197 protein-coding genes, 2 pseudogenes and 2 riboswitches (2 of these 201 only partly in view) are annotated in these 230,686 nt (G+C 64.3%); of the genes and pseudogenes, 121 read left to right on the plus strand and 78 right to left on the minus strand.

The features are described 5' to 3' along the window. The 4 genes from H292_RS0104515 to H292_RS0104530 all read left to right on the plus strand — a co-directional run. Positions 1 to 309, plus strand: partial view of a helix-turn-helix transcriptional regulator gene (locus tag H292_RS0104515; RefSeq protein WP_019665723.1) — the 3' end only. Its footprint begins 531 nt before the window's first position; 309 of the gene's 840 nt are visible here — the last part of the coding sequence; the start codon falls outside the window, past its left edge; its stop codon occupies positions 307 to 309. 89 nt (positions 310 to 398) lie between these two features. After that, a complete protein-coding gene (locus tag H292_RS0104520) occupies positions 399 to 1,316 on the plus strand; it encodes an SDR family oxidoreductase (protein ID WP_019665724.1) in 918 nt (305 codons plus the stop codon). A 53-nt stretch (positions 1,317 to 1,369) separates the two neighbouring features. Beyond that, positions 1,370 to 1,702 carry a hypothetical protein gene (locus tag H292_RS0104525; RefSeq protein WP_019665725.1) on the plus strand — a complete coding sequence of 111 codons (333 nt, stop codon included), beginning with the start codon at positions 1,370 to 1,372 and terminating at the stop codon, positions 1,700 to 1,702. 90 nt (positions 1,703 to 1,792) lie between these two features. Next, the gene (locus H292_RS0104530) at positions 1,793 to 2,857 is read left to right on the plus strand and encodes an ABC transporter substrate-binding protein (RefSeq protein ID WP_019665726.1); all 1,065 of its coding nucleotides are present in this window, start codon (positions 1,793 to 1,795) and stop codon (positions 2,855 to 2,857) included. On the opposite strand, the gene H292_RS0104535 is transcribed toward H292_RS0104530, so the two are convergent. Continuing rightward, on the minus strand, positions 2,854 to 4,224 hold the full coding sequence (locus H292_RS0104535) for an APC family permease (RefSeq protein WP_231383754.1): 1,371 nt from the start codon (positions 4,222 to 4,224) through the stop codon (positions 2,854 to 2,856). The genes H292_RS0104530 and H292_RS0104535 overlap by 4 nt on opposite strands. Positions 4,225 to 4,309: 85 nt before the next feature. Beyond that, entirely contained in the window at positions 4,310 to 5,254 is a 945-nt protein-coding gene (locus tag H292_RS0104540) for a manganese catalase family protein (RefSeq protein ID WP_019665728.1), read from the minus strand. A gap of 546 nt (positions 5,255 to 5,800) precedes the next feature. Between H292_RS0104540 and H292_RS0104550 the strand changes: the two genes are divergently transcribed. Both H292_RS0104550 and H292_RS0104555 read left to right on the plus strand, forming a co-directional pair. Next, the gene (locus H292_RS0104550; RefSeq protein ID WP_230593983.1) at positions 5,801 to 6,277 is read left to right on the plus strand and encodes a hypothetical protein; all 477 of its coding nucleotides are present in this window, start codon (positions 5,801 to 5,803) and stop codon (positions 6,275 to 6,277) included. A 10-nt stretch (positions 6,278 to 6,287) separates the two neighbouring features. Then, positions 6,288 to 7,526, plus strand: coding sequence for a hypothetical protein (locus tag H292_RS0104555; protein ID WP_019665731.1), 1,239 nt, complete (start codon positions 6,288 to 6,290; stop codon positions 7,524 to 7,526). A gap of 1 nt (position 7,527) precedes the next feature. On the opposite strand, the gene H292_RS28710 is transcribed toward H292_RS0104555, so the two are convergent. Continuing rightward, a complete protein-coding gene (locus tag H292_RS28710; protein WP_331271162.1) occupies positions 7,528 to 8,316 on the minus strand; it encodes a DUF4352 domain-containing protein in 789 nt (262 codons plus the stop codon). Positions 8,317 to 8,654: 338 nt separating this feature from the next. Here H292_RS28710 and H292_RS0104570 point away from each other — a divergent pair, with 338 nt between their 5' ends. The 3 genes from H292_RS0104570 to H292_RS0104580 all read left to right on the plus strand — a co-directional run bounded on the left by H292_RS0104570 (position 8,655) and on the right by H292_RS0104580 (position 10,344). Beyond that, on the plus strand, positions 8,655 to 8,870 hold the full coding sequence (locus tag H292_RS0104570) for a hypothetical protein (protein WP_019665734.1): 216 nt from the start codon (positions 8,655 to 8,657) through the stop codon (positions 8,868 to 8,870). Positions 8,871 to 8,901: 31 nt separating this feature from the next. Then, positions 8,902 to 9,222: a hypothetical protein gene (locus tag H292_RS0104575; protein WP_019665735.1), complete on the plus strand. Its 321-nt coding sequence runs from the start codon at positions 8,902 to 8,904 to the stop codon at positions 9,220 to 9,222. Between the two features lie 102 nt (positions 9,223 to 9,324). Next, entirely contained in the window at positions 9,325 to 10,344 is a 1,020-nt protein-coding gene (locus H292_RS0104580; protein WP_020110593.1) for a hypothetical protein, read from the plus strand. 655 nt (positions 10,345 to 10,999) lie between these two features. On the opposite strand, the gene H292_RS0104585 is transcribed toward H292_RS0104580, so the two are convergent. Both H292_RS0104585 and H292_RS0104590 read right to left on the minus strand, forming a co-directional pair. Continuing rightward, positions 11,000 to 11,473 carry a DIP1984 family protein gene (locus tag H292_RS0104585; protein ID WP_019665737.1) on the minus strand — a complete coding sequence of 158 codons (474 nt, stop codon included), beginning with the start codon at positions 11,471 to 11,473 and terminating at the stop codon, positions 11,000 to 11,002. A 216-nt stretch (positions 11,474 to 11,689) separates the two neighbouring features. Beyond that, on the minus strand, positions 11,690 to 13,579 hold the full coding sequence (locus tag H292_RS0104590) for a flavin-containing monooxygenase (RefSeq protein ID WP_019665738.1): 1,890 nt from the start codon (positions 13,577 to 13,579) through the stop codon (positions 11,690 to 11,692). 169 nt (positions 13,580 to 13,748) lie between these two features. Between H292_RS0104590 and H292_RS0104595 the strand changes: the two genes are divergently transcribed. The 7 genes from H292_RS0104595 to H292_RS26765 all read left to right on the plus strand — a co-directional run bounded on the left by H292_RS0104595 (position 13,749) and on the right by H292_RS26765 (position 23,579). Next, on the plus strand, positions 13,749 to 14,402 hold the full coding sequence (locus H292_RS0104595) for a nitroreductase family protein (protein ID WP_020110594.1): 654 nt from the start codon (positions 13,749 to 13,751) through the stop codon (positions 14,400 to 14,402). A gap of 36 nt (positions 14,403 to 14,438) precedes the next feature. Next, positions 14,439 to 16,001, plus strand: coding sequence for a class I adenylate-forming enzyme family protein (locus tag H292_RS0104600; protein WP_020110595.1), 1,563 nt, complete (start codon positions 14,439 to 14,441; stop codon positions 15,999 to 16,001). Next, positions 15,998 to 16,621: a TetR/AcrR family transcriptional regulator gene (locus tag H292_RS0104605; protein ID WP_020110596.1), complete on the plus strand. Its 624-nt coding sequence runs from the start codon at positions 15,998 to 16,000 to the stop codon at positions 16,619 to 16,621. The genes H292_RS0104600 and H292_RS0104605 overlap by 4 nt, the downstream gene beginning before the upstream one ends. Next, positions 16,618 to 17,763: a serine hydrolase domain-containing protein gene (locus H292_RS0104610; RefSeq protein WP_020110597.1), complete on the plus strand. Its 1,146-nt coding sequence runs from the start codon at positions 16,618 to 16,620 to the stop codon at positions 17,761 to 17,763. The genes H292_RS0104605 and H292_RS0104610 overlap by 4 nt, the downstream gene beginning before the upstream one ends. 27 nt (positions 17,764 to 17,790) lie before the next feature. After that, entirely contained in the window at positions 17,791 to 21,045 is a 3,255-nt protein-coding gene (locus H292_RS0104615; protein WP_155949755.1) for a DUF4132 domain-containing protein, read from the plus strand. 135 nt (positions 21,046 to 21,180) lie between these two features. After that, complete coding sequence (locus H292_RS0104620; protein ID WP_155949756.1) at positions 21,181 to 22,485, plus strand: hypothetical protein; 1,305 nt, start codon at positions 21,181 to 21,183, stop codon at positions 22,483 to 22,485. After that, the gene (locus H292_RS26765; protein ID WP_155949757.1) at positions 22,482 to 23,579 is read left to right on the plus strand and encodes a hypothetical protein; all 1,098 of its coding nucleotides are present in this window, start codon (positions 22,482 to 22,484) and stop codon (positions 23,577 to 23,579) included. Before H292_RS0104620 ends, H292_RS26765 begins: the two co-directional genes overlap by 4 nt. A gap of 134 nt (positions 23,580 to 23,713) precedes the next feature. Here H292_RS26765 and H292_RS0104640 read toward each other — a convergent pair whose 3' ends face one another. Next, complete coding sequence (locus tag H292_RS0104640; RefSeq protein WP_020110601.1) at positions 23,714 to 23,893, minus strand: hypothetical protein; 180 nt, start codon at positions 23,891 to 23,893, stop codon at positions 23,714 to 23,716. A 117-nt stretch (positions 23,894 to 24,010) separates the two neighbouring features. On the opposite strand from H292_RS0104640, the gene H292_RS0104645 reads away from it, so the two are divergent. Continuing rightward, a complete protein-coding gene (locus tag H292_RS0104645) occupies positions 24,011 to 25,099 on the plus strand; it encodes a hypothetical protein (protein WP_020110602.1) in 1,089 nt (362 codons plus the stop codon). 1 nt (position 25,100) lies between these two features. On the opposite strand, the gene H292_RS0104650 is transcribed toward H292_RS0104645, so the two are convergent. The 5 genes from H292_RS0104650 to H292_RS0104670 all read right to left on the minus strand — a co-directional run bounded on the left by H292_RS0104650 (position 25,101) and on the right by H292_RS0104670 (position 29,599). Continuing rightward, on the minus strand, positions 25,101 to 25,550 hold the full coding sequence (locus tag H292_RS0104650) for a MarR family winged helix-turn-helix transcriptional regulator (protein WP_231383755.1): 450 nt from the start codon (positions 25,548 to 25,550) through the stop codon (positions 25,101 to 25,103). 27 nt (positions 25,551 to 25,577) lie between these two features. Then, entirely contained in the window at positions 25,578 to 26,795 is a 1,218-nt protein-coding gene (locus H292_RS0104655) for an FAD-dependent monooxygenase (RefSeq protein ID WP_027498607.1), read from the minus strand. A 144-nt stretch (positions 26,796 to 26,939) separates the two neighbouring features. After that, on the minus strand, positions 26,940 to 27,776 hold the full coding sequence (locus tag H292_RS0104660; RefSeq protein WP_231383756.1) for an alpha/beta fold hydrolase: 837 nt from the start codon (positions 27,774 to 27,776) through the stop codon (positions 26,940 to 26,942). Between the two features lie 49 nt (positions 27,777 to 27,825). Continuing rightward, positions 27,826 to 28,776, minus strand: a complete 951-nt coding sequence (locus tag H292_RS0104665) for an alpha/beta hydrolase (RefSeq protein WP_020110606.1) — start codon at positions 28,774 to 28,776, stop codon at positions 27,826 to 27,828. Between the two features lie 25 nt (positions 28,777 to 28,801). Further along, positions 28,802 to 29,599, minus strand: a complete 798-nt coding sequence (locus H292_RS0104670) for an SDR family NAD(P)-dependent oxidoreductase (RefSeq protein ID WP_020110607.1) — start codon at positions 29,597 to 29,599, stop codon at positions 28,802 to 28,804. Positions 29,600 to 29,676: 77 nt separating this feature from the next. Here H292_RS0104670 and H292_RS0104675 point away from each other — a divergent pair, with 77 nt between their 5' ends. Together H292_RS0104675 and H292_RS28060 are read left to right on the plus strand one after the other, a co-directional pair. Then, positions 29,677 to 30,237, plus strand: coding sequence for a TetR/AcrR family transcriptional regulator (locus H292_RS0104675; RefSeq protein WP_037188008.1), 561 nt, complete (start codon positions 29,677 to 29,679; stop codon positions 30,235 to 30,237). Between the two features lie 97 nt (positions 30,238 to 30,334). Further along, positions 30,335 to 30,529: a hypothetical protein gene (locus H292_RS28060; protein WP_155949758.1), complete on the plus strand. Its 195-nt coding sequence runs from the start codon at positions 30,335 to 30,337 to the stop codon at positions 30,527 to 30,529. Here the strand turns inward: H292_RS28060 and H292_RS0104685 are convergent. The 3 genes from H292_RS0104685 to H292_RS27820 all read right to left on the minus strand — a co-directional run bounded on the left by H292_RS0104685 (position 30,516) and on the right by H292_RS27820 (position 31,866). Continuing rightward, positions 30,516 to 31,070 carry a hypothetical protein gene (locus H292_RS0104685; protein WP_020110610.1) on the minus strand — a complete coding sequence of 185 codons (555 nt, stop codon included), beginning with the start codon at positions 31,068 to 31,070 and terminating at the stop codon, positions 30,516 to 30,518. The two genes, H292_RS28060 and H292_RS0104685, sit on opposite strands and share 14 nt — an antisense overlap. A 117-nt stretch (positions 31,071 to 31,187) precedes the next feature. Continuing rightward, a complete protein-coding gene (locus H292_RS0104690) occupies positions 31,188 to 31,619 on the minus strand; it encodes a hypothetical protein (RefSeq protein ID WP_020110611.1) in 432 nt (143 codons plus the stop codon). Between the two features lie 73 nt (positions 31,620 to 31,692). Next, positions 31,693 to 31,866, minus strand: coding sequence for a hypothetical protein (locus tag H292_RS27820; protein WP_020110612.1), 174 nt, complete (start codon positions 31,864 to 31,866; stop codon positions 31,693 to 31,695). 372 nt (positions 31,867 to 32,238) lie between these two features. Between H292_RS27820 and H292_RS0104700 the strand changes: the two genes are divergently transcribed. Next, positions 32,239 to 32,952, plus strand: a complete 714-nt coding sequence (locus tag H292_RS0104700) for a hypothetical protein (RefSeq protein ID WP_020110613.1) — start codon at positions 32,239 to 32,241, stop codon at positions 32,950 to 32,952. A 19-nt stretch (positions 32,953 to 32,971) separates the two neighbouring features. Here H292_RS0104700 and H292_RS0104705 read toward each other — a convergent pair whose 3' ends face one another. After that, complete coding sequence (locus H292_RS0104705; RefSeq protein WP_020110614.1) at positions 32,972 to 33,892, minus strand: LysR family transcriptional regulator; 921 nt, start codon at positions 33,890 to 33,892, stop codon at positions 32,972 to 32,974. A gap of 200 nt (positions 33,893 to 34,092) precedes the next feature. On the opposite strand from H292_RS0104705, the pseudogene H292_RS26770 reads away from it, so the two are divergent. From H292_RS26770 to H292_RS0104725, 4 genes and pseudogenes are all read left to right on the plus strand, one after another. Continuing rightward, positions 34,093 to 35,417: pseudogene (locus H292_RS26770) on the plus strand (MFS transporter). A 3-nt stretch (positions 35,418 to 35,420) separates the two neighbouring features. Beyond that, positions 35,421 to 37,130: an acyl-CoA dehydrogenase family protein gene (locus tag H292_RS0104715; RefSeq protein ID WP_020110615.1), complete on the plus strand. Its 1,710-nt coding sequence runs from the start codon at positions 35,421 to 35,423 to the stop codon at positions 37,128 to 37,130. Then, entirely contained in the window at positions 37,127 to 38,305 is a 1,179-nt protein-coding gene (locus H292_RS0104720) for a CaiB/BaiF CoA transferase family protein (RefSeq protein ID WP_020110616.1), read from the plus strand. The genes H292_RS0104715 and H292_RS0104720 overlap by 4 nt, the downstream gene beginning before the upstream one ends. A gap of 117 nt (positions 38,306 to 38,422) precedes the next feature. Continuing rightward, positions 38,423 to 39,577 (plus strand): acyl-CoA dehydrogenase family protein, encoded by a 1,155-nt coding sequence (locus H292_RS0104725; protein ID WP_442978514.1) that lies wholly within the window; start codon positions 38,423 to 38,425, stop codon positions 39,575 to 39,577. Between the two features lie 30 nt (positions 39,578 to 39,607). Here the strand turns inward: H292_RS0104725 and H292_RS0104730 are convergent, their stop codons facing one another. The 6 genes from H292_RS0104730 to H292_RS0104755 form a co-directional block, all read right to left on the minus strand. Next, positions 39,608 to 40,243, minus strand: coding sequence for a hypothetical protein (locus H292_RS0104730; protein ID WP_020110618.1), 636 nt, complete (start codon positions 40,241 to 40,243; stop codon positions 39,608 to 39,610). Positions 40,244 to 40,261: 18 nt separating this feature from the next. Then, positions 40,262 to 41,119 (minus strand): helix-turn-helix transcriptional regulator, encoded by an 858-nt coding sequence (locus tag H292_RS0104735; protein WP_020110619.1) that lies wholly within the window; start codon positions 41,117 to 41,119, stop codon positions 40,262 to 40,264. Positions 41,120 to 41,135: 16 nt separating this feature from the next. Further along, entirely contained in the window at positions 41,136 to 41,888 is a 753-nt protein-coding gene (locus H292_RS0104740) for an SDR family oxidoreductase (protein WP_020110620.1), read from the minus strand. Positions 41,889 to 42,416: 528 nt separating this feature from the next. Next, entirely contained in the window at positions 42,417 to 42,962 is a 546-nt protein-coding gene (locus H292_RS0104745) for a GNAT family N-acetyltransferase (RefSeq protein WP_020110621.1), read from the minus strand. A 34-nt stretch (positions 42,963 to 42,996) separates the two neighbouring features. Continuing rightward, positions 42,997 to 43,209 (minus strand): hypothetical protein, encoded by a 213-nt coding sequence (locus H292_RS0104750; protein WP_020110622.1) that lies wholly within the window; start codon positions 43,207 to 43,209, stop codon positions 42,997 to 42,999. A gap of 327 nt (positions 43,210 to 43,536) precedes the next feature. Beyond that, a complete protein-coding gene (locus H292_RS0104755) occupies positions 43,537 to 44,538 on the minus strand; it encodes an ABC transporter substrate-binding protein (RefSeq protein ID WP_231383757.1) in 1,002 nt (333 codons plus the stop codon). Between the two features lie 70 nt (positions 44,539 to 44,608). Further along, positions 44,609 to 44,794, minus strand: a riboswitch (cobalamin riboswitch). A gap of 275 nt (positions 44,795 to 45,069) precedes the next feature. Here H292_RS0104755 and H292_RS0104760 point away from each other — a divergent pair. Then, a complete protein-coding gene (locus H292_RS0104760; RefSeq protein ID WP_196806153.1) occupies positions 45,070 to 45,951 on the plus strand; it encodes a hypothetical protein in 882 nt (293 codons plus the stop codon). 102 nt (positions 45,952 to 46,053) lie between these two features. After that, the gene (locus tag H292_RS0104765; protein WP_155949759.1) at positions 46,054 to 47,913 is read left to right on the plus strand and encodes a hypothetical protein; all 1,860 of its coding nucleotides are present in this window, start codon (positions 46,054 to 46,056) and stop codon (positions 47,911 to 47,913) included. Between the two features lie 736 nt (positions 47,914 to 48,649). On the opposite strand, the gene H292_RS0104775 is transcribed toward H292_RS0104765, so the two are convergent. Continuing rightward, entirely contained in the window at positions 48,650 to 51,031 is a 2,382-nt protein-coding gene (locus H292_RS0104775) for a DUF262 domain-containing protein (protein WP_020110627.1), read from the minus strand. A 1,669-nt stretch (positions 51,032 to 52,700) separates the two neighbouring features. Here H292_RS0104775 and H292_RS0104790 point away from each other — a divergent pair. The 7 genes from H292_RS0104790 to H292_RS0104820 all read left to right on the plus strand — a co-directional run bounded on the left by H292_RS0104790 (position 52,701) and on the right by H292_RS0104820 (position 62,310). Continuing rightward, entirely contained in the window at positions 52,701 to 54,020 is a 1,320-nt protein-coding gene (locus H292_RS0104790) for a UDP-glucose dehydrogenase family protein (protein WP_020110630.1), read from the plus strand. A 637-nt stretch (positions 54,021 to 54,657) separates the two neighbouring features. Further along, a complete protein-coding gene (locus tag H292_RS0104795) occupies positions 54,658 to 56,148 on the plus strand; it encodes a sugar transferase (RefSeq protein WP_020110631.1) in 1,491 nt (496 codons plus the stop codon). A 490-nt stretch (positions 56,149 to 56,638) separates the two neighbouring features. Continuing rightward, entirely contained in the window at positions 56,639 to 57,703 is a 1,065-nt protein-coding gene (locus tag H292_RS0104800) for a glycosyltransferase (protein ID WP_231383758.1), read from the plus strand. Between the two features lie 50 nt (positions 57,704 to 57,753). After that, on the plus strand, positions 57,754 to 58,743 hold the full coding sequence (locus H292_RS0104805) for a glycosyltransferase family 4 protein (RefSeq protein ID WP_231383759.1): 990 nt from the start codon (positions 57,754 to 57,756) through the stop codon (positions 58,741 to 58,743). Continuing rightward, positions 58,740 to 59,816 carry a polysaccharide pyruvyl transferase family protein gene (locus H292_RS0104810; RefSeq protein ID WP_020110635.1) on the plus strand — a complete coding sequence of 359 codons (1,077 nt, stop codon included), beginning with the start codon at positions 58,740 to 58,742 and terminating at the stop codon, positions 59,814 to 59,816. Before H292_RS0104805 ends, H292_RS0104810 begins: the two co-directional genes overlap by 4 nt. Next, positions 59,813 to 60,853, plus strand: coding sequence for a polysaccharide pyruvyl transferase family protein (locus tag H292_RS0104815; protein WP_020110636.1), 1,041 nt, complete (start codon positions 59,813 to 59,815; stop codon positions 60,851 to 60,853). Before H292_RS0104810 ends, H292_RS0104815 begins: the two co-directional genes overlap by 4 nt. Continuing rightward, the gene (locus H292_RS0104820) at positions 60,850 to 62,310 is read left to right on the plus strand and encodes a lipopolysaccharide biosynthesis protein (protein WP_020110637.1); all 1,461 of its coding nucleotides are present in this window, start codon (positions 60,850 to 60,852) and stop codon (positions 62,308 to 62,310) included. The genes H292_RS0104815 and H292_RS0104820 overlap by 4 nt, the downstream gene beginning before the upstream one ends. Positions 62,311 to 62,358: 48 nt before the next feature. On the opposite strand, the gene H292_RS0104825 is transcribed toward H292_RS0104820, so the two are convergent. Both H292_RS0104825 and H292_RS0104830 read right to left on the minus strand, forming a co-directional pair. Continuing rightward, positions 62,359 to 63,225, minus strand: coding sequence for a glycosyltransferase family 2 protein (locus H292_RS0104825; RefSeq protein WP_020110638.1), 867 nt, complete (start codon positions 63,223 to 63,225; stop codon positions 62,359 to 62,361). Then, a complete protein-coding gene (locus H292_RS0104830) occupies positions 63,222 to 64,451 on the minus strand; it encodes an O-antigen ligase family protein (protein WP_141215405.1) in 1,230 nt (409 codons plus the stop codon). Before H292_RS0104830 ends, H292_RS0104825 begins: the two co-directional genes overlap by 4 nt. A 529-nt stretch (positions 64,452 to 64,980) precedes the next feature. Between H292_RS0104830 and gmd the strand changes: the two genes are divergently transcribed. From gmd to H292_RS0104875, 9 genes are all read left to right on the plus strand, one after another. After that, positions 64,981 to 66,003, plus strand: coding sequence for a GDP-mannose 4,6-dehydratase (gmd, locus tag H292_RS0104835; protein WP_027498612.1), 1,023 nt, complete (start codon positions 64,981 to 64,983; stop codon positions 66,001 to 66,003). After that, positions 66,000 to 66,977, plus strand: a complete 978-nt coding sequence (locus H292_RS0104840) for a GDP-L-fucose synthase family protein (protein WP_020110641.1) — start codon at positions 66,000 to 66,002, stop codon at positions 66,975 to 66,977. Before gmd ends, H292_RS0104840 begins: the two co-directional genes overlap by 4 nt. Next, positions 66,977 to 67,555 carry an acyltransferase gene (locus tag H292_RS0104845; RefSeq protein ID WP_231383774.1) on the plus strand — a complete coding sequence of 193 codons (579 nt, stop codon included), beginning with the start codon at positions 66,977 to 66,979 and terminating at the stop codon, positions 67,553 to 67,555. The genes H292_RS0104840 and H292_RS0104845 overlap by 1 nt, the downstream gene beginning before the upstream one ends. A gap of 394 nt (positions 67,556 to 67,949) precedes the next feature. Further along, a complete protein-coding gene (locus H292_RS0104850; protein WP_020110643.1) occupies positions 67,950 to 69,200 on the plus strand; it encodes a hypothetical protein in 1,251 nt (416 codons plus the stop codon). Positions 69,201 to 69,229: 29 nt separating this feature from the next. After that, positions 69,230 to 70,141, plus strand: coding sequence for a glycosyltransferase family 2 protein (locus H292_RS0104855; protein ID WP_020110644.1), 912 nt, complete (start codon positions 69,230 to 69,232; stop codon positions 70,139 to 70,141). Continuing rightward, a complete protein-coding gene (locus tag H292_RS0104860; RefSeq protein WP_020110645.1) occupies positions 70,131 to 70,922 on the plus strand; it encodes a glycosyltransferase in 792 nt (263 codons plus the stop codon). The genes H292_RS0104855 and H292_RS0104860 overlap by 11 nt, the downstream gene beginning before the upstream one ends. Continuing rightward, positions 70,919 to 72,313, plus strand: coding sequence for a lipopolysaccharide biosynthesis protein (locus tag H292_RS0104865; RefSeq protein ID WP_020110646.1), 1,395 nt, complete (start codon positions 70,919 to 70,921; stop codon positions 72,311 to 72,313). Before H292_RS0104860 ends, H292_RS0104865 begins: the two co-directional genes overlap by 4 nt. Continuing rightward, positions 72,310 to 72,828, plus strand: coding sequence for an acyltransferase (locus H292_RS0104870; protein ID WP_020110647.1), 519 nt, complete (start codon positions 72,310 to 72,312; stop codon positions 72,826 to 72,828). Before H292_RS0104865 ends, H292_RS0104870 begins: the two co-directional genes overlap by 4 nt. Next, the gene (locus H292_RS0104875) at positions 72,828 to 74,093 is read left to right on the plus strand and encodes a glycosyltransferase (protein ID WP_020110648.1); all 1,266 of its coding nucleotides are present in this window, start codon (positions 72,828 to 72,830) and stop codon (positions 74,091 to 74,093) included. The genes H292_RS0104870 and H292_RS0104875 overlap by 1 nt, the downstream gene beginning before the upstream one ends. On the opposite strand, the gene H292_RS0104880 is transcribed toward H292_RS0104875, so the two are convergent. Further along, positions 74,045 to 75,115 (minus strand): cellulase family glycosylhydrolase, encoded by a 1,071-nt coding sequence (locus H292_RS0104880; protein ID WP_231383760.1) that lies wholly within the window; start codon positions 75,113 to 75,115, stop codon positions 74,045 to 74,047. The two genes, H292_RS0104875 and H292_RS0104880, sit on opposite strands and share 49 nt — an antisense overlap. Before the next feature lie 54 nt (positions 75,116 to 75,169). On the opposite strand from H292_RS0104880, the gene H292_RS0104885 reads away from it, so the two are divergent. The 4 genes from H292_RS0104885 to H292_RS0104900 are packed head-to-tail and all read left to right on the plus strand — an operon-like array spanning position 75,170 to position 78,112. After that, the gene (locus H292_RS0104885) at positions 75,170 to 75,760 is read left to right on the plus strand and encodes a serine acetyltransferase (protein ID WP_027498614.1); all 591 of its coding nucleotides are present in this window, start codon (positions 75,170 to 75,172) and stop codon (positions 75,758 to 75,760) included. 3 nt (positions 75,761 to 75,763) lie between these two features. Beyond that, complete coding sequence (locus H292_RS0104890; protein ID WP_020110651.1) at positions 75,764 to 76,306, plus strand: DapH/DapD/GlmU-related protein; 543 nt, start codon at positions 75,764 to 75,766, stop codon at positions 76,304 to 76,306. Continuing rightward, positions 76,306 to 77,397 (plus strand): glycosyltransferase, encoded by a 1,092-nt coding sequence (locus H292_RS0104895; protein WP_020110652.1) that lies wholly within the window; start codon positions 76,306 to 76,308, stop codon positions 77,395 to 77,397. The genes H292_RS0104890 and H292_RS0104895 overlap by 1 nt, the downstream gene beginning before the upstream one ends. Next, positions 77,390 to 78,112 (plus strand): SGNH/GDSL hydrolase family protein, encoded by a 723-nt coding sequence (locus H292_RS0104900; protein ID WP_020110653.1) that lies wholly within the window; start codon positions 77,390 to 77,392, stop codon positions 78,110 to 78,112. Before H292_RS0104895 ends, H292_RS0104900 begins: the two co-directional genes overlap by 8 nt. A gap of 126 nt (positions 78,113 to 78,238) precedes the next feature. On the opposite strand, the gene H292_RS27650 is transcribed toward H292_RS0104900, so the two are convergent. Next, entirely contained in the window at positions 78,239 to 79,003 is a 765-nt protein-coding gene (locus H292_RS27650; protein ID WP_196806154.1) for a helix-turn-helix domain-containing protein, read from the minus strand. Beyond that, complete coding sequence (locus H292_RS26780) at positions 79,000 to 79,410, minus strand: type II toxin-antitoxin system RelE/ParE family toxin (protein WP_020110655.1); 411 nt, start codon at positions 79,408 to 79,410, stop codon at positions 79,000 to 79,002. Before H292_RS26780 ends, H292_RS27650 begins: the two co-directional genes overlap by 4 nt. A gap of 284 nt (positions 79,411 to 79,694) precedes the next feature. Here H292_RS26780 and H292_RS0104915 point away from each other — a divergent pair, with 284 nt between their 5' ends. Beyond that, positions 79,695 to 82,781 carry a CHAT domain-containing protein gene (locus tag H292_RS0104915; RefSeq protein ID WP_155949761.1) on the plus strand — a complete coding sequence of 1,029 codons (3,087 nt, stop codon included), beginning with the start codon at positions 79,695 to 79,697 and terminating at the stop codon, positions 82,779 to 82,781. A 112-nt stretch (positions 82,782 to 82,893) separates the two neighbouring features. Here H292_RS0104915 and H292_RS0104920 read toward each other — a convergent pair whose 3' ends face one another. Continuing rightward, entirely contained in the window at positions 82,894 to 83,433 is a 540-nt protein-coding gene (locus H292_RS0104920; protein ID WP_020110657.1) for a hypothetical protein, read from the minus strand. A gap of 289 nt (positions 83,434 to 83,722) precedes the next feature. Here H292_RS0104920 and H292_RS0104925 point away from each other — a divergent pair, with 289 nt between their 5' ends. Together H292_RS0104925 and H292_RS0104930 are read left to right on the plus strand one after the other, a co-directional pair. Continuing rightward, complete coding sequence (locus H292_RS0104925; protein WP_020110658.1) at positions 83,723 to 85,108, plus strand: hypothetical protein; 1,386 nt, start codon at positions 83,723 to 83,725, stop codon at positions 85,106 to 85,108. Between the two features lie 63 nt (positions 85,109 to 85,171). After that, on the plus strand, positions 85,172 to 86,962 hold the full coding sequence (locus H292_RS0104930) for a hypothetical protein (RefSeq protein WP_020110659.1): 1,791 nt from the start codon (positions 85,172 to 85,174) through the stop codon (positions 86,960 to 86,962). Between the two features lie 12 nt (positions 86,963 to 86,974). On the opposite strand, the gene H292_RS0104935 is transcribed toward H292_RS0104930, so the two are convergent. The 3 genes from H292_RS0104935 to H292_RS0104945 form a co-directional block, all read right to left on the minus strand. Continuing rightward, on the minus strand, positions 86,975 to 87,349 hold the full coding sequence (locus tag H292_RS0104935) for a hypothetical protein (protein WP_020110660.1): 375 nt from the start codon (positions 87,347 to 87,349) through the stop codon (positions 86,975 to 86,977). 52 nt (positions 87,350 to 87,401) lie between these two features. Next, the gene (locus H292_RS0104940) at positions 87,402 to 88,007 is read right to left on the minus strand and encodes a hypothetical protein (RefSeq protein WP_020110661.1); all 606 of its coding nucleotides are present in this window, start codon (positions 88,005 to 88,007) and stop codon (positions 87,402 to 87,404) included. A 97-nt stretch (positions 88,008 to 88,104) separates the two neighbouring features. Beyond that, positions 88,105 to 89,880, minus strand: coding sequence for a DUF4012 domain-containing protein (locus tag H292_RS0104945; protein ID WP_020110662.1), 1,776 nt, complete (start codon positions 89,878 to 89,880; stop codon positions 88,105 to 88,107). A gap of 322 nt (positions 89,881 to 90,202) precedes the next feature. Here H292_RS0104945 and H292_RS0104950 point away from each other — a divergent pair, with 322 nt between their 5' ends. The 9 genes from H292_RS0104950 to H292_RS0104990 all read left to right on the plus strand — a co-directional run bounded on the left by H292_RS0104950 (position 90,203) and on the right by H292_RS0104990 (position 106,832). Then, positions 90,203 to 90,691 carry a sugar transferase gene (locus H292_RS0104950; RefSeq protein WP_179278567.1) on the plus strand — a complete coding sequence of 163 codons (489 nt, stop codon included), beginning with the start codon at positions 90,203 to 90,205 and terminating at the stop codon, positions 90,689 to 90,691. 250 nt (positions 90,692 to 90,941) lie between these two features. Continuing rightward, positions 90,942 to 100,934 (plus strand): non-ribosomal peptide synthetase, encoded by a 9,993-nt coding sequence (locus H292_RS0104955; protein ID WP_231383761.1) that lies wholly within the window; start codon positions 90,942 to 90,944, stop codon positions 100,932 to 100,934. Next, positions 100,934 to 101,809 carry a cyclopropane mycolic acid synthase family methyltransferase gene (locus tag H292_RS0104960; protein ID WP_020110665.1) on the plus strand — a complete coding sequence of 292 codons (876 nt, stop codon included), beginning with the start codon at positions 100,934 to 100,936 and terminating at the stop codon, positions 101,807 to 101,809. Before H292_RS0104955 ends, H292_RS0104960 begins: the two co-directional genes overlap by 1 nt. Before the next feature lie 77 nt (positions 101,810 to 101,886). Next, complete coding sequence (locus tag H292_RS26785) at positions 101,887 to 103,647, plus strand: polysaccharide biosynthesis tyrosine autokinase (RefSeq protein WP_231383762.1); 1,761 nt, start codon at positions 101,887 to 101,889, stop codon at positions 103,645 to 103,647. Continuing rightward, positions 103,644 to 104,312 (plus strand): hypothetical protein, encoded by a 669-nt coding sequence (locus H292_RS0104970; RefSeq protein WP_020110667.1) that lies wholly within the window; start codon positions 103,644 to 103,646, stop codon positions 104,310 to 104,312. Before H292_RS26785 ends, H292_RS0104970 begins: the two co-directional genes overlap by 4 nt. A gap of 122 nt (positions 104,313 to 104,434) precedes the next feature. Next, positions 104,435 to 104,563, plus strand: a complete 129-nt coding sequence (locus H292_RS28715; protein ID WP_255182855.1) for a hypothetical protein — start codon at positions 104,435 to 104,437, stop codon at positions 104,561 to 104,563. A 114-nt stretch (positions 104,564 to 104,677) separates the two neighbouring features. After that, the gene (locus H292_RS0104980; protein WP_020110669.1) at positions 104,678 to 104,977 is read left to right on the plus strand and encodes a type VII secretion target; all 300 of its coding nucleotides are present in this window, start codon (positions 104,678 to 104,680) and stop codon (positions 104,975 to 104,977) included. Further along, positions 104,974 to 106,407: an alpha/beta hydrolase gene (locus H292_RS0104985; RefSeq protein ID WP_020110670.1), complete on the plus strand. Its 1,434-nt coding sequence runs from the start codon at positions 104,974 to 104,976 to the stop codon at positions 106,405 to 106,407. Before H292_RS0104980 ends, H292_RS0104985 begins: the two co-directional genes overlap by 4 nt. Beyond that, complete coding sequence (locus H292_RS0104990) at positions 106,404 to 106,832, plus strand: hypothetical protein (protein WP_020110671.1); 429 nt, start codon at positions 106,404 to 106,406, stop codon at positions 106,830 to 106,832. The genes H292_RS0104985 and H292_RS0104990 overlap by 4 nt, the downstream gene beginning before the upstream one ends. A 140-nt stretch (positions 106,833 to 106,972) precedes the next feature. On the opposite strand, the gene H292_RS0104995 is transcribed toward H292_RS0104990, so the two are convergent. After that, positions 106,973 to 107,377: a DUF6157 family protein gene (locus tag H292_RS0104995; RefSeq protein ID WP_231383763.1), complete on the minus strand. Its 405-nt coding sequence runs from the start codon at positions 107,375 to 107,377 to the stop codon at positions 106,973 to 106,975. Positions 107,378 to 107,426: 49 nt separating this feature from the next. On the opposite strand from H292_RS0104995, the gene H292_RS0105000 reads away from it, so the two are divergent. From H292_RS0105000 to H292_RS0105010, 3 genes are read left to right on the plus strand one after another with little or no spacing between them, the layout of a single operon-like run. Further along, positions 107,427 to 108,278, plus strand: coding sequence for a helix-turn-helix domain-containing protein (locus H292_RS0105000; protein WP_027498619.1), 852 nt, complete (start codon positions 107,427 to 107,429; stop codon positions 108,276 to 108,278). 50 nt (positions 108,279 to 108,328) lie between these two features. Then, positions 108,329 to 108,817, plus strand: a complete 489-nt coding sequence (locus H292_RS0105005) for a hypothetical protein (RefSeq protein WP_020110674.1) — start codon at positions 108,329 to 108,331, stop codon at positions 108,815 to 108,817. Positions 108,818 to 108,859: 42 nt separating this feature from the next. Then, positions 108,860 to 109,315, plus strand: coding sequence for a hypothetical protein (locus H292_RS0105010; RefSeq protein ID WP_020110675.1), 456 nt, complete (start codon positions 108,860 to 108,862; stop codon positions 109,313 to 109,315). 188 nt (positions 109,316 to 109,503) lie between these two features. On the opposite strand, the gene H292_RS26790 is transcribed toward H292_RS0105010, so the two are convergent. Beyond that, on the minus strand, positions 109,504 to 111,042 hold the full coding sequence (locus H292_RS26790; RefSeq protein ID WP_020110676.1) for an HNH endonuclease signature motif containing protein: 1,539 nt from the start codon (positions 111,040 to 111,042) through the stop codon (positions 109,504 to 109,506). A 225-nt stretch (positions 111,043 to 111,267) separates the two neighbouring features. Here H292_RS26790 and H292_RS0105020 point away from each other — a divergent pair, with 225 nt between their 5' ends. Continuing rightward, positions 111,268 to 112,185: an SMI1/KNR4 family protein gene (locus H292_RS0105020; RefSeq protein WP_020110677.1), complete on the plus strand. Its 918-nt coding sequence runs from the start codon at positions 111,268 to 111,270 to the stop codon at positions 112,183 to 112,185. Positions 112,186 to 112,211: 26 nt separating this feature from the next. After that, the gene (locus H292_RS0105025; RefSeq protein ID WP_020110678.1) at positions 112,212 to 112,916 is read left to right on the plus strand and encodes a hypothetical protein; all 705 of its coding nucleotides are present in this window, start codon (positions 112,212 to 112,214) and stop codon (positions 112,914 to 112,916) included. Positions 112,917 to 112,968: 52 nt separating this feature from the next. On the opposite strand, the gene H292_RS0105030 is transcribed toward H292_RS0105025, so the two are convergent. Then, positions 112,969 to 113,313, minus strand: a complete 345-nt coding sequence (locus tag H292_RS0105030; RefSeq protein ID WP_020110679.1) for a hypothetical protein — start codon at positions 113,311 to 113,313, stop codon at positions 112,969 to 112,971. Between the two features lie 52 nt (positions 113,314 to 113,365). Between H292_RS0105030 and H292_RS0105035 the strand changes: the two genes are divergently transcribed. The 6 genes and pseudogenes from H292_RS0105035 to rho all read left to right on the plus strand — a co-directional run. Beyond that, positions 113,366 to 114,745 carry a hypothetical protein gene (locus H292_RS0105035; protein WP_020110680.1) on the plus strand — a complete coding sequence of 460 codons (1,380 nt, stop codon included), beginning with the start codon at positions 113,366 to 113,368 and terminating at the stop codon, positions 114,743 to 114,745. Next, positions 114,742 to 116,061: an outer membrane protein assembly factor BamB family protein gene (locus H292_RS0105040; protein ID WP_231383764.1), complete on the plus strand. Its 1,320-nt coding sequence runs from the start codon at positions 114,742 to 114,744 to the stop codon at positions 116,059 to 116,061. Before H292_RS0105035 ends, H292_RS0105040 begins: the two co-directional genes overlap by 4 nt. 162 nt (positions 116,062 to 116,223) lie before the next feature. Then, positions 116,224 to 117,216: an alpha/beta hydrolase gene (locus tag H292_RS0105045; protein ID WP_020110682.1), complete on the plus strand. Its 993-nt coding sequence runs from the start codon at positions 116,224 to 116,226 to the stop codon at positions 117,214 to 117,216. Between the two features lie 78 nt (positions 117,217 to 117,294). Further along, complete coding sequence (locus tag H292_RS0105050) at positions 117,295 to 117,699, plus strand: hypothetical protein (RefSeq protein ID WP_231383765.1); 405 nt, start codon at positions 117,295 to 117,297, stop codon at positions 117,697 to 117,699. A gap of 76 nt (positions 117,700 to 117,775) precedes the next feature. Continuing rightward, complete coding sequence (locus H292_RS0105055; RefSeq protein WP_020110683.1) at positions 117,776 to 119,230, plus strand: amidohydrolase family protein; 1,455 nt, start codon at positions 117,776 to 117,778, stop codon at positions 119,228 to 119,230. A gap of 193 nt (positions 119,231 to 119,423) precedes the next feature. Continuing rightward, positions 119,424 to 120,524: pseudogene (gene rho / locus H292_RS0105060) on the plus strand (transcription termination factor Rho); the annotation flags it as partial. A 119-nt stretch (positions 120,525 to 120,643) separates the two neighbouring features. On the opposite strand, the gene H292_RS0105070 reads toward rho, so the two are convergent. Then, positions 120,644 to 121,027, minus strand: a complete 384-nt coding sequence (locus H292_RS0105070; protein WP_019663918.1) for an STAS domain-containing protein — start codon at positions 121,025 to 121,027, stop codon at positions 120,644 to 120,646. A 114-nt stretch (positions 121,028 to 121,141) separates the two neighbouring features. Beyond that, positions 121,142 to 122,287, minus strand: a complete 1,146-nt coding sequence (locus H292_RS0105075; protein ID WP_020110686.1) for a PLP-dependent cysteine synthase family protein — start codon at positions 122,285 to 122,287, stop codon at positions 121,142 to 121,144. 265 nt (positions 122,288 to 122,552) lie between these two features. Here H292_RS0105075 and H292_RS0105080 point away from each other — a divergent pair, with 265 nt between their 5' ends. From H292_RS0105080 to H292_RS0105115, 8 genes are read left to right on the plus strand one after another with little or no spacing between them, the layout of a single operon-like run. Continuing rightward, positions 122,553 to 124,205, plus strand: a complete 1,653-nt coding sequence (locus tag H292_RS0105080) for an ABC transporter substrate-binding protein (RefSeq protein WP_020110687.1) — start codon at positions 122,553 to 122,555, stop codon at positions 124,203 to 124,205. Between the two features lie 13 nt (positions 124,206 to 124,218). Continuing rightward, positions 124,219 to 125,166: an ABC transporter permease gene (locus H292_RS0105085; protein WP_020110688.1), complete on the plus strand. Its 948-nt coding sequence runs from the start codon at positions 124,219 to 124,221 to the stop codon at positions 125,164 to 125,166. After that, on the plus strand, positions 125,163 to 126,026 hold the full coding sequence (locus H292_RS0105090; RefSeq protein WP_020110689.1) for an ABC transporter permease: 864 nt from the start codon (positions 125,163 to 125,165) through the stop codon (positions 126,024 to 126,026). The genes H292_RS0105085 and H292_RS0105090 overlap by 4 nt, the downstream gene beginning before the upstream one ends. 1 nt (position 126,027) lies before the next feature. Then, complete coding sequence (locus tag H292_RS0105095; RefSeq protein ID WP_020110690.1) at positions 126,028 to 127,701, plus strand: ABC transporter ATP-binding protein; 1,674 nt, start codon at positions 126,028 to 126,030, stop codon at positions 127,699 to 127,701. Beyond that, a complete protein-coding gene (locus tag H292_RS0105100) occupies positions 127,698 to 128,627 on the plus strand; it encodes a TauD/TfdA dioxygenase family protein (protein ID WP_020110691.1) in 930 nt (309 codons plus the stop codon). Before H292_RS0105095 ends, H292_RS0105100 begins: the two co-directional genes overlap by 4 nt. Then, positions 128,624 to 129,868 (plus strand): NtaA/DmoA family FMN-dependent monooxygenase, encoded by a 1,245-nt coding sequence (locus tag H292_RS0105105; RefSeq protein WP_020110692.1) that lies wholly within the window; start codon positions 128,624 to 128,626, stop codon positions 129,866 to 129,868. The genes H292_RS0105100 and H292_RS0105105 overlap by 4 nt, the downstream gene beginning before the upstream one ends. Positions 129,869 to 129,907: 39 nt before the next feature. Then, positions 129,908 to 130,906 (plus strand): aldo/keto reductase, encoded by a 999-nt coding sequence (locus H292_RS0105110; RefSeq protein WP_020110693.1) that lies wholly within the window; start codon positions 129,908 to 129,910, stop codon positions 130,904 to 130,906. A 34-nt stretch (positions 130,907 to 130,940) separates the two neighbouring features. Beyond that, positions 130,941 to 131,996 (plus strand): LLM class flavin-dependent oxidoreductase, encoded by a 1,056-nt coding sequence (locus H292_RS0105115; RefSeq protein ID WP_020110694.1) that lies wholly within the window; start codon positions 130,941 to 130,943, stop codon positions 131,994 to 131,996. On the opposite strand, the gene H292_RS0105120 is transcribed toward H292_RS0105115, so the two are convergent. Then, positions 131,993 to 133,081 carry an acyl-CoA dehydrogenase family protein gene (locus tag H292_RS0105120; RefSeq protein WP_020110695.1) on the minus strand — a complete coding sequence of 363 codons (1,089 nt, stop codon included), beginning with the start codon at positions 133,079 to 133,081 and terminating at the stop codon, positions 131,993 to 131,995. The genes H292_RS0105115 and H292_RS0105120 overlap by 4 nt on opposite strands. A 248-nt stretch (positions 133,082 to 133,329) precedes the next feature. Between H292_RS0105120 and H292_RS0105125 the strand changes: the two genes are divergently transcribed. The 15 genes from H292_RS0105125 to H292_RS27655 all read left to right on the plus strand — a co-directional run bounded on the left by H292_RS0105125 (position 133,330) and on the right by H292_RS27655 (position 148,694). Further along, positions 133,330 to 134,427: an ABC transporter substrate-binding protein gene (locus H292_RS0105125; RefSeq protein WP_020110696.1), complete on the plus strand. Its 1,098-nt coding sequence runs from the start codon at positions 133,330 to 133,332 to the stop codon at positions 134,425 to 134,427. Positions 134,428 to 134,456: 29 nt separating this feature from the next. Then, complete coding sequence (locus H292_RS0105130; protein ID WP_019663906.1) at positions 134,457 to 135,302, plus strand: ABC transporter ATP-binding protein; 846 nt, start codon at positions 134,457 to 134,459, stop codon at positions 135,300 to 135,302. Then, the gene (locus tag H292_RS0105135; protein WP_019663905.1) at positions 135,283 to 136,113 is read left to right on the plus strand and encodes an ABC transporter permease; all 831 of its coding nucleotides are present in this window, start codon (positions 135,283 to 135,285) and stop codon (positions 136,111 to 136,113) included. Before H292_RS0105130 ends, H292_RS0105135 begins: the two co-directional genes overlap by 20 nt. Beyond that, positions 136,110 to 136,352: a hypothetical protein gene (locus H292_RS28520; RefSeq protein WP_020110697.1), complete on the plus strand. Its 243-nt coding sequence runs from the start codon at positions 136,110 to 136,112 to the stop codon at positions 136,350 to 136,352. Before H292_RS0105135 ends, H292_RS28520 begins: the two co-directional genes overlap by 4 nt. Before the next feature lie 12 nt (positions 136,353 to 136,364). Then, positions 136,365 to 137,006, plus strand: coding sequence for a MetQ/NlpA family ABC transporter substrate-binding protein (locus H292_RS26795; protein ID WP_269210581.1), 642 nt, complete (start codon positions 136,365 to 136,367; stop codon positions 137,004 to 137,006). Positions 137,007 to 137,020: 14 nt separating this feature from the next. Further along, positions 137,021 to 137,716 carry a YcnI family copper-binding membrane protein gene (locus H292_RS0105145; protein ID WP_020110699.1) on the plus strand — a complete coding sequence of 232 codons (696 nt, stop codon included), beginning with the start codon at positions 137,021 to 137,023 and terminating at the stop codon, positions 137,714 to 137,716. Next, entirely contained in the window at positions 137,700 to 139,235 is a 1,536-nt protein-coding gene (locus tag H292_RS0105150) for a copper resistance CopC/CopD family protein (protein WP_020110700.1), read from the plus strand. The genes H292_RS0105145 and H292_RS0105150 overlap by 17 nt, the downstream gene beginning before the upstream one ends. Before the next feature lie 189 nt (positions 139,236 to 139,424). Further along, a riboswitch (SAM riboswitch) is annotated at positions 139,425 to 139,537 on the plus strand. Positions 139,538 to 139,545: 8 nt separating this feature from the next. Then, a complete protein-coding gene (locus tag H292_RS0105155; protein WP_051127725.1) occupies positions 139,546 to 141,159 on the plus strand; it encodes an ABC transporter ATP-binding protein in 1,614 nt (537 codons plus the stop codon). 59 nt (positions 141,160 to 141,218) lie between these two features. Continuing rightward, entirely contained in the window at positions 141,219 to 142,811 is a 1,593-nt protein-coding gene (locus H292_RS0105160; RefSeq protein ID WP_020110702.1) for a peptide ABC transporter substrate-binding protein, read from the plus strand. After that, a complete protein-coding gene (locus H292_RS0105165; RefSeq protein WP_230620960.1) occupies positions 142,804 to 143,811 on the plus strand; it encodes an ABC transporter permease in 1,008 nt (335 codons plus the stop codon). Before H292_RS0105160 ends, H292_RS0105165 begins: the two co-directional genes overlap by 8 nt. Next, a complete protein-coding gene (locus tag H292_RS0105170) occupies positions 143,812 to 144,699 on the plus strand; it encodes an ABC transporter permease (protein WP_020110704.1) in 888 nt (295 codons plus the stop codon). Continuing rightward, the gene (locus tag H292_RS0105175; protein WP_020110705.1) at positions 144,696 to 145,658 is read left to right on the plus strand and encodes a PhnD/SsuA/transferrin family substrate-binding protein; all 963 of its coding nucleotides are present in this window, start codon (positions 144,696 to 144,698) and stop codon (positions 145,656 to 145,658) included. The genes H292_RS0105170 and H292_RS0105175 overlap by 4 nt, the downstream gene beginning before the upstream one ends. Continuing rightward, complete coding sequence (locus H292_RS26800) at positions 145,655 to 146,998, plus strand: M20/M25/M40 family metallo-hydrolase (protein WP_020110706.1); 1,344 nt, start codon at positions 145,655 to 145,657, stop codon at positions 146,996 to 146,998. The genes H292_RS0105175 and H292_RS26800 overlap by 4 nt, the downstream gene beginning before the upstream one ends. After that, positions 146,995 to 147,615: an RraA family protein gene (locus H292_RS0105185; RefSeq protein WP_020110707.1), complete on the plus strand. Its 621-nt coding sequence runs from the start codon at positions 146,995 to 146,997 to the stop codon at positions 147,613 to 147,615. Before H292_RS26800 ends, H292_RS0105185 begins: the two co-directional genes overlap by 4 nt. Beyond that, positions 147,612 to 148,694 (plus strand): peptidase C39 family protein, encoded by a 1,083-nt coding sequence (locus tag H292_RS27655; protein WP_020110708.1) that lies wholly within the window; start codon positions 147,612 to 147,614, stop codon positions 148,692 to 148,694. Before H292_RS0105185 ends, H292_RS27655 begins: the two co-directional genes overlap by 4 nt. A 54-nt stretch (positions 148,695 to 148,748) precedes the next feature. On the opposite strand, the gene H292_RS0105195 is transcribed toward H292_RS27655, so the two are convergent. The 4 genes from H292_RS0105195 to H292_RS28065 form a co-directional block, all read right to left on the minus strand. After that, entirely contained in the window at positions 148,749 to 149,963 is a 1,215-nt protein-coding gene (locus tag H292_RS0105195) for a hypothetical protein (protein ID WP_020110709.1), read from the minus strand. 71 nt (positions 149,964 to 150,034) lie between these two features. Continuing rightward, a complete protein-coding gene (locus H292_RS0105200) occupies positions 150,035 to 150,475 on the minus strand; it encodes a hypothetical protein (protein WP_020110710.1) in 441 nt (146 codons plus the stop codon). A 37-nt stretch (positions 150,476 to 150,512) separates the two neighbouring features. Beyond that, a complete protein-coding gene (locus H292_RS0105205; RefSeq protein WP_020110711.1) occupies positions 150,513 to 151,205 on the minus strand; it encodes an SGNH/GDSL hydrolase family protein in 693 nt (230 codons plus the stop codon). Between the two features lie 22 nt (positions 151,206 to 151,227). Beyond that, a complete protein-coding gene (locus tag H292_RS28065) occupies positions 151,228 to 151,839 on the minus strand; it encodes a hypothetical protein (protein ID WP_155949762.1) in 612 nt (203 codons plus the stop codon). Between the two features lie 457 nt (positions 151,840 to 152,296). On the opposite strand from H292_RS28065, the gene H292_RS0105225 reads away from it, so the two are divergent. Genes H292_RS0105225 through H292_RS0105240 form a run of 4 tightly spaced genes read left to right on the plus strand, consistent with a single transcriptional unit; the run spans position 152,297 to position 155,842 of the window. Then, a complete protein-coding gene (locus tag H292_RS0105225; RefSeq protein ID WP_019663896.1) occupies positions 152,297 to 152,941 on the plus strand; it encodes an ABC transporter permease in 645 nt (214 codons plus the stop codon). Continuing rightward, a complete protein-coding gene (locus H292_RS0105230; RefSeq protein ID WP_019663895.1) occupies positions 152,938 to 154,137 on the plus strand; it encodes an ATP-binding cassette domain-containing protein in 1,200 nt (399 codons plus the stop codon). Before H292_RS0105225 ends, H292_RS0105230 begins: the two co-directional genes overlap by 4 nt. Next, positions 154,134 to 154,871, plus strand: a complete 738-nt coding sequence (locus H292_RS0105235; RefSeq protein ID WP_026347574.1) for an ABC transporter permease — start codon at positions 154,134 to 154,136, stop codon at positions 154,869 to 154,871. The genes H292_RS0105230 and H292_RS0105235 overlap by 4 nt, the downstream gene beginning before the upstream one ends. Beyond that, positions 154,868 to 155,842 carry a glycine betaine ABC transporter substrate-binding protein gene (locus H292_RS0105240; RefSeq protein ID WP_020110715.1) on the plus strand — a complete coding sequence of 325 codons (975 nt, stop codon included), beginning with the start codon at positions 154,868 to 154,870 and terminating at the stop codon, positions 155,840 to 155,842. The genes H292_RS0105235 and H292_RS0105240 overlap by 4 nt, the downstream gene beginning before the upstream one ends. Here H292_RS0105240 and H292_RS0105245 read toward each other — a convergent pair. After that, a complete protein-coding gene (locus H292_RS0105245; RefSeq protein ID WP_020110716.1) occupies positions 155,835 to 156,947 on the minus strand; it encodes a glycosyltransferase in 1,113 nt (370 codons plus the stop codon). The two genes, H292_RS0105240 and H292_RS0105245, sit on opposite strands and share 8 nt — an antisense overlap. A 145-nt stretch (positions 156,948 to 157,092) precedes the next feature. On the opposite strand from H292_RS0105245, the gene H292_RS0105250 reads away from it, so the two are divergent. Further along, on the plus strand, positions 157,093 to 158,427 hold the full coding sequence (locus H292_RS0105250; RefSeq protein WP_020110717.1) for a hypothetical protein: 1,335 nt from the start codon (positions 157,093 to 157,095) through the stop codon (positions 158,425 to 158,427). A gap of 56 nt (positions 158,428 to 158,483) precedes the next feature. Here the strand turns inward: H292_RS0105250 and H292_RS0105255 are convergent, their stop codons facing one another. The 4 genes from H292_RS0105255 to H292_RS0105270 form a co-directional block, all read right to left on the minus strand. Beyond that, positions 158,484 to 159,773: a hypothetical protein gene (locus H292_RS0105255; RefSeq protein WP_143545482.1), complete on the minus strand. Its 1,290-nt coding sequence runs from the start codon at positions 159,771 to 159,773 to the stop codon at positions 158,484 to 158,486. Positions 159,774 to 159,861: 88 nt separating this feature from the next. Further along, on the minus strand, positions 159,862 to 160,401 hold the full coding sequence (locus H292_RS0105260) for a hypothetical protein (RefSeq protein ID WP_020110719.1): 540 nt from the start codon (positions 160,399 to 160,401) through the stop codon (positions 159,862 to 159,864). Positions 160,402 to 160,507: 106 nt separating this feature from the next. Next, positions 160,508 to 161,305, minus strand: a complete 798-nt coding sequence (locus H292_RS0105265; RefSeq protein ID WP_155949763.1) for an endo alpha-1,4 polygalactosaminidase — start codon at positions 161,303 to 161,305, stop codon at positions 160,508 to 160,510. After that, positions 161,236 to 161,886, minus strand: coding sequence for a DUF5701 family protein (locus tag H292_RS0105270; protein ID WP_020110721.1), 651 nt, complete (start codon positions 161,884 to 161,886; stop codon positions 161,236 to 161,238). Before H292_RS0105270 ends, H292_RS0105265 begins: the two co-directional genes overlap by 70 nt. Before the next feature lie 77 nt (positions 161,887 to 161,963). Here H292_RS0105270 and H292_RS0105275 point away from each other — a divergent pair, with 77 nt between their 5' ends. Then, the gene (locus H292_RS0105275; RefSeq protein ID WP_019663884.1) at positions 161,964 to 162,287 is read left to right on the plus strand and encodes a hypothetical protein; all 324 of its coding nucleotides are present in this window, start codon (positions 161,964 to 161,966) and stop codon (positions 162,285 to 162,287) included. On the opposite strand, the gene H292_RS0105280 is transcribed toward H292_RS0105275, so the two are convergent. Next, complete coding sequence (locus tag H292_RS0105280; RefSeq protein ID WP_231383766.1) at positions 162,271 to 162,849, minus strand: AMIN-like domain-containing (lipo)protein; 579 nt, start codon at positions 162,847 to 162,849, stop codon at positions 162,271 to 162,273. The two genes, H292_RS0105275 and H292_RS0105280, sit on opposite strands and share 17 nt — an antisense overlap. 41 nt (positions 162,850 to 162,890) lie before the next feature. Between H292_RS0105280 and H292_RS0105285 the strand changes: the two genes are divergently transcribed. The 5 genes from H292_RS0105285 to H292_RS0105305 all read left to right on the plus strand — a co-directional run bounded on the left by H292_RS0105285 (position 162,891) and on the right by H292_RS0105305 (position 168,039). Beyond that, positions 162,891 to 164,252: an MFS transporter gene (locus H292_RS0105285; RefSeq protein ID WP_019663882.1), complete on the plus strand. Its 1,362-nt coding sequence runs from the start codon at positions 162,891 to 162,893 to the stop codon at positions 164,250 to 164,252. 76 nt (positions 164,253 to 164,328) lie between these two features. After that, complete coding sequence (locus H292_RS0105290; protein ID WP_020110723.1) at positions 164,329 to 165,558, plus strand: acyl-CoA dehydrogenase family protein; 1,230 nt, start codon at positions 164,329 to 164,331, stop codon at positions 165,556 to 165,558. Positions 165,559 to 165,571: 13 nt separating this feature from the next. Then, positions 165,572 to 166,930: an LLM class flavin-dependent oxidoreductase gene (locus H292_RS0105295; protein ID WP_020110724.1), complete on the plus strand. Its 1,359-nt coding sequence runs from the start codon at positions 165,572 to 165,574 to the stop codon at positions 166,928 to 166,930. 199 nt (positions 166,931 to 167,129) lie between these two features. After that, positions 167,130 to 167,330, plus strand: a complete 201-nt coding sequence (locus H292_RS0105300; RefSeq protein ID WP_019663878.1) for a hypothetical protein — start codon at positions 167,130 to 167,132, stop codon at positions 167,328 to 167,330. A 139-nt stretch (positions 167,331 to 167,469) separates the two neighbouring features. Then, complete coding sequence (locus H292_RS0105305) at positions 167,470 to 168,039, plus strand: YdcF family protein (RefSeq protein ID WP_020110725.1); 570 nt, start codon at positions 167,470 to 167,472, stop codon at positions 168,037 to 168,039. On the opposite strand, the gene H292_RS0105310 is transcribed toward H292_RS0105305, so the two are convergent. Together H292_RS0105310 and H292_RS0105315 are read right to left on the minus strand one after the other, a co-directional pair. Then, positions 168,024 to 168,386, minus strand: coding sequence for a CrcB family protein (locus H292_RS0105310; RefSeq protein WP_020110726.1), 363 nt, complete (start codon positions 168,384 to 168,386; stop codon positions 168,024 to 168,026). The two genes, H292_RS0105305 and H292_RS0105310, sit on opposite strands and share 16 nt — an antisense overlap. Continuing rightward, on the minus strand, positions 168,383 to 168,754 hold the full coding sequence (locus tag H292_RS0105315) for a fluoride efflux transporter FluC (protein ID WP_230593844.1): 372 nt from the start codon (positions 168,752 to 168,754) through the stop codon (positions 168,383 to 168,385). The genes H292_RS0105310 and H292_RS0105315 overlap by 4 nt, the downstream gene beginning before the upstream one ends. A gap of 84 nt (positions 168,755 to 168,838) precedes the next feature. Between H292_RS0105315 and H292_RS0105320 the strand changes: the two genes are divergently transcribed. The 3 genes from H292_RS0105320 (at position 168,839) to H292_RS27660 (ending at position 170,790) form a co-directional block, all read left to right on the plus strand. After that, entirely contained in the window at positions 168,839 to 169,219 is a 381-nt protein-coding gene (locus H292_RS0105320; protein WP_230593845.1) for an STAS domain-containing protein, read from the plus strand. A 102-nt stretch (positions 169,220 to 169,321) separates the two neighbouring features. Then, on the plus strand, positions 169,322 to 169,705 hold the full coding sequence (locus H292_RS0105325; protein ID WP_020110728.1) for an ATP-binding protein: 384 nt from the start codon (positions 169,322 to 169,324) through the stop codon (positions 169,703 to 169,705). Positions 169,706 to 169,845: 140 nt separating this feature from the next. Beyond that, a complete protein-coding gene (locus H292_RS27660) occupies positions 169,846 to 170,790 on the plus strand; it encodes a hypothetical protein (RefSeq protein WP_020110729.1) in 945 nt (314 codons plus the stop codon). A gap of 13 nt (positions 170,791 to 170,803) precedes the next feature. On the opposite strand, the gene H292_RS0105335 is transcribed toward H292_RS27660, so the two are convergent. The 3 genes from H292_RS0105335 to H292_RS26820 form a co-directional block, all read right to left on the minus strand. Further along, positions 170,804 to 171,337 carry a hypothetical protein gene (locus tag H292_RS0105335; RefSeq protein ID WP_019663871.1) on the minus strand — a complete coding sequence of 178 codons (534 nt, stop codon included), beginning with the start codon at positions 171,335 to 171,337 and terminating at the stop codon, positions 170,804 to 170,806. A gap of 99 nt (positions 171,338 to 171,436) precedes the next feature. Next, entirely contained in the window at positions 171,437 to 171,802 is a 366-nt protein-coding gene (locus tag H292_RS27825) for a hypothetical protein (RefSeq protein ID WP_020110730.1), read from the minus strand. A gap of 108 nt (positions 171,803 to 171,910) precedes the next feature. Further along, positions 171,911 to 172,414: an arsenate reductase/protein-tyrosine-phosphatase family protein gene (locus H292_RS26820; protein ID WP_027498622.1), complete on the minus strand. Its 504-nt coding sequence runs from the start codon at positions 172,412 to 172,414 to the stop codon at positions 171,911 to 171,913. Between the two features lie 151 nt (positions 172,415 to 172,565). On the opposite strand from H292_RS26820, the gene H292_RS0105350 reads away from it, so the two are divergent. Beyond that, positions 172,566 to 174,005: an Hsp70 family protein gene (locus tag H292_RS0105350; protein WP_196250050.1), complete on the plus strand. Its 1,440-nt coding sequence runs from the start codon at positions 172,566 to 172,568 to the stop codon at positions 174,003 to 174,005. On the opposite strand, the gene H292_RS0105355 is transcribed toward H292_RS0105350, so the two are convergent. Next, complete coding sequence (locus tag H292_RS0105355; RefSeq protein WP_230593848.1) at positions 173,963 to 174,883, minus strand: endonuclease/exonuclease/phosphatase family protein; 921 nt, start codon at positions 174,881 to 174,883, stop codon at positions 173,963 to 173,965. The two genes, H292_RS0105350 and H292_RS0105355, sit on opposite strands and share 43 nt — an antisense overlap. Positions 174,884 to 175,329: 446 nt before the next feature. Here H292_RS0105355 and H292_RS0105360 point away from each other — a divergent pair, with 446 nt between their 5' ends. Next, the gene (locus H292_RS0105360; RefSeq protein ID WP_081631851.1) at positions 175,330 to 176,370 is read left to right on the plus strand and encodes a DUF1839 family protein; all 1,041 of its coding nucleotides are present in this window, start codon (positions 175,330 to 175,332) and stop codon (positions 176,368 to 176,370) included. 29 nt (positions 176,371 to 176,399) lie between these two features. Beyond that, positions 176,400 to 178,820 (plus strand): glycosyl hydrolase 2 galactose-binding domain-containing protein, encoded by a 2,421-nt coding sequence (locus H292_RS0105365; RefSeq protein WP_155949764.1) that lies wholly within the window; start codon positions 176,400 to 176,402, stop codon positions 178,818 to 178,820. Here the strand turns inward: H292_RS0105365 and H292_RS0105370 are convergent. The 12 genes from H292_RS0105370 to H292_RS28525 all read right to left on the minus strand — a co-directional run bounded on the left by H292_RS0105370 (position 178,813) and on the right by H292_RS28525 (position 193,321). Then, entirely contained in the window at positions 178,813 to 179,835 is a 1,023-nt protein-coding gene (locus tag H292_RS0105370; protein WP_020110736.1) for a glycosyltransferase family 2 protein, read from the minus strand. The genes H292_RS0105365 and H292_RS0105370 overlap by 8 nt on opposite strands. Further along, on the minus strand, positions 179,832 to 180,683 hold the full coding sequence (locus H292_RS0105375) for a glycosyltransferase family 2 protein (RefSeq protein WP_020110737.1): 852 nt from the start codon (positions 180,681 to 180,683) through the stop codon (positions 179,832 to 179,834). The genes H292_RS0105370 and H292_RS0105375 overlap by 4 nt, the downstream gene beginning before the upstream one ends. 225 nt (positions 180,684 to 180,908) lie before the next feature. Beyond that, complete coding sequence (locus H292_RS0105380; RefSeq protein WP_020110738.1) at positions 180,909 to 183,104, minus strand: hypothetical protein; 2,196 nt, start codon at positions 183,102 to 183,104, stop codon at positions 180,909 to 180,911. Next, positions 183,085 to 184,383 (minus strand): glycosyltransferase family 2 protein, encoded by a 1,299-nt coding sequence (locus H292_RS0105385; protein WP_020110739.1) that lies wholly within the window; start codon positions 184,381 to 184,383, stop codon positions 183,085 to 183,087. The genes H292_RS0105380 and H292_RS0105385 overlap by 20 nt, the downstream gene beginning before the upstream one ends. 55 nt (positions 184,384 to 184,438) lie before the next feature. After that, positions 184,439 to 185,374: a glycoside hydrolase family 16 protein gene (locus tag H292_RS0105390; RefSeq protein WP_143545093.1), complete on the minus strand. Its 936-nt coding sequence runs from the start codon at positions 185,372 to 185,374 to the stop codon at positions 184,439 to 184,441. Continuing rightward, on the minus strand, positions 185,371 to 186,171 hold the full coding sequence (locus tag H292_RS26825; RefSeq protein WP_020110741.1) for a DUF998 domain-containing protein: 801 nt from the start codon (positions 186,169 to 186,171) through the stop codon (positions 185,371 to 185,373). Before H292_RS26825 ends, H292_RS0105390 begins: the two co-directional genes overlap by 4 nt. After that, the gene (locus H292_RS0105400; protein ID WP_020110742.1) at positions 186,168 to 187,439 is read right to left on the minus strand and encodes a hypothetical protein; all 1,272 of its coding nucleotides are present in this window, start codon (positions 187,437 to 187,439) and stop codon (positions 186,168 to 186,170) included. Before H292_RS0105400 ends, H292_RS26825 begins: the two co-directional genes overlap by 4 nt. Continuing rightward, positions 187,436 to 189,109, minus strand: coding sequence for a lipopolysaccharide biosynthesis protein (locus tag H292_RS0105405; protein WP_020110743.1), 1,674 nt, complete (start codon positions 189,107 to 189,109; stop codon positions 187,436 to 187,438). The genes H292_RS0105400 and H292_RS0105405 overlap by 4 nt, the downstream gene beginning before the upstream one ends. After that, positions 189,106 to 190,902, minus strand: a complete 1,797-nt coding sequence (locus H292_RS0105410; RefSeq protein ID WP_020110744.1) for a hypothetical protein — start codon at positions 190,900 to 190,902, stop codon at positions 189,106 to 189,108. Before H292_RS0105410 ends, H292_RS0105405 begins: the two co-directional genes overlap by 4 nt. A gap of 73 nt (positions 190,903 to 190,975) precedes the next feature. Next, positions 190,976 to 191,905 (minus strand): amino acid--[acyl-carrier-protein] ligase, encoded by a 930-nt coding sequence (locus H292_RS0105415; protein ID WP_020110745.1) that lies wholly within the window; start codon positions 191,903 to 191,905, stop codon positions 190,976 to 190,978. After that, positions 191,906 to 193,057, minus strand: a complete 1,152-nt coding sequence (locus H292_RS0105420) for an acyl-CoA dehydrogenase family protein (protein ID WP_020110746.1) — start codon at positions 193,055 to 193,057, stop codon at positions 191,906 to 191,908. A gap of 6 nt (positions 193,058 to 193,063) precedes the next feature. Next, positions 193,064 to 193,321, minus strand: coding sequence for an acyl carrier protein (locus H292_RS28525; RefSeq protein ID WP_020110747.1), 258 nt, complete (start codon positions 193,319 to 193,321; stop codon positions 193,064 to 193,066). Between the two features lie 324 nt (positions 193,322 to 193,645). Between H292_RS28525 and H292_RS0105430 the strand changes: the two genes are divergently transcribed. After that, positions 193,646 to 195,103: a hypothetical protein gene (locus tag H292_RS0105430; RefSeq protein WP_020110748.1), complete on the plus strand. Its 1,458-nt coding sequence runs from the start codon at positions 193,646 to 193,648 to the stop codon at positions 195,101 to 195,103. A gap of 109 nt (positions 195,104 to 195,212) precedes the next feature. Then, positions 195,213 to 197,000, plus strand: coding sequence for an Hsp70 family protein (locus H292_RS28720; protein WP_020110749.1), 1,788 nt, complete (start codon positions 195,213 to 195,215; stop codon positions 196,998 to 197,000). A 1-nt stretch (position 197,001) separates the two neighbouring features. Here the strand turns inward: H292_RS28720 and H292_RS0105440 are convergent, their stop codons facing one another. Then, a complete protein-coding gene (locus H292_RS0105440; RefSeq protein ID WP_027498627.1) occupies positions 197,002 to 197,523 on the minus strand; it encodes an Lrp/AsnC family transcriptional regulator in 522 nt (173 codons plus the stop codon). A 100-nt stretch (positions 197,524 to 197,623) separates the two neighbouring features. Here H292_RS0105440 and ald point away from each other — a divergent pair, with 100 nt between their 5' ends. Continuing rightward, positions 197,624 to 198,706, plus strand: coding sequence for an alanine dehydrogenase (gene ald / locus H292_RS0105445; protein WP_020110751.1), 1,083 nt, complete (start codon positions 197,624 to 197,626; stop codon positions 198,704 to 198,706). 3 nt (positions 198,707 to 198,709) lie between these two features. Here the strand turns inward: ald and H292_RS0105450 are convergent, their stop codons facing one another. After that, entirely contained in the window at positions 198,710 to 199,993 is a 1,284-nt protein-coding gene (locus H292_RS0105450; RefSeq protein ID WP_020110752.1) for a YibE/F family protein, read from the minus strand. Positions 199,994 to 200,287: 294 nt separating this feature from the next. Beyond that, a complete protein-coding gene (locus H292_RS0105455; RefSeq protein ID WP_020110753.1) occupies positions 200,288 to 201,538 on the minus strand; it encodes a pyridoxal phosphate-dependent aminotransferase in 1,251 nt (416 codons plus the stop codon). Between the two features lie 75 nt (positions 201,539 to 201,613). On the opposite strand from H292_RS0105455, the gene H292_RS0105460 reads away from it, so the two are divergent. Next, positions 201,614 to 202,321: an SOS response-associated peptidase gene (locus H292_RS0105460; protein ID WP_019663840.1), complete on the plus strand. Its 708-nt coding sequence runs from the start codon at positions 201,614 to 201,616 to the stop codon at positions 202,319 to 202,321. Here the strand turns inward: H292_RS0105460 and H292_RS0105465 are convergent. Beyond that, a complete protein-coding gene (locus tag H292_RS0105465) occupies positions 202,318 to 202,545 on the minus strand; it encodes a DUF3263 domain-containing protein (protein ID WP_019663839.1) in 228 nt (75 codons plus the stop codon). The two genes, H292_RS0105460 and H292_RS0105465, sit on opposite strands and share 4 nt — an antisense overlap. Before the next feature lie 113 nt (positions 202,546 to 202,658). On the opposite strand from H292_RS0105465, the gene H292_RS0105470 reads away from it, so the two are divergent. Beyond that, complete coding sequence (locus H292_RS0105470; RefSeq protein ID WP_020110754.1) at positions 202,659 to 204,569, plus strand: prolyl oligopeptidase family serine peptidase; 1,911 nt, start codon at positions 202,659 to 202,661, stop codon at positions 204,567 to 204,569. 99 nt (positions 204,570 to 204,668) lie between these two features. On the opposite strand, the gene H292_RS0105475 is transcribed toward H292_RS0105470, so the two are convergent. Together H292_RS0105475 and H292_RS0105480 are read right to left on the minus strand one after the other, a co-directional pair. After that, positions 204,669 to 205,607: a hypothetical protein gene (locus tag H292_RS0105475; protein ID WP_020110755.1), complete on the minus strand. Its 939-nt coding sequence runs from the start codon at positions 205,605 to 205,607 to the stop codon at positions 204,669 to 204,671. A gap of 212 nt (positions 205,608 to 205,819) precedes the next feature. Further along, on the minus strand, positions 205,820 to 209,347 hold the full coding sequence (locus tag H292_RS0105480) for a (Fe-S)-binding protein (protein ID WP_020110756.1): 3,528 nt from the start codon (positions 209,345 to 209,347) through the stop codon (positions 205,820 to 205,822). A gap of 538 nt (positions 209,348 to 209,885) precedes the next feature. On the opposite strand from H292_RS0105480, the gene H292_RS0105485 reads away from it, so the two are divergent. Further along, positions 209,886 to 210,563: a hypothetical protein gene (locus H292_RS0105485; protein ID WP_020110757.1), complete on the plus strand. Its 678-nt coding sequence runs from the start codon at positions 209,886 to 209,888 to the stop codon at positions 210,561 to 210,563. Between the two features lie 388 nt (positions 210,564 to 210,951). Further along, positions 210,952 to 212,004, plus strand: a complete 1,053-nt coding sequence (locus H292_RS0105495) for a GNAT family N-acetyltransferase (RefSeq protein WP_155949765.1) — start codon at positions 210,952 to 210,954, stop codon at positions 212,002 to 212,004. 240 nt (positions 212,005 to 212,244) lie between these two features. Here H292_RS0105495 and H292_RS0105505 read toward each other — a convergent pair whose 3' ends face one another. The 4 genes from H292_RS0105505 to H292_RS0105520 form a co-directional block, all read right to left on the minus strand. Further along, positions 212,245 to 213,570, minus strand: a complete 1,326-nt coding sequence (locus H292_RS0105505) for a S1 family peptidase (protein ID WP_027498628.1) — start codon at positions 213,568 to 213,570, stop codon at positions 212,245 to 212,247. 103 nt (positions 213,571 to 213,673) lie between these two features. Next, positions 213,674 to 214,768 carry a hypothetical protein gene (locus tag H292_RS0105510; RefSeq protein WP_196806155.1) on the minus strand — a complete coding sequence of 365 codons (1,095 nt, stop codon included), beginning with the start codon at positions 214,766 to 214,768 and terminating at the stop codon, positions 213,674 to 213,676. A gap of 99 nt (positions 214,769 to 214,867) precedes the next feature. Further along, entirely contained in the window at positions 214,868 to 216,982 is a 2,115-nt protein-coding gene (locus tag H292_RS0105515; RefSeq protein ID WP_020110762.1) for a LuxR C-terminal-related transcriptional regulator, read from the minus strand. Positions 216,983 to 216,986: 4 nt separating this feature from the next. Then, positions 216,987 to 218,783, minus strand: coding sequence for an Hsp70 family protein (locus H292_RS0105520; protein ID WP_231383767.1), 1,797 nt, complete (start codon positions 218,781 to 218,783; stop codon positions 216,987 to 216,989). Positions 218,784 to 219,058: 275 nt separating this feature from the next. Between H292_RS0105520 and H292_RS0105525 the strand changes: the two genes are divergently transcribed. The 3 genes from H292_RS0105525 (at position 219,059) to H292_RS0105535 (ending at position 225,208) form a co-directional block, all read left to right on the plus strand. Next, complete coding sequence (locus tag H292_RS0105525; protein ID WP_020110764.1) at positions 219,059 to 221,842, plus strand: IniB N-terminal domain-containing protein; 2,784 nt, start codon at positions 219,059 to 219,061, stop codon at positions 221,840 to 221,842. Between the two features lie 103 nt (positions 221,843 to 221,945). Beyond that, a complete protein-coding gene (locus tag H292_RS0105530; protein ID WP_027498629.1) occupies positions 221,946 to 223,757 on the plus strand; it encodes a dynamin family protein in 1,812 nt (603 codons plus the stop codon). Then, positions 223,754 to 225,208, plus strand: a complete 1,455-nt coding sequence (locus H292_RS0105535) for a dynamin family protein (RefSeq protein WP_019663826.1) — start codon at positions 223,754 to 223,756, stop codon at positions 225,206 to 225,208. Before H292_RS0105530 ends, H292_RS0105535 begins: the two co-directional genes overlap by 4 nt. On the opposite strand, the gene H292_RS0105540 is transcribed toward H292_RS0105535, so the two are convergent. The 3 genes from H292_RS0105540 to treS are packed head-to-tail and all read right to left on the minus strand — an operon-like array spanning position 225,198 to position 228,996. Beyond that, positions 225,198 to 226,148 (minus strand): ABC transporter substrate-binding protein, encoded by a 951-nt coding sequence (locus tag H292_RS0105540; protein ID WP_020110766.1) that lies wholly within the window; start codon positions 226,146 to 226,148, stop codon positions 225,198 to 225,200. The genes H292_RS0105535 and H292_RS0105540 overlap by 11 nt on opposite strands. 51 nt (positions 226,149 to 226,199) lie before the next feature. Further along, positions 226,200 to 226,775: a hypothetical protein gene (locus H292_RS0105545; RefSeq protein WP_020110767.1), complete on the minus strand. Its 576-nt coding sequence runs from the start codon at positions 226,773 to 226,775 to the stop codon at positions 226,200 to 226,202. Between the two features lie 40 nt (positions 226,776 to 226,815). Next, entirely contained in the window at positions 226,816 to 228,996 is a 2,181-nt protein-coding gene (gene treS, locus H292_RS0105550) for a maltose alpha-D-glucosyltransferase (RefSeq protein WP_020110768.1), read from the minus strand. Positions 228,997 to 229,225: 229 nt separating this feature from the next. Here treS and H292_RS0105555 point away from each other — a divergent pair, with 229 nt between their 5' ends. Further along, a complete protein-coding gene (locus H292_RS0105555) occupies positions 229,226 to 229,726 on the plus strand; it encodes a Pro-kumamolisin, activation domain family protein (RefSeq protein WP_230595493.1) in 501 nt (166 codons plus the stop codon). A 279-nt stretch (positions 229,727 to 230,005) separates the two neighbouring features. Further along, positions 230,006 to 230,686, plus strand: partial view of a molecular chaperone DnaK gene (gene dnaK, locus H292_RS0105560; RefSeq protein ID WP_019663821.1) — the 5' portion only. Its footprint extends 1,164 nt past the window's final position; 681 of the gene's 1,845 nt are visible here — the first part of the coding sequence; its start codon is at positions 230,006 to 230,008; its stop codon lies beyond the right edge, outside the window.

Genomic DNA, 230,686 nt, shown 5'->3' on the forward strand with positions numbered 1-230,686 from the left:
TACGTTTCGGGGTTGCGTGAGGTGGTGGCGGTGCGCGGCCCTGGGTCGGCTGCCGCGACGATGGTGGAGATGTTGGAGTTGGAGAGCGAGGAGTTCGCGCGGCTGTGGGCGGCCCACGAGGTGGGGCTGCGTCCGCCGGACGTCAAGCGTTTCGATCACCCCTCCGTCGGCAGGCTGGAGCTGCAGTGTCAGACGCTGCTGGACCCGGATCAGTCGCATCGCCTGCTCGTCTACACCGCTGTCCCCGGCAGTGAAAGTTACGAGAAGCTGCAGCTCCTCGCGGTCGTCGGCGCCGAGCCCGGTCTGTGAACGGATAGAGGTGGATCGATAGGTCCTGGTTCGACGGGTTCCATGCGCCGAAACTGGTGTTCACACATCCACTTCGACGGGAGCCCATCATGGCACGCAAGATCAGCACCGAACTTCTCGACTCGACAGGCAAGCTGGCTGTCGTCACCGGCGCCAGCGACGGTATCGGCAGTGTCATCGCGACGCGTCTCGCTGCCGCGGGAGCCGAAGTGCTCTTACCCGTGCGTAATTCGGCGAAGGGCGAGCGAGTTGCCGAGCAGATTCGGGCAACCGTGCCGGGGGCGAACGTCTCGATCCGGACGCTGGATCTGTCGTCTCTGAAATCCGTTGCAGCGCTTGTCGATGAGTTGACGGTCGAGGCGAGGCCGATTCACATCCTCGTCAACAACGCCGGTGTGATGCAGCCACCGAGCAGGCAGGTCACGCAGGACGGTCTGGAACTGCAGATGGGCACCAATCATCTCGGTCACTTCGCGCTTACCCGCGGGCTTCTCCCGCTCTTGCGCGACGGCGGTGCCCGGGTCACCAACCAGACGTCCATTGCTGCTCGCAGCGGCGGAATCAACTGGGACGACGCGAACTGGGAACGCAGTTACGACGTCGGCAAGGCATACAGCCAGTCGAAGATCGCGGTCGCGCTGTTCGCTCGCGAACTCGATGCTCGCAGCAAGCAGGGCGGGTGGGGTATCACCAGCAACATCGCGCACCCGGGTGTGTCTCCGACGAATTTGCTTGCCGCTCAGCCAGGAATGGGTCGGGACAGGGACACGCTCGCGCGGAAGGTGGTCGACGCGTTGGCGCGCGTGGGTATTGCCGGCAGTGTGGACAGTGCAGCGATGCCTGCGGTGGTCGCCGCGGCGGGTGTCGCCGCACAGGGTGACGAGTTCTACGGCCCTTCCCGTGTCGTCGGCGGCCCTGCTGCCCTTCTGCCGATGTGGAAGACGATGACGAACATGGACGACGCCCGACGCCTGTGGGACCTCTCGGAGGAGTTGCTCGATCGATAGCCGATGCGGAGATCGGGCGGTGCTCGCCGGTCTGCGCCGGTACCGTGGGTGATATGGCCAGCGGAACCTTCGACGACGGTTCGCGCTACGGCGCGGGCGGGTGGCGATGGAGCGTGGGCGACGTCAGGCTGGTGGTCACTGCGCTGCTGGTGGCGGTCATGGCCTTGGGTCTCGTACTGCGATTCTGGGTGTTGTTCGGTGCGGTTGCAATTCTGGCTGTTGCGCTGTGGTTGATTCAGGACAGTGCGGTTCAGCGCCAGGCTCGACGTGAGCTCGAGGAGCGGCACCGCGCAGATCTTCGGTCACGCGCCGACGCCGAGCATCAGGCGTTCCTTCGTGGTGAGCGCCGTGGGCTGTACGGCCAGTACGAGCCACCCGAGGTCTGACTCCGACAATCTGGACACGAAGGGAAGGTTAGTCTAACCTCCCTCTCGGGTGCCGCTGTGGCGCTCGTCGAGTCCAGAGGATCCCCCACGATGAACATTTCCACCAGGACGTCTGCTGCCCTTCGTGGCGTTGCGGTCGCGTCGATTACCGTGATCGCTCTTGCGGGGTGCTCCGGGAACAGCGGCTCGACGACGGAATCCGCCGCGGCTGCGGACTCCTTGCTGCCGGCCGCCGAGGGCAAGACCGAATATCCGCTCACGCTGGACACGGCAACCGGTCCAGCGGTGATCGAAGAGCGTCCCGAGCGTGTGGTGATGGCGAGTTCCTGGGACGCGGACCTCTTTGCTGCACTGGGTGTTACGCCGGTGGGCACCGACGAGCAGATCGACTTCTATCCGTGGGCGGTGGAGAAGATCCCGGGCGAGATCGAGACGGTCTGGCCCATCGGCGACACCGCGTATCCGGCGGAACAGGTAGCCAACACCACGCCTGACCTCGTCGTCGACACCCTGGCGGCGGACCCTGTGGACACCGAGCAGTTGGCCGACATCGCGCCTGTCGTCGGCGCACCGGCCGGCATCGAGGCGCCGCTGTGGGAAGACCGGCTTCGTCTTCTGGGTGAAGCGCTGGACCTGTCCGACCGCGCTGAGCAGTTCATCGACGAGTACAGCACCACCTTCGAGAACATCCGCGCCGAGCACCCCGAGTTCGAGGGCAAGACCGTCGACTACCTCGTGTACTGGGGAGGCGGAAGTGGCACCGGTTTCATGAACACCGTCGACAGTGAGCCCGAGGCGCTGCTGTCCTCCTTCGGATTCGCGGAGAACACCAACGCCGCAGTGCTGCCGCAGGACGGAGAACTGGGCGACGAGCTGCTGGACTCGTTGACCGGCGATGTTCTGGTCATCTCCAACCAGGCTGCCGACCAGGCGGAGTTCGACGCCTGGTACGCGAGCCCGCTGCTTCAGCGGCTCCCCAGCGTGCAGGAGGACCGGACCGTCGTCCTGAACCTGGCGGCCGACAACACGGTCACCTACAACGGTGAGCGTCAGGACTTCACGGGTCACTTCGGTCGAGCGTGGTCCGTCGGCCCTCTCGCGCACGAAGAGCTCGCCGACCTGCTGGTGCCCAAGCTGTCGGCGGTTCTGACCTAGCCGCGCTCGGCGGGAACGTTCTTCGTCGTCGAATCGGTGGTGAACCGGCGAACGACGTACAGCAGGACGCCCACGCCCAGGAGTAGTGCTGCACGAAGCCAGGTTTCGGCGGATTGCTGGGTAGCCAGCACCACGCAGGTCACGAGCGCGAGGATCGGCAGGATCGTCGGCGCACGGAAGTGGTCCTCGCCGGTGTCGTCGCGACGCAGGACGAGGACGGCGACGTTGGTGCTGACGAACACGAACAGCAACAGCAGCACGACGGTTTCCGCCAGGGCTGCCACCGATCCCGTGAGGCAGAGTCCCATTGCGACGACGGTGGTGGCGATGATTGCCGTCCATGGCGTGCGGCGTTCGGGAAGGACCTTGGCGAGGACGGAGGGGAGCAGGCCGTCGCGAGCCATTCCGAAGGTCAGCCGTGAGGCCATGATCATGGTCAACAACGCTCCGTTCGCCACGGCGACGAGTGCGATGAGGCTGAAGAACCACGCGGGAATGCCGGCGTCGGCGGCGTCGACCACTTCGAGGAGCGGCCCGCTCGACTCGGCGAGGGTCTCCGGCGGTACGACGGTGGTGACGGCGAGGCCGACCAGTGCGTAGACCGCTCCGGCTGCGGCGAGTGCCCCGAAGAGTGCCCGCGGATAGACCCGACGGACGTCCTTCACTTCCTCGGCGATGTTGGCGGAGGTCTCGAATCCGACGAACGAGTAGAACGCCAGCAGCGCTGCGCCGAGCACCGCCAGGGCAGGCGTCGTGGTGCCGTCGAACTCGAGAACGCGCGATGGGTCGCCGTCGCCGCGCCCGAGTACCAGCCCGGCGAGCGCGATGATCAGGACCAAACCGGACACCTCGACGACCGTCATGACGAGGTTGGCGCGGAGAGACTCGGTGATGCCGCGTGCATTGAGGAGGGCGACGATGACCAGGAACGCCAGTGCTGCGGGCACGGTGGGAACGCCCACGAAGACCTGCAGGTAGTCACCGGAGAAGGCGAGTGCCAGCCCGGCCGCGCTGGTCACGCCGGCTGCCAGCATGCAGAAACCGACCATGAACGACACGATCGGGAGTTTGTAGGCACGCTGAGCAAATACAGCGGCGCCGCCGGCGCGGGGATATTTGGTGACCAGTTCTGCATAGGACGCGGCGGTGAGCATCGCCATCACCAGTGCGACGACGAGGGGCACCCAGACGGCCCCGCCCACTTCTCCCGCAATTTCGCCGACGAGGGCGTAGATGCCAGCTCCCAGCACATCGCCGAGGATGAAGACGAACAACATCTTTCCGCTGATCGCACGGGCGAGAGGTGTGGTCTCCTGCCGATCGTGCGTCGCGTCGATCGCTCCGTCGTGGGTCCGTCTCGGTCGCATGCGAACCTCCGTGATGTGGTGGGGAAACACGTGGAGGGCGACGCGGTGTCACCGCGTCGCCTCCACCTGCCTTGATTCGGTTGTGTTACTTGATCTTCGGGTCGTTCGCTGCGGCGATCTCCACCTCGGCGGTGGCCTGGATCAGCGCCAGCAGGTCCTTGTCGAGGCCCGGTGAGAACTCCTCACGCCGCTCGGGCGAGATCTTGATGGGGACGCCTTCCGGCATGATGGCCGTGGACAATTCGGTTCCGTCGTTCGACGGTGAGGCGCCGCGGTAGAGCTTGGCCGCCTGGCTCTTGTCGTCGGCGCTGAAGGTGTACTGGATGCTCTGCAAGCCCTTGTCCAGCAGTTTCTTGACCTCGGGGAACCGCTCCGCGTTGGTCTTGGGGATCGGCAGCACCGAGCCCCAGTTCACGCCCAGGCTTTCCAATGCTTTGGCGAACGCGTTCTCGTGCGCCTGGTCGCGGACGATCAGGTAGGAGATCGTCGAGCGGGCCGTCTTGTTGTCGGTCATTTCGTAGATGCGGCATTTCTGAAGGCGGCCGGTCGATTCCAACATCAGGTTGTACAGCAGATCCAGCACGAGGTTGCCGCTGTTGTAGACGTAGGAGCCCGACCACGGGTTTCCTGCAGCATCGACCGGGAGGGCGCCCTGTGCGCCGACGAGATAGTGGTGAATGTTGCTGGTGTCCAGAGCAATCTTCAGGGGTGTAGCGCCTTTGGCGCCGGGCTTGTCGACGGGGTCCGTCTTCTTGCCGTTGTATTCGGGGGATCCGTCGAGCAAACGGGAGATGGTGGTGCCGATGAGTTCGACGTGGCTGATCTCTTCCGTACCGACGCCCTGCAAGAGGTCCTTGTACGGTTTCGATGCCGGATCTCCACGAAAGTTCATGGACTGGAACAGGTATTGCATCATGGTGCGCATTTCGCCGAACTGTCCGCCGAGGCCCTCCTGAAGGGCGTTGGCAGCGGCCGGATCCGGCTCGTCGACGGCGATGTCGTTGATCAATTGTTCGGTGTGTAGATACACGATTCTCCCTAGGACAGCAGTGCATCGAGCGTGAACGATCGGGTTGTCTGCGACGCCGGGACTTGACTGTCGCTATTCCGCCTTCGAAGGCGTGCTGGGAATGCATCAGCACTCCGGCTATACCCCTGGATGGCAGGGAGAAACATCACATCCGACCGGAGGTCCGGTTTGGTATCGCCGCCTTCGGGGCACTCCTGCACTTGCGCGACACGGCTATCGAAGACGGCGGAGGGCAAGTAAACGTATGCATGACGAGCACGACGTAGTGGTATGGAAAGAAAACGTTCAGCGGCAGGCGTGGTGGGAATCCATTCTCGGGCTGGCTCCCGAAGCTAGGCCCCTCACGGTTGTACCGCCTCTCGATGCGGACGACGTCGCAGCCGCGTAGTTGTGACGGTCTGAATCGACTTTTTTTTAAACCTCGGCCGCCGGTTTCCCGGCGGCCGTTCTGTTGCGTCCGGCCGGTCCCGAGCTGCCCGTCTGTCGAGCGTGCGTAGGCAAAGTTCGGGGTGTGCCGGATTTGCCCAGGCTGTAGTGTCCGCTTTCATGATCAGAACAGCTGTGGCGAGGGCGGTGGCGATTGTCGGCGCAGTCGTGGTGTCGGCTGTCGGTGTACCGGCCGTGGCGCACGCGCATCACCAGGAGTTCACGCCACTACCGGTGGCGTACTCGCTGGGCGAGAATTTCTCGGTCCCGTGCAGCGGGCAGCTGACCGGTTCTGTGCACACCCCGCACGACAGGCCTGGCCAAGTCACCGTAAGGGTCACGTGGCTTCCGTTCTTCACCGGTCCGTGCCACAACGCAATCTCCGTGAACTACTTGTCCGCTGCTGGTTCGGATGGTCCCGGAAGTGGAAATCCGTCTATCCTGCTTCCCTTCGACTCCCGGGCGTTCGTTCCGTTGACCGGTGAAGTCACGTTCCCGATGCCATCCGGTGGAGCCTCGGTCGTCGTCACGCCCAACGCGGTGAGCACAACATATCTGAACCCACTGGCGAACACTGTCAGATTCACGGTCGCCTGAGATCCTTGCGATGACAGCCCGCGTACTCGCTCACCTGACCGTTTTCGTCGGTGCGTTCACGGCAGTGTGGGCGGTGGTGGTCACGCCGGCGCGTAACTTCGCGTACGTCGCGGGAGGGGACCGCCTCGACGTCTTCGTCGGAAGTGCGGCTGCGGCGGCCACACTGGCAGCGGTCGTGGCCGTTGTGGTGGCCGTGTTCGCGACCGGCCGTCGAACTGTGTACGCGACAACGGGTATCGGCGTCGTGCTGCTCGCGGCTGTGTCTTTCGGTTCGTTCGACGTGCAGATGAACCTGCGGGCGATCGCGGGTGGGTTGATTCTCGGTGGTTGTGCGGTGCTCGCCGGTGCAGGTAATCGCCGAACCATGCAGTGCGCGTTGGTAGTCGGTGTGCTCTCCGGCATGGTGTTGGTGCCGCACATCGAATCGAGCCCGGTCCGCTATGCCGAGTACCTTTCCAACGATTCATCCGGGCACTACATTCTCGTAGCCCTTGCGGTGTTGGCTGTTCTGTTGATTTCCTCGAATGTCGAGGGGGTTGTCGAGCGGGTGCAGCACCGGACGCGAGTGCTGACCGTGGGCGTGCTGGTCCCCGTCGTCGGCCTGGTTCTGTACTGGCTCTTCGTGCGCTCGGTGGACCGGCTCGGTGCGGACGGAGCGATGCAGGATCGCTGGCTTCTGGGCATCGCTGTGGTGCCGTTGCTCGTCGGCGCGGCGTTCGCCTTGCCCCGGACGACCGGCACTGTTGTGCTCGCCGCGTTGGCGTACGTGGCGGCTCCGACGACGGGGTCGATGGGATTCGCTTCTGCCGTAGTGTTCGTTGCGTTGTTGGTCGTGGGCGTCGTGGTGGGGTGGCGGCGTCCGCTCCCCATGGTCGGTTTCCTGCTGGTCGCGCTGGTTGCAGCGGTTGGACTTCTCGCCGATTCTCAGCTCGACCCCATCGAATCGGCAGCCACCGTAGTGATCCTGCCCGTCGCCCTTGGACTCCTTTTCGCGTCACTGCTTCCGACGAGCCCACCGGCGTCGGTGATCGCCGTGACCACCCCGATAGCAGTGGCGGTCCCGATCGTCGCCGAGTTCGGGTGGACGGCGTACACCCCGCTGACGAGCATGCAGCCTGTCTTCTCTCCGAGCGGATGGGAGTGGACGTCGACGGCAATCAGCGTCGGTTCCGTCCTGGTCGCGGCGGGGGCGTACCTGGTTCTTCAAGCACGCCGAGGGACGCCCGAACGGCCGATGGCGGCTGGTTGATTCAACCCAAGGGGACGTCGGCGCCGCCCGAGAAGATCGAATCGTGCAGTTCGAGGCGGTCTGGCACGGCACCACTGAGGATGTAGGTGAGGTTCCCGGACACTGACTGGCCTGGGTTGAGATCCGCGAATGCGAGGTCCGATGTCCAGTCGAATTCGGGTTCGAACTTGCGACCCTGCTTGTCGTACAAATATTGAACGGACATCGCCAACGATTGCGGTCGGTCTCCAATGTTTGTGACCCGCACATGAGCCGTGGCGGTCGCGGGATCCCACGTGGATACCAAGAACTCGAACTTTCCGTCTCGCACTGGCTTTCCTAACCCCGACACCTGAGCAGCCGGTGCCACAATCCGAGCGGGTGCGGGTGCGGGTGCGGGTGCGGGTGCGGGTGCAACCGATTCTGCGGGCTTCACCGCCGATGACGTGGGCTGAGGCCTCGGCACTGTCCGTTCGGACGTGGTCCGCGTCGACGCCGTGTTCGAGTTCTTATTGTCGTCGTCCCCAGTTCCAGATACAACGTTGACGACGACAAAGAAGGCAACGAGTGCACCGCACACCTTCCAAATTGTCCCTGTCGTCTTCTTGTCCGTTCCTGCGGCAGGGGCCACCTGGGGGTTCGGGGCGGCGAACCTGGGCGCGCCATTCGACGACTTGGGAAGCGTCGACGCTGTCCACTGATTCCCGTCCCAGTATCGGTCGATGGTTGGATCAACGGGGTCTGGGTACCAACCTTTTGGTGTCATGGAAAAAGACTTATCAGACTGGGCCGACAGTATAGTGACGGGCATAAGTAGCTGCCGCCGAACATCATTCACGCAAATGAATCTTGGGTCTCACGCGTTACTAATGCCCGCGCCTCATAGCTTGAGGTTCTCGCCGAGGTACTACTGACGCTGGGGAGTCGTTGGGGTCGTGCACGACGGAGCCATCCATGGAGTGAAGTTCGGAGGGCCCCGAGGTTGTCATCCAGTTCGGCTGCAGTGATCGTCCACAAGCACATGCGTGGACCGAATCCGGCGCTCTGCAACCGTGCCCTTCCAGATCACACCGCGCTGGGGGTTCGCCTAGCGCGCGTTCGCGTTCGGCGACGCTCGTAACACGGATTCGGACTGGGCGATACGTGGGTATGAGTACGGTGCGCGCCACGTTTGTTGCATGTGTCATCGGAGTGATCCTGGTCGTCACGTCCGGACCCGCCAATGCGAGTCCCGGCAGTCCATCGGCTCCGCAGTACGAGTGGCTCCCCGACTTCCTCTATCCCGTGTGGTCGTGGCTGTGGTGGTTCGGATATCTCGCCGACAAGGGTGTCAACCCGTTCCCGATCATGTTCGGATCGAGCTGAAGTCGTGTCGTTTTCGTCACTTGGAGGTCGTATGAGGATCAAGGTTGTACTCGGCGCAGGTGCACTGACTGTCGGTCTGGGTGTGTTCTTCGCGCCGACGGCGTCCGCGCAGGACGCGGGTTTCAATGACTACCCTTGCAGCGACCAGTTCGCGGTCCCCTGGTCGCTGGATGCGTGGACTGGAGAGCGCAGTGCGGTGTTCAGTCCGTACGGAACCGCTGACATCCGCTGCTCGTCGTTCCATGGGCAGACGTCGGCGTATCAGCTCGATCCGCAGGGGCGTAAGCATCTGTTGAATCCCTTCAGCATCCTCGGACCCACGCTGTACATCTGGGACGTCAACGGTCGTTGAGCACCCGTATTCGCCTTATCTCTTCCTTTAATGGTGTCTTCCTGCAGATGCCTTGGCCCTCGTACGCCTGGCAAGACGAAAGTCTGCGTCTACCCTTCGAGCATGAGCAGCGTGAGGTCTCTCCTGTGTCTTGCAGCTGTTCTGGCGGTGGTGTCTTCATCGTGCTCATCGGGTCTGAATCCGTTCATCGACAGCGTCTCGTACCGACCACCGACCGCAACGGTGGACTCGTCCCCGGACTGTCTGGCGGAGAACATCTACACAGACCTGACCGGTCTGGGACCGTGGGATCCGGCGTTGACGTCCGATGCGTCGCCTCCGGGATATCCGCCGGCTGCGTTTGTGCCTGTTGCGGTGGTTCGCTGTGAGCGTGGCACCGACGACGCTGGGTTCATGACGGTGGATTCGGTGCGGCTCGAAGGTGACATCGACGCCGTGGATGCTGCGTTCTCTGCGAAATCGGAGCGCTTTCCCGACGGCGTGATGGCGTCGTGTGCGTATGCAATGAGTCCTCCGGTTGGTCTGTGGTTCGTCGACGACGTCGGCAAGGCGTTTCGACCGGCATGGCCGGCGAGCCCGTGCGGACTTCAGAACGCACCGATCGAAGCTCTTGCCGACCTCACCGAAGTCTCTCGCGCCTCCCACCCGACCGGTTACACCGACCGGTACGACACCACGTGCGCTGCCAGTGCGTACGGATGGGAATTCGAGAACACAACACCTGAGGACGTAGCTGCCGCCGAGGAACGCGAACAGTCACCCGACAGCACTGTGGTGCCGTCCCTGGTGATGCCGATCGACGATGTGGACAAACTCCAGTTGTGCACCGTCCCCACATCGACCGAACAGCCCCTCGATCCCTCTATGTCGGTGGTCGGACAGGCGATGACGCTCAGCCGAGAGGAAAGTGCGTCGACTGTGAGATCCGTGGCGAACGCGCCCCTTGCGCCAGCCTGCGACAGACGAAGTAACCGCATTGCGTCGACCGAATTGCGCCGTCCAGACGGCTCTGGCAGCTCGTTCGTGTCGTTAGAGCTCGATGGTTGTCAACGTGCAACCGGTTTCGGGTATTACCGCGCAATCCCCGCCGATGTGCTGTCGATCCTGACGCGAGCGAAATGAAGTTACTCCAAAACTTTTGATGCGCCGTCATGCCCATGGCAAGCGGCGGTCCCACCATTGCAAGCCGGCAGGTGCGTCGACTTCTACCGTTGCGGCGCGGTATCTTTCGTCGAGGTGAGTGACTGCTGCCCTGAGGCGGTGGGCTTTGCGGCTGTTGCCCCGCATTATCCGTTCGAGGCGGTCTCGGGTTCCGTTGCCCGTGAACGGTCCGTCACATGCGGGACAGCCGGTCAGCCCCGCGACGATGGCGGGATAAGTATCGAAGTTCGATGTGGGACGGGATGACTCGAAAGCTACGCGCCGCTCGACGCGTTCCACGCAGCCACGCCACTGGTCGAGCAAGTCGAGCGTCCCGTTGTTCGAGCGTGGTCGTCTGGTTCTGTGCTGTATGCGGGTCATAGTCGATGCGTCATGACGGAGACGCAGGCCCGGTGATTGGATCGCGTTGTTGTTGTCAGGTGGCCCCATGCCCACCCTCGCTTTCGTTCGACCAGCACTCGGTGATGATATGTGCGCGTTACACCGTGATGCGTGAAATATGCTGAGCTGCAGTGTCTATCAAGGCGTTGCTCGTCACGCAAGAGGGTGGTCGGATGTCCGCCGACCGCGGGACGTGCTCGCTTCGAACGAAAGCTACCTACTACCTGACAATTCCTCAGTCCGTCAGCAGATCGTGTTCCCAGTTGGCGCTCTGTATCGTGAGGTCGATCAGTCGAATCCGGGTAGCAAGATCGTCTGCTGTGCTGCGTAATTCGGCCACTGGTAGTGCCGCAACATACGTCAACTCCGATCTCAGTTGCCGAGGGCCGTAGCGCTCTCGTTCCTGACCGGACGCAGCGTCGGCGGCGGCGGTGAGGACTCTGCGTCTGATCCGCAACACATCTCGATGGGCCAACGCATCAGTGATGGTTCCGTCTCCGATGGGTGCGGCACTGTTCGTGCGATTGATCGCCCGGATCAGCACTTCCAGCCGATCGAGCGCTGCACTGAGCTCGGACAGCAGTCTGCCTGCATCTTCTGCAGGTGTTTCGCCTTCTTGATGCCGGGAGTTGGCCAGAATCCGAACCTTCAATTGTTCGGTGTGGCGTACCAGTTCGCCTCGTTCTGCGAGGGCTTCCGCGAGTTTCATGATCTACACCCCGGTTCGCTGGGACCGAAGGTGGTGAACGTACGGGCGCTCATGCGCCTTTCGACGTGTCGAATGAAGTCATAGGAAATTGGTACCACAGACGGGGACTGTCGGTCTACCCCAGCGAACGGCCCGGGACTGCCGTAACAATTGCGTACCCGTCAGGCGGGATCCCGGCTCACGCGTGCGCAACTGTTACACCAGGACCGGTGCGCGCTACCTCCTCGCGCTCTCGACGTCGAAATCGTCGAGATCTGCGTGTCGGGTCATGTTCCAGTAGTCGACGATGCGCCAGGGGAGTGTGGAGACGACTCTGCCGGCGTCGTTGCGGTACCAGTTGTCCATGCCCTGGTGGGTCCAGATCATGCGCGAGTGGGCGTCGTCGTGGCGTCGGACGTAGTCCTGTTCCACTTCTGGTTTGCATTCGACGGAGCCGATGTTGTTGTCCGCCATGGTGCGTAGCAGGTCGACGATGTAGCGCACTTGGCATTCGGCGATGGTGATGTAGCTTCCGCCGTGGCCGAGGACGGTTCCCGGTCCGCAGGTGAGGAACAGGTTGGGGAAGTCGGGGACGGTGATGCCGAGGTGCGCGTGGGCGTCTTCGGGTCCCCAGAAATCCTTGATCGAGACGCCGGATCGTCCTCGGATGTCGATGGGGCTCAACAGCTTGTGAGTTTCGAATCCGGTCGCGAGGATCACGACGTCGACCTCGGCGACGTGCCCGCCGGACCCGACGACGGAGTCCGGTCCGATGGATGCGACTCCTTCGGTCACCAACGTGACGTTGTCGCGTTTGAGCGCGGAGTACCACCCGTTGTCGAGCAGCATTCTCTTGCCGAAGGGCGGGTAGTCGGGCAGAGACTTCTCGATGAGGTCCGGCCTGCCGTCGAGTTCCTTCTCGACGTACCGGGTGAAGACGCGGCGGTGCGCGTCGTTGATGGCGTTGATGGAGCGGCTCGGGTTCTCCCAGTCGGGATCGACCTGCAGGGACGGATGAACACGGTCGTTGAAGTTCCAGGCAAGCCGCACTCGGTACCACAATCGGTACAGCGGAACGGCTTCCATGAGGTAGCTGACGTCGTCGTCGATGGGTTCGAAGTACACGTCGCTCGACGCCACCCATTGCGGTGATCGCTGGAACACCGTCGCATGCCCGACGGTCTCGGCGATGGCGGGTAGTACCTGCATCGCGCTGGCGCCGGTGCCGACGATGGCCACCCGCTTGCCTTGCAGATCGAGGTCGTCGGGCCATTCGGCGGTGTGGAAGATGGGACCGTCGAACGTGTCCAGTCCCGGAATGTTCGGCACCTTCGGCCGATTGAGCTGGCCGGTTGCGGTGATGACGATGTCGGCCGTCAGGGTGTCGCCGTCCATCGTGGTGACGGTCCATGATTGTGTGTCCGGCTGATACACGGCGGAGTCGACCTCGGTGTCGAACCTGATTCGATCCTGCAGATCATGTTCGGCCGCAACGTCACTGAGGTACTGCAACACCTCGTCGCGCTTGCCGAAGTGCGTGGACCAGGACCGGGGGGCGAACGAGTACGAGTACAGGTGGCTCGGGGTGTCCACGCCCGCGCCGGGGTAGGTGTTCTCGAACCATCCGCCGCCGACGTCGGAGTTCTTTTCGAGGACGATGTGCTCGATACCGGCTTCCTGCAGCTTGATTGCGGCGAGCATGCCGGACACGCCGGCGCCGATCACGACGACCGAGAAGTCACACGGCGTCTGCGTCGGCGCAGGTGCGTGCGTGAACCCCATGTCCTCGGCGACCATCTCCGCGAACTCGGGTGGGACGGATTCGCCGACGGCGGCGGAGATCATCTCGACCAGATCGTCTCCTGTGGGCGACGGTAGTGCTGGGGGGCGTCCGCTGGTGATCGCGTCCAGTGCGGCGGCTCGGATGATGTCGGCTACCTCGGGTGCGAATCCGCCGCCGTCGTTGTCGTCCATGCCGCGGCTGCGCGTCGGGCGGTACGGGTCTTGGAGCCATGTGCGGTCGCCGGTGAGTTGGTAAAGCACGGCGACGAGACTGGGCATGTTGGCCGCGTCGAGTGCTCGGACCAGCCGATCTCTTGTCAGTGCAGTCGGGGCTGTGACGGTCACCGGAACCTCCTTCGGGGCACGAGTCGCACGGGCCTCTCGCAAACTAACCACAGTTAGGCAAACTGACGCAATAGCCGCACGACGTCGGATTTCGACCCTTGACAATGTGGCTTGCGCCACACAATGCTGTCACCACTACCTAACAGCGGACAGGCGAAGGGAACTCCTCATGGAACTCACCGAGGCAATGCGCACCACCGGCACATGTCGGCGCTACTCGACCGAGCCGGTACCCGACGAGGTGTTCAAGAGCGCGTTCGACGTCGCCCGCTTCGGTCCGCAGGGCGGCAACCGTCAGCCGGTGCGGTGGATCGTTGTCCGTGACGCCGCACGTAAGCAGGCCCTCGCGGATCTGTATCTACCCATGTGGGACGCCTACTTCGCCGGCATCACCGGTGGCACCGTCGCGGTGGGTGCGTTGCCGAAGACCGTGCAGGACGCGGACTACTTCGCCCGCCACCTCGCCGAGGTCCCCGCGATCGTCGTGGTCTGCGCCGCGATGGACGGGCTTCACCCCACCGACCATGAGCTCGGTCGACTCTCCGTCGTCGGCGGTGCCTCGATCTACCCCACCGTGCAGAACCTGTGCTTGGCGCTCCGCGATCAGGGCGTCGCGACGGCCGTCACCACCCTGCTGTGCCACGAGGAGCCGGCTGTCCGCGCAATGCTGGAGATTCCCGACGAGTACATCACTGCCGCGCACATCACCGTCGGCTACCCGGAGAAGAATTTCCCGAAGAAGCTGACCCGCAGCCCGGTCGAGGAAATCGTTGCGCTGGAGACCTTCTCGCAGCCGATGTTCGATCTGTCCCCCGCACTGTAGAGATTCCCCGCACTAAAAAGATCTCAGGAGCCCACCGTGCCCGGACCCGCCCCTCAACACCGATCCGCCATCGGCCGCGCGACCATCGGCGATCAACTTCGTCGCCACGCGCGCACCCAGCCCGACAAGACGGCGTTCATCAGTTACGACGCAGCAGGTGCCCGTGTGGTCACCACCTACGCGGACCTCGATACACGCGCCAATCGATTCGCCAACCTGCTTCTCGATCTCGGTGTCGGGCACGGTGATCGCGTCGCGTCGATGGCGCGCAACAGCGTCGACGTCGTTGTCGCGTACTACGGCACGCTCAAGGTGGGTGCCGCGTTCACGGGCATCAACGTGCTCTACCGGGCGCCGGAGGTGAAGCACCAACTCGAGCATGCCGAGCCGACGGTGATCGTCGCCGATCCCGAGTTCCTCGATGTCATCGCATCGGTGAAGCCGGATTCCGCGACGCTCGTCGGATTCGGGGCTCACTACGACGAACTCACCGCGGACACGGCCACCACGGAACCCGACGTCGACATGGACGAGAACGACGTCGCGATGGTCGTCTACACCTCGGGCACCGAGGCCGCACCCAAGGGCGTGATGATTCCGCACCGGAACTTCCTGATCTCGACGGCACCGGCGTGGAGTTGGGGACTGCGGACGGGGCCGGAGGACACGTGGCTGTTCGTCATGCCGTTCCACACCATCGCCGGCTTGGGTTCGATGACGACGTTGACGTTGATGGGGGCGACGCTGGTCCTGCCTGCGACGGCCGATCCCACGAGGTCGCTGCAGATCATCGCCGACGAGAACATCTCCGTCATCGCGCAGACTCCGACGTTCTATCTGGCGCTGGCGCGGGAGGCGAGCTTCGGGTCTGCCGCCGTCGGGCAGGTGCGACGCTGTCTCACCTACGGCGGTCAGGTCTCTCCGCACACCATCACCGCGTGGGCTCAGGCTGCGCCGGAGGCGATCTGGGGAACGTATTGGGGCCAGTCGGAGCTGTCTCAGCTGGGTTCGGTCGGCTGGTTCACCACTCTCGACGACATTCCGGGTGGCGATGCGTCGTGGATCGGTAAGCCGGTCACGCACCTCGAAATCAAAGTGGTCGACGCGGAGGGCAACGAGGCGGAGATCGGTGAACTGCTCTGTCGGACACCGTCGGTGATGCTCGGGTACTTCAAGGACGAGGCCAAGACGGCCGACGTCTTCGCAGATGGCTGGGTGCACACCGGTGACATGGTGCGTATCGACGCCGACGGAAATCTGTTCTTCTACGATCGTATGAAGGACATGATCAAATCCGGAGGTATGAACGTGTCGTCCCAGGAAGTCGAACGCGCTCTGCACGCGCACCCGGACGTGCTGCGTGCTGCCGTCGTCGGGATGCCGGATCCGTACTGGTCCGAGGCCGTCACGGCGTTCGTCATCGCGGCAGAGGGGTCGACGCCGGATCCGGCCGCGCTGATCGAGCACTGCCGGACGTCGCTGGCTTCGTACAAGGCGCCGAAGGCCGTGCACGTCATCGAGGAGCTCCCGGTCGACGCGCAAGGCAAGATTCTCAAGCGTGAGCTGCGGAAAATGACTGTTGCGACGGAGGTCGTGTGACGGCGCCCGACGACGCGGAGGTGGTGGTCCCTCGCCAGATCCGCACCAGGCGTCGCAAGGAGGACATCGCGGCGAAAGCCGCCGAGATCTTCGCGCGTGACGGGTACGCGAACGTCGGAATGCGCGATATCGCCGACGCCGTGGGCATCAAGGGTGCCAGCCTGTATCACCACTTCCCGTCCAAGGAAGACATCCTGTTCGCGATCTGTCTGACGGTCACGCAGGTCCCGGTGGAGGAGACACTTCCGCTGCTCGACGCGCCGGGCACACCGACCGAACGAATGTCTTCGCTGGTTCGTGCACACCTGGTGCATCTGAATTCTCGACGCGTCGAGTACATCGTCGGTTTACACGAATTGGCATCGCTGACAACAGAACATCGGTCTGTTGTCGAGGACTATCGCCGTCAGTATCAACGTCGTGTGCGCGACGTGGTGGCCGCGGGGATGCGCACGGGTGAATTCACGGTGCCCGACGCACGGCTCGCCTCGTTCGCGTTGACGGACATGCTGAACGGAATCAGCAACTGGTTTCACGACGACGGTGAACTGAGCATCGAGGACGTCGCGGACAACTACGTCGAACTTGCTGTTCACCGCCTTCTGGGTGCCCGCGCATGACGGTTCACGGTGAGTGTCTTCCCGAGTTCAGCGGTATGCGGGATGCGTTGGCCGCCAACATCGATTCGGGTGACGAACTCGGTGCGTCGATCGTCGTCGACATCGACGGCAGGCGCGTCGTCGATATCTGGGGCGGGTACCGCGACGTGGATCGAACGACGGAGTGGACCGAGGACACGATCACCAACGTCTGGTCGACGACGAAGACCGTCACCAGCCTGGCGGCGTTGATGCTGATCGACCGTGGATTGCTGGACCCGTATTCGACTGTTGCGCAGTACTGGCCGGAGTTCGCGGCCGCAGGGAAAGATCAGATCGAGGTACGACACCTGATGTCGCATACCTCCGGCGTCTCGGGGTGGGATCGGCCGTTCTCCACCGAGGACATGTACGACTGGGACTTGGCGACATCGAAGCTCGCGGCTCAGGCGCCGTGGTGGGATTCGAGGACCACATCCGGCTATCACGCTGCCGATCAGGGACATCTGATCGGCGAGCTGGTACGACGTGTCACCGGAAAGTCGTTGCGCTCGTTCGTCGCCGACGAGATAGCAGGACCTCTGGCCGCGGACTTCCAGATCGGGGCGGATGAGAAGGACTGGCACCGCATCGCCGACGTCGTACCGCCGCCGCCACCGGCCGCGGACACGTACTCCGATCCGCTGAGGATAAGGCGTCGAACATTCCTGGGCCCACTCGTCCAGGCTGCGTCTGCGAACACCCCGGCTTGGAGACGTGCGGACATGGGCGCGGTCAACGGCCATGGCAATGCTCGTTCGGTCGCCCGGATCCTGTCGGTGATCTCGCGGGGCGGTGAAGTCGACGGTGTACGCCTGCTGGGGCCGGACGTGATCGATCTGATCTTTCTGGAGCAGAGCAACGGACTCGACCTCGCTCTGGGCGTGCCCCTGCGATTCGGTATCGGCTTCGGACTCCCGCAACTGGACACAGTGCCCTACATCCCGGACGGGCGCATCTGTTTCTGGGGAGGATGGGGCGGATCGCTCATCGTCATGCACCCGGATACCCGAATGACGTTCTCGTACATGATGAACAAAATGGGCCCGGGTATCATCGGCTCGGATCGTGCCGAGCAGTACCTCCGGGCGACGTATGCTGCAGGCGGTCAAGAGGTCATATAAAGATAGTTGGCACACTAGGGTGTGTTCGTGACGATCGGTGAACGGCCCTGGGCAGTCCCTCCAGCGTGGTGGCGTCGCGGCGAGGCCGTGCATGGCCGGACTCCGGTGACGAGAAGCAAGGTGCGGGTGCGGGAGTCATCGGTCATGCAGGGGCTGGTCGGAGATGCGACGCGTATCGGCGACGCCATCCGCCACCCCGATACCGACGCAGTCTCGGCTGCAGCGGGTCTGGAGTTTCTCGACGCGTATTCGCATGGCACGGCGCCAACAGCGCGCGCCATTGCTTTTGCGTTCAGGGCCACGATCGATCACACCAACTACAAGCAGAGTGTTCCTTTCGTCGACGAGGTCATCGTCACCAGGGGAGCAGCGTTCGCTGCCGAAGTGATCGTCGCCGCGGCCGGTATGCGGGTCGACATGAGGTCGGAGCGGAGTTCTCGCGGTAACGTCCTGACGGTCTGGGTAACCGAACGCCGCGATATGGACATGCTGAACTTCGGCATAGGAGACACGCACTCTCGTGTGCGGACCGCGGTCGCCGCACTGCCGGACGAGGAGTACCGGCGCGTCGTCGATGTCCTGGCAACGCTGAGAGGCGCCAGCTATTCACGTGACCTGTCGATCTCGTTCCTCCTGCCGACCGAGTCCAGCTGGGTCGAGGAGGACTTGGCTGCTGCTTCGGGTCTCCCTCGCTATCACGAGCAAGACCACATGCCGCTGCTGGCGTGTGTCACTTCCGCCCGTGATGTCGAACGAATACTCGACGCGCACAGGACACGCGACGACGCGATGTGGAGTCTCGGGATGCGGATGAATCTCGTGCACGCGATCTGCGCGAATCTTGGCCCTGGCGTCGAACCACTTGTCGGAGAGCTTTTCGACGGAAACTTGTCCTCGCAGAACAAGAAGCGATGTGCTGCGATTCTCGCCGAGTTCGACACCGATGACGGGTTCCTCGAACTGGTCGAGCGTCTCGGGCGCAAGTACGTCGAGCCCGCTGTCCTGGCAGCGATGGAAGCCGCGCCGTTCCGCGCTCACCGTTTGCTCGGTGCCACAGCGGGCCCCAAGGCGGCACGACTGAAGTTGGATCTCGAACGGCTCCACCCCGACCTTTCCGGGGACCGCGATGAGAACGAGCCGTCGGTACCGCAGGCGGGCCCCGTGCCGACCCTGCTTGCCGAACCGCCGTGGACGGGTGATCGTAGACAAGCCCGCATGCCCGTCCTCGACCTGGAGGCTCCGCGCGATGCGTTGACCGTCACGTGGCTTCAGGACGAACGAGACCACTTCGCAGAACCTGAGCCGGACTACCCGATGTATCTCGGTCGTCGTACCTGGTCGGACATTCTCCGTCCCGTCGCGGAAGGTTCCGACGCCTACCAGTTGTACGAGATCTCGCGCGGTCCAGAAGAACTACTACGACCGCTGCTTGCCGACGCCGCGATCCCGCGCTGGATATTTCGCCCCGAGGCCGATCTCCGGCGGCTGTTGGTCCGATTCGGCGACGACGCAGTGGATTACGTCTTCCGGGTGGTGGTAGCCAGGCCGACGTTCAGCGCATCGGTGCTGCTGCCGGTGACGGGGTCTTCGGTGGCTTCGACTATGGCGACCTGGCTCGGCTCGAAAGCCATGCGGCCGGTCGCCTTGCAGTGGTTCGATCGGCATATCGACAGTGCAGCGCCAGTCGTAGTGGTGGCCGCATCGGGGAAATCGAGTGCTGCGAGGAAAGCTGCCCTCGCAGCACTTCGCACGCTCGCGAAGCGTGGGCACCGCGACGCACTGGTTGCGGCAGCGACCGAGTTCGGATCCTCGGCTGCCACTGCCGTCACCGCGTTCGTGGACTCGGACCCGCTGTTCGATCTACCGACGCGAACACCTACCTTGCCCGCATGGCTGGATCCCGCTTTGCTGCCCACTGTCACTTCGGTCGACAGGAAAGAGCCGTTGCCTCCGGAGGCGGTCGGGAACATCTGCACGATGTTCGCGTTGTCGAAGTTGGACGAGGTATATGCCGGCGTTGCGGTGGTTCGCACGCTCGTCGCTCCCGGCAGTCTCGAGTCACTTGCATGGGATCTGTTCGAACGTTGGTCCAGCGCTGGATGTCCCGATGCGCAACGGTGGTGCTTGGACGCGCTCGGAATAGTCGGAGACGACGAAACTGCACGGCGTCTGGCGCCGTTCGTGCGGAAATGGCCGCTGCAGTCCGCACACCGGCGAGCAGCGGCGGGGTTGGACGTGCTCGCCGCAATCGGAACCGATGCGGCGCTCGGACACATCTGGGCGATATCGCAGGGGTTGCGGTTCCCGGCTCTACGCGCGAAAGCCGACGCTCGGATTCGGCAGATCGCAGACGAACTGGCCCTCACCCCGGCCGATCTCGCGGACCGACTCATTCCCGATCTGGGCCTCGACGCCGACGGCACAACGATGTTCGACTATGGGTCGAGGTCGTTCACGTTGTCGCTGGACCATGCGTTGAAGATCGCCATCACCGACAGCAACGGGAAAGCGCGCGCTCGAATGCCGCGGCCAGGTCCCGACGATGCGGATGAAGCGGCTGAGGAGTTCAAGCGGTACACCACGTTGCGACGGGACCTCGACGCAGCGCGCGGCGAGCTGATCCAGCGCTTCGAACGCGCTATGGTCACCGGCCGCAGGTGGACATACGGGCAGGTTCGACGGCATCTCGTCGGACACCCGGTGGCATGGCAGATCGTGGGTCGGCTCGTGTGGGCCACCGACAGCGGCGACCAGTTCGCTTTCTCGGCCTCACGGAACGCAGTGCGTCGGGATGGGTCCGACCCGAGCATCGATGACGCCGACGACGTATTCGTCATCCACCCCGTCACAATGGGTGTCGAGATCGAGTTGTGGCGACTTGCCTTCGCTGATGCTCACCTGGTGCAGCCTTTCGAGCAGGTGGACAGGGACGTCTTCCGCGACGATGTGTCCTCGGGATTGGCGGTGTTGGACAACACCAAGGTTGCAACTTCTCAATTGCTTGCGTTGGAGCGGCTCGGGTGGGAACGCGAAGAACCGCAGGACAAGGGCGCGCAGATCTCTATCAGCAAGCGAGTCGACGAGGACACGGTCGCTGTCATCCTGGCTTTCCCTGGATTCAACGTGGCGAGCCCGGCTATGTGGGCCGAGCAGAAGATTGTCCAGGCATTCGTCACCAACCCGAACATCGGGATGGTCGATGCGTCCGAGTTGCTCCGCGATGTGTCGACTCTCGCGTACGAGCCGATCACCGGCGATGAACCGGACTTGCAGGGTCCGTGACGGAAACGCGTGGACACACCGTGCTGCGAAGGTCTCCGGCGCCGTGCGTCGGGCAACGCTGGAGGCCATCGTGGGGGAGCGATGTGGTGGGACCACGCTCGGTGTCGCTGTAGCACTGGTCGGTACTGTAATACGGTGACCGACAGCGGGCTTCTTGATCGAATCAGGACCATTTCGGTGGTCGTCACCATCGTTGCGGTGGGAGTCGTGGTCGCGAGCTTCATCCCGTCGGGGGAGACCGTCCCGTCCACGAAATTGGATTTCGTCAGCGCGCCGGTCGACGTGTCCGCGGACATCCCGGGGTGCGACACCGTCGAACCGCCGGACGACGAGGGCGGGTTGTACTCCCGGGCCACCTTCGGAGGGGACAGCACCTACGACAACCCTGCTTTCCCGTGGTTCACCGCTGCCAAGGCCGCGGCGATGTCCGAGGCTGTGCGTGCAGCAGTGCCGGCCGACGTGGAGATCGAGTTGGCAGCACCCTCCAATTCGCTGAACTTCGGTCCTGTCACCGATTTCGGCGACAGCGAGTTCGACCCTATGACCACCGCGTACGCGGAGTTGACGCGTGACGGTGTCACGGCGTTCGTCTCGGTCAACGTCGGGCCGTCGAGTGATGGCGTACCTCCATGTGTGGCAGGCGCTCTCGAACGGCGCGATATCGACGCCGACGGAACCGTCGTCGACAGTGGTGACTCATGGTACGAAATCGACGGCGTGCGGACCTACTCACGCTCGGCCACCGCCTATCGCGAGGACGGCACGCGCGTCAGCGTGTATCAGAGTGCCGGTTCGTCGCCGGCGATGCCGCTGGAGCAACAAGAAGCTGCGGCCATTGCTTCGATACCGGAGCTGGCGATGTCGGCTCCATCTCCGGCGGAAAGCCCGGTGCTCCAGGTCGATTGCTCGGTGTATCCGCCGGGCGACGGAACGGTGAAAGATCTGAGCCGTGAGGCCGTGGATGCAGCGAACGCAGCATTCACTGCGAGTTGGGCGGCAATTCCGGACGCACCGGCGTTGGACCGCCCCATCGGATCATTGGTCCCGGACGGTTTCGGGTCGGGAATCTGCACGGACGTGGGCGTCGGGGACGGCACCATTCGCCTGGCGGTGTCGGTTGCCGGCGGACAACCCCTCCCGACTGCCCCGGACCCGTACGATCCATCCTTTTACGGCCAACTACCGGTTCTCCGAACGCTGCCCGACGGATCGGTCGTCGAGTTTCTGGACACGGACATCACTCAGATGATGACGTCCGAGGACGGTACCGGGCTGTTGTCGCGGTCGGTGACGGTCACTCGCCCGTCTGGTGTGCAGGTGTCGGCGCGGTCGACGGTCGAGATCGCCGCAGGGGGACGAGCGCCCCTGACGCTTCCCGAGCCTCTGTCGGCGGAAGTGCTCGACGCCGTCGCCAACACCCCGATCGGACAGTGGCCGTGAGCAGAGCACGCAAGGACACGCTGCGGACCGCAGTAGCAGTGGTGGTCGCCGTGGCTGCCGTCGCGGCAGCGGGCGTCGCCCTCACTCGGACCACCCCCGATGCGCCCACCGACGATGCGTCGGTGGGCGACTGGGCCGAGTACAGCGAAGTGGAGTCCGCGACCACCACCGAGGCCTCGCCCGGTCCCGCACACACACCGGAATGGTCGACCGACGCGTCGGCCGCGTACGGGCGTGACTTCGCCGCCTTGCGTGCGCCTTCGGCAGGGCTGTTGTTCGATTCCAGCCTCTACGGCGTCGTCGACGGTGGCGACGTGCTGATCACCGCCGTCGGCTTGCCAGACCCACGAACGTACTCGTTCGATTCGCCGAAGCTGCTGGGAATCGACGCCGGTGACGGCACCGTGCGCTGGTCGGCGTCGCCCGGAGGTGTCGACACCTGCGCGAGTCGACTCACTCGCGGAGAACTGGTGTGCCTGGATTCGTACGCGGACGTGCCCGCCATCGTCGCCATCGATGCGCAGGATGGGGCCATGCGCCGAGTTCCCTTGCCGCGAGAATGGTTCACCTACGGAATCGAGTCCGACGGCGAATCGGTGTTCATCCTGGAGGGCAACCCGGAGGACGGTGAATCGGTCCTGCACGGTGGCAGCATCGACGCGCTGGCCGGCGCCTGGTCTCTACCCGTCACCGGGTTCGCCACCTGGGACGGTATCGAGTCGACATTGATACACGTGCACGACGATCGGGGCGTCATCACTCTCGGTAGCGACGCCGAGTTCTTCGATACGGTGACGGGATCGGCCGTCGACAACCTCGAATTACGCTCGCAAACAACAGTCTTCGACACGAACTCCGGCACCGAGGTATGGAAGCTGGAGGATCCGTACGCGGTCGAGAAGACGATCGGACAGACTGTCTACTCCCAGGACGGCAGTTCGATCATCGCTGCTGACCGTGAAACCGGGGATGTGTTCTGGGCGTGGTCACTGCCAGTGGATGTCGACGGGTTCACTGCGTCGGGGACGGTTGTGGAGGCGGAATCCGGGGTGTACTTCGTGAGCTCCAGCTCGATCGTCAAGCTCGTCGAATGAGACGGTGATCGTTTTTGGACCATGCTGTCCCGGCATGCCGATCGGGAGCTTTCTACAGATCCAGTCCCGGTGACTGGAACACAAGCGAGGTCGACGGAGCCGCGAACTGCAGTTCGACTCCAGTGGGCAGTGATTCAGCCGATGGCGAAGGAGACACCGTCTTGGGCGGGCTGGACCGCATCGCAGCCAGGTATCGCCGCGGCGTCGGGCTGTGGGTCGTTGGTCGCACCGGCAATCGCCGTCCCGCCGGTCACTATAGCCGCCACCACCAGGACGTCGATCCACACGCCACCGCGTCGCCGGGTATCTCGCACCAGCAAAGCTTAGCCCGTAGAACAGCGCGTATCGGTCATCGTGCGAGGGAGGGACCGTCGGGTACATCGGGAAATGGGCAGCGTCGGGGCTTCTGCTCGGCGCGCTAGGGTCACTGCATGAAACCTGCTCTCGCGGTTCTGGCGTCGGTGAGTGGTGCGTTCGTCGTCGCGCTGCGAATGACGATGGAGGGCAGTGTCGGGTCGGGTGTGGTGTGCGCGGTTGTGGCTTTCGCGGCGGCTATGGTCCTCGGTGGCAGAACTGCTTGTGCAGCTGCGGTGTTGGGTGTTCTGATTCTCGCTGTTCCGTTCTCGGAACCGGTGACGGGTGTTGCTGCGGGTTTGGTTGTCGGTGGTCTTGCCGCCGGACTTGGTGGGACCCGAGCAGCGCTGGGCGCGTTGGTGGTCGGCACCGTCGCGGGCTTTGCGTTGTCGCCGATGTTCGAGTCGATCCCGCGGCGGTACGCCGACTACCTCTCGGAGCCGGTCATACCGACAACCCATTACGTCGCGATGGGCGTTTTCGCGGTGTTGTTGCTTGCGGCGCTCTGGGCTGGCCTCTTCCAGTCGGCGGAAACAGATGACCCGATCACGGCTGCGGATCGACGACGGTTCATCGTCGCCGGACTCGGGCTGCCGGCGTGCCTTTTGGCTGCTTCGTCGTTCGAGTTCTTCGAGCGGTGGCCACTTGCGCTGCTGATGATCGTCGTGTTCGTCGGTGCGGCGTTCGTGTTGCCTGGGTCGACGGGCATGGTGGTGCTCGCGGCGCTGGTGACTCTGGCGTCGGTGGCGTCTCCGGTGTACGGGTCCGAGTCCGGTGTCATCTTGCTGGCCGCTCTGCTCGCAGGTCTTGGGGTGGGGTGGAGGTGGTCGCGACCTGTGGTTGCGCTGGCGCTGTTGGCTGTCGGGGTCGTCGCTGAGGCGTTGGGCGTTTTCCTCATGGGGATGGTGTTCGTGCCGTTGGCGTTGGGGATGTTGTACGCGTCGGTGCGTCCGTCGAGTGGTCCGGCGACGGTAATTGCCGTCACCGCGATTCCGCTTGCAGCGGCGATACCGATCACCGTGCAGTTCGGGTGGACCGCGTACACCCCTCTGACCAGCGCATTGACTGCCCCCTATTCGTGGCTGTGGGCAACGTCGTTGGTCGCTGTCGCTGCATCGGCCGTCGGCGTGGTGGTGCTGCAGCGGCGACGGAACGGCAGTGCGTAGTTCAGGTCCGTCGCTCCCGGGGAAGGACGGCGGCGAAGCGGAGAAGAAAGTCGCGGATGACGACGAGTGTGGTGTCGTCGTAATCGGCGAGAGCGGTTTCGAGATCGGTGGATGCCCGGCGTACGAACGGGTCGATTCGTTCGCGCGCGAGGGGCGTGGAGCGCAACGCCACGCTTCGCCGGTCGGTGCTCTCCCGGCTGCGGCGCACGAGATCCTGTCCTTCGAGGCGATCGATCAGTGCGGTCGTCGCCCCGGAGGTCAATCCGATCCGGGCCGACAGCACAGCGGGAGACAGTGGTGTGCCTTCGTTTTCGGCCCAGATGATCTCGCCGAGCGCGTTGCCGTCGCTGGTCGGCAAGTTCATCCAGCGAGCCAGCTGGTACGCCGACTCCTGGTAGCTCACCGCATAGTGACGAAGCGCTTCGAGCGTTTCGGTTCTCACTGTCGACATCGATCCATCCTTTCGGCTAGGCGGTGGTCAGGCGCGCAGAAGTGGATAGTCCGCAAGCGTCGGAACCTGCTTCTCGTGCGTCAGCAGGTTGGCTTGAAAGAACCGGCGTACCGGTGCCGAAGCCGCGACTTTGTACGCCGAATGCAGGACTTTCACACCGACTTTCGACGACGGGTGGAGTAGCCGAGCGCTCCCGCGTCGCATCCCTTGTGCGCTGTCTGCGTACGCGCGCATCTGCTTCTCGTAGCGGCTGAACGCTTCTCGATGGTTGTCGGGGTGCGCTGCGAGTTCGCCGGTGAGAATATGTGCCCCGACGAGGGACAGTGTGGTGCCCATTCCGGTCGGGCCGGATCCCCATGCAGAGTCGCCGACGAGCACGACGCGGCCCTTGCTCCACGTGGAGACGAGCACCTGCTCCATTCGCTGGGTGTAGAAATCATCCGGCCGCTGGTGAAAGCCGTCGAGTATGCGTTCGGTTTGCCAGCCCGCCCCGCGGAATCGTTCTGTCAGGATGTGCAATTGGGCGTCCACCGGTAGGGATTCGAATCCGAAGGGCTCGGATTCGAAGGACAGCGACGCTCGTATCGTGCCCTCGTTGTCGGGCCGCAGCGTCGCGACGCGGCCTCCGCCGGCAGTGCACCAATCCCAGGTATCGACGTCGGTGGGTAGTCGATCGATGGTGCCGTAGGTGATGCTGACCCCGAAATCCTGCAGCGTGGTCTCGTCGTCGAACACGATGCGTCGGGTTCGAGAGCTTCGACCTTCGGCGACGAGTACAAGATCGAAGCGTTCGGTGCTGCCACCGTCGAAGGTGACGTCGACACCGGACGAGTCTTGCTCCACACCGACGACGTAGTCGCCGAACCGCTGATCCACGTCGCGGGGAACGATGTCGACGAGAATCTGGGCGAGCCGTCCGCGGAGGATTTCAATCTCTGCGGTCGGTCCGTCCTGGCCCTCCTCGCGAGGAAACACCGCGTGGGGCGTCCCGTGCCGGTCGACGAACCGCGTGCCCTGCTCACCGGTCAGATTTTCCAGAATGGTGTTCTCGACGCCCATCCGACGTATCACCTCGCGCCCGAGTCCGCGTATGTCGATGTTCTGCCCGGTCTCGCGCGGAGCTGGAGATCGCTCGAGAAGGGTGACGTCGAATCCGGCTCTGGCCAGACCCCATGCCAAGGTGGGTCCGGCGATGCTCGCGCCGGTGACGAGGACCCGCGTGGGCCGGTGATCCGATCTCGACATGGTGTTCCTCCCGCGAACCACGTGGGTATCGCTGTGACGAAGTTACTTCACTGTGGAGGTACATGCCCGGCTGCAGGTTGCCGCAAACCCGAACACGTGAACGTGCCGGCGGGTCATCTCGAATGGTTCACTCATCGCAGGCGATCACCCTGCAAGCAGTGCCTCGTCGATCATCGCGCCTACAGCGGCGGCACCGACCGACGTCATGATCGTTCCGGCGTGATCGAGTCCGGTCAACGGGCGGACGGAGGTCAGGTCGACGGCCTCGATGCTCTGCGGTGAGTACATCGGCGGAGAATCGGCTCCGACGCTCCACTGCGCGTGCAGGAATCGAATGGGCACCGTCAGTTCCTCGAATTTCGAGCGGCCGAAGAACACGTCTGTGGCGTCTGCGACGACTGCATCCGCCGACAGCCGGACGGCGCCGTCGACCAGGTCGTGCTCGGCGTACCGACGTAACAGTGGGTCGGCTGGGTCGAGTAGGGGCAATGACGTCGAGACCAAGAATTGGATGTAGTCGTCGACGCTGTTCCAGTGTTGCTGCGTTCGAGCGATCCTGTCCCCGAATACTGCTGCAACGTTTTCTTGCGTCAGTCCTGCGGGCGGTCCTACCGGCACGCCGCCGTCGACGAGGACGAGGCTCTTCACTCGGGAGGGATAGCGGGCCGCGAACTCGACCGACACGAACGCACCCATCGACATTCCGCACACGTGCACCGCCTCCTGGCCCAGTGCATCGACAACCGCGTCCAGGTCCTCGGCGTGCTGAGCCAGTGACGACGGGCCGGTGACGTCCACACTGTCACCCCTCCCGCGCAGATCCGGTGCGACGAGCGTCAGGTGCGGAGCCTCCGCGTGCAGCCAACCCCACAGTGTGCGCTGGCTGGAGACCCCGTGCACCACGAGAATGGGTTCGGTGGTGCCGGAGAGAGTCTCGACGGCGATGCTTCCGCCCGATACAGGTACCCGATCGATGGACATGACCGACACGTTATCGGCTGGAAACGAAGGACAACGGTGAACCGGTCAGCTACGCAGTGGGGGCGGAGCACCCAGCGAGCGGCACGTTCTCGGCGAGGAACGCCAATTGGTCCCGAATCACTGCCGAAAAGAGTAAATCGACATAGGGATCGAAGTGACCGCCGGTATAGGTGCGGACCGTGGCTGTGCGGATCTTCTGCGCAGCACGGAGGGCGACCGAGGCGGGAGTCACCGTGTCCTCGGACATGATCTGCACCAACGTGGGGCACGCGATCGCCGACGCCGTTCGGCCGGGCGAGTACAGCCCGATCTTCAACAGAATCCGAGCTGCGACGGTCTCGGGGTAGTCACCGTGGGAAAGGCCGGATTCCTGCATCATGCGATCGCGGCCGGAGTTCGCATCCGGCGAGACCATCACAGCGCGCGTTCCAGGCAGGCCGACGCTGTCGATGTAGTGCGGTGGCTTCTTGCGAAGTGCGCGCACGACGTCTTTGACGGCCGAGGGCAGGACACGCAGTGTGTGCCGGAATCCGACTGCGCGGACGGCGGCGATCCCGTCGATGTGGGGTACCTGCGCGATGACGGCGGCAAATTCGACGCCGGTGCCCGCGAGGGTGAGTACGTGGCCTCCGGCGAAGGATGTACCCCATCCGACGATCCTGCTCGGATCGACTCCGTCGAGCGTCCGCGCGTAGTCGACAGCAGCACGCCAGTCGGCGAGTTGTCTCGGTATATCGAGCAGTTGTCGTGGTTCGCCGTCGCTGTCACCGAAGTGTCGGTAGTCGAATACACACACGATGTAGCCCGCCGCGGCGAAACGTTCCGCGAACGCGTACAACCTCATTGCCCGGGGCGTACCGAAGCCGTGGGCCATGACGATCACCGGAAGCGTTGTTGCGCTTGCTTCCTGGGGTCGAAATATCGTTGCTGCGCAGCGGATACCGTCGGAGGTGAACGATGCTTCGGTGCGGGTGAATTTGGAACGTTCGTTGGTGGTCATCGAGTATCTCCTCGCGATGAGCGATTCAGTGCTTGAACGGGTTCAAGGTCTTGCCCAGGAAGTACCCGATGCGGGTGGGAATCGGCTTCGCGGCGGCAGCGGTCACCTTGTTCACGACGCCCGGTATGCACACCGGTTTGCCCGTCTCGACTGCTCGCCAGCCCTCCTGCACAACGGCTTCGGGGTCTTGCCACAGAATCGACGGTAGTTTCGAGGTGGCTGCATCGCGGGTCCCCATGACGTCGTGGAACTCGCTGTGGGTGAAGCCGGGGCAGAGCGCGGTGACGTGGACGCCGTACGGACGAAGCTCCATGTCGAGAGCTTGCGAGACATCGAGGACGTAGGACTTGATGCCCGTGTAGAGCAAGCTTGCTGCCGGCGGCATGAAGGCAGCCAACGACGACAGATTCACGATCCGTCCGTATCCGCGCTCCTTCATGCCGGGGACCGTCAGGTGTGCGAGTTCGGTGACGGCGGTGATCATCACCTGGATCTCGGCGGCGAGCGCGTCGAACGGCGCGTCCGCGAACGACGAGTTGCCCGACATGCCTGCGTTGTTGATCAAGATGTCGATATCGATGCCGAGGGAGTTCGTGCGTTCGACGATCGTGCGCGGGGCGCTGCTGTCGGTCAGGTCGGCGACGACGACGTCGCAGCGCACGTTGTGCCGCTTCGCCAGTTCGTCCGCAAGTGCGACGAGCCGTTCCTCGCGACGTGCAACGAGAACGAGGTTGTGTCCTTCCGCGGCCAAGTGGCGCGCGAATTGCGCGCCGATACCAGCCGATGCTCCTGTGATCAGCGCTGTTCGTCCGGTCGTGGTCATTGCAGGCCCCCGTCTCTTGAATGGTCATCAAGAACGGTAGCAGTGTCTTGATGGGCATTCAAGATAGGATGTCCGGCATGCCGAAAAACCGCGGACTACATGACAGGGAGGCGAAGCGGGCCGAGATCATCGGCGTCGCTCGCGAGCTGTTCGTGTCCGACGGTTTCGAGCGCACATCCGTCAGTCGGTTGGCCAAAGCTGTCGGCATCACGGCGAACACTCTGTACTGGTATTTCGAGGACAAGGACGACATCCTGGTCGCCGTTCTGACGGCGATCGTGGCCGAGGACGCAGCGGACTACGCCGACATCGCCGATCGTCCTCTCGCCGAACGTCTCGAATGGCTTGTCGAGCGGTTACAGCGAGTGGGGCCGTTGGTGTCCACCGTGCATGAACGTGCGACCAAGTCCGACGTCATCAACATCTGGCACAACGGCTTTCACGCGTATGCCGAATCGATCTTCGCTGTCGACGTAGCCGCGTCGGGCTTCTCCGGACCGGAGGCAGACGCAATGATCCGCATCGGGACGTTCGTCGTCGAAGGTCTTCTGACACACGCGCCGTCGCCCGCCGCGACGCGGGCTGTGATCGACCAGCTCGTCGCTGCGATGTCTCATGGCCGTGTTCCAGGCGGCTGACCGCGGGTCGACTCGATTACCGACGGAGTTCGGGTGGGGAAGCAGCGTGTGTGGACTGATGCGGGTCCATCGTGCAGACAGCGGGGTCGGTGTTCGCATGAGTACACGCGCAGCCATTCTCGCGACGGTCGTTGCCGTGGTGACGTTCTCGGCAGCGGCATGCACGGTGGTCACAACCGGGCCCGACGACGATTTCGGATACGAAGGAGCCACGCTCGGTGTCGCGGATTTCGGCGGAGGAGGGGACTTCGGGGGTGACGACGGTTTCGGTTGCTCGTCTAGACCTGGATGAGGGCGACCGCTGGGGTGAGGATGCCGAAGTATTCGGGCGCCAAGGGGATCAATCCGGACCATCCTGGTATGCGGCCGTAGACCATGACGACGACCGGGCCGCTGGCGGTGGGCAATACGGCGGTCCTGTCGATGGTCGGGTAGAGGCCGTCGATCGTTCCTGGTGCGGTGCCGAGGAATTCGGTGATTCCCGATTGCCCCGTCCTCAGGTTGACCCATCCTGCGTGGAGTTCCGACGGCTCGTACTCCAGCCAGCGCTGCACGACGGTGATGGAGCGGGCCGAGTGATCGATGACGGCGTCGATCCGCGATCCGGGGAATCCGCCCGTCGGGTGGGCGAGGTTGACGGTATCGACGGTGCCTGCGACAGGTGTGGGCGCGGTGGCCAGCGCAGCGATCTCGGCCGGTACGCCAGCGGAGCGCAGGGCGGATACCGGATCGACGGCCGGGTGTGCGTGCGCAACGGCGCCGGCGCCGAACCCGACGAAGATGGCCATGACTGCGGCCGCGACCATCGCCGCGACCTTACCGAGTCGAATCATCTGTCTCCGATCCTCGCTGCACTCGCACCCGAACCAGGGTGAGCACTCCTCAGTGTGACGTGTGGGCTCGGCCTGGTGGTTCATTGTGACGGGATCGTTGTGCAGCATCTGCCCACCTCAGGGCGCGACCAGGCATATGGGACCCACGGGAACTGCAGGGTTGACGTCGATGGTCGCGATCGGTCCGCCCGCCGAGGTCTGGTAGGCCATCAGCGAGTGTTCGCCGGGTGCAGTGGGTGTCACCAGAGTGAACTTGTGCCCGAGAATCGTTGGTGAGTACCAGTATCCGTCGAACTGCCACATGAATTCCTCGATGGGCATCACCATGCTGTAATCCATCGGCCCGATGTCTGTTCGAGGCTCCGAGAAGCTCTCGGTTCGAGCGACCGCGACATAGGTGCATCCGACGCCGTACTGGGTTGTCGGTCCGAAGCTCAGCCCGGGGAGGATGTCGAGTGAGACGACCTCTGCGGACGCGTTCGGGGCAGCGAACACCGCCGCGCCTGCGCAGGCAGCGAGGACGGAGGCATAGCGGGCAAGCCGGATCATTTTCATTCCACTTGGTCGGTTGGAGTCCGGTGCGTGTTACACAGGTCATTGCGGAATGTCTTCGTCGGTGGACTCACACCCACCCGAACGCCAGCGCGACGTTGTGCCCGCCGAAACCGATGGACGTGCTGAGGGCGTAGTCGATTCGCTGCTGACGGCGATGAGTCACCACATCCAGATCGATTGCCGGATATTGCTTTTCGAGGTTCAGGGTGGGCGGCAATTCGGAGTGCTCGATGGTCAGCATGGTCAGGATTGCTTCGAGCGCACCGACAGCACTCGCTGAGTCTCTCCGAAGGTGTGGATTCGACGACGCCTTGGAGCGTGCGGCGGTGCTGGGTGCGGCATTCCGTGGTCTTCTTGTCGACCGGTTCGCCACTGGCGATGTAAGCCGAACCGACGCCGCAGCTGCAGCGCTTTCCGAATGCGTTGCCGCTCGGTAGCGGGCTGCTGCGTATGTCTGTCCAGTCGACCCGCGAGATGTCCCGGCTTCGCCCACACAGTTGGCGAGGTGCTCCCACGTTGGAGTCGTAAGGAGAACGAACGTGGAGGTTCCTTGATTACCTGCGGTACCGGAGCGTCGTCACCGGAACGCTTACCGGTGCGAGATGATGTCCGAATGTGGAAGCTGTCCCTCTGGTTTGCTGTGCTCGGATCGCTGATAGCCGTCCTCGGGAGCGGTGTCGGGGATATCGCGCCCGGACGGGATTCGAAGGATGTTTTCGACGGCGGAAGCAGCCTGACCGTGCGGTTCTACGGGCCGGACTGGGAGCAGCTGTGGCAAATTGCGGTGGTGGGCGCGGTGCTGGGCGCGCTGATCGGCGTTGTCCTGCACCTCGCTGGTGTTCGAGTAGCCGCCGGCACAGGGAACCGCTTCGGGCGCGTCGTGAGTGCGGGTCTGGTGGGTATCGCTGTAGGCCTTGCGCCAATTCTGGCGATGGTGCTCGACGCCGTGAACGCGTGGCAGCCGGGCTACAGCGTGGCCGTGGAGCCGGTGTCGTTGTTGACGACGTACGCGGTGTGCGCTGGTCTCGCGTACTGTGCAGCATTGCTGTTGGTGTGGTCCATTCTTCGTGTAACCGGCGACGATTTCGGGCCTGGCACGACGAAGCGTGCGGCCGTGTTGTTGCCGGTCGGTGGCATCGCGGCGACGGCCTGTGGTGTGGGAACGGCATGGTTGTACGACTTCACGACACGGCCGTACGTAGTAGTGTCGTCAACTCTTGTTGTGATGCTTGTTCTTTCGGCCACGTTGGTGGCGGCGAGGGTATGGGCAGTCGGTGGAAACACTCCTCGATCCGCTACCGGCGACGCACCGACTGGCTCGGTGTGAAGGGGTTCGTTCCCTATGGTTAGGGCAGAGGCGGTGACAGTGAGGCCGAGATCCCTTTGTTGCTGAGCGATTTTCTGAGGATGTCGATTGCGACAGCGAGCGCGGGCGAGGGATTGGCAGGGTCCCATGCCATGGCGATGCGGAGAGTCCGTGCGGGTCCTGTCAGCGGAAGATACTGCACGCCGTCCATGGTGAGGAGTTGGGTGGATGCGACGACCACAGCAACGCCGACTCCCGCACCCACCATGGCGAGCAGGCTGTACGGGTCGGGTGCCTCGTGCGCAACGGAGGGCGCGAAGTCCGCGTCGGCGCACATCGTGATCGTCGCGTCGCGCACCACCGACCCGTGTTCGGCCGGGTAGAACACGAAGCGCTCGTGCGCGAGGTCGCGCGGATCGACTTCGGATGCACCGGCCAGGCGATGGCCCGCAGGAACGGCGAGGATCAGCACTTCGTCGCTGACGGTCACGGTCTTCAGATGCGGCGGCGCGGGTAGGCCGACGATCCCCATGTCGAGCGTTCCGTCGTCGAGGGCATCGACTACTTCCCCTGAGTACAACTGGGGCCGCAGTGCCAGCTCGATGCCCGGATGAGCGTCGGCGATCGACCGCGCCAGACGCGACAATGCCTGATAACCGCTCGCTCCACCGAAGCCGATCCGGACGGATCCGATTTCCCCGGTCTTCGCGGAACGGGCCACAGTGTGGATGACCCCGAGCTGGGCTTTGATCACTCGCACCGGTTCCAGTAAAGCTGTGCCTGCTTCGGTGAGCTGCACCGAGCGCGTGGTGCGGGTGAACAAGTCGGTTCCCAATTCGCGTTCGAGCGCGCGCACGGTCTGGCTCAGCGGTGATTGGGCGACGTGCAGCTTCTCGGCCGCGCGGCCGAAGTGAAGCTCCTCAGCGACGGCCAGGAATGCCTCCAGATGTCGCAACTCCATGTTCGCCCTCTCGTGGCAGAGCAGTCCGCGACCAATTGAGCTTTACTATTACCTAATAAGTCGCAATTACATCTTGGACTCTACAAGAAAAAGCGGGAATAGTGATCTGCATCGCACTCATTGGCCCATGCTCGACACGGATCACAGAGTCAGGACATCAGGTGACACATTCTCAACACGGTGACGGCGCAGAGGCGCCCATTCACGACTCGAAGAAGGCGCGCAAGGCAGGTATCACGGCATTCGCGGGCACGACGATCGAATGGTTCGACTTCTACATCTACGGGACCGCTTCGGCGCTCGTGCTGGGCAAGTTGTTCTTCCCGGATGCGTCGCCCGCGGTCGGGACTCTCGCTGCCTTCGCGACATTCGCTGTCGGATTCCTGGCGCGTCCGCTCGGCGGCATCATCTTCGGGCACTTCGGTGACAAGTTCGGCCGTAAGAACGCCGTGGTCATCACACTGGCGATGATGGGCGTGGGCACGGTCGGAGTGGGGTTGCTGCCCACTTACGAGACGATCGGCATCTGGGCGCCCATCGCGCTGGTCACGCTCCGTGTGGTGCAAGGAATCGCTATGGGTGGTGAGTGGGGCGGTGCCGTCCTCATCGCCACCGAGTTCGCTCCTCCCAAGAAGAAGGTCCTTTACGGCGCGTTCGCTCAGCAGGGTTCGCCCGTCGGGAACCTGATGGCGACCGTCGCCTTCCTCGCCTTGACCGCGATGTCGGACAGCGTCTTCGAATCATGGGGTTGGCGTATACCTTTCGTCGCATCGGCGCTGCTGGTCGTCATCGCCCTCTACATCCGTCTGCACATCTCGGAGACCCCCGAGATGCAGAAGGCGGTCGCGAAGCAGGAGCGGACTCGTTTGCCGCTCGTCCAGGTGCTGCGTTCGCACCCGATCGAGCTGGTTCTGGGCGTCGGTGCAGTGGTCGCGGGCGTCGCCATCACGTACGTCAAAACCACCTTCGCGTTGTCGTGGGCGACGACGGATCTCGGGTTCGATCGGAGCGATTTCCTCCTCGTCATCACCCTTGCGTTGGTTGCGCAGGTGCTCATCCAGCCTTTCGGCGCCATCCTTGCAACCAAGATCGACCCGTCCAGGGCCATCAAATGGATGCTGCTTCCCGAGCTGATCTTGCTTCCGTTGATGTTCGTCCTGATCCAGACAGGGTCGGTGGGCTGGGCGATGGTCGGAATGATTCTTGCTACCGCCCCGCACGCCATGTACTACGCAGCACTCGCGGGAATCCTGGCCCAGGTCTTCCCGACCAATGTTCGCTACACCGGGATTTCTCTCTCGTATCAGTTCTCGACGGCGATCTTCGCCGGTACAGCCCCCTGCTCTCTCAGTTTTTACTCACCACAACAGGTTCGATCTGGGTGGTCGTCGGTCTGGGGCTGTTCTACGTGCTGTTGTCGGTTGTCTGCATGTCGGCGCTTCTGCGCCGGGGCAAGCGGCTCGCACTGATCGCGGCAGACGACTCGTCGACACCACCGGCACTCAGCACCACCGGAAAGGCCTGAATCATGAATTACGCACGCCGTGACCCCGCGCTCCACGCCGTTGTCCGTCGCTGGACCGAAGGTGACGATCGAGTGAAGCTCGACGCCCTGCTCGACACCTTGGGAGAGGATGCGGCGGGGAGACTCGATGCTCTCGCCGCCGTCGCGGACAAGAACCCGCCGGTGCTCCGCCAGTTCGACCGCGACGGCATCCGTGTCGACGACATCGACTATCACCCTGCGTATCTCGAACTGTGCGACGCTGCCTACAGTCGATACGGCCTCTCGGCTCTCTCGCACCGAGGATTGCACGGCTGGGATGCGGCCCCTCCGCACTTGGTTAAGTATTTGGCGTCCTACGTGTTCGTTCAAGCAGAGTTCGGCCTTGCCTGCCCCGTGTCGATGACCGACGCAGCAGCGCGTGTTCTGAAGTTGTTCGGAGATCCTGATGTCTTCGATCGGTGGATCGACGGTCTCACTTCCACCGATCCGGCCACCTCGATGACCGGCGCGATGTTCATGACCGAACCGCAAGCGGGGACCGACATTGCGATGACCGAGACCGTGGCCGAGTCGCGCAACGGTGAATGGCGCCTCACGGGCAAGAAGTGGTTCGCGTCCAACCCCGACGCCGACGTGATCGTGACGCTCGCCAGGTTCCCCGGCGGCGAGGACGGTTCCACCCGGGGGGTGGGCATGTTCATGGTGCCGAAGACACTCGCCGACGGCACACGCAACAGCTATACGATCGACCGCCTCAAGGACAAGATGGGCACCAGGTCGATGCCGAGTGGCGAGGTCACTCTTGCCGGAGCGTTCGCGCTCCAGGTGGGGCAGCTGGACCGAGGGTTTCTGCAGATGGCAGAGATGGTCAACACGTCGAGACTGTCGAATGCGATGCGCGCCAGTGCTCTGATGCGCAGGTCGGTTCGTGACGCCGTCGACCACACACGTCAACGAATCGTGTTCGGTAAACCCCTGTTCGAGCATTCGCTGATGCGTGCCACCCTGCTCGAGCTCTGCCTGGAATCGGAGGCATCCCTGGCGATGGTCGCCTACAGCGCGCAGTGCTTGCAGTCAGCTGACGCCGGCGATCCCGCTGCGAAGCAGCTGATTCGCGTACTGACGCCGCTGGCAAAGCATTTCATCTGCAAGAAGGCGCGCGTGGTCACCGGGGAGGCGATGGAGGTGCGGGGCGGAAACGGATACATCGAGGAGTGGGCGCATGCGCGTTTGGTGCGCGATTCGCACCTCGGTTCCATCTGGGAGGGTTCGAGCAACGTCATCGCATTGGATGTGTTGCGGTGTTTGCGGAAGTTCGACGCGCACCGGCACATTGCCGCCGACATGACGTCGATGCTGACCGACCTCGGATCCGACTGCGCAGACGGCCGGGCGGTTCTGGTCGACGCGTGGGACCAACTTGTCGAGAGAGGCGACCGTCTGTTGGCTGGTTCGAACGACGCAGCGGAGGCCGGGTGTGCGCGGTACGCGAACGCGCTCGCGCAGACGATCATGCAGACCTTGTTGTTCGACCTGGCAGACCATTCCATCACCACCACGGGTGACTACCGCGGACTGTTGGTGGCCAACGCATACCTCGACCGTTCGGACGACGTCTCGGCCGAGGCGCTGCGCCATCTCGAGGCTGTCGTGGACGGAACTTCCGTCGATCGTGAATCCGCGCTTCACGTCAGCTCTTTGGCGGCTTCGACGGTGGGTGCGCTGCGATGAACAACGCCACCCGTCAGGGGCCGGCACCGCTGGCCGGTATCAAGGTGCTCGATCTGTCGAAGATCCTCGCCGGACCGTACGCCACCATGTCCCTGGGTGATCTGGGTGCAGAAGTGACCAAGATCGAGCATCCCGACGGCGGCGACCCGACTCGCGCGTGGGGACCACCGTTCGTCGGCGACGACGCCGCCTATTACCTCGCGATCAACCGTGGAAAGAAGTCGGTGACGGTCGACCTGAAGTCGGACGAGGGGCAGGCGGTGATACACCGCATGCTTGCTGAATCCGACATCGTGGTCGAGAACTTCAAGCCCGGCAGTGGTTTACAGAAGATCTTCGATTACCGAGCACTGTCCGAGCAGCACCCCCACCTCATCGTGTTGCACATCTCGGCCTTCGGCGACGAAGGACCGCTGCGTGACGAACCGGGCTACGACATTCTCGCCCAGGCAGCGGGCGGGCTGATGTCTCTCACCGGCGAGCCGGGTGGCGCGCCGGTCAAAGCCGGCTTTGCGATGGGTGATCTGGGCGCCGGCCTGTTCGGCACGATCGGTATTCTCGCTGCTCTGCACGAACGTTCGCGGACGGGTAGAGGCCAGTACGTCACGACGTCGCTCTACGAGTGCCAATTGGCGCTGCACGTGAACTGGGCGACAAGCTACTTCGCCACCCGGGAGCGGCCGGTCGCCATGGGGTCGGCACATCTCAACCTTGTTCCCTATCAGGCATTTCCTGCGTCGGACGGGCATTTCGTCGTCGCAGTCGGCAACGACACTCAATGGGGACAGCTGTGCCGTGCCATCGGACGCGACGATCTGGGGGAGGATCCGCGGTTTCTGCGCAACCGCGACCGTGTCGACAATCGCGACGCTCTCGAGAAGGAGTTGTCGTCGGTGTTCGTCACGGCGTCGGTCGAGTACTGGTGTTCGCAGCTCAACGCCCATGCGGTTCCCGTGTCGCCGATCCTGCATCTCGACGAGATCTACGAACACCCGCATACCGCAGCGTTGGGGATGGTGTCGACTGTGCAGCACCCGTCGATCGGCCCGCTCGAGCAGGTAGCGTCGCCGATCAGTTTCGGGGGAGTTCGGCCCACGATGGCAAGCGCCCCTCCCGAACTCGGCGCCGACACCGACGAGGTCATGGCCCGATTCTCGGAGGACCGTCACCTCTGACGACCGTTACCTCTGACGACAGTCACCTATTACGGACTACGCCGACGCGAAGACTCGCGAACTCTCTTGCCGAACGAACGCACAACATACGGAGGAATCTTGTCCGCTCTTGTCTCGATGGAAAAATTGTTCGGTCTCGATTCGCTTCTCGAACCCGAAGAGATCGAAATTCGTTCTACGGTGCGGAAGTTCGCGTCGGATCGAATCCGGCCACACGTCGCCCAGTGGTTCGAGGAGGGCACCCTGCCTGCGCGGGACCTTGCCAAGGAGCTGGGGTCCCTGGGCGTCCTGGGAATGCACCTCGAGGGATACGACTGTGCCGGGATGAGTGCTACGGCTTACGGTCTGGCATGCCTGGAGCTGGAAGCCGTCGACTCCGGTATTCGTAGCCTGGTGTCGGTGCAGGGTTCGCTGGCGATGTTCGCACTTCACCGGTGGGGCAGCGAGGAGCAGAAGCAGACGTGGCTGCCGCCCATGGCGCGCGGGGAGGCCATCGGTTGTTTCGGGCTCACCGAGCCGGACTTCGGATCCAACCCCGCCGGTATGAGAACCAATGCGAAGAGAGACGGCGACGACTGGATTCTCAACGGTACGAAGATGTGGATCACCAACGGCTCGATCGCTGACGTCGCGGTGGTCTGGGCCCAAACAGACGAGGGTATTCGGGGGTTCGTCGTGCCGACCGACACCCTGGGCTTCTCCGCGCCGGAGATCAAGAAGAAGGTCTCGCTCCGTGCGTCGGTTACCTCCGAACTCGTTCTGGACGGTGTGCGGTTGCCGGCGTCGGCGATGCTCCCGACCGCTCAGGGCTTGCGCGGCCCGCTGAGTTGTCTCAACGAAGCCCGCTTCGGGATCGTGTTCGGCTCGATCGGCGCAGCGCGTGACTGCCTGGAAACGGCCGTCGAGTACTCGATGTCCCGTGAAGTGTTCGACAAGCCCCTCGCCGGTTATCAGCTGACGCAGGCCAAGATCGCAGATATGATGCTTGAGGTCGGCAAAGGTCATCTCTTGGCGTACCAGTTGGGTCGGCTCAAGGACAGTGGCGGTCTCACTCCGGAGCAGGTCAGTACGGGCAAGCTCAACAACGTCCGCGAAGCGATCGACGTGGCACGGACGTGTCGGACCATCCTCGGAGCGAACGGCATAACACTGGAATATCCAGTGATGAGGCACGCCAACAACCTCGAATCCGTGCTGACCTATGAGGGCACTACGGAGATGCACCAACTCACCATCGGCAGGGCAATGACGGGAGAAGCGGCGTTCCGGTAACCGCGACGGCGCACGAGGGCGCGACGACGATCAGAGCCTGTACACCGATTCGTACTCGTACCACGGGCCGTCGAGGTGAGTGAAGGAGCTGTCCTCGCTGGCGGATCCGGTCGGTAAATGGTCCGGTGAGTACACCCAGCCGCTCGTGAAGCTGAAGAAGATGGTCGAGTTGTCGACGAAGTAGACCTCGCCCGGCGTGTAGCTGTTCGCGCGATCGATGTCGAAGGGCCCGATCTCGAACTCGTCGCGGTACGTGCCGGGGTTCTCCCGAAGGTCGACGGCGATGGCTTCGAACTCGGCGCGCTTGTCGAGGAATGTGGTGGAAGGTCCCCACACCACGAACGCGAAAGCGCTGAGGACGACGATAGGCGCGGGCACTACCCACCAGGACCACCGGCGGTCGCGGCCCAGCACATAGAGGGTTCGGATGGCCCAGATCAGCCCGGTGACGGCCAGGACTGCGAGGACGACCAGGTGGGCGAGTAGCGGGTCGAGCCAGGTGTGCGCGCCGAACGGCGACGGCCAGAAGTTTCGTTTGACACAGACCCACACCGCGGCGGCAACCGTGACGAAGGTCAGCAGTATCGGACCAGGCGGCTTGGCCAGGGTCGGCTCGTCCGTCAGCCGCCGATAGACCCAACTGTCGAGCGATGTCCTTCGCGCCATCGAGTCAGCGTATCGGCTCTAGTGTTCGGAGCCGATCTCCTGCATACCGATTGCCCCGAGCAGTTCGAGCTTTTCGTGAGTATCGGTGCCGGGCGCTCCGCGGAAGAGGACGAGACGTTGCCCGGAGGGCGGGCTGATGACGACGTCGCATTCGCAGTCGAGCAGCCCGACGCGCGGGTGCTGCAACCGCTTTCGGGTTTTCGCCACTGTGTCGACGTCGCCGAGTTCCCAGATCCGTGTGAATTCGTCGCTCTCGCGGTGTAACTCGTCGATCAGGCTGGTTGCGCGGACGTCGTCGGGCCGCCGTGTCACTGCGACGCGGAGGTCGGCGACGTAGTTGCGGCTCAGGTGGTCTCGGTCGTTGGGCGCGTACAGCGCGCGGTAGTCCGGGTCCAGAAACCAATGCCAGATGAAGTTGGCGTGAAAACCGCTTTCGCCGACGAGTTTGCCGAGCAGTGCGATGTTGAGTGGGTTCTGTCCGACGATGTTGTGCATGTCGTCGGTGATCAATGCCGGCACGCGGGGAGCGAGGGCGTCGAGGACGGTCATCAGCCCCGGGTCGGCGAACCCCAGGGCGACGGCAGGTTCGGGTGCGTGGTGTCCGGCGAGGACGTAGAGGTGGTCACGTTCGGCGAGGGTCAGGCGCAGTGCACGTGCGATGGCGCCGAGCATGGCCGGGGATGGTTGCGGTCCGCGGCCTTGCTCGATGCGTTCGTAGTAGTCGGTGGACATGGTCGCCAGCATCGCCACCTCGTCGCGGCGCAATCCCGGTGTTCGACGACGCGGACCGGCGGTCAGTCCCACTTCGGCGGGCCGCAGGCGGTCACGCCGGTTGCGGAGGAACTCTCCGAGTTGCTGCTGCTGAAATTGGGGCATGGCCTGGCAATCTGTGTCAGTGGCTGCGGCCGCTAAGGGCGTGGAGTACCTCGTCGTATCGGCCTTCGGCGGTGGCGTTGCGTAGCCACTTTACGCGCTCGACCAGTATCTCCTTGGCGTCGGGCTGCGCGGCGAGCAGGGACATGACCTCGTCGAGATACTCGTCGAACGGCATGGCCGACGGGCTGTCTTCCTGGCCCATGAGCGTTGTCTGGACGGCCGGAGGTGCCAACTCGACCACACGGACAGCGGTGTCGGTCAGCTGCACGCGCAGCGACTCGGTGAACGAGTGAACGGCTGCTTTGGTCGCGCTGTAGGTGGGCGTCACGGGGAGAGGAACGAACGCGAGCCCGGAACTGACCGTCATGATCGTGGCACTCGGCTGGGCCTGCAGGTGCGGCAGGAACGCGTGGACGAGACGGATGGTGCCGAGGAGGTTGACGGTGACAGTACGTTCGGCGACGTCGATCGATGCAGGGTCGAGGAGGTTCTCGGGCTCCATGATTCCTGCCATCGTGACCAGGGTGTTCAATGCCGGGTGCCGCTCGGTGAGGGTGGCTGCAGCGGCGGAGATGGACTCCGTGCTCGACGTGTCGATTTCGACGGTGTCGATTCCCGGATGGGCGGCTGCGATCTCGCGCAACAGCGCTGTTCGACGTCCACCGACGATGACGGTGTTGCCCGCGGCCTGGAGTCGAAGGGCAAGACCCAGGCCGATGCCCGAGGTAGCGCCGGGGATGAAGATCGTGTTGTTTCCGTCTGAGTTCATGCTTCGACTGTGCGCCCGTTCGGGCTAACGAACCACACCCTGCTTATCCCCGGACCGGCGATCCGGGTCTCGAGGCGTTCGGTGGCTCGGGAGAAACGAGAACACCGGCGGTCACCGTTGCCGATGACCGCCGGTGCCAGGTGTTCGGTCGCTCAGATTTCGCCAGTAGGCGCGGTGTCGGAGCTTCCCGAGAACAGCTGAGCGAGCAGAAGCAGAAGGGAAGGGGTGATTTCACTGGACGAAAACACTGTTGAGCTCCTCGAGAGTTGGGGTCGGTGTAGGTAGCGAGATCGGTGATCTGCCGGTACCGGCTCCATTGGTATCAGAGCCAGCACGCACCCGCGACCGGTGCGAGCATAAAAGTCTGAAAGCTTTTGTTTCGCACATGAACCGGCGGATTGTTACCGGCTGCGTATCGGGCTCCAGCGCGGTCTCCGAGCGAGCAAACATGCGCCAGTCTGCTCATAGCCGAAGGGTGCAGTCACCTGACGTCTTTCGGCCGAGGAACGGTGTACAACCAGGTGTGCGTCACTTCGACGGGCGGCGGGTCATCGCCGACGAGCCGGGGATCATGTCGTCGGTGACGCGGGCTTCGAACCCGAAGCGTTCGTACAGCCTTCGGCTCGCGGGAGTCGTGGATTCGAGGAAGGCCCCCGCGGAGCCGATGTGGTCCAATCGGTGCTGAATCAATTTGGTGCCGACTCCGGTGCCTCGGGCTCGTGCTGAGGTAGCGATGTCGTGGATGTACCAGTGCGGTTCGTCAGGCCGCTGATCGTCGATCGCTCGATCATGTGCCTGTCCGGCTTCGGTGGGACTGAAGCTGCCGGATCCTTCGCGGGAGCCGGGAGGTTCCCAGATCAGTGCGCCGAGCAGCTGTCCATCCTCGTCGACTGCGACATCGACGTGCTCGGGTTCGCTCTCGACTTCGCTTGCGTAGAACTCGGCGAGTGCGCGGCGGCGGGACGATGAATCGGGAAGATGCGTCGCCCACACCGGATCGTCCTCGAATGCTTCGCTGAAGATCTCCCCTATTTCGCCTGCGTCGGCTGCGGTTCCGGGCCTGATCGTCGCCACGGGTGGATCCTCTCGTCTTGTGTGTGAGTCGGTGCTAGTGGTCCTTCTTCAACTCGTCGGCGAGCGCGAACAGCCGACCGAAGTACTCGTCGTTCAGCACCGAGGTTGCGGCGATCTTCGCTTCGGCGTCGAGCCCGAACTGCAGGTCCACCAACTCGGCACCGATCGTGATACGCCGCTCGTCCAACTGCCGTAGCTCAGCGGACAGGGCCTCGACTTTGGTGGCGGCGTCACTGTGATCGGACATGTCTCGCATCGTAGTGGACTCGTAGCCGGCAGAAGCCGAGCGCAAGTTCCGTGAGGCGGCCGCGCGCATTCACCAGGTGGTAGAGCGAATCAATGCCAGGCCCGGTCAGCGTGAGGCGACGCAACTGCACGTCGAGCCCGGTCGGGTTATTACATGCAAAGATTTGGCCGAAATTTTTACATGTACCCGAGATGTGGCAAGTTTCTTGCTACGTCGTCTTGACCTGAACAACCGCTTCCTCCCGATCTTCTGGTCCTGGTGCAGTCCTGCTTCGACGAGTGCAGCCAGCTTGCTGCGCGTCCCAGCTCGCCAGGATCTCCTGTGAGTTCATCCGGCCAACCCGAACCGGCGGAGCCCGTCCGCAAGTTGCTCGGTGCCACCGACGTTGCGGATGGACGGATCCATGGTGGTGCCGTCGAGAATGATGTAGCGCTTGTTCTTCACGGCGGTGAGCTGGCTTGCCACGGGGTCGGATTCGAGGAACGCGATCTTGGCGGCCGCGCTGTCTCCGTCGCCACCGCGGTCGAGGTCGGCAAGGACGAGGGCGTCGGGATCGCGGTCGTAGACGGCCTCCCAGTTGATCTCGGGCCAGTACTGGTTGCTGTCGGCGAAGGCGTTGGTGGCGCCCACCGCCGATGTCATGAGTCCGGGCGCACCGCAGCAGCCCGCGAGGTATGGAGTGCGGGTGGCGGCGTACCACCAGGCGAGGCTGACGTCCTCGGCACCGAGATCCGTGGTCGCCTCGGCAGCCCGATCACGCAAGCTCGTGACCAGTTCTTCGCCGCGTTCCTCGACCCCGAACAGAGCCGAGACCTCACGGATCTCCGCGTAGAGGTCGTCGAGCGTCAGCGGTCGTGTCTGTTCTGCTTCCTGCCCGCTGCACTCGCTGGGAGATTGGTAGGTTGCAACACCCATCTCGTCGAACCGGTCGCGGCTCGCGATGCCCTCGGAGGTGAAGGTGTAGTCGAAGGTGGCGTAGACGAAGTCCGGGTCTCGATCGAGGACGGTTTCGAACGACGGGAACTCGGCATCGAGGGGTTCGACTTGCGAAAGCGCGTCTTGGAGCTCGGGAAGCACACCGTCGTCGCTGATTGCGTACCCGACCATCCGGTCCTGGAGGCCGAGCGCGAGCAGTAGCTCGGCGGCGGGCTGATTGACGGCAACCGCTCGCTCGATGGGTTCGTCGATGGTGACCGTTCGATCGCAGTTGGTCACAGGCGCGGCGGCGCTGTTCTCCGCGGGTTCGTCGCCGCTGTCCGGGGAACAGGCAACTGCCGATCCGGCGATCAGGACGGCGAGAACGGTGGTGGTGAATCTGGGTGTGGCCATGCGCATGCAGGAACGCTCGCTTCGTCGGGGACTCGGGTCGCGGAGTCCGTCTCGGTGTGAACACTCCGCCTTCGACGAAGCGTTGCCGGCCGGTCTTCGGACTCGAATTCATCCCAACGAGGCGCCTTCCCGAGCGTTCGTGCTCAGTGGCGTGTTGCCCGCCGGTCCTTCTCACCGCTGCGCGTCAGTTCCGGATTCCCACCGGATTCCCTGACCACCTGTCCCCAGGCAGTCTGCTGGCGGAGGAAATCTACCACTACCCCCGAGAAAGCATTCTGGCACGGTGGATTCGAAACCACTCCGTCGAATGTTGTGAATCTTTCGATCGGAGACAGCCGTGACTCTGTATAGGAGTCCGATCGTTCCTGGTCCTCGCAGAGAGCACCTTAGTGGCTCGTCCGTCTTCGTCGAGCCCGATACATGACGGCTGCAACAGCTCCCGAACTCGCTTGGATACGACACCCATGAAGATCCTGGTCTTGATACCTACGCAACCGTCACCCCAGCAACGATATTCGTAGGTTGCAGGCCGTGTCATTCGATCGCTGTAATTGCCCGGCCGACCGGGTAAATCGTACCGATGCAGTGTTAGCTTCTCCGAAACCGGACACGAAGGAATGGCTGATGCGAAGCAATGGGTTCATACGCAAATTCGGAGCAGTGGTGGTTGGAGCAGGAGTTATTGTCGGAGGCGGAGCATTATCCGCACCGAGTGCATCTGCTGACACGGTTGCCCCAGCCTTCGGGGTGCCGCAGGGCGTCGACATGGGGCAAGTAACTATTTCGACTGCGCCGGGCGGTTTCATCGACGTGCGCGTTTCCGGCAGGGGGGATGCCGTTAACACCTATGGACCGGCGGGCAACGGATGTTTCGTGTCGATGGGAAGCAATGTCTACACAACGTTCATTGAGCTCGACCCGTTCGGCAATGGTGTGGCCAGGTTCGGTCCGTACGTCAACGGCGATTACGCAATATCCGGAATCTGCGGGAGCCGTGACATTTCAGCGCGTAAGCCGTTGATTTCTACCGACGACCGCAAGAACGCTGTAGGGGTGACGATCGACGGCAACCCAACTAGTGTGACGGGCGGCGCACCCTCGGTAATCGGGGCGATCCCCGCGTGGTGGGAGGGAAACATCTTCACGGACTACCGAGAATGTGGTGCCCTTGCACAGGGCCTGGTGGATTCGTCGAAGACTGTGCCGGACCTCCCCGGGGTGCGGCAGGTGTCTGACCTGATTATCGGCGGGCTCAGTGCCGCGGTGTCGACGTCATGCGCAGGGCTTGCCGGACTCACCGAAGACGCACAAGCAGCGGCCCAAAACTACTGCAATGCATTTTCGACGGCGTGGGGGCAAACGGCGGGGCTCTCGCAATTCCCCGCACCTAAACTTTTTGCGCAGTGCAGCTGACGGGTTCACCCCCCCAGATTTCCTGTCAGTCGAAAACAGGACTGTGCGTTCGTGTTCGGCCATGCAAAACTGCGATGTCGGCGATTTACAGAGGAGTTCCAAATGCGACATTCCGGCTGGGCCGCTTTCATTGCCTGTTGTGTTCTTTCCGCTGCACTGATCACGCCGATCCATGCCTCGGCAAGTCCCGACGAGACAGGTACGGTCGAGCCGACTTCCGCTGCTGAGCCCAGCGGCCTAGCGAATGGCGAGGGTTCCGAGGTCGCGGAGGCGGAGCCGACGGTGACGGAAACGCCCTCGACTTCGTCGGTGCCCACGGTGGTACCTCCCGCACCATCCTCGGAGGCAGGAACCGATGTGCCTTCGACGACTGTGGCAGAACCGGCCGTCGAGGAAACAGTGCCTGGGCCGGCGTCGCCTGCGAGCTCCAAGGAACACGACGAGGTGTCGTCGGAACCGCCGGGCCTGCCAGCACGACCGGACGGCATCGACGTGCGCACCGCAGAAGAAGTCGCGGTGCGGCCTGCCGAACGGGCGGTGGCTCGGGTCGTGCCCACTGCTGCAGATGCCGGGTTCGTCCCTACATCCGGAGGCTATTCGTACACCAACAACACGTCGGGCGACATGATGGTGACGTACATCCAGAATGGTCAGGAAGTGGTCACGCATATCCTGAAGCCCGGTGAGCGTGCGGTCCTTCCTGTATGTAACCGGGTGGTGGACAGATGTGAGTATTCCTCTGTGCGAATGGATGGCTCGGGCCTCGAGACGGGTGTAACTCTCGGGAACTACGGAGAATACGGCGCAGGTATTCCTGATGCTGTCGAGTCCTATTCGTGGAGCAGCGGCTTTGGCGGCGGATTCACCGAGGCAAGCGATGGCGTCCTTTATGTCAACACCGGAACCCGCCCGGCGTACGTAGTTCACCAGCAGGAAAGCCGATTTACGCCGCACACCGTCGCGCCGGGGCAGACGTTGTTGTTGCCCCCTTGTCCGGACGGTCTCGTGGTGTGCAGCTACACCACCGGAACGGGCACTGTCGGCCAACAGATGTTGGACTGGGGGGATTACGTGCCCACGGCAGGCACTTTCGTGAACCGTGGTGCGGAATCGCTGTGGCATTTGAACACTGGTTATGGAGAACACTTTCATCCCACGCCGAATGGGGTGCTTTATACCAATACAAGCAACATTCCGGTCTCAGTGATGTTCCAAGACAATTTCGGCAGCCAAATCGTCACTCCTGCTGCACCCGGGCAGACCGTGGCGCTGCCCTCGTGCGTCGGTCTCGGTAACAAGTGCTCGTACGCCGCAGCCATCCCGGGATCCGATCTCGGATTGCTGTCGTCGGCGGAGGTCAACAATTCGGAGAACGCCGCGGGTGGTGTTGTGGGACCGGAAACGCCCCCGGTTCCCTCGATTCCGTCCATTCCACCACGCCCCAGGCCAGTTTCGTCTGGCAAGCCCAAGAGCGAGAACTTCCTGGAGGACGTAATCAGCAGGTTGGGAACAGGAATCGGACTCGGCGGAGTCGCACACGACTTCCTCGCTTACCTAACCAAAACCCCAAGCTCCGGGGTAGGGAAAGCCGCCGGTGTCGCCGGTACGGGCCTGGGCTTGTACGAGGTGGTTCGCGGGGTGCAGGAGAACGACGACGGCCGGTCGATGGGCGGAGCGATAGACGTTTGGGCCGGTGTAGTCGGAGTCACTGTCAGCGCTCCTCTCGGCATAGCTGCGAGTATTGCGAACATGTACGGCCAGTGGTGGGCGCCGCTCGGTGCTAAACAGCAGACCGAATTCTTGAACAAAATGGCGCAGTGCAAGTTCAAGAAGAACACGAAGGATTTGACGCCATCGCAAGCTCAATACTTCGTCAAGCGGTACAGCGGACCTCTCGGTTTCGGAGCGATGCTCAGCGACTACTCCAGTTCGCATTGGCCGAAGCGGTTCTGGTCATGCTGAGGCTCAGAGGAACTTGGATTGTGGTGTCGGCTGCGACTCTCGGTGCGATGGCGTTGGTCGGCTGTGCTGGCTCCGAGGAATCGGTGGCCTCTGGTCCGCCCTCAGCCGCTCGGACCACTATAGTTGGACCCGAGGCCGATGCGGGTGGATGCGTGTCCTATACCGGCGCGGAACCCACGGTAGGGGAGTTCCGAGATGCGTACCTGTCATTCATGGACGAGGTTCACATCGCTGATGCAGCGGAGGGCACCTTCGACAGTTCTGACGACAGGAGCGCCCAGGCGCTGCAGATGTTCGCGGATAGCCCCGACGGTGTACGACCAAGCGTCCAAGAGGTATTCGAACGCGTACCGAAAGGCGGGGCAGCCCGTTACACACAATGGACGTGCGCACAGCTGGATAGCCAAACTGATCGGGCCCCTACTGAACCGCCGGGGAACGAAATGACCAACCCTGCAATGCGATTGTTCGGTGGGCTCCTGACCTGCGTTGACGCCCATGCGTCCGAGGACATGGCGGAGCTTCCGCCCGTGAATGTGAACACTCTTAAAATGCTTTGCCCTGACGCGCAGGGTTGAGACCGCGCGAGCGCAGCGGTTGAACGTCAACTGATCTCGACACGATCGCGACCCTTACGTTCCTTCAGCGCCGCCATTTTCCGGTCGCGAAGATGTCGCTGCGCGGTGCCGCGGGTCTGACATTCCGGATGCGGCCAAGATAGGGCGCCTCGTCGGTTCTACACCAGAACTGCGAGCCAACGACCGATGACCCCTTCTTGTAGTAGCTCGTGGAAATGCCCGGGCGCCAATTGCTCGATCTGCCGGACCAAGCTCAGTGCGCCCAAAATATCGTCCGGACCCGCGGCATCGATGAATGCGCTGGTTCTCACATCGGGCAAGCCTTTCCCTGGAAGAACGGCATTGTGGTCGACAGCGAAGTCTGCGAGCGCCGCGCGGAATTCCTCGTACAAGGGGGCCGTGTCCTCGGGAGTGGCCGATGTCGTGGAGAGCTCGGCAGCCGCAGGAATGAACTTGGTGAGTTCGGCGTAGGGCTTGGTCGCAGCGTCATCGTCCTCGATTGTGGGGCCAGCTTCACTGTTACGCAGCACAATGACGAGTTCGTCGGTGTCGATGTCCAGATGCTTGAACAGTTTTCGGAGGAACAACAACTTCTGGTAGGTCGACGTGCTAAGGAACACTTTCAGGCCCGGCACCACCTGCACCTCGCCTTTACCGAGATCGTGCGAGGAGCCATTGGTGGTCTCGATTCCGTAGGCGTCCGTGGCGGCGTAGGCGAAGACTTCGTCGCGGTGACTATTTACCAAACGGCGAACCACTTCGACCACCGTGTCTTTCCAGCTTGCAACAGTCTTTCGCTCGCCCTGAAACTCGAAGGCGGAAATGACACGGTTGGTGAAGGATTCGTCGTCACCCATCGGGAGGGCCGGTAGAGGCGCCACTACAGGCGCGAACGTCGATGTCGGGTACGGCCAGTATTTCAGCGCAATCTCTTGTAATTCTACTGTGCGCGAGTGCATTTCGTCTTCGGTCCACTTCTCCGATGACTTGACGAGTTTGTTGAGCCGGTACGGTGAATCCGCGAAACCGTTTTCTCGGACCTTCTTGCTCTCGAACGGATCGTTGGAGTAGGTGGAGTTGTATCCAGTGACTGTCAGATTGCCTATCCGGTTTACCCACGTCGCGTGAATGTTCTCGTACTCCGACCCTAGGTGCTGCTTCCATGCTGCGGTAAGAGTCCGGGGCATGATGTGTTCGATGCTGATGTCGAGATCGTCGAGCGCTTTGGCAATGTCGCGCGAGTCGTTCGAGGTGTTGTTCTCCAGGCATTCGAACGTGTAAGTCCGGTTCTCGGCCTGAGTCTTGTAGAAGTCCCGCGTGGCGAACGCTTCGGCGAACTCATCGTCTTCGGGGAAGCGCCCTGAGCCGCCGCGACGGGTCAAAAGATAGGCAAGAACTTCGGCGAATGTCGCAGTTGTACCTGTGCGGAGTCGACGGGTCTCGGTGTAGCTGGAGGCAAATACCTTGTTCAACCCGTTGGTCGGAACACTACTCACGAACCGGCGGAAGATGTAGGTGTCGATGACACCGATTGTTTCGGTGAAGTCATCGTCGCTGACAGTTCCTGCTTCGAGTTCTCCGACGAGCGGCATCAGAAGCGGCAGAGCCACGTCGTGCTTCACCAAGTTGAACCGACGCAAGCGTTTGTCTGCCCGTGTGATTCCGGTGCTGGCGGTGTTGAGCTTGTGACAGTGGTCGGCGTAAGCACGCATCTCGGTCAGCATCGCACGAATGTTTGACGGTGAGGACGCTTGGAATGCCCGGAACGCTTCGTATACGCCGTCGACACGAGGGGTCCTGCCGGTCTTGGACACCAGATACAACCGGATGAACCAGTCGGTGCGGTACTCCACCGACTTTTCGATTCGGTTCCAGTAGTTTTCGTACAGATCTGTCTGCTCGTGGGTCTTGAGGCCCATCAACACGATGTTGCGGATCTTGTCTGCTTCACTGAGTTCGAGCCCCGTGGAGTTGATGCTCTCGAAAATTCGCTGCGGGTCATCCTGCGGCAGCTTGACCTCGAGAAGCATGACTTCCAGACGCTCGATCGCTCCCCAGACCTGCTCTGCAGTGAGATGCGTTCGTGCGAGCCGTTCCAGAAAATAGTTGTAGTTGGCCGTCACGGCGGAGGATTCGATGGGATCGTCGCCGTTCAACAACCGGATGTATGCCGCGTTGTCGTTCTTGACGGGTTTGAGCTTGAACTTGATCTCGTCGTTCTCGTCGCGCATCAGCAGGTATTCTGACTGAATGCGGTCTGCCAACTTGGGCTTCTCGGTTGCGATCGCGCCGGACTTCATGGATCGGACCAGGGCAAGTATCAACAAACTGGTTGTCGTCAGCCGCTGCTGGCCATCGATCACTACGTAAGTAAAGGAATCCTCGTTGTGGCCGACCACGGCTCCGAAGAAGTGGCCTTCTCGGCTCGTGCGAACGATGTCCTCGATGTCGTCGAACAACTTGGCGCAATGCTTGATTCGCCAGTCGTAGTTTCGCTGGTAAACAGGGATGACGAGACTCCGGGTTCCACCCGCGAGCACTCTGGGGACACTGGTAACCCTGCCATCCACGTGTATCGACCCCTTCGTTCGGCAAAGATTTGAGTACTTGCACGCTATCCCAAGTTCATGTGGCGCTAGTTCCTCGAGGTGCGCGGGTGGTCGACACACATAGGTCAGTCCGAGGATGGGTTACGGTTCCTTCACTCGGAGGCGACGGTATGGACGGCTGGTCGTCGAAGTCTCTGCGTTACTTCCGAGAGCGAGCGAAAGTTGTCGATTACTTGAATTTCGCGACAACCGATGCGATGTAGAGTATCGAGGCGAAATACAACACGTCTGTGGTTCTGTTAGTGCGCTGGGTCGTCGCCGGATGTGCGACTGATTCGACGTTATGGTCGGGTGCCCCTCCTTGGCTCACTCGACGTTTCCGGAGCGACGTCCACCCGGGTGCCGTCTCCCCGACACTGCTATGACTGTGGGGTCTCGCTGTCGAGATCGATGGTTGCCTGCGGGTGGTCGTGCGCTCGCAGTTCCTGGTAGCTGGTTCCGGTCCACTTGATCTTTTGATTGCGCACCGCGTCGTATTTCGACAATTGCTCGGGGCTGGTGGGACGTGCAACTTCGCCCCTTACGAATGAAACGGCAACCCACGAGTCCGACGCTTCGTCGTGACGCGCCATGAAGTGCTGAGCGTTTCGGTGTCTTGGTAACGAGGACGAGGCCGTGATCAGCCCTTGTTGGGATACCGACGTCGCGTCTGGAATGGAGCCGGGCTCCGAGTAATGCTGGCACGATCGCCATAGGCCGTAGAGAATGCTGTCCTCCGAAGGTTCGAGTGCAACGCCGACAGGGCGTCGGTCTACGGGAGTGTTGCAGACGGCACCGACAAGGACTTGTAAACTTTCGCACTGCAGGAGAGTGAAGGCGTCATCTGGTAGTTGACCTCGCGCACGAGCGGTCGTCGACGAAACAACCGATCGGAACGCCGTCCTTCGACTTGAACACCTGCGAACTGATCAGAAACGACTGATGCCGTGCTTGCCTGCGGCCGCTGGAACTATCGAGGCTGGGCGAGGTCGGCACTATGCCTCATCACGCTGCCAGTTCGCTGGCGGCGGCAGAGCCCCGGAGGGCATCCCGCCAACGCCGACGATTACCGACGGCGTTGCCTTCGTCCGGTGTACGGGCGAGGGTCGCGAGCGCATCGCCGACAGGGATCAACCCGGCTCGCTCGCGGTAGGAGAAGGCAGTCAGTTCCGCGCGGGCATGTTCGGGGGAGTAGCCACACAGCCGAACGAGGATTGGACGTCGTTCTCGATGTGCGTGTGCGTGTGCGGGGCATCGGACATGGTGTCACCTCTTTCGGCTGGGGAGTGTTTATCGTCTGTGACGGAGGGGCGGAAGTACACAGTTGTGATCGTGATGATTCATATCGGTCCAACGTGTCATTCGCATGAATGAGTGCTGAAAAAGTGGCCAATGCTTGGTTCACTCGATGTTTGTGTCTCGTTGGCCTGCGGGCGATCTCGAACCCCGACCGTTGCGCTGCGACGTTGGATGGCGGATGCACACGCCGCGCATTCTGTCGGGCTGTCCGACTACTATGTGCCAGGCAAGGTCAAGCCGTCGACGTCGACGAGCCTTCATATATTTCTGGCCTATTCATCCGGCTCTCGGGTTCGGCACTCTTACGGGGGAAGACAGAACGATGCGTATCACCGTTTTCGGCACGGGTTATCTCGGTGCCACGCATGCTGCGTGCATGGCCGAATTGGGGCACGAGGTGCTGGGTGTCGATGTCGACCCCGCGAAGTTGGCCAAGCTCGAGGCTGGCGAGGTTCCCTTCTACGAGCCCGGGTTGGAAGAGGTCCTTCAGCGCAACATCGCAGCTGGCCGTCTCCGCTTCACGTCTTCCTACGAGGAGGCTGCCGAGTTCGCCGAGGTGCATTTCCTCGGGGTGGGCACTCCCCAGAAGAAGGGTGAGTTCGCTGCGGACATGATCTACGTCGACGCCGTCGTGACGACGCTTGCGCCGCTGTTGACCAAGCCTGCCGTCATCTTCGGCAAGTCCACCGTCCCGGTGGGCACTGCATCTCGCCTGGGCGCGCTTGCACGTGAGCTGTCGCCGGCGGGCGATGACGTCGAGGTCGCCTGGAACCCGGAGTTCCTTCGCGAGGGCTATGCAGTGAAAGACACGCTGCATCCCGATCGCTTGGTCCTCGGTGTGGACCGAGACCGGTCAGGTCGTGCAGAAGGTCTGGCACGTGAGGTCTACGCACAACTGCTCGAAGAGAAGATTCCGTTCCTGGTCACCGACTTGGCGACGGCCGAGCTTGTCAAAGCCTCGGCCAACGCCTTCCTGGCCACCAAGATCTCGTTCATCAACGCCATCGCGGAGGTGTGCGAGGCCTCCGGCGCCGACGTGAAGGTTCTCGCCGACGCGATCGGCCATGACGACCGGATCGGTCGCAAGTTTCTGAATGCGGGCATCGGTTTCGGTGGTGGCTGCCTTCCCAAGGACATCAGAGCTTTCATGGCTCGCGCCGGCGAGCTCGGTGCCGACCAGGCACTGACTTTCCTGCGCGAGGTGGACAACATCAACATGCGCCGACGCACCCGCATGGTGGAACTGGCCAGGGAAGCGTGCGGTTCTCTCCTCGGGGCTCGCGTCGGCGTCCTCGGTGCTGCGTTCAAGCCCGACTCCGACGACGTGCGCGACTCTCCTGCGCTGAACGTCGCCGGCCAGATTCAGCTTCAGGGTGCGGCTGTCAACGTGTTCGATCCCAAGGCCATGGACAACTCGCGTGCGTTGTTCCCGACGCTGGGGTACAGCTCGTCTGCCCTCGAGGCGTGCGAGGGTGCTGACGTAGTGCTTGTTCTGACCGAGTGGAAAGAGTTCAAGGCACTGAAGCCGGCTGACCTCGACGGAGTTGTTCGGTCGAAAACCTTGATCGACGGACGGAACTGCCTCGACCCGGACGAGTGGCGAGCCGCGGGATGGACTTACCGCGGGCTAGGGCGTCCGTAACCGTTCTTCGTGCTTGTTTCAGCCCGTTCGAGACGCTGAACTCGGGTTTTGAAGATTGCCTGAAACCAGCGTCATTCATGTGAATTAAGAATTTCTATTCGGCGTTTGTGCGGGACATGCAAAACCGGCACAATGGCCGCTTGCGCTTAACGGCGCGCCGCATGGAAGGTTTTGTCGAAGCAATTGGACGTCTTGTGTAAAAATCAGGCGCACTTGCATGTTTCGACGATGTAAATCAAGCTGGCTCAACGAGGCAAAGCTATGAAACTTACGCAGACTTCCGTTGTGCCGCAATGATATTCGCCAAACTTGGCTCACGACCGAGTTTGACTGTAACGCGGGTTGAATTTTTATCGATGCACCTCGCGTCGGGAAATCTCACAAACTTGCCCACGGGCAAGATTGCGGGTGTGGTAAACCAGTTGGGTCGACGTAATCATTCTGTGATGTGAGCCACTTGGAGAGTCGCGTTTCCGATTGCGTGCGAAAATTTGAATGCTCGAGCAGCGGGCAGATAGCGATCGGTTTCCTCACGTCAGTGCAGATGTGTCGAGCCACGGTTCATTGACGACAGTCCGCCGGCCTTCGAGCTGCGGGAGCAGAGTGAGGAGGGGAGTCGGTGGCAACTATCGGATCAGTGCAGCGGACTCCGGGCGGGGGCACACTACACAAGGCACCGAAGCGCGAGAGACGACTTACCTCACGCCGTGTCTGGGAGCATCAGTACGTCGACAGGCTTCGTGTCACGGACGTCGTCGTTGTCGTCGCTGCGGTCGCAGCAGCTCAGTTGATCAGGTTCGGCGAGCTGCAGTCCGAGGGAGCACGCGCCTTCGCGAGCTACACGGGAGTGTCGGTTCTGCTGGCAGCTATCTGGATCTCGTTTCTCGCGATCTTCCGTACCCGTTCACCCAGGGTAATTGGCAACGGAGCGGAAGAATACCGCCGCATCGTGTCCGCGACGTTCCGACTGTTCGGCGTCATTGCGATTCTGTCGCTTCTCTTCAAGATTGACATCGCGCGGCTGTATCTGGCGATCGCGCTGCCGGTTGGACTTCTCGGTCTCCTGCTCAGCAGATGGGCGTGGCGGAAGACTGTCGCCGCGAAGCGAAGTAAAGGTCAATACCAGACGGCCGTGCTGATTGTCGGAAGCCGCAAGGCGGCAGTGTCGATGGCAAAACAATTCGAGCGGAATCCCGCCGCCGGCTACAGCGTCGTGGGTATGTGCCTCCCCGGGTACGAGCCCGAGCGCGATGCCATCACGGTCGACGGATTCGAGATTCCGATCTTGGGCGACGAGTACAGCGTGGTCGACGCAATCGAAAAGTCCGGCGCCGACACCGTGGCCGTGACCGCTACTGAGCACCTTGGCACCAAGGGTATCCGCAAGATGGTCTGGGACCTCGAGAAGAAGAACGTGGACCTGGTGGTCGCCCCCGGCGTCGTCGACGTCGCAGGCCCACGATTGGTGATGCGCCCCGTTGCGGGCTTCCCGCTCATCCACGTGGAAAAGCCCCAGTACAACGGTGCGACGCGCTTCAGCAAGACAGCGTTCGACTTTGCATTCGCCAGTGCGGTTCTCCTCATGATCACCCCCGTTCTCCTTGTCGCAGCGTTGGCCGTGAAGCTCACAAGCCGCGGTCCGGTCTTCTACAAGTCGGAGCGCATGGGCATCGACGGCAAGCCGTTCGACATGATCAAGTTCCGCAGCATGGTCCAGAACGCAGACAAGCAGGTCGACGCTCTACTCGCGCAGAACGAGAGCGAGGGCGGCGTGCTGTTCAAGATGCGCGACGACCCAAGAGTCACCAAGGTCGGGAAGTTCATGCGGCGATTCAGCATCGACGAGTTGCCTCAGTTTCTGAACGTACTCAGGCGTGAGATGAGTGTTGTCGGTCCCCGCCCGCCCCTGCGCCGTGAGGTCGAGACATACGACGGTGAGGTGAAGCGTCGCCTACTCGTTAAGCCAGGCATCACAGGTCTTTGGCAGGTCAGCGGTCGGTCAGATCTGTCATGGGAAGAGACCGTGCGACTTGATCTCTCCTACGTCGAGAACTGGTCGATGGTTGGCGATCTGCTGATTATTGCCAAAACAGTAAAGGCTGTCGCGGGGAGCGACGGCGCGTACTGACGGGACTCGCTCTTGTGTCGATTAGTACGGTTCCCGCAACTGCTTGCCTGACGGGTTAGACAGGGTGTGGTTGGGAGGAAAGTGCTCCAACGGTTCGTTCGACACTCGCTTCTAGGTGCTTACCCATATATGAAAGGCTCTATTTGCTGGGGAGTCTGGTCCGAGACCGGGAAAGGTGCGTTGCTTACCTTCTTGTGGACAAGACTCAGCATCCGTTCGCGCGTCGGCCATCAATTGTCGAAACCAAGTTGTTGGTATGCATGGAGGCTAGTTTCCATGCTTCAGGAGTTTTTCCTGCCTCGATTTGAGATGATGAGAATTTGAGTGTGTAGGTCAGCGACCTAATGCGATGGATGGCGATCGGCAAGTCGGCCATCTTTTAATTCGTCCAGTAGAGTCTGTGAGAACGTGCTTGTTGAGACGCCGTCGGGGCGACTCTTGGTCCAGTCCTGGGCATGCATTGTGTAGGGCGCAATTAGTCGGGAGTAAAATGGCAGAGCATGATCAGGACGGGTTGGGTAGTCGGGTGGACGTACTTCACATCTCCGAAGCTTACGGAGGGGGTGTGCAATCGGCCATTTCCCGGTATGTCGAGAATTCTGTAGAGTTCGATCATCGAATTCTTGTAAGAATGAGATCCGAGCACAATATCGAAGAAAGCAATTCCATCGAGATATCCGGATTCTCTGGTTCCCTGCCTGCTTTTCTCTGGCATGCACGCGCAGTGATTCTGGAAACCAGGCCGCGAATCGTGCATTTGCACTCCAGCTTCGCTGGTTTATTGCGTACCTTCCGGTTTGCGGGCACCAAGATCATCTACACCCCACACGCTTACGCATTTCTGCGTCGAGATCAGAGCGCAGTTGCTCGCGCCGCGTACCTTGGCATCGAGACCATGCTGAGCAAGCGGCCACAGACAATCGCTGCAATCAGCCCGTTCGAGGCTGCCTCAGCAGCACGTCTCGCGGGTGGATATACCGACATCGCCTACCTCCCTAATGTCGCAGCTGATTCCGTTAAAATTCGGCACCACCGGTCGGTCGCGTCGAACACACCCGAAGTCGTGATGGTCGGCCGCGTATCCCCACAGAAGGACCCGTCGTTCTTCGCAGCCATGGCCAGGGCCGTCCGTACCGATATTCGCTGGCTATGGATCGGCGATGGTGACGAGGTTATGAAAGAAGAACTGCGGGACGCAGGCGTCGAGGTGACGGGGTGGGTGCAGAACAGCGACGTGCATGATCGCATTGCGTCGGCAGACCTCTACTTCCACTCCGCGAAGTGGGAAGGCGCTCCGGTCACGCTGCTGGAATCAGCCGCACTGGGCACCCCTATTCTCGCTCGCGGAGTCGAAAGTCTCGAAGGTCTCGGGTTCCCTCTCACGGCGGACTGTCCCAACGCAGCTGCCCGCGCCATCGAACGTTTCTTCGACGACGAAACCTACCGCCGCGATGCGGTGGCCGCGACACGCGAATCCGTCGATATCCACTCTGCCGGCGTCCAGTCCAACGCGCTCGGTTCTCTCTACCGTTGCGCCGGTCAGGACCCTCTGTGACTGCTTCAGCTCTGACGGTGTCGATGCCCGGCCGCATACTCGATCGCCACGTGGGCGGAAACACCACCTACGCGAGAAACCTAGCGGCGGGACTCTGCACGCGAGGAGTCGCCGTCGAATCCCTTCCATATACAGACAATCCTGTTACTACCATGGTGAAGGAAAGTGTCGAGGCTCGTCGGTATCCCGAGTCATACCGGGATGTGTTGCACTACGTAGCGGACACCGGTCCTCTCCTCCGTACCAGACGGCCGTCCGTCGTCACCGTTCACGGAATCGCCAGCAGGTGGATCGACGGTGTCCGCAATGCCCGACAGGAAGGCGTGTGGCGCACCCGGGTGAAGCGGGCTATAGCGTCGACAGACGCGTTGATCACGGTCTCGGAATCGAGCGCAGATGACATCAGCGACATCTTCGGTGTCGACCGAGCCCTCATCGACGTTATTCCGCACGGCATCGACTTCGAACTGTTCCGACAGCCAGCTGGGCTCTCGCCGGACGTCGCCGCGAAGGTGCCTGAGCGCTTCCTGCTCTACGTTGGGAATATCGAGCCCCGCAAGAACCTCGAAGCCCTCGTCGACGCAGTTGCCCTTGTGCGGAAGCTCGGCATGCCGCTGGTGGTGGCTGGAAAACCGGCATGGAACTCCGACTCCGCTCAACGAGCAATCGAGTCCAGTCCCGACGTGGTGTACTTGGGGTTCGTGTCCGATGAGGATCGATCAGCACTGATGCAGCGATGCGCGCTGTTCGTGTTCCCCAGTCGATACGAAGGCTTCGGGTTCCCCGTGCTAGAAGCGATGGCAGCGGGAGCGCCCGTCCTGACCTCGCACGCCGGCGCCCTCAGAGAAGTTGCAGGTCCAGCCAAGATCCTCGAGGCACTGGACGCGCCTGCGATTGCCGACGGCATATCCAGAGCGCTGGGCGACTCCGCCTGGCAGGAGTCCGTCAAACCGAAGGGATGCGCCTGGGCGTCGGGATTCACCTGGGACGCCAGCGTCGATGCGCACCTCGGCGTCTATAAGAAAGTTACGGAGAGATGACGGAAGTTCTGGTTCTGCACGCGTACAGCGCGAACAACGCTGGGGATGGGTTACTCGTCCACGAAACCCTGGCCCTCATCGCCGACGCAGTGGGCGCGGAGGCGCAGATCACCATCGCCGCGTCGCATCCCGAGACTTTCCGCGGGCTCGATTCTCGCATCGTCGACTCGAAACCAGGCAAAACCGGGTACTCCCGTGAATATCGACAGCTGCTGAGGTCGCTGGATCGGTTCGACCTAGTCGTCGGGGTTGGTGGCGGATACCTGCGGGCAGGTCACGCGTCGGAGATGCTGAAAGCGGCCGTGATTCACGGTCCGCAGCTGACCGCCGCCAGCCGAACTTCCACGCCTACGGTCTACATGCCGCAGAGTGTCGGACCGGCCAGTGGTCTGGTGAAGCGCCTGCTGAAGCGAAAATTAAGCGGCATCGACACCTTCTATGTCCGAGATGATCGCAGCGTTGTGGACTACTCGGCTGCCGGGGTGACGCGGGCGAGTGATCTGGCGATCCTCACGGCACCTCCGATCGAACGGCATTCACTCACGGTTGACCCCATACCGGTGGTGACCGTACGCGCAATCAGGGGACGCATCGCTCCGCTCGTCGCCGAATTCGCCCGCCAGTGCGGCCCGTTCGACGGTTACGTCCAGAGCGACACGGCCGGAAACAATGACGTCGACGCCATGAAGTCGCTCGATCCCCGGCGAATCGTCGGACGCAAGGAGTTGATGACGCCAGACTCGGGCGAGTCGGTCCGCGTCGTCATCGCCGTCCGCTTGCACGCAGCGCTGATGGCGCTACGGGCTGGACACTTCGTCGTTCACCTGGCGTACGAACGCAAAGGCTTCGGCGCGTTCGGGGATCTCGGCCTGGGCGCGTATGTGCACAACATCAACAAGTTCGAACCGGCTCGTGTGGCCGCTCAGATGCAGCACTTACTGACCGACGAAGAAACGCGTCGGCAGTACGCACAGACCGTCGACACCGCATTTGCGGCTGCCGCTTCGGGACGTTCGAGGCTGGTCGACGAGCTGCGCCGGGCAGCTAACTTTTCCCCGGAGGGGTCGCGATGAGTCGCGTCTTCGTGTGGGCAACAGGTCAGGACGACAATCTCGGTGACTCGGCTCTGCGCAGGGGGTATCTCGACGCGCTTCGTCGGCGAGGAAAGTTGACCGTGTGGCACGGGCCCGCGTCGGCGGGGTTCGTCACCGGCCTCGGCTTTCAGCCGGGTGACCGTCGGACAGGCAGTTATCGGTTCTGGTTTCTCCGGGCGCTTTCCACCGTCCTTCGTGTCCGCACCTTTATCGCCGTCAACGCCGGTGAGGTGCCCGTCTCCCGGATGGGAGCAGCGCGGATGACGACGCTGGTGCCGCTGATCCTTCTCGCCAGAATCCGAGGTGGCGGCGGTCTGTGGCTCGGAGCCGGTGTGCCCGATCCGCTCGGCGACCGGAGTCTGGCGGCGCCCTACCGCCTAGTGGCCGCAGTTTGCAGTGAGACTGGCTTCCGTGACGAGAGCTCACGGACCGTCGTTGGGAAGCGGCCTGTGATGCCGGACTGGGCATTTGCGCTGGGTACCGCCACCGCGCAATGGCCCGAGTTGAAAGAGCGCACGCTGATCACGCTGATTTTGCGTGGTGACAGGCCTGCCCCGTCCGAGGAATGGCTCGCCTGGTTCGCCAAAATGAGCGCGCGGCTGGGGCTCACGCCGGCGGTCGTGGTGCAGGTGCGCCGGGACTATCGGCGGGCGCAAGAACTGAGCACCGCGTACGCGCCGGACTACTTCGCGTGGTTCGTCGACGATCACGCCGAGCACGAAGCCAGTGTCCGCGAGGTCTACAGGCGCAGCGCAGTGGTCGTCAGCGACCGATTGCACGCGCTGATCTTCGCAGCAACGGAAGGTGCAGTGCCGATCGGCTGGGTCGAATCCTCGACGGGCAAGGTGCGTAGGCACTTCGACACGTGGGGAATGAGGTGGGTCGGAGCGAACGAGGGATCGCCCCCATTTCGTTTGCCGATGCTCGACGCCGGTCAACTCGTCGAGCTGCATGACAGGCTGATCGCCGCGGTCGAGGACTGCCGGAGGCAACTCGACGGCATTGCAGCTCCATGAGTTCGGTGACCAGCGATAACCTGGGCCGCAAAGCTGCCCGGGGCGCGTCGGCGACGATTGTCGGACAAGGTGTCCGCATAGTCATCTTGTTGGTGTCCACGATCGTTCTCGCCAGGATCCTCTCGCCCAGTGATTTCGGTTTGATGGCGATCATCGCGAGTGTGGTTGCACTCGGGGAGTTGGTTCGAGACTTCGGTTTGTCCACCGCGGCCTCCCGTGAGGCTGACCTGACGAAGGGGCAGCAGTCGAACCTGTTCTGGATTAACACGATTCTGGGTGGCGTGCTGACACTGGGTTCATATTTTCTGGCGGGCCCACTCGCAGCACTCTTCGGTCAGCCTGCCCTTGAGCCAATCATGCGTGCCGTCGCAATCGTGTTCTTGCTGGCAGGCGTGTCCACCCAGTTCCGAGCCGAGCTGGCGCGGCGGCTGCGATTCGGGGCACTCACGGTCGTCGACACCGCGCCCGTGGTCGTGGGCCTGATGGCCGCGCTGACCTACGCGGTGGCTGACACAAGCTACTGGGTACTCGTCGTACAGCAGATCGCAACGGCGGTTGCGGGTGTGATCTCGGCTGTTGCTATGGCGCGGTGGCGACCTGGTCTGCCAGACCGGTCGGCGTCGGTCCGTAGCCTGTTGTCCTTCGGCATCGGGTTGTTCGGCACACAATCTGTGGCCTATGTGGCTAAGAACGCCGACAATGTGGCCATCGGAATGGTCTGGGGCCCAGCTCCTCTCGGTATCTACAGTCGCGCATACCAGCTGCTGATGATGCCTATCAACCAGATTGCAGCGCCCCTCACCAGGGTCGCGGTGCCAGTCCTTACCCGAGTGGCCGACGACGCCGCGCGCTTCGGCCGATACGTCACCTCCGGTCAGCTGCTCGGCGGCGTCGTTCTCGGAATCGTCTACGGACTTTGCGCAGGTCTGGCAGACCCGCTGGTGCACATCGTCTTCGGTGAGCAATGGATCGCGATGATTTCCGTCTTTCAGCTCCTGGCCATCGGCGGAATTTTTCGTGCCCTCACACAGATCACCTTCTGGATCTTCCTCGCCAAAGGCGCATCCGTTGCCCAGTTCAAGTTCTACGTCGTCACCCAGCCCCTCGTGGTCGCGGCGATGCTCGGCGGGCTGCCCTGGGGACCTACCGGAGTCGCCCTCGGCCACACTGTCGGATACGCAGCCCACTGGATGGCGTCGTACTGGTGGTGTGGCCGAGTAACCGACACTCCGATGAGGGCGCTGTTCCGCGCGGGAGTCCTCAACATCGTTGTCTTCGCGATCCCGTCCATGGCGTTTTCCGGGGCCGCCGGGTACTTCCTGTCCAACGCTCTGATGGCGGTAGGAGTCGGCGTCGGCGCAGTATGCGTCTACCTACTTGTGATCCTCCGACTCACGGGGTACGGGCGGGGAGTGGCACGGATTCTGCTGGCCAGCGGCAAAATGGTGCGTGGGTGATGCAGGCCCAACCCAGTGGCAACACTCGGATAGGCTTCGAGTCCCGCGTCAGTTGCGTTTCCAGGGTTTAGTGCTGAGTTTGGCAAGTGCGTAACGCGGGTCGGCCGCGAACCACTGGGCCATCTGCGCTGCCGCAGCGATCCTTTCGCCGGAGGACCAATGCGCACGAGCGCGCCTAGCAGCCGCAGCCATAGCAAGGCGCCGCCTTGTCATCATTTCGATTTCGAGGCCCAGATGCTCGGCGTAATAGCGTCGAATAGCCTCCTTCGCCTCGATCGCCGCCTGAGCTGACTTGACCGATTTCCCTCCCGCCAGGCTGTAGCGGCATGTCGGCTCGTTACGAACGTCGATCGAGCCGATGAGCGAAAGCCGAATCAGCAGTTCGTAATCCTCGGCGTAGCGCGGCGCGAGCGCGGCAGGCTCCACCGTTTGCGCGCTCGTCCAGGCGGACCGCCGGACAACTGCCGCACATGGTGGCCACGGGCCGTGGCCGAAGGTCAGCAGCGTCTTGGAGTTCACCGGATTGAACCGGACAGGGAACGGTCGCTCGGAGCCGTCCGAGCCGACTCCGATGACAGTGCCCGCGGCCACTACAAGATCATGGTCGCCACGGAGCTTCTCCACCGAGGCTCGTACACCGTCGGGAATCAGGGAATCGTCGGCGTCGAGAAAGATCACGAAATCGGTGCCGATCGCGTGGCCGCCGCGCACACGTGCCAGCGAAGCACCGGAATTCGGCTGACGAATACACCGAGCGCCGGCTCTCTCTGCCCGCTCGGCTGTGTCGTCGTCAGAGCCGTCGTCGACCACGACTACCTCCGAGGCACCGGCGTCGAAGGCGGAGCGAACCGCACGTCCGATCGTCGCACTCGCTCGATAGGCCGGGATGACGACGCCCAGATCGCCTATCGTCACACCGTCGACTTCCCCGTTACGGGCGTCGGTGTTCGCAGTGTCGGCAGTGTGCGTGTGGGGGTCGATGATCGTGCTCGTTTCGGTTGTCGGCGTTGCTGGGTGGAACGGGTCGCAGGAGCGATGACCGCAGCCGCGGCCAGGATCGGCAGCCAGTACTGCTGCTGATCGTAGAACGCGGACGTAGCGGCGAACGTCAACATCGCAGCGATGGTCGCGGCGGGGATCCCGTCCTGCGCGCGGCGCAGGCAGCGAAAGATTAACGCGATCATTGCCACCGTGAAGGCGAGCAATACCGCGAACAACAACAGACCGCCCTGATACCAGCCGCGGAGAAGATAGTTGTGCACGACGGTGCTGCCATCGAAGGTTGCCTCGTTCACCCCGTCCATCCCCACCCCGGTCAGGGGGTCGTCGGAGATGGACTGCCAAGCGAAGTCGTAGGTTCGCTCGCGAACGTCGAGCGAGGCGACACCGTCGGACACGCCGGTAACAACGTCGATGCGCTGCTCGACGCTACCGGTGAGAACGGTGGTGTCGTAGCCGAACGTCGACAGAACGACAAATGCCGCCGTCGCTCCGCCGATGACGAGGAGCGCTGCACGCAGCGTTATCCGCATGCACACCAGAAGAACGGCAACGCCGATCACGGCGGCCATGAGCGAACTCAGACTGCCGGTGGCGAGCAGGGCAGCGACGTTGATTGTGCCGACCGCCAGCAGCACGAGACGACGCGAACCGTGGGCGCGGGGAAGAGCAGCGATGCAGACAATGATGGCAAGGGCGCACATGATCCCCAGCACGTTGGGATGCACGGCCAAACCGTTTGCTCGGCCACTGTTCGCGGCCCTCCCAAGAATACGTACGCCCGTCACCTGCACGAGGCCGGCCAGCGCGGAGAATGTCTGAACCGCAAGGAAACCCGTAAGTGAACGACGAACGAAATGCCTGTCCTGTAGAGCAAAGTATCGAATCACAAACGGCGACAGCCCGATCAACAGTGCAACTTTGATCCCGACGATCGCACTGGCGACGACCGATGTGGTGGTGCCCGCAACGACAGCAGCCATCGGCACGACGAGGAGAGCGAGCAGCCACAGTCGAGAAAAAACTGGTAACGCGACTCGGCCCAGGATGATGCAGAGCACGATCAGCGCCAGCACGGCGTAGGGAAACAGTGCACTGACGTTGGTCATGATCAACCGGTAGACCGGAAGAGTCGTTGCCACACCAATCCACAGTATGGAGCCCAGCGTTGTTCGCGGGGGTTCCAGGGCGCCCGCGGCAGGCTCGATCTCCGCGTCTTTTCGATGCATCCCGACAGCCATCCTTGCAACAGGTATTCATATCGACGGACAACCAGTCTATTCGTTTACGCGTGTCCGCGCTGGGGGCGAGTGCCTGATTGACGGACGTAAACAGAAGTAACGGCTTGTTTGCCATTCGTGACTGGTCTGGGTGCGTGTTGAGAGTTTGCTTTGCCTACCGAGGGTTCGTGCCTGAGAGCGAACGCGCAGAGCGCCTCAGTATGAAACATTCCGAGAGCCTGGTAAAGCTAAGGAAGTTCCGTCGGACTAGGTGCTTGTCGAGAGTAGCAGTCGGCTGACTCGATTCACGGACAGAAGCTGGGGAATCTGATTGTTCTCAACACTGAAAAGACTGCGCTGCAGCTATTGTCGGGTTTTGACGACCGCGCGCTATGTCGAAGTTCTTTGTATTCTAAGCGGACTGTCCACCAACGCTTTGAATGGAGCAGTGGTGAAAAAGGCTTTGATTACGGGGATCACCGGTCAAGACGGTTCGTATCTGGCGGAGCTTTTACTTGCGAAGGGTTACGAAGTACATGGACTCATAAGGCGGGCGTCGACATTCAACACGGCGCGTGTCGAGCACCTGTATGTCGATCCACACGAGACCGGTGCCAAGCTGTTTCTTCACTACGGCGATCTCAGTGACGGTGCCCGTCTGGTGACGCTCATGGCCGACATCAGGCCTGACGAGGTGTACAACCTCGCTGCGCAGTCGCACGTCCGAGTGAGTTTCGACGAGCCCGAGCACACCGGGGACACCACCGGAATCGGTTCGATTCGCCTGCTCGAGGCAGTGCGGTTGACGGGCGTGCAGTGTCGGTTCTACCAGGCGTCGAGCTCGGAGATGTTCGGTGCCAGCCCACCTCCGCAGAACGAGGAGACTCCCTTCTATCCGCGTTCGCCGTACGGCGCGGCAAAGGTGTATTCGTACTGGGTCACCCGCAACTACCGCGAGGCGTACGGCATGTTTGCCGTCAACGGTGTGCTGTTCAACCATGAATCACCCAGACGTGGGGAAACTTTCGTGACCCGCAAGGTCACACGCGCAGTGGCTCGGATCAAAGCCGGCGTCGAAGACTGCCTGTACATGGGCAATCTCGACGCGATCCGTGACTGGGGCTACGCGCCCGAATACGTAGAGGGCATGTGGCGCATGCTGCAAGCCGAGACACCTCAGGACTACGTGCTCGCCACCGGTGGAAACTACACCGTCCGCGATTTCCTCACCGTCGCCTTCGAACATGCCGGGCTCGACTGGCAAGAGCACGTCCGGTTCGACGACCGCTACCTCCGGCCTACCGAGGTGGACGCCCTCGTCGGCGACGCCAGCAAAGCCGAGAACGACCTCGGTTGGAAGGCATCGGTACACACTCCCGAGCTCGCGCGGATCATGGTCGACGCAGACATCGAGGCCCTGAACTGCGAGGGAAGGCAGTGGATCGACACTCCCGTGCTGAAGGACTGGGCATGACGACCGTCGATATCGGCACCTGGAACACGCCGCTCGACCGGGATGCTCCCTTCTACGTCGCCGGCCACCACGGACTGGTGGGCTCGGCTATCTGGAGGCATCTGCAGGAGCGAGGTTTCACCGATCTCATCGGTCGAACCTCATCGGAGTTGGACCTTCGCCACAGGGAAGCGGTGTTCGAGTTCTTCGAACGTAACACTCCGTCGACGGTGGTGCTCGCGGCCGCCAAGGTCGGCGGAATTCTCGCCAACAGCACCTACCCCGTCGATTTCATCTCGTCGAACCTGCAGGTGCAGGTCAACGTACTCGACGCAGCGCTGGAGCACCGCGTCGAGCGAGTGTTGTTTCTCGGTTCGTCGTGTATCTATCCCAAGCTTGCACCGCAGCCGATTCGGGAGGAGTACCTCCTGACCGGACTGCTGGAGCCGACGAACGACGCATACGCGATCGCCAAGATCGCGGGCATACTTCAGATTCAGTCGGTTCGAAAGCAATACGGATTACCGTGGATCTCGGCGATGCCGACGAATCTGTACGGACCGGGCGACAACTTTTCGCCCAAAGGCGCGCATGTTCTCCCGGCCCTTATCCGCCGATACGAGCAAGCGAGAACAAACGGCGACGAGGTCGTCACGAACTGGGGGACCGGATCGCCGATGCGGGAGTTCCTGCACGTCGACGACATGGCTTCGGCCTGCCTGCACCTACTCGACCACTACGACGGTCCACAGCAGGTGAACGTCGGAACCGGAGAGGATCAGACCATCAGGGAGATCGCGGAGATGGTTGCCGAGGAGATCGGTTACGAAGGCCGAATCGAATGGGATGCAAGCAAACCCGACGGCACACCTCGGAAGCTTCTCGACGTGTCCACACTGAAGGCGTCGGGATGGAAGCCGTCGATTCCGCTGCGAGAGGGCATCGCATCGACCATCGAGTGGTACCGCGCCAACATAGACCGTGTGCGTGAGTGATGGGGATTCGAGCTGTTCTGGCGGAGGATCTCGCCCAGGTGGTCCGAGATATCGTGCTCAACAAGTTCATCTCGAGCAGTGCGGTTCCGCGGCGCCTGCGTACGGTGCTGCTGCGTCAGACCGGACACGACATCCATCCGACGGCCCGGTTCAACCCGCACACGTTTCTGGGGTCCTGGTCCGGTCTGACCATGGGTGAGAACACGTTCCTGAACTACAAATGCTTCCTCGATCTCGGTGCGCCCATTACTCTCGGCGACAATTCCGGTCTGGGGTACGAGTCGATGCTCATTACGTGCAGCCACGACGTGGGACCGGAGTGGCGGAGGTTCGGAAAGCCGGTCAACATGCCGATCGTCATCGGTGAGGGCGTGTGGATCGGATCACGCGTCATGGTGCTTCCCGGCGTCACGATCGGTGACGGATGCGTGGTGGTGTCAGGCAGTGTGGTGACCTCCGACTGCGAGCCGAACAGTGTGTACGCCGGTGTTCCGGCGAAATTCAAGCGTCGATTGACCACCTCGGACGATATGCACGACGTATTGATTCAAGTCGGCGAACCTGATTCGACGGCCTGACCGGACGCGGTGTCGGGTTATCGGGTCCCATCTCGACAATAAAGGGGAAAGTGAATATCCAATACGTTGCGGCGCCTGAGGAATCGGACATTGCATAATCGGTGGCTTCGGCTATGTGCTGCGCGGCAACGGATCCGAGGATAGGCTCGCACGGAAAGCAAGTGGCGGGCGTGCGTTTCGCGGTGTCGATTGGGGTGGGCATTTGAGCGTTACGTATCGCGTGAATGTCGACGACTTTTCCGGGCCGGATTCGGGGAAATCCAGCTCCAAGAAAATCGACGTGACACTACGTCGGGGGGATGGGCAAAACAGATGGCAGCAATCGGGGCGCCAGGCACGGGTAACGCCGTCGCGCGTAAGGCCGACTCCGTCGCCGGACCGTGCTCGGCTGAGAATGCCCGAGCGTGCGTGCCTGTTCGCGCTCGGTGCGACGTCAGCGTTGCCGTTGATGAACTTCACCGTCACCGGTTTCTCCTTCGTGTGTGTGGCAATCGCCCTCGCGTACTTCCTTCCGTCGGATCGTCGGCGCACCCTGCTGCCTATCGCGCTCGCCGTCGTCGGTACTGCTGCCTACCTGGCGTCTGCCTGGATGAACGACACGGACCCGTTGTCGCCCAACGTTTTTGCGTACGCATCGTTCGCGTTGTACTTCTGCGGAATTTCGGTGTTGGCCAGGGACATCCAACGAATAGCGACCGTCATGCTCGGCATCGCGTGCGGTTCGACGGTGTTCTTCGTTCTGATAGGTACATTTCTCACGGCGACGGGCTCGATCACGGACCTGTGGAAGTACGGCGTCGCACCGGCGGCGACGGTGTTCGTGCTGTATCTCGGAGCAGCACGCGGCGCACGATGGCCCACGGTAGCGGTGCTACTCATCGGCCTTGCCGGCATGAGTCTGATTCTGAACTACCGATCGCACGCCCTGGTGTGCGGCGGAGTCGCCCTGCTGCTGGCCCTCTCGAAGTACAAGGGTGGCACCCTACCGCTGGTCGCGCGACTCGCGACCGTGGTGGCGTTCGGTGCGCTGTTCTCGTGGCTGCTCGAGTTGGCCGCGCGCGACGGACTCCTGGGGCAGTCGCTGCGCGAGAAGGTGCTGATGCAGTCCGACGGCTCCCTCCCCATGCTGCTGGCCGGTCGAACCGAGCCACCGCTGTCTCTGACCGCCATCCTTCAGCGACCGCTGCTCGGGTGGGGCAACGCCGACAACATTTCTCGCGAGGCCTACGTGCACGCTCAGCACACGGCCATGCAGATCGGATTCGATCGATCGTTCCCGTTCGAGTACGCCTGGAAACTGCCCAACGGGTCGTTGTCCTTGCACTCGATTCTGCTGGGCTCGTGGGCAGAGGCGGGAGTGCTCGCGGCCGTGGTGCCGTTGTGGCTGCTGTGGGCCTGCTACCGCCTCATCTTCGTATCGGGGGCGGCTGGGGTCTGGACACCGCTGCTGATGTACCTCGGCATGCAGGCCACGTGGGACATCCTGTTCTCCCCGTGGTCGTACAACCTTCCCGCCGTGTTCGCTGTCATCGCGTGCAGTTACGTGGCGTTGCAGACACCGGGGCGTCACCGAACCGGTGCGGCCATCGACTACCGCCTGTTCCGCTCCCTTCGCAACCGGACCCCGACTCGGAGGGCGTCATGAAACCGCACCGAACAGGACCGACGGTAAGCGTGGTCATTCCCACGATCGGTCGTGCAAGCCTCTACGAGGCGGTCGAGTCCGCCCTGAATCAATCCGCTCCCGTCCACGAGGTCGTGATCGCTGCCGACACCGTGGCGACGCTGAATCTGCCCGAGGACAGCCGAATTCGCGTGATACGCACCGGCCCGGCGTCGGGCAGCGCGAACGCACGCCAACGCGGAGTGGCGGAATCGACCGGCGAAGTGATCGCCCTGCTCGACGACGACGACCTGTGGCACCCGTTCAAGCTGGAACGTCAGCTCGACGAGATCGCCGACCTGGGTGACGCCCTGTGGGTGGTCACGTGCCGGTGCGCCGTCCGCGCCCGCGGCCGCAGAGAACGAATCTGGCCGCGCAACACCATCGGCGAACACCAATCGGTAGCCGAGTATCTCTTCCGGCTGGACGGGTTCACGATGGGCGGCGGAATGATGCAGAGCAGCACCCTCTGCTTTCCGCGATCCCTGGCGGCGACGGTACCGCTCAACTTCGCTCCCGACTCGATACACGACGAGCCGGGGTGGCTGATGTCCCTACAGGACCACGTTCCGGACTTGACGTTTCGGCACGTCCCGGAATGCTTCTCGATCTACAATATCAGCGACGACTCGGTCTCCAACCGCAACGACGACGTGTCCGAGGACTACATCGCGTGGGGTCGCCGGAATCTGACACGGTCGAGTGCGCGAGTGCGAGGCGACTACTACCTGTTCAGCGCCGTCACTGCGGCGGCGTCTGCCCGATCGCTGCGAAGCATTCGAAGAGCGGTCCGGATAGGTTTCACCGAAGGCCGGCCTGGCGCCGGTGCAATTGTCTACGCCGCTGCGCAGTTCAGCAGAACCGCAGTGCAGCACGCGATGACGAGTCTCTCTTCCGGGGCGGAGGTCTCTCGTGCGAGCTGACCCGAGCTTGAGCGTCGTCACGATCAGCTTTCGCGACCTGGACGGATTGCGTCGCACCACCGAAAGCGTGGCGAGGCAACGTTATCCCGCGATCGAGCACATCGTCATCGACGGTGGTTCCGGGCCCGAGGTGACCGACTACCTGACCCGCAGCTCGCCGTCGTACTGGGAATCGAAGCCCGACGCAGGCCGCTACGACGCGATGAACAAAGGGATCTCGCACGCAACCGGAGACGTGGTGTGGCTGATGCATTCCGGTGACTGCTTCGCCGGACCCGACGCCGCCGCGGCAGGTATCGCGGCCCTCGGCGCTCGGCCGCGCAATTGCTGGGGATACGGAAAGGCGCGGATCGTCGGCGACCCGGCCCGAGAGGGCCTGATCTGGGGGTACAGCCCGTTCGACCTCCGTGGGTTCGCGTTGGGAATCCGACCGATTCCGCATCAGGCGACGCTGTTCGGTGCAGACCTCCTGGACCGACTGGGACCGTACGACACCGAATTCGGGCTCGCCGCCGATCACCTGTACATGCTCGGGGCCGCCACCGTCGAGCACCCCGTCGTCATCGACGAAGTACTGTGCGACTTCGACGCCGGGGGTGCGGGCAGCACCCGATCGCAGCGCGACCACTACGACGACATCCGACGCGCCTGGGACCGAGCGAACTACTACCCCTTCGGCAGAAAAGACGCTGCGACGGCCTACTCGCGATTGGTCCAGCTGACTGCCCGAGCCAAGCAAGTTGTCCGAAGCAGGCGTATCAGGGCGGGGGAACCGGCATGAGCGGACGTCACCGCAAACCCGAGGACGAGCCAGAACAGCGCACCGGGCTCGACGCGACCGAACGCAGAGCCGTGTTACTCAGCACGGTCTTCCGAATCCTCGGCACCCCTGTCGTCGCTGTAGCCGGACTTGTCAGCGCCGGGCTCGTGATCCGGGCGACCGGACCGTCGACGTACGGGCTGGTCGCTCTAGTCGCCACTGTTGGGCTGTTGCTGCCGTTCGCGGACCTCGGGATCGGTGCCGTCGTGACCAGTGCGGCATCGAGATCCCGCAATCCGGCCGAGAACCCGTACGCCCTTGCCGTCATCCGGCGTTCGTACCGCGTGCTCGCCAGAGTGTCGGTGGCGGTAGCCGTCGCGGCCGCCACGATCATGGCTGTCGACGGGTGGGGGACGTTGCTCGGCATCACCACGGGACCCGACGACCGTCTCGTCGTGACGCTCGCAGTCGTCCTGTTCGGACTGACCATCCCGGCGGGTCTCGGACTACGGATTCTGATCGGTGTCGACAGGGCTCAACTGGTCGTGGTCGTCATGGTCAGCAACTCGCTGTTCGCGCTTGCGGTCACCGCAGGAATGTACGCGGGTGGTGTCCGCGGAATCTGGTACGTCCTGCCTCCACTGGCAGGCGCGTTGCTGGGCAATCTGGTGGGCACCGTCGTCGCGCTGCGAGTCTCCGGGCTGGGCACCACGGTGTTCGAGCGTAGTTCTCGAGCGGTCTCGACGAAGGGACTGCTGGAGGGCTCGCTGTGGCTGTTCATCGTCAGTGTCGGCATCCCGTTCGGGCTGCAGGTACAGCGAATCGTGCTCTCGCACCTGTCCACTCCACTCGAACTGAGCCGGTACGCACTCATGGCGCAGCTGTACGGGCTGTGCTGGTCGGTGTTCTCGATGGCGGCGCTTGCCTTCTGGCCGATCTTCGTCAAACGGCGAGGAGCAGCCGACGAGACCGTGCGGCTCTGGCTCGGCGCCACCATGGGCTTCGGACTGCTCGCGGCGCTGGCATCGATTCCCCTCGTCGCGATCAGCCCGTGGCTGGCCGACGTGCTCTCCGACGGAAGCATCGACGTCAGTGCGACCTTGGCCGCGGCATTCGCGGTTCTGCTCATCGTGCAGTGCTTCCACCTTCCTTCGGGGATGCTGCTGACCACGCCGTCGGAGGCCAAGTGGCAGGCCGGATGCCTTGCGGCGATGGCGGCCGTGACGACACTGCTCGCCGTCGCCATCGCTCCGACCTACGGCGCCCCCGGCGTCGTACTGGTCACCGCAGCGGCAGTCATCGTGTGCCAGTTCATCCCGGACATCGCGTGGATTCCCCGCCTGGTGAATCGGCGTCGACCCGAACCCGACAATCAGCAGGTGCCGGTCGCTGTCGGGGCGGGTGTCGCATGATCGATCCGTCGAAATTCCTGCCGCTGTTCCGAATACTCAACCGGGTCAACCAGGACGCGTACATGAACGTCGCGCTGACCCTGCTGAGACGGTCCGGAGTAGAGGTACTGGGACGACCACTGTGGATCTCGTCGTCGGTGTTCCTCGACAACTCCGGTCCCGGTTCCATCAGCTTCGGCGACCGATGCGTGGTGTCCGACGCCGTCAAGATCCTCACCCACGACTTCTCGCTCGACCGCATCGCCGAGGCACGAGGCGATCTGCCGCCGGACGAGGAACTGTACCGACGAGCACCGGTGAAGATCGGGGCACGGGCGTTCGTCGGACTCGGAACGGTGCTGATGCCCGGCGTCACCGTGGGTGCCGACGCCATCATCGGCGCCGGGTCCGTCGTGACGATGTCGGTCGACGCCGGGGACGTGGTCGCGGGGAACCCTGCTCGCAGGATCTGTAGCACCGACGAGCTGTGGGACAAAAGGAGATCGGAATTCGACGTTCGGAAACGGAGAAGCTGATGCGCGTCACCCTGATCGGTCTCAACTACAAGCCCGAAGTCACCGGCATCGCGCCCTACACCGCAGATGCGGCAGAAGGACTCACCGAACGCGGCTACGACGTGCACGTCGTCACCGGGTTCCCGCACTACCCACAATGGATCGCCGACCCCCGCTACGCAGGATCCACCATCACCGAAGTGGTCGACGGAGTACCCGTCGTGCGGCACCGGCACTACGTGCCGGACAGCATGACCGTCACCCAGCGCACGCACCTGGAGATGTCGTTCGGTAGCAAAGTGGTCCGGAGCCATCTACCGTCGGCCGACGTGGTGGTGTGCGTATCGCCTGCACTGGTGTCGACGGGCTTGATCTTCGCGCGGCTCAAAGCGCAGTTGATTCGTCCCGCGCTCGGCGTGTGGGTTCAGGACCTCTACAGCCGCGGCGTCATCGAGACCGGGACGCTGCACGGCCCGAGCGCGACGGCGACCTCCAACCTGGAGTCCGGGATCCTTCGGGCCGCCGACGGGGTTGCCGTGATCCACCGGCGCTTCGCGGGCCACGCGATCGACCACCTCGGTGTCGCCGAGCACAAGGTCAGCATCATCCCCAACTGGACGCACATGCCGGCAGCGCCGCCGATGGATCGCGATCACGCCCGCGATCTGCTGGGATGGTCTCGCACCGACGTGATCGCGTTGCACGCCGGCAACATGGGCTTGAAGCAAGGACTGGAGAACGTCGTCGACGCGGCCCGCGAATCGGACCGACTGGGCGGGCCGGTGAAGTTCGTGTTGATGGGCGACGGCAATCAGCGCGAACATCTCGAGGATCGCGGCAAGGACGTCCGGTCGCTGACGTTCGTTCGGTCGTTGCCGGAGAAAGAGTTTCGCGCAGCCCTCGCTGCTGCGGACGTGCTGCTGGTCAACGAACTACCCGAAGTCGCTGAGATGTCGGTGCCGAGCAAGCTCACGTCGTACTTCGGCAGCGGATCCCCGGTGGTTGCCGCCACCGCGGCGGGCAGCGTCACCGACCAGGAGATTCGGGCGGCAGGTGCGGGAATACGCGTCGATCCGGCGCAACCTGCAGCGTTGGTGCGGGCCGTGGCCGAGCTGGCTGCACATCCCGAATACGCTGACACTTTGGCGCAATCGGGGCTCGAATACGTCCGACGCTCGATGTCCAGAGAGGTCGCCATCGACAGGCTGGAGACATGGTTGCAGCAACTGTCACGCGCTCACCGCAACAGGTTTCGAACCGCGTCGAACGCAGGCTTGGGGGTGTAGTCGCTACGGAGGAGCCCGTAGTTGTACTCGGGGCTGGGGTCTGCGGTTGCAGAATCACGGAGATCGAAGACGAAAACAGGCCCAGCGTAGTCGAGTTGGTGCAACGTCTCGATTCCGTCGACCAGGATCTCCGCCTGACGCATCTCGTCGACGCCGGGATAGGTGGGAACGGTGGGTGCGCCGAATTCCGTGAACCAGATCTGTTTCGCAGTGTCGCCATAGCGGATCATGACGTCGCGAACGCGGGCGATCTCGTTGGCCGAGTCCCACTCCGCTGTAGGCTCGCTGAGCAGAGCGGGCGTGCTGTACGGATGCATCGACACAGCGTCGAACGTGCTACCGCCCGCACATCTGTACAGAGCCTCGACGAACGTGGCTGGGGCAAGGCTGTTCACGGAATCGACGGCAGGGGAGGTCGATCCGGTGACGATCACTGCGTCGGGAGCCGCCGCGCGAATCGCACGTGAAGTGGCAGAAAGAAGCGAGCAGTACCGCTCCGGGTGGGCGCTCGGGCCGAAGGTTGCGGCCACGTTGGGCTCGTTCCACACCTCCCACGCGGTGATCCGGTCGCGATACCTGTCCGCAGCCGCGCCGGCGAATGCAGCGAACAGTTCAGGGTCCGCCGGTGCCGGATGCGCCGTGAGCGCATACTCCGGCGGCACCGCCCAGGTGGGAGACCACGTCACAACACCGAGAACAGGTAGACCGGCCGAGAGTGCCGCATCGACCTCCGAATCCATGGCGCCCCAGTCGAGCTCGCCTCGTTTCGTCTCGATTTCGGACCATTCGACCACCAGGCGCACGCCGTCGAATCCTGCCTGTGCGGCAGACTGCAGGTCACGTTCTGCAGTGGTGCCCGGCATGTCCACACTCGCGACGTTGGTGGCCACACCCACCGAATTCCAGATCGAAACAGGATCAGGCGCCGTTACCGGACTCGGTTCGGGCACTTCGCTTGTCGAGCACGCCGCAAGCAACACCACTGCCGTCGACGAGGCCGCTACCGCATGTCCGAATCTCACGGAAACAAGTATGCCGGGTGGACACAAGCCTTGTGTGACCATAGATTTGGAGTCATGGCTTACAGTGCGCGGAAGTCTCCTTTGATTCTTCTTGCTCGACTGTGGGCCAGGCCGCTCTGGTGGGCCGTTTCGGTGAGCGGGCAGTCCGACGTAGTGCGCGCCGACGTAGATCGGTGGATCGACTGCATCGGCAACGACGCACTCGTACCGCTCGACGAGTATTCGCGCTTTGCGTATCTTGCCGGAGCGCTGAAGGAATTCCGCAACGTGATGCACTATCGCCTGCGCGAAAGCCCGTTACCTCTCCGGCTGGTAGTGCGCGTCGCCTATCGGCCGGATCCGACGATCGTCCTCGACTCCGAGTCGATCGGGCCAGGATTCTTTCTGCACCATGGAACAGGAACGATCCTGTGCGCCACCTCCGTGGGACGCAACTTCTGGCTGAATCAGCACGTGTCCATCGGATGGTCCACGAAGGGGCAGCCCACCATCGGCGACGACGTCACGGTTGCAGCCGGCGCAGTGATAGCCGGGCCGATCACCATCGGAGATGGTTCGACGATCGGCGCGAATGCGGTGGTGGTCAGGGATGTAGCCCCGGGCAGTGTGATGGTTGCCCCGATGGCCCAGCCGCTGGAGAAGTAGGCCATGCCTCGATCGCTGGCCGGGTTCACCGGTGCAGGCTACGACAAGGGCAGGCCGCTGTTGGTTCAGGCTCTGTGGTTGACGGTGTCCACTGTAATTCTGGGACGGTGGTGGTGCCCCAACTCGGTGCGGGTCGCCACGCTTCGGGCGTTCGGGGCACAGATCGGCCCCGGTGTTCTCCTCCGCCACGGAGTACGGATCCATTGGCCGTGGAAGCTCAGCATCGGCGCCGACTCGTGGGTGGGCGAGGACGTCTGGATTCTCAACCTCGAACCAGTGAACATCGGTGCGAACACCTGCATCTCTCAGGGAGTCTTGCTGTGCACCGGTAGTCACGATCGCCGCTCGCCCACATTCGAATTCGACAACGCACCCATCACCGTCGGAAGCAGCGTGTGGATCGCCGCTCGAGCAACGGTGCTGCGCGGGGTCACCATCGGAGACGATGCGACGGTCGGGGCCACCGCGCTCGTCACTCGTGATGTCCTACCAGGCGCAGTTGTTCTCGCACCGCCGTCCGCGGACATGACCTCGCCGACGAACTGATGCGCATTCTTCACGTCGTCACCCTCATCTCGAAAGACGGCGCCTACGGCGGCCCCGCGAGGGTGGCGTCGAATCAGGCGGACGCGCTGGCCGTCGACGGGCACGATGTGACGATCGTGGCGGCGGGGCCCGCGCAGCACTCGAGAGCGTCCGATTTGACCGTGCACCTGTTCGAACCACGAAAACTGTTGCCGCGAATCGGCTTTGCCGGGTTGTCTTCACCAGGTCTGCTGCGGTGGATCATTCGCGAGGGCAGAGGGTTCGACGTGGTGCACGTGCACCTCGCCCGCGATCTGGTGACGCTTCCGGCGGCAATCCTGTTCCGTGCCCTGGGGGTCCGCGTTGTGGTGCAGACCCACGGCATGATCGATGCGAGCGACAACGCCCTCGCCAAGCCACTCGATGCACTCCTCACCAAGCGGGTGCTGCGATCGGCATCTGCGCTGTTCTACCTCACCCCGCGCGAGCGATCCGACCTCATCGACGTCGCCGGCCCTGGTCTTGCTCTCGTGGCGCTGACCAATGGGGTCCCGGAGCTACCGGAACGGGTCGGCTCCGACAGCGTCGAAGTGCTCTTTCTCGCCCGACTGCATTCACGTAAGCGGCCCGAACTCTTTGCGCAGATGGCCGAGGTGCTGGTACCCGAGTTCCCGACGGCGGCATTCACCCTTGTCGGGCCGGACGAAGGCGAAGGTGCGCAGATCGTGCGAGCTCAGCACGTTCGCTGGGAGGGAGCGATCGCGCCGTCGCAGACCGCAGCACGTATGCGTCGAGCATCGGTGTACGTGTTGCCGTCCGTCGACGAGCCGTATCCCATGGCGGTGCTCGAGGCCATGGCCGTCGGGTTACCCGTCGTCGTCACCGACAGTTGCGGACTTGCACCGGAAGTCGCGAGCATCGGGTGTGGAATGGTCGTGCCCGGTGACGATGTGGATGCGCTCGTCGGTGCGGTTCGGAAACTGCTGAGCAGCAATGCACTTCGCGACGAGATGGGGACGAGAGGACGCGCCGAGGTGCGTCGACGATTTGGAACCGCAGCGGTCGCGCGCACTCTCGAACAGCATTACGAGGGGGAACGCAGTCATGTCTGATCGGATCTCGAGCAAGGGCGTCCTGGTTGCGGCCGCGGTAGTGGTCGTAGTGGTCGCTGCGATCATCGCAGGTCTGTACTACGACTCGACCCGACAGGACGAGGCCGCTGACGAGGCGCAGCCCGCCTACACGCCGCCTGCCGGTGCGGGTGGGCCCTCGGCCGTGTTCATCGGCGACTCGTACACCTCCGGTGCCGGAGCGAGCGAACTCACCGAACGATGGACATCGCTGCTGGCATCCACGAACTTCTGGAACGAAACCAACTTGGGCATCGGGTCCACCGGATACGTCACCGCCGGAACAGATTGCGGCGCAACGCGCTGCGAGAACTTCGGTACCGTCGCCACCGAAGCCGTCCAGCTCGACCCCCGCATCGTCGTGGTGTCGGGAGGGAACAACGACTTCGAGGCCTTCGTCAACGATCCAACTCCCGTCGTCGACGCGATCTACAGAACTTTCGGCACGCTGCGCGCAGGCCTACCCGACGCTCGAATCGTCGCCGTCGGCCCCTCCAGCGCAGGTGAAGTTCCGCCGTTCGTGACCGCATTCGACAATGTCGTCCGCGACGCCGCCACCGCGGTGGGCGGCCAGTTCATCTCCCTCGTCGATCCCACCGACGTCATCACCGAGGACATGCTCTCCCCGGACGGCCTCCACGTCGACGACGAAGGACACGCGGCAATCGCCCGGCATGTATCGGAAGCGCTGAAGTAGTGCGCTCACATGTAGCTGTCCGATAATTGCCCGCCGTAACTGCGGATTCGGCCGGATGGGCCACCGCGTCGCTGACCCGGTCGCAAACACTGTCGCCGAGTACGTGTCACCCCGGTCGCGGGCTGACTAGCGGAGTTTCAATGTGAGCCTGGGGTGCGTGTCGATCTTGCTGAAGTCGACATCCGTCTCCGTCGAACCCGTCATGTCGTAGGAACGCGACTTGTCGGAATCGACACTCGGGGCCAAGTCGACCGACACCTCGGCATCGGTACCGTCGAACTGCAAAACGATCATCGCTGTGCTGGTGCCGCTCCCGGTGCGCAGTGGGATGCGTCCCTCGACGCGAGTGTGCCCATTACTGGTCTCCGCGGTGACCGCGAGGTCGAGGTGAGAACGCCGCTTGCTGCCGGACAGGGCCTCGACAAGCGCGGGGTCGGTTATCTCGAAACTCCACGAGCGACTGGTGACGGCTTCGCCGCGGCTTTCCCCGACAGGTTGAAGAGTCCATTCGGCGTTAGTGTTCCCGTCGAAGCTTCTCAACTCCTCAACTGTGTCAGGAATCTGCTCGGGAAGAAGCGGATGACTGACCGAGATGTTCAACTGGGCATCCAGGGCGCTCGAGTATCGCTGCAGAGTGGACAATTTGGGGTCGCTTGTCTCGTTCTCGAAACCGGACACAGTCGGCTGCTTCACGCCCATCAGCTTCGCCATGTCTATTTGCGTCAAACCCTGCTGCTTGCGCAACCCTACGAGCGCGTCGATGATCCCATGAACCTGCCGAGCGGCATTGTACGCATCTCGGTACTCCGGATTGTTCCGAAACATACTGTCTCGGTGCGAAACAAGGTCGTCCGGGGGAGTGCGTTTGCTCGCAGAATGGGGTTCCGTCATGGAAATTCCTTGTCTAGGGTTCGGCCCATCGTGGGGCTTCGAGACGGCAGCTCGGCTGCCGGGGTGGCGCCATGTCCGAGGCGCCACGCCTTCATTCGTTTTCGTGCTCGCCCGGTGTAGCGGGTCGGCAGTTTCTGCTGGTTCTTCATGAATGCCACCAGCCCGACGTAGTGGGGACCCCATCTGATGAAAATTATTCGATACTGGTTGTTCAGATGCCGGCAACGCAGCTCGTACAGGTCCTCGTCGATCCGTTTGACACTGTTGCCACGAGACTGATTGTCCAGCAGTCGTTCGGCCGCCACGGTGAGTACTGCTTGTGCTGCGATAGGCAGGTCGCAGAATTCCTCGAAAGCGATGCACCGCGTGTTTGGCGATGTATCGAACCAGAACCACCGCGCCGTCATGTGTGATCACCGGCCGTCGAACAAGGCAACACCGAGCGCAAGGTCACGAACCCTCCCCTGAGAGCCAACAACTGGAGTGAGCAGAATAGCCCTCGGCGGCGGGGTGCGCAGGGAAAACTGAGAACGTCCGCAGTCGGTGGTGGAGGCGCGTGTGCGCGTGCGATCATGCTCCTCGGCTTTCGGTAGTTCCAATGACAATGCATCATTATAGATCCTGAGCTATATTTGTCGCAACCGTTATCGTGGTGTGGATCGGTGGCTGGGTTCTCGAGAGGGTGTGCGAGGTGAGCTGGAAGAACTTGCTCGAGGATGCAGCGTCGTCGAGGGATCGCCGGGAGACCGAGCGACTCGCGGCGGCCGTGTGCATCGCCGTATGGGCAGTATGTCCCGAATCCCTGGAAGCCGATCGTCCAGGCGGATTTCCCCGTGGACGCCCGAGCAAGCAGGTAGTTCGCGATGCCGCAAAGCTGTTGCTACGCACGGATGGGGATGACACCGACCGCAACGAGACGACCCATGTCATCGGTTTGATCGGAGCTTTGACCTACCCTCAGGAATCGTTGCCCGACGACGGCGCCACAGACGAGCTCGCGGAGTCGCTCGACAATTGCACACGCGCCGCGGAGAGTGCACTTCGCGCGGGTGACGCAGCGCTGTCCGTGATAGCGATTCTCAGCCATGTCGATGCTTTGCGGAGAGTTGGACTGAGCGACGAGGCGGTCGAACGGGCCCACGACGCATTGGACATCCTCGACGCGGCCGGGTTCACTCGCCAGCTCGGTGAATCCCTGTTCGGCATAGCACCTTTCCTGCCGCAGAACCTCGGAGCGCAGCTGCGGTTCAGAACGCACCTTGTGATTCACAGGGCGTACATGGACGGCGATCGACTGGAGAACGCGCTCCGCGAGGCCGACAAAGCGCGGACGGCGGCGGAGGCATACATTGAAATCGACCCTGCCAATGTGGCGTGGACCGTCACTCTGGCCGCGGACGTTCATCGGCGACGCGGTGACATCGCACAATTCTTGGCCAGCGAAACGGAACTGGGCGAACTGATCGAGCTGTACCCGTCTTCGGCGACAATTCGACGGTATCGGTCGGCATGCGTCAGCGCCAACGCAGGTCGTTTACGTGATTATGCACGCGCACAAACCGCACGATACGAGAGACTCCACACACGGATCGAATCGGATCTCGGTGCAGGTGCGGCGTCTCCGACGCCGACTGTTGCCGAGTTGATGAGTGCAGTAGAGCAGTACAGGAGCCTGGGCTCCAAAGCGTCGCTGACGTGGTTGGGTAACACTGTCTACGACATCTCGGCGGGGTACGCGGAGGCTGGGAAGATCGATCGCGACCGTGCGACTGCCGACTATGCAGCGTCGCTACTCGATGTTGTCGAGGCCGCATGGGACGGATTCGCACTCAACGGCCGTTACTCGGTCATACTTTCCAAGGCCCGGTTGCACCTGTTGCGGGGTCGGCCATGTTCGGCCCGGCACGTGGACGACTTGTTGTTGGTGAACACCAAGGCAAAAAGGGCCGGCACGCGTTTCAATGCACTCCGAGTCGCAGTCTTGTACACATTTCCAGGTGATCCCGGAGTGCGTGCGAGGCTGGATGAACGGACCGCCGATTACGATGCCGAGACTCAGGCTGTGGGTTTCGCACGTCACGCGGGGCTATCCGCAATCTGGTGGACGCGTAAAGCTCGAACGTCGAATGTGAAGCTGGATTGGCGAACAGCGGAATCCGAGTCGCTGCGTGCGGTGCAACTGCTTCGGCCGGATGCCGTGAGTATCGACCTGGAACTCGAAGCCAGATTGTGGATAGCTGCGGCGGACGCCAGTGCACGGTTGGGGGCGCCTGATCACACGACACTGGATCGGAAGGTCCGAGCCGTTCGATGCGTTGCCGAATTGATGATCACGATTTCCACCACGGAGAACCGGCAATCGATGGCCGAACGATTCGGTCTACTTTTCTCCGAGTCCCTCGAACTGGCAGCTTCACTGGCGGATTTCGCTGCGGCCGACCACATCATGGAATCTGCGCGTCGCGACCGAGTAGGCTTGCTCCTCGCGGAGCTGGCCAAAGACGAGCGGGTAAGTGTCGAGATCCGTAAGTTGGCGATGTCGTTGAAGGACGCAAGCGAAGCCACACCTCTGGGAAAGAACGAGAACACTTCGGCGCGTGAGCAGAGATCGACTCGGCGTGACGTCGCCGAGCGCTCGTCGGCGATCGTCGCAGACCGGACCGGCGCGCTGCGCGTTGCCGAGTCGGTGCTCGGCCCGCTCGGCGCGCTGTGTAACCCGTTGCGCCTCCGAGAGGCCACACCTTCCTCGATTCTCGACGGGCGTCCTACAGCAACCACGGCGGCGGTCCTTCAACTCATGCCTGTCCGCTCGGCTGGGAGTGTCGACGACATCGATCCGGATGAGACCCAGAAAGTGTTTCGTAGGTTGACGATTCGTGAACCGAACGGCGATCTCAGTGAATTCTTGGACTCGGTCGAAGTGCCTTCCGCCGACATCGGCCGATTCCCCGACGTCCATCGGGTCGATGCGGAATGGGATTACTACGACACACTGCTCCTACCCGAAGAACTTCGGGCCGTTCTCGACGGCGCGACCGAGCCGATCCGCTTGATCGTCGTGCCCACCGGATTTTTCCACGTCGCGTTCGAATCGTTGTATGTCAACTCAGGAGTCAACGTACTCGATCGTGCAGTAGTGAGCATTCATAGTTCGCTCACGGGCGCATTGTCGTTGATGGAACTGAAGAAGTCTGGTAGCACGAGTCCGTCGGTCGCGGTGTACGACATCGGTGACGGTGGCCTCCGGCATGCCCGGGTAGAGCTTGCGGCCCTGCAGGACCACCTGGACGAGGTTGTTCCGGTCAAGACCCTGAACGAGCTTCGATCCGAACTCGGCCGCACGAGCGACGACGCACATTCGATTCTGGCAATGGCGGTGCACGGCATCGCGGACGAGGAAGGCTGGGGTCAGACCAAGGTCCTCCCGGACGGCTCTACAGTCAGCGCTGCTGAGTTGCTCGGTTGGTCCGTGCCTCGATTGTGCGTCATCGGTTCGTGCGACACCCCGATCATCGCCACCGGCAGCGGTGAACTCGGTGGTTTTCCGCTCGCCTTCATGCTGAGCGGCGCTACGACCGTCATCGGCGGTCTGTACAAGATCAACGACAAGTCGACCAGTGAGATCATGGCGAACTTTTGGGATCTTCTGGCCACAGAGTTGCCAGCGGTCGTCGCTTTGAGGCAGGCGAAACTGCGGTGGATCGATGCCGATCCTGCACGGCGCTCTCGGCCGAAGTTGTGGGCGGGCCTGATCACCTATGGATCCCCGATCGAGTGAAGCTGAGACGCGTGTCTACGAGAATCTCGATGACACAAGCGGGCTGGACGCAGGGCTGCGCCCCGAACACGACTTCCGAGTCCGGGGCGCAGCTCGAATACCGCGTGCCCGCCTAGAAGTTGGGCACGTATCCGTCGACGTCGGCGTCGTAGGTGTACGAGTAGCCGTTCGTGTCGGAGTAGGTGGACGGGATCATGTTGTAGCAGTAGCCCGGATGGGCCGTCGTGGAAAACTCGTTGGGGCCGCTCTTGTCGCCCTTGACCCACTGCATCTGGGCGCAACGCACTTTGAGGTGACCTTGTTCAGCGGCTTCGGCGAACGCAGCCGCGTCATCACGCGTCTCTTGCATCACGCCGGCGTAGAAACTGGCGCCGAGGATGGAAATCGGCCACGGGAGGGCACCGATGGTTGCGTCGACAGCAGCTTCGGCGCTTGCTACCGAGCCGGTCCTCATGTAAACGTCAAGGCCCACAGTGGCTTCGATGCTCCAGTACTCGGTGCACAAGCGGGGACCGCAATCCACCCAGGACGCCTGGGTGCGATCGAACTTCTTCGCCTCGTCCGCGCTGGCCTCCGGAACGGAAACGAGCGCAGACGCGGCCGTCGCTGCGGCAATGGTGAGGAACGCGAGCGAATTCACAATGCGGTTCATCAGAACTCCTCTGTCTGTATGCCGGGATGCTTCCGTTGAGCGTCTCGACACACCGAACCATATAGGCAAAAGACGATATAGTCTAGAACCAATATTTCGAGATCGACGACCTGGGCTCGGCGTACGCTCCTGTCAATGCTGCGTCCGGGAAGCCGCGGGCCGACGAGGCGGCCCACTTCAAGCTTGCGCGGCAGCTCGCGGTGATGCAGGTCATATAAACTCGTTCACTGGAGGGGGTGCGTGGGTGCAGCCCGGGGATGTTTGGGGCGGAGAATTGAACACTGTGTGGGTGGACGAGTTGAGGCGCGAACTCGACGGAGTGGTCGGACGGTACGACTTGACTCGTGCGTGTCTTCAGTTCGCTGTGCGAGTATCTCCCGCGCAGGACGTCTACGGGGCGTTCGATGACGGGACGAGACGGGCTATCAAACGACTGGCGGGAGGCGTGAAGCAGGAAATCGTCCCACGCGTCGTGGTCGATGAGCTCATCGAAATTGTCGTCGAATGTGACAAACCCGGCTTGGCTGCATGGTTGATCGCGCGGTCGGTATCGGTCGCGTGCGGAGCGGATTTCTCAGGCTCGGCAAGTGCCCTGCCGGATGAGTACGTTCTTGCCCATTTGAGCCCTGTCATCGAGCCGAGTGGACCACTGCTGTCTTTGTACGGCAGCCTCAGTGGCTTGTCGTCGAGCGTGGGTGAAGAACGTGATCGCGCAAACCCGTCACGGGTTCCGGGTCTGGCGTTGTGGGTCGAAGGACCAGAGACGGAAGCGATCGAAGTGACCGTCGATCGAGTCGGAGGGCGCCGATTCGACGCGTGCGTGTCGGAGGATGGTCTTACCGTGGCGTTGGTTCAACCCAACGTCGACATCGGCGAACTGACCATCGATTCGTTCCCGGACTCGGAGTCCGAAACACCTGAGTTCTTCGGTGTACATCCCCAAAGTTTTCCCGCGCAGACGGAGAGGATCGATGAAGCACTGAAACTCGCGGACGAAAACGGCGCGACAATCTTGGTGGTGCCGGAGTTGTCCACGTTCGAGAACGCCGCAAGCGAACTGGCCGACAGAAAGTTCGACAACCTCCGGGTAGTCGTCTCTGGCAGTTACCACCATGTCGATGAACGCGGACAACAACGCAACTCGATTCAGACGCACTTCGTCGGTGAGCCGAAACTGACGCGCAAACACAGCAAGACCGGAATCTTCGCCTTGAAGGTCACCGAGGGTCTGCGTAAGGCGTTGGGAATCAACGAATTACGTCACGAGTGGATGGACGGACGCAAGATTCTCGAGCAGGTAGTACCGTCGTTCAAGGTCAGGGTCTTCATGGGGGAACGCGTCTCCTGCGTAGTGTTGATCTGTTCGGACTTTCTGGACAGGTCGGTCCAGGCCGCCATCGGCAAACTTCGTCCCTCTGTGGTTCTGATCAGCAGCATGACCCCCAAGGTGGATGTGTTCGTGAATCAGGCCGTCGGCTTGGTGGGGTCGTGTCAGAGTACGACGATTCTGGTCAACAATCCTCGGGCTTTCTGCGAGCTGGGAGCGGTGAGCGTCCTCCCTGTAGCTGACCGCAAGACGACGGTGTTGGAGGTTTCGATGAAGGGCGCCGGGTCCGTCGCACTGTTGAACACCCGTGCCAGAGAAATGCGGGTCGTCGGCGAAACCGCACGTTGAACGGACGGAAAGAAAATTGGCCTGGACTAGCACCATAGGTACTTGACCGGTACTGTACCACCTATGTCCAATACAACAGGTGTCGGTCAACCGTCGGCGTACGACCTGCTCGTCGAGTCCGCGCCGCAATTCGTCCAGGGTCGGGCGGACGACAGAACCGTGTCCCTCCTGGGGCAGGCGGTCGCGGACGTGCTCACCTCTGCGCCGACGGACAGGCAACTTCAAGAATTGGTAGAGACGTTCGAGCAGGTAAGGTCCACGATCTCATCGGATTCGGGAGGTGAGTGGAACGCGTCGATAGTGGGGTTCCTGGGCCTTCTCCGTCAGCATTTGCGCAACAGGCACGACCGTTCCGAAACCGCGAATCCTACGAGCGCCACGCTGCGCGCCAAGGTTCTCACCGCGTTGGAGGCCGGGTTCAGCAACCCCACGGCCATATCCGGTTTTGTGGATTCACCGGTAACGGTAGTTTCCCGCACGCTTCGGAAGCTGGTGGACGAAGGACGTGTCGAACGACGCGCGAATGAAGGTGCGAACGACGGGCGAGTCCGCAACTACGACGTGGTCTCACAGCCCGCACACACGCTGACAGGCCCTATGGGTGATCCCGACGAGGCCGAACTGAGTAGTATCGAGCCGTCGATCTTGATTCCGTTCGCGGAGCGCCAAATTCGGACCAACCCAATGACTGCCACCGAGCTCGTCCCAGATCTCGTCGCCGTCGGCCGTCGACAAGCTAATTCACCGAGCGACCGTGTAGCAGCACTGAGTGCAGCATCTGTGATCACGCGTGCAACTGCGCAACCGGACGCGGCGGGCCTAGCGAGCGATTTGGCTCAGGTCATGGAGGCTGTTGCGCGGGATTCAGCTGACAGCGTGCTGTTGGCCTGCGCGGCATATGAATCCGTTAGGTCTGGAATCGTCGCACGGGGGAAAACCAACCTCGACGAGTGGTTCGCAGAACTCGACGCGGCCGAACTCCATATCGCGCACCGCGAGGATGCAGCCGCATGCTTCCGGCGTGGCTGGATCGAGTACACCCGTGGTTTGCTCCACGGTCCGAGTAGCCCCGAGGACGCCGAATACCGATGTGGTCAAGCCGTCAAATTTTTCGAGAAAGCAGAATCCGACTACGGGCGATGCGCGAGCTTGATCTTGATAGCACGGTCTCTGCACCACCGTTCGGAAGGCATCGCTGCGGTCGAAAGTGCGGAAGCCGCTGTGAGTATTGCTCAGAAGCACAATTACGTACGGCTCCTCGCCGAAAGCTCCCTCTGGCTCGGTGAAGCGCTCGTAGACCAAGAGCGTGCCCGCGCACAGCGGTTGTTTCGGCTGTCGTCGGACAGTTTCAAGTTATGTGGAGCTCGTTCGTGGTACGCCGTTGCCGAATGCTCACGGGAGATGGCGTCAGCGTTGCAGGGAGATGGTTTCAGCGATGCCTCTCGGACTATCGCACTGTTGCAGAAGCTCGTTTCGCTGCGCGCATCCTTCGCGTCGCCGGAAGACGCAACTGACGGTGTGCTGCGGTCGTGGGCTTACGCGTGCATCAGCAGACGTATCGGCGTCGTAGCCCGTCATGTCGCGGGCGAACGTGACGCCGCGATCGAGTACCTGAGCCTTGCCGCGGAAATCTACTCAGCTCGGAGGGACGGGCGAGGACTGGCTCTTGCGCTCGCTGGGCTCAGCGCTGCCTTCGATGGACGGTCCCACCTCAGCACCACGAAAGACTCTTTCGACGAATTCCGTGACTGGCAGGGACTGGATGTCGATCCGGTGCTCGCCGACTACAAGGCGCTCGACAGAGACTTGTACGAGGCCGAACATCGTCCTACCGCCGAGCTGAAGGCTGTCTGACTCCACAACGTCTCAGTGCGCGTGTTGACGGGCGTCCACCAAGTCCGCCGCCTCCTTCAGGCCGAGGCCAGGGTGACGTTCTCGCAGCAGCTTGACGGCCTTCACACGTGACGGAGCTTCGGAGATCGCGTCGGCCACGTCATCGACCGGGATGGTGGCCGGGTCGACCCGCTGAATGCTGGGATGATGGGTTCGTCGACGAATCAGCTCCGTCACCTGGACGACGACGAGCAGTGCCCACGCCAGGACGAGGAAGATCTGCCAGGGCGACCGCTCGTCGAGCGCGCTGTCGATCACGCCGGGACCGATCACGGCCAGCAGTGCCAACATCAGAACTGGGCCCCACGTGTCGGCGAATGTGTTGTCGAACCATCTTCGCGTTCCCATGGGACCCAGCTTCACACGAGTGGCGCCGTCGATGCACGCGCCGAACCGCCGATCAGGCGAAGGGGCAGTTCACGGTGTACTCCCAGATGGTGTCCGCAGGGCCCGTCACCTTCACCAGAACGGACGTGTCGCCACCGGGCGGAAGAGCGACGACGGCGGAACCGGTGCCCTCGTTGATGTTGTCACCCACGGGGCCGATGCTCTGAACCAGGCCGCCCTGATAGAACACCTCGATGACGTCGGGAACGCTCTCGGTCTCGTAGTTGATGACGAACGACGCAGGCCCGGGCCGTCCCAAATCGTGATTGGTCTGGGTCACGCCAGGACCACCGGAGACCGTGCCCTGGTTGCACGGCTGGCGCGGAGCGAACGACCCGGTCCCCGGAAGGCTGTTGAGGATCGAGCTGCCGCCGTTGACGATGCCGGTGACACCGTCGACGATGTTGCCGTTCAGAACGCTGCTACCACTGTCCAGAATTGCGCTGCCGCCGCTGATGGCTCCGTCGGCGCTCCCGACCGATGGCTGCGCGGACACACCTCCAGGCGCGAGGAGAAGAGCGGCGCCGAGTGTCGCAGACGCAGCGATGGAACGTCGGATCAGTCTATTGCTCAACATGTTTGCTCCGCACACGTAGTTTCGAACGACAATGAGTGTCATCGGTCGAAACAATGCTTACAGGGGGCGAGCGGAACGGGTATCCGGCAATCGGATTACATACGAACGAACGACACGGAAACCATGGGGCATTCCGGGGTCAGCAGGTGGGGACGTCGACGGTGATGGTGGGGTCGTCGACGAGAGGCTGCGTGGGAACCAACGCTTCGCCCGGAACGGTGGGCTCCTCGACTTCCCATGTCACTGTGGAGGATTCACCCGGCGGGACGGTCACGTAGGCAGCCTGCACGGGATGGCCGAGTTCGACGCCGCCCTGAACGGCGAAGGCACTGAGCCCGTCGACCTTCGTGGAGAGGATCTTGGCGCCCTGGGTTGCGTACAGGTAGACGATGGACTCGTTGGTGCCGTACGGAACGCCCGGCTGGAAGGTGCTGGCGACGTACTGCGTCAGACCGTTCGGATCGACGGTGTTGGTCAATGTGGCTGTGACAGTCGACTTCCGGGTGGGACCGTTGCAGCTTTCCGCGGTGTAGGTGATGTCGCGGGCCAGGTAGTAATCCAGCTTGTTGCCGCCGGCGTTGTTGACGATCACATTGGCGTAGGGGACAGGCTCGGTCGGCAGTGCATGGCCGATCTTGGTCGCAGCCAGAATTTCCTGCTCCGCCGGGTCCGCGCTCCACACCGAGATGCGGCCTTCGCTTCCGGCGCGGCCGACGGCGTCGAGCAGCTGTCGTGTCGGCGCCACGCCCGTCGTCATCTTGGCGACGACGGCCGCTGCGATCTCCTGCAGGTACGCCTTGCGTGCGATCTGATCGTCCCCGAAGCGCGCGTACGCGGTGGACAGTGTCACCTCGACGACGTTGTCTCCGGAAATCACCTCGCCGTCGGCCAGAGTGATGGGTCCGGTGGCGTCGAGGATGTAACTCAGAGCAATCGGATCGGTCGCGATGGCACCGTTCAACTGCTCACCGGTCTGCTCCGTCCACATCGACGACCAGATCTGTCCCGCGTACGGGAAGTTCGGGCTCGCATTGGAATTGCGGAAGTCGACGGTGGTGTTGCGCGGCGCCCAGAGCGCGTTGTACTCCGGCCCGAGATCGATCGGCTGCTCGGCGAACTCCAACTCGTTGTTGGCGCCCAGGGTATCCACGCGAGCGGTGCCGTTGTCTGCCCTGATGATGCCGAAACCGCCCAGAAGACCGCCGGTTCCGCGTGCCTCGGCATTGGTCTGGAACGCCATGAAGTACGAGCGTGGTCCGTCAGCACCCATCATCGACGGAACCAAGCGGCTCGCGGTGTAGGTATTGGTGAGCAGCCCGGCAAGATCGTGCGTCTGGTTCTCGAGCTGGACCCTGGCGTCCTGCACCACTCCGAGAAACGCCGGATCCTCGATCGCCTGAGCCTGGGCGTACAGATCCTCCGCAGCGGCGGACGTCTCGGCGAGAACCGGCTCGGCATCTGTCAACGCCTGCAGGTTCACTCGCCCGCCGCCCTCGATGACGCTGTTGGGTGAAATACTCGCGCTCGCAGCGGACGCCGGTTCCAGCACGTCCACGGCGAGACCGTGCACGACATCGGCGATATCGGACACCGTCGCGAGCGGGCTGCCCAGGTAGGGAATTGCTCCCGCGACGGAGAACGGAATCGACGACGCGGCGTCCTGTGCCTTCTTCGCCGAGTCCGACGCCTCCGCCGCTGCGGCCTGCGCACCGGCGACATCACCGTCGAGCAGAGAATCCTTGGCCTTGTTGGCGGCGTCGCGCGTCGTCTCGAGGTTGGACTTCGCTGTCACGGCCTCGTACGCCAGCCAGGCCACGAACGCGACGACGAGCACGAGGACGATCACGACGGCCCACAGAATCGGGCGCTTCTTGCGCCCACGTGACGATGAGCGGGTCTCGGTACCGGTCGTCATGTCGCCAGAACTCCTGTGGGCTAGGTCGGTGAGCGTCACACCCTGAAAAATGTGACGATGCTCTGGAAGAGTAGCGATTAATTCACGTGAATGACATTTCAAGCAATCGAAACAATGCGCGAATCCGAGGAAAGGCCAACGCGTTAGCGTGATCGTAACGTGATGGTGCTTACATACGACATTCGAGTCGAGTTTCGGCAGACGTACGAGTTGGGGTGAAGAATCGGTGCAGGGCGACCGACTGGGTCGAAGTGGCGGTGACCCGTCACATTCGAATGCGGGAGTTGTAGCGCTCGGTTCGTGGGATGCAACAACCAAGGAAGTGTTCGACAAGATCGTCGCCGCAGGCACTCTCGCGGTGCTCGCTCCGGTGTTCGTGTGCTGCTGGGTCTACGCCAAGGTCACCGGTCCCTCGAAGGCTCCGGTGACCACGCTGCCCCGGCTCGGTCTCGGCGGTGAGGCGTTCGACCTGCTCAACTTCTCTGCCCCGGCTGACCAGCGGAAGACCCGGCCGCTGGTCAAGTACGGTCTGATCCACCTGCCTGAGCTGCTCAACGTACTGCGCGGAGACATGAGCCTTGTCGGTCCACGGCCCCGGCCGGTACGGACATCACAGTCGCAGCTGCCGATCGAGGTTCGGCTGCGCCCGGGCATGACCGGACTCTGGATGCTCACTCCCCGGACCGAACTGACACCGCAGGACATTCACTCGCTCGACAGGACGTATGTGGAGTCCTGGTCGCTTTTCCGTGATATCCGCATCTTGATCCTGACGGCCGGCGCGGTTCGTTACGGCTGGAAAACGACCTGACCTCGTGTGATTTCCCGTCGAAAAACAAGCAAGTCGACCTTTTTCGGGATCATTTCTGAGGGTTCGCCGAATCCCGAACATTGAAATGCCCCGACATTTCCCGGCAAGTAGAGCAATTGCCGCCCGTCCACTAGTTTGTAGAGGGGCCACGAGAGGTCGAGGTCGTTTTTGCGACCCTACAGAACGACCGTATGGGTAGCTGAGTTGTCTGCGAAGCCGTCCGCAGTGAGCCTGAGGAGGGGTAGCAGAAGTGTCGTCTGGAAGTGCGCCGCTGGAGGATGGCCTGTTTCCGCTTTCTGCTGCCCAGATGAACATCTACTTCGCGCAGAAGCTGGCACCGGACGTGCCGTTCACGATCGCGCAGTACGTCGAGATCCGCGGGCACATCGACCCACCGACGCTCATCCGCGCCACCGATATCGCCTGTCGTGACCTGGAGTCGCCGGGCGTGAGGCTGACCGAGATCGACGGCCGTCCCTACCAATGGTTCGACACCAACGTGCCCTACGCGATGATCCACCGGGACTTCCGCGGCCAACTCGATCCCGTCGCCTACGCCCACGAATACATGAACGCGCAATACCGCGCACCCGTCGACCTGGTGCGGGATCAACTGATCGCGTCGGACATCATCCAGATCGGCGACGAGCACTACTACTGGTTCAGCCGCGCCCACCACATCGTCATGGACGGCCTCGGGGCCATCTCCGTGCAGGAACGCACCGCCGCCATCTACACCGCTCTGCTCACCGGCACCGATGCGCCGAAGACCCGAGCCGTCGGCGTCCGCGAGATCTACGACTACGAGGCCGCCTACCCCGCGTCGTCCCGCTACGAGACCGACCGTCAGTACTGGCTCGGCCGGCTCGACGGACACAGTGACGCCCCCCGACTCGCGCGTTCGTCCTCGGTGCCGAGCGGCGTCTCGATCAGCGTCGGGGCGGAGCTCGAGCCCGAGATCGCCGACGCCATGGCCGAACTCGCGCGCCGCTACAACTCCTCCGACGTGCCCGTCGTACTCGCGGCGTTCTCGCTGTACCTCGCGCGGATGACCGACACCGAAGACGTCATGCTCAGCCTCCCCGTCTCCGGACGTGCGACGACCAAGCTGCGCGACTCCTCCGGCATGATGTCCAACGTCGTACCCCTGCGCATCGGCGTCGAGCCCGGGGTCACCGTCGAAGAGCTTCTCCGACGCATTCAGGTCGAGCTCACCGGCGCACTCCGGCACCAGCGGTTCCGGGTGGAGGACATGCAGCGTGCCGCGGGCACCGACGTCGGCGCTGCCGCCGGTCGCGGCATTTTCGGTCCGTCGGTCAATATCATGATGTACAACAGCACAATTCGACTCGGCGATGTCGTCGGCGAGTATCGAGTGCTGTCGAGCGGTCCCATCGACGACATGATGGTCAACGTCTACCCGGGCGTCGCCGGGGCGACCACCCGCGTCGACTTCCTCGGCAACCCGGCCGTGTACACCGCCGACGAGCTCGGCTACCACCACGCACGGTTTCTCGACCTGCTGCGGGAACTCGTCGGCGCTCCCGACGGCTTGTCGGTCTCGGAGCTCACCGTCCCCGGCGCGGAGGACAGCGCAGCGTGGGGTACCACCGAGCCGCAGCTGTTGACCTCGTTGCTGCAGAAATCTGCCGTCGTTCGGTACGGCGGAATCGACCACATTGCTGCCGATTTCGCCCTGAGCGCGGCGGGAGTGGCCTCTGGGTTGCCGGCCGGGACCGAGACGCGAATTGCCGTGGCGATCGGACGGTCGTATCACTCGCTTCTGGCGGCGTGGGCGGTTTCGGTGGCCGGTGGGTCGTTCGTGCCCGTCGATCCGTTCGAGCCGGCCGATCGGCTGACGCAGATCCTCACCGACGCCTCCGTCGAGGTCGGCATCACCACCCGCGAGCTCGCGACGTCGCTGCCCGGATCGGTTCGGTGGCTCGCCATCGAGGATCTGCTCGACGCGCAGTCGTTCGACACAAGCGCTCCGACAACACGAGTCGACAACGAGGCCTACCTCGTACATACCTCGGGGAGTACCGGGCGTCCCAAAGCCGTCAGCGTCACTCATCGCGGACTCGCGCAATTGGCAGCCGCTGTGGTGGAACGCTATTCGGTGACGCCGGAGTCTCGGGTGCTGCACCTCGCATCGCCGATCTTCGACGCGTCGATCCAGGAAATACTCTCCGCGTTCGCAGCCGGTGCCACGTTGGTGATCGCACCCGCCGAGGTGTACGCGGGCAGGATGCTGGCCGATTTCATTGCCGCAGAACGCATCACCCATCTCGTGACCTCCCCGGCAGTCCTCGCGACACTCGAACCCGAGGACCTCGCGGGCATCGACGTGTTCGACGTCGGCGGTGAAGAATGCCCACCGGAACTGCGCGACCGGTTCGCGGCAGCCTCCCACCACATGCCCGCCGGCGCGTTGTCCGATCGGCAGTTGCTCAACGCCTACGGACCGACGGAAGCGACCGTCCTGGCCACGCTCTCCGAGCCCATGACGGTGGGCGGACGCGTCACGATCGGTACCGCTCTTCCCGGCGTCCGCGCCGTTGTTCTCGACGCCCACCTGCGTTTTGCACCGCGCGGAGGCGTCGGCGAGCTGTATCTCGGGGGCGACGGCATTGCCCGCGGATACGACGGCCAACCCGGTCTCACCGCCTCGCGTTTCGTCGCGGACGTCGGTGGCGCCCGGCTGTACCGAACCGGAGACGTCGTGCGGTGGGCTGTCGACGGCAGCGCGCTCGAGTATCTGGGCCGCAGCGATCGCCAGGTCCAACTGCAGGGGCGCCGCGTGGAACTCGGCGAGATCGAGTCGGTCGCCGCCCGATCGCCCGGCGTCACGGCGGCCGTCGCGGCCGTGCACGATCAACGAATCACGCTGTACGTCACTGGTTTAACCGACAATCTGGACTCGCATCTCTCCGCGCACCTGCCTCGGTGGATGGTGCCGGCCCACGTCACGGTTCTCGACGCTTTCCCGATGACCGCGAGCGGCAAGATCGACAGACGTGCTCTGCCGGCGCCGGTCGTGGGCGAGGACACCGCGTACGTGGCGCCGCGGACCGAGACCGAAACGCTGGTCGCGACCGTCTTCGCCGACGTCCTCGGCGCCGGCGGTCTGACAGGACGGGCTGTCGGGCGCGAACACTCGTTCTTCGACCTCGGCGGGGACTCCCTCAGCGCCACGCGCGTGCTGTCCAGGCTCGGCGGCACGGTGACTCTGCCGACGCTGTTCGATGTCCCCACCGTTGCCGGAGTCGCTGCCGCCCTCGACGCATCCGCCGACCAGGGTTCGTCGCTCGACTTGCTCGACACCCAGGCTCTGTTCGATATGCCGGTGCCGAAACGGATTCCACTGTCCTACTCGCAGCAGCGCATGTGGTTCCTCAACCAGTTCGACGCCAGCTCCCCGGCCTACAACATGCCGGTCGCGCTGCGGATCACCGATGCGACCGCGGGCGACGGATCGATCGTGGTGGCCGCACTGCGAGACGTGCTCGAACGGCACGAGTCGTTGCGCACATACTTTCCGGCGGACGAGGACGGCCCACGCCAGGTGGTGAAGCCCACCGGCCAGGTACTGGACCACATCCCCACGTACGCGGTGCACCCGGACGACCTGGGCGGGCGCATCGCCGCACTGGCGTCGGCCGGCTTCGACGTTGCCGACGACGTGCCGATCCGCGCCGCCGTTCTGCAGTCCGAGCAGGACGTGACCGTCGTGATCGTGCTGCACCACATCGCGATCGACGGATGGTCCATCGACCCGCTGGTCCGTGACTTCGCCGTCGCACACGCCGCTCGACTGGCCGGGCACGCACCCACGTGGTCGAGACTCCCCGCGCAGTACAGCCAGTACGCGGTCTGGAACCGAGCGGTCGTCGACGCCGTCGCGGAAAGCCAACTCGCCTACTGGACAACCGTGTTGGATACCGATCTTCCGCTTGCCGCGCTGCCCGCCGATCATCCACGCCCGCCGGTGCAGTCCCTGGTCACCGCCGACGTCCCGATCACCGTCGACGCGTCGGTGCACTCCGCGATTCGCGATCTCGCGAAGGCATCCAACGCAACGACGTTCATGGTGGTGCACGCAGCACTCGCCGCCACTCTCACCCGGTTCGGGGACGCCACCCGCACCGTCGTCGGCACACCGTCGGCCGGCCGCGGCCACGAGGCACTCGACGACATGGTGGGGATGTTCGTCGGAACCGTGCCCCTGACGGTCGACGTCGATCCCTCGTCGACCTTCACGGAACTGCTTGCCGCCGTGCGGCACAACGACCTGGACGCGTTCGCGCACACCGAGCTGCCGTTCGAGCGCATCGTCGACGCCCTCGCGACGGACCGATCACTGGACCGGCACCCGATCTTCCAGGTCATGCTCGCGTTCGACAATGCACAGCACCAGTCGGTGGACGACCTCCCGATCACCGTTGTTCCGGTTCCGACGCACACCTCGGAATTCGACCTCGGATTGGTACTCACCGAGACCGCCGACGGCATCACCGGCCAGATCGAGTACGCCGCCGACCTGTACGAGCACCGGACGGCCCAGCACTTCGCGGACACCCTGCTCACCGTGCTCAGCACCGTCGCCGACACACCCGATGCGGTGGTGGGCGACATCGAACTGGGCGACATCGAACTGGGGCAGGTTGAGCAGCCCGCCGTGCATGCACCCGTGGGCACTCTGCTGGACGTGTGGACCGACGGAAATATCGCTCTCGACGGAGCCGAGACGCTGACGTACGACGAGCTGGATCGTCGCTCCAACCGCATCGCGCGCCTGCTCATCGCCGAGGGCGTCGGCCCGGAATCGCTCGTCGCACTGTCGCTGGAACGCTCGGCGGATTACGTGCTCGCCCTGTGGGCCGTGGCGAAGGCCGGGGCCGCGTTCGTCCCCGTCGACCCGACCTACCCCGCAGCCCGACGCACAGCAATCCTCGACGGCATCCGAATCGGATTCGGCGGCAACGAGACCGGAATCGACTGGGTCGACGAAGCCGCTGCCCTACTGCTCAGCGACGCACCCGTCACCGACGCCGAGCGCACCTCGACGCTGCTGCCGGCGCACCCCGCCTACGTCATCCACACCTCTGGATCCACGGGCACACCCAAACCGGTCGCCGTGACGCACGGAACCGTCCACGCCTTGGCTCAGCAGGTTGTTCCGCGCTACCGCGTCGACGCAGAATCCCGGGTACTGCACGGTTATTCGGTCAACTTCGACGCCGCGATGCTGGAGCTGATCCTGGCGTTCGGTGCGGGCGCAACCCTCGTGATCGCCCCGACCGACCTGGTCGACGGTGACGCGATGGCCCAGTTCCTCACCGAACACGCCGTCACCCACTTCCTGTCCACACCCGCAGTCCTCGCCACGGTCCCGCCCGTGGACAGCGTGACGACGGTAGCCGTCGGCGGCGACGTCCTCGGAGCGGACGTCGTGACGCAGTGGAGCCCGAACCGGCTGATGCTCAACGCCTACGGCCCCTCCGAAGCCACCGTGGTGGCGACGCTGACCGATGGCCTGACGACCGACAGTCCCGTCACCATCGGGCGCCCCCTCGCGCACATCTCGGCGCACGTGCTGGACACACGGCTGCGGCCGGTGCCGCGCGGCGGCGTCGGCGAGCTGTATCTGGCGGGCGGACTGGCCCGGGGTTACGGCTCGCGGGCAGCGTTGACCGCCGAGCGCTTCGTCGCAGGTCCGGGCGGTACCCGTCTCTATCGCACCGGCGACCGGGTACGCATCGGGGAGGGCGGCGAGCTCGATTTCCGCGGACGCATCGACACCCAGGTCCAGATTCGCGGAGTGCGAGTGGAACTGGGCGATATCGAGGCAGCACTGCGCACGCATGCCGACGTCACCGCGGCTGTCGCCGACGCACGGGACGGCCGAATCGTGGCCTGGGTCGTGGGAGTGGGCGAGCAGGACGCCAAGCTGTGGCTGTTGGACAGACTGCCGCTGGCGCTGATGCCCACCGCGATCGTGCCGATCGATCGACTACCGCTGACCGCCAACGGGAAAGTCGACACTCGTGCCTTGGTGTCGCCCGACGCACTCGCGGGTGACGCGGTAACCCGCACCCTCGCCGAGGACGTGATCCTCGGGATCTTCGCCGACACCCTCGGCGGCGCTGCCGAGAACATGAGCGTCGACACCAACTTCTTCGTCATGGGCGGCGACTCGCTCCGCGCGGCCCGAGCCGCCACCCGGATCGGCGCAGCCCTGGGGACCCACGTGCCCGTGCGCACGATCTTCGAATCGCCGACGGCAAAGCTCCTCGGCGCATCGGTGCAGAAGCTGTCCACCGAACACGCGCCTCCGCCTGCGCTGATTCACCGTTCGGACGCGCGATCGTTCACGCAGCCGGCCCCCGCCGAGCGCCGGATCTGGCTGCAGAACCGGTACGCACCCGACTCCGCGGCCTACAACATCGCGTTCGAGCTCGCACTACCCGACGACCTCGACGTCGAGGTACTACGAGCTGCCATCACCGACGTCGTCGAGCGCCACCTGCCGCTGCGCACGGTGTACCCGTCGACGCCGGACGGCCCGACGACCACGCTGTTGGACGCGGTCACCGTCGTCTCCTCACTCGACGAACGCCACGCGGACGCATCGACAGCACCCGTCGAGGGCTTCGATCTGACGATGGAACCACCGGTACGGCTCTCGCTGCAGGAGCGGAGCCTGCAGGAGCGACCCCGGCAGGAGCGGAGCCTGCAGGAGCGACCCAGGCAGGAGCGGAGCCTGCAGGAGCGACCCGAAGACACAGTCAAGGTTCTGACGGTGGTTGCGCATCATGTTGCTGTGGACGGGCTGTCTCTCGGTCCGCTGGCGCGGGATGTCGACACTGCACTGACGGCACGCGGTGCAGGTTCGGCGCCCGAGTTCGAATCGCTTGCAGTCGATTACGCCGACTACCGGCTGTGGCAGCAGGACGTCCTCGCCAGTGTCGCTGCACCACAGCTCGACTACTGGCGCACTGCACTGGCGGGGTTGCCGGGCTACCTCGATCTGCCGACCGGGGTCTTGGACGCCGACGCTGCGTACGTTCCCGGTGAATTCCGTATCGACGCAGACACTCTCGGTGACCTACGTGGCCTGGCGCATCGCCTGGGCGCGACGGTGTTCGTCGTCGTTCACGCAGCCCTCGCGGCGGTGTTGGCCGAGGCCAGCGGCTCGTCGGACATCGCCATCGGTACACCGGTCTCCGGCAGGTCGCACCCTGCACTGGACGAGTTGGTGGGCATGTTCGTCGGCACCGTCGTACTGCGAACGGACGTGCAGCCGTCGACGACGTTCGAAGAATTCGTGATCGACGTGCGCAATCGCGACCTCGACGCCTTCGCCAACTCCGACGTTCCGTTCGAGTGGGTGGTCGACGCCGTGGCGCCCACCCGCACACTCGACACGCACCCGCTGTTCCAGGTGTTGCTCGCGATGGGTGAACTCGGCGCGCCGACATTGGAATTCGGTTCCACCTCCGTGACTCCCCGGCGCATCGACATCGAGAGCACGCAATTCGACCTGGAAGTGGTCGTCGAGGAAACGGTCGACGGGCTGACCGGGCGGCTGGCGTACTCGCCCACTCGCTTCGGACCGTCGGTGCCCGCTGCGTTGGCGGACAGGCTTGCGGCCGTGCTCACCCTCGTCGCGCACGATCCGAGCGTCCGGTTGGGAAGCGCCGAATTCGCCGCAGCCCACTCGTCCGCGATCGTCAGCACCGACGGCTCTGCCGAGCAGTACACGCTGGCCACAGTGTTCGCCGAGGCGGCGCGTCGATGGCCGGACAACACGGCCATCCTCGACGGTGACGAGGAGCTGACCTACCGCGAGCTCGACGAGCGTTCGAATGCCCTGGCCCAGAACCTCGTTCGTCGTGGCGTGGAGCCAGGATCGCTCGTTGCCGTTTCCCTGCCGCGGTCGGCCGAATCCGTGATCGCTCTCTGGGCCGTTGCGAAGTCCGGTGCCGGATACCTCCCGATCGACACGACGCTGCCGACCCACCGGATCCGCGAAATCCTGTCCGACGCCGCACCGGTCACCGGCATCGCAGCGATCGATTCCGGCCTCGCACAGCCGACATGGCTGACGGTGGGCACCGAGTCGGACGAGAGCTTCACTGCTCGGGCCGTTCCCGTGGACAGCACCGCGTACGTCATCTACACCTCCGGTTCCACCGGAACGCCCAAGGGTGTGCGCGTCACGCACCGAGGCATCGCGGACCTCGTCGAAAGCCAGCGTGAACTGTTCGACGTGACGCCCGGCTCACGCGTACTGCAGTTCGCATCGCTCGCCTTCGACGCATCCGTCTTCGAACTGCTGCTCGCGTTCGGCTCCGGCGGAACCGTCGTGGTGGGCGCGCCCGACGTGTACGCCGGACGCGCACTGGAAACCCTGATCGCGCAGCACCAGGTGACCCACGTGTGCCTGACCCCGACGGTCCTGCAGATCACCGACCCGCACGCCACTCCGTCGGTCGAGGTCGTCATCATGGCCGGTGAAGCCACCAATACCGCTTTGCTGCAACGATGGTCGACAGGTCGCCGCGTGTACAACGCCTACGGACCCACCGAAGGTACCGTCATGAGCACGTGCACGGACGCTGCGCCCCCGGCCGGTCCGGTGACCATCGGCCGACCTACCCGCGGATTCACCACCGCCGTCCTCGACTCCCGGCTGCGACCGGTGGGGGAGGGCATCGTCGGCGAGCTCTACCTGGCAGGCGACGGCCTCGCCGAGGGATACCTGCGTAAGCCGGGGTGGACGTCGAGCAGCTTCGTGGCCAACCCGTTCGGAACCGGACGTCTCTATCGCACAGGCGACCTGGTCCGATGGGTCGGAGGCTCACTCGAATACCTGGGCCGCGCCGATTCGCAGGTCAAGATCCGTGGTCACCGAGTGGAACTCAGCGAAATCGAGTCCGCGCTCCTGCAACACCCGGGAGTGGAACAGGCGTCGGCAATCGGGCGCAGCGGAGCGGACGGCAGGGGATCGGACGGCAGTGGATCGGACGGCAGCGGAGCGGACGGCAGTGAATTGAACGGCAGCGGATCGCTTGCCGCCTACATCGTCGGACCGGCGCGGCCGCGCTCGGTGCGCGAGTTCCTCGCCCGCACCCTGCCCGCCTACATGGTTCCCAGCACGGTCACCCGCGTCGACACCCTCCCGACCACGCTGTCCGGCAAAGTCGACGCGGCACGCCTGCCGGACCCGGCACCGGCGTCGGATCCGAAGCTCGCGCCGACGACACCGCTCGAACATGCAGTCCACCAAGTGTTTTCCGACGTGCTGGATCTACCGGCCGACCGATTCGGCGTCGGCGACAACTTCTTCGATCTCGGTGGGCATTCGCTGTCGGTGGTGCAAGTGGTCGACGCTCTCGGAGATCGGCTGGGGCTGACCGTCCCGGTGACGGCCATGCTGACTCACCCCACCGTCGCCGGTGTGGCCGCGCAGCTCCGGACCGGCGCCCGTGACCACGGCGGCGCGTTCGACGTGCTGCTCCCGATCCGCACCGACGGCCCCGGTGAGCCGCTGTTCTGCATCCACCCCGCCATCGGGATCGCGTGGAGTTACCTCTCGTTGCTGAGCGAGACCGACAGGCCGCTCTTCGGACTGCAGGTTCCCGGCATCGCAGGCGGGGAGGATGCGCCGTCGACCATCGAGGATTTCGCGGCGCGCTACGTCGCGGAGATCCGCGCCGTGCAACCGGACGGCCCGTACCACCTGCTCGGATGGTCGCTCGGCGGCGTGATCGCCCACGCTGCCGCCGTTCAGCTGCAGTCCATGGGCGAGGAAGTGGCGCAGCTGACGCTGGTCGACGCGACCCTGACCGCACCCACCGACAGCGCACCGTTCAGCATCGCCGACCTCGCCGATCAGCTCGGCGTGGACGGCGAATCGTTCGACGAGATCCGAGACGGATTGGTCCACGGCCGCGGCGAACTCGCCTTCCTGACCGTCGAGAACCTGCGTCGCATGTACGCACCCGTCGCCGACGCGCCGCAGTGGGTCACCGCGTACCGGCCGCAGGTGTTCAAGGGGGACGTTCTCTACTTCGCAGCACGCGGATCGCGCGGCGCGGAGCAGTGGGACGAGTTCGTCGACGGCCCGGTCTCGGTAGTGCGGGTCGACGCCGAACACGAGAACATGCTGGGTGAAGCAGGCGCCCACGCACTCGGCCGAGAACTCGGCCTGCTTCTGCCGAAGGAAGGTGTGGCGTGATGACCACCAATCTGCAGCCCTATGTGGACAACGTCCAAGCGCACTACGATCTGTCGGACGAATTCTTCGCCCTGTTCCTCGATACGAGCATGACCTACAGCTGCGCGTACTTCGAACGCGAGGACATGACGCTCGAAGAGGCCCAGACCGCCAAGATCGACCTGGCGCTCGGCAAGTTGGATCTGCAGCCTGGAATGACGTTGCTGGACATCGGCTGCGGATGGGGTGCACTCGCCAAGCGTGCCGCCGAGAAGTACGGCGTCGACGTCATCGGACTGACACTCAGCCGCAACCAATTCGACCGTGCCAGTGCCGTCGTCGCGCACCTCGACGGCGTCGAGATCCGTCTGCAAGGGTGGGAGGAGTTCAGTCCACCCGCCGGTCGAACCGTCGACCGCATCGTCAGCGTCGGAGCGTTCGAGCACTTCCGGCGCCAGCGCTACTCCGCGTTCTTCGACAAATGCCGGGCCGTGCTGCCACCCGACGGCCGAATGTTGTTGCACACCATCGTCATGCGGCCGATCGCCGAAGTGCTGGCGAGCGGCGTCGTGTTCACCCGCGAGGACGCAGACTTCGTACGCTTCATCATGCGGGAGATCTTCCCCGGCGGACAGCTCGCACAATCCGACATGGTGGTCACCAAAGCGTCCGAAGCGGGCTTACGGCTCGAACGTGAGCACGCACTCGGGCCGCACTACGCGAGAACGCTCGACGAATGGACCGATCGCTTGGTCGACCACCGAGAAGCCGCAATTGCGTTGTCTTCGAGCGAAGTTTACGAGCGATACATCCATTACCTGACCGGATGTTCGTCCAGATTCAAGGACGGACGTATAGATGTCGTGCAGTTCACCCTGACGCCGGGCGAGTGCTGATGAACTAGCGCGCGAGAAGACCGACAAGCATGAAAACATGAACACGAGCGTTGCTGGAAAAGATGAGGGAGCCCCAAGTGGAAATCCAGGACTACCTACAGATACTGCGAACTAGATGGATGGTCATCGTGGTCACCGTGGCCGTCGCAGTGCTGGGTGCACTTGCGGTGTCGCTACTGACCACTCCGACCTACCAGTCGTCGAGCCGAGTGTTCGTCTCGACGTCGGGAGGATCGACCGTCAGCGAGACCTACCAGGGCAACCTGTTCTCGCAGCAGCGCGTCGCGTCGTACTCCGAGCTCGTCACCGGTGAGACGCTCGCTGCGCGGACGATCGACGAACTGGGCCTGAACATGACGCCGGCCCAGCTCGCCTCGAAGGTCACGGCCACGTCCACCCCCGACACCGTGCTGCTCGACATCGTCGTCGTCGATACCTCGCCCGGCCTGGCACGCGACATCGCCAACTCCCTCGCAACGCAGCTCACCACCTTGGTCCGTGAACTCGAGACGCCGGAAGACGGCGGAACCCCCGCCGCCGGAGTGCGACTGGTGGAGCAGGCACAGGAATCGTCGGCCCCTGTCAGCCCCAAGACCACCCGCAACCTCGCCCTCGGTGCCGCCGTCGGCCTACTGCTCGGCATCGCACTCGCAGTACTGCGCGACCGACTCGACAACACCATCAAGACCCGCACCAAGCTCGAAGCAGCGTCCAAGACCCCCCTCGTCGGAAGCCTGCCGTTCGACAAGAACCTCAAGGAGAACGCCGTCGTCGAATTCGGCGCGGCACACTCGCCGAGCGCCGAGTCCTACCGCGAGCTGCGCACCAACCTCCAGTTCCTCGAAGTCGACCACCCGCCGCGCGTCATCGTCGTCACCAGTGCCGTTCCGGCCGAAGGAAAGACGACCGTCGCCGTCAACCTCGCCCTGGCCCTCGCCGAGGCCGGCCACCACGTCGCACTCGTCGAAGGTGACCTGCGGCGTCCGCGGGTCTCCAAGTACCTCGGACTGATCGGATCCGTCGGTCTGTCCACCGTCCTGGCCAACCAGGCCGACCTGTCCGACGTCATGCAGCCCACCAAATACGAAGGCCTCGAAGTACTCGCCTCCGGACCGCTGCCGCCGAACCCCTCGGAGCTCCTCGGCTCCGAAGCATCCAGGCGCGTCATCGACGAACTCCGCGGCCGATTCGACTACATCATCGTCGACGGTGCCCCGCTGCTTCCGGTCACCGACTCCGCACTGCTGACCACCCACAGCGACGGCGCCTTGGTCGTCGCACGCTACGGCCACACCACCGAGAACGAGGTGGCCCGAGCCGTCGGCAACCTCGAAACCATCGGCGCGCACATCCTCGGCGCCGTGTTCACGATGATGCCCGCCGGACGCAAGGGCGGCGACAACTACTCGTACTACTACGAGACGGACTCGTCGATCCCTCGTCAGACCCCTAACCCGGTGACACCGGGATCGAGCGTCACAGCATGGGACGGCAGCCAGGCCGCCGCACCGCAGGCTTCCGCATCGCAGGCTGCGCCGCCTCAGGCGTCACCACCGGTCGCGCCGCCTCAGGTATCACCACCGGTCGCGCATCCGGCCGCACAGCCCCCGGTGACCCCGCCGCCGGTCACGCCGCCCGCATCGCCGTACGGAACGGGACAACCGCCTGCTGCGCCGGCGTCGTACGAGGCCGGGCCGTCTCGCACGTCGACACCGCGTCCCCCGACGGCCACGCCGCCCGGAACGCCTCCGGGAACCCCGCGGCCTCCGGCGACCTCCGTGCGCAAGCCGGGGGCGCTCGACAACGGCGTTGCACCGTCGAGGCGATACAAGGAATGAAAGGGACGCGGCTCGGCGCAGCCGCCGTGTTCTCGTTCGTCGCGAGCATTGCGGTGGCATCGCCGGCCCCCGCTGCCCCCGCTGCTCTCGTGGGGCCGGGCACCGGATACATCACGACCGGAGGCATCGAAGACCTCACGGCGTGCTCGTTCGCGGCCGTCGGATACGACGCGGCCGGACGACTCGTCGGACTGACCGCCGGACACTGCGTGCTGTCGCCTGGCCTGCCGGTCACGCTCGTCGACAACCCCGGTGCCGGACCGGTCGGCGTCACCGTCTCGGGCCACTGGGGTCCGGATTACGGTGTCGTCGAGCTCGACCCAGCCAAGGTGATACCCGTGTCCTCGCGCGGCGGGATCACCGTCACCGACATCGGACCCACATTGCCCGGCCGGCCTGTCTGCAAGATCGGCGCGGCCACCGCAACCACATGCGGCACCGTCCTGGACGTCCGACCGGACACCGACATCGTCACAGGAACGCCCACGTTCTGGGCCGACTCGGGCGGAGCTCTGGTCAGCGGAACTACACTCGTCGGCATCGCCAGCCATGCCGACACCGTCCCCGTCCTGAGCCCGACGGTCTACGCATCCGCAGCCGAATCTCTGGCGCGGTTGAACGCACGCGGCGGCACAGGAGCAGGATTTCGGCCGATCGGAAGCTAGACAGGTTGCCTGTGACATTGCGTGGAACGTGACGCTCAGTATGACCAAGCTCATGCATTCAACCGAAGTATTTTTTTGTTCTCGAAACCAATCCAAGGGCATGTTCCTGCACAATCGTCCTCATGCCATCACGTACGGCGCCCCCTCGCCCACCCGGTAAGAATCGTCCCCTCCACGTTGCCGTGGTCGTCGGCCTGTGGACTGCAGTGCTGATAGCTCTCGCTGCCGCGGCCATGACAGGCAAGTTGTAGCTTCATCTCGGAAATCGAGGGAACCGTTTCGCTCCCTGCTGCGTCGAACAGGAATAGAAGGCGTTTGATGCGGATGGTGGCCTGAGGCACGGCCGCCGAACCGAGGGGGTACGGATGCTTCAAGTCGATCCCGACTCGTTGCGTGCGCTGTCGTCGTCACTGACGAGGACAGCCGACGCTGTGGCATCACTCGACCCGTCGCCGCCGCTCCGGGTGGCGGTCGAGGCCATGCCGCACTCGGCGTTCGGGGCTGTAGCGGGCAACTCCGCCGAGACAGTTCTCGCCGCCTACCGCACGGCCGCCGAACGCATCCGTCAGATCGCCGAGGCCGCCGGATCGAGTGCCAACAGCTACGACCGCACCGAAGCTGCGTTCCGCGAGCAACTGCACAAGTTCCTCGGCGAGCAGGCATGACCGTCTCCGTCTCGCAACTGCGAGCCTGGAATCCCGCCACCCTGACGTGCGTCGGGGACGACCTGGCACAGATCAACCTCGTGTTCGACGAGTCCCTCCGCAGCGTCACCCGCGCTGCACGTGACACCCTCGAACGGTGGGAAGGCGACGCCGCCGACACCGCCCGGGTCCTCGTCGACCAGGTCGCCGACACCCGCATCGTCGACGCCATCGACGCCTACACCGCAGTGTTCGACGCCGCCGCTCGGGAGATCGCCGCCGTCCGCCAGTCCGTTCTCGCGGTCGTCGACACCGCGCTCGCCGGTGGATTCGACGTCCTCGACGACGGCAGCGTGCGCGTCGCCGACCCCGATCTGCAGCAGCGTGCGCAGGGCATCGAAACCCAACTGCAATCCATGCTCAGCAGCGCAGTGGACACCGATTACACCTACGCCACCAAACTGCAGCGCGCAGTCGACGTGATCCTCGGCCTCCAGCCCGTCGCCGAGCCGCAGCCCTACATCCCGGAGATCCGGTCGATCCTTCCCGACGAACCCCACGACCTGGCCGAGCTGTGGAGCAGGCTCACCCCGTACGAGCGCGACGGCCTGGCGGTGTGGGACCCGACCATCGGAAACCGCGACGGACTGCCCGCCGACGACAAATCCCGATACAACACCGTCCTCCTGCACACCCTCGTGTCCGACGCGCGAGACCGTGTCGCCGAAGTCGAAGCGCGCCATGGCGATTGGCTGCAGGATCGCAACCTCCCCAGCGAGAACCACGACGACGCAGCAGCCCTGCGCGACTACGCCCGATGGCTCGACGACCGCGACGCCGCCGAGACAGCCCTCGCCGGATACGACACCGTCCAAGCCGAACTCAGCCGAGCCGGAGCGCCCACCTACCTGTTGAACATCGACGAACACGGCCGAGGCGCACTGGCATTGAACAACCCCGACACCGCCCAGAACGTCGCCACCTACGTGCCGGGAGCATCCACGGTGCTCGCCTCCATCGGACGAGACCTCTCACGCGCGGAGAACCTGCTCGACTCCGCCAACATGGTCAGCGGCGCACGCAACTCGGTCATCGCGTGGCTCGGATACAACGCCCCTCCCACCCTGCTCGACGCCACCTCGGACAGCTTCGCCGACGCCGGTGCCCCGCGGCTGGAACGGTTTCAGGAAGGTCTGCGTGCGGCCCACGAAGGCGACGCCGCGCACCACACCGTCCTCGGTCACGGGTACGGCAGTGTCGTCGTCGAGCGGGCTTCGTTGGGTGACGGAGACGTCGTCGTGGCCGCAGCCGACACGTCGCTTCCTGGATCGCTCGACGCCACCAGCCCGGTCGAGGGCACCGCGCGTTTCGACGGAAGCAACTACTTCGACCGCGGAAACCCTGCCCTCGACACCATCGGCCGAATCATCGCAGGCAAGGGTGCTGCATGACAACGCTATTCGGCACCGACGCACGAGACAGCGCACTGGACGCACTCGAGAAGTCTCGACGCGCACTACCGTCGGACGTGCAGTTGAACCGTAGGCACCCCGGTTTCCCGGAATCACAGCTCGCCCTCGGCAAGTTCGAGCCCGCCTACGACGACAACACCACCATCGATGGGCCACATCGCTTCTCGGCCGCGTACTGGGTACTCGGATGCACCGGGCGGGACGCGCTGTCCGTCCTCTCGCACGCCTGGGCGGACTGGGGATGGAGCGTCGACGACCGATCTGCCGACGACCTCGGATCCGTCCGTGCAACATCATCCGACGGCTACCGACTGATCGGCAGGCTCACCGACGACGAGCGTCTCAGCCTCGCAGTGTCCTCGCCACCCTTCCCGTACGAAGGACTGGCGCAGGCAGGAACCTGACACCCCTTTTACCGACCCCGCACGCCTGGTCGCGTCAGAGCAGGCGTGCGGAGTCGTCAGTAGGGGTGCTAAGTCCCGGACAGCACGCTCCACCCTCGAGGCTCCGCGAACGTGCTTCTCCACAGCCCCCCAGGCGCTGTTTACCGTCGTGATTTCATGGCGGCCTTGTGCCCCAGGTTCGGGTCGCGGGCCAGGCGTTCGTACTCGGCTGTGCCCAGTCCATAGAGTGCGACGCGACCCTCACCGTCGTGGTGCGTGCCCCACCCGTAGCGCTTGCCGAGCGGGGAGGCACGCAGGCACGCCTGATCCTTGGCGAAGAACGCTGCCCTCGCTTCGTCCATCTCGCTCGGCGGAACGCCGGTTCTCGCGGCGTGAACGGCGAACAGCACGTCGTCCGAGCTCATCTCGTACGGCGCCTGCGAGAGCAGTTCGTACTGCAGCCTCGCGACCGTGGGATTCCCGCGCCCGGCGGGCGGCTCCTCGCCTTCGGTGGCAGGGCAGTCCGGGGCTGCCTCGATGAAGACATTGCGGTAATCGGTGCTCATGGCGACATCGTCACCCACCGGCAGCGACAGCGTATTGCACAATTGCGACATGGTTCGACACCCGGTGGATCGACCGATCGACGTGACCGAACGGTCCGGCGTGCTCGGTCCGGCCAACCTGCCCTTGTTCGACGCGCAGTGGTTCACGCCCGCGCAGTCCGTGCGCGACGTCGTCGACACGTACTGGAGCGTCGAGTGGAACCTGCCGGACGGAACGAACATCGATCAGCAGGTGCTCGAATTCCCCGCCGTGACGCTGAGCATCGAATTCGGCTCGGTCCCCGCACCTTTCATGCTGACCAACGTCCAACGCCGGGCATGGTCGAGGACGATCCGCGGCACAGGCAGGGTCTTCGGGATCCGTTTGCGCCCGGCAGGACTGGCCGTGCTGTCCGACCTCGACCCGTCGAATGTGGAGCAGGAGCAACCCGTCACCGCTGATCTGGACGCCGCCCTCACCCGGCATCTGACTACCATCGCGGCCGAAACATCCCCGTCGGACCGCGCCGAACGAGCAGACCGATTGATCGAGGATCTGCTGCAGAAGCACCCGATCACCGAGTCCCGGCTACTCGCGAACGCGGTGGTAGTCGAACTGGCAGAGAGTGTCCGATCGAGAACCGGACCCGCCCTCGCACACCGACTCGGCGTCAGCGAACGCGCAATACAACGTGCACTGAAGGAGACACTGGGCATGGGGCCCAAAGCAATAGCCCGACGCATCCGCCTCCAAGAAGTCGTTCGCAGACTCTCACTCCCCGACGCCGACGTCAGCGCCATCGCCGCAGCACTCGACTACACCGACCAGGCACATCTCATCCGCGACTTCAAAGGCGTCGCAGGCACCACACCGGGGCAGTACATACGGGCAATGCCTTCTCGTGGCGGGGCCGAGGGCTAGTCGATATCTCAGGGCTGCCCCTATGACGGCATCCTCGAGGTACTGCTCTGATGCCCGTCGGTAACGTCGGGGAGGTGCACGAAGTAATCGATGTGGACATCGACCTGATGGCCGGGGCTCTCATCCTGGACTCGATCGGAAACAGGGATGGAGTCCCTACCGAACGCTTTCCGACACCGCCTGATCTGGTGAAGGGAGGCCGAGGTCTGGTGGTTATCCACGCAGGTGGGCGCGGCAAAGTCCACGTAACGGTGAGAATTGGACCAGCAGCATCCGCACTGACCGACGCCGAGCGTGCGCTATGGGAGGAAACCCAAGAGGTCGCTTACGCCTGCGAGGACCCGCAGGTCTTCCTCGACGGATCCACCGGAGAAGTCGTCGCACCGTTCACACTGCCTGAAGGCGATTACCGCATCCGAGTGTTCGTTCGTGGTCGCGCGAAGTACTTCGACAGCTACACAGCCCCGGACGAGGAAGCTCGAGTGCATGTCGAGATGCACATCTGGCCAGCGCACGTCGAAGTGAGCGCACCGAGCTGAGAAGAGCTGGGTGTCATCGTCGGTCTCGATTAGTCTCGCACTATGAGGAGTCGAGTACCGTTCCGCGGGACGTGGTTCGCGGTCGCCGCGCTGGCGATGGCGTACGCCATCGTCTCCGGACTGTCTCCGGTTGCGACAATCTCGATGTCGTGCGGGAAGATTGGTGAACTGAGCCCGTTCTACGGGAGATCCGGATTTACTTGTACGGATTCCATTCTCGACGCAGTGGGGTTGGTGCCCGTTGCGCTCCTCGGCATCTTGCTGGCGGCTCCACCTGTAATTGCGGGTGTCGCCCTGAACCGGAACGTATCACTCTGTGCAGCAGTTGCATTGGGATTCATGGCCATCTTCGGCTTGCTCAATTGGACCGGGTTCTGGGTGCTGATGCTGATGGGAGCGTTACCTGCCGCAGTCTTCGCCGCCATCGTTGCCGCACTACAGCCACATTTCCGTAGACCAGTTGCTTCTGTGTCGGACCGAGTTAATTTCGCCGATTGAGAGCTCGGCCGAAGTGGTCGTCGCAACTCGGAATCGAATCATGACGCATCGGTCAGCGGTGTACGGCACAGGCAGCGGGCTCAGGGCATGACTGTAGGCGGCACATGTCAAGCTCTGTGCCGCTGTGGGTCTGCTTACCTGCCCACGGTGGGCTCGTGTCACCCGCCACCGTGGGCTCGGGCGTCGACCTATTCTCGGGCGGCCCCTGGGTTGCCTGGTTCTGGGTCGTTGGTTTCGGGGTCGCTCGTTTCAGTATCGGTGGAGTCGACGGGACCGAACAGGGGGAGTTCCGGGATGGGTCGGATGTACTCGTCGGGGTGGTGATAGTGATTGAGTAGCCCACGTCGAAGTGGGTCGAGCGTTGTCGGGGAATGCCATAGCGTGCGGCCTGGATAGGGGTGGTCGGGGCCGGCCTTGGTCGTGGCCCAGTCGGTGTCCTTCGGGCCGACCAGGGGATGATGTCGATCGCATCCGAAAGTGAGGTCCTCGATATCGGTGTTTCCACCGGCCGCCCACTCTTCGATGTGGTGGACCTGGCTCCACGTTGCAGGGCGGGTGCAGCCGGGGAAGCTGCATCCACGATCGGCTGCTATCAACACGATTCGTTGGTCCGCCGACGCCAATCGCTTGGCGCGCCGAAGTTGAAGCGGACGTTCGTCGTTGTCGAAGATGACCAAGCACTGATAGGCGTGTGACGCCATCCGAATGGCATCCCGCATTCCCACCAGGGACCCGGTTGCGGTCACCGCATGGCCCGAAGCGGCTTCGAGATCCTTCACACTCATCGTCAACACGGCTGTCACGGGAAGTCCCCTGTGCATCCCCAACTTTCCGGACGCGAGCATCTGCCGGAACACCATCTTCATCGCGTCGTGCTGCCGTCGCCCCCTGCCTCGAAGATCTCGACGCGCCCGCGCTGCCGCCTCTTCATCGACCGGTTCGCCCTCGGCGGGCTGGCCGTCGCCCGTGGCGTCTTTCGGAACGCTCGACTGATCAGGTCGATCGTCACAACCGTCCGCGTCATCAGGTGAGTCGACGACCGGTGGGGGATCTGCTGGATTGGCCTGTCCGGGTTTCGCCCATTTGTCGAAGACGGCCTCGATGTACGCACGCAGTTCAGAGTCGACGACCATCTTCCCGCGGGACAAGCCGTCAGACCCTTGTTCGTCGAACTGGACGTAGCATCGGTCCGCGACCCGCGCGGGGTCTTCGTCATCACCGTCGGGGTCGATCAGGTCGTACAAGCGCGAGGCAGCTGCCTTCAGGTGGTCCGGGCTGAGCTGGCGTGCCAATTCCGCCAGCTGAGCCTCCGCTTTCTCTCGCGTCTCGATGTCGACCTTCGATCCCAGACGCCAGAAGAACTTTCTGATGATCTGTTGATGCTCCTCGTTGATCACCCCGTCCTCCGCGCCGCGAAGGGTGTTCGGTGACAACGGTTCCAAACGCTCACCCGTGACGGATGTGCGCTCGCCGAACTCCATGGCCAAGCGGATACGTTGCCCCGCTCGCGTTCCGGAGGATCGCAACAACACGGACAGTGCTTCAGGGACCGACCCGTAGATGTCGTCCAAGCCTCGTTGGTCGACGAGATCTGCGATCCAGGTGTGGCTGTACGCGAACAACTTTTGACGGATCACTTCCATGCGCACCAGTAGAGCGCGTCGATCCGCGTTGTGAAGCCCGGCTGTCTGCATGCGACCGATCTCCTCCGCTCCCCTCTCGATCATCTCGACGACCTCGCGGAGAGACGAGGGACCGATGACAGGAACACCGTCACCGGATGCTCGCCAATGTGGCTGTGTGTCAGTGACAATCGTTGACTGAGCCATTGCTTCTGAATCTCCCCCTGAAAGCATGTGAGAAGACTACCCGGTGCCACCGACAAGCTTTCGAACATCAGTGCGAGGAGTCGAGATGCGATAGGCTCGTCGCAATCGAATTGAGGAGAAGTCGTGGAATGGCATGTCTCGGTGTTGAACCCGACGACCAAGCGGGCGCAACTGTCGAGTGGACACGCACCCGATCGCGAGACTGCAATCCGGATGATCGTCGCGGAAGGACGCGCGATGGCACGTGCCTCGGACGGGACGATCGTCGGAACGTACGGAAACGTCGTCATAGACGACCAGCCCGGCAATACCGTGCCGTTCGGTGACACCTCGCTGAGCGACGACGAGCTCGGCCGCAGGGTGCAGGCCGCAATCGACTACGTACAGGAGCGGTCCGCGAAATATGCTGCCACGATTGCTCCCGTGGCTTCTGTTGCCCCGCGGGAGCCTACGGAATTCTCGACACCGGCAGGTGACGTCGCGCAGCAGTGGGGTCGAATCTCTCGCTGGTTGACTACGCACCACACGAAGGTGCCGTCCGCAGGTGCGCCTCAGCACCTCATCGACGACGCCGAAGCCCGGACCCAGACGACCTGGCCGGAGGAGCTGAAGCAGCTCTTCGGTCACGTCGACGGACTGGCGTCGGACGCATGGTTTCCTCTGCTGCCGTCGCATGATCTGTTCGGTCTCGAGCAGGTGATCGACGAACGTCAGGTCGAGCTGGAGGTATGGGGGGAGTTCGAAGAGGATGTGCCCGAGGAATCCGACGCCGGGGATCGAGTGGGGACATGGCTCCCAGAATTCCTGCCGTTCGCCGGAGTGGACGGAAACTTTCTGTTCATCGACTCCAGGCCAGGGCCGCTTCATGGTTGTGTCACCGGATTCGACAAGGTCGGCGCGGACGATCAGGGTCCCCGATGGATCTCGTTGAGCGCCATGCTCACCGACCTCGCCGACGCACTCGAGACCGGCCGAAAGTTCGCAGGTGCTTGGGTCCCCAGCGTCGTCGACGGTCAGTTGGACTGGACGTACGAAAAATAGGTGGCGGGGCCTGCGAGGATGAACTGGTGATCGAGAACCCGTCCATTCTGCAGTTCCGCCGCCTCGCGCAGTCGTCGCCGTGGCGGTGGACGAGCGTCGAATTCACCCGTTCGCCAGACCGATTCGACACCGGTGTCCACGCGTGGATCCGTCGGCCAGGGGCAATGCGGGTGGAAGAGAACGGCGGTCGCGTCGTCGTGCACAAGGCGAGTAGGCCGTTCGACGGTGCCATGACGCGGAGCAACAATGGCCCATTGCTGCCGGTGCAGGGACGTTGGCCGTCCACAGTGGTTCCGGTGTACGACACCGACGGTCTCGTCGAGAGCGTGCCGCCCGAGATGCACGGCCCGTCGGTGGAGTGGGACGACCCGATGTTCGACGACTACCTGTGGGTGGCGATGCTCAACCCCGTCGAACTGGCCAGATCCGCCCACGACACGACCTCCGGCCCGACGGTCGATCTGTCGCAGTTGAGGGTGGTGACCCATCACGGCCGCACGGCGTGGGAAGCGATCGCCACCCCGACCGCCGCGTACGACCCACGATGTGACTGTTGCCCGATGCTCTCGGGAGGGTTCGTCGAAGACGAATGGATACCCGGACCACCGTCGACCGTACGACTGGACGTCCAGACCGGGATCTGCGTTTACCTCGAAACCGAGGGATCTGCCCGGGATCTCGACATTCTGAGCGTCGACACCGCACTGCCGGATGCACTGTTCGAGAAGTAAGTCAGCGGAGGGTCCAGCCGCGCCTGATCAAGAGGCTGGACCCTCGACGCGATCATGCGCGCGGATCGAGTGTCACCTTCACCGAGACGGAAGACCCGTCCTTGCGGGTGACGGCGTGGCCGGTCCGGGTGATGCCGTCGAGGTCGATGGAGATGGGGCCGCCGTCGGGGTAGAAGTTCCGCCACCAGTTCTTCTTGTCCGGCATTGCGACGCCGATGATCACCTCGTCGCCGCGGCGACGGTAGCCCACCAGGACGCTGAACTGCTTGCCGGATCTGCGGCCCGTGTAGGTGACCTCGGTGATCGTGCCCGAGACGAATCTGCCGACGACCGGCGCGTTCAACAGCGGACGTACAAGCGCATTGAACCGAGCAGCGACGCGCTGAAATGTGTTCATACCCGTGATCCTGCCTGGGAACCGACAGCCGTGCACCCGGTACTTTCGACCGGTGAGAAGACTGGACTCGCGCCGCGCAGGCATCTGGGCCGACGCATTGACGATCGTGTCCCTCGTGGCACTCGGGGTGTGCGTTGCGGCCGTCGTCGACCGGGTGTCTCCGCCGAACACGGTGCAGTCCGAGGCCGCCCCGTCGTCGTTTACCCGAGAGCCCACCCGAGAGCCCATCCCCGTGCCCGAACCAACGGACACGACCTACCTCGAACCCGAGGTCGACGCGGACGCGCCCATACCAGGTTGCGACACCGTGGAACCTCCTGCCGAGCCCGCGATCCGGGGCCAGATCTCGACCAGCGTCGACACCTACGACAACCCGCAGTACCCCTGGTACGACGGCCGGCGAGCGGTGATGATGACCGACGCCGTTGCTGCCGCCTTGCCGGACAGGGTCGAGGTCCAGTTCGGCAGCCGCCGCACTTCTCTGATCTTCCAACCGATTCCCCAGTCTCCCGCTGATCCGAGTGGACCGCGGCCTCCAGGATTCGCCTCGGCGACAGCCGACATGGCACGAGGCGACACGTCGGGACTGCTCGCGGTCTCGGTCCGGAAAGGCGACGGTTCGGTGCCGTCGTGTGTGGCAGGTCAGGTCGATGAGAGAAGTGTTTCCGCGGACGGATCGGTGGTGGACGTGAACGAATCCTGGTACCAGTACGGGCCGGACAGAACGAACTTTCGCACCGTCGAGGCCTACTATCCGGACGGAACGCAGGTGACCGCGACAGCGTCGGACGCGCCCAATTTTCCGTCGACCAGGACCGGTGATCGCGACATCGTACTGACCGTCGCCGAGCTCGAAAAGATCGCGGAGCAACCGGAACTGCGTGTGAGTGCACCGGTCCCCGCGGACACGCCCGAGCCGACCCGTGGGTGCTCCGATTCCTTCGGTTTCGAATACGACGGACCGCCCATCGACGGCGATACAGCCGGTGAGCTGAACGACGCGCTGGGAGACCTCGACATCGGTGAGTCCTTCAGCCCCGCACTGGACAGCCTGATGCTCGTCGATTTCAGTACGTCGGCAGTGTGCACGCACGTCGATGTACAGAACACGGGTGCGGACCTGACCGTCACGATCACCGGCGGGGCCGAACTCCCCGTGGTCCCCGACGTCTACGACCCGTCCTACGCCGACCGGCCGATGAGAACCGAAACTCTGGACAGCGGAGCGGTACTCGAGGTCGACGAGAACGGCTACTCCTATTCGCCTGCGCCGGAATCGGGCCCGGCTGGGGGGTCGACGCGCGTCGTGACCGTCACCTACCCGTCGGGTACGCAGGTGAACGTCCGGTCGCATGCCGAGAAACCCGACGAGCCGCTCACCGCAGACGCACTCATCGCCATCGCGACTGCCGACGGGTTGGATGTCCTGTGAACGCGCACCGAAGGTTGGCCGCAACAGCTGTGGTCGCGGTGGTGGCGGTCGGTGCGGCCGTGTACCTGGTCTCGACGTCCACGAACGAGTCCGATGTGCCCTCGGTGGCCACGGCAACCGCCCCTGGCGCTGTCTGGACCGTCGACGCCTCCGATGTACTCGAAAACGAGTTCGCGACGTTCGAGGACCCCGTAGGCGGTAGGTACGGTGAAGTGTTCGGCGGTGTCGTCGACGCCGGGGACGTGCTCGTTGCCGAAGCCGGCCTCACCAATCAGGACTCGAAGAAATTCGAGCGGGCAGAGTTCGTCGGAATCGACGCGGCGTCCGGCGCTGTTCGGTGGACGACGCCTGCCGACGGGACCGGACGATGCTCGACGGGACTGCTCGACGGAAAGATACTGTGCCGCAGCGACTCGGACGTCGTCACCATCGACCCGGGCGACGGTGAGCTCACGCGTTACGGGACCCGATGGAACATACACGGCGTCGGGACCGACGGCACCGACGTCTACGTCGTCGAAGGGGACCCGGACGGCTACACCGTCCGCGTCCACAGTGGATCGTTGTCGGATCTCGACGAGAACTGGACGACCACCTACGACAACACCTGGGTCGACTCCACGACGTTCGGCGACATCGTGCAGTTTGCTGGCGGTGTCGGTGTCGGTGTCGCCAGGTTCACCTCGGGAACCGCGGTGTTCGACGCCGGCACCGGCGCAGCCGTGGACACCTTCGACTCTCCCGACTGCGCGCGGAGCCGTGAGCTGCGCGACGGCGACGCGTTCTTCGTAGTCGGCAGACGCTGTTCGGACCTGTTCGAATTCCGTACCGATCTGGTCGACTCTGCATCGAACGTGATCGCCACTGCGAACGAGGAGGTGTGGCAGCGTCTGTCCGTCGACAACTCCCGTGCGGGAGACCCCGTCCTGTTCGACGGCAAAGCCTACGATCCCCGTACCGGTGCTCGGCTGTGGGAATTCGACGAGGAGAGCCCTGTCTCCGACCTCGCGATCGTCGACGGCGTAGTCATGTGGATGTACGGCCCGGCCCGTGACCTGCGCACCGGCGCGATCTTGTGGGAACCGGACGTCGAACAACAGTCCGTACTGCCGACCGCCGCGTACGACGGATCCGCCTACACCGTCGGATGGCAGGACATTCTCGTCATCGATCCCGCCACAGGACACCGTCGGGCCTCGGTGTCGCTCGACGGCCTGCTCGGCAACACCGGAGGGCGATCCGAACAAGTCGCACTCCAGGAAACCGGCGCCGGAGTGCTGGTCGTCAACGAGTCGAGGTTGAATCTGATCCGCTGAGGACTTCAGACACGATCAGGTCAAGAATTTCGTCTGATTCGACCCAGTAACGAACAGCGGGCTCCGGAAGACATAAAGTGTCGAGGGACACGAAGGCCGCATGCGTGCGGGGGACGAACTAACACGGCTCAGGACCGGCCGGGAACTGGAATCGACTTCGAGATGAAGCTTTCTTCACTACGCGCCGCTGCACTCATCGCGGCAGGCACTCTGGCAATGACCGCTCTCGGCGGCGTCGCGACGGCCGAGCCCGCGAAGGCGCCTGCAGTCTCGTCGATCGACAAGGACGGGCGGAACTGGAACCTTCAGGTCTACTCCGCCGCGATGAACAAAGACATCACCGTCGAGGTTCAGCGCCCTCTGGACGAGTCCAAGCCCGCCCCCAACGCCTACCTGCTCAGCGGCCTCGACGCAGGCGAAGGATCGGCGAGCTGGCAGCAGCAGACCGACGCGCTCGAGTTCTTCTCCGACAAGCACGTCAACCTCGTGCTCCCCATCGGCGGCAAGGGCAGCTACTACGCCGACTGGAAGCAGGAAGACCCGGTCCTCGGCGTCAACAAGTGGCAGACCTTCCTCACCGAGGAACTGCCTCCCCTGCTCGACGAGACCCTGGGCTCCACCGGCAAGAACTCGATCGCCGGTGTCTCCACGTCCGGTACCTCGGTTCTGCAGCTCGCCGAAGCCAAGCCCGGCCTGTTCGGTGCCGTCGCGGCGTACAGCGGATGCGCACAGATCGCCGATCCCATCGGCCGTCAGTTCGTGAAGTTCTCGGTCGAGACATGGAAGGGTGGCAACACCATCAACATGTACGGCCCGGACAACGACCCGGCGTGGGTCGAGAACGACCCGGTCGTCAACGCCGAGAAGCTCCGCGGCACCGAGCTGTACATCTCCAGCGGTAACGGCAACCCCCAGCCCGAGGACATCCGCTACTACACCGAGGGCAACGGACCTCAGGGTGTCATCAACCTCGGTCTCGGCATTGTCATCGAAGGCGCCACCAACTTCTGCTCGCACAACCTGAAGAACAAGCTGGACTCCATCGGGATCCCGGCGACGTACCAGTTCCCGCCGGTCGGCACGCACTACTGGCCGTACTGGGAGCAGGCTCTGAAGGACTCGTGGCCGGTGCTCGCCAAGGGCATGGGAATCTGATTTCCCTCGACTCGGGATTGCCCCCGACCCGTCATGGGTCGGGGGCAATTTTGTGCCCGAATGCGGCAAGGTGAAGGTGTGAAGAAGTTCGTCACCGCAGCGGTGCTGCTGACGCTCGGCGCAGCAGGGCTGTTCAACGGCATCGCCCTGGTCTCCGATCCCGACGGCGGCACCCTGGGCCTGAGCGTCGACATGCTCCCCGAATGGCACACCTGGGACTACCGCTACGCAGGCGCCTTCGTGCTCGTAGCCCTCGGCATCGCACCCCTGGTGTGTGCGGCGGCGGTGATCGTCGACATCCCCGGTGCACGTGTCTTCGCCGGCGTCGTCGGCATCGTCGCCGTCGGGTGGACGCTCTGGCAGTACCTCGTTCTCGACATCTGGGCGCCCCGTGCGTACACAGGATTGACGCTGCTCGGAATACTGCTCGCCGTCGGCGGAGTCGACGCGATGGTGCGGGGGAGGCGTCGGGCCGAGCGGTGAGACGTGTTTACGGCTACTTTCTGGTGGATATGTCCATATTGATTTGTAAGGACATTCATACCTAGAGAGGGCGATCATGTCGGGAGTTTCGCGGAGAACAGCACTACTGGGTGGGCTGGCGGCCGCGGTCGGCGGATCGACAGCCCTGGCCTCCTGCGCGCGGGCACAGACGAACGAGACGCAGACCGATCAAGCGAAGTCCGGTGCGGTGTTGATCCGCAACGCACGCGCGGTCCTGACGATGGACCCCAGCGTCGGAGATTCGAGCGTCGGAGATTCGAACGTCGGTAAGTTGAACGTCGGTGAGTTGAACAATGTAGACATCCTGATCGAATCCGGGCGCATCGCGCAGATCGGCGCGGGGCTGCAGCAGGACGGCGCCGACGAGATCGACGCATCCGGATCGATCGTCATGCCCGGTCTGGTCGACACGCACTGGCACATGTGGAACTCCATCGCCCGAGGCTTCGGGCAGACGTCGAAGGGCGGATTCGCACCGTCCATGGCATCGATCTCGCCGTTGTTCACTCCGTCGGACAGTGCCCTCGGAGTTCGGCTGGCACTGGCCGAAGCCGTGTCGGCGGGAATCACCACCGTCCACAACTGGGCCCACAACGTCCGAAGCCCCGAGCACGCCGAAGCCGAGGCTCAGGCCATGACCGAAGCCGGAGTGCGCGGGCGATTCGCCTACGGATACCCGCAGGATCTCGGCGCCGATCAGCCGATGGATCTGAACCATCTACGCTCCTGGTCATCCGATTTCCCGGACGGGCTCATCTCCCTCGGCATCTGCGCGCGCGGCCCCGATCGGTCCGAAGATGCTGTGTGGCAGCAAGAATGGGACGTCGCACGTTCCCTCGGACTTCCCATCACGACGCACATGGCGTCCGACGCTGCCGCCGCGGCGCTCGGCGGGATCGCCAAGCTGGACGCCAGGGGAGGGCTGGGACCCGACGTGCAGCTGGTTCACCTGACCGCCGCGACACCGGCCGACCTCGAGACCATCGCACGGACACGAACGGCGGTGTCGATCAGCCCGTGGACGGAGCTGCAGGTGGGCTACGGGCTCCCTCCCATTGCGGCCCTTCGAGATTCGGGAGTGACGCTGGGACTGTCGGTGGACAACACGGTACTGTCCGGCACCGCCGACATGTTCGAGGTGATGAAACTGACGGCCGACCTCCCCGGCGGAATGCAGACGAAACAGGGCACCGTCACCGACGCGAGCGTCCTCGACTGGGCCACGGCCACAGGCGCACGGTCCATCGGATTCGGCGACACAGCCGGTGTACTGGCCGTGGGTCGACCGGCGGACATCATCCTGGTGGACGCCGACGCACTCAACACCGCCCCGATGTACGACGCGACCAGCCTCGCAGTCCGAGCAGCCCGGCCGTCGAACGTGTCGTTCGTCATGATCGACGGGGTCGTCCACAAGCGTGACCACGAATTGGTCAGGGTCGACACCGAGGCACTTCTGTCCGAGTCCGACCAGGCGATTCGCACCCTGCGTGACCGGGCAGGTTTCTGAGGGGGTTGTGGAACCCGGAGTGCTGATGTAGCTTGGCGGTAGTTCTCCGCCGACCGATACGGTCCGCGTCGAGGACCTATCGGGGGAAATTCTCGTTTCCCGCTCACATCGCGTTTCGCGCGAATCTCGGAAGTAGAGACTCATGACCACAGCACACGCCACACCTGTATCGAATACGGTGTCGGAATCGGAATTACGCCCGGTCTCCGGCATCGTCGACATCCACGGCAACACAGCCTTTCTACGGACCACCGGCTACCTGCCAGGACCCATCGACGTTCAGATACCGTCGAACATCCTGCGCCAGAAAGGGTTACGTACAGGCGATCTCGTCACCGGCGCCGCACGTGCACCGGAGAAAACACGCCAGAAGTTCGACGCACTCGTTCGCGTCGACGACATCAACGGCCGAGACGCCGGGGACAAGCGCCCGAAGTTCGAGGCTTTGACCCCGCTGTACCCCAACCAGCGCCTGCGGCTCGAAACCACTCCCGACCGCCTGTCCACCCGCATCGTCGACCTCGTGATGCCCATCGGCAAAGGTCAACGCGCGCTTGTCCAGTCACCGCCGAAAGCGGGTAAGACCACAATGGTCAAGGACATCGCCGCCGCCATCGCGCTCAACCATCCCGAGTGCCATCTCATGGTGGTCCTCGTCGACGAACGCCCGGAAGAAGTGACCGACATGATGCGGTCGGTGAAGGGCGAAGTGATCGCGTCGACGTTCGACAGGCCGCCGACGGACCACACGGCCATCGCCGAACTGGCAATCGAGCGAGCCAAGCGTCTCGTCGAAAGCGGCGAAGACGTTGTGGTGCTGCTGGATTCCATCACCCGGCTCGGGCGCGCCTACAACAACTCCTCGCCCGCGTCGGGCCGGATTCTCTCCGGAGGAATCGACTCCACAGCGCTCTACCCGCCGAAACGCTTCCTCGGTGCCGCCCGCAACATCGAGAACGGTGGATCGCTCACCATCATCGCAACAGCCCTCGTCGAAACCGGCTCCCAAGGTGACACAGTCATTTTCGAGGAATTCAAGGGCACCGGTAACGCCGACCTCAAACTCGATCGCAAGATCGCCGAACGAAGAATCTTCCCAGCCATCGACGTCAACCCGTCGGGAACCAGGAAAGACGAACTACTGATGTCGGCCGAGGAATACTCGGCCGTACAGAAAGTCCGACACCTGCTCAGCGGCCTCGACTCGCAGCAGGCAATCGAACTACTGGTCACGCAACTCGCGAAAACTCGGTCCAACCACGAATTCCTCACGCGCGCAGTCACTGCTCGCTAGATGCGGTCAGTTCTGCCCCGGAGAGTTCTCCGCTTCCAGGAACATCTGCAAAAACGATGTACCCGGCGTTGTACTCGGCTGCTCGTCGCGTTCCTCGGGTCCGGTGTCGTCGTTGCCTGTCATCGCTGCGACTCCTGCGGGTCGAGGCTGTCGACGATGAGGTGGCCGGCACCGAGGACATCGAGGATCATGCGCACGGGCCTGGTCGGCGCGAAGATTCGAACCTCGGCGGTGGATGCCGTGACCGCGTCGACGATGACGCTGGCGGCTCCGGAGTAGATGAACGTGACAGCCGACAGGTCGACGCGGACGTCCGAATGCTCGGAGGTGAGCTCCTCGATGCTGTCCATCAGGGGCAAGCGTGCGGTCATGTCCAGCTCGCCGGTGGCCCGGAGCACCGCGAAGTCGGAGGAGTAGGACTCGGTGTCGATCGTGAACCGAGGAGCGTGCTCCTGTGGGTCGGAAGCAAGGTCGACGGACAGTGGATGTGCTGCAGTGATCATGTTCTCTGCCTTCGCGTCGTGAGTTCGTCGAGGTCAACTCTCGCAGCAGAAGGTCTCGTAGCCGTAAATCGTTCCATCACGGTGCCATCACCGAGTGATAACGAAACGATAACGTCAGTAGGTGGGCGCCAAATGGGCCAGGTCGGCGGCCAGTTCCCGACCCTCGTCTCGCACGTCGACGACGTCGGAGTACCCCTCGTCGGCCGGAGTCGGCAGTCCCCGCTCGGTCAGCCACGCGTCGTCGAACAGCTTGCCCAGGTATCCCCGACCCGAGTCGATGAGCAACGAGACGACCGCGTCCGTCGCCCGCAGATCGCGCGCCAACTCGACCGTCGCAGCCGCCACCGTTCCCGAGGATATCCCGACGAGCAGCCCATGGTTGCGAGCCAGCGCCCGAGCGCTGCGGAAGCTGGAGGCGTCGTCGATCCGGATGATGCGGTCGACGATGTCGGTGTCGTACGTGGTCGGCCAGTCGCCGTCGGGCATCGCGCGGCCCGCACCCTCCACGTAGTACGGAGTGACCTCGCCCGAATAGGCCGATCCGACGGGATCGGCTCCGATGATCTGGACCCGGCCATCGGATACTTCCTTCAGATAACGCCCTGTGCCACTGATGGTTCCACCGGTTCCGATGTTGGCCACGAAGTGGGTGATCCGGCCTTCCGTCTGCTCCCACAGTTCCGGCCCCGTCCCGCGGAAGTGCGCGGCGGGATTGGCAGGGTTGTCGTACTGCGCCGAGGTCCACGCATTCGGCACCTGCTCCACCAGACGCGTCACGATGGTACGGGCGTTTCGAGGATGGCCGAGCGGATACTGGGCGCTGGTCAGGACGATCTCCGCCCCGAACGCACGAAGAACCGAAATCTTCTCCGGCGACACCTTGTCCGCCACCACCAGGATGGTTCGGTACCCCTTGGCGGCCGCGATCATCGCAAGACCGGCGCCGGTGTTGCCCGACGTCGCGTCGATGATCACAGAATCGGGGGTCAACGCACCCTCGCGCTCGGCATGTTCGATCATCGACGCCGCGATTCTGTCCTTGGCCGATCCTCCGGGATTGACGAACTCGACCTTGCCCAGAAGTGTTGCCTCGGTGCTGGATCCCAGTCCTCCCAGGTCCACCAGAGGTGTGTTTCCGATGAGGCCCAGGACGGATTCCGACGGTGCTGTCGTGATCACCTGGTCCGCTACGAGATCCGTGATGTCGTCCACCTCCATGACGTTCGAGGCCGAGCTGGTCGACGCTGCGACAACGGCCATCGCACAACGTAACCCCTTCGATCACGGAATTCACGAGTTCCACTCAGCATGATTCCAGAGCGTGTAACGCTCACCATGATTTCATCCCTTGCCTTCGGACGGTCGCGGCGAACGTGCAGGTAGGAGGCCCGAATTCGCATCGTTAAGTTGTAATTGACCATTTCGGTAGATGAACTTCGTTGGTATTCGCGGCGACGGACCCCACACTGAGTGCGTTCCCCCGGCGATGCCACGAATCATCCTGAAAGGGCCAGAAATTCCTCACATGACTCACGAATTCGATCGACGCCGCTTCCTCGGTTTCGGGGCTGCGCTGGTCGGTACCGGGTTTCTGGCTGCATGCGGCGGCGCCACCACTCCGACCGGGAGTGCTGCGGCATCGGGTTCCCCGACACCCGGCGGTACCGTCACGTACCTCAACGAGAAGTTGATCGACGGATACCAGCAGCAGAGCACCGGATCCTGGCATGTGGCGCAGGTGTGGAACCAAGTGGTGGAGAGGCTGTTCTACTACGACGCCGACGGCGTGTTCCGTCCGCACCTGGCAACAGGATTCACCGAGAACGACGACCGCACCGAGTTCGGCCTGACCATCAGGCAGGGCGTCACCTTCTCCAACGGCGAGAAGCTCGACGCCGCCGCGGTGGCGTCGAACCTGAACCTGTTGGGCACGGGAGACAAGGGGCGAGGAGTCCCGAGAGCCGCGTACTTCCCGCCCAGTTACGACGTAGCGGAGGCGACGGGTGAGTACGACGTGACGATCCGCCTGACCGAACCGTTCGGTGACTTCATCCAGAAACTCGGGGCGTGGACGACCGTCGGAATTCTTGCCCCCGCGACGATCGACGCCGGCCTCGCCGATCAGTCCGATCTGAGCAAGATCTTCGGGACCGGGCCGTTCGTCGTCGAATCATGGCTCCCGAGCAAGGAGGTGGTGCTACGCCGCCGAGAGGACTACTCCTGGCCGCGCAGTGATACCGCGCACGACGGCCCGGCCTACCTCGAGAAGATTACCGTGCAGCAGGTGATCGAACCCTCGCTGCGCGGAGGATCACTCCAGGCAGGCCAGGTGGACATCATCCACTACGTCCAACCGACCGAGGAGCCCTTCGTCACCGACGGATTCACCCTCATCGCACCGACGTTCTTCGGCAGCGTCTGGGGTCTTCAACTCCGCCTGACCGCAGCACATCTCGACGACATCCGAGTGCGTAGAGCGCTCACCCACGGCGTCGACCGCGCCGACATCATCGCCACCAACTACCCGAGCGGCGCATGGACCGAAGCGAAGTCGACGTTCAACGAGATCGTGCCAGGGACATTGGATCTGCGCGACAGATTCGCGTACGACCCCGACCTGTCGAACCGTCTGCTCGACGAGGCGGGGTGGACGGACCGCAACAGCGACGGATACCGCGTCAAGGACGGCGAGCAGCTCAGCCTGCTGATCTACCCCTCGGTGTTCATCACCACCTCCGAGGCCGACCTGCAGTTGGTCGCCCAGCACTGGCGTCGGATCGGGGTTCGGCTCGAGATCAAGGGCACCGACTTCTCCAACTACAACACCGTGACGGCCCAGCCGGACGTGCCGCTGTACGAGAACCACTGGCTTGCAGGCAGTCAGAGCGAGATGTGGCGGTGGTGGCACAGCTCGCAAGCCAATCAGTTCAAGACCCCGGGCGAGGAACTCGACGGCCTGCTCACCACGCTGGTGCAGGCGACATCGGAGCCCGCTCGCATCGACGCGTCCAAGGCGGTGCAGGAGTACGTGATCGACAACGCCCTGTACATACCGATCCACGAGTTCCGTCAGACCTGGGGCGCCGCGAACCACCTGAAGGACCTGAGTGTCGACGGTCTCGGGCTGATCAACTTCTACGACGCCTGGATCGACGAGTCGAACCGGCGAACGACGTAAGGACTTCATTCTCTTGTCTCACACGACGCGGTACGCGCTCTCGAGAATCGGGCAGGCTCTGCTGACGGTGTTTCTCGTCTACATCGTGGTGTTCGTCATCGTCACGTTGCTGCCGGGCGATCCCGTGTCCGGCAGGCTGAGCAACCCCGAATACGGATACACCGCCGACGAAATCTCCGAGATGCTCGTCTACTTCAAACTCGACCGCCCGGCCTGGGAGCAGCTGTGGGTGGCGCTGGAACGACTGCTGCACGGTGATCTAGGCCTGTCGTATGCATCCAACCTTCCGGTGTCGACGCTGTTGTGGTCGGGAGTTCCGTCCACCCTGCAGCTCGCGGGCACTGCATTCGTCATCGCGATCGTGTTCGCAGCCGCCGTCGCCGTCGGCGCGTTCTTCCTGCCGACGAGATTCGGCGGCGGGATCCTTCGAGCATTCCCGTCGCTCTTCCTGTCGCTGCCCAACTTCCTGATCGGGCTCGTCGTCATCAACGTGTTCTCCTTCCAGCTCGGACTGTTCGTACTCAGCGACTTCCGCAGCGTGGACTCGCTGATCTACCCGGCCGTCACCCTCGCCATCCCGGCGTCGGCGCCGATCGCACAGGTGTTCATCAGCGCGCTGGACACCGCGCGGTCCGAGCAGTACGCCACCGTCGCCGTCTCCAAAGGAATCGGCAAATTCGAACTGCTGACCAGGCACCTGCTGCCCAACGCGGCGCTGCCGACCTTGACGATCACCGCGATCATCGTCGGCGATCTGTTGGGCGGATCGATCATCACCGAAGCGATCTTCGGCCGAAACGGCGTCGGCAGCGTCGTCGAGAAAGCCGTCGGCGAGCAGGACGTGCCGGTGTTGCAGGCGGCCGTGGTACTCGCGGCGGTGCTGTTCCTCGCGATCAACCTCGTCGTCGACCTCGTGTATCCCGTCCTGGACCCGCGCCTGCGTCGGACGGTGACGGCATGAGCATCCTCGACCGCCCACGCACCGCCACCGTCACGGGAGCGGTTGCCGTGCTCGGATCCGCCACCAAGGCACGCAACGGCTACACCGTCGCCGCGCTGCTGTTCGTCCTGCTGATCGCGGCATGGGCGATCGCACCCGGCCTGTTCACCAGCCAGGACCCATACCTCGGGACCACCGCGGACAAGTTCCTGCCGCCGTCCTGGAGCCACCTGTTCGGCACCGACCAACTGGGCCGCGACATTCTCACCCGCGTCATCCACGGCACTCGGTCGGCCGTACTCACCGCGTTGCTCGCGGTGGCCATCGGATCGGTCGCGGGCAGCATCGTCGGGCTCGTCGCCGGATTCTTCGGGCGCGGCGTCGACGCCGTCCTCGGCCGCGTGATCGACACCTTGCTCGCGATCCCCGGCTTCCTGCTGGCCGTCATCGTCGTCGTCTCGCTCGGGTTCGCGAGCGTCAATGCCGCCATCGCCGTAGGTATCTCGTCGATCGCCGTGTTCGCCCGGCTCATCCGTTCCGAAACGCTCCGAGTGAAGAACTCGGCCTTCGTCGAATCCTCGAAGCTGATCGGCGGAGGCACGCTGACGGTCCTGTTCCAACACGTACTCCCGAACGTGTATCGATCGGTGCTGGCGCTGGCAGTCCTGCAGTTCGGGCTCGCCATCATCAACGTGTCCGCCCTCGCGTTTCTCGGCTACGGCAACCCGCCACCCAGCCCGGACTGGGGACTGTTGGTGGCCGAGGGGAAGGACTTCTTCTACCGGTACCCCTGGTTCGTCTACGCCCCGGGCGTCGTGATGGTGGCGTCGGTGCTCGCTCTCCAGCAACTCAGCAAGTCCATCGGAAACAAGGACAGGTGACATGACGGCAACGGCGGAACTGCGCGAGAACGCTCACTCGATCTCGGACCCGGCACCACTGCTGGCCGTCCGTGATCTCGCGGTAGCGTACGACGGCAACCTGAATCACCCGACGGTCTCGGGTGTCTCGTTCGACGTTCGAGCCGGAAGCACGGTGGCGATCGTCGGCGAATCGGGATCCGGCAAGTCGACGGTCGTCGGCGCCGTTCTGAAACTTCTCGGCGACCGCGTTGCCGTCGGTGGGACGGTCGAGTTCGGAGAGAGGGACATCCTGCGGCTGCGGGAGCGCGACTTTCGACGAATCCGCGGACGGCGCATCGGGTTCGTGCCGCAGGATCCCACGGCGTCGCTCAATCCGGTCCGGCGGATCGATCGCCAGATATTCGAGGCGTTCCGATCCTCCGGCCTCCCGGAATACGCACAGCCGAAGAACTTTCACGATCAGGCTGTCGCACTGCTGGATTCGGTGGGGATCCCGACGCCGGAGCGGGCGCTGCACTCGTACCCGCACCAACTGTCCGGCGGTCAACTGCAGCGCGTGCTCATCGGTATCGCGATCTCGCAGCGACCTGCGTTGATCGTCGCGGACGAACCGACGTCGGCGCTCGACGTCACCATCCAGAAGACGATCCTGGACCTGATCGATCGGTTGAAAACCGAGCGGGACCTGTCGGTTCTGCTCATCACCCACGATCTGTCACTCGCCGCCGAGCGCGCGGACACCGTCGTGGTGCTGAACCGAGGCAGAGTCGAAGAGTCCGGAACGTCGGCGGAGGTCCTGGCCGATCCGAAGTCCACGTACGCACGGAACCTGATCGGCGACATTCCCAGCATCGACCCCGATCGATTCGCAGCGGCGAAGGCCGAACGCGCCCTGCCTGATACCGAACCCGCCCTGTCGGTCGTCGACATCCACAAGGCCTTCGACGTCGGTCGGCACCGCATTCAAGCTCTCGACGGTGTGTCCTTCGAGATCCCGGCAGGCCGGACGCACGCACTCGTAGGCGAATCGGGTTCCGGCAAGTCGACCCAGGCCAGGCTCGTCCTGCGACTGGAGGAACCGGACGCCGGACAGATAGTCGTGGCCGGACAGGACATCTCCCACCTCGGTACACGCGGACTGCGTGATGCCCGCAGGCACCTGCAGCTGGTGTACCAGAACCCTTTCCACTCGCTCGACCCGACGTATTCCGTGGAGCAACTCGTGGCGGAACCGCTCGTGCGGTACAAGATCGGTTCACGAACCGAGCGGAGGGAACGCGCGGTCGAAGTACTCGATCTCGTCGGACTGGACCAGACGTTCCTGCGCCGAAGAATACGCGCGCTGTCCGGAGGCCAACGACAACGAGTCGCCATCGCCCGGGCACTGAGCCTGAGCCCGAAAGTACTGGTGCTCGACGAACCGACGTCCGCGCTCGACGTCACCGTGCAGGCACAGATCCTGCAGGTGTTGATCGAGCTACAGGTCAGGCTCGGCGTCAGCTACCTGTTCATCTCGCACGACCTGTCCGTCGTACGCCAGCTTTCTGACACGGTCACCGTCCTGCGCCGCGGAGTCGTCCAGGAAGCAGGCCGCACCGAGGACGTGTTCTCGGCGCCCACCAGCGAGTACACCCGAAAGCTCGTCCGATCGATCCCCACCTGGGAGCCCAACGAAAAAGGAGACACAGCATGACCGCTTCACCGGACACAGCCGTAGGCCTGGACGTCGTTCCCGTCGCCGGTTACATCGGCGCGCAGATCACCGGCGTCGACCTCCGTGACGACCTCGACGACGCCACCGTCACCGAGATCCAGGGCGCCTTGAACCAGTACAAGGTCGTGTTCTTCCGCGACCAGCAGATCGGGCACGCCGAGCAGGTCGCGTTCGCCCGCAAGTTCGGCAAGGTCACCCCGGCTCATCCGCACGAGGAGAACCCGCCGGAAGGATTCCCGGAGATCCTGCCGATCGACAGCAGGCGCTACGACAAGAACCTCGGCCGCAAACGCACGTCCTACGACCACAGCTGGCACACCGACGTCACCGCCCTGATCAACCCGCCGGCAGCGTCGATCCTGCGGGCGGACATCCTCCCGCCCTACGGCGGTGACACCGCCTGGGCCAACCTCGTCGCCGCGTACGAGAACCTACCGAAGGAACTGCGGAACTTCGTCGACACACTCGACATCAAGCACCAGTTCCAGGCACGAGCAGCCGCCGGCAGCCAGCGCGACCGAAAGATAAAGGAAGCCAACCTCGTCGCCTACCACCCGGCTGTTCGAGTCCACCCACTGACCGGCGAGCGTGCGCTGTTCGTCAGCCCCGGATTCACTCGCGGCGCACGCGAAATCCGCGGATTCACCCCGGACCAGAGCGAGCGGCTGCTCGAGTTGCTGTGGGCCGAGGCGTCGAAGACCGAGTACACGGTCCGATTCCAGTGGAAGCCCGGCAGTGTCGCGTTCTGGGACAACCGCGCAACCGCTCACCTCGCGATCGCCGACGCCGGGCACCTCGGTCACGACCGAGTGCTCTACCGCGTCACGCTCGAAGGGGACGTACCGGTGGGTGTCGACGGACGACAGTCCGAGGCAGTCTCGGGAGAGCCGTTCCACGGCGCATGAGCCGGTACCTGCGCTTCACCACCAATCTCATCCCGGGCGCTCTGCAAGGGCCGGGCGCGACGCATCCGTTCGTCGACATCGACGACTTCGTCCGCTCGGCTCGACTCGCCGAGCAGGCGAGGCTCGACGCGGTGTTCTTCGCCGACTCGCAGGGCATTCCTCCCGGCGGGCGCGGCTTCGCGTACCTGGATCCGCTGACAGTGCTGCCGGCGCTCGCCCGGGAGACCGAGCACGTCGGTCTCGTCGCGACGGCGTCGACGACCTACTCGACGCCGTACGCGCTGGCTCGGTCGATTCTGTCGCTCGACCACATCTCCCACGGCCGAGCCGGCTGGAACATCATCACCACGATGGACCCGACCGTCGCGCGGAACTTCGGCGGCGGCGAACCACCGCCGCGGGAGGAACGGTACCGTCGGGCCGACGAATTCACCGAGGTGGTTCTGGCGCTGTGGGATTCGTGGCGCGACGACGTCACCGAGAACTGGGACCTGGAGAATCTCCGACGAGAGCCCATCGACCACGTCGGCGAATTCTTCTCCGTCGCAGGCCCGTTGCAACTACCGCGTTCCCGGCAGGGCAGACCGGTGCTGTTCCAGGCGGGTGGGTCCGATCGAGGAATCGAGACCGCAGCCAGATTCGCCGACGCGGTGTTCTCGGTGGGCCTCACGGAAGACGCGTCCCGGGACTACCGCGAGCGACTGAACAAGGAGACCCGTAACACCCGCGGTGGATCCGAGGGCGTCCTCGTTCTGCCCGGCATCTTCTTCTCCGTCGGAAGTACCACGAACGAGGTGGATCGCCTGCTGCACGACGCCGAGAACGCACTCGACGGAACGGATGCGCTGCACCGCTTCGCATCCAGATTCGACCTCGACCCGGACGAGATCGACCTCGACGGACCGGTACCACCCCAGGTGGCGGTCACCGACAACACACGATCGATCGGCTTCGCCCAGGGCGGAGCCGATTTCGCCCGCAGCAACCGCGACCTCACGCTCCGCCGATTCATCGTCCTCGGCGGAGGCGGTCATCGCCGGGTCTTCGGCACCCCGGAGTCCATCACCGACGACCTGATCGGGTGGACGGAGCGCGGAGCGGCCGACGGGTTCACGGTATTCGTGGAGTCGTTGCCGCAGTTCGCCGACCACATCGTTCCGTTGCTGTGGGAACGCGGAGTACACCGCCGCGAATACTCCGGAACCACGCTGCGCGACAACTTCGCACAACACACAGGCTGACATCGCGACCGACCGATCGACAACAAACAAGGAGAAGACATGACGGACACATCGACACGACAGCTCGGCACCGACGGACCAGTGGTCTCGCGGACAGGCGTCGGCTTCATGAGCTTCCGCACCGGCTCCGGCCCCGAGGACCTACGTGCCGCCACCGACGTCGTGGATGCGGCACTGGACTCCGGCATCACGTTCTTCGACACCGCCGACGTGTACGGACCCGAACACAGCGAGATCCTGCTCGGCAAAGCGCTGCAGGGTCGACGCGACAAGGTGGTCCTCGCAACCAAGTTCGGCAACCCACTCGACCGGGAGACCAATCCGAACGCGAAAATCGACGGCAGCCCCGAGTACGTCCGGACCGCCATCGACGCGTCACTGCGACGTCTGGAAGTCGACCACGTCGACCTCTACTACCTCCACCGCGTGGATCCGACGGTCCCCATCGAGGACACCGTCGGCGCGCTGAAGGAACTCGTCGACGCCGGCAAGATCCGCCACATCGGACTGTCCGAGGCAGGACCGAACACCATCCGCCGCGCTCACGCCGTACACCCGATCGCAGCGATTCAGAGCGAGTGGTCACTGTTCAGCCGGGACATCGAGACATCCACCGTGCCCGTCGCGCGAGAACTGGGCATCGCGCTGGTGCCCTTCTCCCCGCTGGGACGCGCGTGGTTGACCGGCGCAGTGCACACCAAAGAGGACATCAAGGGCAGGTTGGTGGACCACCCCCGCTTCGCCGACGAGAACTTCCAGACCAACAAAGCCCTCGCCGACGAGGTGGTCGCGGTCGCAGCCGATCTCGGTGTGAAACCGTCGCAGGTGGCGTTGGCGTGGATTCTCGGACGCGGCGACGACGTCGTGCCCATTCCTGGAACGCGGCACGCCGAGTACGTCCGCGAGAACGCGGGTGCGCTGGCGGTCACGTTGACGGCGGATCAGGAAGCCAGGCTCGCGAAGCTGGCCGATCAGGTGGCGGGGCATCGCTCGATTCAGCCGGAGAACCTGGGCACCGAAGCGCCCCTCCCTTCCTGACACCCACGCGCACGACGAAACGGAGAACCTTCACGTGAGCCGCGAATTCCTCTGGTACATCCCCAACACGACCTCACCAGGCCACCGAGGCGACGACACCGTCGACGGCTGGGGGACGCTCGAATTCTCCGTCGAGCAGGCTCTCCTCGCCGAAAAGCACGGCTGGGGAGGAGCATTGATCGGAACGGGATGGGGGAGGCCGGACACCTTCACCGTCGCCACCGCTCTCGCGGCGCGGACCGAGAACTTCACCCCGCTCATCGCGATCCGGCCCGGGTACTGGCAGCCCGCTCACTTCGCGAGCGCAGCAGCGACGCTCTACTCGCTGACCCGAGGTCGGGTGTTCGTCAACATCGTCAGTGGCACCGACGATCTGGGAGCCTACGGCGACGGAGAATTCGACAAGTCACGACGGTACGACCGCACGCGGGAATTCCTGAAGATCGTGCGCACGTTGTGGGCCGAGGAGAACGTCAGCATCGACGGCGAATTCTGGCAGGTGGAGAACTCGACCGTCGTTCCCCGGCTGCCCGACGGTGGCCGACCCCGGCTGTACTTCGGTGGCGCGTCTGCGGCCGCGGAGGAAGTCTCGGCCGCCGAGGCCGACGTTCAACTCTTCTGGGGTGAGCCGCTCGACGGCGTCGCCGAACGCATCGACCGCCTGAAGGTGCTGAGCGACAAAGTGGGACGAGAACACGAACCACTGCAGTTCGGTCTTCGCGTCACCACTCTGATCCGTGACACCGCCGAGGAAGCGTGGCGGGACGCCGAAGCCAAGGTGGCGCAGATGGCGGGCCGGAAAGATCCGCTGCGCCCGGCCAATCCTCGGGACGCCACCGGACAGCAGCGGCTTCTGGACCTCGCGGAACGAGGCGATGTTCTCGACACCAACCTCTACACCGCGCCCGGGAGGCACGGCGGAGGCGGAGCCGGAACCACCTGGCTCGTCGGAACGGCAGCAGAAGTCGCGGCGGCCCTGGAGCGCTACGCGGACCTTGGCGTCAGCCACTTCGTGCTGTCCGACACCCCCTACGCCCGAGAGGTCGCGCGCATCGGCGACCAGCTGCTGCCACTACTCACAAGGGGCTAGCGGGTGTAACGCTGGAAATGAGCCGCCCGGACGGCCGGGGCGAGCCCGCGTACCTGGAGGAACTGAGCTGCGCGGGCTCGTACTTGCGCGATGTCGTCCTCGAGCAGCCCGACGCCACCGCGTGCCACAACACCCGCGGTCGTGGCACGAACTGCGATCTCGTCGAGGACCACGCGCCAGTGCGGATCCGGTAGCGGAGTTGCGTACGCGAGCTCCAGTTCGTCGGAGATGGCGGCCAACGATCGGTCGTCGGGGAACAGTGCCGCCGCGTCGTCGAGTGCAGCCCTGGCGAGACCGTAGGGACCCACCGGCGGATACGTCGTCACGGTGGCGGGGTCGACCGTCGGATCGAGCTGAAGTGCCCGTCGCGCGTCCAGGCCGAGCACTCCGTCGCGCGCTTTCCACTCCGCGACCGGAACTACCTCGGACACGAACTCGTCCGGCAGAAATACATCCTCGAACGTCAGTGTGGCAGTCCGTGAGCCGAACACGGCCGTCAGTCTCGACACTCGGCCGGAGACGCCGGGCTGGTCGAGCGGCGCGATACCGAACACGTAGTCCTCGCGGGCCTCGTCGACAGCGTCGAGCCAGACCACATCGGTGAGGCCCCAGCCGGAGTGCCAGCCGATCACCCCATCGATGCGATATCCGCCGGGCACCTTGCGGGCTATCGTTCCTCGGCGCTGCGGCCAGGATCGGACGTGACCCATCCCGGCTCCGCCGATCAACTCTCCGGTCGCCAATAGCGGTAGCAAAGCGAGTGTTTCGGGCGTCCCGGCCTTGATGGCCGGTACGACGGGTGCACCGTGTTGGGTGACGATGGTGGCCGTCGACGGGTCCGCGCCGAAGAGAAGTTCCTCCGCTGCGTTCTGCACCTCCCGTGGAACATCGAGACCTCCGTATTCGGCCGGAACGAACCACCGGTGGTACCCGACCTCCCGCAACGCGTCGATGTGCGATCTCGGCACCTCGGTGCGGTCGACCTCCACCGCACGAGGCGCGATGACCTCCTCGACGAGGCGGGCGAACTCACGATATACCGGATGGGTTCTCGGATCTGTTGTTACTTCGGTGGCGGCGGTCATCGACAACCTTTCGAATCGAATGCGTACTACAGCCAAAGTAATTCAGTCGAAGGTTCCGAATGACAATTCGAATCTTCGGGATTTCAAAAAACCGTACAGAATTACTTCATCCGAATTTCGACCTGCAATCACGATGAATCTATTCATGGTGGTCGGGATGCAGAGTTGTCTATGGTTCCTCCAATCCGACATACGTGCACGAGAGGAAATGTCTTGAGCAGCTCCACAACACATCAGCGGACATCGGCATGAGAATCCGTTCCATCCAGAAATTGGTGCCGCTGATCGCCGTACTCGTCGCCGCGCCACTATTGGCCGGATGCACCAGCTCCGCCGACGACGGAGCCGTCACCTTCCGGTTCGCCAACTCACCCACTGCGCTGTCCCTCGTTCGCATCGCCGACGAACTCGGCTACTGGGACGACGCCGGAGTCAAGCCCGAATACGTCGGCCCCGCAACGGCCGTCCCTGCCGTGCAGCTACTCGACCAGGGCGCCATCGACATCGCCACCGGCATGTTCAACAACGACATCGACGGCAAGGTCAAAGGATTCGAGTTCACGGCTATCGCGTCGAGCATGCTCGATCTGCCCGAAGAACCGCACATGTCGTACTTCACCCAGGCGGGCTCCGACATCACGCGAGACAACCTGAAAGCGATCGAGGGCAAAACCGTCGGGCTCTCGGGTTTCAACAGCTGCACCGACCTCGTCCTCAAGCGGTACCTGCTGAAGAACGGTGTGGACCTGGACAAGGTCAACTTCCTCGAACTCAAGAACGAGTTGATCGCACCGGCCATCGAGCGCGGAGAAGTGGACCTCGGTGTCTTCCACCCACCGCTCATCGGAGTTCTGCTCAGCCAGCCGGACAAGTTCACCCAGGCGTTCACCTCCTACGAGGACTGGGGTCCGCTCGGTGGCCAAGCCCCGTACGTGGCCAGCAACAAATGGTTGAAGGAAAACCCCGACGCTGCACGCGCATTCGTCGGTGTCATCGCCCGCACGGCGAACTGGGCCAACGCACACCCCAAGGAGTCCGCCGAGATCGCAGGCAAGACCACCGGCTACCCCGTCGAGCAGACCACCAACTGGCATTACGCACCGAATGCATTGCTCGACAAAGCAAGCCTGCAACTGTGGTGGGACCTGGTCGAAGAAGTCGGAACACCGCTGCCGGGCTCGGAGCACCTGAAGCCCGAGGACATCGCCACCAACGCGTTCAACCCGTACGCCACGTCGGCCGACCTGATCGAGTCCCAGGACTTCAACACCGAAATCGTCACCGAGGAACAGAACGACGGAATCTTCAAGACCCACTTGGTCGACATCGAGGGACTCGAAGAATGACCACCACGGATCGGAACAGGTGAACTGCCATGAGTCAACAACTGCTCGACGGCGCACGCAGCGCGACGAACAACACAACACACGCCAAGATCGAAGCCAAGCGGGTGGTCAAGCTGTACCCCACGCCGGGGACACGGCGTGGGACCACGACCGTGCTCGACGGTTTCGACCTACGGATCGAGAGCGGCGAATTCGTGTCCCTGCTCGGACCGAGTGGATGCGGAAAGTCGACGTACCTCAACATCCTTGCCGGCCTGGAGTCCTACAACGGTGGCGCCGTCCTGATCGACGGCAAGCGCGTCGACGGCGTCGACAAGAACGTGGGCGTCGTCTTCCAGGGATACGCACTGTTCCCGTGGCTGACCGCGCAGAAGAACGTCGAGGTCGGCCTGAAGATCCGCGGTGTGCCCAAGGCCGAGAGAAGGGCGCGTGCGGCGGAAGTACTGAAGACCGTCGGGCTCGAATCCGCCGCCGACCGGCTGCCCCACCAGCTGTCCGGAGGTATGCGTCAGCGCGTCGCGATCGCCCGCGTGCTCGCGTACGAACCGGAGATACTCGTGTTCGACGAACCGTTCGCGGCCCTCGACGCGCAAACCCGTGAATTCCTGCAGGGCGAGCTACTGCGCATCTGGGAGTCGGGCGAGAAGAAGAAGACGGTCCTGTTCGTGACCCACTCGATCGACGAGGCGGTCTTCCTGTCCGACCGCATCGCCGTCATGACCAAATCTCCCGGCCGGGTGAAGGACATCATCGACGTCGATCTGCCACGCCACCGCGACAATGCGATCCGCAGCTCCGAGGAGTTCGTGCACGTTCGCTCCCGCGTCGCCCGAGTCCTGGAAGACGAGGTGAACAATGTCCTCGGCGCTCGATGAGCAGGAGGAGGTGACGACGCCTCCCAAAGGAAGAAATCCCTTCCTCGACAAGTACGACCGGTTCGTCTACGGCGCGATCGGACTGGTCGGATTTCTCGTCGTCTGGTGGGCTGTCGTCGATTTCGGTTACGTCTCCGACCTCTACCTGTCCAAGCCGCTCGACGTGTTCTCGGCGTTCGTCGACGGCCTGGTCGACGGCACCCTGACGTCGGAGATCTGGCCGAGCGTGCAGCGCGCACTCGTCGGGTTCGCGTTCGCGTTGGTAGGGGGTATCGCGCTCGGCATCCTCGTCGGCTCGGTGAAGATCTTCCAGAAGCTCACCGAGCCGGTGCTGCTGTTCTTCCGCAACCTGTCGCTGCTGGCGTTGCTGCCGGTGTTCGTCGTCTTCCTCGGCATCGGTGAGGAATCGAAGATCGCCATCGTCTTCTGGGCGTGCTTCTGGCCGATCTTCATCACCGCCGTCGGCGCAGTGTCGAGCGTCGAACGGATCCTGCTGAATGCAGCACGCACGCTCGGTGCAGGACGGGTGTACATCTTCACCCAGGTCGTGCTGCCCGCCGCCATTCCCGGCATCTTCCCCGGCATCAGGTTGGCCGCTGCCAACGCGTTCACGGCGCTCGTCGCGGCCGAACTCGTCGGCGGTGCACAAGGCATCGGCATCTACATCAACAACGCGGCACTCCGCTACCAAACTCCGCAGATGTACGCAGGCATCCTCACTCTCGGCCTGATCGGCATTCTGGTCAACGCCGTCATGACCGGCGTCGAGTGGAAGGTGACCGGATGGCAACGAGGACTCACGAGTAGATGAGATACCGAACAACACTGGTAGCACTCGTCATTCCGCTGCTGGTCGCGTGCGGTTCGAACATTCGGATCGACGACGGTTCGGCCGGCACCGACACACTGACGGTGTACGTCGGCGCCGGTGACGACCGCGAGATCCTGCAGTACGCGGCCGACACTCTGCTACCCGACCTTCGGCTCGAACTGATCGATGCCGACGAGCACTCCAATTCCAAGGTGGCGGCCGGGGAGGGAGATCTGTAGTACTACCAGCACATTCCGGCGTTCGAGGCGGACCAGCAGGAGAACGGCCTGGACGCGCTGAGCATCGTATCCAAGGTCAATGTCGTTCCCTACGGGCTGTACTCGTCGACATGGAAGGACCTCGCCGACACTGCCGACTGGCTGAACGTCGACCTCGTCGAGGACCAGGTCACCGGTAGTAGCCTGCCGCACGGCTCCAAGGTGGTCCTGCCGAACACCGCGACCGGCTTCGCCCGCGGACTCTACTTGCTGCAAAGCGCCGGCCTGACGCAGCTGGACCGACCCTTCGGCGGCACCACCGTGCAGGACCTGACCGTCACGGAAGCGAACGTGGTGGACTCGCTGCGGCACCTGTCCCTGCTACCGCTCGAGTACGGCGAATTCGTCGACGGGTTGTACGACAACTACGACGCCGTCGTCCTGACCCCGAAGCAGGCAGAGTCCATCGGACTCGACCCGGCGACCGACGCACTCGCCGTCGAACCAGGACCCGAGAACCCGTACGCGCACGTCGTCGTCGCCCCGTCCCGTCTCGCAGGCGACGAACGGGTGCTCGAACTGACGCACGCGCTCGAAAGCCCCGAAACCGCACAGTTCCTCGAATCGAAATACCACGGCGCGAACATCCCTGTGACTGCCGCACACACCAACTGACGAGAGAGAAGACGATGACCCATTCCTTGCGCCGGGCAGGTGCCGTCACGACGACGGCAGCGGTGGCACTCCTCGCGTTCGCGGCACCCGCGGCAGCACACGTACGGACGGACGGCGATCCGGTCCCCCAGGGCGGCTACGGCATCGTCCGACTGATCGTGCCGGGAGAATCGGCCACGGCGTCGACCGTCCGGCTGACAGTGACGCTGCCGGACGGCGTCGACCTGACATCGGCGCGCACCCTTCCCGTCCCCGGGTGGACGGCGACCGTGGAGCGTGAAGGTGGCGACACCGGCCGCGTCGCCAGGATCAGCTGGACGGTCACCGACCCCGCAGGCGGATACGGCGTCGACGAATTCCGTGACTTCTCGTTCTCCGGCGGACCGTGGCCGGACGACGTCGACTCCATCGCACTGCCGTCGGACCAGGCCTACTCGGACGGCTCGGTCGTGTCCTGGAACGAGGTCGCCGTCGACGACGCCAGCGAACCCGAGCACCCCGCACCCGAGGTCGCGTTGGTGGCGGCGTCGGACGCGCACAGCCACGGCGACGGACACGGGGACACCGCGTCGGCCCGGCACGAGGACACCGAAACCGATGGCACCACCTGGGTGTGGCCGACCGTCTCGGTGGTGAGCCTGGTGCTCGCCGTAGCCGCGATCGCCGGGTTGGGACTGGTGGTGCGGCGGGGTCGTGGCGCGGGTTCGTGACCTCGGCATCGTGCTCGTGGTGCTCGCCGCCGGGCTACTGCTCGGCAGCGGGACCGCGTCCGCACACGCAAGTCTGATCTCGACGACTCCGACCACCGGAACGCACGTCGACGACGCCCCGAGCGAGCTGACTCTGCAGCTGAACGAACCCGTCACCCTCATCGAGGGGTCGGCGCAGCTGATTGACGGGGACGGAAAGACATTCGACTTCTCCGACGTACGCGTGGACGACGGTCAACGCCGGATCGTCCTCGTCCCCGCCGTCACCGTCCAGGACGGTGCGTACCTGGCCACGGCTCGCGTCGTCTCGGCCGACACACACGTGGTGTCGTTGTCGATCCAGTTCACCGTCGGATCGGTGACTCAGCAGGGAAAATTCGACGCAGGGGAGTCCGGCGGTGGCGTCGAACAATACCTGAACTACCCGGCCAAAACCCTTGCCTATCTGGGCTTGGTGGCCACTGCGGGTGTTCTGCTGTCCTCGTTGCTCGTGTGGAGATCAGCGGTGGGTACGACCCGTTTTCGGGTGGTGTACCGAATCGGTGCGCTCGCACTGGCTCTCGGACTGGCAGGCAGACTGTTCGTACTCGTCGCGCAACAATCCGGGGGAGCACGAGAGATCTCGACCGCCGGACTCGGTACTGTGCTCGTCACGCCGCACGGTTCGGCCTTGCTTGTGGCAGTGGGATTGTCGATGGTTGCGGCCGGAATCGGGCGCACCCCGATCGTGTTCGGTCTCGTGTACGCCGGCGCGGCGATTCTCGCCGTGACTCTCAGCGGCCACGGCGGCTCTGCCGGAGGATGGCCGTGGGCGTTCCTGGCGACGCTCCTGCACGTCTACGGCATGACGGTGTGGCTGGGCGGCCTCGCGGTGATGCTGCTCGTACTGCGTGCGGCACCCCGACTGCAGCGATGGCACCGCACCGCGACGGTGCACGTCGGACTCGTGGTCGTTGCGGGCCTCGGTCTGTCGCTGCTGCAGGTCCAGCCGCTGCCGGCGCTGTGGAGGACGTCGTACGGAGCAGTGTTGCTGGCCAAAGTTCTCGCAGCCGCGTTCGTCGTCGGCCTCGGACATCTGGCGTACCGACGATTCCGACGCCGGACCCTTCTCGTGGAAACCGCAGTGGCCGTGACGGTTCTGGCCCTGACCTCGATCCTGTCCTCGCACACGCCGGCCAAGGACGTGTACACGACGAACATCGCCACCACCCTCGACTTCGGTTCCTCGGATGTCCTCGACATCGGAATCGACTCGATCAGGCGAGGACCCCAGCAGCTCACCGTCACGTACGAAGGTGCGGGGGCTTCCGACGTCGGCGTCAGCGCCGACCTGTCCTCGGTGGACGCCAACGTCGCCCGATTGCCCGTCGAACTCACCGAACCTGTGCACGACGGTGACCGAACCATCTGGCGCAGCGAGCACCTGGTCGTCCCAGCGCCGGGGGAGTGGAAGGTTTCCATCCGATTCTCAGGCCTGGACGGCCCCAAAGTCGCATCGTTCTTCTACGACGCGATGTAACCCGAGTTTGTCAATATATTCGTTCAGTCTGATTCCGACGTGAGCCGATGTCCGAAATGAGATGGTTCGGCCGGTGGGTCGTTTGCGCAGGTCACGACGGGTCCACCTCGTCCGTGGTTACTGGATAGTGGCAATAGTCATAGGTATGTAAATTAAACAACTCATCAGTAAGTCGCTATCTTCGAACTCGGTTCAGAGATCCACCGTATGGCTCGGCTGGTGGACAGCAACCCTCGTTCAGCGGCGGGGTGCTTCCGAGCAAAACCTGGCTCGCTTCAAACCGAAGCGAGCAAGCGTTGAGAAGCGAAGGATGCAGCCAGTGTCGGAAAGTGCAGTACCCGAATCGAATTCCATCGTCGACATCGCCGGGTTGGTCGTCGAGTTCGGATCGGGCAAGAACAAGCACGTCGCCGTCGACGGCGTGGACCTGCAGATCGGACCGAGCGAAGTGGTCGCTGTGGTCGGAGAATCGGGGTCCGGCAAGTCCACTCTCGTATCGGCCATCCTCGGGCTGCTCCCCAGTTCCGCGTCCGTCACCTCCGGCACCATTCGTGTGGACGGTTCGGACACCACGAGCTGGAAAGAGAACGACTGGCGAACGATCAGAGGACGCCGCATCGGCCTCGTGCCCCAGGACCCGATGTCCAACCTGGATCCGGTGCTACGAATTGGACACCAGGTCGACGAGGCCGTGCGGGCGCACAGGCGCCTGCCGCGCGCAGAGGTGCACGACGAGACTGCGTCGGCCTTCACTCGTGCAGGCCTTCCCGGTGCCGAGCGCCGGAAGTATCCGCACCAATTCTCGGGCGGTATGCGTCAGCGCGCGTTGATCGCCATGGCGTCGGTGAATTCGCCCGCACTGTTGATTGCCGACGAGCCCACTTCAGCGCTCGACGTCACCGTGCAACGGCGCATCCTCGACAACCTGGCCGAGGTCGTCGCCGGTTCCGGTGCCGCGATTCTTCTCGTCACGCACGACCTTGCGCTCGCCGCCGAACGCGCCGATCGAATCGTCGTGATGCGTCACGGCCGTGTCGTCGAATCCGGCACTGCAGCTGCGGTATTCGGCCAACCCGAACACGACTACACCCGGGCGCTAATGGCATCCGTCCCCTCGGCGCGGCCGGTTCGAGAAGCCGCGACCCCGGCTGAGGCGTCGATCGTGCTCGAAGTGAGAAACCTGTCCAAGAGCTTCGGCGGAGTACCCGCGGTGGACGACGTGTCCTTCGTTCTCGAGCGAGGCAAGACGCTGGCACTCGTCGGGGAATCCGGCTCGGGAAAGAGCACGACAGCGTGGTCGTGCCTCGGTCTGAACACCCCGAGTGCGGGCCGCGTATTCTTCGAAGGCACCGATGTCGCGTCGTTGAAGGGGCGCGAACTTCGTGCGTTTCGCAGGCGCGTCCAGCCGATCTTTCAGGACCCGTACGCCTCGCTCGACCCCACGTACACCGTCGACCGAATCTTGAGAGAGCCCCTGTCTGCGTTCGGTATCGGTGATCGATCCTCCCGCAAGGCCCGTGCAGCCGAGCTGCTCGACCTTGTGGGACTTGCGGCGGCCACGTTGCGCAGGCGACCGAGTGAACTCTCCGGTGGGCAACGCCAACGCGTCGCCATCGCCCGTGCGCTCGCCGCCGAACCCGAGCTGATCGTCTGCGACGAACCGGTTTCCGCGCTCGACGTCCTGGTCCAGGCGCAGGTGCTCGACCTGCTGCAGACACTGCAGACAGATCTGGGGTTGACGTACCTGTTCATCTCGCACGACCTCGGCGTCGTGCGCCGGATCGCCGACGACGTGGCCGTGATGACCAAAGGGAAGATCGTCGAATACGGCTCGACAACAACGGTGTTCGACAACCCGCAACACGATTACACCCGAGAACTGCTCGGTGCCGTTCCGAGTCTTCGCGTGCCGATCGAAGTCTGAAACACAACGGTGCACAACCGAACCTGACCAGGTTCGGGCAAGTCGAATGGAAAGAACTAATGAAACGCACACCCCTGATCGGCAGTGCTCTGCTCGCTGTCGCAGCAGTAGTACTGACCGCCTGCGGCGGAGGTTCGTCCAGTGAGGCGTCCGGCGAGCCGTCGGACAACATCCTCCGCGTCGCGACGCAGAAACCGACATCCATCGTGCCCGGGAATTCAGGCGGGTACTTCGCACTGTCGGTCTCCGAGACCTTGTTCTCCGGACTCGTGAAGTACGACAGCGACACCGGGGAACCGGTCAACCTCGTTGCCGACTCGATCGAGACCGAGGATCAGAAGGTCTGGGACATCACGCTGAAGGACGGATGGACCTTCCAGAACGGCGAGGTCGTCGACGCCGAGTCCTTCTCGCGAGGATGGAACACCACAGCAGACCCAGCCAACGCCTGGGTCGGCAGCTCGCAGCTCGCAGGCATCGAAGGCTACGACGCGCTCAACCCCGACGAAGGCGCACCGACCGCCGACTCCCTGTCCGGCGTCGAGGTCACCGGGCCGCTGAGCCTCACCGTCACGTTGACCAAACCACAGAGCCAGTTCCTGTACCAGATCGGCCAACCGGCGTTCTATCCTCTGCCGGCAGCAGCGCTGGATGATCTCGAAGCCTTCGCGACGAAGCCGATCGGCAACGGCCCCTACGAGATCAGCGAGCCGTGGACAGGTGGACCGGAGATCAAAACCGTCCGCTACGACGAGTATGGCGGTGAGAAAGCCGAGAACGGCGGCGTCACCTTCAAGATCTACACCGGATACGACGTCGCCTACCGCGATTTCCAGGCCGGTGCAGTCGACGTGACCGCACTGCTGCAGCAGGACGTGGAAAGCGCGAAGGCAACCCTCGGCGACAAGTTCGTCCAGTCAGCCAGCTCCAACTTCACCTACCTCGGGGTGCCGACCTGGAGCCCGGCCTACGCGGATCCGCGAATCCGCCGAGCACTGTCGCTGGCGATCGACCGTCAGGGCATCATCGACGCGCTCCTCGACTCGTCGACCCAGCCATTGACCGATTTCAGTGCGCCGTCCGGGAACGGCTACCGTGCCGACACCGACTCGACCAACCTCGACTACGACCCTGAACGCGCGAAGCAGCTGTGGGACGAAGCAGGCGGTATCGACGGCCAGGTGAAGATCACGGTCGTGACCGGCACCGGACGCGACGAGTGGAGTGAGGCCGTCCTCAACCAGTGGGCGACGGTGCTGGGTCTGACCGATGTGACCCTGGAATTCATTCCGTCGGAGAACACCCATGCTGCACTTCGGGGCAGGCAAGTCCCCAACCCGGTGTCGCTCAACACCCCTGTTGCCTACCCGTCGCCGTTCGCGTTGCTGGGCAATGCATACCGGACCGGAGGCGGCACCAACTACAACGGCTATTCGAACCCCGAATTCGACGCATTGCTGGATCAGGCGGCGGCGGCGACCAACGAGGAATCGACCCAGTTCTACGACCAGGCCAAGGACATCCTGCTCGACGAGCTTCCGAACATTCCGCTGTGGAGTGCCGGGCGGGCGGTCGCAGTCGCGGACAACGTAGAGGGCTACACCGAGGATCCGTTCAACAAGAGCCCGTTCACCACGGTGACCGTTGCCTGAGCAGGCACTCGCGGTGGCGGACCGAGAACAGCCTCGGTCCGCCTCCACCGCGGGCGCCACGAAGACACGAACTGCACGACGGATTGCGGCGCGGCTAGGCCAGGCCCTGCTGATTCTGATCGGCACGTCACTCATAGTGTTCGTCGCGGTGTTCGCCCTCCCTGGTGATCCGGTGCAAGCACTGATCGGCGACGCAGTACTGACCGACGCCGTCGAGTCGGCCATCCGCGCCAAATACCATCTCGACGATCCACTGCTGGTGCAGTACTGGAGCTATGTCTCGGGTATCGCTCGCGGAGACTTCGGTACCACCGTCGGCGGTGAGGACGTCGGAACCATTCTCGCGCGTGCCTGGCCGGTAACGATCAAACTTGCTCTGACAGCGTGGGTCCTGGAACTGATCGTCGGTGTCACCGCGGGCACGCTCGCCGCGCTGCGACCTGGCGGTCTGCTGGACAAAGCGGTACTGGCGGCGACGGTACTGACGCTCGCGGTTCCCACGTTCGTGTTGGCCTTCTTCGTGCAGTCGATCGTCGGGGTGTCCTGGGGCATCCTCCCGGTGGCCGGAATTTCCGAGGGCTGGCCGACGTCGTACCTGCTGCCTGCAATCTGCCTGGCCACACTGGGATTCGGGCCGGTTGCGCGTCTGACTCGGTCGAGTGTGTTGTCGACGCGGTCGGCGGATTTCGTCAGAACTGCTCGTGCCAAGGGCATCTCGACCAGACGACTGACGGTGCGTCACATCCTGCGCAATGCCCTCGTGCCCGTAGTGACCTACCTGGGTCTCGATCTCGGTGGCCTACTGGGCGGATCGGTGGTGGTCGAGGGCATCTTCAATCTTCCCGGTGTCGGCGGCGAACTGTTCACCGGAATCAGCTCACAACAGGGAACCGTGGTGGTCGGGATCGTGTCGGCATTGGTGCTGGTCGCAGTCGCGGTCAACATCGTCGTCGAGATCGCGCATCACCTGCTCGACCCACGTATTCGACAGGACAAGTAAATGATCCAACTTCCACCCGGGGAAGACATCGAGACCGGACGAGTCTGGACGAGCCTGAAACGCAGCCCCGGCTTCTGGATCGGCGCTCCGATCGTTGCCTTCTTCCTCCTCATCGCAGTACTCCCCGGCCCGATCGCCGGACTCTTCGGTCACGGGGACCCGCGTGTGTGCGAACTGTCACTGAGCAGGGGCGCTCCCGACTGGTCCACCGGACATCCGTTCGGGTTCACCGTGCAGGGGTGCGACCTGTTCGCCAGTGTCGTGCACGGCGCTCGTGCATCGATCGTCGTCGGAGTGACGGTGACCCTGCTGACGTCCGTCGTTGCTGTGGTCCTGGGGATTGCGGCCGGTTACTTCGGCGGGCTCGTCGACGCCTTCGTCTCGCGACTGTCCGAGATCGTCTTCGCGCTACCACTGTTGCTCGGCGCGATCGTGGTACTCAATTCCATTCAAGGGCGCAGTGTCTGGTTGTTGAGCGTCGTTCTCGCGGTGTTCGCCTGGCCCACCGCCATGCGCGTGACCCGCGGGGAAGCGTTGTCGATCAGAAACCGCCACTTCATCGTCGCTGCACGATCGTCCGGTCTCGGGACGTTACGCATACTGGTCAGCCACGTGGTGCCCAACACCGTCGGCCCGGTCATAGTCCTGGCGACACTGCAGATCGGCGCAGTCATCTCCGCCGAGGCGACGCTGACCTACCTCGGAATCGGCCTGCAACCTCCGGCGCAGTCGTGGGGTCTGCAATTGTCGGCAGCACAGAACTACTTCCAGGCCGCACCGCACCTGCTGGTGTACCCCGCTGGAGTGCTGACTCTCGCGGTGGCCGGATTCGTCGTGCTGGGTGAGTCCATCAGACAGGCGACAACCTCGGATCGAGGGGCGGCATGACGCTGACATTCGTCGCGCGGCACTGGGACCACCTGCTGCCACTCGCGCTGGGAGACGTCACGGCCGAAGGAGTCGACCTGCACTTCGAACGTCGGGACAGCACCCCGAACATCTACGCCGAACCACGGATCGACGTTGCCGAGACCTCGTTCAGCCAGTACGTCCAACACCGAGCCCGCGGGGACCACTCGGTGACCGCACTACCGGTGTTCGTCATGCAAGGGTTTCGACATCGATGCATCATCACTCGCAGCGACTCGCCGTTGCACTCGCTCACACAGTTGCGCGGGGCCACCGTGGGCCTGACCGGATGGCCGGACAGTGGTAACACCTGGACCCGCGCATTGGTACGGGACGAAGGCGTAGCTCTGGAGGACATCGACTGGCGCGTAGGCCCTTTGACCCCAGCCCACCCAGCCCACGACAGGATCGGGCCCACACGCCCCGGCCCGCACGTGCAGCACCTCGACCACGGTGACACGCTGGTCGGCGGCTTGTCGGACAAGAGCCTGGACGCTGTGATGACCCCGTTCATGCCGCCGGGTTTCGATGCTGCGGACTCGCTGCTGCGCCCGCTGCTCCCGGATGTCCGAGCGGCCGAAACCGCGTACTACCTGCGGGTCGGGTACGTGCCCGGCATTCACGTTCTGGCCGCGCGGACGGCGCTGCTCGACGAATCGCCGGACACCGTCCTGGCCGTCGTACGCGCCATCGAGGACTCGAAGCGTCTCAGCATCCTGCGTCACAACAAACTCGCCGACGTCACCCCGTGGTTGGTCGACGAACTCCGCACCACCGAGCGGGTGTTCGGCCGCGATTGGATGCCCTACGGATTGGAGCAGAACAGAACCATGATCTCCGACTTTCTCACCGAGCAGTACGAGCAGGGCCTGCTGGACACGCCCGCTGACGTCGACGCCCTGTTTCCGACCGATATCGACGCGGTGGTGGCGTCGTGAGCGAGACAGTCGAACTGCTGCAGGCGCTGATTCGCAGTGCCTGCGTCAACGACGGCACCGTGGAGTCGGGTCAGGAGACCCGCAACGTCGCGGTGCTGCAGCAGTTCTTCGGGGACATCGGCGTCGACTTCGAGGTGGTCGAACCTGCGCCAGGTCGTGCGAGCCTGATCGGCAGGCTACGAGGAACCGATCCTCGAGCTCCGTCGGTGGCGCTGGTCGGCCATCTCGACGTGGTTCCGGCCGACCCGTCGGGGTGGACCCACGATCCCTTCGGCGGTGAGTTGATCGACGGGACCGTCTGGGGCAGAGGCGCAATCGACATGCTCGGACTCGTCGCCTCGATGGCGGTGGTGTTCAAATCGTTCGCGCAGAGCAAGATTCGGCTACGCGGCGATCTGGTCTTCGCGGCGACGGCCGACGAGGAAGCCGGCGGTACGTGGGGAGCCGGTTGGATCACCAAGAACCGGCCCGAACTCATCGCGGCGACGTACTCGCTCACCGAGAACGGCGGAATCGTGTTGAGTGAGCAGGATTCGCCGGGCGTCACGCTGACAGTAGGAGAGAAAGGCGGAGCGCCGCGTCGGTTGGAGATCCACGGGAGACCCGGCCACGGATCGACGCCATGGGGAGCGCGCAACGCGGCGGGTATTGCCGCGGAGGCCGTCACCAGATTACTGAACGAACCGGGCCAAGCTGTGGTTCTCGAGCACTGGCAGTCCTTCGTCGAGGCCTCCGACTTCTCTCCGCAACTGCGCGCACGACTGCTCGATCCGACGACTCTGAACGACGCGCTGAGCGAACTCGGGGATCTGAAGGGCTACGGCCACGCGATGACGCATATGACCGTCTCGCCGAACATCGTCGATGCTGGGGACAAGCGCAACGTCATACCAGGTCGCGCCACCGTCGGACTCGACATCCGCCTGTTGCCAGGCCAGGACGAGAACGACGTCGAACGTCACCTGAAAACTGTTCTGGACGAACTCTTGTCGTCCATCGACGTGATCGAGGAGTTCACCGGTGCCGCGAGCAGCTCGCCCCCTCGAACGGAGTTCTACTCCGTCATCGAGGACGCAATGAGGCAGTTCTACCCAGGCGCGCATCTTGTTCCGATGATCATGCCCGGTGGTACCGACGGACGCCACCTACGGGCCGCCGGCTCGATCGTCTACGGATTCGGTCTGTACTCCCGGGAGGTCGACATGGCGTCGTTCCGTAGCCGATTCCACGGTGACGACGAACGCGTCGACGTCGAATCGATCCGACTCACCACCGCAGCCCTCGAACAGTCGCTGAAGAAGTTTCTAGTGGTGGAATCAACTGAAGGAGAGAGGGAATGAGCACCCAGACACGACGACCGGAGATCGACGAGACAACCTTCCGGCACCTCACGACGGTGGGAACATCCACCCTCGGGCATCACCGTGACCACGGGTTCGTCACCGAGCTCCATCCCATCTCGCGTCCGATCAGGCTCACGGGTGTCGCGCTGACGGTCCAGATCGGCGAATACGACGCCTCGGCCCTGAAGGAGGCGCTCGATCAGCTCACCCCGGGTACCGTTCTCGTCGTCTCGCAACCGGGTTCGGGAAGTCGTGCTTCGATCGGCGGCATCGTCGCGCACCGCATCGCCGTGTCGGGAGCGAACGGCATTGTCATCAACGGCGCGATCACCGACTTCGACGAGATCGCAGCGTCGGGACTGCCGGTCTACTACCGGTCGGTCAGTCCGCGCACCACGCGCCGAATCGGCGGCGAAGGATCGGTCGGACAGCCCGTAGACGCGGGCGGCGCAGTGATCGCCACCGGCGACATCGTCTTCGGTGATAGTGACGGTATCGCCGTCCTGACCCAGGACGAGGCACCTGCCGTCGTCGCCGATCTCGCCGAGCGCGAAGCCCGTGAGCCCGCTGTCAAAGCACGTATCACCGAGGAGTTCACGGCGGTGGTCCGATGACGCAGATCGAGGTGACCTTGCTCGACACACGGCCGGTCGAAGCCCTGGCGAAAATCGACGGATTGCCTGCCGAGTTCGTGGCCGAGGCCGAGATCTACGGCGGTGTTCAGGAAGCGCACACCGTCACCGCGATCGCCGACGGCGCACTTCAGGGTTTGTTGCTCGTCGTCAACCGTCCGCACGCAGCGTACGTGAAGGTGGTGGGCGCCTGGCTGGGTGAGCCGGTGCTCGCCGAACTGGTGGCAGCCTTGGAGGAGTACGCATTCGCGCGTACTGCGGTGGCTGTCAAATGGCAACTACCACAGGAAAGTCCGCTGGTCGCGCAGGTGAAGGCACTCGGCTACGAGTCCTTGCGGGAGCCGATCAACCCGGTACGGCCCGTCGTCGACGAACTCGCCGATGACATAACAGATTACGGTGCCGTTCCGGTCGGATTGGTGAAGTGGCGTGTCGCCTTGGCCGATCCCGTCGAGCCGCCGTACTACCGTCAGACCACAGGATTCACCTGTGGGCCTGTGTCGTTGATGGTGACGTTCGACTTGCTCGGTGCGGGGGAGGGCCTCGATCGCACCCGTGAGCTGGGCCTGTGGCGCGAAGGGACCGCGAGCGGCGGCACCATGCCCTACGGGCTTGCGGTTGCTGCGGCGAGGCGAGGGTACGTCCCGACGCTGTACCTGACCGACGAAGACCCCGAGCGGACCGACACCTCTCGCTCGAAGGAGGACCGCGAGCTGCGACGTTTCGTCTCCGGTCAGTTCGCCGACGAAGCAGCCGAGCTCGGAGTCGAGACCGTCGTGCAGGACATCTCTGCGGACTTCATCCGTGAGCTGGCCGAGTCGGGCAAGATTCTGATACCGCTGATCGACTCCCACTACCAGCGCGGCAGGCATGGACCGCACTGGATCGTCGTCCACGGCTTCCACGACGGGGCTTTCCTGGTGCAGGATTCCTCGACCGCCGTCGAGGTCGGCGAAACCTGGGTGGACCTGCACAACCACCCGGTTCCGGTCGAGACACTCGACGAGCTCGCGTGGTGGGGATCGCCTCGTTACCGCGCCATCCTCGCCTTCGATCGGTAACCCCGTCGATCGGGTGGAGATGCACAGCCCATGCATCTCCACCCTGTCGAGCGATCAGAAGAAACCGACCGACGGTAGTGCGGCGTCGTTGACCACGAAGTCCCCGACGGTCCGTGCCTTGTACACGGTTGGGTTGTGCGAGAACAAGGTACGGAGATTGCGCCAGTGCCGATCCAGGTGCGCGCTCTGCCGGGTCGCGGACGCGCCGCCGACGCCGAACAGCTCGGTTGCGGCGTTCAATGCCAGACCCTCGACGGAAATCTTGGCTTTCGCTGCGGCGAGGGCTGCGTCGTGCTCGAGCTTCTCGTCCGGTTCTCCGGACGCCAGGAACGCCGCCGACGCGATGTCCTGTGCATCCGACGCCGTCAACACGATCGCCTCCGCGGCATACGCTGCGGCCGACAGTGATCCGATGATCTGCAACAGTTGCGGGTCGTGGCGCGGCTCCTCCGCTGCCGCGAAGGTGTAGGAGCGAGCGCGTCCGCGCACCAGTTCCGACGCGTCGGACACCACGGAGCGCAGAATTCCCGCACCGACGGCATGCAGCAGCAACTGAGGGAACGCCTGCCGCGGACGCACCGAGTGCTCGGACCACTGGAACGGCAACAACTCCGACTTCTCGACTCTCACGTTGACGAACCGCGTCGTGCCGCTACCGGTGTGGCGCTGACCGATTCCGTCCCAGTCGTTCACGTGCTCGATGCCCTCGCGGTGGGCAGGGACCACAGCCGAAACCTGTTTTCCTTCCGAATCGTTCGCGGACACACGCAGGTAGTCGGAGAAGAGGCTTCCGGTGCTGTAGAACTTGGTGCCGTCCAGGCGATAACCGTCTCCGTCCGGCGTCAGCGTGGTGTCGTAGGTGTAGACACCGACTGCGCGAGAGGTCAGTTCACTGTTCGCGCCGCCGATGAGCAGTCCGTCACGCACCTTGTCGAGCCAGAACTCCCCGGACACACGATCGGGTGTGCGTCGACGTTCCTCGACGAAACCGAGATGAATACGGATGATGTGCGGAACATCGGGGTCGGCCTCCGCCAGACGAATCAACAGTGTGAACAGTTCTCGGAGCGTGTATCCGGCTCCACCCTCCTCCACCGGAAGGCGCACCGCACCCAATCGGTGCTCACGGATCAGGTCGATGGCCACGAACGGCGGTCCGTCCTCGCCGTCGCGTCGACGTTTCGCGTCGGCTGCGATTTCCTCGATGATGGAACGCAACTCGTCGGAATCGAGAGCGGGTGGAGCGCTACGTGTGATTACCGTCGTCATGACCGCTATGGTGGCGCACCACAGCCGGATCGACCACGTATTGGATCAGTGTGAACGAAAGCCGTGAACGGTCAGATGGGCCGATAATTCAACGCCCGGAACCACAGTGCGTACAGCGGCCGACGACGAGCTCCGAGCACCGTACGAGGCTTCGAGCGAGCAGTCGCCGACTTACCGATCACCGACGGACTCGGGGCCCACGACCATCCGCGCCCCGTCGGTGCCAACTGCTCGGCAAGGTTCTCGATCACGGTCTCCGCAGACGAGTAATCCGGCAACGGACCGGTGAACGCGCCGAACGCCGCCGACATCGAATTGCACAACTGAATGGAGATGTTCGACGGTGGAGGAAGGATGAAATGCAGATGCGCACGCGCATGGGTGCGGCACAGTGCCTCGAGCACCTCCCCGGACCACCCGTCGGACTCCCCGCCGGCGGACAACAGGACGGCCGTGATCGACTGCGCGCTCTCCACATCAGGGAGAGTCGACATGCCGTGGTCCGAGTTCATGGCGTCAATAGTGGACTATCGAGACGATTCGGGTGAGCTATTCGCTCGACGCGATTCTTACGCGCAGACCGGCGGCATCGGCCACCTGATCTGCCATGATCCTGGCCGAATCGGCCGTCGGATGGATTCCGTCGAACGTCGCGCCCGGTCGTGTCAGCGTCGACGCGAAATCGACGAGGGGGATCCCACGCTCAGCCGCAAGGATTCTGATCGCAGTGTCGAGACGATCGTCCGTCGCAGATCTCGACCGCGGCACCGTCGTCAGTACAACCGTCTCGATATCGCGCGCCTTGTCCAGGATGAAACGAAGATTGTCCATGGTCTGCTCGAGCGGCACCCCGCGGGCCTGATCGTTCGTGCCACCGCCCACGACCAGTACCTGGGGTTCCGCGTCCAGGACTTCGTCGATACGGGCCCGGATCTGAGCCGTCGTCTGCCCTCGTCGACCTGCATTGATTGCATCGGCGCCGCGTGCGTCCGCCCCGCACACCAGATGGGAATACCACGAGGTGTCACCGTGGATCCCCCACCCGACGGCCGAGTTTCCCTCCGCGATGGAATCGCCGAGAGCGGCGATACGAACTCCACTGTCGGAGGTACTCCAGCCGAAGCACTCGGCATTCCATACGTACAGCGCAGGCTTCCTGAGTGGGCCGAGGAGCAACCCCGCGACGATCACCAGCAGAACTCCGCCCGCGAGGAGAATGCGATACCGCCGCGTCTTCAGCACGCCCGAATTGTGCCGTACGCACTCAGCGAGGTGACGTCGGAGTCCCGCCCGAGCTGCCCGTCGACGGCAGCTGATCCGGAACGATCTGCAGTCCCGGAGGCGGACAGTACGTGTGATCACACAGGTCGAAGCCCCGGTCGCTCAAATTGGGGACCGCTTCGGGATTGACGAAGATCAGACCGTCGGGAGAGGTGCAGGACACCGGCCCACACGTCGTGCCCAGCGGGAATCCTCGCGAGTCGATCGGGTTCGGAGGCGGCGTCACGGGCTCGGGCGGATCGAAAGAGGCGACCGGCGGCGGATCGTAGGTGACGTCCTGCGGTTGCGTCGCCGGGTCGTACGACGGTGGCTCGTACGACGGTGGCTCGTACGGCGGCGGCTCGGACGCCGAGGCAATGACACTCGGTGGCACCAACAGGGGCGTCGTCGCCTCGGCGGCAGGTGCAGGCGGCGGCACCGAACTGGTGGACGTGCTGTCCGCGGCCGCGGTCGTGGTGGGTGCCGCGGAACTCACCGGCGTCGGAGCCTCGGCGTCGGCGGTACATCCGGCGAGCAGCAGGGCCGCAGCCCCCACCGAGACAGCCGCGCTCACCAGGGCAGCAGCGTGCCTGGGTGCTCGGCTGCGGTTCGGCATGTCCCTCCTGGCTCGGAATGTGTCTGGTTCATCGGGAGTAGGCGACAATTCATTACCGAACTTCCCGGTCCGATAACGGTACCCGAGGCATCGCCCCAGCGTGGGGCCCCTGTCGACCGCGCGTGTCCGCAAACCGTCGGCCCGCCCGCGAGCCGCGCTCGATCCCGTCGAGTCGCTCATTTTCTTCGATGAACCCGACCGCTCGACGGTCCGGCGACCACGGGAGCGGGCAATTCTGCTCGAGCTGATTTTAAGTGCGACCGGCGTTCCGCGAAGCGTCCCCGAGGTCGGAATCCCTGCAGGTGAACGGGCCACGATCCCGTTTTCGCGCGCACCGACCCTACACCTGCCGGAGGGGTAAAACCCCGCGAAGGCGGGGAAATGCCGGTAACGTCCCCGAACTGAAACCGGCAGCACTGTGTTCGGTGAAATACGCGGCTGCAAAAGGGAGATACGCGTGGATTTGTGGAACTATCTTCAGGGGCGGGGGCAGTTCCTCTCCTTTCTGACGTATCAGCATGCGTCACTGGCATTTCAAACTGTTCTCGTCGGCAGTCTCGTCGCGATAGTCGTCGCGGTCGCGGTACACCGACTCCCGTTGTTTTCGGCTCTGACATTGACGAGCAGTCGAGTGGCACTGACCATCCCGTCGCTCGCGTTGCTGGCACTGCTCATCGTCCCGTTCGGGCTCGGCGTGGTGCCGTCGTTCATCATGCTCGCGTTCTTCGCCGCGATGCCCGTTATCGGAAACGCGATCGTCGGACTGCGATCGGTACCCGACGCGACCATCGAATCCGCCCGCGGAATCGGACTGTCCCGCTGGCGAATTCTCGTCTCCGTATCGCTGCCGATCGCGTGGCCCGTGATTCTCACCGGCATCCGCGTGTCCACCCAGATGGTCGTCGGCGTCGCCGCGATCGTCGCCTACGTCCTCGGACCCGGCCTCGGATCGCTCATCTTCAACGGACTGTCCAGGCTCGGCGGAACCAACTCCGTCGAAATGGCAGTCACCGGAACCGTTCTCATCGTCGTCATCGCATTGGTGTTCGACGCCCTGCTCGTCCTTCTCGGGCGCCTCACCATCTCGAAGGGATTGTCATGACCGACACCGACCGCACCGTCTCGGGTGCTTCGATTCGGCTCGACGGCGTCGTCAAGCAGTATCGTGGCCAGACCAAGCCCGCCGTCCAGAAGATCGACCTCGAGATCGAGGCCGGACACATCGTCGCCTTCGTCGGGCCGTCCGGCTGCGGCAAGACGACGACCCTCAAGATGATCAACCGGCTGATCGAGCCCACCGAGGGCAGGCTCTTCATCGGCGACCGCGACGTCACCGGCGAGGATCCCGACAAGCTGCGTCAGTCCATCGGATACGTCATCCAGGCAGGCGGACTCTTCCCCCACTGGTCGGTGCAGAAGAACATCGGTGCCATCCCCCGAGTGCTGGGCTGGGACAAGAAACGCATCGCCGAGCGCACCGAATACCTCCTCGACCTCGTCGGCCTCGACGCGGACACCTTCCGAGACCGACTCCCCAAGGACATGTCCGGCGGACAGCAACAGCGCGTCGGCGTCGCACGTGCACTCGCGGCGGACCCACCGGTTCTGCTGATGGACGAGCCCTTCAGTGCCGTCGACCCCATCACCCGAGTCCGCCTGCAGGACAGCCTCATCGCGATCCAGCACGAAGTCGCCAAGACCATCGTGATCGTCACCCACGACTTCGAGGAAGCCACCAAACTCGGTGACAAGGTGCTCATCCTCTCCGAAGGCGGAAAGATCGAGCAGTACGCCACCCCCGAGGAAATTCTCGCCAAGCCCGCCAACGCCTTCGTCGAAGAGTTCATCGGCTCCGGCGCGACGCTTGCCCACCTGACGCTCTCGAGGGTCAAGGACGTCGAACACGAGCCCGTCGTCACCGCACGCGTCGGCGACTCCTCGCAGGAAGTCATCGGCCGCGCACGCGCCGCAGGCGTGACCTGGATCGTCGTCGTCGACGAGCACGGCAAACCACGGTCCTGGCCATCGCTCGACGAAGTCGCCACCAAGGACACGGTCTCCGACTACATCGACCCGCGCCTACCCGTCGTCGCACCGTCGTCGACGCTCAACGACGCACTCGACGTCATGCTCGCCGCCAGCCAGGGCGGAGTCGTCGTCACCGACGGCCGCGGCGTCGTCACAGGGTCGCTGACCATCAAGACCGTCATGTCGGTCGTCCGTGGACAACTCGACGAAGCCCGCGAGGGCGACGGGCACGTCTCCTACACCCAGCACGCGGAGGGGTCGGCCACATGAATCGACTGCGCCGCACACCGATAGACGTGTGGTTCGAGCCGCTGCTCATCATCGTTCTGGGCGTCGGCTACTTCCTCTGGTACCGATCGACGACGCTCACTCCGACCGAAGAAGCATCGCTCGGCTGGTCGACCCTGAAGACCACGATCCTCGACCACATCCAATTGACCTTGACGGCAACCGTGTTCGTCGTCGTCATCGCGATCCCGCTCGGCATCCTGCTGACCCGCGAGAAGGTCAAGCCGTTCAAACCGTTCGCGATCAACTTCGCCAACATCGGCCAGGCCGCACCCGCCGTCGGATTGATCGTGTTGCTGACGATGTGGCTCGGCACCGGCTTCCGAACGGCCGTCGTCGGCCTCGTCGTGTACGCCATCCTGCCGATCCTCCAGAACACCATCGTCGGCATCGACCAGGTGGACAAGCGAACCATCGAAGCCGCCCGAGGCATCGGGTACTCCGGTATCCGCACACTCGTCCAGGTGGAGCTGCCGTTGGCCGTTCCCGTCATCCTCAACGGAGTACGGACCGCGTTGGTCATCCTGGTCGGCACCGCGACGCTGAGCACGTTCATCGGCGCCACCAGCCTCGGCACCCTCATCACGACCGGCGTGACGCTGTTCCTCCCGAAGCTGCTCATCTCCGGCGCCATCCTCGTCGCGCTGCTGGCGCTGACGATCGACTGGCTGGGACGCCTCGTCGAACTGTTCGCAACCCCACGAGGAGTGGCATGATTCGGCATTCTCTACGGGTCGGAGCCCTCGCGCTCATCGCGAGCGTCGCCGCAGGCTGCGGACTCGTCAGCTCGTCCGGCACCTTCCAGACAACCAGCCTGACCGACGGTGAAAAGCCCTTGGACGGCGCATCTCTCGTCGTCACCTCGAAGAGCTTCACCGAGGGCGTACTGCTCGGCAAGATCACCGCGACGTACCTCGCGGCAGCCGGCGCCAACGTCACCGACCTCACCGGGGCACCAGGATCGGCGTCGTCACGCCAGGCCCAGCTGAACGGAGACGCGGACATCCTCTGGGAGTACACGGGCACCGGCTGGGTCAACTACCACGGTGAAACCGAGACGATCGCCGATCCCGACGAGCTGTGGCAGCGAGTACACGACCTCGAGCTCAGCTCCAACAATCTGGAATGGTTGCCGCCGGCGAACTTCAACGACACCTACGCCTTCGCGGCCTCCTCGGCCACCGCGGAGCGGCTCGGCGTGAAAACCCTGTCCGACGTCGCCGCGCTGCCCCCGAACGAACGCACTTTTTGCGTCGACGACGAATTCTTCTCCCGCGCAGATGGATTCGGTCCGATGCTCGACACCTACGACATTCCCCTCGACGGACCGAACGGCGTAGAGGGCAAGAACGTCACCCGTATGGACGCGGGCGTCGTGTACACCTCCACCGCGCAGAGCTCGCCCTGCAACTTCGGCATGGTCTACACCACCGACGGTCGCATCAAGAACCTCGACCTGACCGTGCTCGAGGACGACCGAAAGTTCTTCCTGCCCTACAGCGGCACCGCCGTCGTCCGCGCACCCGTCCTCGAAGCGCACCCGGAAATCGCCGACCTCGTCGGGGTGATCTCCGAGCGCCTCACCGACGACCTGATGCAGGAACTCAACGGCAAGGTCGACATCGAAGGCGAAGATCCCGCCGACGTCGCCTACGAATGGCTGCGGAGCGAGGGCCTCGTCACGTGAGCCGGAGTTGGGCCAAGCGTTCGCTCACCGACGGGACTTCGGAAAAGCGGGTCGCTGCTCGGCGTGCCGAGGATCGGTAGGAGGGATCGGTCAGGACATCGTGGATCGCGCGACGCAACCGCGGAGCATCCTCGACGGTCAGACCGGCGGCGGGCGAGCTGGGCGCGACGGTGATTCCCGCGCCCAAGCTCTCGACCATCGCTGCGTTGGTCGGCTGATCCGCGATCATCGGAACGGTCACCAACGGAACACCCGCGGCCAGCGTTGCCAGCGTCGTGCCCGAACCCCCGTGACATACGACGACACTTGCACGAGACAGAATGTCCTGCAGCTCGATCCAGTCGACGACCTCCATGCGATCGGTGCCGCGCACAGTCGACCCACCGCGGCCGGTACTGGCCAGGACGCGCACATCGAGGTCGGCCAACGCGGTCACCGCAGCATCCCACGTGCCGCGAATGTTCTCGAGCTGCGTGTTGACCGTGCCCATCGTCAGCCACACCAACGGCGGATTCTGTTCGGTACGTGCATCGAGATCGATCGTGAATCCGTAACGGCGCGTATCCGGATACCCCGTCGGATCGTCGCCCGGAAAACGCGTCAGATACGGCGCGGCCTCCAGTGTCGTCGTGACACCCGGTGCGTAATCCTCGATGACTCGGCTCGCCATTCGCAAGCCGGAAATATCGGCAAGTCCAGGCGAAATGCCCACCGTGGCCACAGGTACTGCGCTCCGCACCGCGGCGATGGCACTCGCGTAATCGCAGGGTTCCCGCAGAATCAACTCAGGCTCGACATCAGCGACCGCAGCGACGGTCTTCTCCAGTGCCGCCGCAGTGTTGATGCGGCCGAACAACTCGACCTCGGCAGCACGTACCCGCACCTCCCGGTCGCTCGACGCCAACGCCCGCCGCACCCGGGCCACCTCGTCGGCAGGCGGTGCATCGACGACGCGTACATCGGCACCCGTCGACCGCGCAGTGGCCACCTGCCCCGGCGGCACGACGAGGGTGACGTCGTCACCGGCCTCGGCCGCAGCGTCGACGAAGGGAAGCAGCGGACCGAGATGGCCTTCACCGCCACTGGCAGCAACAAGAATTCGCATCGGTCGGACGCTACCGCCTCGGCAAGCACATCGGTTGTAGGTGTCGTGGTCTGTCGGTATTGTCCAGATCACCCGCCTCTCGCAACGAACCTGTCGGTACGAACGACAATGCCGTCGTACTGACATCGAGTAGGCGGCGAGCATCATGAGCGAAAGATCGGCCAAAGCGCGGTGGACCGACGGTCTCGTCGTCGTCAGTATCGTCGCGGTCGGAATTATCGTGGCCGGAGCCCTGCAGGCTCCTGCCGAGCCCGAACTGACGACGGCCGCAACATCTCCCACTGTCGAACCCGAGCCGACCGCACCCGAAGAATACGTGCGGGTGAGTGAGCCGGTCGATACCTCCGCGCCCATCCCCGGATGCGACACCGTCGTCGAAGCGGACGAGGAGAGATTCAGCATGAGCTTCGTCGGGGAGCGGTCCTACGACAACCCCAGGTTCCCATGGTTCAACGGACCCAAAGCAACCGCCATGTCCGACGCCGTCGCCTCGGCGCTTCCCGACGACGTCGAGCTCGCCTTCGCCGCGCCCCAACAATCGCTGCTGTTCGGCCCGATCTTCGACTTCGGCGACGGCGACGAACCCCCCTACAGCGGATCGACCGACGCCTGGGGCGTCGTCGACCGCGGCGACGCGTCGGGCTCGGTCCAGGTCAGTGTGCAACAAGGGCCACACACGGTGCCGGACTGCGTCGCAGGTTCGCTCGACGAACGCAAGACCTTGCCCGACGGCACGGTCGTCGATCTGCTCGACACCTGGGCCGAGATCAACGGCGTCCGCACCATCAGTCGCAGCGTGCAGGCGTACACAACCGACGGAACCTGGATTCACGTGAGCGCCGACGACAGAACCAACACACCGGAGCCGGCGAACAGCGGAGAAATCCCGTTGACGCTCCCCGAATTGGAACTGATCGCAACAGAACCCGCACTACGAGTGAGCACGCCGGTTCCGCCCGGCACACCCCCGCCGAGCGAAGGATGCAGCGGCTACACCGAGAACGGGGGACCCGATCTCACGCGCGAAGACCAGCAACGACTGAACTCCGCACTCGCATCGGTCGACCTGGGAGCGGTGGCCCTCGATCGAAAGCTCGACACGCTCCAACCGTCGGACATGGGTTTGGACACGCTGTGCATGGCGTCGAACGTCGTCGGCGCCGACGAGACACTGCAGCTGAGCATCGCCGGGGGCCACAACGTACCCGTCGAGGACGAGATCCGGCCGGACCCGTACTCGGGCACACAGGACACGTTCCGTTCCCTCGCCGACGGGACCGTCGTTCAAACGTCGGCCGGTTACTACGGTGTCACGGGCGAAGGCGACGGTGACTACCAGCAGCGCTCCTCCAACACTGTCACCGTGACGCGGCCGGGCGGAACCCGCGTGCAGATCTCGGCCAGTTCTGCTGGTTATCAATCGCTTTCGATCGAAATGCTGGAATCGATCGCCCTGACGCCTGGTCTGGAGGTCTCCTGATGGCCGACCGAGGTTGGTGACACTCTTGTCTCCGCAGCCTGGGTGAACAGGAACAGTCATACATAGAGCACCCCGTCGACGGCGAGGGAGGGATCCGGGTAGGCCTGGGTGTCTGCCTGTTCCATCAATTCGACGGGGGCATAACGGGTCACGTCGTCGAGTCGCTTGCCTTCCTCGTCGTAGAGATTCAGAGTGGACACAAGGGTGATGCCCTCGTAGTTGTCATGAGTGAAGCTGACCTGCAGCTTGCCGTCAGGCCACTCGCCGACGAAGCGGACGTCGACATCTCGCATGCGCGAGGAGAACTGCCTGCCGTGAAGCCGACGAATGCAGTATGCGACGTAGGACTCATGATCCGGTGGACACGGTGCGACAGGACGGCAGTGCTCGGAAATGTCGAGTTCTTCAGTGCTGGTTATCGTTCGGGTCTCGGAATGCGTAGAGAAGTGTAGGAGGCTCCGCTGAGAGGTGATCAGATACAGGTCCTCCCCGATGGCCGCGCCTTCGACCCCTCGCGTGCCGGCGAAAGTCCGGCGATGCACCACTCGGTCGCCGCGAACAGCTTGAACAATCATCGTCTTCCACGACGTGTCCTGACCCCAATGCCATCTGATTCCGTTACCGACGGCTCGCTTGCGTCGATGGGACTCGTTGTAGGTGACGTCGGCGTACTCACCGGTGTGCCAGTCTCCGTCGAGGGGGCGACGCGGGTAGTCGGTCGGATCGATGCTCGTGGCCACAGTGTCGAGAGGAAGCTCGACCCAGGATTGCGTCCAGGCCACCGCGTATCCGTCGGGCCCGGAGTGGGTGCGTGTCCACGGTTCGTGCTCGACGCCTAGTTGAAGTGACTTCTCATCGAAGTCGGCCGTGATCAGATGGCCGCGGAGGGTGACAACCGCCGTGCCGCCGTCCGGTTTCGCCAGCAGCAGCTGCGGGCCTGCGTACGAACGCCGCAGCGGCGGAGTATCCGGATTCCGCGCGACGTCCCGCCGGGTCCGCCGCGGTCGATAACACCATGCTCCGATGCTGCCCGAAGTGAGAAGTGCTGCTCCTCCGATGTATTCGGCATGACGGAGACCGTCGGGAGTGACGCGGGCCAAGGCGTCGGCGCCTCGGTAGTGGAGCCAAAGGCCGCCTTCGTCGCTCGAGATGTCAAGGGTTCTGGAAGTCGCGGGAAGTTCCGGCCACGAGACAAAGCGCTCGAGAGTGCCGGTCGCGGGATCCAGGAGGGCTGCTACGGGCTGGGTTTCATCGATGACCCATACGTACCCGGCAGCGACATGAATGTGGCGGGGCCGCAACAACCTACGGCGAGTTTGCCCGTCCAACGAATGCGGGGCGCTCATGCGCCTTTCTGCTGTGTCATGACGGCAAGGGTACTCGTACGTGAGTGGAAATGTAGGCCCTGGCCTACATTTTCCACTCACGTAGGGGTCAGCCGCCGGGCTGAGCGGGGACTTCCTCGAGCTGAGGCTGCTGCGGTTGTTCTTGCTGCTGCTCTTGCATCTGCTTCGCGAATTCGCAGTTGGACTGCGCGTAGGTATCGATACGAGCGCTCGCATCGCGGGCTGCGGTGAAGCTGTCCACGTCGATGGTCGCTTCGGTCTTCTGCTGGTACTCCTCGAACGTCGATGCCTCGGTGACCAGATTCGTCACCTGGGCGCTCGCGTCCCGGACCGTCGTCAGATCGGCCGCGATGTCCGGATCGGCGGCGGCGATGGCCGGATCGTAGTGCTCCGACAGTCCGTCGCCGTACTCCTGGAGTACCGCCTGCATACCCGGCCAGTCGGCCGGATCGATCTGCGCCGAAGTCTGTGAGTTCATCTCGAACGTCGAGATGTCCTCGAGGTGCGTGCAGAGGTCGCCGCCCGACGCCTCGGCGCCGTTGTCGGTTCCCTCGTCGGAGCTGCAACCGGCGATGCCCAAGCTCAGGGCGGCTGCGAGGACTGCGATCGAGCGACACGAGGCCTTCATGCGGGTACTTCTCCAAACTTCTCGGCGGATTCTGCGTCCTCCACAGTCACAGTTCCGGGCTGGGTTGTCGAATTTCGGACTCCTCTGCCGCTGTGACGAGTAACAATCAGCACCGCCGGTACACGTAGGACGGATCGGGCGGCGTCGTCAGCCCTCGATCTCGCAGAATCGTCATCGCCGGACGATCCGACGCCGAACAGAACTCCTCGGCGTACTCGATGTCCAACACCGCATCGCCGTACACATCGGTGTAAAACGCGCATTCGTCGAACTCGATGCACTGCTCCGCCACCGCGAAGTCGAAACCGACTGTGTTCCTGATGCTCTCCGCGCCGTCGGGAACATTCTTCTGTGCAATGGCCATACCTGCGTCGTGCGCTCGTTCGGCATACATCGCGGCGAGGTCGAGAGTGGACTCCTCGCTCACCGACCCGGGGAACCGAGTCCACACGTCGAGGTTGTCGATCTCCACAGCATCGAAACCCGAAGCAGCGCAACGATCGATGGACCGACCGACGACGTCGAGGATGCCGCGCCTGTTGTCGTTCGTCCCCGTGTCCAGAACGTACTCGTCCGGCCATTCCGGGTCCACGACGAGCTCGCCGCCGTCGTGCAGCAGTAGGCCCTCCGGCCACTCGGCGCCGGGTTGGGTCTGGAAACCGTTGACATAGCAGATCGAGTACGCGCCCTCGGCAGGCTCAGCGGTGGAATCTCGTGCCACGATGTCGAAATCACCGTCGTACGCACCGCCGAGTTGATAGTCGAACGAGCCGCCCGTCGGAGGAAGATTCGAATCCTCACCGCATGCAGTGACCGGCAGAATTACCAGTACGGCTACCGCGAGCAACGCCCGACGTACGGTCCCAGCGGACGCCTGCCTGCAGTCGAGGCGAAACCCAGCCACGTGTGCCTGTTGCCCGCCCAGCACCACCCGACCTTGGGGGCGTTGCGGTTGTCCACCCCGTCGCGGCCGGTGCCGTTGCTGATCCACACCGCGGGCGTACGGGTGTCCAGAGCGCCGTCGGGCTTACGCAGCCGCGAGCCGATCGTCATGAAGCAGTGCCCCCGTTCCAGTACCTCGGGTACCTGCAGTAGCCAGTGAATACCCTCGAGAAGGGTAAGAGGGCTGCGGCCGGCCGCCGTGATCGACGGCAGCGCCTCGTCCGGGCTCCAGTTCTTCATCTCGTCCCCACGCTCGGGGCTGTCGACGACATAGGCCGGTCCCGGCGGCATGGACAGCGACTCGATCGGTTCGAAACGGTCGACGTCGACCATGTCGGTCACCACGAACCCGGCCCGGCCGCTGCGCCGCAGCAGGGGAGCGAGTTGCGACGGCTGCGCACGGCTCAGGACCAGGAGGGCGTCGTCGGTGTTGTCCGCGACGGCGTTGGCAACATCGTTCTCGGTCAAACCCGCGAAGGTGTGGACACCGAGTTCGATCAGCGTGGCTGCCTGCTGCTCCAGCGGCGGGAGAGTGAAGATCATGGCGCGCCCTTTCCTCGCCGTACAGTGTACGTCAACGCTGGATTGAGTCGATCATGCTTCGAACATATGATCGAACGATGCGAGTGAACGGTTCCAGCGGCGGAGTGGATCCGCATCGTCGGCCGTTCAAGGTTCTGACGCCTGCAGTCAAGGTCCTGATCGACCTGTCCGTCCTGTACCCGCAACCTCCGCACCACAGTGGAACCTTCACCGCCGACGGCTTCGACGTCCGACGAGTCGTGCCGGGGGACCTGACCGAGTGGTCGATGACCGTCGACGGTGACTGGATCGGCCGCGTCACCTACCAACTCATGTCCAAGGATCGATGCGAGACGGTGACGCACTGGGTGCCCAGCCGAGTGCTCAAACCGTTGACGAGGGGAACTAACCGAGGAGAGTGACGATCAGTGCCGGTGGATCGGATTCGGTGGTGACGGTGAAATCCGGACGCTCGGACCCCGTCCCGACGAAGGCCTGGGTGACCCCGGGCGTCGCGCTCGACGTCAGCAGCGACCGAATGCCGCCGTCGGCCGCTACCTCGACGTCGTTCCGCGGATCCGCCGACGGCGACGAGATCAGTTCGACCTGCAGAATCGACGTCCCCGGCACATCGAGGTCGCCTCCCGCGTAGGTGGTGGCAGAGTCGACGTACCGGCCCACGTAATTGATCACGCCCGCGCCGGTGAACGTGAACACCGCCCGGGCATCGTCGACCTGCACGTCCGCGATCCCGAAATCTCCGGACTCGTCACCGGGAGCGGTGGGAGTCGAGTCCGACGGCACCCCGTGGAACGGCGGGGGAGTTTCCAGAACAGGGCTGCCGACGGTGAAGGAACCCGACACCAACCGCAGATCCACGGCAGTCGCTTCCGTGGTCGACTCGGTCTCGGACTGCACTTCGTTACTGCTGCACGAGGCAAGAAACAGGCTCGCCGCCGCCAGCAGCGCCACCCCAGCTCGCATGGAGATGACACTATACGGCCGAGCAGTGAGAGGATGCATCGGTGAAAACCGGTGAACAGATCGTCCAGGAACTTCCGTGGAAGTGGGGCGTGCAAGGCCGCATCTTCGTCATCGGTGGTCTCGGCTTCATGTTCGACGCTTGGGACGTGGCCCTCAACGGCTTCCTGACGCCACTCCTCGGGTCCTACTGGGACCTGTCGCAGGCCGAGCGAGGCCTGGTCGCCACCGGCAACCTCATCGGAATGGCCGTCGGCGCCGTCGTGTGGGGCACCATTGCGGACCGTCTCGGACGCAAGAAGGCCTTCGCGCTCACCCTGCTGATCTTCGCGTTGTTCTCGGTGCTCGGGGCGCTGTCGCCCAACTTCGAGACCTTCGTACTGCTGCGGTTCCTCGCGGGCTTCGGCCTCGGCGGCTGCATCCCCGTCGACTACGCACTCGTCAGTGAATTCTCGCCGCGGCGGATTCGCGGAAAAGTACTGTCCGCCATGGACGGTTGGTGGCCCATCGGAGCCACCATCTGCGGCGTCGTCGCCACCCTGCTGGTGCCGATCGACGGAGACGTGCGCTGGCGAATCATGCTGCTGTTCATGATTCTTCCTGCACTGCTTCTGTTCTGGGTCAGGCGCGGGATCCCCGAATCTCCGATCTACCTCGCCAAGGTGGGCCGTGAGGCAGAAGCGCGAGCGATCATCGACGACATGGTCACCCGCACAGGCGCTGCGTCGCAGGATTATTCGATCGTCGCCCAGGCCTCGCCGAAACGAGGCCTCGCCGCAGTCTGGCGCTACAGCCCACGGATCACCTCGGCGTCGTGGCTGCTGTTCGTGTCGATCATGCTGCTCTACTACGCCGCACTCAGCTGGATGCCGTCGATCCTGCGCCGAGAGGGCTACGACGATTTCGCGGCCTTCGCCGGAACGACGCTGATGACCGCCGTCGGCATCGTCGGCGTCGCCGTGTCCGCGTACCTCGTCGAGGTCGTCGGCAGGAAATGGGTCATCGGAATCTCCGGGCCACTGGCAGGCGCCGCGCTGGTGCTGTTCGCGGTGATGCTCGACGTCGGATCCGGCGTGCTGGTGTGGCTCGCAGTGTTCGGGTTCGTGATCCAGATCGCCATCCCGGTCCTGTACTGCTACGTCTCCGAGCTCTACCCGACGGAGCTCCGTGCGTCGGGATTCGGGTACGCCTCCTCGGTCAGCCGTATCGCGACCGGCTTCGCGCCCCTGCTGTTCGGGTCGGTGATGTGGCCGATCCTCGGACTGCCACTGACCTTCGCCATCGTCACCGCGTTCGTCGTGTTCGCGGTGCTGTGGATGGCCTACGCCGCGCCGGAAACCAAGGGGAAGGAGCTCGACACGTTGACAGTGACGCCCGGTCACAGTCAACTCTCAGGCTCACCGTGATCGCAACTGGTGACACCGCGCCCTCGATATTGAAAGTTTGATCGGTCGGACTGCACACGATCGAAAGGGCTTTTGCATGACATCCACAGTCGAGTCCATCGGGGTCGTCGAGCCGGGCTCGCCTCGATACCGAGAACTGCTCGCCTTTATCGCCGAAGGCGCGAGCGCCCGCGATCTCGCCGACGAGAACCCACACCAGCAGATCGACGCCCTCCGACGCGCCGGATTCGGTGCCCTGCGACTGCCCAAGGAGATCGGCGGGGCAGGACTGACCGTCCGCGAAACATTCGGCGTCATCATCGATCTCGCCGAAGCGGACCCCATCGTCGCGCACATCCTCCGCACGCACTACTGGTTCGTCGAAGAGCGACTGCGCGAAGCAACCGCCGTCGACTACGCCGGGTACGACAGTGACCGATGGATCCAACTGATCCTGCAGGGCAAGATCTTCGGCAACGCCAGCAGCGAACGAGGCGCGCAGGCCGTCGGAAACTTCAAGTACGGAACCCACCTCACCCCACACACGGACGGATACCTCCTCGACGGCGAGAAGTTCTACTCCACCGGCACACTGTTCTCCGATTACGTCAGCATCTGGGCCGACGTCGACGGTGTCGCCGTGGCCTCCGTCATCGTCCCCACCGACCGCGACGGCGTCACGATCGTCGACGACTGGGACGGTATCGGCCAGCGCCGCACCGGAACCGGAACGACACGATTCCAGAAGGTGCACGTCACCGACGACGACATCGTCTCGCGCATCCCACTCGACGCAGCACCGGACCCGTCGTATCAATTCGCCTTCCTGCAGCTCTACCTGCACGGCCTGGTCAGCGGAATTCTCCGTAATGTCGTCAGCGACGCCAAGAACCTGATCCAGAGCCGTACCCGCGGATTCGCACACGGACCCACCGAAGAACTCCACCGAGACCCACTCCTGCTGAACGCATTGGGAACCCTCGCCAGCACGGCATTCGCCGCCGAAGCCACCACCCTCGCCGCGGCCGACGCCATCGACACCGCCCACGCCTCACTGAACAACGGGGTGCCCGACGCGGCCCTCGCGGCGAACGCCTCCCTTCGCGCCTCCGAAGCCAAGGTTCATATCGACGAGATCGCCACCCGCGCAGCAACAGTGCTCTTCGAAGTCGGTGGCGCATCCGCCGCATCACGCGCCAAGAACCTCGACCGACACTGGCGAAACATTCGCACCATCACACTGCACAACCCAGCCGCCTACAAAGCGTCGGCGATCGGGAACTACGTACTCAACGGCGAACCGTTGCCGTTCAACGGTTACTTCTGAGAAGGGCTTTCACATGTCTCGTGAACTTCACCTCGCTGGATTTCTCATCGCATCCCACGTCACCCACTCGCACGCCGCCTGGCGGCACCCGGCGTCGGAAACCGATTACCTCGGCCCCGACTACTACGAGCGAGTCGCGAAGATCCTCGAACGCGGCAAGTTCGACTTCCTGTTCTTCGCCGACCTCCTGGCGACACCCGTGCGCTACGGCAACGACATAAAAGTGCCGCTCAGCAGCGGAACCCAGGCGTCGGCGACGATCGATCCCTCCCTCGTCGCCGCAACACTCGCCGGCGTCACCGAGAAGATCGGTCTGGCAATCACGAAGTCCACCACGTACTTCCACCCGTACGAGGTCGCACGCATCTTCAGCACGCTCGATCACCTCAGCCGTGGCCGCTCGGGCTGGAACGTGGTCACCTCCCTCAACCAAGCCGAGGCCCAGAACTTCGGGATCGACAACCACCTGCCGCACGACGAGCGATACGACCGCGCCCACGAATTCCTCGAGGTCGCCTACGACCTGTGGGGCAGCTGGGATCGCGATGCTCTGGTGCAGGACAAGGTCTCCGGAGTGTTCGCCGACCCGGACAAGGTACGCACCATCGACCACGACGGGACCTACTTCAAATCCCGCGGACCGCTGACCGCACCACACTCGCCGCAGAGCCGACCCGTCATCTTCCAAGCAGGCTCGTCGCCGACCGGTCGCGATTTCGCCGCCCGCTGGGCCGACGCAATCTTCGAGATCGACCCCACGAAAGAAGGTCGCAAGGCCTACTACGACGACGTGAAGTCGAGGGCGTCGAACTTCGGCCGCAACCCCGACGACATCAAGATCTTCCCCTCGTTCGTCCCCTTCGTCGGCGAGACGGAAGCCATCGCACGCGAGAAGCAGGCATTCCACAACGAACTGGCCGACCCGATCTCCGGGCTGATCACACTGTCGGTCCACACCGACCACGACTTCTCGCAGTACGACCTGGACTCACCCATCACCGAAGTCGCCGTTCCTGGCAGTCAAGGCCTGTTCGACCTGGCCCGACGGCTCAGCGACAAGGACGCACTGACCCTGCGCGACATCGGCAAGCTCTACGCCCAAGGTGTTCTGCTGCCACAGTTCGTCGGCACCGCCACTCAGATCGCCGACCAGATAGAAGAAGGCTTCCACGGCGGGGAGGCCGACGGTTACATCCTGTCCGCAGCCCAGGCGCCGGGCACCTTCGTCGACTTCGTCGAATACGTGGTGCCCGAGCTGCAGCGACGCGGACTGTTCCGCACCGACTACACCGGCACGACACTGCGCGATCACCTCGGCCTGGCCGACGCCTCACTCACCCCGGCTCCGAGAGCGCAAGAGGTGCGGGCCTGACGGTGATACCTCGGGTGATGGACCTACCACCCTTTGTGCGGACCTGGCACGCCTGCGTTGACGTGACAAGGCGTGTCGACTCTGCACAAAGGGTGGCAGGTTCCGGCCCGTGACCGTGTAGTCGACGGTTAGCATGCCGGAATTCGGGTACTCGCCCGATTCGCGGTAGCCGAGACACGGCTACGGGTAGGGGAAAATCATGCGCTTCGTCACTCTGATCGTCGTAGTCTGGCTCGTCATCGGCGCCTTCGCCGTTTTCCAACGTGGGTACTTCGACAGTGCACCCGAGAACTGCGCAGGCGTAGGAACCATCGCACTGACCGTGGTCGCAGGCCCACTCAACTACGCAGGCGTGAACCCCAAGGTCACCGACTGCAACCTCCCCGAGCCGAGTCAGTAGACCGGGCTCACCGAACCAACGGCGCGGGTCAGCCTGCGCCGTTGTTCGGGTTGGTGCAGATCGCGCACACACACCGGCGAGAACGTGATGTCCATCGCCGACCGGGCGCGCTGGGGATCACCCTGCATACCCTTGACGAGTGAATCGTCGGAATCTCTTCGTGGTGCTGGCCGTGGTGCTGCCGGTACTCGTGGTGTCCGTCGTCGGGGTCGGTGGCTATCTGGCGTTCACCAAAGCCCGGATAGATCCGATCACGAAAGCCGACGCCATCATCGTTCTCGGTGGCGAGCACGACGGCCGTGAGGCGTACGGAGTGTCGCTGGCGGAGCAAGGAGTGGCGGACACCGTCGTACTCTCCGACCCCTACGGGCCGTCGGACCCCTACATGAAGAAGTACTGCGGCGTGACGACCGAGCAGTACTCCGTTCTGTGCGAAGAGCCGATCCCCAGCACGACACGGGGCGAGGCGATCTTTACGCAGCGACTGGCGGATGAACGTGGCTGGGACCACGTCATCGTGGTCAGCTGGCGCTATCACCTGCCCAGGGCCAAGCACATCTTCGGACAGTGCTTCGACGGCGACGTCACCATGCAGGCCGTCCCGCGGACGTACAACTTCTCCCTCGTCTACTGGGAGTACACGTACCTCTACCAGCTGGCCGGCTTCGCGAAGGCCGCCGTGCAGGGCGACTGTCAGAACTTGCGGTAGAGCGTCAGCCCCGAGCTGTACAGCAGGAACCCCAACATCGCGCACGCGATACCGCCGATCACCGTCGCGGCGAGCACCACGACCGCGCGCCTGTAACGCCGAGCCCTGACCTGCGTGACGAAGACCAGCGCCACGGAACTCATGGGCGCGAGTGCAGCGAGAAATCCGAAACTCGCGACGCCGACGAGTCGATCGGGCGGTGCAGCGGCCGTGAAGAACCCCAGAACCCCGCAGGTGATCAGCGTGAGCATCACGACGCGGTCGGGATCGGACACAGCAGCAGTGACGTGATAGTGAACCAAGGCGCCCAACGCCCCACCCACCGCGATGAGCAGCAACAGAGTCATCGCGGCGCAGGCCTTGTCACGAGAGCTCCAGCAGCAAGAGCCAGCACCGCGGCGACCGGCGTCGCGACTATGTACAGAACCGACTTCCACGCCCCGTCGTGAGTGATGCCCTGCAGCGCGTAGAAACTGAACGTCGTGAATCCGCAGGCAAGGCCCGTGGCCGCAGCACGCGCCAGCGGCGCATTCCGTCCCGACAGGTAACCCAGCGTCGCGCCGAGCAACAGACACCCGACCACGTTGATGCCGAAAGTATTGATCAGAAGCCACTTCGGAGAGTCCCGCCAATGCCAGATCTCGTACCGAACCACCGCGCCGACCGCTCCGCCGAATGCCACCGTCACGCTCACTGCGGGGCGGGTGGGGATCACACAACGAGACCCTATCGGCCGCCGAGTCGGTCGGCACTGCCCACAGAGGGAGATCACAGGACGGACTCGGGTATGTTGGCTGCTGTGACGCTAGACGAGGCAGGGCCAGGCCCCCAGCATTTCGATGTGGCTGTGGAGTGGCGCGACGGCGCCGTGATCGTGACCGTGTCGGGGGAACTCGACCTGGTGACTTCCCCACAATTGTCCGAGTCGGTGGAGTTGGTCCTGGAGAAGGGCCCTTCGTCGGTGGTGATCGATCTGTCCGACGTGTCGTTCCTTGCGTCGGCAGGCATGTCCCTCCTGGCATCCACCCACCAGAAGTTGGGTGGTGCGGCGGGCTTCGCCGTCGTCGCCGACGGTCCCTCCACCGGTCGTCCACTGACCCTGGTCGGTCTGCACGAGGTGTTCGGTATCTACGCGACCGTCGACGAAGCGCTGGCTGCGCTACAGACGGGTAATTCCTGAACTTCTGGGTATGACGGGATCATGATGGCAATTGCATTCGGTGGAGAAGACGCCGTGGCCGCTGCTACCAAGCCGCCTTCCGCACAAGTTCCAGGGGACGTCATGCGCCTTGAATTCGACGGAGAGTCGGCGGTCGCGGAGCGCGCGTCCGCGCTGCGCATTGCGCTCGGTGAGTGGCTGACGGGCTTGCAGATCGCGCCGGAACGCGTGTACGACGTGGTTCTGGCGACGTACGAGGCGTTGGCCAACTCGGTGGAGCACGCGTATTCAGGCAGTTCGGGCACGCTCGATTTGTACGCTCTGTGGACGCCCGACTCCGGGCGTATCGAAGTGACGGTGCGCGATCACGGTGCCTGGGCGGTACACGCCCCCGACGCCACCCGTGGACGTGGAGTGCCGTTGATGCACGCCTTGGCCGACTCGACGGCCGTCACCTCCGATCACGACGGGACAACCGTTCACATGGTCTGGGATCCCGCCACATAACTTCGCGTGGTCAAAGCGCGGACAGCGCTGTTTGTGACGGAGCACAATAACCGTCGAGAGCGGCTCGTCCATTCCGGCGTCGGCCCGAGAGTGGAGCCTGGGGAACGACCCGGGCAGGAGCGCCGCACACGGAGGCGCTCATGGTTCCGTCACCCGTTCCCGGGGAAGTAATAGCGCGACGCTATCGGCTTCTGGCCAGGCAGGATTCCGCACCGTGGCTGACGCGCTGGACGGCCGACGACCTGTCGACCGGCAGGCACACCACCCTGACGCTGGTCCATGTCGACTCGATCCACGCGAGGGATCCCTCACCTGATGCGGTCCGCAGGTTCTGTGAATCGGCACGAACGAGCGGTGTCGGACGAGTCCGCGTGGTCGACCCATCGACCACGGCGCCCTACGTCGCCGTGGTCGGTGACTACGCGGCCCCGTCGACGCACCGCGACGAAACAGGCCGGGAAAAGCCAAGCGCAGCAAAGGTATTGGGTCTCACAGCCGTGGCAGCGGCGTTCCTGGCCGTCCTCGGCGGCGGAGGATGGCTGGTGTCGACGAGCATCGCAGGCGGAGACTACGGCGACGTGCGCGGCGCCGTAGCCGTGCCCACGCTGCCCACCGCGCAGGTCCAACCAGTGGCCGCAGCACCCGTCGACACTCCGATCCTGCCGTCCGGTGCCGAAATATGGTCGGCCGTCCGAGCGCCCGACAACGCAGCCGACGCCACCCGCGCCGTCGACGCCGACCCGACGACCTCGTGGTCCACCGACCTCTATCGCGCACCCTTCGGAGACACCGACAACGGGATAGGAGTCGTCGTGGCGTTCGCCGACGCTGTCGACCTGACGACAGTATGGGTCGCGACGCCGCAGCCCGGAGCCGTCGTGGAAATCCGAACCCCACCGGAACCGGACGGAACCCTCGCGTCGACGCAACTCCTCGGGGCCGGGACCCTCGGCGCAGGCGCCACCGACATCGTCGTCGACGCACCCACCGGGTTACGTGCGGTTCTGATCTGGGTGGCCGAGCTGGCACCGTCGGGCACGCAGTTCGTGGCCGATCTGGCCGAGATCGGGTTCACCGGACGGTGACGACGCCGGCGGATCACTGGACCGATTGCTTGACCCGCGAGAACGCCGGACCGGCGAGAAACCAGATGCCCAGGATCAATCCGAGCGGACGAATGCTGGACAACAACGTCGCCGCCTGCTCGTCCGATGCAACCGTGTACGCCAGGCCCACCAGCACTGCCGCCGCGATCGCACAGGCCTTGACCGCGCGGAACCAGTCCTCCCACAGGTAACGGCGGTACGCCTCCGAATCCTTGTCCAACTTCACCGGCGGCGGGCCACCGGCAAAGCGATGAGCGACGCGCACATCCAGCCACGCGATCATCGCAGGCCCGAACCCGACGCTGAACCCCAGATAGTAGGCAGCAAGGTGGTGCACCGAACCGACCGGCGTGCCGCGACCGAGGTCGAACGCGACCGCGACGATCAAGACGACATCCAGCACCGGAACCGACGCAAGTAACCACGTCGCGATTCGACGCTTCCCCAGCACGTAACGGACCAGAAGGCCGCTCAGAATCAACGCCCAGAACCCGATCTCGCAGACGACGATGACGGCGGCGATCATCGTTCGAAGCCCATGAATGTCATGAAGACAGCGTCGCGCAGAACAGCACGTCGCCGCGTCGGCTGTCGGAGCGAAATTCACGTCCTCCGAAAGTACGACCTACCGCGTCGTCGTGGTGTCTTCCGAATCCGACTCGGTCTCGGTCGTGGTCGTACCACGATTACGCGGAGACCTGCTCGTCGTCTCGGACCCCGGAGTTCGCGACGGCGCGGTCGTCGTCGGCGCGGTCGTTGTGGGCTTTGGTGTCGTGGGAACAGCGACCTGCCATGTCGGCGACGGCGGGACCGTGATCACCGACGAAGTCGTCGCGCTGACCACCGTGCTCAGATCCGAACGAAGTGCAGGCGGTTGGACCCTGTCGCTGGTGTCGTCGAACGCCCCACCCAGTGCACCGATCGACAGACCGACGACGACGGCAACTCCGGCGATCGCCACCGCCGAGATCGCGATGACTTTGTCGCGCATGTTCGATAAGCCTTGTCCGCTCGGACCGCCACATCGACCTGTGGCGGTGCTGCGAGAACGCTACCGCAGGGCATCGCAGGTGCGCTCGGCGTAGGAATTCGCGCGCGGTCAGAGCAGGCGCAGGACCGCAGGCAGAACATCGGCGATCTGCTGACCGACCGACTCGTACACCTCGTGTTCACGGCGATACGGATCGTCGATGTCCGCGGCGTCCACCCGGTGCCGCGCCCGTGCCTCGGCGATACCGTCGATCGTCTGCGCCCCCGACGCCTCCGCCAGCGCAGCCGCTTCGAGAAGTGTGAACGTCCTCCGAAGCTTCCGCGGAGCAATCGCCAACACCTCGTCCCGATGCCGCGTCGTCATCGTCAGGATCACATCCGCCTCGTCGGCGATCCGTGGTGAAATCCGACGAGCCACGAAGCCCTCCGACTCACCGCCCAGCTGACGCAACACCGTCGCCGCCGTCTCGTCCATCGCATGCCCCGACAGTCCGTGCGTCCCCGCACTCGACGTCGTCAACTCCTGGCCACTCTCCTGCGCATACGCCGCAGCCAGCCTCTCCGCCGTAGGAGATCGACAGATATTGCCGGTACAAACGAAAAGGACATGCACGTCGGTCACCTTAGACCCCGGCCGTTCCGCAGGCTCCCCAGTAATCGCAATCCTGAAGGTCTCGCGCTACAGTGATGGCCGAGCGGGGGTTCGAGACTGGATCGTTACAAATCTTGTCGGCGAGTCCCCTGCAGTCCAAGTGAGGCAGGTCATGACTGAGGTTCTCGGTGTGTCGGTGGGGGCTAGTGCTGTTCGCATGGCCCGGCCCGACCTTCGCCTGCGTGGCTCCGGTGCCCGCGAACTCGACTTCCGGAACGACACGGTCGACGCGCACTGGGACAGAGCCGAGGAAGTCGCTGCCGAAACCATCGGAGTGATGCTCGCGCAGAACCACGGTGACCGCTATGTCGAAGCAACGGGCGTCGCCTACCGCGACCAGCAGCAGTTCGGCGACATCCAGCAGGCAATGTCGGACCAGCAGCTCTACAACTATCGGCTCGTACCCGAGGCCCGCGCCGCGCTGGCCTACCTGGAAGCCTCCGGCGAGATCGGCGACTTCGGCACCATCGCGCTGTACGACCTGGGCAGTTCCGGCCTGACCATCAGCGTCGTCGATCGTGCCTCCGGCGAGGTGCTTCTCGCCGAGCGCACCACCGACATCAGCGGTTCGGACTTCGACCGACTCATCTGCGACAACCAGCTCGCCAAGCAAGGCGTCGACCTGAACGACTCGGTCGGTCTCGACGAGTTCATCACGCGATGCCGCATCGCCAAAGAGCAACTCTCCACCTCCGGCGCCGTGTGCCTGCCGGGAGAGAGCGGCGTGATCCTCATTTCCCGCGAATCGTTCGAGGCGCTCGTGACCGTCCCGATCGAATACTCCGCGCGACTGGTGCGTGACGTCATCTCGCGATCCCCCCAACACGTCGACGCGCTGTTCCTCGTCGGCGGCGGTGCACGGATCCCGTTGGTCGAGGCAATCCTCCGGTCCTGGACCGGACTCCACGTCGTCACGCCTGTCGAACCGGAATCGGTTGCCGCCAAAGGTGCGGCACTGCTCGCCACTCCCGTCGGAGCTGCCCCCGCCGGCGGTGCGTCCCCGATGCCTCCCCACGACTCGGCACCCGCCGCGTACAGCGGCCAGACCGATGCCGGCAACCAGCACGGCACGGGACCGCAGCACGGCACGGGAACGCAGCACGGTGCCACGGAGCTGAGCGGCGCGCCGGATTGGCTCAGTCCCGATCCGGCGGATCGGTCCGCGACCTCCAAGCGCAAGATTCGCGGAGCAGCCCTCGTGGCAGGTGGCCTCGCCGTCGTCGCAGCCCTGGGCCTGACACTCGGTTACGGCGGCTCCGAGGACTCCACCAGCGCACCTGCCGACAACGAGAAGCCGCTGACCTCGGCTCCGTCGTCGGCTCCGAGCACCACCGCCGCGCCCACGACGACGACAATCCCACCGACGACCACCGTCGAAGCGCCACCGCCCGCACCGGCGCCGGTCGAGACGTACCAGGAGCCCGAATACCAGGCGCCCGCACCGGCTCCAGCGCCCCCGCCGCCTCCGCCGCTGATCCCCGGACTCCCGGAGTTCCAGCTACCGCAGATTCAGCTTCCGCCGCCGCCGGTCATCGAACTGCCTCGATTCTGATCCGCGCTCGTCGGCGATAGATCCTCCGCTGCGGGCAGTCGTAGATGGGCCACCACACCGAGATGGTCCGAATCGGGGATGTTCACCGGGTTCACCTCGAGCGCGTCGACGCCGTCGCTGGTGACGACGTGGTCCAACCGCGCGAGCGGCCGCGACGCAGGGAAGGTGCGGAACAGGCCGGCCCCGGCCGCGTCCGCCGCATCCTGGAAGCCGTCCGAGGCCAGCGTGCGGAACTGGCGGTGGTCCCCGGTGGCGTTGAAGTCGCCCGCCACGACGACGACACCCGGGTAGCTGTTCATGAGGTCGCGCATGCGAGCGAGATCTCGGTCCCACTGTTCGGTGTGGCGGGGAGTCGCGGGCGACATCGCGTGGAACGACACGAGCGTGAGTCCGACGCCGTCGACGACGGTGCGAGCGCGAACGGGCACGAACCCGAAGTCCGCCAGTTCCTCCCCGTCGGTGAGCGGCGTCCTGCTCCACAGGCCGGTTCCGTCGGCCACGGGTCGGGGGGCGGTGACACTGTAGGGAAGGACCTCTTCGAGACCGGCCGCCACGAGATCGTTCACTTCCTCGTCGGTCAGCTCCTGCACGGCGAGGACGTCAGCGCCCGACGACCGGACCTGGGCGACGATGGCCGCTGCGTCCGCTTCGCCGTGGGCCACGTTGATCGTGAGAACGGTCAATTCGGTGCCGTCGGCAACGTGGTCGGCGGTGACGAAACTCGGCACCTGGATCGCTACGAATACAGCGGCCGCGGTCAACGACACTGCGACGCCCACCCTCGACTTGGCCAGCGCGAACAGGCCGCCGGAGACCGCTGCCGGAATGGCCGCGAATGGCATACCGACCAGAAACGCAACCAGTGTGATTTGAGTCACACCTACTTCGCGCGCGACCAGCATTCCCGTGGAAAAGGCAAGTATTCCGCTGGCGACGACGACGGCTGATGTGCGTAGGACGCGGCGCATCCGCACGCCTCCATTTCTTCCAGGCCGCAAGCGGCAATCGGTCGATCCTACGGTGACTAGACTCCGTATGTGCCCAGCTCAGACCCCGTATGCAAGTGTGGCCATGCGCGTACCGCGCATCAGCATTACAGGCGCGGAAGCGACTGTTCCCTCTGTGAATGCGACCGTTTCAGGCGGCCGATTCTCGCATTCCTCACCGGAACGGTAAATCGTTAGCTCGGCACCGTATTTCCGATCATACGGACCAAAAAGAAGCGTCAAACAAACCGATTGGTTAGAATGAGCGTTTGAATCAGGCAATACGGGCATTTCGGCGTGGGGACCGTGAGCTTGTGATCCGGCAGGAGGCACCAGGCATGTCGAACTACACACTTCCGACCAGCGTATCCATCGACGCGGACGATGTTCTTTCCGCCGAAGCGGTCCCCACGACGGCGCACCGAGTGCTGCACCTTCGGCCGCAGTCCTATCTCACTCACTCGATCCACGCACACGACCGCGTCTGGACGGAAACGAACTGCTACGTGGACTTGTGGATCGAACTTCTCCACTCGCTCGGTGCAGATCCAGTTCCCGCGTTGGCGTTCGTGCTGAGTGCCGATTGCGACGGTCGCCAGTGGGATTTCGTCAAGATGCAGTCGGAAGATCTGCGCACCCTCTACGGCCTCGAGGTCGGCGAGATGAACGTGTGGCGATCCGTCGTCGAGCACGTCCGCGAAGGACTGGAGGACGGCGTTCTGCTCACCGTGGAGGTCGACGGCTTCTACCTCCCGGACACTGCCGGAACGAGTTACCGCAATCAGCACACCAAGACCACGATCGTTCCGAACATGCTGGACGAGACGGAGAAGGCGCTCGGTTACTTCCACAATCGCGGATACTTCGAGCTGTCCGGCGCGGACTTCGACGGCGTCTTCAATCTGGCTCCCGCGCCGCACCCCGAGGTCCTTCTGCCCTACGTGGAGCAGGTTCGTCTGCGGAAGAACACGATCGCCGACGGAGTCGGTGACCGCGACCTCGCTGTGGCACGCGCGCACCTGGCTCGGCGCGCCGACGGCAATCCGGTCGAACGTCTCGCCGAAAGAATCACCGCCGACATCCCACTCGTGCAGACGGCAGGCCCGGATGCGTTCCATCTGTGGTCCTTCGGGCTGCTTCGTCAATGTGGAGCCACCGCGGAACTGGCAGCCGACCTCGTCGGTTACCTCGACGGCCGTGGCGTCGCCGGAATCGCCGACGCCGTCCCGCACTTCCTCCAGGTCGCCCAGGGCGCAAAAGCGGTGCAATTCCGGATGGCGCGGGCGTCACGCGGGCGTGCCGTGACGCTCGGTGAGCCCCTCGCCGAGATGGCGTCGAACTGGTCGGCGGCGATGGACATCGTCTCGGCTGTACTCTGACCCAGCCGACAAGGAAGTATTCATCGCCTGTGAGACCCAATCGCGTGTCCGACGCGCATGCCGTTGAACTGCAGTGGAGCGTCACGTCGGTATCGCCGGGCTCGGTGGATCATCCCGACGAGCTCGACGACGATGTCGTGTGGACCCCTGCTCTGGTGCCCGGCGGTGTGGCGGCGTCGACGGTGGCATCGCCACCCGATTCCGTCGACTGGTGGTTCACCACGACCGTCCCCGCATCCGGTGACAGCGCGTTCGTCCTGACGTTCGACGGTATCGCGACCCACGCCACCGTCTGGGTCGACGGGATCGAATCGGCAACGACGACGTCGATGTTCGTCCCGGTGTCCGTCGACATCCCTACCGGGCACGGGCGCGTGCAGGTCATTGTCCGCGTCGACTCGATGGACGCTCGCCTGAAGAAGCGCACGCCGCGCGGACGCTGGCGGTCGTCTCTGATCGATCGGCAAGGTCTACGACACGAACGCACGAGTCTCCTCGGGCGGGCGCCGGTGTACGGGCAGGTGCCCCCTGTGGTCGGTCTGTGGCGATCCGTCCGTCTCCGTGAACGGGGTGTCGCCGAGGACATTCGGGTGCACGCGACGCTGTCCGGTGACGACGGTACCGTCCGGGTCCGCGCACGTTTGACGTCGCCGGCGGACTCGGTGTCCCTGCGCGTCGGTGAACACGACTTCGACCTTCCCGGCGGCGAGGGCGACCTGGACGTCACCGTGACCGTCGCCGACGTGGCACCCTGGTGGCCCCACACGCACGGCCGGCCGGCCCTGTATCCATGGGAGCTCGACGTCGACGGCCGTGTCGAGGGACGGGGTAGTCTGGGATTTCGGCAGGTGGAGCTGGAGCAGTCCGGTGCGTCGGTGACATTCTCGGTCAACGGAACTCGCGTGTTTGCCCGTGGTGGGTGTTGGGTACCGCTCGATCCGGTGCGGATGTGGGTCGATTCCGACACTCTCCGAGCAGAATTGACCGATGTCCGCGATGCAGGATTCAACATGGTTCGAGTAGTCGGCACCATGGTGTACGAGCAACCTGAATTCTGGTCACTGTGTGCAGAACTCGGGATCCTGGTGTGGCAGGACGTGATGTTCGCAACCACCGACCCGCCCGCCGATCCGGAGTTCCTCGATGCAGTCCGCCGCGAGCTCGACGCATTCTTCGCGATCGTCGGCGGCAATCCCGCCTTGGCCGTCGTCAGTGGCGGTAGCGAAACCCAGCAGCAGCCGACCATGCTCGGTGTTCCATCGGACAACCAGCGGATGGAGCTGTTGGAGAACGTCATTCCCGATCATCTCGAACGTCGACTTCCTGGAACGCCGTACGTGACATCCAGCCCGTCGTCCACCTCCGGTGAGCTCCACACTCACGTCGGCGACGGTATCGCTCACTACTTCGGTGTCGGCGGCTATCTGCGGCCGTTGTCCGACGTCCGTACTGCTCGCGTTCGATTTGCTGCCGAGTGCCTTGCCTTCGCCGTCCCGCCGGAGCGCCGAGCCGTCGACGCGATGTTCGGAAGCGCAAATGTTGCAGGCCACCACCCCGATTGGAAGTCGGCGATACCGAGGGACCGGGGATCGTCGTGGGACTTCGAGGATGTCCGCGATCACTACGTGCGAGACATATTCGGCGTCGATCCACACCTTATACGCCGCGACGACTCCGAGTTGTATCTGGACTACGGGCGAGCGGCCGTGTGCGAGGCAGTACAGTCCGCGTATTCGCACTGGCGTCGGGCGGATTCCGAGTGTGCAGGCGCACTGGTGTTGACACTGCGCGACCTCGTGCCCGGTGCGGGCTGGGGCCTGCGAGACTCCACGGGCACACCGAAAGCCCCGTGGTACAGCCTGGCTCGACTCAGTAGCCCGATCTGCGTCTTCGTCGTGGACGACGGTCTGGACGGATTGACGATCCAGGTCGCCAACGACACGGGTGAATCGGTGTCGGGAGATCTCAGAGCTGTGCTCTACGGGACAACGGGCCCGGTGGGGGAGCCCGCCGAGGTGCACATCGACCTCGGACCGCACGCGACCGACAGTGTGTCGCTGGACCGCGTTCTGGGATCGTTCACCGACGCCAACCATGCCTACAGGTTCGGGGCGCAGACGTACTCCGCCGTGGTCGTCGAACTCGTCGGCGCAGACGGAGCGGTTCTCGATCAGGCAACTCACCTGATCGGCGAGCGGCACCCTCGTCAGAACGACGTCGGTCTGAGCGCCTCGGCACACAACGTCGGCCCCGGTGAGTGGTCACTGACCGTGTCGAGTCGATGGGCGGCGCACTACGTCTGCGTCGACACCGACGGCATGGAGGTCAGTGACTCGTGGTTCCACCTTGCACCGGGGGCGGAGCGGGTGCTGACCCTGACCGGATCGAAGGCGAAGGTGTCCGGCCACGTGCGCGCGCTCAATTCGATCAAGCGCGCGCAGATCAGCTAGCCGCGATACGGCTGAGTCGGCCTCGGACGTAACCGAATCCGGCAGCGCCGACACTGGCAACCACAGCCATGGCTCCCCAGGCACGAACAGGGTTTCCACGGGCCGCGGCAGAGGCTTCACGCCCGACGGCACGTGGCAGGATCTTCGCGGTATATGCGCGCTCGGACGACAACGCGTCCTCCGATCCGATCAGCCGCGCGATCGCTGCCTTGGACACGCCCTCGGCGTAGCTGCGGGACAGTAAGTATCTCGGGCGGGTCCTGTCCGCGCTGACCGTGTGATCCACGACGATGGACGGGTCGAAGACGATCTCCGCGTCCGGATGCGTCTGTCGGAGCCGGATGCACAGCTCGGTTTCCTCGCAGCCGAGAGGAATTCGACCGATACGGCCGATTCCGGACACGAACCCACCGAGAGCCACGACGGGCTCACGTCGGAAGGACATGTTGGCGCCCATCAGATTGCGCACTGCCGAAGTGGTCGTGGGCTGCCCCCTGTACGTACAGCCCACGATCCAATCCAGCTCGCCCGGTTGACCCGCTACAGCGGTGGGGAGAAAAGGGGGACGCGACGTCGGCCACACGGGATAGGCAGATCCGCCGACCGCGTACACCGACGGATCGGAGTAGTGGCCCAGAATCGACGCCAACCACTCCGTCGACCGCGGCGTCGCATCGTCGTCGAGGAATACGACGACATCACCGGTAGCGATGTCCAACGACGTGTTTCGAGCTCCGGACAATCCACGGGGATGCGTGTTCGGGGTGACGACGACGGTTTCCCCGCGGGGAAGGAACTGCTCACGCGCGCGAGACAACAGACGATCGTTGTGGTCGATGACGACCAGAAGCTCGGACGCGGGGTTCGACTGGCCGAGCAGAGCATCGACCGCTGCGCTCAGATCGTCCCAGCGATCGAGCGTGTACGCGCAGATGACTACCGAGCACGTGGGCTTCGCCAGCTGAGATGCCCTGGATTCGCCTGCTGTGTCAGTCCCCGACGACCTGTCGATCACGCCGACTTTTCTTGGTACGGAAGCTCGTCGAACACCTCGAAGGCCTCGAACTCCAAGTCCATGTCCGTCCGTGCGATGTTGGTACGACGGTCGGGACGCGGGATGGAGTTCTTCGCCAGTTTGCGTGCGCGCAGACGCTCGGTGAAAAGAGTGCGCAGGACGCGGAAGCCGTCGGAGAACGTGCGAAGGTTGCTCTGCCCGTAGATACGAGCCAGCTCGACGCTCGGTACTTCCTGGATCCGGACGTCCGCCTCGGCGAACCGGCAATTGATGATGGTCTCGATCTCGAAGCCGTCGCCCCAGAGCATCTCGCCCGGCGCCACGTCCTCCTGATCGACCACGGGAAGGTCCAGAACCGGCACCAGGTCGCGCCAGAAAGCGTTGTAGCCGTAGCACAGGTCCGAGAACTTGGTTCCGAACAGTGTGTTGGCGACGAGGTGGAGCCCGCCGTTGCCTGCGCGGCGAAGCGGAGTGATGTCGTGGCTGCCGCCGCCCGCGGTGAAGCGGCTGCCCTTGGCGAAGTCCGCGCCCGCGAGCAGGGCGTCGACGAAGCGCGGGATCTCGTCCGCATCGGCCGAGCCGTCCGCGTCGAACATCACGATGATGTCGCCGGTAGCAGCTTCGAATCCGCACGCGAGAGCGTTGCCCTTGCCCTTGCGGGTCTGCTTGATGATGCGGATGTCTCCGCGTATTTCACGCGCAGCGTCGATGGTGCCGTCGACACTGCCGCCGTCGACCAAGACCAGTTCGTAGTCGTGGGACAGCAACGGCAGTACGTGGCGCAGGTTGGCGGCCTCGTTGAGGGTTGGGATGACAACGCTGATGCGAGGGTTCTGGGAGTTCGACATATCCTTTTTCCAGACGGGTTGAGTGCAGTGTTTCCGACTGATCTCAGAAGATCTGTGACGCGACCCCCGGCGGATCCACAGAGACGTTACCTGCGCCCCGCTAAGGGTCAGGATCTCGTTTTCATCGACTGTGTACAACCTTAAAAGAAGCTACGAGTTTGTCAAGCTACGAATAAACAAACCTTATGGCGGTTTCGAGAGACATTGCTCATACCTGAGGGTGGTTTAGATGTTCCGTCTCTCGAACACGATCGTGTCGGCGTCCTGGTAGTGCAACGACCACGCAGGATTGGACCGCAACCAGCGCTCGAAGGCCTCCGGAGCACCGTTCTTCATGAAACCGTAGTAGTTCATGGCTTCGAGCGATTGCCGCGTGAGAATGACGTAGGACGGCGCCCCCTGCTGTGACGCTTCCCATTCGAACGCCTCGAGCTGATCCGGAGTCGGGAACTCCAACATGTACTCGGGACCGTAGTAGTTCAGCGGCGCGTCGAACATCTCGTTGGCTTCCGCCTGCTCCACGTACTTGGCCGTGGACCGAATCGGATAGCCGGCCGGATACAGCATCGTGAACTTCGATCCCGCAGGCGAATTCGCCACCAACGCCTGTGTGTTGTCGACCTGGGACTTGTTCTCCACGACCAACGGCCACAGGCCGAAGTACCCCTGAAGTCCGAACGTCGCCGCGCCGACGGTTCCGGCGAACGCGCAGGCGACCGCCACTCGCGTCGACACCATCCGTACCGTGCTGCGTGCACCCGCGACATCCGCGTCGAGTGCAGCGATCAGCATCGGCGCGATGAGCAGGACACATCCGGGAATCGCGTACAGATAGACACGGAAGATGGCCTCGCCGCCGTAGCTCTGGCCCGCGAGAAGCCCGATGGAACCGAATGCCATCACCATCGGAGCCCAGAACGGCTTCTTCGTCCGCCAGGCATAGACGATCGAGATCATGGCCAAGCCGAACACACCCGCGGAGAGAGCCCGGCAGATGAGCGAGGTCACCTGTTTGCCCAGGATGCCGGGCGTCTGCACGTTGCTCGCCGCGTTCTCGACCGGATCGAACCCGGACAACAGGCCGTACGGGGCGACGATGTCCAGCCGTGGAATCAGGTACCCGATCAGGATCAAGGCCAGCGGGAACATCAACCACCACGGCTTCGCGCGGCGAGTGACCAGCAGGACCCCGGCCACAGCGAACAGCCAGTACGGCGTCAACTGGTGGGTCGGTACCAACGCCGCGAAAGGAACGAGCGCAAGAAATCCCGCGACACGAAGCTGCGTCGAGGCCATCAGCAGAACGAGGAAACCGATGGCGAGAACGAAGCCGAGCGACTGCGGCGCGTAATAGTCCTGCCCCACCCAGTTGACCAGTTCCGCGAGCATCGCGGCGGTCACGGCTGTTCGAGGCTTCAGCTTCAACACGCGCGCCAAGGCGTAGACGAAGAATGCGATCAACACGTGCACCAGCGGCGCGAACACATGCGCCAACGACATGATGCCGTACCCGGTCACGTCGCTGAACCATGCAGTGACCACGAAGAAACTGGGCCACTGAGCGTAGATGTCTATGCCGTTCGGCGGCAGCGAGCCGAACGACAGGATGTACTCGGTGACAGCGACGTGCTTGTACGTCCACTCGTAGACGGGAGCATCGGTGACGAGTGTGACCGTCAGACGCTGCACGATGATGGCCACGGCTACAGCGGCGACCGCCGAACGAAACTGATGACGCTTGACCGCCAACAGAAATGCCCCGACGACCAACGCCATGCACACCACCAGCACCGGCCCGGTACCGGCAGTCAGCAACCCGAACTGGGAGTAACCGGCCTTCTCCAGGCCGGGCAACGACGGGAGCCACAGTACGAGGGCGAGCGCGAGCATCAGCCCGGCGACGTTGCGGCGCAAGTACTCTCGATCCCATACCCTGCCGACGAGCGTCGTCGCGTGTTCACCGAGTTGGCGTCGATCGACCAGCCGTCGTAGCCACGTCGACCACCCCGAGGCATCGGGCCACGCCCTGTACTTGCGATACCACAACAGCGACGAGCCGATCTGCAGGAGAGCCACGAGCGCGGTGATCCACCGGGGGTTCCACTGATAACCCCACATGGCACCGGTCGTCACCAGAGTCATCAGTGCCAAGCTCAGCACCGGAACCGCTGCGAAACGGGCACGAGGAGGAACGTAGACCCACGTCAGAATCGTCGCGCCGGGTCCGACGAAGATCAGCACCGCGAGGAAAACCGCGCGCACGACACCGGGAAGAGGGAGCATCGCCGCCGCGGCGCACACCGACGCGACGACGGCTACGTCGGCGAATCGAATTTCGGGCCGAGGTGCAGGCAGAGGCGTCACCGCGATCGACGGTTGCCGATCGAGCGAGAACCGACGATCAACCGAGGACCGGGGCACGGTTCACCTCCAACAACGGCTGACGCTTGCGGCCTTCCTTGCGGCTGCGACGCAGCGCACCCGGGCCCTTCGCGATGGACAGTAGTTCCATTCTGCCGATGCCCTCGGGAAGATCGTCCGCGAGATCCTCGGGAGGAGAGGCAACCTTGGACATCCGTGCGGACAACACGACCGTGCTGCCGAGCCGGCGGAACGCAACTCGCGCCGCGAGCAATGCCGAACGCCTGTTCGTCGCCACCGTCGTCAGCCACGCACCCAAGCCCAGTCCGTAGCCTCTGGCCTGCACGGCCAAGGCGTCGGAATCCGCACGGTGCCGGTGCCACACGATCGCGGCAGGCTCGTACACCAACTTGTCTCCGGCCATCAGGACGCGGAAGAACATGTCCAGATCCTCACCACCGTTCGTGGGAGAACCGACACCGAGAGCCTCGTCGAAACCACCGAGGTCGAACATTCGGTCGCGGCGCACCGCGAAGTTGGCGCCCGTCCCGTAGATGCCGACCTGGAACGGAAACAGCGGAACGTCGGCGGGAGGCTCGGCGAGCGAGAAGATACGAGGCGTCACCGAGCTCGCCCACCCGACACGCCGGTCGAAGTAGGCCTGGGCCTGAGTGCGGATCTCGCCGCTGGGGACGATCCCCGAGACACACGCGACGCGGGCATCCCGGGCGAAGCCGCGAGCGATCGAGGACAACCACCGCGCGTCGACCGCGACGTCGTCGTCGGTGAACGCGACGATGGAATGCCGCGCAGCACGCAGGCCCGTGTTGCGCGCGCGAGACAGTCCGGCAACCGGTTCCGACACGACGCGCACGCGAGGATCACCGAGTTCGGTGACGTAGCGGGTGGTCGCGTCCGTCGCGGAAGCGTTGTCCACGACGACGACCTCGAAGCTCGGGTAATCCACCTCCAACACCGAGGCCAGCGCACCGCGCAGGTGATCGATCCGGTCCCTGGTGCAGATCACGACCGTGATGTCCGGCTCCGCGCCGTCACCCTCCGGAAGTGATTCGGCGCCGTGAACGTCGAGCTTGCGAACGGCCTCGACGAGCTCATTGGTGTCGATGCCCTCCGAGACGATCGGGAGATCGACGAATCCGAGCGGGTCGGCGGAACGTCGGACGAGGAGCCGCGCGCGCGAATATCCCTCAGCCCCGTCGAGGGCGAGACGATCGGGCAACGCGGCTTCGATGTCGACGTCTCCGATCCACACCGCGCCGGACCACTCGGGCGGCTGCGCGCTGACGAGTGCAGGCTGGAGAACGGATGATGTCGACACGGGGTGGATCCTTTCGATACTGCACGGGGAAATACGTGTTCTGGAGCAGGCTGAGTCAGTCGGTTCGGTATCGGACCCAGTCGACCGACATCGTCGCCGGGAATTCGGTGTCGGCGTCGGTAGGACCTGGCCAATCGCCGGCGACCGCGACGTTGAACAGCAGGTAGAACGGCTTGTCGAACACCCAGTATTCGTCGCCGCCGTCGAGTTGCGCCGGGGTGACCGTCTGCAGCACCTGATCGTCCATGCCGATCACGATCTTCCGGGGCGCTTTCTCGACCCAATAGACGTGATACTCGTCGGCCAGGTTGTTGGCCGGGTACCCGGCGAGCTGAACCTTCTGGCTGTTCAGACTGTCCGCCTGTGGAGCGTGCACACCGATGTGGAAGTTGTCCGCCTCGTTCAACGTCTCGATCGCATCGATCTCACCGGAAATCGGCCAGCCGACGTCGTCGATGTCGGTCCCGAGCATCCAGAAAGCAGGATGCAGCCCAGCGCCGGCAGGCATCTTGATACGCGCTTCCACGCGGCCGTAGGTGAACTCGAACTTGTCCTTCGTCGTCACCCGCGCGGAGGTGTAGCCGTCCGGCGTGCGCAACGCGGAGATGGACATGTTTCCGGACCCGTCCTGGTACGCATTGTCGACCGAATCGGTGTAGTTCTGTTTCTCGTTGTTTCCCCACCCGGTCCGGCCGGTGTCGTAACTCCAGTTGCTGGAGTCGATCCTGGATCCGGACGGTCCGTCGAACTGGTCGTACACCGTGAAACCGTTCACCGCTTCGGCGTCCGCTGCCTGTGAACCCGTCGCATCGGACTGCGGCCACAACTCGCGGTACGCAACGACACCCACCCCGACAGCCAGAAGCAGAACCACAGCAAGGACTGCGAACGACGGCCACCGTCGTGTCCGCCGATGCGGAGGACGCGGCGGAGTCCCGGAGGACGGAAGTCGTGATACCTCGACCGTCGGCGGATCATAGCGATGGGTCATCGATCGTTCGTGCCGATCGGTCCACGGTGCCGGTCGGCGTTCGTGCTGCCGTAGACCGGACGCTCGTCGGGGCTGTACGTATCGGCGGACTCGTCCGCCTCACTGCCCGCTGCGGTGTCCAGAATTCTCAGCCGGCGCGCAGTCCTGCGATGCGCGACGGCGAGCACCACCGTCGCGACCAGAATCGCGTACACGACGACGCGCTCGATGGTGCCGATTCCCAACCCGAAGTTGTGTCCACCGATGAAGCACAGCGACGCGGCCAGTCCGATCCACCCGAGCGTCGTGACCGTGATCCGGACCGAGCCGTGCAGCGAGCGATGCCCACCCGCCACGATGAGCCCGAGCGATCCGACGACGAACATCAGCGTCGCGCCGAACGAGTGCACGCTGTAGTTCAGACCCTGGTTGATCGACCCGGCGACGACGGCACCCAGCCCGGCGACAGCAAGGAGGACACCGCCGCGGACGTCGAGTACACCCGTGACCATCCACGCCACAGCCGCGACCACGAGGGCAACGCCGACGAGCGCGATCGACACGTCGGCCAACACGTAGAGCTTGCTGCACGGCCACGAACCGGTCGGGCCGCAGAACGGAACGCCCAGTTCGCTGATGAAGTTGGTCCGGTAGCTGTACAGACCCCGCCACGTCGCCGCGACGACGAACTCGAACACGAACAGTTGCACCACCGACAGACCTGCCCAGTAGCCGATGCGTGCCCACAGGGACGCGTCCGGTCCGGTGGTCGGGTTGCCGCGCAGCGCCCGGCGGGCCTGCTGCATGTGAATGCTCATCGGGACACTTCCTGCGCACTGAGTAGAGCAACGGGATCGGACATCGCCAGGTTCAACGCGGACTGTACTGCGTCACGGTCGAAGAAATTGTCGTGGAACGACGCGGTCACATGGAACACGTCGCGAATGTGCATGGAGGTGACGACGATGGACTCCGGCACACTCGGTTCGCTGAGCGGCACGAAGACGCTCTGTTCCGGGTCCGCAGTCCACGCGATGCCGTCGAATTGCGGAATACGCCCGACGTCGGAGAACGTGAGCCGCGCATCGGCCGTCGCGGGAGCCGTCGCCGTCGAGATGGCCGGGAGAGCGGAACGGGTGCGCAGGTACGTCATCGTGCTGAGCGCCCCGGCAGCGAGCGGGCGGCCCTTGTCGATGGCGTGCGCAACGGACTCGTGCAACGCGGTCGCGTTCGTCGGGTCGACCCCCTCGAAGTCGATCCCGACGGCGAAGTTGCCGAGTGCGACGCCGTCGGTACGTAGGTAACGCCTGCAATCGAACAGGAATCCGGCCGAGTACGACGTCGAGATGCCGCGCGTGGACAGCGCCGTCGCGATGGCAGCGCACAGAATGGACGTGACGGACACCTCGGGGAGATTGTCCCGTCGCCACGCACGGATCGCCGCGGGTGCACCGGCAGCCGACGTCGCTGCTGCCACCGCAGGCGAGCGGCCCCACGGCACCCGTGCCTGCTCCATCGGCGCGAGCGCGGGAGTCACGAGTTCGGCCGGGGGCTGTCCGAACTTGCCGTAGAGAACGTCGACGACTTTGCCGGGGTTGCGCGCCATCCAGCCCGCCAGTGCACGGGGGAGCGGGTTGCGAAGCGTACGTGCCTCGGCCCACCCCGGAAGAGCAGGAACGGCAACAGGATCCGCGAGAAACGCAAACAATTCGATCGGCAGAACCGCATCGCTGAACCCGTGCGACAGATCCAGCAGCAAGTATTCACCGGCGAGTACCACCCGGATCGGAACATCGATCGACACCGAATCGGACAGCTGCTCCAACTGCTCGACCACGTCGGCGCGACCGATCGGAGCAGAAGTTGTGACGTGGTCACAGACCGACTCCGGACGGTAGGACCACTTCCTCGAGTTCGGATCCACCCGCAAACCGAGGCGCGTCTCGCGGCCGGACGACGCGAGCCGCAGGAGTCGCTCCTTGACCCTGTCGATGCCGCCGAAGTCCGCCGGTCCGAGAGCGCAGACGATGCGGCCCTCGGAGCGCAGCATGTCCATCGCGCTGGCTTTGTAGTGTGCTCGGCTCACGGTGCGCTTCTTCCAGGTGCAGGTTTTCGATAGGGGGCGCGTAACGGGTCCGTGGTTTCGAGGTGCGCGGTTCGGAGGTGATGCGCACCTGCCGAACTGAACTCGCGATCCTGGGTGCGGTGCGTCGATGGACCGAATTCACGAGACGAGTTGTCGCGTGCAGGTGGTGGTGGGTACGGGCCGCTGGGCGGGAACGGATCCTCGGGCGGCTCTTCGCCACGTGAGGACAATTCGCGGATCCACTTGATCAACGGAACTATCAACACGAGCGCGCCGAACGCTTCCGCGGCGAGGTAGGCCCACCCGACAGCGGCGATTCCGAGCCTGGACGACAGGGTCAACGAACCGACGATGATGATCGTGGTGGCAACGACCTGAACGACGACGGCGAGCCGCATGCGGCGCTGCACACGGGCCAAACCGTCGTACAGCGAGCCGATGACCGACAGCGGAATGGTCACCGCCGCCAACTGCACGATGATGGTGCCGTTCTCGCGGTACTGCTCGCCGACGATCCCCAGACCGAACGGCGCGATGACGGCGAGGAAGAAGGAACCGCCGACGGCCACGATGCACACCATCGTCATGAAGCGTTTGGTGAGGCGGTTGAACTGCTCGGGGTTGGCCGCCACTTCGGCGACGAACGGGCCGACGAGCACGCTGATGAGAATGTACAGTGCGCTGACGATCGACCAGGTCAACGAGAAGTACGCGTTGTCCTCGGCGCCCAGGGTGGCGACCACGATCATCGGAACGAGCAACGGAGCGAGCGAGCCCAGCGCCGTGATGCCGTAGGCGGATCCGAAGTAGGACCACAGCTCGCGCCTCGGAGGAAGATCCGGTTCCGACTTGTAGCGCGGCTCGTTCCTGAGGTTCTTCAACATTGCTCGGAAGACGACGACCGACGCGATGATCGCGGGGACTGCCCACGCCGCGATGATCGAGGTGCTGCGCGCGGTCGAGAACAGAGCAAGCAGGAGAACGAATTTCACGACAGCGTGAAAGACGTTCTTTCCGGCCGCCCACCGCGCGACTCCCAGCCCGGAGGACGTCTGGTCCTGCAGAGCGAACACCGCGAGAACAGCGACGAAGGGTGGGAACGAGACGATCTCGGCGGTGGAGGTGAACATCTTGTCCACCGGTGCGACGAGGAGAAATCCGCAGCCCAACACGAACGCGAACGCGGTGACCGTGATGTACCCCCGCACGACGAACGACTTGGCGAGCCTGCCGGAGACAGGTAGAAAGCGTTCGTACATCGACCCGAGGCTCAGATTGGACAGCGTCGAGAGCATCACCGCGGACGTGATCACGGCCGATGCGCTGCCGACCTCCGCAACCGGATAGAGGCGTCCGGCCGCGGCCCAGAACAGCAGACCGAGACCGCCGGTCACGACGGTGGACAGCATCATGGCCAGCGAGTTCAGCGCAAGATTGCGGTCGGAGCTCTTGGTGTCGGTGCCCGACGCGTTCTGTTCGGACGTGTCCAGGTTCGTGGATTGCAGCAGCGGGGTGCCGTGGAGGTGAGGCTCGGGTGCCTGCACTTTCTGGATCGGCGTGGTGTGAGCCATGAGGCCCATGTCCCAGCGAACCGGTTCGAGCGGATACCACTCGAGCCGTTGCAGATTGTCGTGCCGGGGTGGAGCAATTTTCGGAGCGCGGTGCTTCACAGTCGATTCCACCCGACCGGTACAGGCGGCGACGGCGCGACGATGTCGACGTCGAACGACTCGGCCGCGGCCTGGAGCAACTCGGCGCGCACGGTCTCTCGCAGGTCTCGACCGTACAGCGAGTGATCACCACTGTCGAAGGACTTCACGACGGCCGGCCGCACCGACCCGCCGTGTCGACGCCTCGCCGCACGCTTGCCGCGCAGTCGCTCCATCCCTTCGGGACCGCGATTGTCGACGAACCACTCGGTGTCGGTGGGGGACAGAAGCACGGTGGTACGTACGTTTCCGGCCTCGAGCAGACGCAGGGAGATCTCCGGCACCTGAATCAGGCCGCGGTTGCCGAGCCAGAACCACAGGGGGTACGGCATGGCCGACTGGGCGAGGTTCTTCACCGTGACCCCGATGTCGTGGAGTGCGTCGAGAGCTTTGCCGACGATGCCGGTGTCCTCGGTGCGCATCGAGGATCGTTTGACGAATTCCAGGCGCTTCGTCGTCCAGTCGAGTGTGTTGAGCAGAACCGCCGACCCGACGCCCAACTCGCGGGCGGCGTAGCTGGAGTACCACGAGCCGGAGCACATTCCCGCCACCATGACGTTCCGCGGCGCAGTTCCCGCTGCTCGGACGGCAGCGAGCGCGTCCTCGTTCCCCGCGTCGCTGTAGAGGCGAGTGATCTCGTCGTCGAGGACCTCACCGCTTTCGCCGGTGCCCCGCCGATCGAAACGCAATGTCGATACGCCCTGAGCAGCAAGCACTCTCGACAGTTCGACCCAGCTGCGGACGGGACCGACGCGGTGCTCGTTCGCTGTCGGATAGAACACGACAGCCGGGCCTCCGGGTATGCACTCCGACGAGTACGTGCGAATACCGAACAGCGCATCGGGACCGACGGATTCGATCTCCTCGCGGACCGCGCCGAGGTTCGAGACGGTGCGCAGCGGCACGGACACCTCGGAGGTGACGTCGCCGAACTTGTCCGCCACCCACTCTGCGATGTGCGCGATGTCCGACGTCGGAAGCTCGACCTCGAAATCGCTCGGTTCGAGAAACGCGTCGTGGCGGGACAGGGTGTGCTCGTCGGCGTTCTGGTTCGCGACGACGGTGCGAATCGGCTTGGAATCGCCCCGCTCGGAACGGGTCGCGACCAACACGGGAGCCATGAGCGACGGCACGGCGGTGGTGTCCAGTCGACCGAAAGCTTTCGCGGCGTCCGGGTGCAGTACAGCACCGATGATCGAGACCCTGGGGTCGACGTCCGAGTCCTGGGTCACGCTGACCGAGTACAGGGCCTTCTGCTCGTGGACATAGGACCGGCCGCGCACCACCGGATCCCACAGAGTGACCGCGGCGAGAGGTCCGACCTCCGAAGCGACGGACGCGGCGAGCAGTGCACCCGCCCGCAGTCCCACCAAGGCGACGTCGGTGACGCCACATCCGCGTACGTAGTCGACGGCCGTCGCGATGCTGTTCTGCCACAGTGCGACATTGTCCGCCGCATCCTGCGCTCCGTACGAGTCACCGGTACCTGCGTAGTCGAATCGAAGAACGAGAAGCCCGCGCGCGCACAGTTTCTGCGCGAGAAGCGTCAGGCCGCGGTAGGAATCGACCTGTTCCTTGCCGAGCGGCGGGCAGAGGACGACTGCGCCTCGCGCGAGACCACCGGCGGGAACGTGCACCGTTCCGAAGAGTCCGGCGTCCTCGGGCCCGAACCACGTCGAAAACTTCCCCTCGGCGGTCGGATCGGCCGCGCTGGGCACGTCGGCATTGTGCAGTGCAGTACTTCGACTGTTCACTTCGGCGTCCTTCCAATCAGGTCGAGAGACGGGTCGAGGGGGGAGACGTGCTGAGAGATGCCTGCCGTGAGGGTCAGGACAGGGCGGCGGGCCACTTGCTGCGGTCGAGACCATGGGTGCGCAACATCGCCAACGCGATACGCTCCATGCCGAATCCGACACACGCACTGTGCGCGGGCTCGCCGTCGACGGTGTGAATCCCGAAGGTGTGCCCGAAGTGGTCACGGTGGCAGTTGCACGAGACGACCGCGGTGCCGTCGTCGAGGTCTCCGTAGAGCTTCACGACGAGTTCGGTCTTGAGGTTCTCGTTTCTCTGGTTCGCGGCCAGCATTCGGCCGGCGCGTCCGAAGAACGGATCGTTGGCGATGACTGCTTCTGCCTCCAACCCGAGATCCGCGAGGACCTCCAGTCCCCGGGCGACCCATCGCTCGCGGTGCGCGATGGCGTCGTCGGGCGTACCGACACGAACGTATTCGTGCATCCGGAAGGCCTGCATCCGTGCGGGATCGACAGCAGGTTCGTGGCGGAAGCAGTAGCCGTAGATGTCGAGCAGACGACCGTCCTCCGGCAACGTTCCGGTCATCATCGAGTACGAGGGATGGCATGCGGCCGACACCAGCATGGTGCCGGCGGACTCCAGGTGGTGATCCCAGTCCTTGCCTTCCGAACGGTCGGCGAGGAGTGCGGCGTGCGCCTTGTTGTCGCCGTCGAACGTGTTGATCGCGCCGGTGAGATTGGGGAACGATGCGATGTAGTCGGTGCGCTCGAAGGCCTCCCGTGGGAAGACCGGAGGGAAACGGAATCTCGGTGCGGCGTAACCGTGCTCGGATGCACCCGCAGCCTTCACTCGCTCGTCGATGGTCTCGATGATGTCCTCGAACTCGCCGGATCGGCCGTACAGGCCTTCGACGGAGCTGGGGACCAGCAGGCCGGCCTCGACGAGTTCGTTGCGGAATTGTGCGCGCGCGGTGTCCAGTTCGGTTGCTTCGTGGGTGACAGTCATCTATTTCCCCTTGTACACGAGTGCGAGCTGCGAATTGTGGCCGAGGATGCGCTCGTTGCTGACCATGATGGCCGAGCCGTGCGCATCGCGAAGGTGGCGACCGATGCTGAGCTCGCCGTCCTGCCGGTAACCGGAGATGCCGCAGATCTGCATCGCTTTCCCGACGATGTCGATGACGAGCGTCGACGCAGTGACCTTGACGTTGTTGATCCTGACGGCGAACCCGATCGCTCCCAGTTCTGCGGGTGAATCGGAGATCGCTTCGAACTTCCCCGCGGCTCCGAACACCGTGTCCACCAACTGTTCGTGCACTACGTAGAGCTCGGCGAGGCGCAGTGCCGCGGGCGGTGTCACACCGGGCGTACGGCTGGCCGCTTTGCGAACCGACTTGCGTGCCTTGGTAACTGCCGCATCCGCAATGCCGAGCCATGCCGCACCCCACAGAACGTGGGCCGCGGGAAGCATCGTCTGCGCCGAGATGTCTCCGTAGTTGTCACCCAGAATGTTCGACGACGTCGTCGACGCCTCCAGCTGGAATCCTGGGCTGCACGTTCCACGGAATCCCAACGTGTTCCACTCGCCCGTCCTGGTGAGGACCACGTCCGGCTTCTCGCAGACGACCAGCACCTGATCGCTCGGAGGGCTGTCCAGCGAACGGCGTGCGGTGGCGAGAACGAACTGCGCGTACTCGCCGTAGGAGATGACCGGGGCTGTCTTGGAGAGTGTGATGTGCTCCCCGTTGTACTCCACCGCGCAGCCACTGGTTCGGACGTCACCACCGATGTTGATCTCGGTGGTGGCCGATGCGACCAAGGGTTGCTCGGCAGCGAGACGCTGCAACAGCGCGATCATGGCGTCGGACTTGCCGTGGCGAACGATGGACAGCACCTGCGACTGGTGCATCACGAAGATCATCGCCGAGGACGCGCACTCCGCTCCCAGGGAACGGGCGATGTGCGCGAGGTCGGTCAGGGACTTCCCACCGCCGCCGAACTCCGTGGGAATGCCCGCAGCGAGCAGCCCAGCTCCGCGCATGGCCTCGACGGATTCCGCCGGGAAGCGTGCGTCGCGGTCGACCGAGTCCGCGTGCTCACGCAACACGGCAAGGACGTCGGACAGCGTCGGGGCGTCGGTTTGGTAGACGGTGGACATCGGCGATCAGTCCGTCAGCTGCGCGAGCGCGGTAGCGATGGCATCGATGCTGCCGAACGTGGACTTCTGCAGCATGGTGTCCGGGAACTCCACGTCGAACTCGTCCTCGAGCGCGATCATCACGTTGACGCTCGCATGGGAGGTCAGGCCGTTGTCGTACAAATCTGCGTCGGTGTCGATATCCGCCGCGGACACGGGCATCTTTCCGAACTTGTCCAGAACGTCCCGAACACGAGCAACGTCACCAGAATTGAGCGTTTCCACCCGAGTACCTCCACCGAATCTCGTTTGATGTCCGAGACCGGACGGCCTCGACTCACGACCGTGGGTAGGAAGTTGCACTGCTGTTCCAACCCAGAAGTCTCCCCAGACCCACCCAAACAATATCTTAGATTGTTTTGAAGCGTTACCGAGTCGGGGTAGTTTGCTCCAAGAACCTTTTGTCGGCTCCGTGCCACCAGCCGGGAACCCGCCCGTGCTGTGGTGTATGTCGCATCTGCCGGAGTTCGATCGACGGCTGCGACCGCGTGCGCAAAGTACAGTGGTCATGGGGTCGGGACCACAGAAATTCGAAGGAAACACGTACCGATGGGTGGAGTCTGCGGCGTGGCCGTGGAGTCCGATGCCGTCCGCATCTCTTATTTCCGAGACGGACAACGCATCGAGGACTCGATAGATGCCGAGGGAGCCAAGTGGCTCCTGAACGGCAAACTGGCCGACTGCGGACCATTCGACGACGTCGTTCTCACCGGTCGTGACTCGGATGCAGTCGAAACGCTGTTGGCCTCCATCGACGCGGGGAACACCTCGACGATCCGGATGGTCGACGAGTCCGCAGCCCTGCTCGCCTACGCACGGTCCGTCGATCAGCTCGCGAACGCACGTGCGCTCCTGGTTCTCGATCTGGGTCGGTACGGCACCTCGGCGTTCACGCTCGACGTCGCCGCAGGTCGAGTCACTCGGACTTCGCGACGTGCCGCGTTCTCCGGCGAGGTACTCGACGACGTCGTCGAACGTCTCGTCATGGCGAAGGGCATCCTGCCGCCTGCCCACGGAGCGGACGCCGAACAGGAATACCGCGCGTTCTTCCGTGAGCTCAAGGAACTGATCACCGCGTCGGCCGGTGTGCGCGCGCCCGGGAACGGCCCCATGCTCCTCACCCGCGAGGAGTTCGAGGAAGCAATCACGTCCTCGCTTCTCCAGACTCTCGCGTGGGCGTCGCCCGAAGATCCCGACGCGATCCTGCTCGTCGGCGGCCAGGCGCAGATTCCTCTGGTCGGAGCCCTCGTCGAGCAAGAGTGGGATTGCCCGCTCGTCGTCCCGGCGTCGCCCGCATCGGTGTTCGTCGAGGGAGCTGCGCTCGAAGCTCTCCCGATCGCGCCGGAAGTGGGTCTCGACGACGTTCTCGAAGAGCAGTACCCCGGGCTGTTCGAGGAATCCGACAGTGACCGGAACGACGACGACCGGAACGACGACGACCGGAACGACGCCGACCGGAACGACGACGGCACGGATGTACTGGAAGTCCGGACACTCGACGACACGGAAGCAGCCACGACGCCTCTTCGTATCGTCGCGCCCGGCCCGGCAGCGCCTGTCCGCGAGCGAGAAGACGCCTCTCGCCCTGGACACGGCACGACGGCCGACACCGACGAATCCTCGACGCAGGCCGCCGCCCCGAAACCCCGTCGGCGTCTGCGGTGGTCCGTTCGAGACGCGGCCGGGATGGCGGCCGTCGCGGCGGTCGTGGTGCTGGTGTGGGCAGTCGTCTTCGTTCGTGGAGACACGCCCCCGCCGCCGGGAATCGGAATCGATCCCGTCGACAGCCCGACGAGCCAGGTCTCCGTCGCCGAAGGAATTCCGACCGTGGTTGCTCCCGATCCTGAGTTGCCCGAACCCGGGGTGCCCGATCCCGAACTGCCCGGCGCTCTCCCGGGCGACACGGGGATCGTCGACCAGAACGAAACCGTCGACCCGGAGTCGGGGCAGGAGCAGTATGCCGAAGTCGGTTTCGGCTCCGGTACCGGACTCGACGTCGGAAACTGACCGCTCGGCTCCTCGGGCCAGAGCCGCATCGGCTCCGTGCACCCGGTAGCGTGGCGCTTCGAGGACGATCCCTTCTCGTCCGACCGTGCATTTCGAAACGAGGCAGTCGATGACCGTGTTGTTGGGGGTGTCCATGGGCGCCCATGCCGTCCGTATGGCCCTGCCACGGAACGGCACAGCTCTCCTGCCGCCCCGCGTTCTCGAAGCTCCGCAGCAACTCTTCTTCCGTAACCAGGTGATCGACACCGTCGACGACGACGTCGAATACCTCGCCGCCGAGTCCATCAGCGCTGTCGCAGCCGAGTCCGAGCCGTCGATGTCCACCGGCGTCGCCTACCGCGACGAGCACCAGGCCGACACGCTGGTGCGGGCTCTCGACAACCAGCACCTGCACAACTACCGCCTGGTGCACGAGGTGGAAGCCGTCGTCGAGTATCTGGTCGCCAGCGGTGAGGCGGCCGGGTACTCCACCGTCGCGCTCTACGACCTCGGAAGCTCGGGATTGAACGTCAGCGTCGTCGATCTCGACGCTCGCCGTGTCATCACGACCCGTCGCACCACCGAGTTCAGCGGCGACCGCTTCGACGAGATCCTGCGCGACAATCAACTGCAGCGGCTCCACAAGCCCCTCGACGCACCGGACATCGATCTGTTCACCCGACGCTGCCGCGTCGCCAAGGAACGACTGTCCGGCAACGACGCCGTGTGCCTTCCGGACGAGAGCGGAATGATCCTGCTCTCCCGGGACAGTTACGAGACCTTGATCACCGACGAGGTCGACCGGTCCATCGAGTTCGCACGCGACGTGCTCATCGCCGCGCACGTACCCATCGACGCCGTGGTTCTCGTCGGCGGCGGCTCGCGCATCCCGCTCGTCCGGAAGAGGGTAGGGCCGTCGCTCGACCTTCCGGCGTTGACCCCCAACGAGCCGGAATCGGTCGCCGCCCGCGGCGCGGCGCTCTCGGCCAGGCCTGCGGAGGGTCAGGCTGCGGTGGCTCGGGGTGCAGTGGCTCAGAGTGCAGTGGCTCAGAGTGCAGTGGCGCAGGGAGCGGCCCCGGCACCCTCCGGCGCCCCGAACGGTCGCCCGGTGCCCGCGCGTCCTGCAGCGTTCGCGGCACCCGTCGCGCCGCGCCCGACCGATGCGACACCGACGATCTCGATCTCACGTGACGACCTTCCCGCCGACCTGCCGCCTCTGGTGAGCGCATCGGCTCTGTCCGCTGCCGCGGCTCCCAGTCGTGCGACGCCTCCGCTGTCCACGCCTCCGCTGTCCACGCCTCCGCCGTTCACGCCGCCCCCGGTAGCTCCTGCCGAACCGGCATCGCCTACGGGATCGGAACCGGACGAGTCGTCGCGTCCGGGGTCCGAGTCGCCGGGGTCCGAGAAGCCGGTGTCCCATTTCGCGTTGAAGAACGTCTACTGGCTCGATGCCGCTTACGAGGACGACGACGGTGAGGACGAGTCCGAGCGGACTCGTCGCCGAGTCCGCTCCTGGTCCGTCGTCGGGGTCGCCGCGGCAGCGGTGATCGCGGTATCCGGGTTTCTGCTGACCCGGCCGAGCAGCGAGCCGGCAGTGGTCGACACTGCAGTGACCCCGGCGCCTGCGCCCAGTGTTGCTGCGACTACACCACCCTCGACGGTTCCGAGCACGCCCGTCGCGCCGGTCGCCCCACCGCCGCCGGTCACGACCACCACGGAAGCGCCCGCGCCGACCGAGGCCACCGTCGCTCCGCAGCCGCAGAGCGTGGAAACTCAGGTGACGGAAACTCAGCAAGCGCCACCGCCTGCACCGACGCAGGAGGTTCCCGAACCTGCGCCCGCGCCGCCGCCGCTGATTCCAGGGTTGCCGGACTTCACCTTGCCGACGATTCCGCCGCTGTTCCCGCCTGCGCCCTAGCTCAACGGGACGGGCTGTTTCGCGGTCTGACGTGCTCGAAGATCAGAATCGTCTCCGTCGCGGCGACGGCCGGGTGTGCGCTGAGATTGTCGACGACGAAGTCGCGTAGCGCAGCGGTGTCCACGGTGGCGATCTGAACGAGGAAGTCGTCGGCGCCTGCGATGAAGTAGATGTTGAGCACCTCTTCCAACGCCGCGATCTGGCTTCCGAACTCGCTGATTCGCTTGCGCGCATCGGCCTGGAGGCGCACCGAGATCATCGCCTGGATGCCCTGCCCCAGTGCCTCGGGGTCGATCTCGGCGTGAAACCCGCGGATGACCCCGCGTTCGACGAGTGACCTGACTCGGCTGAGTGCTGTCGACGGGGCGATTCCTGCGGCCGCAGCCAGAGCGTTGTTGGGGATACGCGCGTCGCGGCGAAGTTCGTCGATCAGGATGTGGTCGATGTCGTCGAGCCGAACGTGCCGAACATCGTTCGACGGGCGACCCTTCGAGGGGCGTCCCGATGAATTTTCCGAAGACATGATGCGACTGTACAGAATTATGTTCACATCAGTTGTGGCTTGACCGCTGATAATTCAGAGTTGGCGTACCAGCTCAATCGATCCGGCTTAGGAGCACGTCATGAAAATCGGAATTCCACGCGAGATCAAGAACCACGAGTACCGGGTTGCCATCACCCCGGCCGGTGTTCACGAATTGGTCTCGCGCGGACACGAAGTCATCATCGAAACCGAAGCAGGTACCGGATCGTCGTTCAGCGACACCGACTTCAAAGCGGCGGGCGCTCAGATCTTCACCTCCGCGGATGCGGTCTGGGAAGCTGCGGATCTACTCCTGAAGGTCAAGGAGCCGATTGCCGAGGAGTATCACCGACTGCGCTCGGGCCAGGTGCTGTTCACGTACCTTCACCTCGCGGCATCGAAAGAGTGCACGGACGCACTGCTGGCGTCGGGAACCACGTCGATCGCCTACGAGACCGTCACCGCTCCGGACGGTACGCTGCCCTTGCTCGCGCCGATGAGCGAGGTCGCCGGTCGACTCGCGCCGCAGGCCGGGGCCTACCACATGATGGCCAGCGGAGGTGGGCGCGGAGTTCTGATGGGCGGTGTCCCCGGAGTGCGCCCCGCCAACGTTGTCGTGATCGGAGCCGGTGTGTCCGGCCGTAACGCGGTGGCCATCGCTCACGGCATGCACGCCGACGTCACTGTGTTGGACCTGAACGTCAAGGCGCTCAGGGCAATCGACGACCAGTACAAGGGCGCCGTCAAGACGGTAGTGTCCAACGCGCTCGAGCTCGAACACGCAGTTCTCGATGCGGACATGGTGATCGGCGCAGTGCTGGTTCCCGGCGCGAAGGCTCCGAAGCTCGTCTCCAACAGTCTGGTTCAGCGCATGAAGCCGGGCTCGGTTCTCGTCGACATCGCAATCGATCAGGGCGGCTGCTTCGCGGACTCGCGTCCCACGACGCATGCCGATCCGACGTACCGCGTTCACGAATCGGTGTTCTACTGCGTCGCGAACATGCCGGGCGCCGTGCCGCGCACCTCCACCTACGCGTTGACGAACGCGACTCTGCCGTACGTGATCTCACTGGCGGACAGGGGATGGGAAACCGCAGTCGCCCAGGATTCCGGATTGAAGGCCGGGCTGAGCACGCACGCAGGCGAACTGCTGTCCGAGACCGTCGCCGCGGCGTTCGCCTGACACTCAGCGTGAATGGCGACCGGACTTCTTCGGTGTCGCCCGCTTCGGTCCGGCAACTCCGCCAGGTCGTGCGAGCAGTGCGGCGATGCCCGTCGTCAACGGAACGGACAGAGCAAGGGCGACGCCACCGACCGACGATCGCACGATCTCGATCGCCACGGCGTCACCCGTCAGCACGTCCTGGATGGACCTGCCCGCCACGCTGAACAACAACAGCAACGGCAGCGCTCCACCCGCGTACGCGAGCACGAGGGTGTACACCGTGCTCGCGATGTGGTCGCGGCCGACGCGCATCGCCGACGAGAAGATCTGCCGTCGGGTGGCGGTGGGGTCGGCGGACGCGATCTCGAACGCAGCCGAGGCCTGCGTGATGGTGACGTCGTTCAGCACACCGAGCGATCCGATGATGAAGCCGGCGAGCAGCAGCCCGGTGATGCTCACCTGCTGGATGTAGGCCTGGACGTCGGTGTTCTGTTCTTCCGACAGACCCGTCAGATGAGTCATTCGGATCGCGACGTAGGACAACACCGCAGCGAGCGCCATCGAGGTCAATGTCCCGAGCAAGGCGGAACTCGTGCGTAGGTTCACTCCGTGCGCCAGATACAGCACCGCGTACAGGATGATCGACCCCGCCACCAACGCAACGGGTATCGCCGGGGCGCCGTCGAGCAACGCAGGCAACATGAAGCCGACGAGAACGGCGAAGGCGACGATCAAACCGATCAACGCACGGAAGCCGCGCCACCTGGCCACGACGCAGATGACGACCGCGAAGACGGCGACGATGATCGACAGCGGCAATCCTCGAGCGAAATCGTTGAACGAATACTGCGTCGTTCCGTTCGGATCGGTCTGCCGGACCAGTCGCACGCTCTCACCGGTACGGATGTCGGGTTGGCCTGGACCGGGCACGATCTCGATGAGAGTTCGTGTTCCCGCGTTCGGCCCGGAATCGATCGTCACGATGCTGCGCTGGCATTCGTATCCGGCGCCGATCGGTGGCGTCGGATTACCGGTGAAGACGCGTCCGGCGGAACCGCTGCCGCAGGCGCCGATGTCCTGGGACACGACCGTCCCGGCTTCGGTGTTCACGGCCCCGCCGCCGGAGGTCTGGAAGGGAAGCGGGATCTCGACGCTCTGTTTGCTCGGCCAGAGAAGCACGGCTCCGGCAACGACAGCGAGACCGATGGCCAGCAGCAGGCCGATCACGATCCGGGCGGCGACGGGGCCGAGCGGAGCCGGCTCGTTGCTGTGACCGTGACCGTGTCCATGCCCGTGTGAATCCACGGTGCAAGGCTAGTGGGTGACGACGCGTCGGACCCAGCGCGACGCGGGGGTCGGGAGGTTTGGGAGCTCGGTGGCGGGGAGCAGGGGGGGCGTCCCCCGCCACCTTCCTGATCGCCCCGGGGGGGGGTGGGGTACGACCAGTGCTCGGGCACACAAGGTGCCGACCGCCAATCTACAGAAACTTGGGTCCGTGTGTAGGGCAGCGGGGATGTTTTTTGTGTCACTTTTCAATCACTTTCCCTACTTTCCCGTCAGTTGACGCGGCGGGTCGAAGGGAAAAGCGAAACAACCGACCTACTGCGTGTACGACGCCAGGAAGTTTCCGAACCTCTCGATGGCAACGGACAAGTCGCGAGCCCACGGCAGCGTCACGATGCGGAGGTGGTCGTGCCCCGGCCAGTTGAAGCCGGTGCCCTGGACGACGAGGATCTTCTCCTGCAGCAACAGATCCTGTACGAGCTTCTCGTCGTCGTGGATCTCGTGCACCTCGGGGTCGAGACGCGGGAACGCATACAGTGCGCCGCGGGGCTTCACACACGAGACGCCGTCGATGGCGTTGAGTTTCTCCCACGCGACATCGCGCTGCTCGAGGAGGCGGCCACCGGGCAGGATCAAGTCCTCGATGCTCTGGTGTCCACCCAGTGCCACCTGAATCGCGTGCTGTGCAGGCACATTCGGGCACAGGCGAGTCGACGCCAGCAGGTCGATGCCCTCGATGAAGCCGGCTGCGTGTTCCTTCGGCCCGGTGATCGCGAGCCAACCGGAGCGGTAGCCCGCGACGCGATACGCCTTCGACAAGCCGTTGTAGGTCAGGCAGAGCAGGTCGGGAGCGAGGCTCGCCAACGAGATGTGCTCGGCATCGTCGTACAGGATCCGGTCGTAGATCTCGTCGGCCAGCAGCAGCAGCTGGTACTTACGGGCGAGGTCGACGATGCCCTGCAGAACTTCTCGCGAGTAGACCGCGCCCGTCGGATTGTTGGGGTTGATCACCAGCAGTGCGACGGTCTTCGGGGTGATCTTCGATTCGATGTCCGCGAGGTCGGGGTTCCACCCGTTCTCCTCGTCGCACAGATAGTGCACGGCCTTGCCACCCGACAGCGTGGTCATCGCCGTCCACAGTGGGTAGTCCGGCGCCGGAATCAGCACCTCGTCGCCGTCGTCGAGCAAAGCCTGCATCGTCATGGTGATGAGCTCGGAGACGCCGTTGCCCAGATAGATGTCGTCGACGTCGACCTCGGGGAAGCCCGGCTCGAGCTCGTACCGGGTGACGATGGCACGGCGAGCGGACAGGATGCCCTTCGATTCCGAGTAACCCTGGGCGTAGGGGAGAGCGGCGATCATGTCGCGCACGATCACGTCGGGCGCCTCGAAACCGAACGGCGCGGGGTTGCCGATGTTCAGCTTGAGGATGCGGTGCCCCTCCGCTTCCAGCCGCGCCGCGTGGGCGTGTACCGGCCCACGGATCTCGTACAGCACGTTCTGCAGCTTCGTGGACTGTTGCAGTGTGCGATGGCGCGTCTGGTGGATCGTCTGCGGATTGCTCACGCCCTTATCGTGCCAGGTGAAGTTCTCTCACCGCGAGCGGATTACTTGTCGGTAATCGGTGCGACAATCGACGGCATGTGTGGACGCTATGCCAGCACCCAGAGCGACAGTGATCTCCGCGCGGTGTTCGACATCGCAGAATCGGTGGGGGACGAGCTTCCCCCGTCCTACAACATCGCGCCGACGCAGACCGTACGTACGGTGCTGGAACGCACACCCAAGGACGAGCCGGAGTCCGACGCCGTGCGTCAGCTCCGGTCGGTGAGGTGGGGCCTGATTCCGTCGTGGTCCAAGGACGCCAAGATCGGCAGCCGGATGATCAACGCGCGATCGGAGACCATCACCGAGAAGCCGTCGTTCAAGAAGGCTGCGTCGAAGCGTCGGTGCATCGTCCCCGCCGACGGTTACTACGAGTGGGAGAAGCGCGACGGGGCGAAGGTTCCGTACTTCCTGCACGCAGAAGGTGTCCTGGCCATGGCGGGGCTGTACGAGCTGTGGCGTGATCCCACGAAGTCCGACGACGACGAGGATCGCTGGGTCTGGTCCGTCACCGTGCTGACGGCGCCTGCAGCCGATGCGCTGGGGCACATCCACGACCGTTCGCCGGTGGTCATCCCGGACGGCCTTCGCGACGACTGGCTCAGCCCGTCCATCACGAAACTGGAATCGGTGCAGGAGATGCTGGCCACCGTTCCCGAGCCTCGCCTGCTTCCCTACGAGGTGGGGACCGCCGTCAACAGTGTGCGCAACAACAGCCCCGAACTGCTGGATCCGGTCGCTTAACGAAGCCGCCGCACGCAGACGGCTCGCATGCTCTCGCGGGTCTCGTCGTCGAGGGTCTTGCCTGCCGGTCCGTCGAGCATGGCGCTGAGACGGGTGAAGTAGGACCGCGCGGGCAGGCCGAAGTGGACGTAGATGTCCTCGTCGCTGCCTCCGCCGTATCCGTACCAGGATCGGCCGAATGCCAGGATTGCGTCGTCGACGCTGTTCGATGTCGTGTTGCGCACGGTTCCCCCTTGGGTCGAGACTCCATTCTGTCCAGCACATTTGTCCGGGGGATGAACGGCGCGTAACGACCGCAGCTCGTACCTGGCTTGTCCGGTTGCCTACGCTGGTCGGCATGACTGCGACCTCGTTGCCCTTCGGTTCCTGGCCGTCCCCGATTTCCGCTGCGGATCTGTCCGCGAGCGGCCATCCGGTGGAGGGTGGGCGATTCGTCGGCGACGAGATCCGGTGGGCCGAGATGCGGCCGACAGAGGGCGGCAGGACGACGGTGTGCCGGCATCGGGACGGGCACGTCGAGACCGTGATACCGGAGCCGTACAACGCCCGCACCCGTGTTCACGAATACGGGGGCGGAGCCTGGACCACCGTGTCCGACGGGCGAATCGTGTTCTCCGAGTTCTCCGATCAGCGCGTCTACGTCACCAGGCCCGGCGATACTCCGGTTCCGCTGACGCCGGAGCCGGAGACTCCGTCGTCGGTGCGTTTCGGCGAATTGACGGTCGTCGGCGACGAGGTCGTCGCGGTCCGTGAGGTGCACGACGGTACGGCGGTCGCTCGCGACATCTGTGCGATTCGGCTCGACGGAACAGGTGTCCGATCGCTGGTGTCCGGATCTCACTTCCTCGCGTTCCCTCGCTTGTCTCCCGACCGCAGCAAACTGGCCTGGATCGCGTGGGATCACCCTCGGATGCCCTGGGACGGAACGGAACTACGAGTCGCGGATCTGTCCACCGGTGAGATCACCGTGGTTCTCGGCGGCGACGAGGAATCCGTTCTGCAGCCCGAGTGGATCGACGAGGACACGCTCTACGTCATCAGCGACCGGACCGGGTGGTGGAACATCTACCGAACCGATCTGTCCGGCAACGTAACCGCACTGCACGAGGCCGAAGCCGATTTCGGAGCGCCGCTGTGGCAGCTCGGGGCGCGGTGGTACTCGGTGCTGGACGACGGAAAGCTGCTGACCGTCCGCACGTTCGGGACCGACACCCTCGCCGTGCTGGACCCGGAGACGGGCACCTTGCAGGACATCGATCTGCCGGGACTCACATCGGTGACACTCGGGGCGCGCAACGGAACATCGGTCCTGCTCAAAGCCGGTGGTGCCCAGAGTCCGAGCGGATTGCGACTGCTGGACCTCGAATCCGGCGACACCACGCTGGTGCGTTCCGGACTCGAAACCGTGCCCGACGCCGACTACCTCCCGCACGGTGAGCCCGTCACGTTCCAGGGGCCCGAACGCGAAGTCCACGCTATCGCCTACGCACCTCGCAATCCGGAGTACACCGGGCTGGACGGCGAACTGCCGCCGTACGTGGCATTCGTTCACGGTGGTCCGACAGCGCACGTGGCACCTGCACTGAACCCGGTGTTCGCGTACTTCACCAGCCGGGGCATCGGCGTCGTCGACGTCAACTACGGCGGTTCGAGCGGATACGGCCGTGCATACCGGAACAGGCTGCGGGGCCAGTGGGGAATCGTCGACGTCGAGGACACCGTCGCCGCTGTCCGAGGCCTCGCCGACGCGGGCCTGGCCGATCCGGCGCGTCTGGCCATCGAGGGTGGCTCGGCCGGCGGCTGGACCGTCTTGGCGGCGCTGACGTCGTCGGATGTCTTCGCCTGTGGTGCATCGTATTACGGCGTCGCCGAGCTGGAGATGTTCGTCGCCGAGACTCACGATTTCGAGTCCCGCTACATCGACGGGCTGATCGGACCGCTCCCGGAGGCGCTGGACCTGTACCGCACGCGCGCACCGGTCAACAACGTCGACGGCTTGTCGTGCCCGGTTCTGTTGCTGCAGGGCCTGGCGGATCCGATCGTTCCACCGTCGCAAGCCGAACGATTCCGGGATGCTCTGGTGAAGAAGGGAATTCCCCACGCCTACCTGGCGTACGAGGGCGAATCGCACGGATTCCGCAAACTCGAGACACAGGTGAACGCACGAGAGTCCGAACTGTCCTTCTACGGTCAGGTGCTCGGCTTCACGCCTCCCGGCATTCCTGAACTGGAGCTGTGGCGACCGTGAGCGGTGCTGGTCGGTTCGGGAGCCAGCACCCTTTTTGTGGGGTCCGCACACGTGCTCGGACCTGATTCGGCGTGTCAGGTCAGCAAAAAAGGTGCTAGCTCAGGCGAACAGCAGAGTGGGGCGCGGGGAATTTCCGGCACGATCGGCAGCCGCACGGATCAACCGGTCGATGTGCTCCGGCCGGTCGAGATCGGCCCAGGTCAGCCGGACCACCTGCGCTCCGCCTGAACGGATCCGATCCTCGCGGACCTTCTCCTTCCACGCGACATCAGCCGGTGTTTCGCCCGTGGGGACCAGCCGACCGTACTTGACGAACCCGTCGAACTCGATCACGGTGAAAATGCCGTCCAGGTAGAAGTCGACGCGGGCGAAGACACCGTTGCCGTCGGACACTCGAACCTGAAGCCTCGGGGTGTAACCGAGCTGGTGCAGCACCACCCGGCAACGAGATTCGCCGACGCTCTCGGACTTCCCGGTCATGAACTCCGCCACCCGACGAGCCTGTCTATTGTTCGGATGGTGGGCGCACGCGTCGAGCGCCGCAACAACCTCCTTGGGCATCAAATTCTTCGTTCGCGCAGCGAGATCGGCGATGCACACGGCGTCCGCGAACGTCAGCGATCGCGCCACATCGGCAACGGTCCGAGGTAGTGCGGTCACCAGAACCCCGTCGACGACGGCCACGTCCGAAGTGGAGTACGGCGCCCCGTGCACGATGCGATAACCGTTGCGCCGGCCACCGCCGGTCCTGTTCCGCGTGATGTGCACGTACCGAAGATCCGACGCGTTCACATCGAGACCGTGGAAGACCGCAGCCGTCGTGTGGCTCAGTATCGCGTCGCCTGCAGTAGCGGCGTCGAGTACCGCCTCGGCGACGACGCGGTGCTTCTCGGCGGGGGTGAGCGCATCGAAGTCGCGTCTGCTGACGAACCTTCCAGGCCGAAGTCGTCGCCAGGCCTTCGTACGGCAGAAGCGCTGCAACTCAGCGTCGGACACTCCGCGAGTCAGGGCATCGGATCTGGAAACGATTCTCGTCATGACCGAATCGTGGCAACCGCTCCGGCGCGGAACAAGAGCGGTTTCAGAAATGTGGACAACGCCTGGGGCTGTGGATAACTGGGGCGTTCGCGTGCACATTCGCGGAGTGCCGAGGGCGGAGCGTGCTATAGGGACCTGGCACCCCTACTGACGACTCCGCACGCCTGCTCTGAAGTGAACAGGCGTGCGGAGTCGGTAAAAAGGGTGTCAGGTTACTTCTTTCGTCCCGGAACCTTGGTGCCCGGACGGAACCCGAGTCCACCCGGCTTGGCCGGAGGCGGAGTCCTGGTCTCCCCGTTGGATTCCGCTGCACCGTTGGAATCTGCTGCACCGTTGGAATCTGCTGCACCGTTGGACTGCGTGTCGCTGGTCGACGTCTCGGCAGGTTCCTGAGGTTCGCTGTCCTCGGGTTCTGCCGGGGCCTCTGCAGGCGATTCGGCTGGTGCAGGAGTCGCAGCCTTGCCCGGTGTCCGTGCGCCTGGCTTCTTGAAGCCGGACTTCACGGCCAGACCCTTGGGTGCGACCGTCGGCTTGGACTCCTCGACCGGTGCGGAACTGTCGACGTCCGTGCCCTGAGGCTCCGGTGCCGACGTCTCCGACGCAGGTGCTTCAGGTTCCGCAGGCGTTTCGGTCGCGGTGTCCGGGGCTGCAGCAGTCTTGCCCGGCGTTTTCGCGCCTGGCTTCTTGAAGCCCGATTTCACGGCCAGACCCTTGGGCTTGACCGTCGGCAACGACTCCGACGACGCAACAGGTGCCGCCGACTCGGACGCAGCCGATTCGGTAGCTTCCGCTGCCGGCTCGGACGGTGCTGCCTGCTCGGACGGTGCTGTCGCCTCGGACGGTGTAGCAGGCTTGCCGGGTGCCTTGGCGCCGGGCTTCTTGAACCCCGACTTCACGGCGAGACCCTTGGGCTGGACGGTCGGCTTGGACTCCGCTGTTTCCGTTGCGGCTTCGGCCGTCGTGTCCGAAGCTTCAGGCTCCGCTGCGCTTTGGGGCTCCGCAGAGCTTTGGGGCTCTGCTGCCTCGGCGGGCTTGCCCGGTGCCTTTGCGCCCGGCTTCTTGAAGCCGGACTTGACCGCGAGACCCTTGGGCTTGACCGTCGGCGTCGACTCGGATGCTTCGGCAGGTGCCGCTGCATTGTCGTCCGTGTCTGCCGGTGCCGGTGCTGCTGCCTTCGATCCCGGTGCTTTGCCCTTGATCGCGAGGCCCTTGCCACCCGGCTTTGCGCCTCCGGCAATACCGAGCCCCTTGGGCTTGGCCGGAGCATCGGCGCTCGACTGAGTTGCCTCGGTGGCGTCGGGCTTCGCGCTTCCTGGTGCTTTCGCTCCCGGAGCCTTCGCGAGACCTTTCATCTTCAAGCCGCCGGCCTTGGGAGCCGGGGCAGCAGGGGCGGACTTGGCCTCTGCAGGCTCTTCGACGGGTTCGATCCGCTCGGCTTCCTCGACCTCGGCGGCTTCCTCGGACTCCAGCTTCTCCTCTGGAGTGAGCTCACGCGGGATGACTTTGATGTTCTCGCTGAGAACGGACGACTCGACGCGAGTGATCGACTCGAGCATCAGCTGCGCGACGTCGACGACCTCGACACCCTCGTGAGCGCCGCCCTCCTGACGCGCGGTGACACCGTCGGTGAGCATGACGCGGCAGAACGGGCAACCGGTGGCGATCTTCTGTGCTGGTGCCCCGCTCCCGCCCAAGGTCTCCAGCGCTTCGTCGACCCGGTCGATGTTGATGCGCTTGCCGATGTTCTCTTCCATCCACATGCGAGCACCACCGGCACCACAGCACATGGACCGCTCACCGTGACGCGGCATTTCCTTCAGGTTGGAGCCCGACGCGGCCATGAGCTCGCGGGGAGCGTCGTAGACCTTGTTGTGGCGACCCAGGTAGCACGGGTCGTGGTACGTGATGTCCTGGCTGACGGACGCCACCGGGATGAGCTTCTTCTGCCGCACGAGACGGTTGAGGAGCTGGGTGTGGTGCACCACCTCGTAGTCACCGCCGACCTGCGGGTACTCGTTGCCGAGCGCGTTGAAGCAGTGCGCACAGGTGACGACGATCTTGCGCTTCTTCTGCTCGACGCCCTCGAACACACTGTTGAGCGTCTCGATGTTCTGCATCGCGAGCTGCTGGAACAGGAACTCGTTGCCTGCGCGACGAGCGGAGTCGCCGGTGCAGGTCTCGTCCGCTCCGAGCACCATGAACTTCACGCCCGCCGTCGCCAGCAGTTCCGCTACGGCCTTGGTGGTCTTCTTCGCGCGGTCCTCGTAGGCACCTGCGCAGCCGACCCAGAAGAGGTACTCGTAGTCACGGAAGGAATCTGCATCCTGGCCGAACACCGGGATGTCGAAGTCCATCTCGTTGATCCAGTTGAGACGGTCCTTGGAGTTCTGCCCCCAAGGGTTGCCCTTGTTCTCGAGGTTCTTGAACAGTCCTGCCAGCTCGGACGGGAACTCCGATTCGATCAGCACCTGGTAGCGACGCATGTCGATGATGTGGTCGACGTGCTCGATGTCCACGGGGCACTGTTCGACGCAGGCACCACAGGTGGTGCAGCTCCACAGAACCTCGGGATCGATGATGCCGCCCTCGACGGCGTCGGCGACGAGCTTGCGATCCGCCTCGTCGCGGGCAGACTGGGGGATCTTGTCCAACTTCGCCTGATCGGGGTTGCCGTCGGCGTCGACGAGACCGACCTCGTCACCGGCCATGTCCTTCTTGCCGCCGGCGAGGAGGTAGGGAGCCTTCTCGTTTCCGTGATCGCGGAGCGACATGATGAGCAGTTTCGGCGACAACGGCTTGCCGGTGTTCCAGGCGGGGCACTGCGACTGGCAGCGGCCGCACTCGGTGCACGTGGTGAAGTCGAGCCAGCCCTTCCACGTGAAGTCCTCGATCTTGCCCGCACCGAATGCGTCGACGTCGGGGTCGGCGTCCTCCATCACGAGGACCTTGCCGCCGGACATCATGGGCTTGGCGGCACCGAGTGCAACGCCGCCGTCGGCCTCACGCTTGAAGTAGATGTTGGGGAATGCGGTGAAGCGGTGCCACGCGACGCCCCAGTTGATGTTGCGGCCGACGATCAGGAGCCAGATCATGCCGGTCATCAACTTGACGAAGGCGAACACGGAGACCATCTCGGGACTTGCGGGCAGCAGCTTGGCGACCTGCATCGTGAAGAAGTCCGAGTAGGCGTTGGCGTGACCGTAGGTGGCGATCTTGCCGGCCTTGACGAGGATCATGCCGAGACCCTCGAGCAGAACGATGCCCTCGATGACGTACGCGACCTTCATGCGCGAGCCGCTGAAGCGTGACTGACGCTCGGGCTTGCGCGGATGGTTGAGCTGACGGATCACGATGAGGGTGACGATGCCGACGACGGTTCCGATGCCGAGCAGTTCGTCCCACAGATGCCAGGCGAACGTGTTGCCGAAGAGGGGCCAGTGGAACTCGGGGTTGAACGTCTGGCCGTACGCCTCGAACCAGAGCAGGAAGCCACCGAGGAAGCCGACCATGACGAGCCAGTGAGCCCATCCGACCGTTCTGAACTTCGTCATGCGCGTATGCGCGATGAACTCGATCATCATCTGCTTGAAGCGCGGGATGAACGGGCGCAAGCGGGTTTTGTCCGGCTGGCCTTGTGCGATGGCGGCAACCATCTTCCAGATCCCTCGGAAGAAGTAGGCCCAACAGACAAGGCTGAGGAGGAAACCGACCGTGCCCAACGTGATCGTCAGGGCGTTCATGAAGCGGCCTTTCGTTCAGTGGTAGCGGGGCTGTGCTACCTCGGGTCAGCCCGATCAGCCTAAGAGTAGCGGCGCTACCCGCCGGTAACAAGTTTCTTATTACCGGCGGGTAACTTAGGGGCGGCTTAGATGCGGCTGCTGGTGGCCGCGGGTTTTCGCCTACCGGCCGACGGGCTGAACCGGTCAGTAGGGTGTGTTCTGTAGGTCACGTTATGCCTAGCGAAGCAAGGGTCCGCAGAGAAGGCAGCCCTAAGTGCCCCACCGAGGTGCCCCGAAAATTGGGGGCACGAAGATTTGAATTGGCTGAATTGCCCTGTTTTCACTGGTCTCACCGATTTCGGGTCGACATCTTGTGACGGGTGATAACCAATGGGACTCGCACAGGCGCCAAGAGGATAACGTTCGGTCGGAGTTGTGAGATATGCTGCAGCGCGCACCGACTTACTCGCGGATTCAGTCTGGGGTGTATCTGCGTCTGACGGGCTACCTCTGTTCGGTACTGCCAGGCTCGATTGCATAGAAACGGAACAATCTCCACATGAAACTCAGCAAACTGGTCGTTACGGCAGCGTTCGTCGCTTCCGCAATGGGTCTTGCCAGCGGCACTGCCTATGCACAGCCGGCAACCGATGCCCCCGCACCCTCGGAAGAGGGCACCGCAGGCGAGAACATCGGCTTCGAATCCAACCTCGAGGACCGCACGATCGTCACGACGATCGACGCCGGAGTCTTCAAGGTCGCCGACGACGGCAAGACCGTCGACGTTCTCGACTCGACCGACAAGGTCGTCGTCACCCTGCCGCTGTCGTTCAACCTCGGTGGTCTGAACTTCCCGTACGAGCAGAACGTCGACAACGACGGCAAGACCCTGCGTCTCGTCCCGCAGCTGGACCTGACCAAGGCGTCGGCCAACTCCCGCAGCATCGGTGCAACGCCTGTTGCTTCGCCTGACGAGAACCTCAAGGCTCAGCAGACGTTCTCGTCGCAGTTGGGAATCGCGACTGCGATCGGCGGCTTCACCGGCACCGCCATTGGTGCTGTGGTCGGTTGCGTTGCGACACTCGCAGCGGGCTGCATCGGTGGTCTCGTGACTGGCGCAGGCGTCGGTGGTGTAATCGGCACCATCGTTGCCGGTGGACCCACCCTTGTTGTTGCGGGCATCGACCTGATCAACACGCTGAACGCTCCTCCGGGAACCACCAAGTTCGCCAAGTAGGCCTCAGCTCGAACGTAAAGAGCCCGTCACCTGTAATCAGGTGGCGGGCTCTTTCGTATGGACGAGCAATCAGACGAAGACTCCGGGCGAAGTCAGTTTGATCGCTTCGGCTGCGATGGTGAATGCGTAACCGAGGAGATCCAGGCCGACGCCGAGAATGCCGAGCATGAGGGGGCCTTTCGTTGAAGGGGCGAACGTCTATCGGTACTGGTGTACCGAATTTCCGGGTCGATCATACGATGCGGAGTCCCTCCGTGAGAGGTGTCGACGGCCGCGTCGGAGGCGCCGATCCGTGTCATGCGAACGGATGTAGTTTGTAGCTCTCTTTACGAACTCTTGGTACTTTGGAGCGGTGGAAACGGGCATCGCGACGGTTACGGTAGAGGTCTTGTCGAGTGCCGAGCCGATTCTCGACGACTGGGAGGATTTGGCGTCCCGGGCTGGCACAGTGTTCTCGTCCCGACCGAGTTTCGTGCTCAACGTCGCCGGCGCGCTGCGGCTGAACGTCAGGTTCGTCGTCGTGCGTCGCGGTTGCCGTGTGGTTGCTCTGGCTCCCCTCGATACGGTCAGGCGTGGACCGTTCGTCCTGGCGAAGGTCGTCGGCAGCACGTTGGGGGTTCCCCTCGAATTTCTGAGTGATGACGAGGAAGCCTCGGACGTCCTCCTCGGTGCCGTCGCCGACCAGGGGTGGATGCTCACGGGTGACTCGATGATCGCGAACGACCCGACGGTGGTGCGACTGGGGCGGCACGGCGCATGGGACGCCGACGCACTCGTGCGCGAGAGGGTCCCGGTCGTCGTGCTGCGGCCCGGCGACACGGCGTCGAGTATCCGCAGTGCCAAGTCGTTGAAGCGGCTCCGTCAGTATCGATCGAAGATCGAGCGGCAATCCGAGTATCGGGTCGAGCAGATCAGAGATGTCGCCCATCTCGACGCGCGCTGGAACGACATCGTCTCGCTCGCCGCCGATTCCGTCGAAGGGACCGACAAGGTCAACTACCTCGTGGCGCCGCACGGGGAGTTCGCGCGTGACTTTCTTCGGAGCGAAGCTCGGGCCGGCCGGCTGTGCATTGCCGGGCTGGTCGTCGACGGGCGATGGGTGGCGCACGAGATCGGCGTTCGCACGCATCGTCGGATGGAGGGGTGGCTCACCCACTACGACCCGTCGATCGGCAAGCTCCAACCCGGACATCAGTTGATCGAGTGGTTTGCCGACACCCACGACAGGCTCGGCGTCGTGGAACTGGATCAGGGCGTTGGCGTCAACAAGATCAAGAGCGTGTGGGCCAACGCGGGGTACGACGTACTACGGGTGACGGCGGTTCCGAGGGCCTGGTGGCTCTCTGGGTGCATGAAGTCGGCGTTACGCCACCTTCCTTCGATCTTGGCCCGAACCCGCTCGACGCTGCACAGAGCGGCCGAGCGGGCCGGAGATCGATGATCAGCGCGGCGGCGCCGGCAGGAAGTCGATGGCGGTTTGCCACAGCGTCACGAGATACTGCGCGAGATCCAGCCAAATTCCGTTGAATGCAGACACTTTCCGCTCCCCCTGCTACGAAGACGTTGACCGAGGAAGCATACCTTCGGTTCGAAGAAAAGCCCTCGATAGAACCTGAAGTTTGTTCTGCGGACAAAAATGTCGCCGCACCTCGTAGGAGATGCGGCGACAGGTGTGCAGAGACTACGTGACCGGCGAGGTGCGCACGGTTGTTCCGGTTTCCGAGGCGACCTGGTCGATGGGGATGCCGAGGCTTGCTGTGCCGCCGTACTGCGCGAGAGCCAGGTTGGCTTCGGTGCAGTCCGGTGCGCCACCGCTGTTGGAGCCGCTGGTGATACCGAGTGCAAGGGTGCCGGTGACGATGGCGCCGCCGCTGTCGCCCGCGAGAGTGCATGCCGTGCTGGCGAATCCGCGGACAGCTCGGCTGCTGCCGTCTTCCATGTACAGCTGAGTCTCGACACGATCCGCCGCCACGATGCCGCAGGTGAACGACGACGACTGCCCCGACTTGCACACCGGTGCGCCCACCACGGGAGATGCGGTGCCGGTGATGGTGACGGTGCTGCCGTTGGCGCCGCGGACGGTGGGGCGATCCAGCCCGGAGGCGACGCCCTTGTCGTTCAGGTCGATGACGGACCAGTCGAGACCGCTGGCCGATCCGAGGCTGGAACGGTCGAAGCTACCGATTTGGGTGCTGTCGTTGACGTTCGCCGGGTTCGGCAGATAGACCGGCGCACCCCCGGCCCCGGTGTCAGCGTTGGGATTGCAGTGTCCGGCACTGAGATTGACCGGATTGCCCGAGCCGTCGGTGGCGTTGAAGCCGAACGAGCAGACGCTGATGTCCGTCGGCGACGTGCTCTTGATGTCGGACGTGGTGGTGACGTACGTGTCGCCGCCCATCGGCGACGGGTCGACGGGCTTCGGAGCGCCGGGGGACAGAATGACCTTCAGATTGGCAAGCAGCGTCGGCAGATTGAGCGCATTGCCGATCGGGCTGTTGACCACGTCGATGACGATCTGGTTGTCGAGAATGTCGATCGACGTTCCGTTGACCTGGCTGGCGACCTCACGAGGCAGCGACCCGATCCACGCATTCAAGTCGGACAACGACTTCTCGAGGCCGTCCGCGGACACCGGAGCCTTCGCAGTGTCGTACCCGTCCTTCGCCACGGCCTGAGCGGCGGCGTCGGATGTCACGGCGACGACGGCATTGCCGTCGGGACCGATCCAGGCACCCGCGAAATCGGACGGACGAGACGCACGGAAGTCGGACGCATACGTCGACAACTCCTGCGCGCGCGCCGCGCGGTCCAGGTACTCCTGCGGAGAGATCTTCAGGTCACGCACCACAGCGTCGGCCAGTTCGCGAGGAAGCTGATCGGCGGGGCTCTGCACCACGGAGTTGGCGTCACTCACTGGATCCGCCGAAGCGGGAGCCGCGAAGAGACCTATGGACAGAAACGCCGTCGAACAAAGCACTGCGGCGCGCAGTGCCCCCGTGTTACGCATGAAGTCCCTTCATCGGGTGCTGAGCATCAGCGACCCACCATAGGGCATGACGCCGACTATCACGGGAACCTGCAGGTCGGACGCCTGCCGACGCTGGTTTGAATCAGTTCCGTGGTGCTTCGCGCAAGGGCGTCGAGTCGTCGCTCGGTAGGTGCCCGGAGGGTGTTTCCTCATCGGTGTCCTCGGGATCGCCTTCGACGGGCTCGGTGTCCCCGTCGACAGGGTCGTCCGTGCCCAGCTCCGGCTCGGTTGGAGGTTCTTCCGTCGGAGACTCTTCGGTGCTGGTGGGAGGAGGTGTTTCGGCGACCGGGACGGTGCGTGGAAGTTCCGGGGTGGTGGTCTCGCTCGTCGGAGCGGGCTCGGTGGGGATGTATTCGACGCTCGGTGCGGGGATCTCCGGTACGTCGGACGCGATGGGTACGACTGTCGGAAAGGGCACTGTGGCGCGCGGCGCGGGTGTGGTCGACGGCGATGCAGCGACCGGTGCGCTTTCGATCTCCGGCAGGGCCGGGGCCGACGAATCTTGCAGCACCAGTGCGGTGACGGCTCCGCCGAGGGTCAGGACGCCGGCGAGCGCGACTGCGGCGAGCACCGGTGTTCGGGCCCAGAGGGGTCGAGTACTGCGCGCGACGACGATCCGTTCCGTCACTGCATCGACCGGATACTCCGACGCGATCGCTGCTGCGCCGCGTGCTGCGGCGACGCCCGAGTCCGAGCCGGCCCAGGTGGACTGACTCGACTCCGCCCAGGCCGTCAATGCTTCGGATTCTGCGACGAGTGCAACGTGGGCGAGGTCGTACCGGTTCATCGCCATGCGGACGGCCGAGACGCGCTCGGCTGTCCAGGTGGCAGGGAAGGTCGCGGCGGCGGCAACCGACGCCATGTCCGCACCGATGGACTGGGACACCTCGGCGAGGAGGCAGCGGAGAGTCATTGCGACGAGGTCGCCTGCCTCGTATCCGGAAGGAACCTCGTCTGCGACGTAGTCGGTGAACACGGCCGCATCGGGGTCGTCGGTTCCGCCGAGCGATGCGGATCCGTCGGCGTGGATGTAGAGGACAGTGTTGTGCAGGGACGCGATGTGCAGCGACGGGCTTGCGCTGTAGGGGTGCGAGACGGCAGCGATCGACCGCTGATCGTCGATGTACAGCCCGACGTCCGGAATCCCACCGTCCACCGAGTTGTCACCGTCTGCCACGTGCCGGTTCACCATCGCCTGCGCTTTCCTGGTCTGCTCCGAGCAGGCGCACGACGCACCGGCTCACTGACCTGGATGTCGCATTCGGGGGTCCCGAAGTTACAGATCGGCCGATCCGGCGCCGTACCCGAGTGCACGCAGCATGGACAGCAACTCGGACCGGGATCCGGCGCCCAGCCGACGCCGGATACGTGCCACGTGATGCTCGACGGTTTTCGCCGATATGTAGAGGCGCGCACCCGCCTCGCGGTAGGTGACGCCCAGGACCAGGAGTTCGGCCACTTCGGCTTCCCGCGCGCTGAGCGAACCTTTGGGCTCCGCGGTCTCGTCCGTCGTGGGTGCTGCGGTGGGCAACCTGAGGGAGCGAGCGGTCTGGAGCAGCGACGTCGCGACGCGGGTGTCCGCCACGCGCAACGCTGCCTCGCTGGCGAGTCGGGCACCGTCCCACGACAGTCCGAACCGGGTCAGCGACTGCGCGGCGGCTTCCACGTCGGCGACGTTCGGGTTTCCCTGCAGTACCCCGAGCCACGCGCGTCCGGCCCCGGCCAGCGCGGCGGCGTACCGGTTGGACTCAGCGGCCTGGGCGAGTGCGCGGGCGTGCGGGACGAGATCGGCGGGATGCTCGGCCAGGATCGCGGCCTGGACGCCGTACCAGTGCAGCGACGACGACCACGCGTGGGGCTCGTGCAGGTCGGCGATCACCGCGTCGGCCTGCGCGGTCAGATGCGCGACGCGTTCCGGCTGTCCCACGCGGACGGCCGCCAGAAGCAGCTCCCCGACGGGGAGGAACGACAGAAGATCCACCGAGTACGACGCGACGACGTCCAAGGCCTCGTCCCATGCGGTCAGCAGTGCTCCGGTGTCACCGGATCGCCTGGCCAGGCCGACGCGAAGACCTGCTTCGAAGAGTCGGTTTCGGTTATGAGACAGCGGGATTCGAACCGAGTCGAGGTGCGCCTGCGCGTCTGCGGTGTCGCCCGCGAGCATCGATGTCCACGCGCGCAGGAGAACGAGCCTCGCTCGGTGTGGATGCGCCGCAGGATATGCGTCGACGGCCCGGCGGGCGGTGGCGTCGGCGCGCGCGAGATCACCGGTGTGCAGCGCGAAGAGTACGGCGACGGCCGCTGCGGAATCGGGACTCGCGCGACGAGTCGTGCCCGAAAACATGGCGGTCGCCTGCAGGAGTGTGCTTGTTGCGAGCGATACTTCGGGCGTCGACGTCGCTCGGATGGACTGCCGGATGCCTTCGGCGAGGAGCGTCGCCCGAGCCCCGGCCGCAGTCGGTGGACCGGCGGCGTCGGACGCTGCGAGCGACTCGGCGGCCGCTGAATTACCGGCGACGAGGGCAGCTGCGATCGCCAGATCCGCGTCGACGCCCGTCCTCTGCGGCCCGAGCCAGGTGTAGAGCTGGGCAGCGCGGGTCAGCATTCCGCGCTCGGCCGCGACGGCCGCCGACACCCGCACGGCGACACGGAGGGCTGCGATGTCGATCGAATCGTGTTGCCCGAGTGCCGCGTCGGCCAGCTCCTCGGCCGTGTCCAGATCGCCGAGCAGGAAGCAGTTCTCGGCCTGCGCCGGTGCGACGCTCACGGGATCGGCTCCCGCGGTCACGGCACGCTCGTACAGACGCACCGCGTGTTCCGGAGTGGCCGCCGAGGCGGCAGCTGTCAGGTACGTCGCGAGCTCGGGGTGTCGGATCCCACTGTGTGACAGAGTCACTGCGGTATCGAGATCGAGAGTGTCGGTTTTGCAGCGGTATTCGAGCAACTCGGTCGCCGTCGACTGCATCCGTCGCGTCCCGACGACGGTCTGCAGCGCGCGATCCACCTCCGGCAGCGATTCCAGCGTCGACGACAACAAACCAGCGGCGACGGCGTCCTCCGTCGCCGACCCGGCATCGGCTCCGGTGCCGACCAGCTCGGTCACGACCTCCGGATCCGACCCACCGCCGAAGTGCGCCAACAGAACAACCGTCTGCGCGGACTCCGACAGGGAGCGCAGGGCCTCGACCCGGTCCTCGAACACGGCGTCGGACACTGCCCGGGTGACCGCAACATCGGCCTCGGCCCGGGTGGCGGCGTCGAGTGCCACGTCGACCGACCTCGGGCAACCACCGGTGAGCGTCGTGATCGCGGCGGCCAGCACCGCGGACACCGGACGGCCCCTCGACGCGGCCAGCGCCGCGACGTCGGACTTCGTCAGCGCAGCGTGCACGGAATCAGTTTTGTCCGGTCAGGCCACCGAGGACGCCGCCGAGACCGTCGACGGTCCCACCGACTACGCCGCCGACACCGTTGCCGAGGTCGCTGACAGCCCCGCCGACTCCGTTGCCCACGTCACCGAGAGTGGGGCCGTTGTAGGTGGGGCGCGACGGGAGTTGCGGGCTCGGGACATTCACGCTCGGCGCGGTCACGTCGGGAACCGTCACGACCGGTGCGGTGGGTGCTGTGCCGGCCGGAGGGACGGTGCCCCCGGCGACGGGTGCGGCGGGGTTCTGCGCGGCGTTCGGGTCGGCGACGACGGTGCCGTCGGGTGCGATGATCGTGCCCGGTGCGGGAACGAGTGTTCCGTCGGCTGCGACGGTCGGTGCGGGAAGGCCGTTCTGGGTGGTTGCGGCCGAGTCCATGCCCTGGCCGGTGTCGGCGACGACGGCGGCCGTCGTGCCGGGGGCAGTCGTACTCGTCGTTCCCGCGGTGTTCTCCGAGACGGTCTCGGCCGGCTTGTCGTCGGACGTCAATGCCGTGCCGACGGACAGGCCGCCGCCGGCGATGACGACGAGAGCGGCGACAGCGGCGACGACGATGCCTGCCTTCTTCCGGCCGGACATCCCGGCGGGCTCCGCCGATGCCGATGCCGGAGCCGACGTCGGGGCCGGGCGTGGGGCGGGGCGGGTGGCGTCGGCGAGCATCGATGCAGGGGGCGCGGGCGGTGCGTCGGCGACGACGGCTGCGGAGATCTCGGCTGCGATGATCGCGCCGCCGATGGCGGGGATGCGGCCGGGGTGCGGACCGGTGACGACCGGGACGCGCAGTTCCGACGAGATCAGCTCGGCGACAAGGGGAATGCTGGAGCTTCCGCCGGTCAGGAGGACCTGGGTGACGTCGCCGACGTCGAGGCCGGTGGTGTGCAGGGTCTCGCGGATCAGCTCGACGGAATCGAGGATGGGCCGTCGGATCAGATCTTCGAGTTCGTCTCGGACAAGCCGTGTTTCGCTGCGCAGGCCGGGGAGGTCGACGGTCAGCGTGGTCGCGGTCTCGTAGGACAGTCGCTCCTTCGCTTCGCTGCAGCGTGCGCGCAGTTCGACGAGGGCGCCGACGGTGTCCGGATCGAACGCGTCGAACTCGAAATCGCGACTGCTGGAGACGGTGTCGAGGACGTACTGGGTGACGATGTGGTCGAACTGCGAGCCGCCGAAGTCCTGCGAGTGGACGCCGGTTCCGATGACACCTGCGTCGAGCCCGGTACGCATGAGCGTGATACCGAGCGAGGTGGCGCCGAGGTCGTAGATGACGGTCAGGCCCTCGCCCTGCTGCCCGCGTGAGCCTTCGAGCCAGCGCATCGCGGCGAAGGACTCGGGGACAAGGGTGGTGTCGGGGAGGCCGACACGATCGAGCGCTTCACGCAGCACATCCGAGGTGTAGCCGGTCCACCGGTCCGGGTGAGCGACGACGATCGTCGCATCGGAACCAGCTGCGTGAGAAAGCTCGGAGACGAGGACGTGGGTGGCCGTCGCGAACAGGTCCTCGGCGGCGTAGGAATTGCCCTCTTCGTCGATCAGGGGGACGGGGTCTCCCACCCGGTCCGCGAACCCGGTGACGAGGTGTCGCTGCTGCCGGTCGGCGAGGGCCGCCAGATCGGGGGAGGAGTCGGGACGAAGATCGAGGGCGGTCCGACGCTCGACGGTCGGCATGGCCTCGTCGGTGGCGAAATCACGCGGTGCGTACGGGTCGTGAGACGCGTCGAGGGTGGCCACCGAGGTGACCGTTCCGATCCGAATACCGATCCCTGCGCTCATCATCATCTCCGACTTCGTAATAGGCAGCGACACCCGTCGACGCTGCTGGTGATGTCGACAGCATCGCATCTTTCGTTACGTCTCACAGCTGGTGGCGGGCCGATCGCGGGCAAATCCCCTAATGACCCGGAATCCCCTAATGCCGGAACCCTGGGTGGCGGCGATGGAGTAGGGGGTTCGTCCCCGTTGGGCGAACCGCCCCCGGGCCATAGCTTTGTGATCAACCACGAACGACCCCCCCGGAACCCCGCTTCCGAACATCCAAGGAGCCTCAGATGGCCACCAACGCAGTACTCGACTTCATCCTCAGCCTGCTTCGCGACGACGAAGCCGCAGCCGCGTACTGCGCCAACCCCGAAGCAGCCCTCGCGGCCGCCGGCCTCGGCGACGTCTGCCACGCGGACATCGTCGCCGTCGCCCCGCTCGTCGCCGAGTCCGGCCTGTTCGCCGGAGCAGGTTCGCAGCTCTCCGCGATCCTCGGCGCAGGCGCCGGTGCGGCAGGCAGCCTCGACGGTTCCCTCGCCGGTGGCGCTGCCATCGGAGGCGGGCTGTCGACCGGACTCGGCCTCACTGCCGGAGCCGTCGTGGGCGGCGGACTCGCCGGCGGCGGTGTCATCGGTGGTGGACTGGGCGGTGGACTCGGCGGCGACATCGACTTCGCCGGCGACATCGCAGCCCAGATCGGCGCCGCCCTCACCGCAGCACTGGCGGCAGGCGGGCAGATCGGTGTCGAGCTGGGAGCAGCGTTCGGCGCGGCACTCGAAGCCTTCCTCGGCGCAGGCGCAGCGATCGGCGGTGGCCTCGATCTGGACGGCGGCCTCGGTCTCGGTGGCGGCCTCGACCTCGGCGGCGCTCTGACCGGTCTCATCGGCGGCGGCCTCGGCTTGGGCGCCGGGATCGGCGCGGAGCTCGGTGCAGGCGTCGCGGCAGGCCTGAACACGGCCCTCGACGCAGCGCTCGGCGCCGTCGGAGGAATCGACCTGGGCGCCATCGCCGGCGTCGAAGGGGCCCTCAGCGGAGCACTCGGTGCCGCATTCGGCATCGGCGGAGAGATCGGCGCCAACCTCGGCGCAGCACTCGGAAACGTCGTCGGCGCCGTCGTCGACGCGGGCCAGATCGACCTCGTTGGCGGCCTGGCAGGTGGCCTCGGAACCGCACTGACCGCAGGCCTCGGCCTCGGCGGAGGTGTCGCAGCCGGACTCGGATCGGCACTCGACGCAGCGATCGGCGCAGGCGCGGGCCTCGGCGGCGGATTGGGCGGCGGACTGGGCGCAGGGCTGGACGGCGTGTTCGCCCTGCAGACTGGTCTCGCCGCGGCTCTCGGATCCTCCCTCGGCGCCGTGCTCGACGCCGGTGCGCTGGCAGACCTCGATCTCGGTGGCCTCGCCGGACTGGACCTCGGCGGCATCGTGGCAGGTACCCTCGGAACCGCACTGGACCTCGACGCAGGCGTCGTCGGAGATCTGACCACGTCCCTCGGAACCGCCATCGACGGCGCGCTGGGAGCGGGCCTGGGCGGTGCCGCCAACCTCGAAGGCATCCTCGGCGCGGCATTCGGAATCGGCGGAGAAGCAGGCGCAGGCCTCGGCGCCGCACTCGAAGGCATTGCGGGACTCGAAGGCATTGCAGGACTCGGCGCTGGACTGGATCTGGGTGCGGCTCTCGGTGCAGGCGGAGCTCTCAGCGGCGCCCTCGACGGAGCGTTGGACGCAGTCGCCGGAGCAGCAGGCGGCCTGGACCTCGCTACCGGTCTGGAAGGACTCTTCGAGGCCGACGGCGGCCTGGCGTCGACCATCGGATCCTCTCTCGGCGCCGTGCTCGACGCCGGTGCCCTCGCGGACCTCGACCTGGCGGGCGTCGCAACCGGCGACCTGGGCGCACTCGTCGGCGGAGCCGTCGGAACCGCGCTCGATCTCGACACCAGCGCAATCGGCAGCCTGACGGCCGCCCTCGGATCCGCGATCGACGCGTCCGCCGGGGTCGACCTCGACGCAGCAACGAACCTCGAAGGTGTTCTCGGAGCAGCCTTCGGCGTGGGTGGACAGGCAGGAGCCGACCTCGGCGCCGCACTGGACACGGTCCTCGACACCAGCGGAGCACTCGATCTCGGCGCAGCGCTCGGCGGCGGCGCAGAACTGGGCGGAGCGTTGACCGGAGCAGTCGACGCAGCCCTCGGCGCTGCAGGCGGTGCCACGGGCGGTCTGACCGGCGGCGCAGCCGGTGACCTCGGCGCAGGCGCAGTCGGCGGTGTGACCGCAGGACTCGGCGGCGGACTCGCCGCCGTCGGAAACGCGGGTGCAGGCCTGGCCGGCGGACTCGGTGGCGGACTGTCCGGCCTCGGCTCCCTCGGCGGTGGGTTGGCAGGCGGATTGGGCGGCGGCCTGACCGGTGCAGTCGGCGGCGCGGTGGACGGTGCTGCTCAGGCAGGTGCCGGTCTCGGTGGCGGACTGGCAGGAACGGTCGACGGCGCGGCCCAAGGTGCAGCCGGACTCGGCGGCTCGGTCGCAGGCGGCGTCGACGGAACCGTCGGCGCGGGCGTGGACGCTGCTGCACAGGCAGGCGCCGGACTGGGTGCGGGTCTCGGTGCAGGCCTCGGGGCCGGACTCGACGCGGGTGCGTCGGCAGGTGCAGGGATTGCAGGCGGATTGGCGAGCGGCGCAGCAGCCGGAACCGACATCGCAGGTGACGTTGCCGGCGGCCTCGCCGCCGGTGCGTCGGCTGGAGCCGACGTCGCAGGTGACGTGGCCGGCGGACTGCAGGGCGGAGTGGCCACGGGAGCAGACGTTCTCGGCGGCGCGGCAGGCGGACTGTCCGGCGGCTTCGACAGCGTCACCGACGCCGCGGGCAGCGCATCCGGCTCGTTCGACTCGCAGTACGACTCGCAGTTCGACTCCAGCAGCTGGTCTTCGGTGGACTCGAACGTGTTCGGTTCGGCGCAGTCCTCGCTGGACTCCTCGCTCCACTCGGAGGGCAGCCTGCACGGCGCCGCCGACAGCACCGCGGACTCGGTGGCCGACATCGCGTCGGTCGATCACCACACGGACCTGATCAACCCGTAACGTTCCACGAGGGAGAAGCACGGCCCCGGGCGGTTCTTCCGCCCGGGGCCTTTTCTCTCGTTAGAGTCAGGTCGGACGAATGCACGAGCACCGAAAGAAGGCCATGGACGGGCACGCGAAACAGCTGGCCGAGTTGCTCGATCGAACTGCGGCAGTGGCGCAGACGGTCGGTCGCTCCGATCTGGTGTCGAGGATGGAACTCGCGAAGGAACGGGTACTCGACCCCAGGAGACGCATCGTCGTCGTCGGGCCGTTGAAACAGGGAAAAAGCCAATTCGTCAACTCGCTGCTGAACCTGAACGTCTGTTCCGTCGGCGACGACGAGACGACGGCCATTCCGACCGTCGTGCAGAACTCCGAGCGTTCCTATGCCGAACTGGTGCTTGCCGATCCCGGTAACGACGCCGTGCGCGTCGAGGTTCCGCTGGACGAGCTGCAGAACATCACCCCGGCCAGCCCGCGAGCCGAGGGACGCGAAGTGCTCAGGCTCGAAGTGAACGTTCCGAGTCCGCTGCTCGCCGACGGATTGGTGCTGGTGGACACCCCCGGCGTCGGCGGTCACGGAAACCCGCATGCAGCAGGAACTCTCGGCCTCGTACCGTCCGCGGACGCAGTGCTCGTCGTGTCCGATGCCAGCCGCGAGTTCACCGAACCCGAAATTGCCTTCCTCCGTCAGGTTCTCGGCCTGTGCCCGTCGGTCGCAGTGCTGATCACCAAGACCGACCTGTACCCCCACTGGCGTTCGATCGTGGACGCCAACCGCGCACACCTGCAGCGCGAAGGCCTGGACGTGCCGATGATCTCGCTGTCCTCGCTGCTCCGCTCGCACGCACTACGACTCAGCGACGAGGAACTGAACGTCGAATCCGGTTTCCCCGACCTCTACGCGTTCCTGCGGGACAACGTGGTCGCGCGCGCCGACGCCACCACCCGAACGGCGGTATCGCTCGACATCCGTTCCGTCGCAGAACACCTGACACTCGCCATGGGAAGCGAACTCGCCGCTCTTCGTGACCCGGAACGAGCCGCTGCAGCAGTGGCCGGTCTGCAACGAGCCAAAGCCGCCGCCGAGGAACTGCACAAGAAGACCTCCCAATGGCAACAGACCCTCGCCGACGGCATCGCCGACCTGGCGTCGGACATCGATCATGATCTTCGGGATCGGCTGCGCAGGGTGACCCGCGAAGCGGAGGAGACCGTGGACGAGGGCGATCCCGGCTCCGACTGGGCCGAGCTGGGGGATTGGCTGGAGGAGCAGATCGCGGCGTCGGTCGGCGACAATTTCGTGTGGGCGCACGAGCGCGCGCTGTGGTTGGCCGAGCTCGTTGCCGAGCACTTCGCTGCCGCAGGGGCGGTGGCGCTCCCCGATCTCGATCTCGGCGATCTCGACGACGTGCTCGATCCCGTTGCGTCGCTGGCAGATCTGGAGACGGGCAAGATCGGCATCACGCAGAAGGTGCTCGTCGGGATGCGCGGTTCCTACGGCGGTGTGCTGATGTTCGGCCTGATCACCACCTTCGTCGGCCTGAGTCTGCTCAACCCCATCTCGATCGGCGCGGGTGTCCTCCTCGGAACCAAGGCGTACAAGGAGGACAAGGAGAACCGCGTTCGGACCAGGCGCTCCGAGGCCAAGATGGCGATCAGGCGATTCACCGACGACGTGAGCTTCCAGGTGGGCAAGGAATCGAAGGATCGCCTCCGGCAGATCCAACGGGTTCTGCGCGATCACTTCACGTCGATAGCTGAGCAGACGCTGCGGTCACTGAACGATTCGTTGCGGGCAGCGCAGGAAGCCGCCAACGTCGAACAGGCAGAACGCGGCACGCGCACAGCGCAGTTGGATCGTGAGATGAAAGTGGTCGCCGAGTTGAGCGAGCGGGCGGCTGCGTTGGTTCCGAGCGAGAAGTCGCTGTGACGACGCTGGCCGATGCTCGTGCTCTGATCACCGCGGCTCGAAGCGCGTACTCCATCGACACCTACGGTGCGGCGACGTTGACCGCATGCTTGGAGCGGTTGGATCAGCCGCTGCGGGTGGCGCTGGCGGGGTCACTGAAGGCGGGTAAATCCACTCTGCTCAATTCGCTTGTCGGCCAGGACATCGCGCCGACCGACGCGACCGAGTGCACCAAGGTCGTGACGTGGTACCGCAGCGGTGCGACCCCGAGCGTCACGGCCTGGTACGACGGCGACCGATCCGCTCACGTTCCGGTACAGCGTCGCAGTGGGCGTCTGACGTTCGATCTGGGTGACCTGACGGCGACTCAGGTCGACCGACTCGACGTCGAATGGCCCGCGCGGGCGTTGACGCACACCACCATCATCGACACCCCCGGTACCTCGTCCTTGTCTCGGGACGTGTCGGCGCGGACGCTGTCGATGCTGACGCCGGAGAACGCGTCGTCCGGGGCGGATGCCGTCGTGTATCTGCTGCGGACGCTCAACGCGACGGACGTGTCGTTTCTCGGTCAGATCGGCGCCCACGTCGGCGGCGAATCGGGGCCTCTCGGCGTCGTCGGCGTCGTGTCCCGCGCCGACGAGGTCGGCGCGGGCCGGATGGACGCGATGATGTCGGCCAAGGAAGTGGCGGCCAGGTTCGCCTCGGAACTGGAGGCGACCGGACTGTGCCAGGCCGTCGTGCCCGTCGCCGGCTTGCTCGCGTTGGCCGCGGAAACGTTGCGACAGGCGGAGTTCGCCGCCTTCGAGGTCCTCGCCCAGGTGCCCGACGAGGACCTGCAGTTGGCGATGTTGTCCGCCGACAGGTTCTCACGGCCCGGGCTGTTGCCGGTCGACGCGGACCTGCGTGCATCGATCGTCGACCGGTTCGGCCTCTTCGGAATCCGCATGGCCGTCACGCTCGTCAAGCTCGGTGTGCGGGATTCGCCCACGCTGGCAGCGGAACTCGTCGAACGCAGTGGGCTCGACGAGCTCAGATCCGTCATCGACGTCCAGTTCGGCCAGCGCGCGGATCAGCTGAAACTGCATTCGGCGTTGGTGACGTTGCAGCGGACGCTGGAGGCTCGGCCCATTGCCGAGTCTGCACAGTTCCGTGCCGAAGCCGGGCGAATGCTCGCCGACGTCCACGGTTTCCAGGAGCTGCGGTTGCTGGGCAAGATGCGCGGAACGACGCCCACGCTCCCGGAGGCCGAACTCGCCGAATTGCAGAGGCTCATCGGCGGATTCGGCATCGACTCCTGGGTGCGGCTCGGCCTCGATCCGGATTCCGGGCAGGCGGAACGCTACGACCGTGCGCGCGCCGCCGCCCAGAAGTGGCGCAGACTGGCCGACCATCCGCTTCTCGACCAGTTCACCGCGCGGGCGTGCGGGGTCGCCGCTCGTAGTGCGGAGGGTATCGCGGCTACGACGTAGGCGTGTACAGCTGCTCGGCCAGATCGAGACTCCACAGCGCGGTGATCGGCCCGCCGTCGTTGGTGAACTTGTCGGTCCGCACGACTCGGTTCGACTGCACCGCAGGCAGGCCGGTCCACAGCGGATTGGCGTTCAGTGCACGCAACTCCTCCTCCGAGGTGATCGCAGCGACGAGCGCCTGCGCGTCGGAGATCTCCGACAGGTTCTCCGGTCCGAGATCCAGCTCGGGCGTCGCCCGGTCCCACGCGCTGCTGAAGTTGGCGCCGACGTCGATCAGGGCGGCGGCCGACACGCGCTCACGACCGATCGAGATTCCGCTGCCGTCGGATGTGGTGATCGGCAGAACCTCGGTGTTCGCGATGGCGTCGGCGTGGTCGGTCTTGATCTGCTCGACGCGGGCGTCGTACTCGTCGACGATCTCGGCCGCGCGGTCCTGCATGTTCAAGGCGTCGCCGATGGCGTCGACGTCCTGCTGCCAGGTGATGCCGGTGCCGTTCGAGCCGACGGGCAGCACCGGCGCGACGGCGCTGAGCTGGTCGTAGATCTCCTCGATCACTTCGTTGCGGCCGATGATCAGGTCGGGGTCGACGCGAGCGATCGATTCGACGTCGATGACGTTGCGTGGGAACAGCTCGGGCACCCCGGCGTCGCGCAGGCTCTTCATCGGTTCGGTGAGCGGGCCGGGGATTTCCGGCGGAGCTTCGGTCTCGACAGGCATACCGATCACCGGCAGATCGAACGCGATGGCGATGTCCAGGTCGCGCCTGCCGTCGATGACGACGACGGACTCGATCGTGTCCGGAACGGCGACGGTACCGAACTCGGTGACGACGTCATGGGTGCCGGACGCGGACGGCGTCGACTCGTCGGTGGAGCTACACGAGGCGGCCAGCACGATCAGCGCGAGTGCGGCGGAAGCGCGGAGGAGTGGTGTTTTCACCAGGCAAGTAAAGCAAGCCTAAGCATGTATACAACAATCGGGCGGCGAAGATCACTTCCCGGAGAGGCCGCTCCCCGCCGCCACCGCGGCGATGCCCGCACACCCCGCCCCGACAAGAGGAGCCCACTGAAGCGCGCCCGCCGCCACCGACCCGGCGTCGGACATGAAGGACCAGAACAGCACGAACGCGCCCGTCGCAGCCAACCCTGCCACGAGCAGTACGACGCCTGACAGGGAGCGGAGCCCGCTCAGTGCCCCATGGGATCGCGACCTTCCGGATGCCGCGAGGCTCAAACCGAGTGCCGCGACGATCAGCAGCACGGCGCCCACCCCAGCGCTTCCGAGCAACGTCACGGTCACCGTGTCCGAGATCTCCGACGCGGTGGCGCCGGAACCGTCGTCCGACACCGAGGTTTCGAGCGCAGAGCGCACCGCGTCGTAGTTCAGTGCAACGACGGCTGCCAGCGCCAGCGCGACGACGGTCACGGCGGCCCAAGCACCGAGGGTCATCCGGAAGGCAACGCTCGGTCCCCTGGAGTCCTGGCGCGGCCGGAGCGGCTCGACGGCGAACTCGGGGCGCTCCGGCTGCGGGCGAAGTTCTCGGCGGGTGTTCTCCGGTTCGGTCACGGGTGAAGATCCTATCCGTCGACGTACCGGAGCTTCTGCACTAGCGCAGGATCACCGGGATTCCTTGGTACGGGCCCAGTGTCAACGGGAAACTGTTCAACTCGTCGACGACGCCGATGTCCGAATCGTCGAACATGTCGTACACCCCGGCACCCGCGGTGAGATGCTTCGACTGAATTGTCGCGGCCACCTCGTCGGACGTGAAGTTGATGACGGTTGCCTGGATGGTGCCCTGACCCAGCTCGTGGACCAACACCAGCAGGCCCTTGTGCGACACCGTCGGCACGTCCAGCTGCTGGGCGGTGGCGATTCCGTACCTGTTGCGCAACTCGATGATTCGCGCGAGCCTGCGGGCGAAGGACGACGGGTCCTTCAGCTGCTCGGGTAGCGAACCGTAGAGGCTGCGGCCTCGGGGAATACCGGACTCGGAGCGCACCGCATCCGGGTAGCTGTCCATCAGGTCGTGCGCGCCACGGTTGATCCACCGCGTGTCGCCCTCACGGATGAGGTCGGCCACGTCGTCGGCGTCGATGGGCAGGATGCCCAGCAGATCCCAGCCGGACAGCGCGAACACGCCCGGCTGCAGCGCGTTGTACATCGCGAGCATCAAATGCGCCGTCTTCACCGTCTCGATGTCGGACTCGTCCATGCGATCGAGATCACGGATGCCGAGCGAGGCAGTGATGACACTGGCTGTGGTGCAGGCGATTCCGTTGGTGGTGAACGTGCGGTTGTACGGCGCCCAGCGGCCGGTCAGGCGATCGGTCAGTTCCGCGCGAATCTGATCACCGAGGTCGGACCCCTTCACCACTTCACCGCAGTACTCGAACTCGTCCTCGGCATGCAGTGTGGCGAAGTGGATGAGCTCGAAGGTCAGCTCGTCGTGATTCTGCAGTGCGTGCACCAGCGATGCCGGGTCGACGCCGTGATCGCGCGCCAACGTCATTGTCAGGCGCAGGAACTCGGTGTTTCCCATGACCAGAGCGTGGTGGTAGGCGGGCCGGTTGATGAAGTCGTACGACAGATCGGCGCCGTTGGTGCCCATGGCTTTGATGTCGTCGATCGTCAGATTCAGCTCCTGGAAGGTGAACCCTCCCATCTTGCGCACCACGCTGGCGATCAGGTGATTCGCGGCCTCGGACAGGGGATGCCCCTCGGACCAGCCTGGACCCTCGGCGCGGCGTTCGACGCCCAGGAATCCGTTGGCGTCCAACCGAAGTGCACCCGCACCGAGATCGGCGATCGAATGGCACGCATCGCCGATCACCAGGCGCATCCCCGCGAACGAGGGGTCCAGCCAGTTGATCGACGGTTGTCCCGCCTTGAAGTAGTGCAGATACACCCAGCGTCGCTCGACGCCGTCGACACCGACGACGGGAGCCGTTGCGCTCCAGTTGGTTTCCTTGACGCCCAACTCGTAGAAGATCACCCGCTGCAACTGGCCGATGATGTAGCCGGCGCGCGCGAGATTGGCCTCTGCCTCGGCATCGATGTTCTGCGAATCCGCCCCTGCGCGTACGCGGGGGAGCAGGTGCCAGTCCTGCGGCTCGATCTCGACCATGTGGTAGATGCCCGGATAGTCCGCGACCGCCATTTCAGCGAGCCGGAAATCCGCGCCCTTGCCGGTGTGGCCGGGGACGATGTCGTCGATGACGATCCCGTCGTACGCGGCCGCGACGACGCACAGGCGTCGGAACTCGTCCTCGGAGCCGAACGCCGGGTCGATCTGCATGCCGATGCGGTCGAAGTGGCCGTCGACCGACGGTGTCGGTCGCCATCCGTGAATACCACCCGCGACCTTGACCGGTCCGGTGTGGACCGCGGTGATCCCGATGTCCGAGAACGCCTGCCACAGGGCCTCGTCGCCGAGGGTGTTGAGAAAGCTGGTGCGCGGAGCGTTGATCACGGAGATCGGGTACGCGGTGAACCAGACGGGTGCGCGCTCGACGGCACCACGCGGATTGGGGTCCGCATACGGGTTCTGCCACATGCTGCCCTTGCCGGAGAGCTGCTCGGCGATGAGCTTGGCGTCGCGCAGCATCGACTGCTCGGTGAGCCACTCGACGTATTCGGCATTGTCGGCCGAGGGCTCGCCGTCCTGCGGTGTGGAACCGTTTCGGTTCGCTCGACGTACGGAGGGGCGCAGCGGCTTGGGTCTGGCCGGATAGAACTTCTCGTCGTAGGTGATCTCGCTCGGTTCGTGCTGCACTTCGGGATCCATGTGCCTCCGTAGCCTCGCTTTCTTCCAAACCCTACGTACCCGGCGCTGCTTCTGCAGAGTTCCCGGCATGCCCTGAAATTCCGGCGACGAAACCGAATTACAGGCGTGTAAGCCGAGACACGCGGTGTACCGGACCGTGTCCGTATCGAGACTGGCCGGTCTGGAAAGTCCGGTTGAAGTAGGCAATAGTTGAACGCAACAACAACCACTTCAGTCACAGGAGTCACACATGCGTCGCTTTGCCCGCACCACAGTCTTGGCCTCGACGGCCGTGTTCGCCGCCGCCGTCGGTGCGGTCGCCCTGGCGCCCATCGCGTCGGCCGAGCCCGAGCCCACGGCCCCGGAATTCGGATCCTCGGTCGCGGAATCGACCGACCTGGTCGTCACGCTCGGAACCACGTGCGTCGACAAGACCGCCGACAAGCCCGAGGACGGCAAGGTCGTCGCACTCGAGGTGACAGTGAAGAACGTCGGCGAGAGCGACGCCGCGAACGTCTCGGTGAACTACGGAGCTATCCCGGCTCCCGCCGGTGCCGTCACCGAGGACAAGATCGTCAAGGGCGAAGACGCCACCATCACCGTTCCCAGTGGGGACGCGGCGTGGGTCTCCCGTCCCGCCGGAGCCGTGGCCTTCTCTCCTCAGCTCGACGCCAACTACGTGGACAACGTCAAGGTCGAGTTCCTGACCCTGGATTGCTCCCCGGCCGAACCCGTCGAGGACGGCGAGTAGAAGCTCTGTTTCCAGCCCGCACACCGGAGGGCGCACCGACTACGCACGACGAACTACGCCGCGACGAGCATCTGCCGTCGCGGCGTAGTGCTGTCCCACTCGCATAAGGGCGCGGAGCGCCCGGCCGGGAACAAATCTGCAACCGCCTCCGTTGGAGCTTTCGTAGCCTTGAGTGGATGGGGCTCAAGTCCGGTTTGACAGAAGTCGAAAACGTCTTGCAGACTTGAGTGCAGTTCGCTCAGCTAGGAACCAATCAAGCAACAAACAGGAGGAAACACTATGGCTCGTGCGGTCGGTATCGACCTCGGGACCACCAACTCGGTCGTGTCCGTCCTCGAGGGCGGCGAGCCGGTTGTGGTCGCCAACTCCGAGGGATCACGCACCACCCCGTCGATCGTCGCTTTCGCCAAGAACGGTGAAGTGCTCGTCGGCCAGCCCGCGAAGAACCAGGCGGTTACCAACGTCGACCGCACGATTCGTTCCGTCAAGCGCCACATCGGCACGGACTGGACCGTCTCGATCGACGACAAGAAGTACACCTCGCAGGAGATCTCCGCGCGCACGCTGCAGAAGCTGAAGCGCGACGCCGAGGCTTACCTGGGCGAGGAAATCACCGACGCGGTCATCACCGTTCCGGCGTACTTCGAGGACGCGCAGCGCCAGGCAACCAAGGAAGCCGGCCAGATCGCAGGCCTCAACGTTCTGCGCATCGTCAACGAGCCCACCGCGGCTGCGCTGGCATACGGCCTGGACAAGGGCGACAGCGAGCAGACCATTCTGGTCTTCGACCTCGGTGGCGGCACCTTCGACGTCTCCCTGCTGGAAATCGGCGACGGCGTCGTCGAGGTCCGTGCAACGTCCGGTGACAACCACCTCGGTGGCGACGACTGGGACGAGCGCATCGTGACCTGGCTCGTGGACAAGTTCAAGGCTCAGAACGGCATCGACCTGACCAAGGAC

Source organism: Rhodococcus sp. 114MFTsu3.1, assembly GCF_000383555.1.
Classification (GTDB): Bacteria; Actinomycetota; Actinomycetes; order Mycobacteriales; family Mycobacteriaceae; genus Rhodococcoides; species Rhodococcoides fascians_E.

Coding starts and splice junctions, on each gene's coding strand:
- H292_RS0105235 (WP_026347574.1), top strand. CDS start 154,134: ATGAATCGACTGCGCCGCACACCGATAGACGTGTGGTTCGAGCCGCTG.
- H292_RS0105175 (WP_020110705.1), top strand. CDS start 144,696: ATGACGCTGACATTCGTCGCGCGGCACTGGGACCACCTGCTGCCACTC.
- H292_RS0104595 (WP_020110594.1), top strand. CDS start 13,749: ATGGAACTCACCGAGGCAATGCGCACCACCGGCACATGTCGGCGCTAC.
- H292_RS0105005 (WP_020110674.1), top strand. CDS start 108,329: ATGCCCGTCGGTAACGTCGGGGAGGTGCACGAAGTAATCGATGTGGAC.
- H292_RS0105460 (WP_019663840.1), top strand. CDS start 201,614: ATGTGTGGACGCTATGCCAGCACCCAGAGCGACAGTGATCTCCGCGCG.
- H292_RS0104870 (WP_020110647.1), top strand. CDS start 72,310: ATGATCGATCCGTCGAAATTCCTGCCGCTGTTCCGAATACTCAACCGG.
- H292_RS0104585 (WP_019665737.1), bottom strand. CDS start 11,473: ATGAAACTCGCGGAAGCCCTCGCAGAACGAGGCGAACTGGTACGCCAC.
- H292_RS0105420 (WP_020110746.1), bottom strand. CDS start 193,057: ATGTCCACCGTCTACCAAACCGACGCCCCGACGCTGTCCGACGTCCTT.
- H292_RS0104665 (WP_020110606.1), bottom strand. CDS start 28,776: ATGACCACCAACGAACGTTCCAAATTCACCCGCACCGAAGCATCGTTC.
- H292_RS0104845 (WP_231383774.1), top strand. CDS start 66,977: ATGGGGATTCGAGCTGTTCTGGCGGAGGATCTCGCCCAGGTGGTCCGA.
- H292_RS0104990 (WP_020110671.1), top strand. CDS start 106,404: ATGACAACGCTATTCGGCACCGACGCACGAGACAGCGCACTGGACGCA.
- H292_RS27655 (WP_020110708.1), top strand. CDS start 147,612: ATGACGCAGATCGAGGTGACCTTGCTCGACACACGGCCGGTCGAAGCC.
- H292_RS0105555 (WP_230595493.1), top strand. CDS start 229,226: ATGCGTCGCTTTGCCCGCACCACAGTCTTGGCCTCGACGGCCGTGTTC.
- H292_RS0104840 (WP_020110641.1), top strand. CDS start 66,000: ATGACGACCGTCGATATCGGCACCTGGAACACGCCGCTCGACCGGGAT.
- H292_RS0105530 (WP_027498629.1), top strand. CDS start 221,946: ATGGACGGGCACGCGAAACAGCTGGCCGAGTTGCTCGATCGAACTGCG.
- H292_RS28720 (WP_020110749.1), top strand. CDS start 195,213: ATGACCGTGTTGTTGGGGGTGTCCATGGGCGCCCATGCCGTCCGTATG.
- H292_RS0105105 (WP_020110692.1), top strand. CDS start 128,624: ATGAGCCGGTACCTGCGCTTCACCACCAATCTCATCCCGGGCGCTCTG.
- H292_RS0104985 (WP_020110670.1), top strand. CDS start 104,974: ATGACCGTCTCCGTCTCGCAACTGCGAGCCTGGAATCCCGCCACCCTG.
- H292_RS0105100 (WP_020110691.1), top strand. CDS start 127,698: ATGACCGCTTCACCGGACACAGCCGTAGGCCTGGACGTCGTTCCCGTC.
- H292_RS0105125 (WP_020110696.1), top strand. CDS start 133,330: ATGAGAATCCGTTCCATCCAGAAATTGGTGCCGCTGATCGCCGTACTC.
- H292_RS0104810 (WP_020110635.1), top strand. CDS start 58,740: ATGACGGAAGTTCTGGTTCTGCACGCGTACAGCGCGAACAACGCTGGG.
- H292_RS0104715 (WP_020110615.1), top strand. CDS start 35,421: ATGAATTACGCACGCCGTGACCCCGCGCTCCACGCCGTTGTCCGTCGC.
- H292_RS0104850 (WP_020110643.1), top strand. CDS start 67,950: ATGCCCGAGCGTGCGTGCCTGTTCGCGCTCGGTGCGACGTCAGCGTTG.
- H292_RS27650 (WP_196806154.1), bottom strand. CDS start 79,003: ATGACGGAACCCCATTCTGCGAGCAAACGCACTCCCCCGGACGACCTT.
- H292_RS0104580 (WP_020110593.1), top strand. CDS start 9,325: ATGAGCAGCGTGAGGTCTCTCCTGTGTCTTGCAGCTGTTCTGGCGGTG.
- H292_RS0104730 (WP_020110618.1), bottom strand. CDS start 40,243: ATGGCGCGAAGGACATCGCTCGACAGTTGGGTCTATCGGCGGCTGACG.
- H292_RS0105240 (WP_020110715.1), top strand. CDS start 154,868: ATGATTCGGCATTCTCTACGGGTCGGAGCCCTCGCGCTCATCGCGAGC.
- H292_RS0105045 (WP_020110682.1), top strand. CDS start 116,224: ATGAAGCTTTCTTCACTACGCGCCGCTGCACTCATCGCGGCAGGCACT.
- H292_RS0104790 (WP_020110630.1), top strand. CDS start 52,701: ATGCGTATCACCGTTTTCGGCACGGGTTATCTCGGTGCCACGCATGCT.
- H292_RS0104530 (WP_019665726.1), top strand. CDS start 1,793: ATGAACATTTCCACCAGGACGTCTGCTGCCCTTCGTGGCGTTGCGGTC.
- H292_RS0104650 (WP_231383755.1), bottom strand. CDS start 25,550: ATGTCGACAGTGAGAACCGAAACGCTCGAAGCGCTTCGTCACTATGCG.
- H292_RS28710 (WP_331271162.1), bottom strand. CDS start 8,316: ATGCCCGTCACTATACTGTCGGCCCAGTCTGATAAGTCTTTTTCCATG.
- H292_RS0105295 (WP_020110724.1), top strand. CDS start 165,572: ATGTCTCGTGAACTTCACCTCGCTGGATTTCTCATCGCATCCCACGTC.
- H292_RS0105300 (WP_019663878.1), top strand. CDS start 167,130: ATGCGCTTCGTCACTCTGATCGTCGTAGTCTGGCTCGTCATCGGCGCC.
- H292_RS0105290 (WP_020110723.1), top strand. CDS start 164,329: ATGACATCCACAGTCGAGTCCATCGGGGTCGTCGAGCCGGGCTCGCCT.
- H292_RS0104690 (WP_020110611.1), bottom strand. CDS start 31,619: ATGATCCGGCTTGCCCGCTATGCCTCCGTCCTCGCTGCCTGCGCAGGC.
- H292_RS0105255 (WP_143545482.1), bottom strand. CDS start 159,773: ATGAGCGCCCCGCATTCGTTGGACGGGCAAACTCGCCGTAGGTTGTTG.
- H292_RS0104555 (WP_019665731.1), top strand. CDS start 6,288: ATGACAGCCCGCGTACTCGCTCACCTGACCGTTTTCGTCGGTGCGTTC.
- H292_RS28065 (WP_155949762.1), bottom strand. CDS start 151,839: ATGCCGAACCGCAGCCGAGCACCCAGGCACGCTGCTGCCCTGGTGAGC.
- H292_RS0105430 (WP_020110748.1), top strand. CDS start 193,646: ATGGGTGGAGTCTGCGGCGTGGCCGTGGAGTCCGATGCCGTCCGCATC.
- H292_RS0105055 (WP_020110683.1), top strand. CDS start 117,776: ATGTCGGGAGTTTCGCGGAGAACAGCACTACTGGGTGGGCTGGCGGCC.
- H292_RS0104765 (WP_155949759.1), top strand. CDS start 46,054: ATGCGACATTCCGGCTGGGCCGCTTTCATTGCCTGTTGTGTTCTTTCC.
- H292_RS0104960 (WP_020110665.1), top strand. CDS start 100,934: ATGACCACCAATCTGCAGCCCTATGTGGACAACGTCCAAGCGCACTAC.
- H292_RS0104875 (WP_020110648.1), top strand. CDS start 72,828: ATGCGCGTCACCCTGATCGGTCTCAACTACAAGCCCGAAGTCACCGGC.
- H292_RS0105200 (WP_020110710.1), bottom strand. CDS start 150,475: ATGAACTCGGACCACGGCATGTCGACTCTCCCTGATGTGGAGAGCGCG.
- H292_RS0104575 (WP_019665735.1), top strand. CDS start 8,902: ATGAGGATCAAGGTTGTACTCGGCGCAGGTGCACTGACTGTCGGTCTG.
- H292_RS0105195 (WP_020110709.1), bottom strand. CDS start 149,963: ATGACGACGGTAATCACACGTAGCGCTCCACCCGCTCTCGATTCCGAC.
- H292_RS0104740 (WP_020110620.1), bottom strand. CDS start 41,888: ATGAACTCAGACGGAAACAACACGATCTTCATCCCCGGCGCTACCTCG.
- H292_RS0104645 (WP_020110602.1), top strand. CDS start 24,011: ATGAAACCTGCTCTCGCGGTTCTGGCGTCGGTGAGTGGTGCGTTCGTC.
- H292_RS0105505 (WP_027498628.1), bottom strand. CDS start 213,570: ATGCGTAACACGGGGGCACTGCGCGCCGCAGTGCTTTGTTCGACGGCG.
- H292_RS0105440 (WP_027498627.1), bottom strand. CDS start 197,523: ATGTCTTCGGAAAATTCATCGGGACGCCCCTCGAAGGGTCGCCCGTCG.
- H292_RS0105080 (WP_020110687.1), top strand. CDS start 122,553: ATGACTCACGAATTCGATCGACGCCGCTTCCTCGGTTTCGGGGCTGCG.
- H292_RS0105325 (WP_020110728.1), top strand. CDS start 169,322: ATGCGCCTTGAATTCGACGGAGAGTCGGCGGTCGCGGAGCGCGCGTCC.
- H292_RS0104535 (WP_231383754.1), bottom strand. CDS start 4,224: ATGCGACCGAGACGGACCCACGACGGAGCGATCGACGCGACGCACGAT.
- H292_RS0105480 (WP_020110756.1), bottom strand. CDS start 209,347: ATGAACGCCCTGACGATCACGTTGGGCACGGTCGGTTTCCTCCTCAGC.
- H292_RS0105520 (WP_231383767.1), bottom strand. CDS start 218,783: ATGAGCGCAGGGATCGGTATTCGGATCGGAACGGTCACCTCGGTGGCC.
- H292_RS0104815 (WP_020110636.1), top strand. CDS start 59,813: ATGAGTCGCGTCTTCGTGTGGGCAACAGGTCAGGACGACAATCTCGGT.
- H292_RS0105120 (WP_020110695.1), bottom strand. CDS start 133,081: ATGACCGCCGCCACCGAAGTAACAACAGATCCGAGAACCCATCCGGTA.
- H292_RS0105160 (WP_020110702.1), top strand. CDS start 141,219: ATGAAACGCACACCCCTGATCGGCAGTGCTCTGCTCGCTGTCGCAGCA.
- H292_RS0105095 (WP_020110690.1), top strand. CDS start 126,028: ATGACGGCAACGGCGGAACTGCGCGAGAACGCTCACTCGATCTCGGAC.
- H292_RS0104980 (WP_020110669.1), top strand. CDS start 104,678: ATGCTTCAAGTCGATCCCGACTCGTTGCGTGCGCTGTCGTCGTCACTG.
- H292_RS0105070 (WP_019663918.1), bottom strand. CDS start 121,027: ATGATCACTGCAGCACATCCACTGTCCGTCGACCTTGCTTCCGACCCA.
- H292_RS26780 (WP_020110655.1), bottom strand. CDS start 79,410: ATGACGGCGCGGTGGTTCTGGTTCGATACATCGCCAAACACGCGGTGC.
- H292_RS0104520 (WP_019665724.1), top strand. CDS start 399: ATGGCACGCAAGATCAGCACCGAACTTCTCGACTCGACAGGCAAGCTG.
- H292_RS0105270 (WP_020110721.1), bottom strand. CDS start 161,886: ATGATCTTCACTCTCCCGCCGCTGGAGCAGCAGGCAGCCACGCTGATC.
- H292_RS0104755 (WP_231383757.1), bottom strand. CDS start 44,538: ATGGCCACACCCAGATTCACCACCACCGTTCTCGCCGTCCTGATCGCC.
- H292_RS28520 (WP_020110697.1), top strand. CDS start 136,110: ATGAGATACCGAACAACACTGGTAGCACTCGTCATTCCGCTGCTGGTC.
- H292_RS0104820 (WP_020110637.1), top strand. CDS start 60,850: ATGAGTTCGGTGACCAGCGATAACCTGGGCCGCAAAGCTGCCCGGGGC.
- H292_RS0105390 (WP_143545093.1), bottom strand. CDS start 185,374: ATGACCCATCGCTATGATCCGCCGACGGTCGAGGTATCACGACTTCCG.
- H292_RS0105475 (WP_020110755.1), bottom strand. CDS start 205,607: ATGACGAGAATCGTTTCCAGATCCGATGCCCTGACTCGCGGAGTGTCC.
- H292_RS0105075 (WP_020110686.1), bottom strand. CDS start 122,287: ATGGCCGTTGTCGCAGCGTCGACCAGCTCGGCCTCGAACGTCATGGAG.
- H292_RS28715 (WP_255182855.1), top strand. CDS start 104,435: ATGCCATCACGTACGGCGCCCCCTCGCCCACCCGGTAAGAATCGTCCC.
- H292_RS0104895 (WP_020110652.1), top strand. CDS start 76,306: ATGCGCATTCTTCACGTCGTCACCCTCATCTCGAAAGACGGCGCCTAC.
- H292_RS0105185 (WP_020110707.1), top strand. CDS start 146,995: ATGAGCACCCAGACACGACGACCGGAGATCGACGAGACAACCTTCCGG.
- H292_RS27660 (WP_020110729.1), top strand. CDS start 169,846: ATGGTTCCGTCACCCGTTCCCGGGGAAGTAATAGCGCGACGCTATCGG.
- H292_RS0104720 (WP_020110616.1), top strand. CDS start 37,127: ATGAACAACGCCACCCGTCAGGGGCCGGCACCGCTGGCCGGTATCAAG.
- H292_RS0104700 (WP_020110613.1), top strand. CDS start 32,239: ATGTGGAAGCTGTCCCTCTGGTTTGCTGTGCTCGGATCGCTGATAGCC.
- H292_RS0105335 (WP_019663871.1), bottom strand. CDS start 171,337: ATGATCGCCGCCGTCATCGTCGTCTGCGAGATCGGGTTCTGGGCGTTG.
- H292_RS0105170 (WP_020110704.1), top strand. CDS start 143,812: ATGATCCAACTTCCACCCGGGGAAGACATCGAGACCGGACGAGTCTGG.
- H292_RS0105470 (WP_020110754.1), top strand. CDS start 202,659: ATGACTGCGACCTCGTTGCCCTTCGGTTCCTGGCCGTCCCCGATTTCC.
- H292_RS0105280 (WP_231383766.1), bottom strand. CDS start 162,849: ATGCGAGCTGGGGTGGCGCTGCTGGCGGCGGCGAGCCTGTTTCTTGCC.
- H292_RS0104735 (WP_020110619.1), bottom strand. CDS start 41,119: ATGCCCCAATTTCAGCAGCAGCAACTCGGAGAGTTCCTCCGCAACCGG.
- H292_RS26825 (WP_020110741.1), bottom strand. CDS start 186,171: ATGAGCATTCACATGCAGCAGGCCCGCCGGGCGCTGCGCGGCAACCCG.
- H292_RS0105110 (WP_020110693.1), top strand. CDS start 129,908: ATGACGGACACATCGACACGACAGCTCGGCACCGACGGACCAGTGGTC.
- H292_RS0104945 (WP_020110662.1), bottom strand. CDS start 89,880: ATGACGACCGGTACCGAGACCCGCTCATCGTCACGTGGGCGCAAGAAG.
- H292_RS0104550 (WP_230593983.1), top strand. CDS start 5,801: ATGATCAGAACAGCTGTGGCGAGGGCGGTGGCGATTGTCGGCGCAGTC.
- H292_RS0104610 (WP_020110597.1), top strand. CDS start 16,618: ATGACGGTTCACGGTGAGTGTCTTCCCGAGTTCAGCGGTATGCGGGAT.
- H292_RS0105010 (WP_020110675.1), top strand. CDS start 108,860: ATGAGGAGTCGAGTACCGTTCCGCGGGACGTGGTTCGCGGTCGCCGCG.
- H292_RS0104660 (WP_231383756.1), bottom strand. CDS start 27,776: ATGTCCATCGATCGGGTACCTGTATCGGGCGGAAGCATCGCCGTCGAG.
- H292_RS0105145 (WP_020110699.1), top strand. CDS start 137,021: ATGACCCATTCCTTGCGCCGGGCAGGTGCCGTCACGACGACGGCAGCG.
- H292_RS0104670 (WP_020110607.1), bottom strand. CDS start 29,599: ATGACCACGACCGGACGAACAGCGCTGATCACAGGAGCATCGGCTGGT.
- H292_RS0105090 (WP_020110689.1), top strand. CDS start 125,163: ATGAGCATCCTCGACCGCCCACGCACCGCCACCGTCACGGGAGCGGTT.
- H292_RS0105415 (WP_020110745.1), bottom strand. CDS start 191,905: ATGACTGTCACCCACGAAGCAACCGAACTGGACACCGCGCGCGCACAA.
- H292_RS0105360 (WP_081631851.1), top strand. CDS start 175,330: ATGTCGAACTACACACTTCCGACCAGCGTATCCATCGACGCGGACGAT.
- H292_RS0104970 (WP_020110667.1), top strand. CDS start 103,644: ATGAAAGGGACGCGGCTCGGCGCAGCCGCCGTGTTCTCGTTCGTCGCG.
- H292_RS0104930 (WP_020110659.1), top strand. CDS start 85,172: ATGTCCAATACAACAGGTGTCGGTCAACCGTCGGCGTACGACCTGCTC.
- H292_RS0104750 (WP_020110622.1), bottom strand. CDS start 43,209: ATGTCCGATCACAGTGACGCCGCCACCAAAGTCGAGGCCCTGTCCGCT.
- H292_RS27825 (WP_020110730.1), bottom strand. CDS start 171,802: ATGCGCGACAAAGTCATCGCGATCTCGGCGGTGGCGATCGCCGGAGTT.
- H292_RS0104885 (WP_027498614.1), top strand. CDS start 75,170: ATGGCTTACAGTGCGCGGAAGTCTCCTTTGATTCTTCTTGCTCGACTG.
- H292_RS0105485 (WP_020110757.1), top strand. CDS start 209,886: ATGAAACTCAGCAAACTGGTCGTTACGGCAGCGTTCGTCGCTTCCGCA.
- H292_RS0105525 (WP_020110764.1), top strand. CDS start 219,059: ATGGCCACCAACGCAGTACTCGACTTCATCCTCAGCCTGCTTCGCGAC.
- H292_RS0104800 (WP_231383758.1), top strand. CDS start 56,639: ATGGCAGAGCATGATCAGGACGGGTTGGGTAGTCGGGTGGACGTACTT.
- H292_RS0105250 (WP_020110717.1), top strand. CDS start 157,093: ATGAGCGAAAGATCGGCCAAAGCGCGGTGGACCGACGGTCTCGTCGTC.
- H292_RS0104890 (WP_020110651.1), top strand. CDS start 75,764: ATGCCTCGATCGCTGGCCGGGTTCACCGGTGCAGGCTACGACAAGGGC.
- H292_RS0105230 (WP_019663895.1), top strand. CDS start 152,938: ATGACCGACACCGACCGCACCGTCTCGGGTGCTTCGATTCGGCTCGAC.
- H292_RS26790 (WP_020110676.1), bottom strand. CDS start 111,042: ATGATCGAGAGGGGAGCGGAGGAGATCGGTCGCATGCAGACAGCCGGG.
- H292_RS0105375 (WP_020110737.1), bottom strand. CDS start 180,683: ATGTCGAACTCCCAGAACCCTCGCATCAGCGTTGTCATCCCAACCCTC.
- H292_RS0104995 (WP_231383763.1), bottom strand. CDS start 107,377: ATGAGCACCGATTACCGCAATGTCTTCATCGAGGCAGCCCCGGACTGC.
- H292_RS0105275 (WP_019663884.1), top strand. CDS start 161,964: ATGCGAGTGAACGGTTCCAGCGGCGGAGTGGATCCGCATCGTCGGCCG.
- H292_RS0104570 (WP_019665734.1), top strand. CDS start 8,655: ATGAGTACGGTGCGCGCCACGTTTGTTGCATGTGTCATCGGAGTGATC.
- H292_RS27820 (WP_020110612.1), bottom strand. CDS start 31,866: ATGCTGACCATCGAGCACTCCGAATTGCCGCCCACCCTGAACCTCGAA.
- H292_RS28060 (WP_155949758.1), top strand. CDS start 30,335: ATGAGTACACGCGCAGCCATTCTCGCGACGGTCGTTGCCGTGGTGACG.
- H292_RS0104705 (WP_020110614.1), bottom strand. CDS start 33,892: ATGGAGTTGCGACATCTGGAGGCATTCCTGGCCGTCGCTGAGGAGCTT.
- H292_RS0105130 (WP_019663906.1), top strand. CDS start 134,457: ATGAGTCAACAACTGCTCGACGGCGCACGCAGCGCGACGAACAACACA.
- H292_RS0104920 (WP_020110657.1), bottom strand. CDS start 83,433: ATGAACCGCATTGTGAATTCGCTCGCGTTCCTCACCATTGCCGCAGCG.
- ald (WP_020110751.1), top strand. CDS start 197,624: ATGAAAATCGGAATTCCACGCGAGATCAAGAACCACGAGTACCGGGTT.
- H292_RS0104940 (WP_020110661.1), bottom strand. CDS start 88,007: ATGACACTCATTGTCGTTCGAAACTACGTGTGCGGAGCAAACATGTTG.
- H292_RS0105155 (WP_051127725.1), top strand. CDS start 139,546: ATGCAGCCAGTGTCGGAAAGTGCAGTACCCGAATCGAATTCCATCGTC.
- H292_RS0104525 (WP_019665725.1), top strand. CDS start 1,370: ATGGCCAGCGGAACCTTCGACGACGGTTCGCGCTACGGCGCGGGCGGG.
- H292_RS0105350 (WP_196250050.1), top strand. CDS start 172,566: ATGACTGAGGTTCTCGGTGTGTCGGTGGGGGCTAGTGCTGTTCGCATG.
- H292_RS0104865 (WP_020110646.1), top strand. CDS start 70,919: ATGAGCGGACGTCACCGCAAACCCGAGGACGAGCCAGAACAGCGCACC.
- H292_RS0105310 (WP_020110726.1), bottom strand. CDS start 168,386: ATGACTCTGTTGCTGCTCATCGCGGTGGGTGGGGCGTTGGGCGCCTTG.
- H292_RS0105135 (WP_019663905.1), top strand. CDS start 135,283: ATGTCCTCGGCGCTCGATGAGCAGGAGGAGGTGACGACGCCTCCCAAA.
- treS (WP_020110768.1), bottom strand. CDS start 228,996: ATGGATCCCGAAGTGCAGCACGAACCGAGCGAGATCACCTACGACGAG.
- H292_RS0105260 (WP_020110719.1), bottom strand. CDS start 160,401: ATGAAGGCCTCGTGTCGCTCGATCGCAGTCCTCGCAGCCGCCCTGAGC.
- H292_RS0104675 (WP_037188008.1), top strand. CDS start 29,677: ATGCCGAAAAACCGCGGACTACATGACAGGGAGGCGAAGCGGGCCGAG.
- H292_RS0105030 (WP_020110679.1), bottom strand. CDS start 113,313: ATGAACACATTTCAGCGCGTCGCTGCTCGGTTCAATGCGCTTGTACGT.
- H292_RS0104900 (WP_020110653.1), top strand. CDS start 77,390: ATGTCTGATCGGATCTCGAGCAAGGGCGTCCTGGTTGCGGCCGCGGTA.
- H292_RS0104655 (WP_027498607.1), bottom strand. CDS start 26,795: ATGTCGAGATCGGATCACCGGCCCACGCGGGTCCTCGTCACCGGCGCG.
- H292_RS0104685 (WP_020110610.1), bottom strand. CDS start 31,070: ATGATTCGACTCGGTAAGGTCGCGGCGATGGTCGCGGCCGCAGTCATG.
- H292_RS0105245 (WP_020110716.1), bottom strand. CDS start 156,947: ATGCGAATTCTTGTTGCTGCCAGTGGCGGTGAAGGCCATCTCGGTCCG.
- H292_RS0104935 (WP_020110660.1), bottom strand. CDS start 87,349: ATGGGAACGCGAAGATGGTTCGACAACACATTCGCCGACACGTGGGGC.
- H292_RS0105000 (WP_027498619.1), top strand. CDS start 107,427: ATGGTTCGACACCCGGTGGATCGACCGATCGACGTGACCGAACGGTCC.
- H292_RS0104725 (WP_442978514.1), top strand. CDS start 38,423: ATGGAAAAATTGTTCGGTCTCGATTCGCTTCTCGAACCCGAAGAGATC.